The 225,923-nt window shown below is 61.1% G+C and carries 213 protein-coding genes, 1 tRNA gene and 1 pseudogene (2 of these 215 cut by a window edge); 99 read left to right on the top strand and 116 right to left on the bottom strand.

The annotated features are described in order from the left end of the window. The 4 genes from LQ231_RS18010 to LQ231_RS17995 all read left to right on the top strand — a co-directional run. A protein-coding gene (locus LQ231_RS18010) for a sensor histidine kinase (protein ID WP_230172673.1) crosses the window boundary here: on the top strand, positions 1-430 show its end. 557 nt of this gene lie to the left of the window's left edge; only the last 430 of its 987 coding nucleotides appear in the window; the start codon falls outside the window, past its left edge; its stop codon occupies positions 428-430. A 68-nt stretch (positions 431-498) separates the two neighbouring features. Further along, a complete protein-coding gene (locus LQ231_RS18005) occupies positions 499-1,572 on the top strand; it encodes a putative zinc-binding metallopeptidase (protein ID WP_230172671.1) in 1,074 nt (357 codons plus the stop codon). A gap of 83 nt (positions 1,573-1,655) precedes the next feature. After that, complete coding sequence (locus tag LQ231_RS18000; RefSeq protein ID WP_230172670.1) at positions 1,656-2,006, top strand: hypothetical protein; 351 nt, start codon at positions 1,656-1,658, stop codon at positions 2,004-2,006. Then, complete coding sequence (locus LQ231_RS17995; protein WP_230172669.1) at positions 2,003-2,200, top strand: hypothetical protein; 198 nt, start codon at positions 2,003-2,005, stop codon at positions 2,198-2,200. Before LQ231_RS18000 ends, LQ231_RS17995 begins: the two co-directional genes overlap by 4 nt. A gap of 66 nt (positions 2,201-2,266) precedes the next feature. On the opposite strand, the gene LQ231_RS17990 is transcribed toward LQ231_RS17995, so the two are convergent. Beyond that, a complete protein-coding gene (locus tag LQ231_RS17990; protein ID WP_113142290.1) occupies positions 2,267-2,431 on the bottom strand; it encodes a DUF1328 domain-containing protein in 165 nt (54 codons plus the stop codon). Positions 2,432-2,592: 161 nt separating this feature from the next. Here LQ231_RS17990 and LQ231_RS17985 point away from each other — a divergent pair, with 161 nt between their 5' ends. Together LQ231_RS17985 and LQ231_RS17980 are read left to right on the top strand one after the other, a co-directional pair. Beyond that, entirely contained in the window at positions 2,593-2,802 is a 210-nt protein-coding gene (locus LQ231_RS17985) for a NepR family anti-sigma factor (RefSeq protein WP_113142289.1), read from the top strand. Then, positions 2,799-3,365 (top strand): RNA polymerase sigma factor, encoded by a 567-nt coding sequence (locus LQ231_RS17980; protein ID WP_113142288.1) that lies wholly within the window; start codon positions 2,799-2,801, stop codon positions 3,363-3,365. Before LQ231_RS17985 ends, LQ231_RS17980 begins: the two co-directional genes overlap by 4 nt. On the opposite strand, the gene LQ231_RS17975 is transcribed toward LQ231_RS17980, so the two are convergent. After that, a complete protein-coding gene (locus tag LQ231_RS17975; protein ID WP_230172668.1) occupies positions 3,333-3,731 on the bottom strand; it encodes a hypothetical protein in 399 nt (132 codons plus the stop codon). The two genes, LQ231_RS17980 and LQ231_RS17975, sit on opposite strands and share 33 nt — an antisense overlap. A 125-nt stretch (positions 3,732-3,856) precedes the next feature. Between LQ231_RS17975 and LQ231_RS17970 the strand changes: the two genes are divergently transcribed. Continuing rightward, positions 3,857-4,612 (top strand): Crp/Fnr family transcriptional regulator, encoded by a 756-nt coding sequence (locus LQ231_RS17970; RefSeq protein ID WP_230173407.1) that lies wholly within the window; start codon positions 3,857-3,859, stop codon positions 4,610-4,612. Between the two features lie 88 nt (positions 4,613-4,700). Here the strand turns inward: LQ231_RS17970 and LQ231_RS17965 are convergent, their stop codons facing one another. Continuing rightward, positions 4,701-4,865, bottom strand: a complete 165-nt coding sequence (locus tag LQ231_RS17965) for a DUF1328 domain-containing protein (RefSeq protein WP_113142550.1) — start codon at positions 4,863-4,865, stop codon at positions 4,701-4,703. Between the two features lie 256 nt (positions 4,866-5,121). On the opposite strand from LQ231_RS17965, the gene LQ231_RS17960 reads away from it, so the two are divergent. The 3 genes from LQ231_RS17960 (at position 5,122) to LQ231_RS17950 (ending at position 8,951) form a co-directional block, all read left to right on the top strand. Beyond that, on the top strand, positions 5,122-6,693 hold the full coding sequence (locus tag LQ231_RS17960) for a Re/Si-specific NAD(P)(+) transhydrogenase subunit alpha (RefSeq protein ID WP_230172666.1): 1,572 nt from the start codon (positions 5,122-5,124) through the stop codon (positions 6,691-6,693). A gap of 19 nt (positions 6,694-6,712) precedes the next feature. Then, on the top strand, positions 6,713-8,152 hold the full coding sequence (locus LQ231_RS17955) for an NAD(P)(+) transhydrogenase (Re/Si-specific) subunit beta (protein WP_230172661.1): 1,440 nt from the start codon (positions 6,713-6,715) through the stop codon (positions 8,150-8,152). Positions 8,153-8,285: 133 nt separating this feature from the next. Then, complete coding sequence (locus LQ231_RS17950) at positions 8,286-8,951, top strand: hypothetical protein (protein WP_230172660.1); 666 nt, start codon at positions 8,286-8,288, stop codon at positions 8,949-8,951. Between the two features lie 43 nt (positions 8,952-8,994). Here the strand turns inward: LQ231_RS17950 and LQ231_RS17945 are convergent, their stop codons facing one another. Next, positions 8,995-9,837: a fumarylacetoacetate hydrolase family protein gene (locus LQ231_RS17945; RefSeq protein WP_230172659.1), complete on the bottom strand. Its 843-nt coding sequence runs from the start codon at positions 9,835-9,837 to the stop codon at positions 8,995-8,997. Positions 9,838-9,935: 98 nt separating this feature from the next. After that, positions 9,936-10,670, bottom strand: a complete 735-nt coding sequence (locus LQ231_RS17940) for an SDR family oxidoreductase (protein ID WP_230172658.1) — start codon at positions 10,668-10,670, stop codon at positions 9,936-9,938. A 237-nt stretch (positions 10,671-10,907) separates the two neighbouring features. Between LQ231_RS17940 and LQ231_RS17935 the strand changes: the two genes are divergently transcribed. Further along, positions 10,908-11,735, top strand: coding sequence for an IclR family transcriptional regulator (locus LQ231_RS17935; RefSeq protein ID WP_113142281.1), 828 nt, complete (start codon positions 10,908-10,910; stop codon positions 11,733-11,735). A 72-nt stretch (positions 11,736-11,807) separates the two neighbouring features. After that, positions 11,808-12,647: an amidohydrolase gene (locus tag LQ231_RS17930; RefSeq protein ID WP_230172657.1), complete on the top strand. Its 840-nt coding sequence runs from the start codon at positions 11,808-11,810 to the stop codon at positions 12,645-12,647. On the opposite strand, the gene LQ231_RS17925 is transcribed toward LQ231_RS17930, so the two are convergent. The 8 genes from LQ231_RS17925 to LQ231_RS17890 all read right to left on the bottom strand — a co-directional run bounded on the left by LQ231_RS17925 (position 12,644) and on the right by LQ231_RS17890 (position 21,908). Beyond that, positions 12,644-13,339 carry a TetR/AcrR family transcriptional regulator gene (locus LQ231_RS17925; RefSeq protein ID WP_113142279.1) on the bottom strand — a complete coding sequence of 232 codons (696 nt, stop codon included), beginning with the start codon at positions 13,337-13,339 and terminating at the stop codon, positions 12,644-12,646. The genes LQ231_RS17930 and LQ231_RS17925 overlap by 4 nt on opposite strands. 8 nt (positions 13,340-13,347) lie before the next feature. Further along, complete coding sequence (locus tag LQ231_RS17920; RefSeq protein WP_230172656.1) at positions 13,348-15,021, bottom strand: amidohydrolase; 1,674 nt, start codon at positions 15,019-15,021, stop codon at positions 13,348-13,350. Positions 15,022-15,051: 30 nt separating this feature from the next. After that, on the bottom strand, positions 15,052-16,722 hold the full coding sequence (locus LQ231_RS17915; RefSeq protein ID WP_230172654.1) for an amidohydrolase: 1,671 nt from the start codon (positions 16,720-16,722) through the stop codon (positions 15,052-15,054). A 32-nt stretch (positions 16,723-16,754) separates the two neighbouring features. Further along, entirely contained in the window at positions 16,755-17,936 is a 1,182-nt protein-coding gene (locus tag LQ231_RS17910) for a serine hydrolase (protein WP_230172652.1), read from the bottom strand. Between the two features lie 73 nt (positions 17,937-18,009). Next, positions 18,010-19,044 carry an extracellular solute-binding protein gene (locus tag LQ231_RS17905; RefSeq protein ID WP_230173406.1) on the bottom strand — a complete coding sequence of 345 codons (1,035 nt, stop codon included), beginning with the start codon at positions 19,042-19,044 and terminating at the stop codon, positions 18,010-18,012. Between the two features lie 38 nt (positions 19,045-19,082). After that, positions 19,083-19,889, bottom strand: a complete 807-nt coding sequence (locus LQ231_RS17900; RefSeq protein ID WP_230172649.1) for an ABC transporter permease — start codon at positions 19,887-19,889, stop codon at positions 19,083-19,085. After that, on the bottom strand, positions 19,882-20,796 hold the full coding sequence (locus LQ231_RS17895) for an ABC transporter permease (RefSeq protein ID WP_230173405.1): 915 nt from the start codon (positions 20,794-20,796) through the stop codon (positions 19,882-19,884). Before LQ231_RS17895 ends, LQ231_RS17900 begins: the two co-directional genes overlap by 8 nt. An 11-nt stretch (positions 20,797-20,807) precedes the next feature. Continuing rightward, a complete protein-coding gene (locus LQ231_RS17890; RefSeq protein WP_230172648.1) occupies positions 20,808-21,908 on the bottom strand; it encodes an ABC transporter ATP-binding protein in 1,101 nt (366 codons plus the stop codon). A gap of 463 nt (positions 21,909-22,371) precedes the next feature. On the opposite strand from LQ231_RS17890, the gene LQ231_RS17885 reads away from it, so the two are divergent. The 7 genes from LQ231_RS17885 to LQ231_RS17855 all read left to right on the top strand — a co-directional run bounded on the left by LQ231_RS17885 (position 22,372) and on the right by LQ231_RS17855 (position 30,275). Beyond that, positions 22,372-23,796 (top strand): amidase, encoded by a 1,425-nt coding sequence (locus tag LQ231_RS17885; RefSeq protein WP_230172646.1) that lies wholly within the window; start codon positions 22,372-22,374, stop codon positions 23,794-23,796. Positions 23,797-23,951: 155 nt separating this feature from the next. After that, positions 23,952-25,004: a dipeptidase gene (locus LQ231_RS17880; protein WP_230172644.1), complete on the top strand. Its 1,053-nt coding sequence runs from the start codon at positions 23,952-23,954 to the stop codon at positions 25,002-25,004. A gap of 52 nt (positions 25,005-25,056) precedes the next feature. Then, a complete protein-coding gene (locus LQ231_RS17875; RefSeq protein ID WP_230172642.1) occupies positions 25,057-26,697 on the top strand; it encodes an ABC transporter substrate-binding protein in 1,641 nt (546 codons plus the stop codon). A 68-nt stretch (positions 26,698-26,765) separates the two neighbouring features. Beyond that, positions 26,766-27,770, top strand: coding sequence for an ABC transporter permease (locus tag LQ231_RS17870; RefSeq protein WP_230173404.1), 1,005 nt, complete (start codon positions 26,766-26,768; stop codon positions 27,768-27,770). Then, a complete protein-coding gene (locus LQ231_RS17865) occupies positions 27,767-28,699 on the top strand; it encodes an ABC transporter permease (protein ID WP_113142269.1) in 933 nt (310 codons plus the stop codon). The genes LQ231_RS17870 and LQ231_RS17865 overlap by 4 nt, the downstream gene beginning before the upstream one ends. Beyond that, positions 28,696-29,529, top strand: a complete 834-nt coding sequence (locus LQ231_RS17860) for an ABC transporter ATP-binding protein (RefSeq protein ID WP_230172640.1) — start codon at positions 28,696-28,698, stop codon at positions 29,527-29,529. Before LQ231_RS17865 ends, LQ231_RS17860 begins: the two co-directional genes overlap by 4 nt. Beyond that, positions 29,526-30,275 (top strand): ABC transporter ATP-binding protein, encoded by a 750-nt coding sequence (locus LQ231_RS17855; protein ID WP_230172639.1) that lies wholly within the window; start codon positions 29,526-29,528, stop codon positions 30,273-30,275. The genes LQ231_RS17860 and LQ231_RS17855 overlap by 4 nt, the downstream gene beginning before the upstream one ends. A 47-nt stretch (positions 30,276-30,322) precedes the next feature. On the opposite strand, the gene LQ231_RS17850 is transcribed toward LQ231_RS17855, so the two are convergent. The 4 genes from LQ231_RS17850 to LQ231_RS17835 form a co-directional block, all read right to left on the bottom strand. Continuing rightward, complete coding sequence (locus LQ231_RS17850; protein WP_230172636.1) at positions 30,323-31,516, bottom strand: alpha-D-ribose 1-methylphosphonate 5-triphosphate diphosphatase; 1,194 nt, start codon at positions 31,514-31,516, stop codon at positions 30,323-30,325. A 96-nt stretch (positions 31,517-31,612) separates the two neighbouring features. Next, positions 31,613-32,797 (bottom strand): acetate/propionate family kinase, encoded by a 1,185-nt coding sequence (locus LQ231_RS17845; protein WP_230172634.1) that lies wholly within the window; start codon positions 32,795-32,797, stop codon positions 31,613-31,615. Continuing rightward, positions 32,794-34,191, bottom strand: coding sequence for a bifunctional enoyl-CoA hydratase/phosphate acetyltransferase (locus LQ231_RS17840; RefSeq protein ID WP_230172633.1), 1,398 nt, complete (start codon positions 34,189-34,191; stop codon positions 32,794-32,796). The genes LQ231_RS17845 and LQ231_RS17840 overlap by 4 nt, the downstream gene beginning before the upstream one ends. Positions 34,192-34,342: 151 nt before the next feature. After that, entirely contained in the window at positions 34,343-35,341 is a 999-nt protein-coding gene (locus LQ231_RS17835; RefSeq protein WP_230172632.1) for a P1 family peptidase, read from the bottom strand. Between the two features lie 101 nt (positions 35,342-35,442). Between LQ231_RS17835 and LQ231_RS17830 the strand changes: the two are divergent. Together LQ231_RS17830 and LQ231_RS17825 are read left to right on the top strand one after the other, a co-directional pair. Then, a pseudogene (locus LQ231_RS17830) lies at positions 35,443-35,652 on the top strand (MBL fold metallo-hydrolase); the annotation flags it as partial. 325 nt (positions 35,653-35,977) lie between these two features. Next, positions 35,978-36,604, top strand: coding sequence for a hypothetical protein (locus LQ231_RS17825; RefSeq protein WP_230172631.1), 627 nt, complete (start codon positions 35,978-35,980; stop codon positions 36,602-36,604). A 115-nt stretch (positions 36,605-36,719) separates the two neighbouring features. Here LQ231_RS17825 and LQ231_RS17820 read toward each other — a convergent pair whose 3' ends face one another. The 3 genes from LQ231_RS17820 to LQ231_RS17810 all read right to left on the bottom strand — a co-directional run bounded on the left by LQ231_RS17820 (position 36,720) and on the right by LQ231_RS17810 (position 40,424). Then, positions 36,720-37,640, bottom strand: coding sequence for an ABC transporter permease (locus LQ231_RS17820; protein ID WP_230172630.1), 921 nt, complete (start codon positions 37,638-37,640; stop codon positions 36,720-36,722). Then, positions 37,633-38,643 carry an ABC transporter permease gene (locus LQ231_RS17815; RefSeq protein WP_230172629.1) on the bottom strand — a complete coding sequence of 337 codons (1,011 nt, stop codon included), beginning with the start codon at positions 38,641-38,643 and terminating at the stop codon, positions 37,633-37,635. The genes LQ231_RS17820 and LQ231_RS17815 overlap by 8 nt, the downstream gene beginning before the upstream one ends. 74 nt (positions 38,644-38,717) lie before the next feature. Further along, positions 38,718-40,424, bottom strand: a complete 1,707-nt coding sequence (locus tag LQ231_RS17810) for a peptide ABC transporter substrate-binding protein (RefSeq protein ID WP_230172627.1) — start codon at positions 40,422-40,424, stop codon at positions 38,718-38,720. Positions 40,425-40,740: 316 nt separating this feature from the next. On the opposite strand from LQ231_RS17810, the gene LQ231_RS17805 reads away from it, so the two are divergent. From LQ231_RS17805 to LQ231_RS17785, 5 genes are all read left to right on the top strand, one after another. Then, on the top strand, positions 40,741-41,904 hold the full coding sequence (locus LQ231_RS17805) for a M20 aminoacylase family protein (RefSeq protein ID WP_230172624.1): 1,164 nt from the start codon (positions 40,741-40,743) through the stop codon (positions 41,902-41,904). A 46-nt stretch (positions 41,905-41,950) separates the two neighbouring features. Beyond that, entirely contained in the window at positions 41,951-43,786 is a 1,836-nt protein-coding gene (locus tag LQ231_RS17800; protein ID WP_230172623.1) for an ABC transporter ATP-binding protein, read from the top strand. Between the two features lie 118 nt (positions 43,787-43,904). Then, a complete protein-coding gene (locus LQ231_RS17795; protein ID WP_230172622.1) occupies positions 43,905-44,567 on the top strand; it encodes an exopolysaccharide biosynthesis protein in 663 nt (220 codons plus the stop codon). A 21-nt stretch (positions 44,568-44,588) separates the two neighbouring features. Next, a complete protein-coding gene (locus tag LQ231_RS17790; RefSeq protein WP_230172621.1) occupies positions 44,589-45,377 on the top strand; it encodes a carbon-nitrogen hydrolase family protein in 789 nt (262 codons plus the stop codon). Between the two features lie 65 nt (positions 45,378-45,442). Beyond that, the gene (locus LQ231_RS17785; protein ID WP_230172620.1) at positions 45,443-46,156 is read left to right on the top strand and encodes a sulfate transporter family protein; all 714 of its coding nucleotides are present in this window, start codon (positions 45,443-45,445) and stop codon (positions 46,154-46,156) included. A gap of 4 nt (positions 46,157-46,160) precedes the next feature. Here LQ231_RS17785 and nth read toward each other — a convergent pair whose 3' ends face one another. Next, on the bottom strand, positions 46,161-46,940 hold the full coding sequence (gene nth / locus LQ231_RS17780) for an endonuclease III (protein WP_230172618.1): 780 nt from the start codon (positions 46,938-46,940) through the stop codon (positions 46,161-46,163). Between the two features lie 25 nt (positions 46,941-46,965). Here nth and LQ231_RS17775 point away from each other — a divergent pair, with 25 nt between their 5' ends. The 4 genes from LQ231_RS17775 to LQ231_RS17760 all read left to right on the top strand — a co-directional run bounded on the left by LQ231_RS17775 (position 46,966) and on the right by LQ231_RS17760 (position 48,995). Continuing rightward, on the top strand, positions 46,966-47,460 hold the full coding sequence (locus tag LQ231_RS17775; protein ID WP_230172614.1) for a DUF2244 domain-containing protein: 495 nt from the start codon (positions 46,966-46,968) through the stop codon (positions 47,458-47,460). A 67-nt stretch (positions 47,461-47,527) separates the two neighbouring features. Continuing rightward, positions 47,528-48,412, top strand: coding sequence for a bifunctional helix-turn-helix domain-containing protein/methylated-DNA--[protein]-cysteine S-methyltransferase (locus LQ231_RS17770; RefSeq protein WP_230172613.1), 885 nt, complete (start codon positions 47,528-47,530; stop codon positions 48,410-48,412). A gap of 56 nt (positions 48,413-48,468) precedes the next feature. After that, positions 48,469-48,702, top strand: a complete 234-nt coding sequence (locus LQ231_RS17765) for a transcriptional regulator (protein ID WP_230173403.1) — start codon at positions 48,469-48,471, stop codon at positions 48,700-48,702. 5 nt (positions 48,703-48,707) lie between these two features. Then, positions 48,708-48,995: a type II toxin-antitoxin system RelE/ParE family toxin gene (locus tag LQ231_RS17760; protein ID WP_230172612.1), complete on the top strand. Its 288-nt coding sequence runs from the start codon at positions 48,708-48,710 to the stop codon at positions 48,993-48,995. A gap of 13 nt (positions 48,996-49,008) precedes the next feature. Here LQ231_RS17760 and LQ231_RS17755 read toward each other — a convergent pair whose 3' ends face one another. Further along, positions 49,009-49,998, bottom strand: coding sequence for a sugar-binding transcriptional regulator (locus LQ231_RS17755; RefSeq protein WP_230172610.1), 990 nt, complete (start codon positions 49,996-49,998; stop codon positions 49,009-49,011). Between the two features lie 215 nt (positions 49,999-50,213). Here LQ231_RS17755 and tal point away from each other — a divergent pair, with 215 nt between their 5' ends. Next, on the top strand, positions 50,214-51,170 hold the full coding sequence (gene tal / locus LQ231_RS17750; protein ID WP_113142250.1) for a transaldolase: 957 nt from the start codon (positions 50,214-50,216) through the stop codon (positions 51,168-51,170). A 110-nt stretch (positions 51,171-51,280) separates the two neighbouring features. Here the strand turns inward: tal and LQ231_RS17745 are convergent, their stop codons facing one another. The 8 genes from LQ231_RS17745 to LQ231_RS17710 all read right to left on the bottom strand — a co-directional run bounded on the left by LQ231_RS17745 (position 51,281) and on the right by LQ231_RS17710 (position 59,417). Continuing rightward, positions 51,281-51,763 (bottom strand): SH3 domain-containing protein, encoded by a 483-nt coding sequence (locus LQ231_RS17745; RefSeq protein WP_230172608.1) that lies wholly within the window; start codon positions 51,761-51,763, stop codon positions 51,281-51,283. A 924-nt stretch (positions 51,764-52,687) separates the two neighbouring features. After that, the gene (locus LQ231_RS17740) at positions 52,688-54,112 is read right to left on the bottom strand and encodes a gamma-aminobutyraldehyde dehydrogenase (protein WP_230172605.1); all 1,425 of its coding nucleotides are present in this window, start codon (positions 54,110-54,112) and stop codon (positions 52,688-52,690) included. Between the two features lie 24 nt (positions 54,113-54,136). Further along, the gene (locus LQ231_RS17735) at positions 54,137-54,952 is read right to left on the bottom strand and encodes an ABC transporter permease (protein WP_230172603.1); all 816 of its coding nucleotides are present in this window, start codon (positions 54,950-54,952) and stop codon (positions 54,137-54,139) included. After that, positions 54,942-55,892, bottom strand: coding sequence for an ABC transporter permease (locus tag LQ231_RS17730; protein WP_230172602.1), 951 nt, complete (start codon positions 55,890-55,892; stop codon positions 54,942-54,944). Before LQ231_RS17730 ends, LQ231_RS17735 begins: the two co-directional genes overlap by 11 nt. Beyond that, positions 55,889-56,878, bottom strand: coding sequence for an ABC transporter ATP-binding protein (locus tag LQ231_RS17725; protein ID WP_230172601.1), 990 nt, complete (start codon positions 56,876-56,878; stop codon positions 55,889-55,891). The genes LQ231_RS17730 and LQ231_RS17725 overlap by 4 nt, the downstream gene beginning before the upstream one ends. Positions 56,879-57,072: 194 nt before the next feature. Further along, the gene (locus LQ231_RS17720; RefSeq protein ID WP_230172597.1) at positions 57,073-58,230 is read right to left on the bottom strand and encodes an ABC transporter substrate-binding protein; all 1,158 of its coding nucleotides are present in this window, start codon (positions 58,228-58,230) and stop codon (positions 57,073-57,075) included. Then, positions 58,227-58,436, bottom strand: coding sequence for a hypothetical protein (locus LQ231_RS17715; RefSeq protein ID WP_230172593.1), 210 nt, complete (start codon positions 58,434-58,436; stop codon positions 58,227-58,229). Before LQ231_RS17715 ends, LQ231_RS17720 begins: the two co-directional genes overlap by 4 nt. Before the next feature lie 69 nt (positions 58,437-58,505). Next, positions 58,506-59,417 (bottom strand): LysR family transcriptional regulator, encoded by a 912-nt coding sequence (locus tag LQ231_RS17710; protein ID WP_230172591.1) that lies wholly within the window; start codon positions 59,415-59,417, stop codon positions 58,506-58,508. A 180-nt stretch (positions 59,418-59,597) separates the two neighbouring features. On the opposite strand from LQ231_RS17710, the gene LQ231_RS17705 reads away from it, so the two are divergent. Beyond that, the gene (locus tag LQ231_RS17705) at positions 59,598-60,494 is read left to right on the top strand and encodes a DMT family transporter (protein WP_230172590.1); all 897 of its coding nucleotides are present in this window, start codon (positions 59,598-59,600) and stop codon (positions 60,492-60,494) included. A 48-nt stretch (positions 60,495-60,542) separates the two neighbouring features. Here LQ231_RS17705 and LQ231_RS17700 read toward each other — a convergent pair whose 3' ends face one another. The 4 genes from LQ231_RS17700 to LQ231_RS17685 are packed head-to-tail and all read right to left on the bottom strand — an operon-like array spanning position 60,543 to position 64,162. Next, positions 60,543-61,385, bottom strand: a complete 843-nt coding sequence (locus tag LQ231_RS17700; RefSeq protein WP_230172588.1) for a metal ABC transporter permease — start codon at positions 61,383-61,385, stop codon at positions 60,543-60,545. Next, positions 61,382-62,272, bottom strand: a complete 891-nt coding sequence (locus tag LQ231_RS17695; RefSeq protein ID WP_290371369.1) for a metal ABC transporter permease — start codon at positions 62,270-62,272, stop codon at positions 61,382-61,384. Before LQ231_RS17695 ends, LQ231_RS17700 begins: the two co-directional genes overlap by 4 nt. After that, a complete protein-coding gene (locus tag LQ231_RS17690; RefSeq protein WP_230173401.1) occupies positions 62,253-63,260 on the bottom strand; it encodes a manganese/iron ABC transporter ATP-binding protein in 1,008 nt (335 codons plus the stop codon). The genes LQ231_RS17695 and LQ231_RS17690 overlap by 20 nt, the downstream gene beginning before the upstream one ends. A 2-nt stretch (positions 63,261-63,262) precedes the next feature. Next, positions 63,263-64,162 (bottom strand): metal ABC transporter substrate-binding protein, encoded by a 900-nt coding sequence (locus LQ231_RS17685; RefSeq protein WP_230172585.1) that lies wholly within the window; start codon positions 64,160-64,162, stop codon positions 63,263-63,265. Between the two features lie 255 nt (positions 64,163-64,417). Between LQ231_RS17685 and LQ231_RS17680 the strand changes: the two genes are divergently transcribed. Then, positions 64,418-66,004 carry a hypothetical protein gene (locus LQ231_RS17680; protein WP_230172581.1) on the top strand — a complete coding sequence of 529 codons (1,587 nt, stop codon included), beginning with the start codon at positions 64,418-64,420 and terminating at the stop codon, positions 66,002-66,004. Positions 66,005-66,079: 75 nt separating this feature from the next. Here LQ231_RS17680 and lysS read toward each other — a convergent pair whose 3' ends face one another. The 5 genes from lysS to LQ231_RS17655 form a co-directional block, all read right to left on the bottom strand. Beyond that, positions 66,080-67,576 (bottom strand): lysine--tRNA ligase, encoded by a 1,497-nt coding sequence (lysS, locus tag LQ231_RS17675; protein ID WP_230172580.1) that lies wholly within the window; start codon positions 67,574-67,576, stop codon positions 66,080-66,082. 244 nt (positions 67,577-67,820) lie between these two features. Beyond that, the gene (gene gltX, locus LQ231_RS17670; RefSeq protein WP_230172579.1) at positions 67,821-69,278 is read right to left on the bottom strand and encodes a glutamate--tRNA ligase; all 1,458 of its coding nucleotides are present in this window, start codon (positions 69,276-69,278) and stop codon (positions 67,821-67,823) included. Positions 69,279-69,757: 479 nt separating this feature from the next. Then, positions 69,758-71,524, bottom strand: coding sequence for an SLC13 family permease (locus LQ231_RS17665; RefSeq protein WP_230172578.1), 1,767 nt, complete (start codon positions 71,522-71,524; stop codon positions 69,758-69,760). A 165-nt stretch (positions 71,525-71,689) separates the two neighbouring features. Continuing rightward, a complete protein-coding gene (locus LQ231_RS17660) occupies positions 71,690-72,448 on the bottom strand; it encodes a TerC family protein (protein ID WP_230172577.1) in 759 nt (252 codons plus the stop codon). Positions 72,449-72,574: 126 nt separating this feature from the next. Then, positions 72,575-73,225: a TetR/AcrR family transcriptional regulator gene (locus tag LQ231_RS17655; protein WP_356636527.1), complete on the bottom strand. Its 651-nt coding sequence runs from the start codon at positions 73,223-73,225 to the stop codon at positions 72,575-72,577. A gap of 194 nt (positions 73,226-73,419) precedes the next feature. Between LQ231_RS17655 and LQ231_RS17650 the strand changes: the two genes are divergently transcribed. From LQ231_RS17650 to xylA, 5 genes are all read left to right on the top strand, one after another. Then, entirely contained in the window at positions 73,420-74,616 is a 1,197-nt protein-coding gene (locus tag LQ231_RS17650; protein ID WP_230172574.1) for an HlyD family secretion protein, read from the top strand. A 28-nt stretch (positions 74,617-74,644) separates the two neighbouring features. After that, entirely contained in the window at positions 74,645-76,234 is a 1,590-nt protein-coding gene (locus LQ231_RS17645; RefSeq protein WP_113142229.1) for a DHA2 family efflux MFS transporter permease subunit, read from the top strand. A 129-nt stretch (positions 76,235-76,363) separates the two neighbouring features. After that, positions 76,364-77,389, top strand: coding sequence for a LacI family DNA-binding transcriptional regulator (locus LQ231_RS17640; protein ID WP_113142228.1), 1,026 nt, complete (start codon positions 76,364-76,366; stop codon positions 77,387-77,389). Between the two features lie 79 nt (positions 77,390-77,468). Beyond that, positions 77,469-78,917: a xylulokinase gene (xylB, locus tag LQ231_RS17635; RefSeq protein WP_230172572.1), complete on the top strand. Its 1,449-nt coding sequence runs from the start codon at positions 77,469-77,471 to the stop codon at positions 78,915-78,917. Positions 78,918-79,128: 211 nt separating this feature from the next. Then, positions 79,129-80,439: a xylose isomerase gene (gene xylA / locus LQ231_RS17630; RefSeq protein WP_230172570.1), complete on the top strand. Its 1,311-nt coding sequence runs from the start codon at positions 79,129-79,131 to the stop codon at positions 80,437-80,439. A 269-nt stretch (positions 80,440-80,708) separates the two neighbouring features. Here the strand turns inward: xylA and LQ231_RS17625 are convergent, their stop codons facing one another. Next, positions 80,709-81,728 carry a LacI family DNA-binding transcriptional regulator gene (locus LQ231_RS17625; protein ID WP_230172568.1) on the bottom strand — a complete coding sequence of 340 codons (1,020 nt, stop codon included), beginning with the start codon at positions 81,726-81,728 and terminating at the stop codon, positions 80,709-80,711. 178 nt (positions 81,729-81,906) lie between these two features. Between LQ231_RS17625 and LQ231_RS17620 the strand changes: the two genes are divergently transcribed. From LQ231_RS17620 to LQ231_RS17590, 7 genes are all read left to right on the top strand, one after another. Next, positions 81,907-83,445 carry a sugar ABC transporter ATP-binding protein gene (locus LQ231_RS17620; RefSeq protein WP_230172567.1) on the top strand — a complete coding sequence of 513 codons (1,539 nt, stop codon included), beginning with the start codon at positions 81,907-81,909 and terminating at the stop codon, positions 83,443-83,445. 93 nt (positions 83,446-83,538) lie between these two features. After that, entirely contained in the window at positions 83,539-84,555 is a 1,017-nt protein-coding gene (locus LQ231_RS17615; RefSeq protein ID WP_230172566.1) for an ABC transporter permease, read from the top strand. A 71-nt stretch (positions 84,556-84,626) separates the two neighbouring features. Next, on the top strand, positions 84,627-85,580 hold the full coding sequence (locus LQ231_RS17610) for a substrate-binding domain-containing protein (RefSeq protein WP_230172563.1): 954 nt from the start codon (positions 84,627-84,629) through the stop codon (positions 85,578-85,580). A gap of 141 nt (positions 85,581-85,721) precedes the next feature. Next, on the top strand, positions 85,722-86,774 hold the full coding sequence (locus LQ231_RS17605) for a sugar phosphate isomerase/epimerase (RefSeq protein ID WP_230172560.1): 1,053 nt from the start codon (positions 85,722-85,724) through the stop codon (positions 86,772-86,774). Positions 86,775-86,982: 208 nt separating this feature from the next. Then, entirely contained in the window at positions 86,983-88,155 is a 1,173-nt protein-coding gene (locus LQ231_RS17600) for a Gfo/Idh/MocA family oxidoreductase (protein ID WP_230172558.1), read from the top strand. Between the two features lie 339 nt (positions 88,156-88,494). Beyond that, complete coding sequence (locus LQ231_RS17595) at positions 88,495-89,868, top strand: GH1 family beta-glucosidase (protein WP_230172555.1); 1,374 nt, start codon at positions 88,495-88,497, stop codon at positions 89,866-89,868. A gap of 29 nt (positions 89,869-89,897) precedes the next feature. Further along, positions 89,898-90,401, top strand: coding sequence for a GrpB family protein (locus LQ231_RS17590; RefSeq protein WP_230172552.1), 504 nt, complete (start codon positions 89,898-89,900; stop codon positions 90,399-90,401). Here the strand turns inward: LQ231_RS17590 and LQ231_RS17585 are convergent. After that, a complete protein-coding gene (locus LQ231_RS17585) occupies positions 90,344-90,673 on the bottom strand; it encodes a hypothetical protein (protein ID WP_230172550.1) in 330 nt (109 codons plus the stop codon). The genes LQ231_RS17590 and LQ231_RS17585 overlap by 58 nt on opposite strands. 169 nt (positions 90,674-90,842) lie before the next feature. Between LQ231_RS17585 and LQ231_RS17580 the strand changes: the two genes are divergently transcribed. The 5 genes from LQ231_RS17580 (at position 90,843) to LQ231_RS17560 (ending at position 96,178) form a co-directional block, all read left to right on the top strand. Then, entirely contained in the window at positions 90,843-91,883 is a 1,041-nt protein-coding gene (locus LQ231_RS17580) for a methionine ABC transporter ATP-binding protein (RefSeq protein ID WP_230173400.1), read from the top strand. Further along, positions 91,873-92,541 (top strand): methionine ABC transporter permease, encoded by a 669-nt coding sequence (locus LQ231_RS17575; protein WP_230172547.1) that lies wholly within the window; start codon positions 91,873-91,875, stop codon positions 92,539-92,541. Before LQ231_RS17580 ends, LQ231_RS17575 begins: the two co-directional genes overlap by 11 nt. Before the next feature lie 41 nt (positions 92,542-92,582). Continuing rightward, the gene (locus tag LQ231_RS17570; protein ID WP_230172539.1) at positions 92,583-93,362 is read left to right on the top strand and encodes a MetQ/NlpA family ABC transporter substrate-binding protein; all 780 of its coding nucleotides are present in this window, start codon (positions 92,583-92,585) and stop codon (positions 93,360-93,362) included. A 253-nt stretch (positions 93,363-93,615) separates the two neighbouring features. Continuing rightward, complete coding sequence (locus LQ231_RS17565) at positions 93,616-95,787, top strand: EAL domain-containing protein (RefSeq protein ID WP_230172537.1); 2,172 nt, start codon at positions 93,616-93,618, stop codon at positions 95,785-95,787. 52 nt (positions 95,788-95,839) lie between these two features. Continuing rightward, entirely contained in the window at positions 95,840-96,178 is a 339-nt protein-coding gene (locus LQ231_RS17560; RefSeq protein ID WP_113142214.1) for a hypothetical protein, read from the top strand. 57 nt (positions 96,179-96,235) lie between these two features. Here the strand turns inward: LQ231_RS17560 and LQ231_RS17555 are convergent, their stop codons facing one another. The 5 genes from LQ231_RS17555 to LQ231_RS17535 all read right to left on the bottom strand — a co-directional run bounded on the left by LQ231_RS17555 (position 96,236) and on the right by LQ231_RS17535 (position 99,874). Continuing rightward, complete coding sequence (locus LQ231_RS17555; protein WP_113142213.1) at positions 96,236-97,180, bottom strand: rhodanese-related sulfurtransferase; 945 nt, start codon at positions 97,178-97,180, stop codon at positions 96,236-96,238. 127 nt (positions 97,181-97,307) lie between these two features. Then, the gene (locus LQ231_RS17550; protein ID WP_007608153.1) at positions 97,308-97,673 is read right to left on the bottom strand and encodes a VOC family protein; all 366 of its coding nucleotides are present in this window, start codon (positions 97,671-97,673) and stop codon (positions 97,308-97,310) included. A gap of 73 nt (positions 97,674-97,746) precedes the next feature. Further along, on the bottom strand, positions 97,747-98,445 hold the full coding sequence (locus LQ231_RS17545; RefSeq protein WP_113142212.1) for a YafY family protein: 699 nt from the start codon (positions 98,443-98,445) through the stop codon (positions 97,747-97,749). A 45-nt stretch (positions 98,446-98,490) separates the two neighbouring features. After that, positions 98,491-99,402, bottom strand: a complete 912-nt coding sequence (locus tag LQ231_RS17540) for a CHAD domain-containing protein (protein WP_230172535.1) — start codon at positions 99,400-99,402, stop codon at positions 98,491-98,493. Next, complete coding sequence (locus tag LQ231_RS17535) at positions 99,386-99,874, bottom strand: CYTH domain-containing protein (protein WP_113142210.1); 489 nt, start codon at positions 99,872-99,874, stop codon at positions 99,386-99,388. Before LQ231_RS17535 ends, LQ231_RS17540 begins: the two co-directional genes overlap by 17 nt. A gap of 156 nt (positions 99,875-100,030) precedes the next feature. Here LQ231_RS17535 and LQ231_RS17530 point away from each other — a divergent pair, with 156 nt between their 5' ends. From LQ231_RS17530 to LQ231_RS17515, 4 genes are all read left to right on the top strand, one after another. Then, entirely contained in the window at positions 100,031-100,669 is a 639-nt protein-coding gene (locus tag LQ231_RS17530) for a 2-dehydro-3-deoxy-phosphogluconate aldolase (protein WP_230172533.1), read from the top strand. Positions 100,670-100,783: 114 nt separating this feature from the next. Next, a complete protein-coding gene (locus LQ231_RS17525; protein WP_113142208.1) occupies positions 100,784-101,482 on the top strand; it encodes a tellurite resistance TerB family protein in 699 nt (232 codons plus the stop codon). Between the two features lie 89 nt (positions 101,483-101,571). Further along, a complete protein-coding gene (locus LQ231_RS17520; protein ID WP_230172531.1) occupies positions 101,572-102,267 on the top strand; it encodes a GNAT family protein in 696 nt (231 codons plus the stop codon). Then, positions 102,264-102,485, top strand: coding sequence for a hypothetical protein (locus LQ231_RS17515; protein ID WP_113142206.1), 222 nt, complete (start codon positions 102,264-102,266; stop codon positions 102,483-102,485). The genes LQ231_RS17520 and LQ231_RS17515 overlap by 4 nt, the downstream gene beginning before the upstream one ends. A gap of 2 nt (positions 102,486-102,487) precedes the next feature. On the opposite strand, the gene LQ231_RS17510 is transcribed toward LQ231_RS17515, so the two are convergent. The 3 genes from LQ231_RS17510 to LQ231_RS17500 form a co-directional block, all read right to left on the bottom strand. Then, entirely contained in the window at positions 102,488-103,615 is a 1,128-nt protein-coding gene (locus tag LQ231_RS17510; RefSeq protein ID WP_230172528.1) for a nickel/cobalt transporter, read from the bottom strand. After that, positions 103,609-104,253, bottom strand: coding sequence for a DUF1007 family protein (locus LQ231_RS17505; RefSeq protein WP_230172527.1), 645 nt, complete (start codon positions 104,251-104,253; stop codon positions 103,609-103,611). Before LQ231_RS17505 ends, LQ231_RS17510 begins: the two co-directional genes overlap by 7 nt. A 105-nt stretch (positions 104,254-104,358) precedes the next feature. Beyond that, entirely contained in the window at positions 104,359-105,252 is an 894-nt protein-coding gene (locus tag LQ231_RS17500) for a LysR family transcriptional regulator (RefSeq protein WP_113142204.1), read from the bottom strand. Between the two features lie 560 nt (positions 105,253-105,812). On the opposite strand from LQ231_RS17500, the gene odc2 reads away from it, so the two are divergent. From odc2 to LQ231_RS17480, 4 genes are all read left to right on the top strand, one after another. After that, positions 105,813-106,946, top strand: a complete 1,134-nt coding sequence (odc2, locus tag LQ231_RS17495; protein ID WP_230172525.1) for an ornithine/lysine decarboxylase — start codon at positions 105,813-105,815, stop codon at positions 106,944-106,946. Between the two features lie 80 nt (positions 106,947-107,026). Continuing rightward, positions 107,027-107,623 carry an N-acetyltransferase gene (locus LQ231_RS17490; RefSeq protein ID WP_230172523.1) on the top strand — a complete coding sequence of 199 codons (597 nt, stop codon included), beginning with the start codon at positions 107,027-107,029 and terminating at the stop codon, positions 107,621-107,623. Between the two features lie 273 nt (positions 107,624-107,896). Next, on the top strand, positions 107,897-108,595 hold the full coding sequence (locus tag LQ231_RS17485) for an OmpW family protein (RefSeq protein WP_230172520.1): 699 nt from the start codon (positions 107,897-107,899) through the stop codon (positions 108,593-108,595). Between the two features lie 314 nt (positions 108,596-108,909). Beyond that, positions 108,910-109,548 carry an outer membrane protein gene (locus tag LQ231_RS17480; protein WP_113142200.1) on the top strand — a complete coding sequence of 213 codons (639 nt, stop codon included), beginning with the start codon at positions 108,910-108,912 and terminating at the stop codon, positions 109,546-109,548. A gap of 107 nt (positions 109,549-109,655) precedes the next feature. Here LQ231_RS17480 and LQ231_RS17475 read toward each other — a convergent pair whose 3' ends face one another. The 6 genes from LQ231_RS17475 to LQ231_RS17450 all read right to left on the bottom strand — a co-directional run bounded on the left by LQ231_RS17475 (position 109,656) and on the right by LQ231_RS17450 (position 115,598). Next, complete coding sequence (locus tag LQ231_RS17475) at positions 109,656-111,491, bottom strand: HAMP domain-containing methyl-accepting chemotaxis protein (RefSeq protein WP_230172519.1); 1,836 nt, start codon at positions 111,489-111,491, stop codon at positions 109,656-109,658. Positions 111,492-111,795: 304 nt separating this feature from the next. Continuing rightward, the gene (locus LQ231_RS17470; protein ID WP_230172518.1) at positions 111,796-112,782 is read right to left on the bottom strand and encodes a WD40 repeat domain-containing protein; all 987 of its coding nucleotides are present in this window, start codon (positions 112,780-112,782) and stop codon (positions 111,796-111,798) included. Further along, the gene (locus LQ231_RS17465; protein ID WP_230172517.1) at positions 112,782-113,900 is read right to left on the bottom strand and encodes a GTP-binding protein; all 1,119 of its coding nucleotides are present in this window, start codon (positions 113,898-113,900) and stop codon (positions 112,782-112,784) included. The genes LQ231_RS17470 and LQ231_RS17465 overlap by 1 nt, the downstream gene beginning before the upstream one ends. A gap of 178 nt (positions 113,901-114,078) precedes the next feature. Beyond that, on the bottom strand, positions 114,079-114,468 hold the full coding sequence (locus tag LQ231_RS17460; protein ID WP_230172516.1) for a type II toxin-antitoxin system VapC family toxin: 390 nt from the start codon (positions 114,466-114,468) through the stop codon (positions 114,079-114,081). Further along, entirely contained in the window at positions 114,465-114,743 is a 279-nt protein-coding gene (locus LQ231_RS17455; RefSeq protein WP_230172515.1) for a type II toxin-antitoxin system prevent-host-death family antitoxin, read from the bottom strand. Before LQ231_RS17455 ends, LQ231_RS17460 begins: the two co-directional genes overlap by 4 nt. 54 nt (positions 114,744-114,797) lie before the next feature. After that, positions 114,798-115,598, bottom strand: a complete 801-nt coding sequence (locus LQ231_RS17450; RefSeq protein ID WP_230172514.1) for a creatininase family protein — start codon at positions 115,596-115,598, stop codon at positions 114,798-114,800. 106 nt (positions 115,599-115,704) lie between these two features. Here LQ231_RS17450 and LQ231_RS17445 point away from each other — a divergent pair, with 106 nt between their 5' ends. From LQ231_RS17445 to LQ231_RS17430, 4 genes are all read left to right on the top strand, one after another. Next, a complete protein-coding gene (locus LQ231_RS17445) occupies positions 115,705-116,262 on the top strand; it encodes a MarR family transcriptional regulator (protein WP_230172512.1) in 558 nt (185 codons plus the stop codon). 78 nt (positions 116,263-116,340) lie between these two features. Further along, positions 116,341-117,357 (top strand): LacI family DNA-binding transcriptional regulator, encoded by a 1,017-nt coding sequence (locus tag LQ231_RS17440; RefSeq protein WP_113142193.1) that lies wholly within the window; start codon positions 116,341-116,343, stop codon positions 117,355-117,357. Between the two features lie 19 nt (positions 117,358-117,376). Continuing rightward, the gene (locus LQ231_RS17435; RefSeq protein ID WP_230172511.1) at positions 117,377-118,339 is read left to right on the top strand and encodes a 2-hydroxyacid dehydrogenase; all 963 of its coding nucleotides are present in this window, start codon (positions 117,377-117,379) and stop codon (positions 118,337-118,339) included. 123 nt (positions 118,340-118,462) lie between these two features. Next, complete coding sequence (locus tag LQ231_RS17430; RefSeq protein WP_230172508.1) at positions 118,463-118,930, top strand: hypothetical protein; 468 nt, start codon at positions 118,463-118,465, stop codon at positions 118,928-118,930. Positions 118,931-118,936: 6 nt separating this feature from the next. Here the strand turns inward: LQ231_RS17430 and LQ231_RS17425 are convergent, their stop codons facing one another. Then, positions 118,937-119,689 carry a gamma-glutamyl-gamma-aminobutyrate hydrolase family protein gene (locus tag LQ231_RS17425; protein ID WP_230172505.1) on the bottom strand — a complete coding sequence of 251 codons (753 nt, stop codon included), beginning with the start codon at positions 119,687-119,689 and terminating at the stop codon, positions 118,937-118,939. 307 nt (positions 119,690-119,996) lie between these two features. Here LQ231_RS17425 and LQ231_RS17420 point away from each other — a divergent pair, with 307 nt between their 5' ends. Beyond that, complete coding sequence (locus tag LQ231_RS17420; protein WP_113142190.1) at positions 119,997-121,103, top strand: TRAP transporter substrate-binding protein; 1,107 nt, start codon at positions 119,997-119,999, stop codon at positions 121,101-121,103. Positions 121,104-121,259: 156 nt separating this feature from the next. Here the strand turns inward: LQ231_RS17420 and LQ231_RS17415 are convergent, their stop codons facing one another. Beyond that, positions 121,260-123,086 (bottom strand): TRAP transporter large permease subunit, encoded by a 1,827-nt coding sequence (locus tag LQ231_RS17415; protein ID WP_230172503.1) that lies wholly within the window; start codon positions 123,084-123,086, stop codon positions 121,260-121,262. Between the two features lies 1 nt (position 123,087). Further along, entirely contained in the window at positions 123,088-123,639 is a 552-nt protein-coding gene (locus LQ231_RS17410) for a TRAP transporter small permease subunit (RefSeq protein ID WP_230172501.1), read from the bottom strand. Positions 123,640-124,050: 411 nt separating this feature from the next. On the opposite strand from LQ231_RS17410, the gene LQ231_RS17405 reads away from it, so the two are divergent. The 3 genes from LQ231_RS17405 (at position 124,051) to LQ231_RS17395 (ending at position 127,659) form a co-directional block, all read left to right on the top strand. Continuing rightward, positions 124,051-126,357, top strand: a complete 2,307-nt coding sequence (locus LQ231_RS17405) for an EAL domain-containing protein (protein WP_230172499.1) — start codon at positions 124,051-124,053, stop codon at positions 126,355-126,357. Between the two features lie 218 nt (positions 126,358-126,575). Next, positions 126,576-127,295 carry a hypothetical protein gene (locus LQ231_RS17400; RefSeq protein ID WP_230172497.1) on the top strand — a complete coding sequence of 240 codons (720 nt, stop codon included), beginning with the start codon at positions 126,576-126,578 and terminating at the stop codon, positions 127,293-127,295. 139 nt (positions 127,296-127,434) lie between these two features. Then, a complete protein-coding gene (locus LQ231_RS17395) occupies positions 127,435-127,659 on the top strand; it encodes an aa3-type cytochrome c oxidase subunit IV (protein WP_230172495.1) in 225 nt (74 codons plus the stop codon). A 196-nt stretch (positions 127,660-127,855) separates the two neighbouring features. Here the strand turns inward: LQ231_RS17395 and LQ231_RS17390 are convergent, their stop codons facing one another. Together LQ231_RS17390 and rpsU are read right to left on the bottom strand one after the other, a co-directional pair. Next, positions 127,856-128,719 carry a tetratricopeptide repeat protein gene (locus LQ231_RS17390; RefSeq protein ID WP_113142184.1) on the bottom strand — a complete coding sequence of 288 codons (864 nt, stop codon included), beginning with the start codon at positions 128,717-128,719 and terminating at the stop codon, positions 127,856-127,858. A gap of 134 nt (positions 128,720-128,853) precedes the next feature. Further along, entirely contained in the window at positions 128,854-129,090 is a 237-nt protein-coding gene (rpsU, locus tag LQ231_RS17385; protein WP_113142183.1) for a 30S ribosomal protein S21, read from the bottom strand. A 303-nt stretch (positions 129,091-129,393) separates the two neighbouring features. On the opposite strand from rpsU, the gene LQ231_RS17380 reads away from it, so the two are divergent. The 4 genes from LQ231_RS17380 to LQ231_RS17365 are packed head-to-tail and all read left to right on the top strand — an operon-like array spanning position 129,394 to position 134,538. Continuing rightward, on the top strand, positions 129,394-130,647 hold the full coding sequence (locus tag LQ231_RS17380; RefSeq protein ID WP_230172493.1) for a sarcosine oxidase subunit beta family protein: 1,254 nt from the start codon (positions 129,394-129,396) through the stop codon (positions 130,645-130,647). Positions 130,648-130,665: 18 nt separating this feature from the next. Next, positions 130,666-130,986 carry a sarcosine oxidase subunit delta gene (locus tag LQ231_RS17375; RefSeq protein ID WP_113142181.1) on the top strand — a complete coding sequence of 107 codons (321 nt, stop codon included), beginning with the start codon at positions 130,666-130,668 and terminating at the stop codon, positions 130,984-130,986. Then, on the top strand, positions 130,983-133,976 hold the full coding sequence (locus LQ231_RS17370) for a sarcosine oxidase subunit alpha (protein WP_230172491.1): 2,994 nt from the start codon (positions 130,983-130,985) through the stop codon (positions 133,974-133,976). The genes LQ231_RS17375 and LQ231_RS17370 overlap by 4 nt, the downstream gene beginning before the upstream one ends. Then, complete coding sequence (locus tag LQ231_RS17365; RefSeq protein WP_230172488.1) at positions 133,969-134,538, top strand: sarcosine oxidase subunit gamma; 570 nt, start codon at positions 133,969-133,971, stop codon at positions 134,536-134,538. The genes LQ231_RS17370 and LQ231_RS17365 overlap by 8 nt, the downstream gene beginning before the upstream one ends. A gap of 43 nt (positions 134,539-134,581) precedes the next feature. Here LQ231_RS17365 and LQ231_RS17360 read toward each other — a convergent pair whose 3' ends face one another. The 3 genes from LQ231_RS17360 to glgX form a co-directional block, all read right to left on the bottom strand. Next, positions 134,582-135,640, bottom strand: a complete 1,059-nt coding sequence (locus tag LQ231_RS17360) for a DUF2332 family protein (RefSeq protein WP_230172486.1) — start codon at positions 135,638-135,640, stop codon at positions 134,582-134,584. Positions 135,641-135,648: 8 nt separating this feature from the next. Then, positions 135,649-136,137: a MaoC family dehydratase gene (locus LQ231_RS17355; RefSeq protein WP_230172484.1), complete on the bottom strand. Its 489-nt coding sequence runs from the start codon at positions 136,135-136,137 to the stop codon at positions 135,649-135,651. An 89-nt stretch (positions 136,138-136,226) separates the two neighbouring features. Beyond that, the gene (glgX, locus tag LQ231_RS17350) at positions 136,227-138,185 is read right to left on the bottom strand and encodes a glycogen debranching protein GlgX (RefSeq protein ID WP_230172483.1); all 1,959 of its coding nucleotides are present in this window, start codon (positions 138,183-138,185) and stop codon (positions 136,227-136,229) included. 197 nt (positions 138,186-138,382) lie between these two features. Here glgX and LQ231_RS17345 point away from each other — a divergent pair, with 197 nt between their 5' ends. Then, positions 138,383-138,988, top strand: a complete 606-nt coding sequence (locus LQ231_RS17345) for a TetR/AcrR family transcriptional regulator (RefSeq protein WP_230172482.1) — start codon at positions 138,383-138,385, stop codon at positions 138,986-138,988. Positions 138,989-139,021: 33 nt separating this feature from the next. Then, positions 139,022-139,468, top strand: a complete 447-nt coding sequence (locus LQ231_RS17340) for an SRPBCC family protein (RefSeq protein WP_230172479.1) — start codon at positions 139,022-139,024, stop codon at positions 139,466-139,468. A gap of 6 nt (positions 139,469-139,474) precedes the next feature. Here LQ231_RS17340 and LQ231_RS17335 read toward each other — a convergent pair whose 3' ends face one another. The 12 genes from LQ231_RS17335 to LQ231_RS17280 form a co-directional block, all read right to left on the bottom strand. Beyond that, on the bottom strand, positions 139,475-140,008 hold the full coding sequence (locus LQ231_RS17335; protein WP_230172478.1) for a hypothetical protein: 534 nt from the start codon (positions 140,006-140,008) through the stop codon (positions 139,475-139,477). Beyond that, positions 140,001-140,558 carry a hypothetical protein gene (locus LQ231_RS17330; protein ID WP_230172476.1) on the bottom strand — a complete coding sequence of 186 codons (558 nt, stop codon included), beginning with the start codon at positions 140,556-140,558 and terminating at the stop codon, positions 140,001-140,003. The genes LQ231_RS17335 and LQ231_RS17330 overlap by 8 nt, the downstream gene beginning before the upstream one ends. 67 nt (positions 140,559-140,625) lie before the next feature. After that, positions 140,626-142,257: an alpha-D-glucose phosphate-specific phosphoglucomutase gene (locus tag LQ231_RS17325; RefSeq protein ID WP_230172474.1), complete on the bottom strand. Its 1,632-nt coding sequence runs from the start codon at positions 142,255-142,257 to the stop codon at positions 140,626-140,628. Positions 142,258-142,261: 4 nt separating this feature from the next. Continuing rightward, positions 142,262-143,701 carry a glycogen synthase GlgA gene (gene glgA, locus LQ231_RS17320; RefSeq protein WP_230172472.1) on the bottom strand — a complete coding sequence of 480 codons (1,440 nt, stop codon included), beginning with the start codon at positions 143,699-143,701 and terminating at the stop codon, positions 142,262-142,264. 8 nt (positions 143,702-143,709) lie between these two features. Continuing rightward, a complete protein-coding gene (gene glgC / locus LQ231_RS17315; RefSeq protein ID WP_113142171.1) occupies positions 143,710-144,969 on the bottom strand; it encodes a glucose-1-phosphate adenylyltransferase in 1,260 nt (419 codons plus the stop codon). Positions 144,970-144,981: 12 nt separating this feature from the next. Beyond that, positions 144,982-147,195, bottom strand: coding sequence for a 1,4-alpha-glucan branching protein GlgB (gene glgB, locus LQ231_RS17310; protein ID WP_230172471.1), 2,214 nt, complete (start codon positions 147,193-147,195; stop codon positions 144,982-144,984). Beyond that, the gene (locus tag LQ231_RS17305; protein ID WP_230172470.1) at positions 147,195-149,657 is read right to left on the bottom strand and encodes a glycogen/starch/alpha-glucan phosphorylase; all 2,463 of its coding nucleotides are present in this window, start codon (positions 149,655-149,657) and stop codon (positions 147,195-147,197) included. Before LQ231_RS17305 ends, glgB begins: the two co-directional genes overlap by 1 nt. A gap of 265 nt (positions 149,658-149,922) precedes the next feature. Continuing rightward, on the bottom strand, positions 149,923-151,173 hold the full coding sequence (locus LQ231_RS17300) for a TadE/TadG family type IV pilus assembly protein (RefSeq protein ID WP_230172469.1): 1,251 nt from the start codon (positions 151,171-151,173) through the stop codon (positions 149,923-149,925). Positions 151,174-151,270: 97 nt separating this feature from the next. Beyond that, positions 151,271-152,152 carry a transglutaminase family protein gene (locus tag LQ231_RS17295; RefSeq protein ID WP_113142168.1) on the bottom strand — a complete coding sequence of 294 codons (882 nt, stop codon included), beginning with the start codon at positions 152,150-152,152 and terminating at the stop codon, positions 151,271-151,273. 4 nt (positions 152,153-152,156) lie between these two features. Beyond that, on the bottom strand, positions 152,157-154,571 hold the full coding sequence (locus LQ231_RS17290; protein WP_230172468.1) for a circularly permuted type 2 ATP-grasp protein: 2,415 nt from the start codon (positions 154,569-154,571) through the stop codon (positions 152,157-152,159). Positions 154,572-154,575: 4 nt separating this feature from the next. After that, complete coding sequence (locus tag LQ231_RS17285; protein ID WP_230172466.1) at positions 154,576-157,902, bottom strand: transglutaminase family protein; 3,327 nt, start codon at positions 157,900-157,902, stop codon at positions 154,576-154,578. Positions 157,903-158,041: 139 nt separating this feature from the next. Further along, positions 158,042-159,469 (bottom strand): mannose-1-phosphate guanylyltransferase/mannose-6-phosphate isomerase, encoded by a 1,428-nt coding sequence (locus LQ231_RS17280; protein ID WP_113142165.1) that lies wholly within the window; start codon positions 159,467-159,469, stop codon positions 158,042-158,044. Between the two features lie 87 nt (positions 159,470-159,556). Here LQ231_RS17280 and LQ231_RS17275 point away from each other — a divergent pair, with 87 nt between their 5' ends. From LQ231_RS17275 to LQ231_RS17265, 3 genes are all read left to right on the top strand, one after another. After that, complete coding sequence (locus tag LQ231_RS17275) at positions 159,557-159,703, top strand: hypothetical protein (protein ID WP_162742665.1); 147 nt, start codon at positions 159,557-159,559, stop codon at positions 159,701-159,703. Positions 159,704-159,779: 76 nt separating this feature from the next. Then, positions 159,780-160,481, top strand: coding sequence for a fumarylacetoacetate hydrolase family protein (locus LQ231_RS17270; protein ID WP_230172461.1), 702 nt, complete (start codon positions 159,780-159,782; stop codon positions 160,479-160,481). 24 nt (positions 160,482-160,505) lie between these two features. Continuing rightward, positions 160,506-160,949 (top strand): hypothetical protein, encoded by a 444-nt coding sequence (locus LQ231_RS17265; RefSeq protein WP_230172460.1) that lies wholly within the window; start codon positions 160,506-160,508, stop codon positions 160,947-160,949. A gap of 170 nt (positions 160,950-161,119) precedes the next feature. On the opposite strand, the gene LQ231_RS17260 is transcribed toward LQ231_RS17265, so the two are convergent. From LQ231_RS17260 to cpdR1, 3 genes are all read right to left on the bottom strand, one after another. Then, the gene (locus LQ231_RS17260) at positions 161,120-161,287 is read right to left on the bottom strand and encodes a Thivi_2564 family membrane protein (protein WP_230172458.1); all 168 of its coding nucleotides are present in this window, start codon (positions 161,285-161,287) and stop codon (positions 161,120-161,122) included. Positions 161,288-161,855: 568 nt separating this feature from the next. Beyond that, positions 161,856-161,930, bottom strand: a tRNA-Val gene (locus LQ231_RS17255). A 94-nt stretch (positions 161,931-162,024) separates the two neighbouring features. Next, complete coding sequence (gene cpdR1 / locus LQ231_RS17250; protein WP_006726917.1) at positions 162,025-162,387, bottom strand: response regulator CpdR1; 363 nt, start codon at positions 162,385-162,387, stop codon at positions 162,025-162,027. 198 nt (positions 162,388-162,585) lie between these two features. Between cpdR1 and LQ231_RS17245 the strand changes: the two genes are divergently transcribed. Further along, on the top strand, positions 162,586-163,461 hold the full coding sequence (locus LQ231_RS17245; RefSeq protein ID WP_113142163.1) for an N-formylglutamate amidohydrolase: 876 nt from the start codon (positions 162,586-162,588) through the stop codon (positions 163,459-163,461). Positions 163,462-163,749: 288 nt separating this feature from the next. Beyond that, positions 163,750-164,526, top strand: a complete 777-nt coding sequence (gene hisN, locus LQ231_RS17240; RefSeq protein ID WP_230172457.1) for a histidinol-phosphatase — start codon at positions 163,750-163,752, stop codon at positions 164,524-164,526. 18 nt (positions 164,527-164,544) lie between these two features. Here the strand turns inward: hisN and LQ231_RS17235 are convergent, their stop codons facing one another. After that, on the bottom strand, positions 164,545-165,534 hold the full coding sequence (locus LQ231_RS17235) for an alpha/beta hydrolase (protein ID WP_230172456.1): 990 nt from the start codon (positions 165,532-165,534) through the stop codon (positions 164,545-164,547). 389 nt (positions 165,535-165,923) lie between these two features. On the opposite strand from LQ231_RS17235, the gene LQ231_RS17230 reads away from it, so the two are divergent. Continuing rightward, positions 165,924-166,394: an Hsp20 family protein gene (locus LQ231_RS17230; RefSeq protein ID WP_230172455.1), complete on the top strand. Its 471-nt coding sequence runs from the start codon at positions 165,924-165,926 to the stop codon at positions 166,392-166,394. A 67-nt stretch (positions 166,395-166,461) separates the two neighbouring features. Here the strand turns inward: LQ231_RS17230 and LQ231_RS17225 are convergent, their stop codons facing one another. Next, the gene (locus LQ231_RS17225; RefSeq protein WP_230172448.1) at positions 166,462-167,508 is read right to left on the bottom strand and encodes a low specificity L-threonine aldolase; all 1,047 of its coding nucleotides are present in this window, start codon (positions 167,506-167,508) and stop codon (positions 166,462-166,464) included. 414 nt (positions 167,509-167,922) lie between these two features. Between LQ231_RS17225 and gltB the strand changes: the two genes are divergently transcribed. From gltB to LQ231_RS17205, 4 genes are read left to right on the top strand one after another with little or no spacing between them, the layout of a single operon-like run. Further along, positions 167,923-172,647, top strand: coding sequence for a glutamate synthase large subunit (gene gltB / locus LQ231_RS17220; RefSeq protein WP_230172447.1), 4,725 nt, complete (start codon positions 167,923-167,925; stop codon positions 172,645-172,647). Positions 172,648-172,705: 58 nt separating this feature from the next. Further along, positions 172,706-172,978, top strand: coding sequence for an AbrB/MazE/SpoVT family DNA-binding domain-containing protein (locus LQ231_RS17215; RefSeq protein WP_113142159.1), 273 nt, complete (start codon positions 172,706-172,708; stop codon positions 172,976-172,978). An 8-nt stretch (positions 172,979-172,986) separates the two neighbouring features. After that, complete coding sequence (locus LQ231_RS17210) at positions 172,987-173,373, top strand: type II toxin-antitoxin system VapC family toxin (RefSeq protein WP_230172446.1); 387 nt, start codon at positions 172,987-172,989, stop codon at positions 173,371-173,373. A 24-nt stretch (positions 173,374-173,397) separates the two neighbouring features. Beyond that, positions 173,398-174,852, top strand: coding sequence for a glutamate synthase subunit beta (locus LQ231_RS17205; RefSeq protein ID WP_113142157.1), 1,455 nt, complete (start codon positions 173,398-173,400; stop codon positions 174,850-174,852). 76 nt (positions 174,853-174,928) lie between these two features. Here the strand turns inward: LQ231_RS17205 and LQ231_RS17200 are convergent, their stop codons facing one another. Beyond that, positions 174,929-176,140, bottom strand: a complete 1,212-nt coding sequence (locus LQ231_RS17200; RefSeq protein WP_230172443.1) for a DUF459 domain-containing protein — start codon at positions 176,138-176,140, stop codon at positions 174,929-174,931. 117 nt (positions 176,141-176,257) lie between these two features. After that, positions 176,258-177,475, bottom strand: coding sequence for a lytic murein transglycosylase (locus LQ231_RS17195; protein WP_162742664.1), 1,218 nt, complete (start codon positions 177,473-177,475; stop codon positions 176,258-176,260). Between the two features lie 196 nt (positions 177,476-177,671). On the opposite strand from LQ231_RS17195, the gene galU reads away from it, so the two are divergent. Continuing rightward, entirely contained in the window at positions 177,672-178,559 is an 888-nt protein-coding gene (gene galU / locus LQ231_RS17190; protein WP_113142154.1) for a UTP--glucose-1-phosphate uridylyltransferase GalU, read from the top strand. Positions 178,560-178,583: 24 nt separating this feature from the next. Here galU and LQ231_RS17185 read toward each other — a convergent pair whose 3' ends face one another. Then, positions 178,584-180,128 (bottom strand): outer membrane beta-barrel protein, encoded by a 1,545-nt coding sequence (locus LQ231_RS17185; RefSeq protein WP_230172442.1) that lies wholly within the window; start codon positions 180,126-180,128, stop codon positions 178,584-178,586. A 167-nt stretch (positions 180,129-180,295) separates the two neighbouring features. Between LQ231_RS17185 and LQ231_RS17180 the strand changes: the two genes are divergently transcribed. Continuing rightward, on the top strand, positions 180,296-181,291 hold the full coding sequence (locus tag LQ231_RS17180; RefSeq protein ID WP_230172441.1) for a KpsF/GutQ family sugar-phosphate isomerase: 996 nt from the start codon (positions 180,296-180,298) through the stop codon (positions 181,289-181,291). Positions 181,292-181,336: 45 nt separating this feature from the next. Here the strand turns inward: LQ231_RS17180 and LQ231_RS27295 are convergent, their stop codons facing one another. The 13 genes from LQ231_RS27295 to LQ231_RS17115 all read right to left on the bottom strand — a co-directional run bounded on the left by LQ231_RS27295 (position 181,337) and on the right by LQ231_RS17115 (position 194,070). After that, positions 181,337-181,483, bottom strand: coding sequence for a type II toxin-antitoxin system RelE/ParE family toxin (locus LQ231_RS27295; protein ID WP_356636463.1), 147 nt, complete (start codon positions 181,481-181,483; stop codon positions 181,337-181,339). Between the two features lie 139 nt (positions 181,484-181,622). Then, on the bottom strand, positions 181,623-181,859 hold the full coding sequence (locus tag LQ231_RS17170; protein WP_230172439.1) for a transcriptional regulator: 237 nt from the start codon (positions 181,857-181,859) through the stop codon (positions 181,623-181,625). Positions 181,860-181,926: 67 nt separating this feature from the next. Beyond that, positions 181,927-182,385 (bottom strand): NfeD family protein, encoded by a 459-nt coding sequence (locus LQ231_RS17165; RefSeq protein ID WP_113142151.1) that lies wholly within the window; start codon positions 182,383-182,385, stop codon positions 181,927-181,929. A gap of 3 nt (positions 182,386-182,388) precedes the next feature. Then, positions 182,389-183,408 carry an SPFH domain-containing protein gene (locus LQ231_RS17160; RefSeq protein WP_113142150.1) on the bottom strand — a complete coding sequence of 340 codons (1,020 nt, stop codon included), beginning with the start codon at positions 183,406-183,408 and terminating at the stop codon, positions 182,389-182,391. Between the two features lie 189 nt (positions 183,409-183,597). Further along, positions 183,598-185,553, bottom strand: a complete 1,956-nt coding sequence (locus LQ231_RS17155) for a methyl-accepting chemotaxis protein (protein WP_230172437.1) — start codon at positions 185,551-185,553, stop codon at positions 183,598-183,600. An 81-nt stretch (positions 185,554-185,634) separates the two neighbouring features. Continuing rightward, a complete protein-coding gene (locus LQ231_RS17150) occupies positions 185,635-186,243 on the bottom strand; it encodes a hypothetical protein (RefSeq protein WP_113142148.1) in 609 nt (202 codons plus the stop codon). A gap of 427 nt (positions 186,244-186,670) precedes the next feature. Continuing rightward, positions 186,671-187,204, bottom strand: a complete 534-nt coding sequence (locus LQ231_RS17145; RefSeq protein ID WP_230172435.1) for an SRPBCC family protein — start codon at positions 187,202-187,204, stop codon at positions 186,671-186,673. Continuing rightward, the gene (locus tag LQ231_RS17140) at positions 187,201-187,614 is read right to left on the bottom strand and encodes a metalloregulator ArsR/SmtB family transcription factor (protein ID WP_230173399.1); all 414 of its coding nucleotides are present in this window, start codon (positions 187,612-187,614) and stop codon (positions 187,201-187,203) included. The genes LQ231_RS17145 and LQ231_RS17140 overlap by 4 nt, the downstream gene beginning before the upstream one ends. 122 nt (positions 187,615-187,736) lie before the next feature. Then, complete coding sequence (gene hemH, locus LQ231_RS17135) at positions 187,737-188,771, bottom strand: ferrochelatase (RefSeq protein WP_230172434.1); 1,035 nt, start codon at positions 188,769-188,771, stop codon at positions 187,737-187,739. A 123-nt stretch (positions 188,772-188,894) separates the two neighbouring features. Then, complete coding sequence (locus LQ231_RS17130; RefSeq protein ID WP_230172433.1) at positions 188,895-190,778, bottom strand: 5'-nucleotidase C-terminal domain-containing protein; 1,884 nt, start codon at positions 190,776-190,778, stop codon at positions 188,895-188,897. 243 nt (positions 190,779-191,021) lie between these two features. Next, complete coding sequence (gene omp10, locus LQ231_RS17125; protein WP_113142144.1) at positions 191,022-191,384, bottom strand: outer membrane lipoprotein Omp10; 363 nt, start codon at positions 191,382-191,384, stop codon at positions 191,022-191,024. Positions 191,385-191,594: 210 nt separating this feature from the next. After that, positions 191,595-193,037, bottom strand: a complete 1,443-nt coding sequence (locus LQ231_RS17120) for a homospermidine synthase (RefSeq protein ID WP_113142143.1) — start codon at positions 193,035-193,037, stop codon at positions 191,595-191,597. 142 nt (positions 193,038-193,179) lie between these two features. Next, entirely contained in the window at positions 193,180-194,070 is an 891-nt protein-coding gene (locus tag LQ231_RS17115; RefSeq protein ID WP_230172431.1) for a DUF3445 domain-containing protein, read from the bottom strand. Between the two features lie 305 nt (positions 194,071-194,375). On the opposite strand from LQ231_RS17115, the gene LQ231_RS17110 reads away from it, so the two are divergent. Continuing rightward, positions 194,376-194,675, top strand: a complete 300-nt coding sequence (locus LQ231_RS17110; RefSeq protein WP_230172430.1) for a ribbon-helix-helix protein, CopG family — start codon at positions 194,376-194,378, stop codon at positions 194,673-194,675. Further along, positions 194,672-194,971 carry a type II toxin-antitoxin system RelE/ParE family toxin gene (locus tag LQ231_RS17105; RefSeq protein WP_230172428.1) on the top strand — a complete coding sequence of 100 codons (300 nt, stop codon included), beginning with the start codon at positions 194,672-194,674 and terminating at the stop codon, positions 194,969-194,971. The genes LQ231_RS17110 and LQ231_RS17105 overlap by 4 nt, the downstream gene beginning before the upstream one ends. A 15-nt stretch (positions 194,972-194,986) precedes the next feature. Here LQ231_RS17105 and LQ231_RS17100 read toward each other — a convergent pair whose 3' ends face one another. From LQ231_RS17100 to LQ231_RS17085, 4 genes are read right to left on the bottom strand one after another with little or no spacing between them, the layout of a single operon-like run. After that, positions 194,987-195,271: a YciI family protein gene (locus tag LQ231_RS17100; protein WP_230172427.1), complete on the bottom strand. Its 285-nt coding sequence runs from the start codon at positions 195,269-195,271 to the stop codon at positions 194,987-194,989. A gap of 8 nt (positions 195,272-195,279) precedes the next feature. After that, positions 195,280-195,903 carry an aminotransferase class IV family protein gene (locus tag LQ231_RS17095; protein ID WP_230172426.1) on the bottom strand — a complete coding sequence of 208 codons (624 nt, stop codon included), beginning with the start codon at positions 195,901-195,903 and terminating at the stop codon, positions 195,280-195,282. Next, the gene (locus LQ231_RS17090) at positions 195,888-197,048 is read right to left on the bottom strand and encodes an aminodeoxychorismate synthase component I (RefSeq protein WP_230172424.1); all 1,161 of its coding nucleotides are present in this window, start codon (positions 197,046-197,048) and stop codon (positions 195,888-195,890) included. Before LQ231_RS17090 ends, LQ231_RS17095 begins: the two co-directional genes overlap by 16 nt. Positions 197,049-197,068: 20 nt before the next feature. Continuing rightward, positions 197,069-198,919: a M3 family oligoendopeptidase gene (locus LQ231_RS17085; protein WP_230172422.1), complete on the bottom strand. Its 1,851-nt coding sequence runs from the start codon at positions 198,917-198,919 to the stop codon at positions 197,069-197,071. A 259-nt stretch (positions 198,920-199,178) separates the two neighbouring features. Between LQ231_RS17085 and LQ231_RS17080 the strand changes: the two genes are divergently transcribed. Further along, positions 199,179-200,720 carry a sigma-54 dependent transcriptional regulator gene (locus tag LQ231_RS17080; protein WP_230172420.1) on the top strand — a complete coding sequence of 514 codons (1,542 nt, stop codon included), beginning with the start codon at positions 199,179-199,181 and terminating at the stop codon, positions 200,718-200,720. A 271-nt stretch (positions 200,721-200,991) separates the two neighbouring features. After that, positions 200,992-202,803 (top strand): DUF882 domain-containing protein, encoded by a 1,812-nt coding sequence (locus LQ231_RS17075; protein WP_230172419.1) that lies wholly within the window; start codon positions 200,992-200,994, stop codon positions 202,801-202,803. A 168-nt stretch (positions 202,804-202,971) separates the two neighbouring features. On the opposite strand, the gene LQ231_RS17070 is transcribed toward LQ231_RS17075, so the two are convergent. From LQ231_RS17070 to LQ231_RS17060, 3 genes are all read right to left on the bottom strand, one after another. Continuing rightward, positions 202,972-203,241, bottom strand: coding sequence for a DUF2312 domain-containing protein (locus tag LQ231_RS17070; RefSeq protein WP_007607128.1), 270 nt, complete (start codon positions 203,239-203,241; stop codon positions 202,972-202,974). A gap of 88 nt (positions 203,242-203,329) precedes the next feature. Continuing rightward, positions 203,330-203,635 carry a DUF1244 domain-containing protein gene (locus tag LQ231_RS17065; protein WP_113142132.1) on the bottom strand — a complete coding sequence of 102 codons (306 nt, stop codon included), beginning with the start codon at positions 203,633-203,635 and terminating at the stop codon, positions 203,330-203,332. Beyond that, positions 203,632-204,474: an N-formylglutamate amidohydrolase gene (locus LQ231_RS17060; RefSeq protein WP_230172417.1), complete on the bottom strand. Its 843-nt coding sequence runs from the start codon at positions 204,472-204,474 to the stop codon at positions 203,632-203,634. Before LQ231_RS17060 ends, LQ231_RS17065 begins: the two co-directional genes overlap by 4 nt. 304 nt (positions 204,475-204,778) lie before the next feature. On the opposite strand from LQ231_RS17060, the gene LQ231_RS17055 reads away from it, so the two are divergent. Together LQ231_RS17055 and pyk are read left to right on the top strand one after the other, a co-directional pair. Beyond that, a complete protein-coding gene (locus LQ231_RS17055) occupies positions 204,779-205,165 on the top strand; it encodes a DUF1036 domain-containing protein (RefSeq protein WP_085995858.1) in 387 nt (128 codons plus the stop codon). Further along, positions 205,165-206,604, top strand: a complete 1,440-nt coding sequence (pyk, locus tag LQ231_RS17050) for a pyruvate kinase (protein ID WP_113142130.1) — start codon at positions 205,165-205,167, stop codon at positions 206,602-206,604. Before LQ231_RS17055 ends, pyk begins: the two co-directional genes overlap by 1 nt. Positions 206,605-206,722: 118 nt before the next feature. Here pyk and LQ231_RS17045 read toward each other — a convergent pair whose 3' ends face one another. The 6 genes from LQ231_RS17045 to LQ231_RS17020 all read right to left on the bottom strand — a co-directional run bounded on the left by LQ231_RS17045 (position 206,723) and on the right by LQ231_RS17020 (position 210,756). Then, a complete protein-coding gene (locus tag LQ231_RS17045) occupies positions 206,723-207,775 on the bottom strand; it encodes an alpha/beta hydrolase (RefSeq protein ID WP_230172415.1) in 1,053 nt (350 codons plus the stop codon). An 87-nt stretch (positions 207,776-207,862) separates the two neighbouring features. Beyond that, positions 207,863-208,552 (bottom strand): tetratricopeptide repeat protein, encoded by a 690-nt coding sequence (locus tag LQ231_RS17040; RefSeq protein ID WP_230172413.1) that lies wholly within the window; start codon positions 208,550-208,552, stop codon positions 207,863-207,865. Positions 208,553-208,669: 117 nt separating this feature from the next. Beyond that, on the bottom strand, positions 208,670-208,795 hold the full coding sequence (gene ykgO / locus LQ231_RS17035; RefSeq protein ID WP_007607121.1) for a type B 50S ribosomal protein L36: 126 nt from the start codon (positions 208,793-208,795) through the stop codon (positions 208,670-208,672). Positions 208,796-208,973: 178 nt separating this feature from the next. Further along, the gene (locus LQ231_RS17030) at positions 208,974-210,038 is read right to left on the bottom strand and encodes a 5-(carboxyamino)imidazole ribonucleotide synthase (protein ID WP_230172411.1); all 1,065 of its coding nucleotides are present in this window, start codon (positions 210,036-210,038) and stop codon (positions 208,974-208,976) included. Beyond that, on the bottom strand, positions 210,035-210,535 hold the full coding sequence (gene purE / locus LQ231_RS17025) for a 5-(carboxyamino)imidazole ribonucleotide mutase (RefSeq protein ID WP_113142127.1): 501 nt from the start codon (positions 210,533-210,535) through the stop codon (positions 210,035-210,037). The genes LQ231_RS17030 and purE overlap by 4 nt, the downstream gene beginning before the upstream one ends. Before the next feature lie 17 nt (positions 210,536-210,552). Further along, on the bottom strand, positions 210,553-210,756 hold the full coding sequence (locus tag LQ231_RS17020; RefSeq protein WP_007607114.1) for a DUF465 domain-containing protein: 204 nt from the start codon (positions 210,754-210,756) through the stop codon (positions 210,553-210,555). Between the two features lie 234 nt (positions 210,757-210,990). Here LQ231_RS17020 and LQ231_RS17015 point away from each other — a divergent pair, with 234 nt between their 5' ends. After that, entirely contained in the window at positions 210,991-211,167 is a 177-nt protein-coding gene (locus LQ231_RS17015; protein ID WP_007607112.1) for a DUF465 domain-containing protein, read from the top strand. A gap of 135 nt (positions 211,168-211,302) precedes the next feature. Here the strand turns inward: LQ231_RS17015 and LQ231_RS17010 are convergent, their stop codons facing one another. After that, entirely contained in the window at positions 211,303-211,563 is a 261-nt protein-coding gene (locus LQ231_RS17010) for a metalloregulator ArsR/SmtB family transcription factor (protein ID WP_007607109.1), read from the bottom strand. Positions 211,564-211,914: 351 nt separating this feature from the next. Here LQ231_RS17010 and LQ231_RS17005 point away from each other — a divergent pair, with 351 nt between their 5' ends. From LQ231_RS17005 to LQ231_RS16975, 7 genes are all read left to right on the top strand, one after another. After that, positions 211,915-212,568: a thiamine phosphate synthase gene (locus LQ231_RS17005; protein WP_113142126.1), complete on the top strand. Its 654-nt coding sequence runs from the start codon at positions 211,915-211,917 to the stop codon at positions 212,566-212,568. A gap of 8 nt (positions 212,569-212,576) precedes the next feature. Continuing rightward, on the top strand, positions 212,577-213,779 hold the full coding sequence (locus LQ231_RS17000) for a tetratricopeptide repeat protein (protein WP_230172410.1): 1,203 nt from the start codon (positions 212,577-212,579) through the stop codon (positions 213,777-213,779). Positions 213,780-213,821: 42 nt separating this feature from the next. Further along, the gene (locus tag LQ231_RS16995; RefSeq protein ID WP_230172409.1) at positions 213,822-215,111 is read left to right on the top strand and encodes a DUF4010 domain-containing protein; all 1,290 of its coding nucleotides are present in this window, start codon (positions 213,822-213,824) and stop codon (positions 215,109-215,111) included. A 141-nt stretch (positions 215,112-215,252) separates the two neighbouring features. Then, positions 215,253-216,053, top strand: a complete 801-nt coding sequence (locus LQ231_RS16990) for an inositol monophosphatase family protein (protein WP_113142124.1) — start codon at positions 215,253-215,255, stop codon at positions 216,051-216,053. Between the two features lie 101 nt (positions 216,054-216,154). Further along, entirely contained in the window at positions 216,155-217,201 is a 1,047-nt protein-coding gene (locus LQ231_RS16985) for a flagellar motor protein MotA (protein WP_230172408.1), read from the top strand. After that, complete coding sequence (locus tag LQ231_RS16980; RefSeq protein ID WP_230172406.1) at positions 217,202-218,233, top strand: peptidoglycan -binding protein; 1,032 nt, start codon at positions 217,202-217,204, stop codon at positions 218,231-218,233. 90 nt (positions 218,234-218,323) lie between these two features. Further along, on the top strand, positions 218,324-219,970 hold the full coding sequence (locus LQ231_RS16975) for an FAD-binding dehydrogenase (protein WP_230172405.1): 1,647 nt from the start codon (positions 218,324-218,326) through the stop codon (positions 219,968-219,970). Positions 219,971-220,022: 52 nt separating this feature from the next. On the opposite strand, the gene LQ231_RS16970 is transcribed toward LQ231_RS16975, so the two are convergent. Together LQ231_RS16970 and LQ231_RS16965 are read right to left on the bottom strand one after the other, a co-directional pair. Then, complete coding sequence (locus tag LQ231_RS16970; RefSeq protein WP_230172404.1) at positions 220,023-220,994, bottom strand: tripartite tricarboxylate transporter substrate binding protein; 972 nt, start codon at positions 220,992-220,994, stop codon at positions 220,023-220,025. A 233-nt stretch (positions 220,995-221,227) separates the two neighbouring features. Next, on the bottom strand, positions 221,228-223,030 hold the full coding sequence (locus LQ231_RS16965; protein WP_230172403.1) for an ABC transporter transmembrane domain-containing protein: 1,803 nt from the start codon (positions 223,028-223,030) through the stop codon (positions 221,228-221,230). 190 nt (positions 223,031-223,220) lie between these two features. Between LQ231_RS16965 and rpmE the strand changes: the two genes are divergently transcribed. Beyond that, on the top strand, positions 223,221-223,442 hold the full coding sequence (gene rpmE / locus LQ231_RS16960; protein ID WP_007607076.1) for a 50S ribosomal protein L31: 222 nt from the start codon (positions 223,221-223,223) through the stop codon (positions 223,440-223,442). Between the two features lie 83 nt (positions 223,443-223,525). Here the strand turns inward: rpmE and LQ231_RS16955 are convergent, their stop codons facing one another. The 4 genes from LQ231_RS16955 to LQ231_RS16940 form a co-directional block, all read right to left on the bottom strand. Beyond that, entirely contained in the window at positions 223,526-224,593 is a 1,068-nt protein-coding gene (locus LQ231_RS16955) for a patatin-like phospholipase family protein (RefSeq protein ID WP_230172380.1), read from the bottom strand. A gap of 156 nt (positions 224,594-224,749) precedes the next feature. Beyond that, on the bottom strand, positions 224,750-225,265 hold the full coding sequence (locus tag LQ231_RS16950) for a DUF1465 family protein (protein WP_230172377.1): 516 nt from the start codon (positions 225,263-225,265) through the stop codon (positions 224,750-224,752). A gap of 362 nt (positions 225,266-225,627) precedes the next feature. Then, complete coding sequence (locus LQ231_RS16945) at positions 225,628-225,822, bottom strand: DUF1192 domain-containing protein (RefSeq protein WP_113142118.1); 195 nt, start codon at positions 225,820-225,822, stop codon at positions 225,628-225,630. Continuing rightward, positions 225,819-225,923, bottom strand: the 3' end of a protein-coding gene (locus LQ231_RS16940) for an MFS transporter (RefSeq protein ID WP_230172373.1). It continues 1,188 nt past the right edge of the window; 105 of the gene's 1,293 nt are visible here — the last part of the coding sequence; its start codon lies beyond the right edge, outside the window; it ends in the stop codon at positions 225,819-225,821. The genes LQ231_RS16945 and LQ231_RS16940 overlap by 4 nt, the downstream gene beginning before the upstream one ends.

Genomic DNA, 225,923 nt, shown 5'->3' with positions numbered 1-225,923 from the left:
GCGCGGTGCCTATTTTCGCGATCTGCTGAAGCAGCAGGTCGACCGGTATGTCCAGGAGAATGCTGATCTGGTGCATGTCTCGGGCGACGACGTGCTTCTCACACCCAATGCTTCGCTGCATATCGGTCTTGCCCTGCACGAGCTCGTGGTCAACGCGGTCAGCCACGGTGACTTCCTGCAGAGACGCCGACCGATCGAGGTCAGCTGCACGCGTCTCGACACGCCGGAAGGACCGGTGGTCCGGATACTCTGGGTCGAGCCTTTCGGCATGGCCGAAGCCGAGGATGTCGCTGTGCTCAAGACCAACAGGTTCGGCAGCACGGTGCTCGAGCGCGTGGTGCCGGCCTCCGTCAACGGCACGGCCCAGCACGAGTTTCGCCACAGCGAAGTGCGCTATGAATTGACCTTTCCGCTCGAGATCTTCGACTAGTTGCGATGAACTCATGAACGCCTCAAGGCGTTTACATTCACATTTTCCAGCAATGATGGTGATTGATCATGCGCCTGTTCAGTTGCTCCAACTGTTCAAATGTCGTTCATTTTGAGAATAACGGCTGTGTTACCTGCGGATCGCGTCTGGCTTTCAGGCCGCGCTCGCTGGATATGGTGGCACTTGCGCCCGACGGTGGCGTCATCTCTACGGATGGCTCCGATGACGGTTCGGCAGTGCACCCGTGCGAAAATGCCGATATCGGCGGCTGCAACTGGCTGGTGGATGACAATCATCCGTCGGGCTTTTGCGTCGCCTGCCGGCATAATGTGACCATTCCGGACATATCGATCCCGGAAAACATCGCGAACTGGCAGAAGATCGAGCTTGCCAAACGCAACCTCTTTTACTCGCTGTTGCGTTTCAATCTGCCGTTGACGACGCGCGCGGATGACCCTGAGCAGGGTCTCGGATTTGAGTTCCTGGCCGATGAGGTCATGTCACCCCAGGATGGTCCGGTGTTGACAGGCCACGATGATGGTTTGATCACGCTCAATATTGCCGAGGCGTCCGATGTGGAACGCGAGGCACGGCGGGTTGCGCTGGGAGAGCCGTTTCGCACCCTGCTTGGTCATTTCCGCCACGAGGTCGGACACTACTACTGGAATGTTCTGGTGCGCGACCGTGGCGAATATGATGCGTTTCGCGCCGCCTTTGGCGACGAGCGGGTCGATTATGGCGAGGCGCTCAAGCGTCACTATGCCGAAGGCCCGATGGTCGGCTGGGAACTGAGCTATATCACCGCCTATGCGGCAAGCCATCCCTGGGAGGACTTTGCCGAAACGTTTGCCCACTACTTCCACATTGTCGATGCGCTGGACACGGCCGATGCCTTCGGTCTTAGAACCAATCCCGAAGCGGATACCGATGTCTCGGACCTCACGCTCAGCAGGACCTTCGACAGCTATAGCAGCGGCAGTTCGGAAGCACTGATCCGTGCGTGGGTTCCGCTGACGCTTGCGATCAACAGCATCAATCGCAGCATGGGCCAGCACGACCTTTATCCCTTCATCCTGTCCGAACCGGTGTTCGAAAAGCTCCGGTACATTCATCAACTCATCCGCTCCGGCCGGGTTGCCTGAACCAAGCTCGGGGGAATTTGCCAAAAGCCCCGGAACTTCGGGGTTTTTGCCGCGTTAACGATTAACTAACGCGGAGAACAGTGATGAACACCCTGGCTGCTTTGATGGTAATCGTTGCCTGCCACTCGCAAGACACGACATGTCTGGAAGAGCCGGTGGCGGTCATTTCCTATGAAACCGGTGAAGCATGCCGTACGGCACTTCCGCAGCAAATGCGGGACGCCGAACGTCTGGCCGGCGTGGTTTACGGCGATTGCGTTCCTGTCGACGCAGAGCTGGTGGCTGGTCGAAACATTCACCGCGCGATCGATCCGGCGAAGCTTGCGAGCCTTGACCAGGCGGCAGGCGGTTCCGCAGTTGAGGCGCAGGCGATGATGCCCCAGGTTCCCGCTCGTGTTCCGGTTCCGCTCGATCGTTTTCAGGATGTAGAATGACACATCCCCCTCACGATCCCGAAACGTCGCCTGATCTAGCCGCTGATCGCCAGATGGTCGATCTTAACCAACGCGCCGGCCTGGACATGGATCTGGGTTCGAAAGTGCAGCCCCGCTATGGCGCCGCAACCGTTGCCATCATGGTCTGCATATTGATGGTCATGGTTGCCGCTGTCGTGTGGATTGTCCTTTAGTTTTCTCTGCTGAACAAAAAAGGGCCCTGCAAATGCAGGGCCCTTTTGATTCTGCCGTCTTCTGTCTCAAGCCTTTCGAAACAGGCGCATCGCAAGCGAGATCAGGAATAGGATGATGAAAATGGTAAAAAGGATCTTGGCGATACCGGCGGATGCACCGGCAATACCACCGAAGCCGAGAACGCCGGCGATCAAGGCGACGACGAGGAAGACGAGAGCGTAGTACAGCATGATTTTACTCCTGTTTTGGTGGCAGAAAAACGCCAGAGCCGAAACATTGTTCCATCGTGCATCCGCGCAATCGATCTTCACTTAAAAAAGACATAGGCGAAGGGAACCTATGGTCCTGTCAGCCGTTGTCAGCCCATAAAGAAACAGAGCCGTTGGAACATATGACACATAACTCAAAGAAACCGCCGGTGGCGAACGGGTTGCCTGGCGTCACTGCCGTGCATCCCGGCGTGTCGGCGCAATTGCGTGAGTATTACCAGTCGGTGCAGGAGGAGGGAATACCGGAGCGTTTCCTGAGCCTGCTTGAGCGTCTGGACATGGCTGAGCGACAGGCCGGTGACGGCCATCGGATCAAGGATAGCACACAATGACTGCAGACGACGAAGCGAACCAGCGCGCGTTCAAGCGCGACCTTCTCGCCGCCTTGCCGAACCTGCGCGCTTTCGCCGTTTCGCTGACGGGGCGCCATCACGTGGCAGATGACCTGGTTCAGGACACGATCATGAAGGCGTGGGCCAAGCAGGATCATTTCGAGCCGGGCAGCAATATGAAGGCATGGCTCTTCACCATTCTGCGCAACGAATTCTATTCGCAGATGCGCAAGCGCGGTCGTGAAGTGTCTGACACGGACGGCATTTTCACGTCACAGCTCTCCACTCATCCCCAGCAATATGGTTCAATGGACCTGCAGGACTTCAAGCGTGCACTCGACCAGTTGCCGAGCGACCAGCGTGAGGCGATCATCCTTGTCGGTGCATCGGGCTTTGCCTACGAAGAGGCCGCGGAAATCTGCGGTTGTGCGGTCGGCACGATCAAGAGCCGCATCAACCGCGCTCGCAACAAGCTGCAGGAAATCCTCGGTGTGAGCGGTGAGGGCGATTATGGGCCCGATGCACACAGTTCAGCTGTCACCAAGAAGGCTTTCGCTATCTGACGACGTTTTGCGCTGCCTAGCCCGAGTGACGGCTTCGGCCAAGGCTTCGGGCTGCGGTGGCTTTGTGATGAACGGATAAGCATTCGGCGCGGTGCTCGCGTGCAGAAACTGGTCGTAGGAGGAGAGAAAAACGGGTTCGGCACCGGCCTCCTCGATCATGCGGCCGCGAACAGCATTGAGGTTGTCATTCGGGGCGGCGTCCAGGATGACGATATCGAATTTGGCCTTTGCCAGTTCGCTTTCAAGCCGCGTGAGGGGAACGATGGTCACCTCGCAAGCCAGCGTTTCGGTGAGGATGCGTTCGACCTCCATCGCAATCAGGTATTGGTTCTCGGCGATGAGAACATGAAGCGACGGGTGTGGCATGGACTGTTCCTTTTTCCAGACCCGCTTATGGTGCTGGGCTTCTCCATCGTCATTTAAAAAAGACATGTGCGGCGTTGGTTGTGTTCCTCAGGCGGAACAAACTGGCAAACAATCGAGGTAATCCCATGGCAGGGGAAACTCGCCAAAATCCGGTTCGAGTGAGCTGTTACGAATGTCCTTTGCGGCGGATGCCGCATTTTAGAGAATTCACCGAGGATGAATTGGAGTTTGTCACGCAGTTCAAGCGTGGCGAACTGACGGCGGATGCGGGAACAACTGTCTTGGTCGAAGGCGCGAGAAGCGCTCATCTCTACACCGTGCTCTCCGGATGGGGGTTTCGCTACAAGATTCTTGAGGATGGCCGCAGGCAGATCCTGAACTACGTGGTCCCCGGCGATATGATCGGCCTGCAGGGGGCCGTGATGGCCGAGATGCAGCATTCTGTCGAGGCGATGACGCCGATGAGGCTGTGTGTGTTCGAGCGCAGTCGCCTGTTCAGTCTGTTCGAGCGCCATGCCGGCCTTGGTTTCGATCTGACCTGGCTCGCCTCACGGGAGGAAACAATTCTCGACGAGCATTTGCTGAGCATCGGCCGGCGTTCGGCGCTTGAACGGGCCTCCTACCTGCTGGCCTTCCTGTTCGAGCGCGGACGCCTTGCCGGTCTTCTGGACGAAAGTCGCCGGCATATCCCGATTACCCAGACGCATTTTGCCGATACGCTCGGGCTGTCCATCGTGCACACCAACAAGACGCTGAAAAAACTGTCCGATCGCGGTTACATCCTGTGGCGTGACCGAGGTTGCGAAGTTCTGGATCCGGAAGGTTTACGCGATACCGCGCGCTGGACGCCCGGTGAACCGCGCATGCGTCCATTTCTCTAAAGCGGCGACCAGGTTGGAACGAAATCGGCCGGCTCTTGTCAGAGCCGGCCGATTTCGTGTCGCGCAATGATGTCCCGCCAGTATTGGGTCAGGCGACGATCAGGACACCGGTAAACAAAGCGATGATCAGGACGACCAGGACGATGAAAATCAGGATCTTGGCGATACCTGCGGAGGCGCCTGCCACGCCGCGGAAGCCGAGAAGGCTTGCAACAGCGGCAATCAGAAGCAAGATCAGGATCCAGTGCAGCATGGTCATCTCCGTTTGATTGAATTCGAACGAATAACCCCGCAGCCCGCGCGATTGTTCCATCTGTGCGCTTGTCGCCCGATTGTGCGGCGCAACAAAAATCGTTTTAAGCTATTCCCATTGCGACAAAAACCGTCACTTGCGCACTCAAGTATACTAGACAGCCGCGCGTGCATCTGATCGGTTCCGCCGTGAAGAGTCCCTACGACTTTTGACGGAGGGATTGGCTGATGCAGCGAGGTTCGAGAGGGAGATGGGTTTGAAAATCGGTTCGCCTAGGGAGATTTATGGGGGAGAAGCGCGCGTCGCGATGACGCCGGATAGCGCGGTTCAGTTGCAGAAACTCGGCTATGATTGTTTGATCGAAGCTGGCGCCGGCAAGGCAGCCGGATTTTCGGACGCGGCCTACCGCGCCGTCGGCGTCACCGTTGTCGACAGCGCCGAGGCGCTGTTTTCGACATCGGATGTGATTGCCAAGGTGCGCCCGCCGGAGACCGTGGAGGTCGATCGACTGGCTCCCGGCAAGACGCTGATCTCGTTCTTCTATCCGGCCCAGAACAAGGATCTGCTCGAGCAGGCCAAGTCGACCGGCGCCAATGTCATTGCCATGGACATGGTGCCGCGCATCAGCCGAGCCCAGAAGATGGACGCCCTGTCGTCGATGGCCAATATCGCCGGCTACCGCGCGGTGATCGAGGCTGGCAACAATTTCGGTCGTTTCTTCACCGGCCAGGTCACGGCTGCCGGCAAGGTGCCGCCGGCCAAGGTTCTTGTCATCGGTGCCGGCGTTGCCGGTCTGGCCGCGATCGGCACGGCGACCTCGCTGGGTGCCATCACCTATGCCTTCGACGTGCGCCCGGAAGTGGCCGAACAGATCGAATCGATGGGCGCTCAGTTCGTCTATCTCGAATTCGAAGCGAACCAGGATGGCGCCGCGACCGGTGGTTATGCAGCACCTTCGTCGCCCGAGTTTCGCGAAAAGCAGCTGGCCAAGTTCCGTGAACTGGCGCCCGAGATCGACATTGTCATCACCACGGCGCTGATCCCGGGCCGTGATGCGCCCAAGCTGTGGCTGGCCGACATGGTGGCTGCGATGAAGCCGGGTTCGGTCGTCATCGACCTTGCCGCCGAGCGCGGCGGCAATTGCGACCTGACCGTTGCCGACCAGAAGATCGTGTCGGAGAACGGCGTGACGATCGTCGGCTATACCGACTTTCCGAGCCGCATGGCCGCCCAGGCATCGACGCTTTATTCGACCAATATCCGCCATATGATGACCGACCTGACGCCGGCCAAGGACGGCGCGATCGTGCACAATATGGAAGACGACGTCATCCGCGGTGCGACCATTGCCTTCCAGGGCGAGATTACCTTCCCGCCACCACCGCCGAAGATCCAGGCGATTGCGGCGGCCAAGCCGAAGGAGAAGGTCAAGGAACTGACGCCTGCGGAAAAACGCGCCAAGGAAGTTGCCGCGTTCAAGACGCAGACCCGCAACCAGGTCGGTCTGCTGGTGATATCCACTCTCCTGCTGCTCGTCGTCGGTGCCTATGCGCCGGAAAGTTTCATGAGCCATTTCATCGTCTTCGTTCTCTCCTGCTTCATCGGTTTCTCGGTGATCTGGAATGTCAGCCACTCGCTGCATACCCCGCTGATGGCGGTGACCAATGCCATTTCCGGCATCGTCATTCTGGGTGCGCTGCTGCAGGTTGGCTCCAGCAACTGGCTGGTGGTGATCCTGGCGGCTTTGTCAGTGCTGATCGCGACGATCAACATCGTCGGCGGCTTCCTCGTGACACGGCGCATGCTCGCCATGTTCCAGAAGTCGTGATCGGAGAGGGGAAAAGACTATGACAATCGGTATCGTATCTGCGGCCTATATCGCCGCTGCTGTTCTCTTCATCCTTTCGCTCGGCGGTCTGTCCGGCCAGGAAAGCGCCAAACGCGCCGTCTGGTATGGCATTGTCGGCATGGCGCTTGCCGTCGCCGCCACCGTATTCGGCCCGGGCGTCGGCAACTGGTTCATTATCCTGGTGATGATCGCCGGCGGCTCGGTCATGGGCTACTATGTCGCTGCCCGCGTGCAGATGACGGAAATGCCGCAGCTTGTGGCGGCGCTTCACTCCTTCGTCGGCCTTGCCGCCGTGTTCATCGGCTACAATGCCGAACTGGAACTCGGCACCGTTCTGGCGCTGAAGGCGGCGGGCGGTGACCTGTCGACGTTGGCCGGTTTTGCCGAAAAGCTCGCCCACAAGGATCTGGTGGAAATCGCAATCCTCAAGGTCGAGGTCTTCCTCGGCGTGTTCATCGGTGCGGTTACCTTCACCGGTTCGGTCATCGCCTTCGGCAAGCTTGCCGGCAAGGTCGACGGCAAGGCGAAGAAGCTGCCGGGCGGGCATTTCCTCAATGCAGGGGCGGCGCTGGGCTCGATCATCCTGCTGGTGATGTTCTTCAACGGTGCGGGCATCTGGACGCTGGTTCTGATGACGCTGCTCGCCTTCTTCATCGGCTATCACCTGATCATGGGCATCGGCGGCGCCGATATGCCGGTGGTCGTCTCGATGCTGAACAGCTATTCCGGCTGGGCAGCCGCTGCCATCGGCTTTTCGCTCGGCAACGACTTGTTGATCGTCACCGGTGCGTTGGTCGGCTCCTCGGGTGCGATCCTCTCCTACATTATGTGCAAGGCGATGAACCGCTCCTTCGTCTCGGTTATTCTCGGCGGCTTCGGCGGTACGACGGGACCGGCGATGGAGATCGAGGGCGAACAGATCGCCATCGATGCGGAAGGCGTTGCCAATGCGCTGAACGATGCCGACAGCGTCATCATCGTGCCGGGCTACGGCATGGCGGTTGCCCAGGCACAGCAGGCGGTCTCGGAGTTGACCCGCAAGCTCAGGGCAGCCGGCAAGACCGTGCGCTTCGCCATCCACCCGGTGGCTGGCCGTCTTCCGGGCCATATGAACGTGCTGCTCGCCGAAGCCAAGGTGCCCTATGACATCGTCATGGAAATGGATGAGATCAACGACGATTTCCCGACCACGGACGTCGTCATCGTCATCGGCTCGAACGACATCGTCAACCCGGCGGCCGAGGAGGATCCCAACAGCCCGATCGCCGGCATGCCGGTGCTGCAGGTGTGGAAGGCCAAGCAGGTCTTCGTCTCCAAGCGCGGCCAGGGCACTGGCTATTCCGGCATCGAGAACCCGCTGTTCTACAAGGACAATACACGGATGTTCTACGGTGATGCGAAGAAGTCGGTCAGCGAACTTCTGCCAATGATCAAGTGAGGCGCGTGTCTCGTTGATCTTCAAGAGCCGGGCGGAGACGCCCGGCTTTTTTGTTTAAATGTTGAAATATTGTATTTTTTTGGTAGCAATAGTATTGCCTGTAGTTTTTTCTTATCAGTGTATGAGGTATTCTATGAAATTATGGCTATTATTTCAATGTTCGGCATTTTTCGGGGGAGTGTCACTGCTTATTTTTGTTTTTTGGAGATTTGCGCGAATCAGGAAGGCGCTTGGCGCTCCATTGAGCTACCTTGCAGATGAGTTTGAACTTGTTCCAGTTAGTAGGGCTCAAATAGAAGATGTTCACCCGGATCATCGCATTAGATATTACGAATACTATCGTGCCGAGATTGAGCGTGAAGATACAATTACAAACCAACGCATTGTTTGGTCTTTAACATTTCAGGGTTTTCTTATTAATGCTCTGGCGGTCCTTGTCGGACTTCCTTGGGGCGCGCCAAATGTATTTTTTGCTGCGCGTCTCTGCGCAATGGTCGCTGTGGGCGTGATTGGGTGCAGTGTCAGTCTGATATCGCTTACGGGAATTCTTGCTTCTCGTCAGTCGATCCGACAAGCGACAAAAGAATGGAATCTTAGAAATGTGTACTGGAACCTTTACCCTCTGAGAGTTCCCCAAGCCACAGGTCAAGGTGCGTCATTTTACAAAGGTACCGAGTTCCCTGAAAAAATTCCTCAGTTGTTCTTCTTCATGTGGACGCTATTTCTTTTGGTAATGCTTATTTATTTTGTTGGTAGTGGCTTTGAAATGATGGTGGAAGTCTGGCGGTCCAGTTGGTAGCAGGAAGCTGCTTTCACAGCCTCCTGCCACTGAAATCCTGATTTTAAACATCCGCCTTGAACGTCTGCTTCTGGCTGCCCAGCCCCTCGATGCCGAGCTCGACGACATCACCGGCCTTGAGAAAACGCTGTGGCTTCATGCCGAGGCCGACGCCCGGGGGCGTGCCGGTCGAGATGACGTCGCCGGGGTGCAGCGACATGAACTGGCTGAGATAGGAGACCAGGTGGGCGACGCCGTAGACCATGGTCTTCGACGAGCCGTTCTGCATGGTCAGGCCATTGACCTTCAGCCACATGCCAAGGTTCTGCGGATCGGCGATCTCGTCCTTGGTCACCAGCCATGGTCCGATCGGGCCGAAGGTGTCGCAGGACTTGCCCTTGGTCCACTGGCCGGCACGCTCGGTCTGGAAGGCGCGTTCGGACACGTCGTGCGAGACGCAGTAACCGGCGACATAGTCCATGGCGTCGGCTTCCGAGACATATTTCGCCGTCTTGCCGATGACGACGCCGAGTTCGACCTCCCAGTCGGTCTTCTCAGAGCCGCGCGGGACGAGTACGTCGTCATTCGGACCGCAGATGGCCGAGGTCGCCTTCATGAAGATGACCGGTTCTGGCGGAACCTGCGCGCCGGTTTCGGCGGCGTGGTCGGAATAGTTGAGGCCGATGCAGATGAACTTGCCGGTGCCGGCGACGCAGGCACCGATGCGCTCGCCGCTGATTTCCGGCAGGCTTGCCGGATCAAGGGCGGCGATCCTGGCCAGACCTTCCGGCGAGATGGCGCTGCCGCCAATGTCCGTCACATGACCGGTCAGATCACGGATCTTGCCATCCTTGTCCTGAAGGGCCGGCTTTTCCTGGCCGAGTGGGCCAACGCGCATGAGTTTCATTGGTCTGGTTCCTTTTCTGCTGAGCAGAGTGCGTAAGGCGCTCTCTGCTTAATTGTATGGTTGCGGCTGCATATCGGTCGATATCATCCGGGGGCCTGTCAGATGCCCCAGCCGCCATCGATCGCGTAGGCTTGGCCCGAGGTATAGGTGGCGCCGGCGAGATAGACGGCGAGGTCGGCGATTTCTTCCGGTGTGCCCAGGCGGCCCATCGGCTGGCGGGCGATGAAGGCGGCGCGCGCTTCGTCGTAGTTGCCCTGTGCCTTCATGCGGTCCTGAAGCGACGGGCTTTCGACGGTGCCGGGGCAGATGGCGTTGCAGCGGATGCCCTGCGTGACATAGTCGGCAGCGACGGATTTGGTCAGGCCGATGACGGCGGCCTTGGTGACGGTGTAGGCGCAACGGTTCGGCACGCCTTTGATCGAACTTGCGACCGAGGCCATGTTGATGATCGAACCGTCGCCGCGCTCCAGCATCGAGGGCAACACGGCCCGGATGGTGCGGATCATGGCGCGGACGTTGAGGTCGAAGGCGAAGTCGAGGTCCTTGTCGGCCATGTCGAGAACCGAGCCGGAATGCACGAAACCGGCGCAGTTGAACAGCACGTCGAACGGTCCGGTCGCTGCGATGACGGCGTTCACCGCGTCGTCCTTCAGCACATCCAGAACCCTGGTTTCGATCCCCGTCTCGCCATCGAGGCTCTTTAGGGCTTCGGCATTGATATCCGTGGCGACGACGCTGGCGCCGGCTTTTGCGAATGCGAGTGCGCTGGCGCGGCCGATGCCCTGGCCGGCGGCCGTGACCAGAACGCGTTTATCCTGCAGGGGTAGTCTCATCTTCAATGCATCCTCGTGCTTGCTGTCGAACGACCGGTTGCGGCTGTAAAACGCCTGCTGCCGCGTTCCCCCTCCGGGTTTCCCGTCTTCGACCACTCCCGTTCCCGCACTTGCGCAACACTTGATTGGCGTTGCGGAAAAGCGGGGCTCTCTCCCAAATTGCGTTCATATGGGTTGCATAAAACGATCGCCAATGCGAGCCTAATTCACAGGCAAAGCACTTATTCATAAATCGCCATGGCAAAACAGAGTGCTGGAAAAGGGGTAGGGTTGACCGAGGCCGAGCAAGAACATGACCGATACCGGGCGCCGGCTCTCGACAAGGGGCTCGATATTCTTGAACTGCTGGCCGGTGTCGATGGCGGCCTGACGCAGGCCGAGATCGCCAAGCGGCTGGATCGCAGCCCGAACGAATTCTATCGCATGCTCGATCGCCTCGTGCGCCGCGGCTATGTGGCGCGCCTCGATGGTGATCGGTTTGCACTGACGCTGAAGCTTTTCGGCCTCGCACAGATGCATGTGCCGACACGCCGGCTCGCTTCGTTTGCCATGCCGCTGATGCGGGAATTGGGCGAGACGTCCCATCAGGCCAATCACCTCGTCGTCTATGACCGCGGCCATCCTGTGGTGATTGCCCAGCAGGAAGCGCCGGGATATTGGGGGATTTCGATCCGGATCGGCTCACGTATGGGCTTGTTCGATACCGGGTCCGGGCATGTGCTACTCGCATTTCGCAGCCGGGAAGCGCGGGCGATGATGGTCTGCGAACATGTCGGCAGTGGCGGCGATGGCGATCGCATGACGCCGGCATTCGAAGCGCGGCTGAACCAGGTGGTGACGCGCGGTTACGAGATGATGCCGAGCGCGCAGACCGCGGGTGTCATCAACCTGACGGCGCCGATCGTGATTGCCGACGGAACCGCCATTGCAGCCTTGACGGTGCCTTATATCACCTTGATCAATACGCCAGGCGCGCCGGATATCACCAACACGATCCAGCTGTTGCTCAACACCGCCAAGCGGCTTTCCGATCTTGCCGGGGCCGGCATATCGGGAGAAGAGTAGTTTACCGCAGAATTCTCCGTTTACTAATGGGCAGTTTACGAAATGGCAGTCGGCGCTTTGGAGGAGGCACCTATGATCATCGACACACATCTGCACCTGATCTATCGCGACTGGCTGCGTTATCCCTGGCTGAAGGACGTGCCGGCGCTCGACGCGGACTTTACCTATGAGCGTTATGCGCGCGAGGCGCGGCGGCTTGGTATCAGCGCGATGCTCCATATGGAGGTCGATGTCGATGCCGTCGATATGGCGGCCGAGACGGAGATGGTGCAGTCGATCTCGCACAAGCCCGGCAACATGATCCGTGGCGTGATCGCCGCCTGCCGGCCGGAGGATGAAGATTTCCCCGACTACCTGGAACAGCAGCGCGCCAATCCCTTCGTCAAGGGCTTTCGCCGGGTGCTGCATGTCGTGCCTGACGATGTCTCCGAGGGTGCGCTGTTTCGCGAAAACATCAAGCGCCTGTCCGGCACCGATCTGACCTTCGATCTGTGCATGCTGCCGCACCAGATCGACAAGGCCAAGGCACTGGTCGATCTGGCCCCGGACGTGACCTTTGTCCTTGACCATTGCGGCGTTCCTGACATCAAGGGCCAGGGTTACGACACATGGAAGCAGGGCATCACCCAGATCGCCGCGCGTTCCAATGTCCGCGTCAAGATTTCCGGCATTCCGGCCTATGGCGATCTCGAGAACTGGACGCTCGATGACATGAAGCCCTATTTCGACCATGTGATCGATGCCTTCGGTTTCAATCGCGCGGTCTGGGGCTCGGATTGGCCGGTCTGTACGCTCGGAGGTGGCCTGTCGACCTGGGTTGCGACCACGCAGGCGCTGCTCTCCGGCGTCAGTCTGGAAGACAGGCAGGCGCTGTTTTCGGACAATGCCAAACGCCTGTGGGCGCTGTCCTAGCGGTCTTCCCGTTCGCTGCTGTCGGCCATCATCCGGCGCAGATAGCCGCGCATGGCGATGATCAGCGCTTCGACATCGTCATTGGAGGCAGACTGATCCTGCAATGCGTAGCTTTGCAGGATGATGCCGTCGATGCCGATCAGGATCTGGCGGGCGACGGCGCGACCGATGCGCTTGCGCTCACTGGTGATCTGGTCGTTGTCGGCAAAGACCAGATGGCCATAGAAGTCGATATAGGCATTATACTGGCGTGCCGCGAGCCATTCCGAGCCTTTGGTCCGGAGCGCATACAGGGTCAGCTCGGTCTGGGCGATCTGCTTGGCGCGGGTGTGCTGGATATAGTGCCAGCTGGCGCGGATCAACGCCTCGACCCGGTCTTCCGGATCGTCCGGTAAGGGTTCATCACGCTGATAGGCCTTGTCCATGTCGGCAATCAGGTCTTCGAGCACGGCCAGCAACAGGCTTTCCTTACTGTCGAAGTAATAGTGCAGGGTGGCGAGCTTGACGCCGGCGCTTTCCGCGATGCGGCGGGTGGTGAGCGCGCCCATGCCGCCGTCTTCCAGCGCGTCGAGCGCGCCCTTGATGATCCGGGCGCGTGTCTCTAGACCCTTGCGCGTGGCACCAGCCGGCCGGCCGCGCTGGCTTTCGCCGGCCGCCTCGGTCACCACTGCTGATGCCTGTTTGTCGTCCATCGTCGTCCTTAGCTGACCTGGTAGGTGATACGCCCGTCGCAGATGGTCACAAGCGGCGACAGATCGACAATCCCGGCATGCGGGCAGGTTTCGATGTCGCCCGAAAGCACCACGACGTCGGCATAGTAGCCGGGTTTCAACATGCCCTTGCGGTCTTCCATGAACTCGACCCAGGCGCTGGTGCGGGTATAGGCGACCAGTGTCTGGTCGAGCGTCAGGCGATGATCCGGCATGTCTTGCCGCCACGGCGTGCGGGTCATGGCATCGGTGATGCAGCTCAGCGGTGGCAGCGGCGAGACCGGCCAGTCGGTGGCGAAGACGATCGTGGCCCCGGCATCGACAAGGGTCTTCCAGGCAAAGGCATAGCGCCAGCGCTGTTCGCCGATATAGGTCAGATAGGGTTCGAGCGGCAGGCCGGCCGAGCCCGGCGGATGCGTCGGCTGCATCGAGGCGATGGTGCCGAGTTCGGCAAAACGCGGAATGTCGTCGGGATGCACGACCTCGATATGTTCGATGCGGTTGCGGCTGTCGCGTTTTCCATTGGCCCGGATCGCGGCCTCATAGCCGTCAAGCACCATGCGCACCGCGCCGTCGCCGATGGCATGCACCGTCACCGGCAGCCCGAGACGGTCCGCTTCAATGGCGATGCTGTTGAAATGTTCGGCCGTAAACAGCGGTTCGCCTTTCCAGCCGAGCTTGTGGCTGTAATCGTCGACGAAGACGGCGGTTTCGCCTTCGGTCACGCCATCCATGAACATCTTGACGAAGTTGCAGCGCAGCTTGTCGGATTTGAAGCGCCCGCGCCAGACGGCGGCCTTGTCCTGAAGATCGGAAAGCGGCATGAAATTCTTCATGTGGTAGGGCATGCGGACACGCACAGGCAGCCCTTCGGTGTCCTCGATCTCCTGGAGCATTTCCAGCTGGTAGAGACTGCCATCCATGTTCTGGATCGAGGTGATGCCCTGGGCGGCGCAATAGGCGAGGCCCTTCTTGAGAACCGCAATGTCGGCAGCTCTTTGTTCCGGCGTCACATGGTCCGGGTCGCCACCGGTAGCACTGCCGAGCATTTCGCGGCCGCCGGTTTCGCTCAGCGCCATGACCGGGCTGAACGCATTGGTCTCGCGCAATTCGCCCGCCGCCAGTCCATCATCGCCCATGACGATCTCGTTGCCGATGCCGACGTCGCGGCCGTGCAGGATGCCAGCCTTTTCCAGTGCGATCGTATTGGCCCAGGCGGTGTGGCGGTCGGGTGCCATCATCACGAAGGGGCGATCGGCGATGATCGCATCGAGATGGTGGCGGCTGACGCGCTCTTCTTCCGACAGGATCGTATAGTCGGCGTAGAGCCCTTCCAGCAGGGGCTTGGTAGGGTTTTCGGTGGCGTAGGCGCGTATGGCGGCCTTCAGGGCATCGAAGCCCTTGATCCCCATCAGCGACAATTGGCCGAGGCCGACAGAGCCGCCGAAGATATGCATATGGGCTTCGTTAAAACCCGGAAGGACCGAAGCGCTGCCGGCATCGATCATCCGGGTCGCGGGCACGGAATAGGCCATGATCTCGGCGTCGGTGCCGACTGCGAGAATGCGGTTGCCGGCGAGCGCGATCGCCTGCGCCGTGGGCCTATCGTCATCCATGGTCAGGATGCGTGCATTGTGGATGATGATATCGGCAGTAGTGCTCATGATGTGGTCCCTTTTGCTCTTACCGATCGATCAGGACTGATAGGTGATCCGGCCGTCGCAGATGGTGATCGCGGCGCGGACCTTGGCCATGATCTCCTCCGGTGCGACCCTTTCCATGTCGGTCGAGAGCACCACGATGTCGGCAAGAAAGCCGGGCTTCAGTTTGCCCTTTCGGTCTTCCATGAATTCGACCCAGGCGCCAATCGCGGTATAGGCCTCGAGCGCTTCTTCCAGCGAGAACCGCTGGTCGGGCAGGCCATCCTTCCAGGGTTTGCGGGTCAGGGCATCCTGGATGCACTGGAAGGGCGAGACCGGCGAAACCGGCCAGTCGGAGGCAAAGACGACCGTGGCGCCTGCCTCCTTCATCGTGCGCCAGGCATAGGCATATTGCCAGCGGTCTTCGCCGATCTTGTCCGTCGTCGGTTCGGCCGGGAAGCAGGTGCCGCCGGGATAATGTACGGGCTGCATCGAGGCGACGATGCCGAGTTCGGCGAAGCGCGCAATGTCGTCCGGGTGGATGACCTCGATATGCTCGATACGGTGGCGATTGTCCCGCCGGCCGTTTGCCTTCAACGCGGCTTCATAGCCATCGAGCGTCTGGCGGATGGCGGCGCTGCCGATGGCGTGCACGGCAACCTGCAGGCCGAGCGCGTCGGCCTTGGTGGCAATGGCGTCGAAGGCGTCCGCCGTGAACAGCGGCTCGTAATCATAATCAGGACGATCGCCGTAGCCGTCGAGCATGAAGGCGGTCTGGCTGTCGAGCACGCCGTCCATGAACACCTTGACGAAGTCGCCGCGGACCATGTCGGTGGCAAATTCCGTCTTCCATTCGGCGGCCTTGTCGAGTTCGACAAGGTCCATGAAGTTCTTCATGTGGAAGGGAATACGAATGCGGCAGGGCAGTTCGCCGGACTGTTCCAGATCGCGCATCAGGCGCAGCTGGTAGTGGTTGCCGTCGAAGTTCTGGATCGAGGTCACGCCCCAGGAGGCGCAATAGTCGAGGCCGTTCTTCAGGATCGCCCGGTCGAGGGCATATTGCTCCGGCGTCACACTGTCCGGGTCCATGCCGGTGACCATGCCGAGTTCTTCGCGGCCGCCTGTCGAGGCCAAGGCCGCGACCGGGCCGAAGGCATTGCCTTCGCGCAGTTCGCCGCTGGCCATTCCATCAGCGCCCATGACGACCTCATTGCCGATGCCGACATCTTTGCCGTGCAGAAGCCCGGCCTGTTCCAGCGCCATGGTATTGGCCCAGGCCGTATGGTGGTCGGGGGCGAACATCATGAACGGGCGCTCGGGCAGGATGGCGTCGAGATGCTGGCGGGTGACGGGTTGGCCGAGGGCAATGATCGAATAGTCGGCGGAAAAGCCCATCAGAAGAGGCTCATCGGGATTGGCAGCTGCGTAGTCGAGGATCGCGGTCTTCAGCGCGTCGAAACCCTGAATACCGTGCAGGTTGAGCTGTCGCAGCGAGACCGAGCCGGGGAAGATGTGCATATGCGCTTCGTTGAAGCCCGGCAGGACGGTCGCACCCTCTGCGTCGATCACACGCGTGGAGGCATTGGCGCATGCCTGGATCTCGCTCTCCGACCCGATGGCGAGGATGCGGTTTCCCGCAATCGCGATGGCTTCGGCGCGCGGATTGCTGGGGTCCATTGTCAGCACGCGGGCATTGTTGATGATCAGGTCGGCGGTCTGGGACATGGTGGTCATTCCGGTTTTTATCGACGTGTTGTTCAGGCCGCTTCGGCGCAGAGCGCACGGAAGAAGGCGAAATTGTCCTGCTTCAACTCGTCATCCAGCGGGTTGGGCTGCGACGAGAGCTTGACGATCACGGTCTCGGTGGACGGATCGACATAAAGCCACTGGCCATGGATGCCGATGGCGCAAAAGGCGCCGTCGGCTTCGCCGCTCTGATACCATTGGCTGCGATAGCGGCCATTGGGCAAAAGGTTGGGCTTGCCGTCCACCCAGGACTGATGGTCGCCAGCTTCGAGCATGTCGGCGATCCAGGCTTGCGGGACCACCTGGCGGCCGTCGACCAGGCCGTTGTTGCGCACCATGTCGCCAATACGGGCAAGATCGCGCGCGGTCACCGAGACGCCGCCTGCGGCACGGGCGGATCCTTCGGCATCCACGGTCACCGCGGCATGGTTCTTGGCGCCAAGCGGTTGCCACAAGCGTTCGGAAAAGACTTCGGCATAACGCTTGCCGGTGGCGCGCTCTACCAGGATGCCGAGCAGGTCGGAATTCGGCGAGGCATAGAAATGCGCGCCGCCATGGGCATGGTCGGCCTTCTTCAGGGTGAGCAGGAAAGCGAGTAGCGTCTCGGTCGGGGTTGCCGGATCGGCCGGGTTCCACAGCGTCGCGCGGCGATAGCGGGCATAGGCGCCATCGGTGTTGAGATAGGCCTCGTGAAATTGCAGGCTGACGCGCATGTCGAGCACGTCGCGAATGGTGCAGTCGCCATAGGCGGAGCCTGCCGCTTCCGGCAGAAGGCTGGTCACCGGTTTGTCCGGGTCGATCAGGCCGTCGGCCTCAAGGTTGGCGATCAAAAGCGCGGTGAGCGATTTGCTGACCGAAAAGACGATATGCGGCTGGTTGACGTCGGCATGCGGTGCGTAATGCTCGGCGACGATCTGGCCGCGGCGCATCAGCACGAAGGCGTCAGTATGGGCATAGTCGAGAAAGGCGCGGGCCGTCTCACGGCCGGCGAGGCCGGTCTGCATGGGTTGGTCGAGCAAGGGCGAAAATGCCAGGGCTACTTCTGGACGTTCGGCGGCAGCCGCTATCCCGGCACTTGGCACCACTTCGCCGACATTGGAAAAGCTCCAGCGGCTGAAAGGGCCGTTTCGCCAGGTTGCGAGCATGACTTCATTGCGCTCAAAGCCGTGCGCCTTGGCAAATTCGGTGGTCATGGAAATGCTCCTCCCGTCCGGGGGAGCATGACGCTCCCCCGTGGGTCATGAGGATAGGGACTTTCGGACCTGGTTATTTCTGCACTTCGGTCCAGATGCGGGTATAGAGGTTTGCAACTTCCGGCGAGCAGCTGCTCAGAAACTCGCCTGCCTTTTCAAATTCGGCCGGCACGATGAGTTCTGGCGCATCCTTCATGTCGGCCGGCATGAAATCCGCCGAACCCTTGATGCCGTTGGCGTATTTCGCAAAGGCCGAGATCAGTGCGGCGTTCTCCGGCTCCATGATGAAGTTCATGAAAAGTTTGGCGTTTTCGGGATTTTTCGCGTCCTTCAGCAGAGCGACGGAATCCATGAAGATCGGGAATCCTTCCTTCGGATAGCCGAACTTGATGTCCGGGTTTTTCAGGCGCGATCGCAGGATGGCGCCATTCCAGTAGTAGACGGCGGAATAGTCGCCGGCCGGCAGCTTTTCGGTGACGCTGTAGTCCATCGCCAGCCACTTCGGCTTGGCTTCCACCAACTTGTCGCGGACCTTCTTCAGAAGCTCCTTGTCTTCGGTGCACCACTCGCCGCCAAAATACTTGATCGTGGCAAAAAGGACGTCATTCATCTCCGGCTCGACGTTGATCTTGCCGACCAGTTCCTGCGGAGGATCGAGCCAGATCGCGGAGGTGTTGATGTCGCCACCATAGACCTTGGTGTTGATGCCGATGCCCGAGAAGCCGATCTGCCACGGAACCGAATAGTGGCGGCCCGGATCCCAATCGACGTTGACCCAGCGCTCGTCGACATTTTTGAAGTTCTCCATCTGGTCCGGGCGTGCTTCCGCCAGCAGGCCTTCCTTGATGAAGATCTGCAGGTAGTTGGACGAGGGCACGACGACGTCGAAGCCATGGCCGCCGGTGCGGATCTTAGCGAGCGCCGTGTCGTTGGAATCGTAGTCGGTGACAGTTACCTTGACGTCGAATTGCTGTTCGAACTTCTTGATCAGTTCAGGGCTCGTATAGTCGCCCCAGTTGTAGATGTTGAGCTCACCGGCGGCAGAGGCCGCCCCTGCAAAGGCGAGCGTTGCGATCAGCGCTGTTGCGGTTGTCGTCATCCATTTCATTTTCATAGTTCGTTCCTCTCTGTTGTTATGACGTCGAATTATTGTTGTTTGCGCCTGTTGACGATGAAGACGATGATGACCAGCGCTGTCGACAGCGCCAGGAAGACCGTGGCGATCGCGTTGATTTCGGGCGTGGTTTCACGCCTCAACTGACCCAGCATGTAGGTGGGCAGCGTGTCCTGCCCGCCGGATTTGACGAATTCGGTGATGACGACGTCATCGAGCGAAATGACGAAGGCCAGCATGAAGCCGGCGATCAGGGCAGGGCGCAGCAGCGGGAAAGTCACATGGCGGAACGCCATCCAGGGGGTGGCGTAAAGGTCAGCTGCTGCCCGTTCCAGCGTCAGGTCCATGCTCTCCAGCCGGGCCCTGATCGGCAGATAGGCGAAGGGTATGCAAAACGCGGTATGGGCGGCGATCAGGTAGCCGAGGCCGGAATAACCGGTCCAGACCTTGATCCGCGAGAAGACGATCAACAGCGCCACGGCCGTGACGATTTCCGGCACCATGATCGGCTGATTGATCAGCGCATATTTGAAGGTCAGGCCGCGATAAGGCTCGGTCCGGGTGGTTGCGAGTGCGGCCATGGTTGCCGCGATCGTCGCAAGCGTCGCAGCCCAGACCGCGATGATCAGCGAGCGGATGGCCGCATCCTGCACGGCAGAGTTCTGCCAGGCGGCCTCGAACCAACGCAGCGAGAACCCGTCCCAATGAGACAGCGATTCCGCACCATTGAAGGAATAGGCCACAAGCGCGCCGATCGGCAGGTAGAGCGCGAAGAAGGTGAAGAGGGCAATGAAGCCGAAGCCAGGTTGGGCGCGTATGTCGAAGCGTGGCTTAAACATGGCCTGCTCCCGAGCGTGAGGCGTTGCGCACGTAGAAGATCAAGGCGACCATGACCAGCGCCATCAGCGTGATCGACATGGCGGCCCCGAGCGGCCAGTTGCGACCCGCGCCGAACTGCATCTCGATCAGGTTGCCGAGCATCATGTTCTTGCCGCCGCCGAGCACGCGCGGAATGACATAGGCGCCGAGCGAGGGAATAAAAACGAGGATCGAGCCGGCGATGATGCCGGGCATGACCAGGGGGATGACGATGCGCCGCAACACCTGGAAGCGGTTGGCATAGAGGTCATATCCCGCCTCGACCAGCCTGAAGTCGAGCTTCTCGATCGAGGCATAGAGCGGCAGGACCATCAGCGGCAGGTAGACATAGGTCATGCCCAGCAGGTTGGCCGTGTCGGTATACATGATCTGCAGCGGGCTGCTGATCACACCGAGCCAGATCAGCGCGTTGTTCAACAGTCCCTCGTTGCGGATCACCTGCTGCATGGCAAAGGTGCGGATCAGGAGGTTGGTCCAGAAGGGGATGGTCACCAGGAAGACCCAGATCTCGCGTGAACTGGGCGGCCGTGTCGCGATAAAATAGGCGGTCGGAAAGCCGAGAAACACTGTCAGCAGCGTGGTGAAAAACGACAGCTGCAGCGAACGCCAGATGATCGAAATATGCGCGCTGGCGAGGCCGAGGGTGTCATCGAACATGTCGCGCTGGAAGAAGACCGAGAACCAGCCCTCCGACGAGAATTCGCCGAACTTCACGTCACCATAGTCGCCCTTCGCCATGAACGAATAGATCAGCATGACGAGGAGCGGTCCGGCGGCGGCGATGAAGATGATGAGAAGCGCAGGCAGGCTGAGCAGCCAGCGGTTCTTGACGTCGCGCGATCGGGCATTTTCGGGGGCCGTCTTCATCGCGCTCATGGTCAATCCCTCAGGATCTGCGCGACATCGTCGCTGAGCTCGATGCCGACCGTATCGCCTTCGGTGATGCCGCAATGACCGCTGCGGGCATTCTGCTGGCGGATCATGAACAAGGCGCCGTCGCCGAGCCGGATGTGGATATGCGTATCCGTTCCCAGATATACGACCGTCTCGACCGTGCCCGACAGGACCGAGGCTGAATCGGGGCCGGCGATGCGGGCATGTTCCGGGCGGATGACCACGGTGACCCTGCCGGACGGCGTGGTCTGGTCCGGGAAGGTTGCCGGAATTTCGGTTCCAGACGCGAGCCGGACCCTGGCGCGGTCACCTTCGACCGACAGCACATCGGCCTCGAGGAAGTTCGTCTCGCCGATGAAGTCGGCGACAAAACGTTCGGCCGGGCGGTCGTAGATGTCCCAGGGCGAACCGACCTGGCGCAAGCTGCCGGTCGACATGACCGCGATGCGGTCCGACATGGTCAGCGCTTCTTCCTGGTCATGGGTGACGAAGATGAAGGTGATCCCGGTTTCGGCCTGGACGCGTTTCAGCTCGATCTGCATTTCCTTGCGCAGCTTGTAGTCGAGGGCCGACAGCGGCTCGTCGAGCAGCAGAACCTTCGGCTTCGGGGCAAGTGCGCGGGCCAGCGCCACGCGCTGCTGCTGGCCACCGGAGATCTGGCTGACCTGACGATCGCGCATCGGCACCATGTGGACCAGTTCGAGCATCTCGTCGACGCGCGCCTTGACCTCGGCTGCCGGCTTGCCGAGCATCTTCAAGCCGAAGCCGATGTTTTCGGCAACCGTCATATGGGGAAAGAGCGCGTAGCTCTGGAACACCGTGTTGACCGGCCGCTTGAACGGCGGAAGCGGTGCGATGTCCTCGCCATAGAGCAGGATCTCGCCGGTGGTCGGGAAATCGAACCCGGCTATCAGCCGCAGGAGCGTGGTCTTGCCGCAGCCGGACGGTCCGAGCAGGGTGAAAAATTCGTTCTCGCGGATTGTCAGGTTGATGCCGTCCAGTGCGGTCACCTTGCCTCCGCCCGATCCATAAACACGGCTGACGCCGCGGATCTCAATGGCTGCCTTCTGGGATATGGAACTCAAGCAGTGCCCCCGTTTATGTTGGGTTTAGGCGTGGAGAGTTTTCACGCAGCCGCGACCTGCCAGGGCGGATCGCCAACTGCTTCTTGCAACTGTCGTCACGCAATTCGCGTGCCATCCCAATTGCGGTCTGCGAAATCCTCCACTCAGTGCGGCGACGCAAGGCAGAGCGCCGAAAATCCGCATTTTACCCTGTCTCGCCGATGTTCCCGTTGCTTTTGTCTGATCCGTTCGGCGTGTCCGGATCAGCCTGATTAATGGCATGTTGCCTCTAAATTGGTCGTTTGACCATTTTTATTTCGCAAGCCCGAGAAGATTTTCGCGAAGCGCATGACAGGCCTGCGTTTTACGCGTGCAGCATCGGCTTGACGCGTTTGCAGCGACCCTCCATCGTTGGGGCCAACACACGGCAGCGACGCTTCGGCCATCATTCGGCGTCCGCCATGCCGCCATTCGGGAGCCTGCCTTGACCGATCCGACCGCCCTTGGCGCAACCGCGCTTTCCGCCGCCATCCAGTCCGGTGAACTCACGGCCGAGGCGGTGATGGCGGCCTATCTCAAGCGCATCCACGCGCTGAACCCGAAGATCAACGCGATCGTCAGCCTGCGGCCGGACGACGAATTGCTGACCGAGGCGCAGGCTGCCGACCGCGAGCGGGCGGCCGGTCGCAGTCGTGGCTGGATGCACGGCTTGCCGATTGCCATCAAGGACCTGTCCGAAGTGGCCGGCATCGTGTGTACCTATGGTTCGCCGCTGTTTCGCGACTTCGTTCCCGATTTCGACGAGATCCAGGTGGAGCGGATCCGGGCTGCCGGCGCGATCATCATCGGCAAGACCAATACGCCGGAATGGGGCTTTGGGTCGCATAGCTACAATCCGGTTTTCGGCACGACCCGTAATTCCTACGACCTCAGCCGCTCGGCCGGCGGATCGAGCGGCGGGGCGGGGGCGGCGCTGGCCGCGCGGCTTGTGCCGGTTGCCGACGGCAGCGACATGATGGGCTCGTTGCGCAATCCGGCCGCCTTCAACAATGTCATCGGCTTTCGCCCCAGCTTTGGCCGGGTGCCGTCGCTGCCGGGCCGCGACGCCTATCTCAACCAGCTGGCGGTAACCGGTCCGATGGGACGCTCTGTGGCCGACGTGGTGGCGCTGCTGAATACCCAGTCCGGCTATGACCGGCGCGATCCGTCGTCCTATGACAGCGCACCGATCGCGCTCGATCCAGCCATCGCCAAAGCGGGCGGCCGGATCGGCTGGCTTGGCGACTACGATGGCTATCTGCCGTTCGAGCCGGGCGTGCTGTCGCTGTCGGAGAAGGCCTTGAAGGTGTTCGAGGGGCTTGGCTTCGTGGTCGAAAAGGCCATGCCCGCGTTCGACATGGAACGGCTGTGGTGGGCCTGGACGACGTTGCGCAGCTTCTTCACCGCCGGCAGCATGCGCGAGTTTTACGAGGACCCCGGCAAGCGCGGCTCTCTCAAGCCGGAGATCCTCCATGAAGTCCGAATGGGGCTCAAGGTATCGGCCAGCGAGGTCTATGATGCCTCGGTGCTGCGCACACTCTGGTACCAGGCGATGCTCACGCTTTTCGATCGCTACGACTACCTGATCGCACCCGCCGCACAGGTCTTTCCCTTCGACGCGGATATTCCCTGGCCGCGGCTAATTGCGGGCCGACACATGGATACCTATCATCGCTGGATGGAAGTCGTGATCGGACCAAGCATGGCCGGTCTGCCGGTGGCGGCATTGCCGGCCGGCTTCAATGCGCATGGCTTGCCGACCGGATTCCAGCTGATCGGCCGCCCACGTTGCGACAGCGAAGTGCTGTCGCTGGCGGCACTCTACGAGCAGGCGACCGAATGGCTTGGCCACCTTCCAAAGCTCGAATAGTTTCATTTGGGGTAAAATTTTTTCACCCTTGAATATCGATGGGATTTGGTCCTACCATCTGAAAGCACGGTTCTACCGTCACTTAACTCTGCCAGCCCCCGATCACGGGGACCGTGCTTCTCCTCCTGTTTGACTGAAAAGCGGAATTCATTTTCATGGACTTGATCTTCGACGGCCATAACGACGTGTTGCTTCGCCTGTGGCGCAGCCGCAAGGACGGGACAGATCCGGTCGTTGAATTCACCCAGGGCACGACGGCTGGCCATATCGACGGGCCGCGCGCAAAGGCTGGCGGGCTGGCTGGCGGGCTCTGCGCCATCTACATTCCGTCGCCGCATGATTTCTCGTTGCAGGAGCCGGACGCTGCGGGCCACTATGTCACGCCGCTCGATCCGCCATTGGACCGGCAGCGGTCGCTCGATATCGCGCTCGAAATGGCATCTGTGGCGCAGCGTCTCGATCGTGCCGGGGCCTGGAGGCTTTGCCGTTCGACGGCCGACATCCGCCAGGCCATGGCGCAAGGGGTGTTCGCCGCCGTTCTGCATATGGAGGGCTGCGAGGCGATCGACCGGGATCTCGATGTGCTGGAAACCTTCCATGCCTCGGGCCTGCGTTCGCTGGGTCCGGTCTGGAGTCGCAACAATATCTTCGGCCATGGCGTGCCGTTCGCCTATCCGATGTCGCCCGATACAGGCCCCGGTCTGACGGATGCCGGCGTGGCGCTGGTCAAGCGTTGCAATGAACTGGGCATTCTGATCGATCTGGCGCACATTACCGAAAAGGGCTTCTGGGACGTGGCTGGGATCACCGACCAGCCGCTGATTGCCAGCCATTCCAATGTCCATGCGCTGACGCCGGTCGCGCGCAACCTGACGGACAAGCAGCTGGATGCGATCAAGGAGAGCCGGGGTCTGGTCGGCCTGAACTATGCCGTCACCATGCTGCGGCCGGATGCGCGCGACAGCGCCGATACGCCGGTAGCTGCCATGGTCCAGCATATCGACTATCTGGTCGAGCGCATGGGCATCGATTGCGTGGCCATCGGCTCCGATTTCGACGGTGCGACCATCCCAGCGGAAATTTCTGATGCGGCCGGCAATCAAAAGCTGGTTGAAGCGCTGAAGGCTGCTGGCTACGGTGGCGAAGACCTGGACAAGATCTGCCGGGAAAACTGGCTGAGAGTACTCGCATCGGCCTGGCACGAATAGTGCCGCGCCATACGATCGTTATCCACCAACAACCAAGAAGGGGAATAATCGGATGATGAATTCATTCAATAAACGCTTGAAGTTGATGACGACCAGCGCGGCGCTCGCGCTGATCCTGGCGGGCGCGCCGCAGGCCTATGCCGCGACGCCGGCCGATACGCTGGTTCTGGCCTGGGCGATCGACGACATCATCACGCTCGATCCGGGCGAAGCCTTCGAAATCTCGACGGCGGAAGTGACTGCCAACACCTATAGCAAGCTGGTCGCGCTCGATCCGGCCGACACGTCGAAGGTCATCGGCGACCTCGCAGAAAGCTGGACCACCTCCGACGACGGCCTGACCTATACATTCAAGCTCAAGTCCGGCCTGAAGTTTGCCTCCGGCAATCCGATCACGGCGGCAGACGTCGCCTATTCGTTCGAACGTGCGGTCAAGCTCGACAAGTCGCCGGCCTTCCTGCTCACCCAGTTCGGCCTTACCGGTGACAATGTCACCGAAAAGGCAAAGGCCACCGACGACACGACCTTCGTTCTGACCGTCGACAAGGCCTATGCACCGAGCTTCGTGCTCAACGTGCTGACCTCCACGGTTGCCTCAGTCGTCGACAAGGTGCTGGTCACCGAGAAGGCCAAGGCGATGACGCCGACGGCCGAATACAAGTATGACACCGATTTCGGTAACGAATTCCTCAAGACCGGCTATGCCGGCTCGGGTCCGTTCAAGATCCGCGAATGGCGCGCCAACGAAGTGGTCGTGCTCGAGCGCAACGACAACTTCTATGGCGAAAAGGCAAAGCTTGCCCGCGTCATCTATCGCTACATGAAGGAAAGTGCCGGCCAGCGTCTGGCGCTTGAAAACGGCGATATCGACGTTGCACGCAATCTCGAGCCGGGCGATTTCGAGGCGGTATCGAAGAAGGAAGGCATTGCCACCACGTCGGCACCGAAGGGCACGCTGTATTACTTCAGCCTGAACCAGAAGAACCCGAACCTGGCCAAGCCGGAAGTCATTGAGGCCTTCAAGTATCTGGTCGATTACGATGCGCTCGGCGAAACGCTGATCAAGGGCATCGGCTCGATCCACCAGACCTTCCTGCCGTCCGGCCAGCTCGGCGCGCTTGAGGACAAGCCCTACAAGCTCGACGTGGCCAAGGCGAAGGAACTGCTGGCCAAGGCCGGTCTGGCCGACGGCTTCACCGTGACCATGGACGTGCGCAACACCCAGCCGGTTACCGGCATTGCCGAAAACGTCCAGCAGACGCTGGCCCAGGCCGGCATCAAGCTGGAAATCATCCCGGGTGATGGTAAGCAGACGCTGACCAAATTCCGCGCCCGCCAGCACGACATCTATATCGGCCAGTGGGGTTCGGACTATTTCGACCCGAACTCGAATGCCGAGACCTTCACCTTCAACCCGGACAATTCCGACGAAGGCAAGAACAAGACGCTCGCATGGCGCAATGCCTGGGACCCGACGGAGCTTTCGGCCAAGACCCAGGCCGCGCTGCTCGAGAAGGACACGGCAAAACGTGCGGCGATCTATGAAGACCTGCAGAAGCAGGTCCTCGCAACCGGCCCGTTCGTGATGATCTTCCAGCAGACGGAAATCGCCGGCTATTCGGACAAGGTGAAGGATTACAAGCTCGGACCGAGCTTCGACACCAACTTCGTCTACACCGTCTCCAAGGACTGATCCCCTTGACGGATGTCTCCAATCGGACCGAGGCGCGGCGCAATAGCGCGCGCGCCTCGGCGCTTGCCATGTCGCTGTCGAAATTCATTCTGACGGTGCTGACGACCTATCTCGGCCTTCTGGCCGTGACCTTTTTCATCGGCCGCGTGGTGCCGATCGATCCTGCGCTCGCCATTGTCGGCGATCGTGCGCCGGCGCATGTCGTCGAACGCGTGCGCGAGGAACTCGGCCTGAACCTGCCGCTCTACGAACAGTTCTTCATCTACATTCGCCAGGTGCTCAGTGGCGATTTCGGCACGTCTGTGCTGACCACCAATCCGGTGCTGACCGATATCGCCCGGGTGTTTCCCGCGACCATGGAGCTTGCGACGGTCGGCACGATCATCGGCGTCTTGTTCGGCGTGCCGCTCGGCATTCTGGCCGCCGTCAAGCGCGGCTCGATCGCCGACCAGATCGTGCGCGTGATCGGGCTGATCGGCTATTCCGTGCCGATCTTCTGGCTCGGCCTTCTGGCGCTCTTGTTCTTCTATGCCAAGCTCAACTGGGTCGCCTATCCGGGGCGCGTCGATATCGTCTATGAATACAGCTTCACGCCGGTCACCGGCTTCTACCTTCTCGACGCCGCCATGCAGCGGCAGTGGGACGTGTTGTGGGACCTGTTTCGCCACATCATCCTTCCCGGCGCGCTGCTCGGGTATTTTTCGCTCGCCTATATCAGCCGCATGACGCGCTCCTTCATGCTGAACGAGCTTTCGCAGGAATATATCGTCGCGGCCCGGGCCAAGGGACTGTCGGAAACGCGGATCATCTGGTTCCATGCGCTGCGCAATGCCGCCGTGCCGCTGCTCACCGTGATCGGGCTCTCCTATGCCGGCCTGCTGGAAGGCTCGGTGCTGACGGAGACGATCTTCTCCTGGCCGGGCCTTGGCCTCTACATCACAAATTCGCTGCAGAATGCCGACATGAATGCGGTGCTCGGCGGGACCATTGTCATCGGTTCCGTATTCATCGCCATCAATCTCCTGTCGGACGTTCTGTACCGCATGCTTGACCCGAGGACGCGCAGCCGATGACCGGATCCGATCTCACGGCAAAACCGAGCCTTCGCCAATGGCTTCTCTCCGACCGGCCGCAGTCGCGCTGGCAGGCCCGCTGCGGCCGCCTCTACATGATCTGGCGGCGGTTCTCCGAAAACCGGCTGGCGTTGTTCGGTCTCGCCATCCTGATCGCGTTGCTGTTTGTTGCCGCCTTTGCCGATATTCTGGCGCCGCATTCGCCTGTGCAGGGCGACCTGCGCAATGCGCGCCTGCTGCCGCCGGGAACCGAAGGATACCTGCTCGGCACCGATGACCAGGGGCGCGATATCCTGTCGAGGCTGATCCATGGCTCGCGGCTGACGCTGTTCGTCATCGCATTGGTCGCGATCATCGCCGCACCGATCGGGTTGATCGTCGGGACGGTTGCCGGTTATGCCGGTGGCTGGGTCGATGCGGTGCTGATGCGCATCACCGACATCTTTCTCGCCTTTCCGAAACTGGTTCTGGCGCTGGCGCTGGTTGCAGCCCTTGGTCCGGGCATCGAAAATGCGGTTCTTGCCATCGCGATCACGTCCTGGCCGCCCTATGCCCGCATCGCGCGCGCCGAAACCATGACCTTCCGCAATTCCGACTATATCTCGGCGGTCAAGCTGATGGGAGCCTCGCCGCTGCGCATCGTGCTCTTCCACATCATTCCGCTCTGCATGTCGTCGCTGATCGTGCGCGTGACGCTCGACATGGCGGGCATCATCCTGACGGCCGCCGGCCTCGGCTTCCTCGGTCTCGGTGCCCAGCCGCCGCTGCCCGAATGGGGCGCGATGATCGCATCCGGTCGCCGCTTCATCCTCGACCAATGGTGGGTTGCCGCCATGCCGGGCTTTGCCATCCTGATCGTCTCGCTCGGCTTCAACCTTTTGGGCGACGGGCTTCGCGATGCGCTCGATCCGAAGGAGGCCGGCCAATGACGCCGCTTCTGACAGTCGAAAACCTGAGGGTCAGTTTTCCAACCCGCACCGGCACCATCGAGGCGGTGCGCGGGGTAAATTTCACCCTCGGTAAGGAGCGTCTTGGGATCGTCGGCGAATCCGGCTCGGGCAAGTCGCAGACCGGCCGCGCCATCATGGGGCTGACGCCGGGGCACGCCCTGATCACCGCCGACAGGCTCGCGTTCGGCGAAACCGATCTGCTCAAGGCGTCAGCCTCGCAGCGTCGAAGCCTGCGTGGCAAGCGCCTGGCGATGATCCTGCAGGATCCGAAATATTCGCTCAATCCGGTCATGCCGATCGGCCGGCAGATCATGGAAACGCTGCGGACCCACGAGCGGATCTCGCGGAGCGAGGCGCGCGCCCGAGCGCTTGCAATGCTGGAAGCGGTACAGATCCGCGACCCGGAGCGTGTCTTCGACCTCTATCCGCACGAGGTTTCCGGCGGCATGGGCCAGCGCGTGATGATCGCGATGATGCTGGTCTGCGGTCCGGAACTGCTGATCGCCGACGAGCCGACATCGTCGCTCGACGTCACCGTACAGCTCGAAGTGCTGGCCATTCTCGACAAGCTGGTGTCCGAGCGCGGCATGGGGCTGATCTTCATCAGCCACGACCTCAGGCTCGTCTCGTCCTTCTGCGACCGGGTTCTGGTGATGTATGCCGGCAAGGTGGTCGAAGAGATCGAGGCATCGAAATTGTCCGAGGCCAGACATCCCTATACCCAGGGCCTGTTGAACTGCCTGCCCCAGATCGCGGCCGATCGGCATCCGCTGCCGGTGCTGGAACGCCAGGCGGAGTGGAAGCTATGAAACTGTCCCTGTCCATCCGTGACATGATCGTGCGTTTCGACGGTTTCCGCGCGCTCGATACCGTCAGCCTCGATGTCGAGACCGGCCAGTCCTTCGGCATCGTCGGCGAATCCGGTTCGGGCAAATCGACGCTTCTGCGTGCCGTGGCCGGGCTGAACCCGTTCGATGAGGGCACGCTGACGGTGAGCGGCAAGAGCTATAGCGGCCGCCGGCGTGACCGCGAATTCTACCGCACCGTCCAGATGGTCTTCCAGGATCCCTACGGCTCGCTGCATCCGCGCCAGACGGTCGATCGGCTGCTGCTCGAGCCGCTGGCGATCCATGGCATACAGGATGCGGAGGTGCGCATCGCGCGCGCGCTCGACGAGGTGGGCCTCGGCAGCGGTTTCCGCTTCCGCTTTTCGCACCAGCTGTCGGGCGGCCAGCGCCAGCGCATCGCCATTGCCCGGGCGCTGATCCTCGAACCGCAGATCCTGCTGCTCGACGAACCGACCTCGGCGCTCGATGCCTCGATCCAGGCGGAGATCCTCAATCTGCTCGAGCAGGTGCGCAAGGATCGCGGCCTGACCTTCGTCATGGTCAGCCACGATCTCTCGGTGATCAGCCATATGTGCGAAAAGCTGGTGGTGATGAAATCGGGCAAGGTGGTCGAGACCCTGTCGGTCGAGCAGTTGCGCAGCCGTGACTTTTCCACCGACTACACGCGCCAGCTTCTAACCGCCAGCGAGGGTTTTCGCCGCGACTGATCCGGGCGCGCAACTGATCCTGGGCGCCGCTGATCGTTCCGGGTGGCTTAGGCCACCCGCATCCCCGACCGCCAGGCGGACTTCAGGAACGGATGACCGTCGTGCAGGTCGGTGCGGATCAGGTCGGCGCGCAGGCCGAGCGAAATTTCGCCGCGATCCTTCAGCCCGCCGGCCAGTGCCGGTGCCCGGGTGACCATGGCCACGGAGCGCGGCAGGTCGTAGCTGAGGCCCGGATCGGCGGCGATCATGAAGGCCGCATCGAGCAGCGAACGCGGCACATAGTCGGATGCCAGGATATCGACGAGATCGGCGGTCAGCAGGTCGCGCACGGCGATATTGCCGGACTGCGAGCCGCCGCGCAGGATGTTCGGCGCGCCGGCGACGATGCCCAGCCCCTTGTCGCGTGCGGCTTGTGCTGCCTCGATCGAGCAGGGGAATTCGGAAATGCTGACGCCATCGGCCAGCGCCTCGTCAATGTGTTCGATATCGGTATCGTCATGGCTCATCAGCGGCAGGCCGCGTGCGCGGGCAAGCGCCACGATTTCCGGCCGGATGGCGGCGCCGATCTCGCCCTTCTCGGCCACCAGGACCTTGATCTTTTCGCGCACCAGGTCCGGGCTTTCGCCGGTGGATTTGGCGGCACGGGCGACATAGCCGTCGATGTCGCGGCTCTGGCGGATACCGGGCAGGTGCTCCATCACCGACATGACCCGGACGATGGGACGGTCGATATTGGCGGCCGTCAGTGCCGGCGTTGCCGGGTCGGTGATCTCGCAGCGCAGATGCACCAGGTGTTCGGCGCGCAACATGCCGGCGGCCGTTGCCTGTTCCAGCGCCTCGATCATCGGCGTCAGGATTTCGGCGCGGTGCGGATTGTCGGTGGTGGCGCCGACGCAGAGGCTGTCGAAAACGGTTGTGACGCCACCGCCGATGATCTGCGCGTCGTGGGCAAGGGCAGCCCGCATGAAATCCCAGCGCACATGGGCGCGCGGATAGATGTGCTTTTCGAAATGGTCTGTGTGGATGTCGACGAGGCCAGGCAGCAGATAGTCGCCGGCAAAATCGATGGCGCCTTCGAGCCGCGACGGACCTTCGTGGATCTCGGTGATCAGGCCGTTCTCGACTATGACCGTGCCATGCATGACATGACCGGGCAGGACGACGCGGGCATTGGTGATGACGATGGCGGTGCGGTTCGCGTGGCGCTCGGCCTCACCCGTTGCATTCATCTCCTGCAGCATGTGGCGTGCTCCCGTCTCGACTGATTTGACCCGATTGTCGGCCCGTCTCTAAGCGCGCTTCATGACGGTTTGTTGTCAGCCGCGACCGATTGGGGCCTAACTCAGTCGATCGAGCACGGCCAGCATATCGTCGGCAATCACCTGTTCCTCGTCGGTTGCGATGACGCGGACCGTGATCCGGCTGGAGGCCGTCGAGATCACTGCTGCATTCTGCGCATTGGCGCGCGTGTCGATCGCCAGACCGATGAAGACCAGCCGGTCGCAGACCGCCTTGCGGATCGCCGGCTGGTTCTCGCCGATGCCGGCGGTGAAGACCAGCGTGTCGAGCCCGCCGAGCGTGGCTGACAATCGCGCCACTTCGCCGGCAATGCGCAAGGTGAAGACATCGATCGCCTCGCGGGCCTGGTGCGCGTCGCTTTCCAGCAGCACGCGGCTGTCGGCACTGATGCCGGACAGGCCAAGCAGGCCGGACTGCTGGTAGATCATCGTCTCGACCTGATCGACAGTCAGGCCGTGGCCATGGATCAGGTGGAAGAAGATGCCGGGATCGATGGCGCCGCTGCGGGTTGCCATCGGCACGCCATCGATGGTGGAAAAGCCCATCGAGGTGTCGCGGCTGATGCCATGCTCCATGGCGCAGAGGCTGGCGCCGCTGCCGAGATGGGCGACAACTGCTTTGCCGCCGGCGCGTTCCGGTTCCAGCGCCTTCAGGGCGCGCGCGATATAGGCATAGGACAGGCCGTGAAACCCGTAGCGCTTGATGCCCTTGTCGAACCATTCGCGCGGGATAGCAAAGCGCTGCACGGTCTCGCTCTGGCTGCGATGAAAGGCGGTGTCGAAGGACACGGTCTGCGGCAGGCAGGGTCTCAGGTCGTGGATCGCCTGGATCAGCCTGATGTTCTGCGGCTGGTGCAGGGGCGCCAGCGGGATCAGCGCCGCGATGGCAGCCGTGCTCTCGTCGGTGACCAGCACCGGATCGGCGAAGCGGTCGCCACCATGCACCACCCGGTGGCCTGCGGCGGTCACGGCATCGAGATCATAGTGCCTGGCCAGCCATGCGAAGGTTTCTTCCAGCACATCGTGCAGCAAGTCATCGCTTTTCGCTACGAGCGGCACGTTGAAGATCTGCGGTCCCTCCACCAGATGAAAGGTCAGCGGCTGGTGGCGGAAGTCGATCATGCCCTTGCCGATGCGCCGCGCCCGGCCATTCTCGCGGACAAACAGGCCGATCTTCACCGACGAGGAACCGGCATTGAATGTCAGCAGCAGTTTGTCACTCATGCAATGATCAGCCCCAGATCTGGTTTTGGCACGGCAGCGCGTCTCGCCGCCACGAGCTTGGCCAGCGCCGCAGACGTCATGCGCACCCGCAGGCTGTCGGAACGGCTGGTCAGGATGATCGGCACGCGGGCGCCGAGCACCAGCGCTGCCGCATCGGCATTGGCGAAATAGAGCAGCTGCTTGGCCAGCATATTGCCGGCTTCGAGATCCGGCACCAGCAGGATGTCGGCATCGCCGGCAACCTGTGAGACGATGCCCTTGGTGCGCGCCGCCTCCATGCTGATGGCATTGTCGAAGGCGAGCGGTCCATCGACCAGCGCACCCCTGATCTGGCCGCGGGCCGCCATGACGGTGAGCGCTGCCGCATCCAGCGTCGCCGGCATCTTGTCATTGACCGTTTCCACGGCTGCCAGCACCGCCACCTTGGGATTGGCGACGCCGAGCATATGCATCAGGTCGATGGCGTTCTGGCAGATGTCACGTTTCTGGTCTAGCGTCGGGGCGATGTTGATCGCCGCGTCGGTAACGATCAGCAGCTTCGAATAGGCCGGCACGTCCATGACATAGACATGGCTGATGCGCCGTTCGGTGCGCAGGCCCGAGCCGCCGGCAACGACTGCGCCGAGGATTTCGTCGGAATGCAGGCTGCCTTTCATCACCGAGCCGACCTTGCCGGCAATGGCAAGCTCGATGGCCAGCGCTGCCGCCGCGTGGCTGTGTTCGGTCGACAGGATCTCGAAGCCGTCGAGCGAGATGCCGGCCTCGGCCGCCGCTGCACGGATCTTGGCTTCCGGGCCGATCAGGATCGGCTCCATCAGGCCTTCGTCACGGATCTCGACGGCGGCCTCGATCACATCGGGCGTGCAGGGATGGACGAGCGCCGTCCTCAGCATCGGCAGGGCCTTGGCTTCGGCGACAATCGCGTCGAAGCGATCATGGCGCTGCAGCGAGACGTCGGGAATGGAATTTTCCGACCAGACGACACGTCGTTGCGGCGCCCTGACGCGGGCCTGTCCGGCCAGCACCGTTTCGCCATGCTGGTTGACGCAGCGCGTGTCAAAGATCACCGTCTGGCCGTCGGCCTGTTTCTGGACAAGGGTGACGGTGGCGGTGATCGTGTCGCCGGGAGCGAGCGACTTCTGGAACTGCAGATCCTGGCCAAGATAGACGGTGCCGGGGCCGGGCAGGCGGGTGTCGAGCACGGCCGAAACCATGCCGGCGGGGATCAGCGACTGGCCAAGCGGAACCGGATTGTGGTCGCCGGACAGGGCGGCGAAGAGTTCGATATCGTCAGGCCCGATCAGCCGCGTGAGTGCTGCGCTGTCGCCGACCTTCAGTTCCTCGAAGGTGCGGTTGGTGAGGATCGGCTTTTCCATGTCGGCTATGTCATCCATCTGAAATCGTCCCGGTTCCTGGCGGATCATCATGCGGTCTGCCGGGCCGTGTCGCAATGTTGCGTTGCAATATGGCGGCACTATCCCGCCGGTTTTGGTGCCTGTCTTTGACTTATCGCAAATGCGCCGGGGCTAAAGTCTAACCGCCCGCTCAAGCCCAGCGGTCGCGCCAGGCGGCCTGTGCGCCCGGATAAGGCAAGGCTGTTGCGGCATGCACGCCGCGGGCTATCGCGCGGGCCGTGACCAACGTGGCGAGATGGCAGAGTTCCATCAGGTCGGCAGAGCCGGACACGACCCGCCTGCCGGTCGAGGCGGCAAAGATGGTGTCGCCGTCGAGCGGCAGATGGGCCGGCAGGACGGCGCGGGCAAGGCCGTCATGGGCGGTGATCGACAGCCGGTGCAGGTCGGCTTTGCTCAGCGCTGCATCGGTGACGACGGCGCCGATGGTGGTTGCCGTCAGCCGCACGCCCTTGATGGCCATGGCGCGGTCGGCAGCGCTGATCGCCGTGGGCAGGCCGAGGCCGCCGAATTCATCGCCTTCCTCGAACGGTGCCGCCCAGAAATGCGGACCGTCGCCTATCGTCCCCGAGCCCATGGCGTTGACGGCAACGAGTGCGCCAATCGTATGCCCCGCGGACGACACGGCACTGGCCGAGCCGATGCCGCCCTTGAAATTGGCGGTGGTGGCGCCGGCGCCGGCGCCGACGGTGCCAAGCTCGAACGATCCCTTGGCGCAGGCGGCAAATGCGGCATAACCCATGTCCCGGTAGGGCGAGTGCAGACCCCAATCCTTGTTGCCGCCGTTGAGCAGATCCATGAGGATCGCCTGCGGCACGATCGGCACATTGACCGGGCCAACCGGAAAGCCTCGCCCTATGGCCCGCAAGCCCGACTGCACGCCTCCGGCCGCATCGAGCCCGAAGGCGGAGCCGCCCGAGAGCACGAAGGCATCGACCTGCTGCACTGTCATCGACGGATCGAGCAGGCTGACATCCCGTCCCCCCGGTGCGCCGCCGAGCACGGTGCCGGAGGCTGCCGCCGGTTCGTCGAACAGGATGACGGTGACGCCGGACCCGAGTTCCAGATCGGTCGCATGGCCGACGGAGACACCGTCGACATCGGTCACGAGGTTGAGGGGCGCTTGGGGCATGGTGCGGGGTCTCCGGATGGGTGGGCGGAGAGTGGCGGGAGAAGGTGGCGGGATCAAGGGGAGGGGGATTTTTGCGGTTGTGATGGTTGGACCGTCGGTGGATCGTGCATCCTGCCGCGACCGATGTGTTCCTCCTGTTCGAACAGGACCCGGCAGCGGCCAAGGCGATGCGCGATCGATTTTTCCCGCAAGCGGCGGCCGAAGGCGCGCTCATCGCCGCCACCCACATGCCCTTCCCCGGGCTCGGCCGTGTCGTCGCTGATGGTGGGCAACTGCGCTGGCAGACAGCAGACTGGGCCTTGCAGAACTGAGGTCCGCCCCGGCGGCCGCGAGGTTGAGCGGCGCGCGGGCATGATGAGGCGTCTTCCTCACCGCGATCATTGGCCCGAGATGCATCTTTCTCTGCGTGCTTTACACGGCCGACATGCTCGGCGGCTGGGCGGCGGGCGTGGTCTGGGCGTGCGGCAGTTGGTTCGTGGCAAGGGAGATGTTAAGCGGTGAGGAGCCTGGAGTTAGCACGAGCATTTTTTAAATTTCGCTCCTCTTGGAGTATCGTCTCTTCACGGCGATCAATTTAAATGATTTATTAAAGGGTGTGTTTGGTTTCTTCTACAACTAAAGAGGGGCTAGGTAGACTTGACGCTTCGTGATGTCTTGGAATTGGTTTATTTCATTTCTGGTGGCCCGCTTCTTGCGATTATCGCTGCTATCGGTTTGAAGCAGCTCAACATCGCCAAAAGTTCTGCGAAAATGAGTGCAAAGCGGGACGCTTATCGACTGGCAGCCGAGAGAGTAGACTTTTATCTTGGAGAGGTGATACCAGCACTTAACGAGCTTGATAAGAAGATCAAAGAGCTCGAACTTGAGAGCATTTGGAAGTCAACCAGCTTCGAAATAAATGATAATAAAATATCAATAAAGATAAATAGTGACCCAAATCTGGCGAAGGCATTGCTGGAGCTAGGTAATGGTGCCACGGTTGCATTCAACAAACTTGAAGCTTTTGCTGTTCCGTTCGTTTCAGGATTGGCTGATTGCGACGTCGCCTACAACTCTATTGGTACGACATATATGTTTTCAGTAGAGAGAAATCTCTGGATATTAGCTATATGTGGAGAATCTTACTATAAAAGTGTCTCCGGTCTTTTCTGTTTGTGGAGCCTTAAGAAGAGTTCGTCAGATCTACTTCTGCAGAAGGAACAGCTAGATAATAAAATTGCAAAAATTGGAACCGGTCCTTTGGTTAAGGTTCTTGGTTCATAGAATTTGTTATTAGATCTAAGGCTCTGCTGCTATTCGAAGTGCGACCGGTTGATTCTAGCATTCCAGCCATGCGGTCGCGAAATTTACATAGTTTCATCTGAGCTGATGCTACCCCTCAATGCTTCAACGCCCGCGGATCCAGCGCGTCCCGGATCGCGTCGCCGATATAGTTCACGCTCAAGACCGTCAGCGAGATCGCCAGGCCCGGCCAGAGGACGCGCGACGGGTTGATCTGCAGGAAGTTTGCGCCGTCGAACAGCAGGCGGCCCCAGGTCGGGAAGTCGGAGGGGAAGCCGAGGCCGAGGAAGGACAGGGCGGATTCGGTGATGATCGCAGACGCGATGCCGAGCGTTGCCGAGACCATGATCGAGGACATGACGTTGGGCAGGATGTGCTTGAGGATGATCCTGTATTCGCGCATGCCGCTCGACTTGGCCGCCAGGATATATTCCTGGCTTTTGACCGCCAGCACGTCGCCGCGCACGATGCGGGCGGTGTGCATCCAGCTGGTGATGCCGATGACGAAGACGATCAGGATGAAGATGCCGGTCTCCGGGCCGAAGGCGGCGCGCAGCGTGTCGCGGAACAGCATGATGATCACCAGCAGCAGCGGCAGCAGCGGCAGGGCGAGGAAGAGGTCGGTGATGCGCATCAGCGGGCCGTCGAGCTTCTTCGAATAACCCGACAGCACGCCGACCAGCGTTCCGACCAGCAGTGCCAGCGACATGGCGGTCATGCCGACGGCCAGCGAGATCTGCCCGCCGGCCATGACCTGGGCCAGCATGTCGTGGCCGAGATTGTCGGTGCCGAAGGGATGGGCAAAGGACGGCCCCTGGTTCTTCGCCTTGATGTCGATCTTGTTGGGGTCGATCGTGTGGATGAAGGGGCCGACATAGACCGCAATCACGATGAAGGAAAAGACGATCAGGCCGGCGACGCCGCCGGGATGGGCGCGGAACTGGCGCCAGAGCAGCAGCCAGAAATTGCCGCTTTTCGGCCGTGTCGCAAGCGTTGTCGGGATGGCCGCATCAGTCATAGCGAATCCTCGGGTCAAGGATGCCGTAGAGAACGTCGGCAATCAGGTTGAAGAGAACGATCAGCACAGCGAAGATGAAGGTGAGCGTCTGGACGAGCGGGATGTCGGCGCCCTGGATCGCGGTGATCAGCAGTTGGCCGAGGCCGTTCACCCGGAACACCTGTTCGGTGATGATGGCGCCGGAAAAGATGGTGGGAACACCAAGCGCGATCACGGTGACGACCGGAATCAGGCTGTTGCGCAGGACGTGTACCAGGAGCACGACCTTTTCCTTGACGCCCTTGGCGCGGGCTGTGCGCACATAGTCCATATGCAGGTTGTCGAGCATCGAGGCGCGGACGAAGCGGCTGATCTGCGAGGTGTTGTAGAGCGTCAGCACCAGCACCGGCAGGAACATCTGCTTCACCTGCATGACAAAACTCGACCAGCTGTCGACGACCAGATTGGTGTCGTAGATCGACGGGAACCATTGCAGCCAGGAGGAGAAGACGACGATCAGCAATACGCCGGTGAAGAAGGTCGGAACGGAATAGCCGACCATCGCGACGAAGGTGCCGATCTGGTCGAAGATCGAATACTGGCGATAGGCGGAGATGACGCCGATCGGGATCGCCAGCAGAACGCCGAACAGATAGGACAGGCCGACGACCCAGAGCGTCTGCGGCAGGCGCTGGACGATCAGGTCGACCACGGGGCTGCGGGTGGCCCAGGACAGAACGCGCATGCGCTCGCCGGTGCCGATGGTCAGCCCGGTGAGTTGCTCGAAGATGTTGAGCGGTTCATTGATGAAGAACTGCTGCAGCCATTTCATGTAGCGGATGAGGAAGGGCTGATCGAGGCCCATGGCGGCGCGGATCTGCTCGCGCACCTCGGGCGGAATGGTCAGCGGCAGGTCGCTCAGCGGATCGCTGGGGGCAAGATCGAGCAGCGCAAAAATGATGAAGCTGATCGCCAGCAATGTCGGGATTGCAAACAGCAATCGCCGAATCGTAAAGGTGAACATCGGATGGTCTCCAGGCTGTCACGAGACATGCGATCGCCGGGCCCGGCGTCTTGCCAAGGCCCGGCGAGGCGGCATTATTTCTTGCGCGACCAGTCGGCGACGTTCCAGAGTTCGCTGTCCCAGGCATTCATCTTGACGCCTTCCAGCGTCGCAGAGACGGCAGACGGCTGACCGCGATGGATCAGCGGGATCTGCGCCACGTCATTGCTCAGCATGTCGTTGAGCTTCTTGGCGATCACGGCGCGGTCCTCGAGCTTGCCGGTCTTGCCGAGTTCCTTGACCAGGGCGTCGTATTCCGGGTTGCAGTAGCGGACGATGTTTTCACCCTGCCAGCCGCTGGCCGGGCTCGGGATCTTGTCGCACATCCAGCCGGCCATGTATTTTTCCGGATCGGTGCCGTCGAAGTTGTTGGTATACATCTGCACGTCGGCCATGAACTTCTGGAACGTGTCCGGCGATGCCGGGTCGCCGCCGAAGAAGACGTTGGCCGAGACATTGCGCAGTTCGACGGTGACGCCGATCTGGCTCCACATGTCCTTGACCAGCGCCTGGGTTGCCTGGCGCACCGAATTGGTCGAGGTCTGGTAGAGGAAGGAAAGCTTGACGCCGTCCTTTTCGCGGATGCCGTCGCTGCCCATCTTCCAGCCGGCATCGTCGAGCAGCTTGGTGGCTGCCTCGACATCCTGCTTCAGGCACCAGTCGACCGCCGTCGAGACATAGATATCGGGCGCCGGCAGGATGTTGCAGGTCGGCTTGCCGTTGTCGCCGTAACCGGCTTCATCGATGATGTCGCGGTCGATGGCGAGCGACAGCGCCTTGCGCACGGCCGGGTCCTTCAGAGCCGGGTGCGGGCCGGCCTCCTTGGTCGAGCGCTTGTCGCCGAGCGACGGATCGACGCCGAAGGGGTTGAGGTCGATACGCTCGACCTGGGTGCCGAAGGCAACCTCGATCTTGCCCTTGCCGGCCTGCATCATGGTCGCCAGCACTTCCGGCTCGACCTGCATGTTCCAGGCATAGTCAAATTCGCCGGTTTCCAGAACCGAGCGGGCAGCCGAGGCGGCATCACCGCCGCCCTTGAGGGTGGCTGTGGCAAAGGCCGGCTTGGCGGCGTCGCGGTAGTTCGGGTTGGCGGTGAAGGTCACCACGTCGTTCGGCTTGAATTCCTTGACGACAAACGGGCCGGTGCCGATCGGGCCGAAATTGGCCGACGTGCATTCCGGCGCCTTGATACCGAGGCAATCCTTGAACTGGGCCGCCTGGATCAGCGGCGACTGGCCGCCGACCAGCGCGCTGTAGGGATAGGGCTTCGGGTCGGTGAAGGAGATCTTGATGGTCGAGGCGTCGACAGCCTCGACATTGCTGACACCCTCGAAATAGGCACCCTGGGCGCAGCCGCCGTCCGGCGCCGTGCAGTATTTCCAGGTGAAGATCGCGTCCTCGGCTGTCACCGGCGTGCCGTCCGACCATTTCAGGTCCGGCTTCAGCTTCCAGGTGATGCTCTTCAGGTCGGCGGCGACGCCACCATTCTCGACCGTCGGGATCTCGGTTGCGAGCATCGGCACCAAGGCGCCGGTCTCGTCGTAGCGGGCCAGCGGCTCGATCACCATGGAAGCGCCATAGACTTCCTTGGTGCCACCGGACAGATAAGGATTCATCGTCGACACGGCCTGCCAGAAGATGATCTTGAGGTCGCCGTCGGTGCCGCGATCGGCCATGGCCGGGGCGCCGGAAATGGTCAATGCGGCAGCCGACGCCGCAAGGATAAGGTGCAGTTTCTTCATAAGCTGTTCCCCATTTATTATTGTAGGAGCTTCGGCACCTTTAGGCGCCGGGTCGAGATGTGGCCAGTCCAGCTGGAAAATGTCAACCGCTTATCTTATTGTCTTATATAGAAAAAATCGCCGTTTTGTGATGCGCGACGGGTCACGGAATCCGCCGCGGGCAAGGCAAAGCCTCATCCGTCTGGTGAAAATTTAGGCCATGTAAACACAAGCCTATTTTCCATGCAAGACGGAAATTTCAAGCTTGCAAAAGGCGAAATTCGCAGGCCAGTATGGGCGCATCCTGTCGGGAGCAATGTCTAAAAAGAGGTCTTTCATGCCAGTTCTCAATCGCGCCAGCGAACTCCAGCCGGAGGTCGCCGAATGGCGGCGTCATCTGCACGAGAACCCCGAGCTTTTGTTCGATGTGCATGGGACGGCGGCCTTTGTTGCCGACAAGCTGACGGAATTCGGCTGCGACATCGTCAAGACCGGCATCGGCCGGACCGGGGTCGTCGGCCTGATCAAGGGCAATCGCGGTGACGGCCCGGCGATCGGCTTTCGCGCCGACATGGACGCCCTGCCGATCCTCGAGGCGAGCGGCAAGGACTGGGCGTCGAAGACGCCGGGCAAGATGCATGCCTGCGGCCATGACGGCCACACGGCCATGCTGCTCGGGGCGGCCAAATATCTGGCCGAGACGCGCAATTTTCGCGGCTCGATCGCGGTGATCTTCCAGCCGGCCGAAGAGGGCGGCGGCGGCGGCCGGGAAATGGTCGCCGACGGCATGATGGAGACCTTCGGCATCAGCCAAGTCTACGGCATGCACAATCACCCGGGCATGAAGGTTGGAAGCTTTGCCACCCGCCGCGGCTCGGTGATGGCTGCGGCCGACCAGTTCGACATCGAGATCCATGGTCGCAGCGGCCATGCCGCCCAGCCGCACAAGAGCATCGATCCGGTGCTGGCGGCAGCGCAGGTGGTCGTAGCACTTCAATCGATCGCCGCGCGCGAAACCGATCCGCTCAATTCCGTGGTCGTCACCGTCACCAAGATCCATGGCGGCGACGCCTATAACGTCATTCCGGACGGCGTGAAGCTTTCGGGCACGGTTCGCACCCTGCTTCCCGACCTGCGCGACATGGCGGAAAAACGCCTTAGCGAGATCGCCACCGGCATCGCCATGGCGATGGGTGCCAGGGCGGAGGTGCGTTACCACCGCGGCTATCCGGTCACCTTCAACCACCATGCCGAAACAGACTTCGCCCTCGATGTGTTGCGCAAGGTGGCTGGCGCCCAGGCCGTCAGCGACGAATTCCCGCCGGCCATGGGCGCGGAAGATTTTTCCTACATGCTGGAAGCGCGTCCGGGCGCCTTCGTGTTCATCGGCAATGGCGATACGGCGAACCTGCACAATTCGGCTTATGATTTCAACGACGAGGCGATCCCCTATGGCATCAGCTACTGGGTGACGCTGGCCGAAACGGCGCTCGCCGCCTGATCCATCCGCAGCAGATCTCGACGACATAAGAACAGGGGAACGGGACATGGCTGAAATGGAAACTGGAACCGGCAGTGCCATCGCGCCCGTGTTGTCCGTGCGCGATCTGACGATATCGTTCCGGGTCGGTCCGGAATGGCGCTCGGTCGTGCGCAATATGAGCTTCGATATCGCGCCGAAGGAGACGGTTGCGATCGTCGGCGAATCGGGCTCGGGCAAGAGCGTTACGTCTCTGTCGGTCATGCGGCTTTTGCCTTCGGCCTCCAGCCGGATCGAGGGCAGTGTCAAACTGCTTGGGCGCGAACTGCTGACGCTCGAGCCGGAGGCCATGCGCCGGGTGCGCGGCAACGAGATCGCGATGATCTTCCAGGAGCCGATGACCAGCCTCAATCCGATCTTCCCGATCGGCAAACAGATCGCCGAAGCGATCACCTGCCACCAGAATGTCTCGAATGCAGAGGCCAAGGCGGAGGTGCTGCGGCTGCTCGACAAGGTTCGCATCCCCAATTCCAGGAGCCGTTTCGACGACTATCCGCACCAGTTTTCCGGCGGTATGCGCCAGCGGGTGATGATCGCGATGGCGCTCGCCTCGAAGCCGAAGCTGCTGATTGCCGACGAACCGACGACGGCACTCGACGTGACGATCCAGGGGCAGATCCTCGACCTGCTGAAGTCACTGCAGGACGAGGAAGACATGGCCGTGCTGTTCATCACCCATGACATGGGCGTGGTGGCGGAAGTGTCCGACCGGACGATCGTGATGTTCCGTGGCGAGGCGGTCGAGACCGGAACGACCGACGCGATCTTCAACCGTGGCACACATCCCTATACGCGTGCACTGCTCTCGGCCGTACCGAAGCTCGGCTCGATGGGCGGGCGGGAGCGACCGATGCGCTTTCCGGTCATCGATATCAGGAGCGGTGAGACTTTGGTGCCCGAGACCGAGGCTGCAGGCGTCAATGAAGCCAACCGGCCGATCCTCGAAGTGAAGAACATGACGACGCGATTCGACATTCGGTCCGGCCTGCTTGGTCGCAAGAGCGGTGCCGTGCATGCGGTCGAGAATGTCTCCTTCGATTTGCGTCCCGGCGAAACCCTGGCCTTGGTGGGCGAATCCGGCTGCGGCAAGTCGACCACCGGTCGTTCGATCACCCGGCTGGTCGAGCCGACATCCGGGCAGATCTCGATGGACGGCTACAATGTGGCGTCCCTCGACAGCATGGCGCTGCGGCGCATGCGGCGCAGCATCCAGATGGTGTTCCAGGATCCGTTCGCCAGCCTCGATCCACGCATGAGCGTCGGCCAGGCGGTGATGGAGCCGTTCATCGAGCACCAGCTCGGCAGCAAGGCGCAGGCGCGCGAAAAGGCGGCCAACCTTCTGGAGCGTGTCGGTCTCGGCGCCGACATGATGCCGCGCTATCCCCACGAGTTTTCCGGGGGGCAGCGCCAGCGCATCGCCATTGCCCGCTCGCTGATGCTCGATCCGAAGGTGATCGTCGCCGACGAGGCGGTCTCGGCGCTCGATGTGTCGATCAAGGCGCAGGTCTGCAATCTGCTGCTCGACCTGCAGCAAAGCTTCAATCTCGCCTATCTGTTCATCAGCCATGACATGGCGGTGGTCGAGCGGGTCAGCCACCGGGTGGCGGTGATGTATCTTGGCGAGATCGTCGAGATCGGGCCGCGCCAGGCGGTGTTCGAAAATCCGCAACATGCCTATACGAAGAAGCTGATGGCGGCCGTGCCGGTGCCGGATCCGTCAAGGCGGCGGGTCAAGCGCAACCTGTCGACCGACGAAATCAAGAGCCCGATCCGGCCGCTCGGATTCCAGCCGCCGGTGCGGCAATACCGCGACGTCGGTGCCGGCCATCTGGTGCAGCTATAGTGGACCGTGAACACCAAGGTTTGATTGACGATTTTCTGCGCCGTTAATCCAACATCCGTCATTGTCTGGCGATAAGTCTCGGGTACACGAGGCAATCGGGACAGTGCAGGAATGAAGCATGATTGATGCGGATGGCGGGCTCGCCGACGATCCTTTGCCGGACGGCAGTCATCGCAAGCGTGGACGACGTCTCTCGGAGATCCTGTCCGACATCGCGCAGGACGGCGATCGGGCGCGTGTGTCGGTTGCCGATATTTTCACCGCAATGGGTGACCGCGCCTTCGGCGCACTGCTTCTCATCTTCGCGATACCGAATGTCGTCCCGACCCCACCGGGAACGTCTGCGATCACCGGCGCGCCGCTGGTCTTTCTGGCAGCGCAACTGATGCTCGGCCAGTCGCCCTGGCTGCCGAAGATCATCGCCAATCGATCGATGACGCGCGAGGATTTTGCCGCGATCGTGCGGCGCATTTCGCCCTGGCTGGCGCGTGGCGAGCGCATGCTGCGTCCGCGCATGACCTATCTCGTCTATCCCCCGGTGGAATATCTGACGGGGCTGCTCTGCCTGATCCTGGCGATCATTCTGGCGCTGCCGATCCCGCTCGGCAATATCCTGCCGGCGATTGCCATTTGTCTGTTCTCGTTCGGCATTCTGGAGCGCGACGGGCTTTGCATCCTGTTCGGCCTAGTCACCTTCGTGGTATCGCTCGTGGTGGTCGCCGGCGTCTTGTTTGCGATCGTGAAGGGGATCATCCTGCTCGTGTCCGCAACGTTTTTCTAACTCCCATCCATAGGTGCCGCCATGTTGATCTCGCTCTACCAGATGCAGCCGATTTCCGGCGACGTGCCGGGCAATATCGGCAAGATCGCCCAGGCGGCGATCGCGGCGGCCGAAATGGGCGCGGACGTTCTGGTCACGCCGGAGCTTGGCACCAGCGGCTATGGCCTCGGACCGCGCTTTGCAGAACTCGCCGAAACACGCGACGGGTCGATCATCGGCGCGCTCACTGAAATCGCCGCCGATTGCGGCCTTGCCATCTGCGCCGGCTTTCCCGAGCGCGACGGCGATCAGGTGTTCAATTCGGCCGTCGTGGTGCGGCCTGACGGTTCGCTGGAATTCTATCGCAAGGGCCATCTCTATGGCGACGGCGAGCGCGCGGCCTTCGTTGCCGGTGCCGACAGCCCGCATGTCTTCGACCTCTTCGGTATCAAGACCGGCATGCTGATCTGCTATGATGTCGAATTCCCGGAATATGTGCGGACGCTGGCTCTGGCCGGTGCCGAGCTGGTGCTTGTGCCCACCGCGCTGCCGGCCGGCATCATCAGCCGCCGTGTTGCCGACATGGTGGTGCCGACACGCGCCTTCGAAAACGGCCTTTTCCTCGTCTATGCCGATCTCTGCGGGAACGAGGGCGAACTGTCCTATACCGGGCGCTCGGTGATCCTTGCCCCGGATGGCGACGAACTGGCCCGCGCCGGCACGGGGGAAACGCTGCTGGTGGCGAAAATCGATCTGAGCGCCTATGATGATGCCAAGGCGCAGAACCCCTATCTGACCGACCGACGACCCTCGCTCTACCGGCTCGGCTGAGACTTGTGCATTGCGGTTGCAGCCCGTCTTTCCTACATCAGGCATCAATCCTGAAGGAGACCGCAATGATCCTTGATGCCGCAGCGCTTGCCGCCCGTAACCTGTTTGCCCCGGAAACCCGTTCGGTGTTCTGGAAAGTGCTGGGGCTGACGGCGCTGGTGCTGGTCGCCCTCTGGCTGGCGCTGCGCGAGACCTTCATCGCCTATGCCATGCCATTGATCGACGGGTTCATTCCGGATCTGCCGGCCTGGGCCGGCTGGCTGAGTTTCGTCTTCGGCATTCTCGCCAGCATCGGCCTTGCGCTCGGCGTGGCGCTGTTGATGTCGTCGGTGACGGCGATCATTGCCGGCCTGTTTCTCGACGATGTGGCGGAGGTGATCGAAAAACGCGACTATCCGGACGATCCGGCCGGTCTCGCCATGCCGCTTTTGTCCAGCATCGCAACCTCGCTGAAATTCTTCTGCGTCGTCGTTCTCGGCAATCTCGTGGCGCTGATGCTGCTGTTCATCCCGGGCGTCAACCTGATCGCCTTCTTCCTGGTCAACGGCTATCTGCTCGGGCGGGAATTCTTCGAATTCGCCGCCATGCGTTTTCGCACGCCTGCGGAAGCAAAGCTGTTCCGCTCGAAACATGGCGGCACGATCTTTCTCGCCGGGCTGGTGATTGCCGGCTTCCTCGCCGTGCCGATCCTCAACCTGCTGACGCCGCTGTTTGCCGCGGGCCTGATGGTGCATCTGCACAAGCTGCTGAGCGCCCGCGATCCGCAATTCAGGAGCTGAACGGTCATTCGACGCCGCCGATCGTCTGCTGCGGCAGTTCGACCAGCGGCGCCGGGATATCACAGGTCTTTTCCGCCGACTTGCAGATATCGGCGATGACGCAGCGCTCGCATTCGGGCTTGCGCGCCTTGCAACAGTAGCGCCCATGCAGGATCAGCCAGTGATGGGCATGGAACAGATAGTGCTCCGGCACGATCTTCATCAGGATGTCCTCGATCGCGTCCGGCGTCTTGGCGGGGGCCAGTCTGATGCGGTTGGCGATGCGCAGGATATGGGTGTCGACCGCCATTGTCGGGATGCCGAAGGCCATGGACATGACCACATTGGCGGTCTTGCGCCCGACGCCGGGCAGCTTGACCAGTTCTTCCCGCGTCTTCGGTACGACACTGGCGAAATCGTCGACAAGCATGCGGCTAAGGGCGATCACGTTCTTTGCCTTGTTGCGATAAAGCCCGATGGTCTTAATATAGTCGCGGACCTTGTCCTCACCGAGGGCGAGCATCTTTTCCGGCGTATCTGCCACCTTGAACAAGGCCCGCGTCGCCTTGTTGACACCGGCATCGGTCGCCTGGGCGGACAGTGCGACCGCGACGACGAGGGTGAACGGGTTGACGTGTTCCAGCTCGCCTTTCGGTTCCGGCCGCTGGATCGAGAAACGGCGGAAGATCTCCTCCAGTTCGGCGCGGGAATAGGCCGTGCGACGGCTTGTCGCTGCCGGTTTTCGTGCCGGTTGATTTGACTTTTTCAAGGTTTGGGTGCTGGATTTCGGCTTCGCAATGGTCATCGGAAATCTATAGTCGGGCGCGCGGATGGAAGGCAATGTCGAGCAGGCGGCGGAGACGCCGATTTTTGCAGCGGAGCTGACACCCTATCGGTCTTTGGGGCCGAAGGGCTTTCGCGTGCTGCTGGTCCTGACCGGCGGTGTCTGCCTCGTGCATGCGCTCTTTTTCCTGTCGACCGGGGCCTGGCCGATCGGCCTGTTCTTCGGGCTGGATTTCCTGCTGCTCTACGGCGCTTTCCGGCTCAACTACCGGTCGGGCCGGGCGCGCGAGGAGGTCACCGTCTCGCGCAGCAACCTGTCGATCCGCAAGTTCACTCCGGCAGGCCGGATGACCGAGCACCGGTTCAACACGTTCTGGGCGCGGTTCTTCGTCCGCCGCCACGAGGAGATCGGCATCGTGTCGATGCAGGTGACCGGCGAAGGGCGTCGCACCGATATCGGCTCCTTCCTCAATCCCGATGACCGCGAGAGTTTCGCCAAGGCGTTTCGCGGCGCGCTGGCGACGGCAAAACAACGGATCTGAGCGCAAGAAACGGGTGGCTTCGCGGTCCCCGTCGTGGTGAAGTCGCGTTCGACACGAGGACCAGGCCATGACACTTGCACAGCACATTGATCTTTCCCGCAGCACGGACATCACGCCCGACGGTGGCGACTACGAGACCGTGCGCCAGGTGATCGAAATGCTGACGCTCGACTACCGGAGCCAGCCGTCGCTGGAGACGATTGCCGAACGGCTCGGCCAGTCGCCGACGCAGTTGCAGAAGACCTTCACCCGCTGGGCAGGCCTGTCTCCGAAAGCCTTCCTGCAGGCGGTGACGCTCGACCATGCCAAGCGGTTGCTCGGACGCGAAGAGCTGCCCTTGCTGGAAACCTCGCTGGAGCTCGGGCTCTCGGGACCTGGTCGCCTGCACGACCTGTTCGTCACCCATGAGGCGATGAGCCCGGGCGAGTGGAAGGCGAGAGGTGCCGGCCTGACGATCCGTTATGGCTACCACGCATCGCCGTTCGGGGTGGCGCTTGTCATGGCGACCGATCGCGGGCTGGCGGGGCTTGCCTTTGCCGATGTCGGGGGCGAGCAAGCCTGTTTCGACGACATGGCCTGCCGCTGGCCGAATGCGCACTTCGTCGAGGACCAGTTGGCCACCGCGCCTTATGCCGCCCGTGTCTTCGATCCGGCGCGCTGGTCGTCGGACGAGCCCTTGCGGGTGGTGCTGATCGGGTCCGATTTCCAGGTCAGGGTCTGGGAAAGCCTGCTCAGCATCCCGCTCGGCAAGGCCGTCACCTATTCCGACATTGCCGCCAAGATCGGCCAGCCGACGGCCAGCCGCGCGGTCGGGGCCGCCGTCGGCCGCAATCCGATTTCCTTCGTCGTGCCCTGCCACCGGGCGCTCGGCAAAAGCGGCGCACTGACCGGCTATCACTGGGGCCTGACGCGCAAGCGGGCGATGCTGGGCTGGGAACAGGGGCGGGCGTAGCCGGGGACGGGAATCATTTTGGTTGCGGATCGCAAAGCATGTGCGACAATCTTTCGATGAAAAACATGATCGCCGTGTCTGACGATATCAGTCTGCGTCTTGACGAACTCGCAGAGCGTACTCAGTTGACGCGTGAGCAGATCGTCGAAGATGCCTTGACCCATGGCCGGTCGCTCGCCTGGCGGGAGAAATGGGCAGCTGGCGTGCGGGAAGGCATGGAAGATGCCGATGCCAGCGACTTTGCCGAGGATCACGAGATTGCGGCCGTTCTTGATAAATTCAAGAACTGATCGAGGTGCAGATCGTTTGGACCCGACGATATCTGCGCGAGCTTGCCTCCATCGGTGAATACATTGGAGAACGCAATCCTCGCGCCGCACACCGCATCGTCAACGAGATCCATTCCAAGACGGGGCGATTGCTTTCGGACAATCCCTTCATCGGACGCGTCGGAGAAATAGAGGGAACCCGCGAACTCGTGCTCGCGGATATTTCGTATATCGTCGCCTATCGTGTTGTCAGGGAACGCATTGAAGTCCTGTTCGTCCAGCATGCGGCGCGCGAATGGCCGCCGGAGGCCTGATGGTGTGGCGGTTTCACTCTTCTGACTGCTCCGCCATCCCCAACAGCTCCCGTGCCGCGCTCTCATCCGTGATCAGCGTGTTGCAGCCGATGCGCTTGATCGTGGCGCGGATGGCGACCGCGCGGTGGGCGCCGCCGGACGAGATGACGATGTGTTTGGCCTTTTTCAGGGTGTCGAGATCGACCGACATGACCCGCTCGTTGATCGGGTGATCGACCGAGCGGCCGTCTGCGTCGAGGAAGTTGAACATCGTGTCGCAGACGCAGCCGGCGGCGATCAGTTCCTCCAGCGTCTCGTGGCTGATGAAACCTTCCGACAGCGAGGTCGAGTGCGGGCCGATGTCGCCGCAGGAGACGATGGCGAGGTCGAGATTTTCCGCCAGATCATAGAGCGTCTTCAGGCCGCATTTTTCGATCAGCGCCCGCTTGGTGGCAACGGAATCGACCAGAAGCGGTGCCAGAAACATGTAACATTCGGCGCCGAGCTGGCTTGCCAGCCGCCAGGTATAGTCGATCGGATTGGTCTGGTGCACGGCGACGATGCCGCCGAGCAGCGAGACGACCTTGCAGTTTTCCCGGCGCGGCGGGCGAAAACCGGAGAGCGAGGCGGTCATGGTCCGGCCCCAGCCGACGCCGATCGTGGCATTGTCGGTGACGACTTCGGTGAGGAACTGGCCGAGCGCCAGGCCGACGGCTGAGGCGATCGAGGCGGCATCCTGGCCGGCCGGGGAGGGCACCACCACGGCCTCGTCGAGGCCAAACGCCTTTTCCAACCGCACGGCCAGTTCGACACAATCGCCGATGCCATCGCTGATCCAGATCTGCACCTCGGCCCGCTTCAGTGCCTCGTCGAGCATGCGGATGACGGTCGAACGGCTGATGCCGAGGCGATCGGCGACATCCTTCTGCGTCAGGCCCTGATTGTAGTAGAGCCATGCCGCCCGCAGGCGCAGCGATGCCGCGTCCGAATAGGTGCTGTGGGTTTCCCGTCTGAGCTTGGCCAAGGGGTCCGGTATCCTGATGACGTCAGCGCATACTATTTCCCGATATGACACTTATGTCAAATCAGATGCACAAATGTCTTGACTTCCTGCCCGTCGGATTGCGATAGTCCAGCCTATAAACGCGCGCGTTCATCTTGCCGGGTCTGCGGGTCGGATCTTGGGGAACGAATGGCGGCTGAGTAAGTTAACTGAGCAAATATCGAAGGATATCCCGCATGACTTCCAAACTCGAACAGCTTCGCGCGATGACCACCGTTGTTGCCGATACCGGCGACATCGAGGCTGTTGCCCGTCTGAAGCCTGTCGATTGCACGACCAACCCGTCGATCGTCCTCAAGGCGCTGGGCACGGATGCGTTTGCCGATGCCTTCCAGGAAGCGATCACCTGGGGCAAGGCCAAGGGCGGCAAGGATGACGCCGTTGTCGGTGCCATCGCCGACCGTATGGCGATCTCCGTCGGTGCGGCACTCGCAGCGCTGGTGCCCGGCCGCGTCTCGACCGAAGTCGATGCCGACCTGTCGTTCGACACCAAGGCCTCGATCGACAAGGCGCATGGGATCATCGCCGGCTACAAGGAACGCGGCATCGAGAAGGATCGCATCCTGATCAAGCTCGCCTCCACCTGGGAAGGCATCCGGGCTGCCGAAGTTCTGCAGAAGGAAGGCATCGACTGCAACCTGACGCTGCTCTTCTCCAAGGCCCAGGCGATTGCCTGCGCCGAAGCCAAGGTCTTCCTGATCTCGCCCTTCGTCGGTCGTATCCTCGACTGGTACAAGAAGTCCACCGGCGAGAACTACACGTCGGAAACGGATCCGGGCGTGGTCTCGGTGCGCGCCATCTACGATTACTACAAGGCGAACGGCATCAACACGATCGTCATGGGCGCCTCGTTCCGCAATGCCGGCGAAATCGAAGCGCTGGCCGGTTGCGACCGGCTGACGATCAGCCCGCAGCTGCTCGACGAATTGAATGCGGCGGAAGGCAACCTGCCGCGCATGCTGTCGCCGGAAAAGGCCAAGGCCGAGCCGCTGGTCTCGCTCGACGAGAAGGCGTTCCGCTGGGCGATGAACGAGGATGCGATGGCGACCGAAAAGCTCGCCGAAGGCATTCGCGGCTTCGCCAAGGATCTCGGCACGCTGCGTGGCCAGATCGCCAAGGCACTGGCCGCCTAAGACGAGCAAAAAGCTCCCGACCCGAACCTCCCGAGAAGGCGCTGCGATCCACCCGCGGCGCCTTTTTCGTGTTGAGCTTCAGCCGATCGCGAGGGTCACAGTCTGCAAGGTCACGGTCTGTGCGGCCGGGGCGGGCGACCCGGATCGTTCGGGAGTGGGATCGGGATAATCGGCTGGATTTCCAGGCGCCGGTCATCATAAGGCATGAAACCGGCATCCTCGAGCAGGAAGCGGCCATCGACCCAGCCGGAAATGCGCGGTCGATCGACCGTTGCCACCCGACACCAGTATCCGCCCCGGCTTTCCCGGCAGCTCAGCCGTTCGATCGGCGAGCCCTCATCCAGCATGTGAATGACGCGGAAATTGGGGCCGGCGCCGGAATAGACGGCAAGTCTTGCGCCCGGCGGCAGGCCGCGCACATGCCAGAGATAGGTATCCATCATCTGACCGCCGCCAAGATCAGGCGCCGGGATCACCAGTGGTTCCTGAGCGCCCACAGGGGAGGCCTGGATCGTGCACAGGCCGATGAGCGATGCGGCGGCCGCGATGGCGATGCGGCGAGTCCTCGCTGCCTGGCGAATGCGGTTGCGCATATGGTACTCCCCGATGATTCCACTCGCATGATACGGGGCCGGCCGGCGCTGTGCCACCGGTTTGGCCGTTCAGGGTAAACGGATGGGCGATGGCCATTTCGTGTTGCCAGTGCCGGGACGCTCGCGCCTCGACCCTCGGGTCATCCCAAAATCCACACTCAGGGGGATGATTTTTGCAAATCCCCCAACGTTTTCAATAAAACGCACCCCATTTCATCCCCCTCGTTTTTCCATGTGCCATACTCCCCTCCGTTCCGCTTTCGGATACACCGGGGATTGCGAGCCCGGCGAAGCGGAACCGGCGCCGGAGGGCGCGGCTGTCGCTGGCCAGATCCTCCGGGCCGGATGCAACGGTCTCCCTCCGGTGGCGGGACGGTGGATGGCGAACACCTCGGATGGTTTGAGCCAGCCCCGATCCCAACGGCCATCGGGCGTGCCTCAGGGGCACACAAACAAGGCGCCGGACCCGGTCAAACGGGTCCGGTGACAAAGACGGCGGGAGCTGGGGTCGTAAATGACCCGCTCCCCGGGCGAGGGTCAGGTCGGGATGTGCGCACATCCGCCGGAAACCTGAAACCTCCCGGGCACCCGGCCAGGACGTCTCGATGAGATGTTCCGGACCTAAGCCCGGTTGACGACGAGACGTATGTTTCGCCGCGCAAAGCCGCCTTGCCAGAGAGACGCATGCAACCGGCAAAAATCGCTGAACGGGGCGCCGGAAGGAGCCATATAAATTATTCAACAGGTTGCTTCTGGCGCCCTGTCCGAGACTTGGAATGGAGTACAGGCATGACCATCCCCGGAGGAGGAATTCCGACCGGTGGTTTGGCGTGGGATTTTTGAAGGTTCTGATTTTACCCCGGTAGCGCGTTCAACGCTGCCGGCGGCTTGGGTGGCTGGATGGTCATCCTTGGGGCGTAACCCTCAATGCGCGATCATCACGTGGCGCACGGCGGTGTAATCCTCCAGCGCATAGACCGACATGTCCTTGCCGTAGCCCGATTGCTTCAAACCGCCATGCGGCATCTCGTTGCACAGCATGAAATGCGTGTTGATCCAGGTGCAGCCATAGCGCAGCTTGGCGGCGGTCTGCATGGCGCGGGAGATATCCTTGGTCCAGACGGAGGAGGCAAGGCCGTAGTCGCTGTCATTGGCCCAAGTCACGGCCTGATCGACATCCGAGAAGCGGGTGACGGAGACGACCGGGCCGAAGACCTCGCGCCGGACGATCTCGTCGTCCTGCAACGCGCCGGCAATCACCGTCGGGGCATAGAAGAAGCCCTTGTCGGAGCCGAGCTTGCCGCCGGTGACCACTTCCATGTGCTTGTGTTCGGAGGCGCGGGCGACGAAGCTCTCGACGCGGTCGCGCTGGCGCTTGGAGATCAGCGGGCCGATCTCGTTTTCGGTGTCATCGGCCTGGTTGTATTTCAGCGTCGAGACTGCGGAGGCAAGGTCGGCGACGAATTTCTCATAGACCTTGTCGGCGGCATAGATGCGGCAGGCAGCCGTGCAGTCCTGGCCGGCATTGTAATAGCCGAAGGTGCGGATCGCCGAGACCACGGCGTCGATATCGGCATCGTCATAGATGATGACAGGGGCTTTGCCGCCGAGTTCGAGATGGGTGCGCTTGACGGTCTTGGCGGCGGCCGCCAGCACCTTCTTGCCGGTGGCGATGTCGCCGGTGATCGAGACCATTGATACCTTCGGGTGGTTGATGATCGCGTTGCCGACGCTTTCGCCGCGGCCGAGCACGACATTGACCACACCTTCCGGCAGGATGTCGGCCATCAGTTTTGCCATTTTCAGCGCGGTCAGCGGCGTCTGTTCGGAGGGCTTGAAGACGACGGTGTTGCCGGCGGCAATGGCCGGGGCGAGCTTCCAGGCCATCATCATCAGCGGATAGTTCCACGGCGCGATCGAGCCGACGATGCCGATCGGGTCGCGGCGGATCATCGAGGTGAAGCCGGGCAGGTATTCGCCAGCGGCCGGCGCCTGCAGCGTGCGGATCGCACCGGCGAAGAAGCGGTAGCAGTCGACGATGGCGGGGATCTCGTCATTCAAGACGGCGTTGATCGGCTTGCCGCAATTCAGCGCTTCCAGCGTGGCAAAGCCGAGCGCGTCCTTTTCGACGGCATCGGCGATCGCCAGCAGATAGGCCGAGCGCTGGCCCGGCGTGGTGGTCGACCAGGACTGGAATGCCTTGTCGGCGGCGTCGACGGCGGCGTCGATCTGGCCAAGTGAAGCTTCTGCCAGGTCGAGGATCAGTTCGCCGGTCTTCGGATTGAGGATCTTTTCCTCGATCTCGGTGCCGGCTTCGAACTTCGAGCCGATCAGCATCTGGGTGTCCATGTCGTTCTCCCTCATTTTTGACGGTTATTTGCCACTGCCGGAGACCTGGTCGGTATCGCGGGTGAGATAAAAGGCGGCCAGGATCGGCAGGAATGTCACGATCACCACGACCAGGGCGACGACGTTGGTGACCGGTCGCTGGCGCGGGCGGATCAGTTCTTCCAGCATCCAGATCGGCAATGTCGATTGCTGGCCGCCGGTGAAGGTGGTGACGATGACCTCGTCGAAGGACAAGGCGAAGGCGAGCATGCCGCCGGCCAGAAGTGCCGTCGCGATGTTCGGCAGGATGATGTAGCGAAACGTCTGGAAACCGTCGGCACCGAGATCCATCGAGGCTTCGATCAGCGATCCGGAGGTGCGGCGGAAGCGGGCGACCGCGTTGTTGTAGACGACGACGACGCAGAACGTGCCGTGGCCGAGGATGATCGTCCACATCGAGAAGGGAATCTCGCCGAGCGAAAAGGCCGAGCGCAGGGCGATGCCGGTGATGATGCCGGGCAGCGCAATCGGCAGGATCACGAGCAGCGAGATCGCTTCGCGGCCGAAGAATTTCGTGCGAGCAACGGCAGCCGACGCAAGCGTGCCGAGAACCAGTGCGATCAGCGTTGCGATCGTGGCGACCTTGACCGAGAGCCACAGCGCTTCCCAGATGTCCGGACGGTTCCAGGCAACGGCGAACCACTTGGTGGTGAAGCCCGGCGGCGGCCACTGGAAGCTTTTTTCCTCGGTGGTGAAGGCATAGACGAAGATCAAGAGGATCGGCAGATGCAGGAAGGCGAGGCCGCCGGCTGCTGCGAATTTCAACGGCCAACCTGCCGCATTGGGACGATCAGAGCGCATCGAAGGCCCCCATGCGTTTGGCGATGGTCAGATAGATGCCCATGATGACGATCGGCACGACCGAGAAGGCGGCGGCAAGCGGGATATTGCCGGCCGTGCCCTGCTGGGCATAGACCGCCTGGCCGATGAACAGCCGCGACGAGCCGATGATCTGCGGGATGATGTAGTCGCCGAGCGTCAGCGAAAACGTGAAGATCGAGCCGGCGACGATGCCGGGCAGAGCCAGCGGAAACAGCACGTGACGGAAGGTCTGGCGCGGATCGGCGCCGAGATCGCCGGACGCCTCGATCAGGTTGCCGGGCACCCGTTCGAGTGCTGCCTGGGTCGGCAGGATCATGTAGGGCAGCCAGACATAGACGAAGACGATGAAGGTGCCGATATAGCTGATCGACAGGGAATTGCCGCCGATGACAGGCGTCGCCAACAGGCCGTCGAGCAGCCAGGTCAGGTGCAGTTGCTCGAAGATCCAGGTGAGGATGCCTTCCTTGGCGAGGATCAGTTTCCAGGCATAGATCTTGACCAGATAGCTCGACCAGAGCGGCAGCATGATGCCGAGATAGAAGATGGCCTTCCATTTTCCGGTCGCATAGCGGGCGGCATAATAGGCGATCGGGAAGGCGAGCAGAGCCGAGGCGAGCGTCACCGAGATGGCCATCAGCAGCGTGCGCAGGATGATGTCGAAATTCGACGGGATCAGCAGTTGCCTGTAGGTGGCGAGCGTGAACTCGTAGGAGATCAGGCCGGAGAAGTCGTCGATGGCGAAGAAGCTCTGCAGCAGAAGCGCGATCAGCGAGCCGACATAGATGATGCCGAGCCAGAGCAGGGGCGGCACCAGCATCAGCACCAGCAGCAGGTTGGGCCGCCGCCAGAACAGATCCGAGAGCCGCCCCGCCAGGCCGTTGCGGCCGGGAAGAATGGCGGTGGTAGAGGCGATGCTCATGCAAGGTCCTCCATGGTGTGCAGGTCGCCGGGCTGCCAGGTGATCCGGGTGGTTTCGCCGGGATTGGGCACAGGCTGGCCGGCCGGGACCATGACGGACAGCGGCAGGCTGCCGACGTCGATGAAGAGACGGGTGGCGCTGCCGAGGAAACTCTTCGAGCGCACCGTCGCGGGGATGCCGCCCTCGCTCGCCAGGCGGATGGCTTCGGGCCTGAGGCTCGTCCATTTTGCGGCACCGCCAAGCTTGGCCATGTCGGCCGGGGCAATGACATTCGAGGAGCCGACGAAATCGGCAACAAAGCGGGTGCGCGGCCGGTTGTAGATGTCTTCCGGCGTGCCGGCCTGGACGATCCTGCCGTCGTTGAAGACCGCGACGCGGTCGGCCATCGACAGGGCCTCGCCCTGGTCATGGGTGACGAAGACGAAAGTGATGCCGAGCGCGCGCTGCAGGCTCTTCAGTTCCTCCTGCATCTGCTCGCGCAGCTTCAAGTCCAGCGCGCCGAGCGGCTCGTCGAGCAGCAGGACCTTGGGCTTGTTGACCAAGGCGCGTGCCAGCGCCACGCGCTGGCGCTGGCCGCCGGACAACTGGCCGGGCTTGCGGGCGCCGTATCCGGGAAGCTTGACCAGTTCGAGCGCCTTTTCGGCTTCGCGCAGGCGCTCGGCCTTGGCCACGCCCTTGACCATCAAGCCGTAGGCGACGTTGTCGAGAATGCTCAGATGCGGGAAGAGGGCATAGTCCTGAAAGACGGTGTTGACGTTGCGGCGATAGGGCGGCACGCCGCCGGCCTTTTCGCCGAAGATCTCGATCTCGCCACTGGTCGGCTGTTCGAAGCCGGCGATCAGGCGCAGGCAGGTGGTCTTGCCCGAACCCGACGGCCCGAGCATGGCGAAAAATTCGCCGGGCTCGATGGTCAGGTCGACCGCGTCGACGGCTTTGACGGTGCCGAAATGGCGCGACACCTTCGTGAAGGAAACGGCAGCGGTCATGGGGACTCCGGTTTTCGCAAACGCCCCTCATCCGCCTGCCGGCACCTTCTCCCCGCAGGCGGGGAGAAGGACGAGCCTCAGCCGGCCCTTATTGTCGGGCTGGATGCTATCGGACGGTGTTTTCGGGGCACGTCCCCTCTCCCCGTTCACGGGGAGAGGGCTAGGGTGAGGGGCAAAAGTCCCCTCGACGTTGATCAGCGGCCGCCGATCACGCCGATATAGTCGGAGACCCAGCGGTGGTAGGGCACGCATTCGCCGGTGCTGCACTTCGAGGTCGGGGTGCGCCAGAACTTGATCTTGTCGAAGTTCTCGTAACCGTTGGTCTTGCAGCCCTCGTCACCATAGAGCGCATTGCCCTTGCAGGCGGCGGGGACGGAAGGCACCGTGCCGAACCAGGCGGAGACGTCGCCCTGGACCTTCTGCGACAGCGAATGCTCCATCCACATATAGGCGCAGTTCGGATGTTCGCTGTCGGCATGCAGCATGGTGGTGTCGGCCCAGCCGGTGACGCCTTCCTCGGGGAAGGTCGAGGCGATCTTGGCGCCTTCGGCCTTCATCAGGTTGACCTGGAACGGCCAGGAACCGGAGGCGACGACACCTTCGTTCTTGAAGTCGTCGATCTGGATCATCGCGTCGTGCCAGTAGCGGCCGACGAGCGTGCGCTGGACACGGAGCAGGTCGAGGGCGGCCTTGTACTGGTCCTCGTTCAGTTCGTAGGGGTCCTTGATGCCGAGTTCCGGCTTGTGCTTCATCAGATAGAGGGCAGCGTCCGCGACATAGATCGGGCCGTCATAGGCCTGGACACGCCCCTTGTTCGACTTGCCGTCGGGCAGGGTCTGCTCTTCGAAGACGACGTTCCAGCTCGTCGGCGCCTGATCCTTGAAGGCGTCGGTATTGTACATCAGGACGTTGGCGCCCCAGACATAGGGCGTGCCGTAATGCACGTCATTGACCGTGTGCCAGGGCGCGTTCTGCAGGCGCTCGTCGATGGTGTTCCACGACGGGATCAGCGCCGTGTTGATCGGCTGGACGCGCTTGCCGGCAACGAGGCGCAGCGACGCATCACCCGAAGCGGTGACGAGGTCGAAGCCGCCTTCGTTCATCAGGGCGACCATTTCGTCGGAGGTGGCGGCGGTCTTGACGGTGACCATGCAGCCGGTCTTCTTTTCGAACTCGGTGACCCAGTCGTAATTCTTGTCGGTTTCGCCGCGCTCGATGTAACCAGCCCAGGCAACGATCGAGAGGGCGCCTTCGCCGGCACCGAGCGCCTGCAGCGGCTCTTGGGCGATGGCGGCGGTAGTCATACTCAGGACGGAGGCAAGGACGGTGCAGGACTTCAGAATGGACTTCATCGCGAGGTCTCCCGGTTTTTGAGGGGCCGCATTTTCACGGCGTTTTGTTCCCGGTTCGAAAGGTGCAGCGAAAAATCAGCATTCGCAAATTCATTCGTCAGAATGGCGGTATCGGTTTTTCCGATATCGGGCGGAGATTGCCCCTCATCCCCCTGCCGGGACCTTCTCCCCGCAAGCGGGGCGAAGGGGCAGAGCGGCAACGCCATCGGCCTTCTCCCCGTTTACGGGGAGAAGGTGGCGGCAGCCGGATGAGGGGGAACCGTGTTTGCAAAACCTCAGCGTGGTGTCCGTCCACTTCGCATCGCCTCAGCAATGCCAACGAAATCCCGCGCCGCCTGGGGCAGACTGGAGCCCTTGCGCCAGACCATGCCAACCTGGACGACGGGAAGTGCACCGGAGACATCGCGGCTTTCGATGCGGTCGCCTTCCAGCGACCAGGGCCGGTAGACGAGATCGGGCAGAAGCGCCACGCCGGCGCCGGTGGCGACCAGGCTGCGCACGGCTTCGACGGAGCGGGTGCGGAAGGCGACATGCGGGCGGGCGCCCAGCGCCGACAGAAGCTTGCCGGTGTTTTCCTCGATTTCATCCACCGTCAGCATGATCAGCGGTTCCTTGGTGATATCGGCGATCGAGATGATGTCGGCCGAGACCAGCGGATGGCCAATCGGCAGCCAGAGGCGATAGGGGGAAGTCTCGAGGATTTCGGCCTGCAGCGCCAGCCGGTCGCGCAGGTTGGAGATGACCATGACGGCGACATCGAGTTCGCCGCCGACCAGCAGGTGTTCGAGATAGGAGCCATTGTCCTCGATCGCCGAGACCTCGACGCCGGGGCAGGCGCGGCGGTAACGGGCGAGCAGGTCGGACAGCACATAGCCGGCGACCAGCGAGGTAACGCCGATGTTGAGCGTGCCGCCGGTATTGTTCTTGGTTTCGGCGAAAGAATTGCGGGCATCGGAGACGGTCGCCAGGATCTTGGTTGCGTGGCGCAGGAACTGGTGGCCGTTATAGGTGATCGACAGGCCGCGCGGGTGGCGCTCGAACAGTTCGACGCCAAGATCGCCTTCCAACTCCTTGATCGCCTCGGTGACGGAAGACTGGGAAATCGACAGGTTCTGGGCGGCACGGGTGACCGAGCCCTGCTCTGCGACGGCGACAAAATACTGCAACTGACGAATGGTGAAGGCCATGCCGACTATACAGCATGGAGATGAGGCTTCGAACAAGGGGCGCAAGCAGTTGTCAGGTTGCATGGCAGCCATGAATTTCTGGACTAGGCAAACGGCTTCAGGGGTGTAGGATCGACCCGCCGCGCCGTTGGTTCGTGCACGGGTATCCCGTTTCATTTCCCCAAGCATTCGTATCTCATCATGAAATCGACGCCGCTCGGCTATACCTTTGCCTTTCTCGCCTTTTCCGTCTTCGCCATTCAGGACGGCATCTCAAAACACCTGGGAGGGAGCTATTCGCCGGTCCAGGTCGCGATGGTGCGCTACTGGGCCTTTGTCGCCTTCGCCCTGTTCCTGGCCAGCCGCGCACCGGGGGGACTGTCGGCTGCGGTGGCGACCAAGCGGCCGCTCCTGCAGGTGCTGCGCGGCCTCATCCTGTTTTCGCAGATCCTGATCTCGATCGTCGCGTTTACGAAGGTTGGACTGGCACAAAGCCAGGCGATCTTTGCCGCGGGTCCGATTTTCGTTGCGCTGCTCTCGATGCCGATCCTGGGCGAGAAGGTCGGCTGGCGCCGCTGGACGGCGATCGTCTTTGGCCTGGTCGGGGTGGTGATCATGCTGTCGCCCACGGCGGGCGGCTTCAATACGTATATCTGGCTGCCGTTGATCTGCGCCGTGCTTGGCGCGGTCTACGGCATCGCGACGCGTCTGGTCAGCCGTGACGACCAGCCATCGACCAGCTTCTTCTATCTGGCGATCGTCGGTTTCATCGGCGCGAGCCTGCTCGGTCCGTTCTTCTGGGTGCCATTTTCGGCAACAGACTGGGCCTGGATGGGTGGGCTCTGCTGCACCGGCATTGTCGGGCATTTCGCCCTGATCCGGGCCTATGAGAACCTCGATGCAGTGATCGTCCAGCCGATTTCCTATTGGCAATTGGTGATCGGTGCCGTGATCGCCATTACCGTCTTCGGCGAAGTCCTGCGCTGGAATACAGTGGTGGGTGCTGCCATCGTCGTCGGCGCCGGCTTGTTTACCGTCTGGCGCGAATGGGTGGTCTCGCGCCGTGTCCGCCGGGCCGAAGAAGAGGCGCGAGTCTGAGCGCTCGTTTCCGCGCAGAAACCGCTGCGCCTTCTTGCCGGAGCCTCCCTACAGCGTTGCCTGTGTCCGTCGGTTGCGAAAGGCGCCGATGATGAAGACAAGCACGAACATCGAGCTCATCACCAGGACGATGGTCGGTGCCGGCGCGCTGTCGAGGAAAAAGCTCAGATAGATGCCGATCAGCGATGCCAGAACGGCGACAGAGACGGCGGCGACCAGCATCGACTGGAAGCGCCTTGTGATCAGGAAGGCGATGGCGCCGGGTGTCACCAGCATGGCCACCGAGAGAATGATGCCGACTGCCTTCAGGGCGCCGACGACGACCAGCGACAGAACCGCCAACTGGCCATAGTGCAAAAGCCGCACCGACAGGCCGATGGCGCGGGCGTGCTGCGGATCGAAGGCATGGGCGAGCAGATCCTTGCGCAGCAGTACGAGGAAGGCGGTGGCCGCCAGTGCGATCAGGCCGGTTTCGAGCAGGTCGGACGGCAGAATGCCGAGCATGTCGCCGAACAGGATATGGTCGAGATGCACGCTGCTCTCGACATTGACGTAAAGCACGAGCCCCAGACCAAACATGCCGGAAAAGACGATGCCGAGCACCGTGTCTTCCTTGATGCGGCTGTTTTCCTTGACGTAACCGGTCATCAGCGCGCAGGCGAGGCCGGCGATGAAGGCGCCGATCGCCAAGGGGATGCCGGCGATATAGGCGATGACGATGCCGGGCAACACGGCATGGGAGACCGCATCGCCCATCAGCGACCAGCCTTTCAGCACGAGGAAGCAGGAGAGCAAGGCCATGGGGATTGCGATCATCAGCGTGATGACGAAGGCCGTCTGCATGAAAGGCAGCTGGAAGGGCAGGATCAGCAGTTCGAGGGTCTCGGTCATGCGACTGGCTCCAGTGTCCGGGGTCCCTCTGCAAGGGGTTCCAGCGCAAGTTTGGCACGACGGCGAGCGGCAAACAGGCCGTGCTTGGGGGCAAACAGGAAGGCCGCGACGAAGATCAGCGATTGCAGCACGACGATGACGCCGCCGGTTGCGCCATCAAGGAAGTAGCTCAGGTATGCGCCGATGAAACTGGTGCCGGCGCCGATGGCGAGCGCCATCAGGATCAGCCGCTGGAAGCGATCGGTCAGCAGATAGGCGGTGGCGCCCGGGGTGACGACCATGGCGATGACGAGGAATGCGCCGACGGTCTGCATGGCGGCAACGGTCGAGGCGGCGAGCAGGGTGAAGAAGATCACCTTCAGACGATCCGGTTTCAGGCCGATGGACCGGGCGTGGTTTTCGTCGAAGAAGGCGACCATCAGGTCCTTCCACTTCAGCGCCAGGATCACGAGGCTGATGCCGCCGATCAGGACAAGCTGCAGCGTGTCGGCCGGGGTGATGGCGAGGATATTGCCGAGCACGATGGTCTTGATGTCGATCGAGACGGGCGAGATCGACACCATGAACAGGCCGAGGCCGAAGAAGGAGGTGAAGATCAGGCCGATGATCGCATCTTCCTTGAGCTTGGTGCGCTGGTTGAGGAAGAGGATGGCGAGCGCTGCCAGACCGCCGGAGAGAAAGGCGCCGAAGGCAAAGGGCAGGCCGAGCATATAGGCGCCGGCGACGCCCGGCACGATGGCATGCGAGAGCGCATCGCCGATCAGCGACCAGCCCTTGAGCATGAGATAGGCCGACAGGAAGCCGCAGACGCCACCGACGAGGGCGCTGACGAAGATCGCATTGCGCATGTAGTCATAGGTGAAAGGCTCAAGCAGGACGGTCATCATCAGCCTTTTCCAGAACGTCTGCCGGCTCAAGCGCAGGTGCCGGTGATTTTGCCGCCGGGGCAGTGGCAGGCGCGCCGTAGATGACGAAGGGGCGCTCGTCGTCGGTGATCACCTTGACCTCGCGGCCGTCGGCATCGTCGTGCAGGTCGGGGCCGGAGAGGACAAAATGGCGCAGGGCGCCGCCGAAGGCTGACTTGAGATTGTCCTCTGTGAAGGTTTCCGCCGTCGTGCCGGCGGCCAGAACCGTGCCCTTGACGAAAATGGTGCGGTCGCAGAAGTCGGGCACGCTTCCGAGATTGTGGGTCGAGACGAGCATGACGCGGCCTTCGGCGCGCAGGTCGCGCATCAGGGTGATGATCTGCTCTTCGGTGGTGACGTCGACGCCGGTAAACGGCTCGTCGAGCAGGATCACCTGGCCTTCCTGGGCGAGAGCACGGGCAAGGAAGACACGCTTGCGCTGGCCGCCGGACAGTTCGCCGATCTGGCGCTTGCGATAGTCGCCCATGCCGACGCGCGCCAATGCCTCGTCAACCAGGCGGCGGTCGTTCTTCGAGGGGATGCGGAGGAAATTCATGTGGCCATAGCGGCCCATCATCACCACGTCCTCGACCAGAACCGGGAAGTTCCAGTCGACCTCTTCGGCCTGGGGCACATAGGCGATCAGGTTTTTGGCCAGCGCATCATGCACGCTCATGCCGAGGACCCGGATCTGGCCGCCGGCGACCGGCACGAAGCCCATGATTGCCTTGAACAGGGTGGATTTTCCGGCGCCGTTGACGCCGACAAGTGCGGTGATCGTGCCGGTGGGGATGGCGAAGCTTGCATGGCGCAGGGCCGTGTGGCCGTTGCGATAGGTGACGGTGACGTCTTCGGCGACAATGCCCTGGACGCCGGCGAATTCAGGCGCCTGCACCGGTGCCTGCCCTGGAGCGTGAACGGTTTTCAGGCTGGACTGGCGCGATCTGGCCTGGCGCTGGCTTGAACCCATGATCATCCTTCAAGTCCCTTGGCAATGGTCGAGACGGTGACCTTGAGGAGATCGATATAGGTCGGAACCGGGCCGTCCTCGGTGCTGAGCGAATCCACGTAGAGCACACCGCCGTAGTTCACCCCGGTTTCGGCCGCGACCTGCTTGGCCGGCTTGTCGGATACGGTGCTTTCGGAAAAGACGACGCGGATCTTGTTTTCGGTCACCGCATCGATCACGGCCTTGACCTGCTGCGGGGTGCCCTGACTGTCGGCATTGATCGGCCAGAGATAGAGTTCCTTCAGGCCAAGATCGCGGGCGAGATAGGAGAAGGCGCCTTCGCTCGTCACCAGCCAGCGCTCGTTTTCGGGCAGGGCTGCGATCTGCGCCTTCATCGGCGCGATCTCCGCCTTGATCTTGTCCGAATAGGCGGCGGCATTGGCGGCATAGACGGCGGCATTGTCGGGGTCGATCCCGGTCAGTGCCTTGCGGATGTTCTCGACATAGATCAGCGCATTGTCGGGCGACATCCAGGCATGCGGATTGGGCTTGCCGTCATAGGCACCGCCGGCAATGCTCATCGGCGCCACGCCGTCGCTGACCACGACATTGGGCACATCGCCGAGATTGGCGAGGAATTTTTCAAACCAGGTTTCGAGATTGAGACCGTTCCACAGGACGAGATTGGCGTCGCTGGCTTTCAGGATGTCGCGCGGCGTCGGCTGATAGCCGTGGATCTCGGCACCGGGTTTGGTGATGCTTTCGACGGTGGCTGCGTCGCCGGCGACATTGCGGGCGATGTCGGCGATCACGGTGAATGTGGTGACGACCTTGGGCTTTTCGGCGGCGAAGGCCGGGAGCGGCAGAAGGGTCAGCGCCGCGAGCAGCGAACTTCCGACGAGGCAGGCTAGTCTTGGCAGCATCCACGATCTCCACTTCTTGCGAATAATTCTCATTAAAACCTATAGCGCAAATCTGCTTTGTCAATGCATTTGCAACTCATTCGCAAAAAGAAGCCACTCTTGGCGGGAAACTCCTTCCACCTCGGGATTTTCGCTGCCGCCAGGCCGTTGTGCGGCATTGTCGGGGGCAAGTTAAAGTTTCCGCAAGAACGATCTCATATGGTGGCGCAAGTATTGCGTAAAACAGCGGGGCGGTGTCATGGCGGAGTTCACAGCGTGAAGGGTCCGAAGATCCATATTTCGCGCAAGCTCGTGCTGATCTTCGGCGGTGTTCTTGTCCTGTGTGGCGGAACGGGTGCTGCTGCCGTGTTCATCGGCGCCGATACTTTGCTGGGCCCGTCCTATGCGGAGCTGAACGGGCTGGAATGCACCGAGGTCAAAACCGTCGAGATCCACAAGAAGGATCACTTCTGGATCCGCAAATACATCACCACCGACGAGCCCGGCGACGGCGTGACACGGGTCAAGACAGCACTTCGCGTGGCGAAAAGCCTGCATGAGCATGAAAAGGCCGATCTGGTCCAGGTTGTCGTGCTCGATACCAAGGGACCGAAGGATCGCGCCGACATGCGCGGCCGCGCCGTCGGTGCCGACGTGATCTTCATTCCCGATCCGAGCCGCGTGCCCGAAGAGGCCTCGGCGCAGGTGTATACCGCCCGCTATGTCGACAAGGCTGCCAATGAGAGCGGTCAGTTCTTCGGCGAGCGTATCGACATGATCAATGCCGATATCGAAGCGCTTGTTGCCAAGCTCGATGACACGACCGATTGCCTGAAACCGGAGGTGGTGCTGCCGGAAGGCGCCCATGGCGCGGCACCGGCCGGACATGGAGAGGCGCCTGCCGGACATGGCGAAGCACCCGCCAGCGGCCATGGTGAAGCGCCTGCCGATGCGCATGGGGCGGCCCCGGCAGATGCGCACGGCGAAGCGCCGGCTGAAGGTCATGGGGAGGCACCGGCTGAAGGCCACGGCGAGGCGGTTCCTGTTGCCGAGCATGGGGCAGAGGAAAGCAAGGGCTGGATGGGCTCTATCCTGGGCATGGTCGGCCTTGGCGGCAGTGATGAGCCGGAAGCGGCGGCGCATGCTCCGGACGCCGCGGGCCACGATGCGCCGGCCGAAGATGAGGTTGTTGCGAGCGAACACGGTGCGCCGGCCGATCATGGAGAGGCCGCCGGACATGGAGAAGCCGCCGCCGGTCATGCGCCTGCCGAGGGCGAAGGCCATGGCGCGGCGGTTGAGGCGCATGGCGCCGCGGTCGAGGATCATGCACCCGCTGGAGAGCCTGTCGTCGCTGCGCCGGAGGCGGCTGACGGTCATTCGCCTGTGGCCACCGATGCGGCGCACGGTGCAGATGTCGCGGTGGCTGAAGAGCAGGGCTGGTTGTCTTCGTTGAAGGGTATGGTCGGCCTTGGAGATGGGGCAGCACCGGAAGAGGCAGCGTCCGAGGAGGGCGCCGCCGTCTCGGAAGCCGATGAGGTTGCAAAGAAGAAGTGGCCGAAGCCGGCCGAAAATCAGGTCGCGCCCGTTGGCGAACAGGCAGAGGGCGGCAAGCATGACGGCGCCGACTGGCTGGCCAAGATGCGGGCCAAGCCGATCGCCGCCGGGGCTGACGATGGGCATGGCGCTGCCGCCGCAGTAGAGGGTGCGGCCGTGGAAACACATGACCAGCCCGCGTCGACTCAAGTCGAGCATGGGGAAAAGGCGGATGCGTCACATGCGCCTGCCGCACCGGCCGAGGAAGAGGCTATCCTGCCGCCAAAGGCCAAGGTGCATGGCGAGGAAGAGGCCAAGGCCGGTCACTGATCATCGCATTTGCAGACAGCAAAAAGCCCCGGTCGCAGGATCGGGGCTTTTGTCTATCTGCGCGTTGCCGGCTGATCAGTCGGCCCTGGCGCGACGGGCCGGGAAGAGGATGATGTCGCGGATCGACGGGGCGTTGGTCAACAGCATGATCAGGCGATCGACGCCGATGCCGAGACCGCCGGCAGGCGGCATGCCCTGGTCGATCGCATCGAGGAATTCCTCGTCCAGCTGCTTGTCCTTTTCGCCGCGGGCATGGGCCTGCTCCAGCTGTTCGACCATGCGCTTGCGCTGTTCTTCCGGATCGTTGAGTTCGGAGAAGGCGTTGCCGATTTCCCAGGCGTTGCAATAGGTCTCGAAACGCTCGACGAGGCGTGGTTCGCCCGGCACTTCCTTTGCAAAGGGCGAAATGTCTTTCGGAAAATGCGTGACATGGCTCGGCTGGATCAGTGTGCCTTCGACCTTTTCCTCGAAGATAAAGGCAAGGCATTCGCCCCAGGTCCAGTCCTTCTCGACGGCAAAGCCGGCAGCCTTGGCGGCGGTGCGGGCTTCCTCGTCGGTTGTCATGGCGAGGAAGTCGATGCCGGTCGCTTCCTTGACGGCGTCAGGCATGGGCACGCGCTTGAACGGGCCCTTGAAGGAGATTTCCTTGTCGCCGAACATGAATTCGGTGGTGCCGTGGATCTTGACGGCGAGTTCGGCGAACATGCGCTCGACGAGGTCCATGATGTCCTCGTAGTCGGCATAGGCCCAGTAGCATTCCATCATGGTGAATTCGGGATTGTGGCGGGTCGACACACCTTCGTTGCGGAAGTTGCGGTTGACCTCGAAGACCTTGTCGGTCAGGCCGGAAACCAGGGTGCGCTTGAGGAACAGTTCCGGCGCGATGCGCAGGTACATGTCGAGCTTCAGCGTGTTGTGGTGGGTCTTGAACGGCTCGGCCGTCGCGCCGCCATAGACCGAATGCAGCATCGGCGTCTCGACTTCCATGAAGCCGTCGTTTTCCATGAAGCGGCGAATGCCCGAGACGATCTGCGAACGCTGCTTGAAGCGGAGCTTCGAATCCTCGTTGGTCAGGATGTCGAGATGGCGCTTGCGGTAGCGCAGCTCGATATCGGCGAGACCGTGATACTTTTCCGGCATCGGCAGCAGCGTCTTGGTCAGCATGGTGATTTCATGGGCGTTGATCGTCAGCTCGCCACGCTTGGTGCGGCGGACCATGCCGGTGACGCCGATAATATCACCAAGGTCGATCATCGGCAGGAGGCTGCGGGCCGCCTCCGGTGTCGTGTCCTTGTGGGAGAAGATCTGGATCTTGCCCGAGGCATCGTGCAGGTCGATGAACATGCCGGAATTGCGCGAGGAATAGACGCGTCCTGCAACGGTGACGATGTCGCCCGATTCCGTGTCCAGCTCAAGGCCCTCGTATTTCGCAGCCAGTTCCGCATTGGTGATCGTGCGGTGGAAATGGGCCGGGTAGACGTCGCCGACCTGTTCGCGCAGCAAAGCCAGTTTCTGGCGACGCACTTCGGTCGGGTCGGAGGACAGGGTGGATTCAGGTGTCTGTTCGGTCATCGTGTCTCGCCTCGGATCGGCTGTTTTCGTTTCGGTCACCCCCCTCTGCCCTGCCGGGCATCTCCCCCACAAGGGGGGAGATCGGATGGGGGACGCTTATGGTTTCACCTCTGGCATCACAGCCGGCGGTCAACGAGAGTTTGGCAATGGCGGGCCACTCGCTGATCTCCCCCCTTGTGGGGGAGATGCCCGGCAGGGCAGAGGGGGGTAGTTCAACGCGCCGCCGGAAGGCGACGCTACATCGTCAGTTCTGGGCACCCGCCATTGTGGTCAGCACCTGGATTGCCACCTTCAGGCGCTGGCGCACGACCGAGCGGCCGAGCAGCGCCATCGAGTCAAAAAGCGGCAGCGAACGCTGGCTGCCGGATACGGCGACGAACAGCGGCGGGGTGACCACGCGCAGCTTCTTCTCCATACGATCGGCGATCGCGCGCAGTTCTTCCTCGATGGTCGCGACGTTCCATTCGAGGATCTTTTCGAGATCCGCCTGGACGGTGGTGACGATGGAAAGCGTTTCCGCCGGGCTGGTCTTCAGGCCGCCGAAGGAGGCCGGCGTCAGGCCGACATCGTTGGCGAGCAAGAAGCCGGCGAGCGGCGGCAGTTCGCCGAGCTTGGTGACGCGGCTCTGGGCGAGCTTCAGGCCTTCGGTCAGGCGATCGTTTTCCATCGACCAGTCGAGGACGCGGGCGATAAACTCGTCCGGGGTCAGCTTTTCGCGCAGCCAACGGCCGTTCAGCCAGTCGAGCTTCTGGATGTCGAAGATTGCGCCGGCCTTGGACAGGTTGTCCGGGTCGAACTTTGCCGTGAGTTCGTCCATGGTCAGCAGTTCCTCGCCCTCGGCGATCTGGATGAAGAACAGTCCGAGGAAATTCATCAGCGCTTCCGGCAGGTAGCCGAGGGCCGAATAATAGGAAATCGAGGTCGGGTTCTTGCGCTTCGACAGCTTGGACTTGTCGGCGTTGCGCATCAGGGAGAGATGCATGAACACCGGCTGTTCCCAGCCGAAATAGCGATAGAGCAGGATGTGCTTGGGCACCGATGCCAGCCACTCCTCGCCGCGGGCGACGTGGGTGATCTTCATCAGATGGTCGTCGATGACATTGGCCATGTGATAGGTCGGCATGCCGTCGCCCTTGATCAGGACCTGCATGTCGACGCTGTCCCACGGGATCGAGACGTCGCCATAGACGCCGTCGTGGAAATCGCACGAGCCTTCCGTCGGGATCTTCATGCGCACGACGGAGGTTTCGCCGCCCGCCATCTTCGAGGTGACTTCCTCGGCGGTCAGGTTGAGGCACAGGCCATCATATTTTGGCGGCTTGCCGGCGGCGCGCTGGCCTTCGCGCATCTGCTCGAGCCGCTCGGGCGTGCAGAAACAACGGAAGGCGTGGCCCTTGTCGAGCAGGTCCTGCGCATGGGGCCAGTACATGTCCTTGCGGTCGGACTGGCGGTAGGGGCCGTAGGGGCCGCCGACATCCGGGCCTTCGGACCAGGTCAGTCCGGTCCATTTCAGCGCGTCGAGCACTTTCTGTTCGAATTCGGCCGTCGAACGGGTCGCATCGGTATCCTCGATGCGCAGGATGAACTCGCCGCCGTGTTTCTTGGCGAAGAGATAATTGAACAGCGCGATATAGGCGGTGCCGACATGGGGCTCGCCTGTCGGGGAGGGTGCGATGCGGACGCGGACGCCGGAATTGGTCATGGAGTTCAGCTCATTGTGTCGTGCGGGGAAATCGAGCGATGGCCGCAGGATCATGGGTGTGAAGGCGATGTGGCGAACGGACGAAAAAGCGCGTTTTAATGCCCGGCTCCGCCTGTTCCATTGGCTGGCCTTAGGCCATATTCAGCGCAATGCGTCAAGGAAAACTGCGCATTCGGGCGGTTTCGCGGACCCCCAGCGGCGCGGGCGCAAAAAAAATCAAAAAGCCCTGGAACCGAATTTTGTCGGGTGCGTTTCTAGGACAGAGCGCAGGCCATGCCAACCGGACGCGACGGGATATGGGGAACACGGTGATTTTTCCGGTTTCTCACCGTAGCCAACGAAACGGCAGACGAGCCCCCCCAACCGTCTGGTTTGCGTTCACCCCAAGTCCCGCCCCCCAGGAAAACCTGCGTCCGCCGACGCAGGTTTTTCTGCATTCTGGCGCCGCGTATCACCGCGGCGGTTGCAAGCAAGCGTGTTCAACTCACTGGCCAGACCATCAGGAGCGTCGGCACCGCGACGAAGACAACGAGAAAAGACAGCGGAAGTCCCAAACGGGGATAGTCACTGAAGCGATATCCACCCGGACCCATGACGAGCGTGTTGCACTGGTGGCCGATCGGGGTCAGAAAATCGCAGCCCGCACCGATGGCCACGGCCATCAGGAAGGCTTCCGGCTTGTAGCCCAGGCCTCCGGCAAAGCTTGCGGCAATCGGGGCCATGACCAGCACGGTTGCCGCATTGTTGAGGAAGGGGGTTACCGCCATGGCCGTAACGAGGATCAGGGCAACCGCACCCCAGGCCGGCATGCCGCCTGCGACCGCGCTCAGCCAGCCGGCAACGACATCGCTTGCGCCGGATGTCCGCAGCGTATCGGAGACCGGGATCAGGGCGGCGAGCATGACCAGAATGGGTCCGTCCACCGATTGGTAGACCTCTGAAATCGGGATGACCTTGAAGATGACCATGGCGAGTGCGGCGGCAAAGAAGGCAATGCCGACAGGGACGAGCCCGACTGCCGTCGAGCCCATGGCAACGAAGAGAATGGCGAGTGGAACGAGAACGTTGCGGGGGGTGCCCAGCAGGATGGCGCGCTCTGCAAGCGGAAGGCAGCCAAGCTCGGTGAGAATGGCCGGCATCTGCTGGCGCAGACCCTGAAGAAGCACAACGTCGCCGGAACGCAGCGTCAATTCGCCGAGACGTTCGCGGATGCGTTTGCCCTGACGGCTGACGGCCAGCAGGTTGACGCCGTAAGAATGGACGAGCGAAAGGTCGCGCGCTGTCTGGCCGATCAGGGACGAGCCGCGGCCGATCACAGCCTCGACGGAGACCAGGTCGCCGCCCTTGTTTGTGTCGACGCTGCCGCCGGCGAGCGTCAGATTGCCCTGGGATACGACCCGGTCAAGGGCTTCCGATGGACCCTGCAGCAGAAGCGTGTCGCCGAGTTTCAGCACGACGTCGGGGAAAGGCGACAGGCGCGTATCGCCGCGCAGGATCGACGTTGCAGACACTTCGCCAGAGGCGATCTGCTGCAGCTGATGCAGGGTCTTGCCGATAAAGGGTGATTGGCGTCCAAGGGTGGCTTCAGTGGAGAAATGCGAGCTTTCAAGCGCTTCCTGCAGCGACGGGTTCTGGTTCTCACGGACGGGCACCAGCCAGTAGAAGAACATCAGGAAGATGATGCCGGCGACCGCGAGCGTCGCGCCGACCGGCGTGAAGTCGAACATCGTGAAGGCCTGCCCGGTAATCTCTTCACGCAGCCGCGAGACGGCGATGTTGGGCGAGGTGCCGATCTGGGTCATCAGGCCGCCGAGCAGGGCACCGAAGGCCATCGGCATGAGGAAGATCGAGGGTGAGACGCTGGAGCGACGGGCGAACTGGAATGCCACCGGCATCATGATGGCGAGCGCCCCGATGTTCTTGATGAAGGCGGAAAGCACGGTGACGGTGAGAAGCAGGAGCAGCATCTGCGCCCGGACGGATTCAAGGCTTGGAAAGAAGCGCTTGATGGCGAGATCGACGACGCCGGACCGCGCCACACCGGCGCTGACGACAAGTGCCGAACCGACAATGATGACAATGTCGTCGGAGAAGCCGGAGAATGCATCGGCAGGGGGGACGAGGCCAAGGGCGACGGCCGTGACAAGTGCGGCACAGGCGACGACATCATACCGAAACCGCTCCCACAGGAACGCGGCCATCATCGCAGCAATGACACCGAAGGCGAGAATTTGCTCGTAGGTCATATGGCTCCGGCGGTTTTCGGCGTGACTGCAGACGGTGGCTCTCACCGCTGGTCAGTGCCCAGTATAATTTCTTCGGTCGTGGTGGTGTTTTAGGTCGCGACGGTCGTCATGCACAAAAAAGAGGGCCTGTTCGATAAAACAGGCCCTCTCTTGCAACGTCAAGGATCAGTGACGGGTGGTGCCTTTTTCCCGGTCTGCCTGCTTCTTTTTGCGGGCAAACATATTGAGCATTTCCACGAGGCCGGAGAAGGCCATGGCCGCGTAGATGTAGCCCTTGGGAACATGGAAGCCCATGCCGTCGGCGATCAGGGTCATGCCGATCATCAGCAGGAAGCCAAGTGCCAGCATGACGACGGTCGGGTTCTTTTCGATGAAGTTGGCGAGCGGATTGGAGGCAATCAGCATGACGGTCACAGCCACGATGACGGCGATGATCATGATCGGCAGGTGTTCCGTCATGCCAACCGCAGTGATGATGCTGTCGACGGAAAACACGAGGTCGAGCAACAGGATCTGGCCAATGGCGGCGGCAAAGGTATTGGTCGCCGAGGATGCAATGAAATCTTCCTGGTGGTCGATCGGGTCGACACTGTGATGGATTTCCTTGGTCGCCTTCCAGACCAGGAACAGACCGCCGGCGATCAGGATCATGTCCTTCCACGAGAAGCCGTGGCCGAAGAGCTCGAAGACGGGATTGGTCAGCTGGACAATCCAGGCGACGGTGCCGAGCAGCGCGAGACGCATGACAAGCGCGAGGCCGATGCCGATGCGGCGAGCCCTTTCGCGCGATTCAGCCGGCAGCTTGTTGGTCAGGATGGAAATGAAGACGAGGTTGTCGATGCCGAGCACGACTTCCATGATGATCAGCGTGATCAGTGCGATCCAGGCGGCGGGGTCCTGAGCGAGTAGGAGCAGATCCTGCATTCGATGTTTTCCGTGCTAAACAGAGGAGTTGAGCAACAGCAAATGGGGCAAATGATCGCATATGGCAAGGGTGCGATCGCCAGGTATTCCGAGCGTTGCCCGGCGGGGGCGGCCAATGGCCGTTTTTCAGATGTTTTCGGGCTTTGCCGGTCCATAGGATTTGAGGAAAATCCTGAGGCCGCTTTCGATCACACGCTCCACTTCAGCCTGGGAGAGGTTCGGCGGCAACTGATTGAACAGGCGCTCCCTGAAAAATGAGCCGATGGTCAGGTCGATAAACTGGCGCGCCGCCAGTTCGCAATCGTCTATGGACAGCTGTCCGGCCGCAACCTGCTTTTCCAGAAAGGCCCGCAGCACGCTCTTGGCATTGGTGGGTGCCCCGGCGAAAAACCGTTGGCAAAGGCTCGGCATGCGATCGATCACGCCCAGGACAACACGCATCGCAGGGATCATGTCCGTCTCAATGACCTGATGGGCAAAGGCGAGACCGAAGCTGCGCAGGCCGTCTTCGGTGCTGGCGCTCCGCTCGAGCAGTTCACGCATGCGCTCGGCAAACAACCCTTTCTCGCGTTCGATCAGGGCGGCAAACAGTTCTTCCTTGCTCTGGAAGTAGACGTAGATCGTGCCCTTGGAAACGCCGGCCTCACGGGTCACGTCATTCATGCTGGCGGCGTCGTAACCCATCTTCATGAAGACGCGCTTTGCGCCATCGAGGATCTGGCCGCGCTTGATCGGATCTTCGCCCGCGGCAAAACGGCTCAAACCGGGCGCTGCCACGGTTGGCTGCTCCTGTATTTCGTTCTGTTTTGTCGTCGGTTTGCTCATGATCGGCCCAAATAATTAACTCATGTCAGTTTTGCAGACGTGAAGCGCAAATCTGCATCTTGATATGCGTTACGAAACGCTATATGTCAATCGAACCGAACGGTTCAGTTCGAATAGTTTCTTCACCAACTCCCCGGTTTGAGCCCATGTCCGTCACGCAAAGATCCACCGCCCTTCGTTCCGCTCCTCCAGTCGATGACAGGAATGAGGCCGTGCCGGCCACGCCGCAAGAAGCCGGGGTGACTGCTCCCGAAGCCGCGACGCCCCCTGTCGCCAAGGTTGCCAAGAAGCGCAGCAGTCCGGTGCTGCCAATCATCGGTCTGGCGCTTCTGAGCGCGGGTGCGTGGTTCGGTTACCAATGGTGGACCGACGGCCGCTTCATGGTCTCGACGGACGACGCCTATATCGAAGGCGATATCGCGATCATCTCGCCGAAAGTCTCGGGTTATGTGGAAACGGTGAATGTTACCGGCAATCAGGTGGTCAAGGCCGGCGATCCGCTGGTCACGCTCGATGCCGGCGACTATCGCATCGCCTATGAACAGGCCGTCGCCAACAAGCAGAGTGCCGAACTGGCCGTGTTGCGCATGGACGCGCAGATCTCCGGCGGCGAGGCCAGCCTTGCGCAGACGCGGGCTCAGCAGGGTGCGCTCGAAGCGAGCGTGCGCGGCGCGCAGATTACCGAAAAGCGCGCTACAGATCTTGCTGCCAAGTCGGTCGGCACGACCGCCGATCTCGACAGCGCCAAGATCGCTCTGGAGCAGGCCAAGGCAAACCTGGTGGCAGGTGAAGCGGCCGTGTCTTCTGCCGAGGCCAATGTTTCGCTGCTAAAGGCTCAGCGCGACGAGGCCCTGAACACCGTCAAGGTGCAGGATCTCGCCATCGAGCAGGCCAAGCGCGACCTCGACTTTACCGTGCTGAAGGCCCCTTATGACGGCATCGTCGGCAATCTGTCGGTCCAGGCCGGCGATCTTGTCTCCGCCGGCAAACGCCTGGCGGCACTCGTTCCGGTCAACGAACTTTACATCGAGGCGAACTTCAAGGAAACGCAGATCGCCCATCTGGTGCCCGGTTCGAAGGTTTCGATCCATGTCGATGCCTACGGTGAGGATCCGCTGGAAGGCACGGTGACATCGATCGCTCCGGCCTCGGGTGCGATCTTCTCGATGTTGCCGGCCGAAAACGCCACCGGCAACTTCACCAAGGTGGTGCAGCGCGTTCCCGTGCGGATCGCGCTTCCGCCGGAAGCCCTGAAGCAGGGGCATCTGCGTGCCGGTCTCAGCGTGATTGTCGATGTCGATACCCGGACTGCGCCGGATGCCCAGGCCATCGCTGCGAAGTAAGCGGATCTGCTAGAAAAGGGGCCGCGTCATGGCCGTTGCAAGCACAGCATCACCCACCCTTGGCTCGGCCTCGGGGGCGGAAGAGCGCATGGATCCGAAACGGGTCATCGCCTTTCTGGCGATGGTCTTCGGCATGTTCATGTCGATCCTCGACATCCAGATCGTCTCGGCCTCGCTGTCGGAAATCCAGGCAGGTCTCGGCGCCAGCAATGACGAGGTCGCCTGGGTCCAGACGTCCTATCTGATTGCCGAAGTCATCATGATCCCGTTGTCCGGCGTTCTGGCCCGGATCCTGTCGACGCGGGTGCTGTTTTCGATCTGCGCCGGCGGCTTCACGCTGGCCAGTGCATTGGCAGCCACGGCCACCAATATCGAACAGATGATCGTCTACCGTGCGATCCAGGGCTTTATCGGCGGGGGAATGATCCCGTCGGTCTTCGTTGCCGCCTTCACGATCTTCCCGCCGTCCAAGCGCAATATCGTTTCGCCGATGATCGGTCTTGTCGCCACGCTTGCGCCGACGATCGGGCCGACGATCGGGGGCTATATCAGTCATGCCCTATCCTGGCACTGGCTGTTCCTGATCAATGTGATACCCGGCATCATCGTGGCCGCGACGACCTGGAGCCTGATCGACTTCGACGAGCCGGACCACAGCCTGATGAAGAAATTCGACTGGTGGGGGCTGGCCTCCATGGCGGTGTTCCTCGGGTCGATGGAATTCGTGCTGGAAGAAGGCAACAACAAGGACTGGTTCAACGACCACCATATCGTCATGGGCACGATTGCCATGGTGATCGGCGGGGCGATCTTCTTCCGCCGGGTGTTCAAGGTCGAGCTTCCCGTCGTTGATCTGCGGGCATTCTCGAACGCGAACTTTGCCTTCGGCTCGCTGTTCTCGTTTGTCATGGGGGTCGGTCTCTATGGCCTGACCTATCTCTATCCGCTCTATCTCAGCCGCATCCGTCACTACGATTCGCTGATGATCGGCGAGACCATGTTCGTATCGGGTGCTGCGATGTTCCTGACGGCGCCGATCGCGGGCATCCTGTCGAGCAAGCTCGACCCGCGCGTCATGATGATGCTGGGTTTCGCCGGATTTGCGACCGGCACCTACATGATGACCGGGATCACGGCAGATTGGGATTTCTACGAACTGCTCCTGCCGCAGATCCTGCGCGGCTGCTCGCTGATGATCTGCATGGTGCCGATCAACAATATCGCGCTTGGCACATTGCCCCCGGATCGTATGAAGAACGCATCCGGCCTGTTCAACCTGACCCGCAACCTCGGTGGCGCCGTCGGGCTGGCGATCATCAACACGATGATCACCCAGCGCACCGACGATCATTTTGCCCGCCTGTCGGAGCAGCTTGACTGGGGCAATGCCGCAGCACTCGACTGGCTGGCCAGTGTCGGTGCCAACTACGAGGCCTATGGTCTCGACGGCAGCACCGTTGCGGTCCAGAAGCTTGCCGGCATCGTCACGCAGCAGGCGACGCTGCTGTCCTTCATCGACATCTTCATGGCGCTGACCGTGCTGTTTGGTTCATTGGTGTTCATGACGCTGATGCTGAAGAAACCCAAGGCCGCCGCACCGGCTGGTGCCGGTCACTGAAGATTCGCTGGTTGAAGGCCGCCGCTCGACAGGGTTGGCGGCTTTTTGCCTGTCGAAAATGAGGTACGTACATCTTTTTTTGATTTACGTACCTCATCTCCTGCGCTAGGACAGGCGCCGGAGGAATTCATGAAGCCAACAGTCCATGACATCGCGGTCCATGCCGGGGTCAGTCTTGCGACCGTCGACCGGGTTTTGAACCGGCGACCGGGCGTGAGTGCGCGGACCCGCGACAAGGTCGACCAGGCGGTGTCGTCGCTCGGTTTCGTGCGCGACGTGGCGGCGGCCAACCTGGCCAAGGGGCGAACCTATCCGCTGACCTTCATCATTCCGTCCAATGACAATTCCTTCATGCGCGGCCTCAGGCTTGCGCTGAATGAGGCAACCGGACGCGGGGCTGTCGAGCGGGTTTCCATCCGGCTCGTCGATGTGCCAGCATTCGACGCGCCGGCGCTGGCCAACGCGCTTGACATGGCGTTGCGTGATGCACCTGCGGGCATTGCATTCGTCGCGGTCGATGCGCCCGAGGTCGCTGCTGCAGCCAATCGCGTGACCGCCGCTGGTGTGCCGCTGGTGACGCTGGTGTCGGATCTGTCCGGGTCGCAACGCGATCACTATGCCGGGATCGACAATGCTGCCGCGGGCCGGACGGCCGCGAGCCTGCTCGGGCGGTTTCTCGGTGGCCGCGATGGCGCAGTCGCCGTTCTTGCAGGCTCGATGCTGGTGCGCGACCATCGCGAGCGTTGCGAGGCCTTTGAAGCCGTGATGGCCAAGGATTTTTCCCGGTTCGTGATCCTGCCGGTGCTCGAGGGGCGCGACGACCCGGCGACGGTGGAAATGCTGGTCAGCCGGCTTTTGGCCGGGCGGGACGATATCATCGGTCTCTACAGTCTGGGTGCTGGCAACCGCGGCCTCGTGCGGGCGCTGGAGAAGCTGCCGTCGACAAACAGGCCGGCGGTGATCGCGCACGAATTGACGGAAACGACGCGCACAGCGCTCAATGCCGGCCTGATCGATGCTGTGCTCAATCAGGATGCCGGCCATGAGGTGCGCAGTGCCATCCGGGTGCTGAAAGCCAAGGCCGACGGGTTGCCGGTGGTTGCGGCGCAAGAGCGTATTCGGCTCGACATATTCTTGAAGGACAATCTGCCCTGAGGGGCAAAAAGGTGAATGCAGCTTTGAGCGACTGGACGCCTGGCGGCCGGGTTCGAAGCGGTTGAAAAGGGAGAAAACTATGTATCTCGGTTTGGATCTTGGCACATCGGGCATCAAGGCGATGCTGATGGATGACAGCCAGCGCGTGATCGGTGTCGGTCATGCGGCGCTGACCGTTCAGCGGCCGCATTCCGGCTGGTCCGAGCAGGCGCCGGGCGACTGGATCCGCGCGACGGAAGAGGCGGTCGGCGCGCTCAAGGCCTCGCATGCGAAGGAACTGGCCGCCGTCAAGGGCATCGGCCTGTCCGGCCATATGCATGGTGCGACGCTGATCGATGCCAAGGACCGGGTGCTGCGCCCGTGCATCCTGTGGAATGACACGCGCAGCCATGAAGAGGCGGCAGCACTCGACGCCGATCCGCGGTTTCGGGCACTGACCGGCAATATCGTCTTTCCCGGCTTTACCGCGCCCAAGTTCGCCTGGGTGGCCAAGCACGAGCCGGACACCTTCGCCAAGGTCGCCAAGGTGCTGCTGCCCAAGGATTTCCTCAGGCTGTGGCTGACGGGAGAATATCTCTCCGACATGTCGGATTCGGCCGGAACGGCCTGGCTCGACACCGGAAAGCGTGCGTGGTCGACGGAGCTTCTTGCGGCAACAGGCCTGGCCGTCGAGCAGATGCCGGGCCTCGTCGAGGGCACGGAGCGCGCCGGTACGCTGCGTGGCGAACTGGCAGCGAAATGGGGCATCTGTTCCGATGTCGTCGTGGCCGGCGGGGCAGGGGATAATGCCGCCTCTGCCTGCGGCATGGGTACGGTCGCCGAGGGTCATGCCTTCGTGTCGCTCGGCACGTCCGGCGTTCTCTTTGCCGCCAATGGCTCCTACCTGCCGAAGCCGGAAAGTGCGGTACATGCCTTCTGCCACGCGCTGCCGAACACCTGGCACCAGATGGGCGTGATCCTTTCGGCGACCGATGCGCTGAACTGGCATTCCGGCGTCACCGGCAAATCGGCGGGCGAGTTGACCGCGGAACTGGGCGACGATCTCAAGGCGCCGACCGGCGTGACGTTCCTGCCGTATCTGTCGGGCGAGCGCACACCGCACAATGATGCGAAGATCCGCGGCGCCTTTATCGGGCTCGGCCATGATTCCAGTCGCGCGGTGCTGACGCAGGCCGTTGTCGAAGGCGTGACCTTTGCCATCCGCGACAGCCTCGAGGCGCTGAAATCCGCCGGCACGAAGATCGATCGCGTCACCGCGATCGGCGGTGGATCGCGCTCGCGCTACTGGCTGGCGTCGATTGCCACGGCTCTCGACATGCCGGTCGACGTGCCGGCGGACGGCGATTTCGGCGCGGCGTTCGGTGCGGCTAGGCTCGGGCTGATTGCCGCGACCGGCGCCGATCCGCTGTCGGTCTGCACGGCGCCTGAAACGGCGGAGACGATCACGCCGGTCAAGGCGCTGTCGGGCGCCTACGAGGAGGCCTATCGCCGCTATCGCTCGGTCTATCCGGCGATCAAGGGGCTTTGAAGACTTGCCCCTCACCCTGACCCTCTCCCCGCAGGCGGGGAGAGGGGACGGAACGGTTGCGGCAAGACACCTTCTCCCCGTTCACGGGGAGAAGGTGCCGGCAGGCGGATGAGGGGCTGCGCTGCGATCACCCCAACCCGGACCTGCGGTCCGACCCTCCCCATCAAGGGGAGGGTAGAAACACACGATACACACCAAGGAGGAACGACCCATGAGCACTGGCTTTTTCGGCGATATCGCCAAGATCAAATACGAAGGCACCGACAGCACCAATCCGCTGGCCTATCGCCACTACAATCCCGATGAAATGGTCGCCGGCAAGCGCATGGAAGACCATCTGCGCTTTGCGATTGCCTATTGGCACACGTTTGCCTGGGAGGGCGGAGACCCCTTCGGTGGCCGCACTTTCGACCGTCCCTGGTATGGCAGCGGCATGGACAAGGCGAAGCTGAAGGCGGATGTCGCCTTCGAAATGTTCAGCCTGCTGGGCACGCCCTATTATTGCTTCCACGATGCCGACGCGCGCCCGGAAGGCGATAGCTTTGCCGAGAACACCCGGAACCTCAACGAGATCGTCGACTACTTCGAACAAAAGCAGGCCGAGACCGGCGTGAAGCTGCTCTGGGGCACGGCGAACCTGTTTTCGCACCGCCGCTACATGTCGGGCGCCTCGACCAATCCGGATCCGGATGTGTTTGCCTTCAGTGCGGCGACCGTCAAGACCTGCATGGATGCGACCAAACGTCTGGGCGGCGAGAACTATGTGCTCTGGGGCGGCCGCGAGGGTTATGAAACCCTGCTCAATACCGACCTGAAGCGGGAACTGGACCAGATGGGCCGCTTCCTCAACCTGGTGGTCGAGTACAAGCACAAGATCGGCTTCAAGGGCGCGCTGCTGATCGAACCGAAGCCGCAGGAGCCGACCAAGCACCAGTATGACTACGACGTTGCGACCGTCTACGGCTTCCTCAAGACCTATGGTCTGGAGAAGGAAGTGAAGGTCAATATCGAGCAGGGCCATGCGATCCTGGCCGGCCATACATTCGAGCACGAATTGGCGCTGGCCAATGCGCTCGGCATCTTCGGCTCGATCGACATGAACCGCAACGACTACCAGTCCGGCTGGGATACCGACCAGTTCCCCAACAATGTGCCGGAAATGGCGCTGGCCTATTACCAGGTTCTCGCCGGCGGCGGCTTCACCACCGGTGGTACGAACTTCGACGCCAAGCTGCGCCGCCAGTCGATCGATCCGGCCGACCTGCTGATCGGCCATATCGGCGGCATGGATTGCTGCGCCCGTGGCCTGAAGGCTGCGGCGAAGATGATCGAGGACAAGGCGCTATCGGGTCCGCTGGCCTCGCGCTATGCCGGTTGGGACAAGGCCGAAAACCAGACGATGCTGCGCGGCGAGGAAAGCCTCGAGGCAATCGCCGCCCGCGTCGAGGCCAAGGACGTCAATCCGCAGCCGAAATCGGGCCAGCAGGAACTGCTGGAGAATGTGGTCAACCGCTACGTCTGAGATGTAGGTTGATGTGATATCATGCGATTGGGCCGGGGCATGCGAGTGTCCCGGCTTTTTTATGCGGTTGACGTCATGCTCGGGCTTGTCCCGAGCCTCTGCCGAGGTTCGCAGCGTCGCTCAACGGTTTAGGTCGGGTTCCTGGTTGTCTGCAGTAGATCCTCGGAACAAACCCGAGGAAGACGGCTTCGGGGTGTCGTGCCCGTCAACATTCCCGGCCGTGCCCACAAAGTGCCTGACGGCGGACACTTGGACAGCAGGCCCGCCCGCTACCGCTTGCCCGGTCCCGTCACCGATCCCCTGACGATCAGGTCCGGCATGATCAGGATTTCGCGCCGCTCGGTCGGGCGCTCGGCCAGTGTTTCCAGCAGCAGTGCCATGGCCTGGCGGCCGATGGCGCTGCGTGGCTGGCGGATCGTGGTCAAAGCCGGATTGACATAGGTCGCCTGCGGCACGTCGTCGAAACCGATGATCGAGAAGTCGCGCGGCAGATCGTAGCCGCGGGCGGTCAGGCCGTTGATGACGCCGACGGCTGTCGCGTCGTTGACACACATGAAGGCAGTCGGCAGCGTGTCGCGCATGAACAGTTGCTCGACGGCGAGGCGGCCGCTTTCGATCGTGCCGTCGCCCTCCAGGACCAAACGGTGGTCGGGCGGAATGCGGGCGGCGTCGAGGGCGAGGTCGTAGCCCTGGCGGCGGCGCTGGTGGCCGAGCCTTGTCTTTGCGTCACCGATGAAGGCGATGCGCCGGTGGCCGGCCGAGAGAAGATGTTCGGCCGCCTTGCGGGCGCCGGCGGTGTCATCGACGCCGACATAGGAGGTCTTCGAGCCGAAGACCGGTTCGAACACGGCCACCGACGGCGGCAGGCGCTGGCCGATCACCTGATGGCCGAAGGGTTCGTGGCCGGTGAACAGCACAAGGCCTGCGGCCTGTCCGGAACTGAGAAATTTCAGGTATTCCAGCCCGCGCTCGGGATCGTTCTGGGTATGGCCGATCAGCACGCCGAAGCCATGGGCGCGGGCCTCGTTTTCCAGGCCGATCAGCGTGGTGGAGAAATTCGGGTCGCCGATATCCGGAGCCAGGATCAGGATCATGTTGGAGCGGCCCATGCGAAGCGAGCGGGCCATGGCATTGGTGGTGTAGCCGGTGATCGCAATTGCCTGGTTGACGCGCTGGCGGGTGGTCTTGGCCACCTTGTCGGGCGTATGGATGGCACGGCTCACCGTGGCGATCGACACCTCGGCAATGCGTGCAACGTCGTCAATCGTGGCCGGCGCTGAATTCGGCACGCTGCCCCATCCCCCTATCCATATGGAATCGTTGGAGACCTTATCTGCTGTGTTGCGGCTGCGAAAGCCGAGAGGGCGGTTAAACAACCCTGTGAATGGATGATGTAAACCTTTACATAGATCATGTAAACCTTTACATAGGTCAGCATAGCGGTTGAGGAGCCGCCGGGAGGATTGCATGACTGGGGCTGGGACTAGGGCCGGGGACGAAGCGCGCAAAGCCGTGCTCGTGGCAGAACGTATCTCGAAATCATTTGGCGACGTGCAGGTGCTGTTCAGCGTCGATTTCGACGTGTTGCCCGGCGAAGTGCATGCGCTGATGGGCGAAAACGGTGCCGGCAAGTCGACGCTGGTGAAGATCCTGTCGGGTTTCGAGCAGGCGACGGCCGGGCGCATCCTGCTGGATGGCCAGCCGGTCATCCTGCCGCCGAATGGCGCGGCCGAAGCGCTGGGCATCGTGCTGATCCACCAGGAATTCAATCTCGCAGAGCATCTGACGGTTGCCGAAAGCCTGTTTCTCGGCCGCGAAGTGACGCGTTTCGGCGTGCTCGACCGCAAGTTCATGCGGGCCGAGACGGTGCGGGCGCTCAACCAGCTCGGCTCGCCGATCGATCCGGATGCGCTGATCAGTTCGCTGGCGGTGGCCGACAAGCAGATGGTCGAGATCGCCAAGGCGATCAGCCGCAAGGCGCGTATCGTGTTCATGGACGAGCCGACCGCCGTCCTGTCACGGGAAGAAACGGATGTGCTGTTTGCCCAGGTGCGCAAGCTGCGCGCCCAGGGTACGAGCTTCGTCTTCGTCAGTCACAAGCTGGACGAGGTGATGGAGCTGACCGACCGGGTCACCGTGCTGCGGGACGGCCAGTGGGTGAAGACGGCGCCGACCGCCGTGCTTGACGGGGAATCCATCGCGCAATTGATGGTCGGGCGCGAGCTTTCCAGCCTCTATCCAACCAAGCACGAGCCGAATGTCGATGAAGAGGTGGTGCTTTCGGTCAAGGATCTGAGCACCGCCTATGTCAAGCATGTCAGCTTCGAGCTGAAGAAGGGCGAAGTGCTCGGCTTTTCCGGTCTGATTGGCTCCGGCCGTACCGAGCTGATGGAGGCGGTTGCCGGGCTTCGGCCGCGCCTGTCCGGCGTCGTCCAGCTGAAGGGCACGGACCTGTTGCCGGAAGATTTTCGCGAAGCGAACCGGCGCGGGCTGGCCTATATGACCAAGGATCGCAAAGGCAAGGGTCTGCTGCTCGGTGAGGGGATGACGGCGAACCTGACATTGCAGGCGATCGACCAGCATATCCGCCATGGCTATCTCGATCCGTCGAGCGAGACGAAGGCGATGGCGCGGGCCAAGCGGCGCTTCGACATTCGCGTGCGCGATGAACGCGTGCGGGTCGGGCGCATGTCGGGCGGCAACCAGCAGAAACTGTTGCTGGCGAAGATCATGGAGATCGAACCGCAGATCATCATCATCGACGAGCCGACGCGCGGGATCGATGTCGGGACCAAGCAGCAGATCTATCATTTCATTGCGGCACTGGCCCGCGAGGGGCGCTCGATCATCGTGATTTCCTCGGAAATGCCGGAAGTGATCGGGCTTTGCACCCGGGTGGCGGTGATGCGCGAGGGACGCCTTGTCGGGGTGCTCGAGGGCGAGGAGATCAGCGAGCAGGTGATCATGCGCTACGCCGCCGGACTGAAGAGACAACTGGCCAGCTGACGGGTCCGGCTCGGCCGGATCACGGATTGCGCCAGAGACAAAAGACAGGGGAATGGACCGCCTCAGAAGCGTCCATCCGGGAGGAGACGACCAGTGAATACGACTGCCGAGACAGAGAGCACACCCGAAATCCGTGGCCGGCGTACCTGGCGCGATGTCGATCTGCGTGCCGTGGCGCCGTTTGCGGCCTTGCTGCTGCTTTTGATCGTCGGTGCCATGGTCAATCCCAATTTCATCGGCCTGAACAACCTTGCCAATGTCGCAACCCGCTCGGCCTTCATTGCGATCATCGCAGTTGGCGCGACCTTCGTGATTTCTTCCGGCGACCTTGATCTGTCGGTCGGCTCGATGGTGGCCTTCGTCGCCAGCCTGATGATCCTGTTCATGAATTCCGGCGTGATTGCCGATCCGGCGCTGATGCTGGCGACGGCTGCGGTGCTGACCGTGGTGATCGGTTCGCTGTGTGGTCTGGCCAATGGCCTGATCACCACCGTCGGCAAGATCGAACCCTTTATCGCGACGCTCGGCACGATGGGCATCTATCGCGGCCTCACCACCTGGCTCTCCCAGGGCGGGGCGATCACCCTGCGTTCCCCCGAGCAGCAGGAACTGTATCGCCCCGTCTATTTTGGTTCGTTTCTCGGCATACCGCTGCCAATCCTGATCATCCTGATCGTAACGGCGATCGCCGCCTTCATCCTCTACCGCACGCGTTATGGTCGCCATGTGGTGGCTGTCGGTTCGAGCCGCGACGTGGCGCGTTATTCCGGCATCGCCGTCGACCGGGTGCGGACCATCGCCTTCATCATCCAGGGTCTCTGCGTGGCCATCGCCGTTCTGCTTTACGTGCCGCGGCTGGGGTCGACATCGGCCACGACCGGCATCCTGTGGGAGTTGCAGGCGATCACCGCCGTTGTCGTTGGCGGTACGGCGCTCAAGGGCGGCGCCGGCCGGGTCTGGGGCACGATCTGCGGCGCCTTCATCCTCGAACTCGTCGGCAATATCATGCTGCTGTCGAACTTCATCTCCGAATATCTGATCGGCGCCATCCAGGGCACGATCATCATCATCGCGATGCTCGTCCAGCGGTCGCTGGCGCGCAAGGCGTAAAGAAACGGCCGGGCAGGAGGGTCGCCCGGTCCGTCGTTCAGTCGACCCTTAGTCACTTTGGGAGGAAACCAATGCACAAGAAACTGTTGGGTCTGGCCGTCGCCATGACGGCGTTGACCGCGATCTTCACGGCTGCGCAGGCGCAGGAGACGAAGACCATCGGCGTCTCCATTCCGGCCGCCGACCACGGCTGGACGGCTGGCGTCGTCTACCATGCAAACCGCGTTGCCGAGCTTCTGATGAAGGAGCATCCGGGCCTCAACGTCATCGTCAAGACTTCGCCGGATCCGGCAAGCCAGGCCAATGCGCTGCAGGATCTGGAAACCCAGGGCATCGACGCTCTGGTCATCCTGCCGACCGATCCGGATCCGCTGGTCAACGCGATCAAGGAAATCAAGGGCAAGGGCACGTTCGTCTCGATCGTCGACCGCGCGCCGAGCACCAATGACAATTCGGTGCGTGACCTCTATGTTGCGGGCAACAACCCGGCGCTGGGCGAAGTCGCCGGCAAGTACATTGCCGAGAATACGCCGGACGCCGAAGTCGTCGTCATCCGCGGCCTGCCGATCCCGATCGACCAGCAGCGCCAGGACGGTTTCGACAAGGGCATCGAAGGCTCCAACGTCAAGGTTCTCGACCGCCAGTTCGGCAACTGGAACCGCGACGACGCCTTCAAGGTCATGCAGGACTACCTGACGAAATATCCGAAGATCGATGTGGTCTGGTGCCAGGATGACGACATGGCCGTCGGCGTGCTGCAGGCGATCGAGCAGGCCAAGCGCACCGACATCCAGTATGTCGTGGCCGGTGCCGGCTCAAAGGACATGATCAAGAAGGTCATGGACGGCGACAAGATGATCCCGGTCGATGTTCTCTATCCGCCGTCGATGGTTGGCACGGCGATGGAACTGACGGCTGCGGCGATCTACGACCAGGTTCCGGTCCATGGCACCTATGTGCTCGACGCGACGCTGATCACCAAGGACAACGCCCAGAACTACTATTTCCCGGACTCGCCTTTCTGATCCACGGACACTCACGAACATTGCTCTGCCCGGGTTTCCCCGGGCAGATTTTATGCCGCCTTCATCATTGCGGTTGTATCGAAAAACCATCTCCTGTAATCGTTTACGGAAACGTTGCAGGATGCTCAGGGAGGAGAATTCATGAAGACGATCAAGGGGCCGGCGATCTTTCTCGGTCAGTTTGCGGGTGACGCAGCACCGTTCAATTCCTGGGATGCGATCACCAAATGGGCGGCCGACAAGGGCTATCTGGGCGTGCAGGTGCCGACCTGGGCCGGTCAGCTGATCGACCTCAAGAAGGCGGCCGAATCCAAGGACTATTGCGACGAACTCGCCGGCGTGGCGCGCAACAACGGCATCGAAATCACCGAACTTTCAACCCATCTTCAGGGCCAGCTGGTGGCCGTACATCCGGCCTATGACGAAGCCTTCGACGGCTTTGCGGCACCGGAAGTGCGCGGCAACCCCAAGGCGCGGCAGGAATGGGCCGTGCAGCAAGTTAAATACGCGCTGAAAGCATCGAAGCATCTCGGCATCAAGGCGCATGCGACCTTTTCCGGTGCGCTCGCCTGGCCTTACATCTATCCTTGGCCGCAGCGCCCGGCCGGTCTGGTCGAGGCCGCCTTCGACGAGCTGGCCCGCCGCTGGACGCCGATCCTCGACTATGCCGACGAGCAGGGCGTGGACGTTTGTTACGAGATCCATCCGGGCGAAGACCTGCATGACGGCGTGACCTTCGAGATGTTCCTCGAGCGGGTGAAGAACCACCCGCGCGCCAACATGCTCTATGACCCGTCGCATTATGTGCTGCAATGCCTGGATTACTTGGACAATATCGACATCTACAAGGACCGGATCAAGATGTTCCACGTCAAGGACGCGGAATTCAATCCGACCGGCCGACAGGGTGTCTATGGCGGCTATCAGGGCTGGGTCAACCGGGCCGGGCGCTTCCGCTCGCTGGGCGACGGCCAGGTCGATTTCGGTGCGGTCTTTTCGAAAATGGCGGCCAATGATTTCGATGGCTGGGCCGTGGTCGAATGGGAATGCGCGCTGAAACATCCGGAAGACGGCGCACGCGAAGGGGCGGAATTCGTCAAGGCGCATATCATCCGCGTGACGGACCATGCCTTCGACGATTTTGCTTCTGGTGGCACGGATGACGCGGCCAACCGGCGGATGCTGGGGCTCTGAGACGGTGAGCGTCCCGGCATAATGGTACCCCCCTCTGCCCTGCCGGGCATCTCCCCCTCAAGGGGGGAGATCGGTTGCCGAGATGTCGGTGGCCTTTCAATTGGGGCGAAACGCTGGCGGGCAATCTCCCCCCTTGAGGGGGAGATGTCACGAGAGTGACAGAGGGGGGTAACCCTCGCACTACATTATCATTCGGGAGAAAGACATTATGGCGATCGAAGCAGGCAAGACGGAAGAGCGGAACCCGAAGATCCGGCTCGGCATGGTGGGTGGCGGATCGGGTGCGTTTATTGGTGCTGTGCATCGGATCGCGGCGCGGATCGACGACCAGTATGATCTGGTTGCCGGCGCGCTGTCGTCGACGGCGGAAAAGTCGCTGTCGTCCGGACGTGAACTGGGGCTCGATCCCGAGCGCTGCTATGGTTCCTTCGAGGAGATGGCGGAAAAGGAAGCGATCCGGCCGGATGGTATCCAGGCCGTATCGATCGTCACGCCGAACCATGTCCACTATCCCGCAGCCAAGGCCTTTCTTGAGCGTGGCATCCATGTCATCTGCGACAAGCCGGTGACCTCCAATCTCGAAGATGCGAAGAAACTGAAAGCGGTCGCCGACAAGGCCAAGGCCCTGTTCATTCTGACCCATAACTACACCGGCTATCCGATGGTTCGCCATGCACGCGAACTGGTGCAGAACGGCGATCTCGGCGAGATCCGGCTGGTGCAGATGGAATATCCGCAGGATTGGCTGGCGGAGCCGATCGAGCAGACGGGCCAGAAGCAGGCGGCCTGGCGCACCGACCCGAAGCAGTCGGGTGCGGGTGGTTCCACCGGCGACATCGGCACACATGCCTATAATCTCGGTTCGTTCATTTCCGGCCTCGAGCTGGATGAGCTTGCCGCGGATGTGCACACGTTTGTCGAGGGCCGCCGGCTGGACGACAATGCCCATGTGATGCTGCGCTTCAAGGGTGGCGCAAAGGGCCTTCTGTGGTGCAGCCAGGTGGCCGTCGGTCACGAGAATGGCCTGAAGGTGCGCGTCTATGGCACCAAGGCCGGTATCGAATGGACGCAGGCCGATCCGAACTATCTCTGGCTCACCCGTCTCGGCGAGCCGAAGCAGCTGATCACCCGCGGTGGCGCGGGTGCGGGCGCTGCGGCCGGCCGCGTCACCCGCATTCCGAGCGGTCATCCGGAAGGTTATCTCGAAGCCTTTGCGACGATCTATACGGAAGCAGCGCTCGCGATCAATGCGGCGCGGACCGGTGCCAAGGTCGATCCGGCGGTGGTCTATCCGACGATCGACGATGGCGTGAAGGGTGTCGCTTTTGTTGAGGCTTGCATCGAGTCGGGCAAGAAGAATGGCGGCTGGGTGAAGCTCTGACGGCTTGAGAGTGCAAGATTGCCCCTCACCCTGACCCTCTCCCCGCAGGCGGGGAGAGGGGACGGATACGGTAGTGGGTTTGCCTCCCACCTCCCCCTTGAGGGGGGAGGTCGCGCGGAACGCGCGGGTGGGGGTGATCCTGGCATTTTGATGTGACGCGGGCGATCACCCCACCCCGGACCTTCGGTCCGACCCTCCCCCTCAAGGGGAGGGTGGATTTCCTGCAACGTTGCAGATTTTTCTCCCCTTTGTCTTCACGCTGTCTGATGATTGGTTTAAATCGCAGTCGAGATTTCGGCGGCAGTCCGGCTGCCGCATCAAGACAAGGACCCATTCCCGATGATCGATCCGAAACTGTTTGCCGACCGGTTTCCCGGCGATTTCCTGTTTGGCGTGGCGACGGCCTCATTCCAGATCGAGGGAGCGTCGAAGGCCGATGGTCGCAAGCCGTCGATCTGGGATGCGTTTTCCAACATGCCGGGCCGGGTTTTCGGCCGGCACAATGGCGACGTCGCCTGCGACCACTACAATCGCTGGGAAAGCGATCTCGACCTGATCAAGGCCATGGGCGTCACCGGCTACCGGTTCTCGATCGCCTGGCCGCGCATCGTTCCGGAGGGGACCGGACCGATCAACGAGGCGGGTCTGGATTTTTATGACAGGCTGATCGACGGCCTGAAGGCGCGCGGCATCAAGGCCTATACGACGCTCTATCACTGGGACCTGCCGCTGGCCCTGATGGGAGACGGTGGCTGGACGGCGCGCTCGACCGCCTATGCCTTCCAGCGCTATACCAAGGTAATCATGGAGCGGCTGGGCGACCGCCTCGATGCTGTCGCCACCTTCAACGAGCCGTGGTGCTCGGTCTGGCTGTCGCATCTCTACGGTATTCATGCGCCGGGCGAACGCAACATGGATGCGGCGTTGCATGCGCTGCATTATACCAATCTTGCCCATGGTCTCTCCGTTCAGGCGATCCGGGAAATTGCGCCGAATGTGCCGGTCGGCCTGGTGCTGAATGCGCATGAGACGCTGCCAGGGTCGGACAGTGCGGCAGATATCGCGGCTGCCGAGCGGGCGCACCAGTTCCACAACGGCGTGTTCTTCGATCCGGTGTTCAAGGGCGAATATCCGGCGGACTTCCTGTCGGCTCTCGGTTCGCGCATGCCGAAGATCGAGGAGAACGACCTTGAGATCATCAGCCAGAAACTCGACTGGTGGGGACTGAACTACTACACGCCGATGCGCGTCTCGGACGATCCGGCACCCGGCGCCGAATTCCCGGCTACGATCGGCGCGCCGCCGGTGTCCAAGGTGCAGACGGATATCGGCTGGGAAGTCTATGCGCCGGCACTGAAGTCGCTGGTCGCGCGTCTCTACGGGCGCTACGAATTGCCGGTCTGCTATATCACCGAGAATGGCGCCTGCTACAATATGGAGGTCGAGAACGGCGCGGTCGATGACCAGCCGCGGCTCGACTATTATGTCGAGCATCTGTCTGTGGTCGCCGACCTTATCCAGGACGGCTATCCGATGCATGGCTATTTCGCCTGGAGCCTGATGGACAATTTCGAATGGGCGGAAGGTTACCGGATGCGCTTCGGCCTCGTGCATGTCGACTATGACACGCAGGTGCGCACGGTGAAGAAGAGCGGCAAATGGTATAGCGCGCTGGCGGCGGAGTTCCCCAAGGGAAATTTCAAGCCGGACTGAGCGTCGCCGCGCGGCAGACAGGATCGCGGATGGGCAGCATCGAGGTCACCGACTACGACCCTGATTGGCGGGCGCTTTTCGCGGCGGAAAAAGCTGCGCTCTTGAGCCTGCTGGGCGAACTCGTGGATGATATTCATCACGTTGGCAGCACGTCGGTCGTGGGACTGCGTGCCAAGCCGAAGATCGACATCGATGCCGTCATCCGAGATGAGGGGATGATGGCCGAAGCGGTCGAACGGGTAAAGGCGATACCGAAATACACGTTCCATGGCACGCCCTATTCGGATGGCATGTGGACGTTCACGTCCGGGCGTGGCTCCCGTGGCAACCGGCTTTATCTCTGTGGGCCGAACAATGCCACGCATGAAAAGCGTATCCTGTTTCGCGACTGGTTGCGCAGTCATCCCGAGGACTCCGCGGATTATGCCGCGCTGAAGTGTCGCTTGGCGGCTGAGGCGAATGGCGACTGGACCTATTACACCGGTGGCAAGGCCGCATTCGTCGCAAGGATTGTCGACATCGCATCGCGATAGTGGATGACGATGAAATGGTTGTCCGTCATTGCCTGGTGCGTTTTGCCTGACATTGTGTGAGGCGGCGCAGGTTTGACCTGCGACACGGTGGCCACTTCCGATGTGGATGTCGTTTGGATAGATTTATCCATCGGTGGCCCAAAATCGGAATGCATTTGCTCGGTTTTGGCGCTGACCGGTGCAATAAGCAGATCAGTTTTCCCCAATGCGGTGCTAAAACGCATTGTGCAAATTTGAAAGACAGGGATCGGAATGGTAAGGCGGCGTTTCATGTGCCGAATGTGTTGCTCCCGGTAAGTCCGCGAGAAACCCCGATCCATGGCCGCGTGGCCAGCTACCGAAGAGACTTTTCATGACCCTATCCGGACTTTCGACGCCTTCCGCGCGGGGAGCGCTGCGATGACGAATGCCCTTGTCGAAGAGAGCATCGGCGCGCCCGCCATGGTGGCTTTTGAAGGCGTGACCAAACATTTCGGCGAGAGCCGCGGCCAGTCCGGCTTCACGGCGCTGGCCGGGATCGACTACACGGTTCCGAAAGGCGCCATTACCGGGATTATCGGTCGGTCCGGTGCGGGCAAGTCCACCCTGATCCGGCTGGTCAACGGGTTGGAAACGCCGAGCACGGGCAAGGTTCTTGTCGATGGCGTCGATGTCGGTGGTCTTGACGATGCCGGCCTTCGCCGTCTGCGCCGTTCCGTCGGCATGATCTTCCAGCATTTCAACCTGCTGTCCTCGCGCACCGTTGCCGACAATATTGCCCTGCCGCTGGAAATCGCCGGTTACGACCGCATGTCGATCCAGGCGAAGGTCGGGCCTCTGATGGATCTGGTCGGGCTGGCGGACAAAGCCGGGCGCTATCCCGCCGAGTTGTCGGGTGGGCAGAAGCAGCGCGTCGGCATTGCCAGGGCGCTTGCGACCGAGCCATCGCTGCTGCTGTCGGACGAGGCAACGTCGGCGCTCGATCCCGAGACGACCCAGTCGATCCTCGATCTGTTGAAGACCATCAATCGCGATCTCGGGCTCACCGTCCTGCTGATCACCCACGAAATGGAGGTGGTGAAAGCCATCGCCACGCGCGTCGCTGTGATCGACAAGGGGTTGATCGTCGAGGAAGGACGCACATTCGACGTCTTCACCCGTCCGAGCCATGAGACCACGCGCGCGCTGTTGTCCGGCCTGACCGGCACGAAGCTCCCCGAAGCGATCGCACGCCGGCTGAAGCCCGTTGCCGGAGCGGGCGACCGGTTGTTCGTGCGGTTGAATTTCTTCGGGTCCACCGCCGAGCAACCGCTGGTCTCGCGGTTGATGAGCGAGCTTGGCTCGGACGTCAATATCATCACCGGCACGATCGACGAGATCGCCGGCGAACCCTATGGGTCGCTGGTGGTGTCCTATGTGGCGGCGCCCGACGTCGTTGCGCGGGCGAACCATTTTTATGCCGAAACCGGCCTGACCACGGAGGTGCTCGGCTATGGCGCCTGAGATGCTGTTCAATCTTTTGCTGAAAGCCCTTTTGCAGACGCTGCAGATGGTGGCGGTCGCCGGCGTGATCGGCACGCTGATCGGCCTGCCATTCGGTGTGTTTCTGGCAACCAGCGGCCGCGGCGAGCTGTTTGCTGCCCCTTCCGTCAACCGCGTGGTTGGCCTTGTGGTCAATGCCGCGCGCTCGACACCCTTCATCATTCTGGTGGTTGCGATCATTCCCTTCACCCGGCTCATCACCGGCACATCGATCGGCACGTCTGCCGCCATCGTTCCGCTGACGATTGCGACCATCCCCTTCGTGGCCCGCCTGATCGAAGCGGCCATTCGCGAGGTCGACAAGGGGCTGATCGAGGCGGCGCGGGCCATGGGGGCGACACCTTTGCAGATCGTCGCCAAGGTGCTGCTGGCCGAGGCCAAGCCCGGTATCGTGCTTGCCCTGACGATGACCGCTGTCAGTCTTGTCGGCTATTCCGCCATGGTTGGTGCTGTCGGTGGCGGCGGTCTCGGCGATCTCGGCATCCGCTACGGCTACCAGCGCTTCATGCCGGATGTGATGCTGGCCGTTGTCGTGGTTCTCATCGTGCTGGTCCAGGCGGTGCAGAGCGCCGGCGATGGACTTGCCCGGCGCTTCGACAAAAAAAGCCGGAAAAACTGATCCTTTCCAAGCGATAAACAGAAAATACAAGGAGACATTCCATGAAAAATCTCATTCTCGCGGCCTCGCTCGCCGCTCTGTTCTCTGCCGGTACTGCCCTGGCTGAAAGCATCAAGATCGGTGTTACCCCGGGTCCGCATGCCCAGATCATGGAGAAGGTCAAGGAAGTCGCGGCGACCAAGGGCCTCGACATCGAAATCCTCGAATTCTCCGACTATGTCGTGCCGAACCAGGCGCTGACCGATGGCGATCTCAATGCCAACTCGTTCCAGCATCAGCCTTACCTCGACAACCAGGTCTCCGACCGCGGTTTTGATCTGGTCAGCGTTGCGCAGTCGGTGAACTTCCCGATGGGCGTCTACTCCAAGAAGATCAAGAGCCTTGCGGACCTCGCCGACGGCGCCACCGTTGCGATCCCGAACGATCCGACCAATGGCGGTCGTGCACTGCTGGTGCTGGCCGACCAGGGCCTGATCAAGTTCAAGGACGGTGCCGGGTTGAAGATCGGTCCGGCCGACGTGATCGAAAATCCGAAAAACCTGACCTTTGCCGAACTGGACGCGGCTCAACTCCCGCGTGCCCTTGATGATGTCGACGCTTCGGTGATCAATACCAATTACGCGCTCGAAGCCGGCCTCAATCCCGGCACGGACCCGATTGCGCGCGAAAGCGAAAAGGCACCCTATATCAACGTCATCGCGGTCAAAGCCGCCGACAAGGACGCTGCCTGGGTCAAGACACTGGTCGAATCCTATCACAGCGATGCCGTGAAGGCCTTTATCCAGGACGAATTCAAGGGTGCCGTCATCCCGGCCTGGTAATCGCTTCCTGAGCGACTGACATTCGGTGTCGAGCCTTAAAACAACCTTTCCGGGAAAGTCCCGGAAAGGTCAGTGCCCGTGAATTAGAAGAATTTAAAATTCCAATATTTTCATTGCATGTCAGTATGTTAAGCTAAATTGAACACATTATGCGCAGGGTGGATCTTCATGCCAAGGTTCACATATGCGACTTCCTGCATTTGACATTCGAGGGTTGCGTGCCCAGCTGGATCGCCGCTTTGCGGTGACATTCATGCTGATTGTCTTTGCAGCACTGGCTGTCATCGTGACCAGCATTGTTCTCACCGCACTCGATCGCGTCGCCAGTTATGCCAACCACCTCGATGAGGAACGGTCCCGCGAGACGCTTGTCGGCGCGATTGAAACGTTCAAGCATCAGCTCGGGGCGACACTGAACGACTACGCAGCCTGGGACGATGCCGCCGACTACATCTATGTGCGGCGCGATGCCGACTGGGTCGTCCGTAACTTCGGCGACATGACCTTTGAAAGCGACCTGTTCGACGTGGCGATATTGCTCGATGCTCAAGGTGTCGCCAGCATGGCATATTCCGACGGTGCGCCGATCGATGGCTCCCTGAACGACTATCTGACAGCGGACGTTTCGGGATTGCTGGCAAAGGTTCAGTCGATTCCTGATGGCGAGATGCCGCAGGCGCTTGGATTTACCAAGACCGCCAAAGGCATCGGGGCAGCCGGCGTCGCGCTGATCCGGCTGAAATCCGGCGATGTGACTGTCGACGCGGACCAACGGGCCTATCTCATCTTCATGCGGCATCTGAAGACCGATACCGTGGAGCGGATTGGCCAGGCCTATGTTTTGCCGGGTCTGAAGCTGAGCGAGGCCGATCCGGCGATTTCGCATCGGGTGGACATTCTGTCACCGACGCAAGCGGTCCTGGGTGCGCTCGGCTGGGATCTGCGTGCGCCGGGCGATATGAGCCGCGCGCAGGTGCGCTCGCTCGTCACCAGCGCCGTGGTCCTGATCGGATTTTACTGCGTGATGCTGTTTGTTGTCGGCGCCAAGGAGGTGCGGCGGTTGCGCGGTGACGAGGCGGCGGCAATCAAGCTCTCACGGACAGACAGATTAAGCGGGCTTGCCAACCGCGAGGGCCTGTTCTCGGCATTGGCGCAGAGTGTTGAGGATGCCAAGGGCAGCGGCGAGGATGTTGTGCTGCTCTATCTCGACCTCGATGGTTTCAAAGAGGTCAACGACGCTTATGGGCACGGCACCGGCGACCGGCTTATCCGCGGCGTTTCGGCCGGCCTCGAAATGCTGGTCGGCGATGACGCCGTGCTCGCCCGCGTCGGCGGCGATGAGTTCGCCATTGCGCTGTCCGGCATCGATGTCGAGGCGCGTGCGATCGCGCTCAGCGAGGCAATCCTGCAGTTCTTCGGTGAACCGCTTGCGGTCGGCGAGCGGGTTGTGGTGATCGGTTGCAGCATCGGACTCAGCGTTTCACCGGCCGGCAGCGTCGATGGCGAAGAGATCATTCGGCGCGCCGACATGGCGATGTATTCGTCCAAGGAAGGCGGCCGCGGCCGCTGGACGGTCTATGACCCGGCGATGGACGAGGAGCGGGAAAGCCGCAACCAGCTGGAGCTAGATCTGAGGGAAGCCATTCAGCGGGGCGAAATTACCGTTGTCTACCAGCCGGTCGTCAGTTCCCAGCACTTCGCCCTGGTGAGCGTCGAGGCGCTGGCGCGCTGGCATCGGCGCGGACATGGGCCGGTGTCGCCCGATGTGTTCATCCCGATTGCCGAAGCCAGCGGCCTGATCGACCAGCTCGGCATGTCCGTGCTGCGCCAGGCGCTGGAACAATTGCGCAGCTGGCCGGACCTGCGGCTGTCGGTCAATGTGTCGCCGGGCCAGTTCCGTGATCCGGCGTTCGTCGCGCGTGTCCAGGCGGTTTTCATGGAGACCGGCATCGAGCCGTCGCGGACCGTGCTGGAAATGACCGAAAGCTATTTCATCCAAAGTCCCGAACGGGCGCGCGCGGCACTGGAACGGCTGCGGCAGATCGGCGTGCGTATTGCGCTTGACGACTTCGGCGCCGGCTTTTCCAGCGTCGGCTATCTCAGGCAGTTCGGCTTCGACCGGATGAAGATCGACCGGTCGATGGTTCTGGCGCTGGAGGAGGGCCACCGCGCCGTCGAGACGCTGCAGGCAACCGTGGCGCTTGCCCGTTCGCTGGATATTCCGGTGACGGCCGAAGGCGTGGAGACGGAACAGCAGGCGGTCATGTTACGGCTTGCGGGCTGCGACGAGCTGCAGGGCTATCTGTTTGGCAGGCCGTGCAGCGCAGACGAAATCGAAATCCTGCGGCACAAATCAATGGAGCCACGCGCCCGCGCTGCCGAGCAGGTATTCTACGCACACGCCGAAAGGCGCAATCTGGGTTGAGTTTCATCCCATTCCTGTCACTCTTCCCTCTTTGGTTGTCGGAGGAATTGGCATGGGACGTCTGCAGCTTCCGCTTTCGGGTGATGTCACCCAAACGATCAATCCCTGGACCTGGGTGTTCAGCCCGAGCCAGGGTGGACAGGTCGGCTTGTTCAATTTCAGCATCGACCTTGGGCCATCGACCAATCCCGCGGTTGAAAAGGATATCCTCAGCGGCGTTGCAAGCTACGGCAAGCAACTCGGCCGGGTCGAGGATGCCTTGCGGCTGGTGATCGATACGCTCGAGGGCCTGGTGCCGGACCGCAAGCTGTCGGACGACAAGGCGGTCATCGCGTTCAAGGCGCTGATGTACGAGATCGACAATGTGAAGGCGCAGCACAAGGCGGGCTGACTGAGCGGTCGGTTCGCGCCTGGCGCTTGATGGCGTCGGGCGTCGCTCCGCGGTCGGTCACTCGCCGATATGTCTTTCGCCGCGCTTCTTCGCCAGATTGATCTGCAACTGGCGCTGGCGGAAGCGGTCGCGGTCAGCCTCGGTGCGGCTGTCGTAGCACTGGCTGCAGGAGACGCCCTCCTCATAATGGGCAGAGGTCATCTCTTCGGCGGTGATCGGATTGCGGCAGGCGTGGCAGAGTTTGTGCTCGCCTTCCTTCAAGCCATGGGTCACCGACACGCGCTCGTCGAAGACGAAGCAGGCACCGTCCCAGAGGCTGTTTTCCTCCGGCACTTCCTCGAGATATTTCAGGATGCCGCCCTTGAGGTGATAAACGTCTTCGAAGCCTTCCTGCTTCATGAAGGCTGTCGCCTTCTCGCAGCGGATGCCACCGGTGCAATACATGGCGATCTTCGGCTTGTTGTGCAGGCCGGGATTGTTGCGCACCCAGTCGGGAAACTCGCGGAATGTCTTGGTGTTCGGGTCCATGGCGCCGCGAAAGATGCCGATCGCCGTCTCGTAGTCATTGCGGGTGTCGATGACGATCGTGTCCGGATCGGAGATCAGATCGTTCCAGTCCTTTGCATCGACATAGGTGCCGACGATCTGGTTGGGGTCGATGTTCTCGACGCCCATGGTGACGATCTCTTTCTTCAGCTTCACCTTCATGCGCACGAAGGGCATTTTTGACGCGCGGCTTTCCTTGTGCTCCAGGCGGGCAAATTCCGGCTGGGCGCGCAGGAACGCCAGGACCGTGGCGATGCCGCCATCGGTGCCGGCGATCGTGCCGTTGATGCCTTCATGGGCGAGCAGCAAAGTGCCCTTGATGCCTTCCGCCTTGCACAGGGTCTCCAGCGGTTCGCGAAATGTCTCGAACCGGCCGAACTGGGCAAAATGATACAGTGCGGCCACGCAAAACGCGCCGCCTTCTTCGTGGCGAGGGGCTTGGAGATTGTCTGTCATGGCAGGCGAAATACCTTCTTGAGCCCTGCTGTGCAACGGATTTTCGCAATCGGCCCGAAGTTTGAAAATCGTCAATTGGGCGGGCGGTGCGGTCCGATGACCGGCAGGGTCCAAACATTTCAGCTGCTCAGGCCGGTGGATTGAAGACGCGGATGCGGTGACCGTCGGGATCGGCAATCGCAAAGGTGCGGCCGAATTCGGCATTGATCGGTGGCTGCAGCACGGTCACGCCGAGGTTCTGCCAGGTAGCGAATGTCGCATCGACCTGCGTCGGGTCTGTGGTTCGGATTGCCAATTCGCAGCCGCCGCCGGTGATGCTGGTCGCCGGCTCCACCGTATGGCGCGACCACAGGCCGAGCACGAGGCCCGACGGCAGGACAAAAAGACCAAACGTGTCAGAGACTTCGACCGGTGTGTGGTCGAACAGCTGCTGATAGAAGCTGGCGCTGATGCGGGTGTTGTCGACGTAAAGAATGGTCATTGTCGGGGTCATGGTCATCTCCTGTTGCTTGACTGGGCACAGGATACGATTGGATGATGCCAAAAAATGTCAGCATCGTTTTCGGCTATAATATCAACCGGTTCGGAATGTTGTTGCGCTGGCGCCATTCCTTCAGCAGCGCGGCGCGGCGCTTGGGGTAGCGGCCGGCGCCCAGATCGGCCGTCTCGATGCGTTCGCTACGAAAATTGCGAAAGTCATGGCGCAGGGTGCACCACGTCATCAGCACGCGGGCACCGTCGAAATAGCTGAGGGCGAACGGCCAGACGGTGCGGCGCGAGGTCTGGCCGGACAGATCGCGGTAGGTGATGTCGAGCGGATATTCCTGGCGAAGTGCCTGACGCAGGAGACCGATTGCAACCCTGTTTACGGGCAGTGGGATTCCCGGCCCGGCCAGCAGGCTGGTTTCGCCGAGACTACCTCTCAGATCGTCCGGCAGAACGGCATTGATCTTGGCGAGGGCATCGCGAGCCGCTGTGGCAAAGCTGTCATCGGTGCGCTGGGCGACGAAGTTGAAGCCCAACATCAGTGCTTCGATCTCGTCGCGGGTGAACATCAGTGGCGGCAGCATATAGGTTGGCTTCAGGACGTAACCGATGCCCGCTTCCCCCTCGATGTCTGCACCTTGTGCCTGCAAGGTGGCAATGTCGCGGTATAACGTGCGCAGCGATATGGCGAGTTCAGCAGCCAGTGTGCCGCCGCTGACCGGAAGGCGATGGCGGCGCAGGACTTGCAGCAGTTGGAGAAGGCGTTCGGAACGGCTCATGGGCGCATTCTATAGCCGATGCTGCCAGGAGATGGCAGCAATGTTTCAGCTGGTGGTTGCTTCGAGCCAGAGTGCCGCGACGATGGCGGCTTCCTGGGCGGGTGCTTCGGCAAAGACTTTCTTCGCCCGGTCAAGGCCCAGCCGGCGCAGTTCCTGTTGCTGGCGGATGATCATGGCGAGCAGATGCGCGAATGCTTCGCCGCTCCCGACAAGATCGGGATGGTGGTCGAGCTGTTCGATCAGCAGGGTCAGATCGTGTTCGTGGCCGAGGATATCGACCAGTTCCTTTGCAAGATGGCGCTTTGCGGCAAATGCCGAGGGCCAGAGCTCGCGGAGCAGCAGGAGGTTCATCCAGTAGCCCTGGACGGCCTTGCGCAGATCGTGAAAGGCTTCGCCATGGCCTTCCTCGCGGCATGTCGCCAGCGCCACGTGGCCCTTGGCAAGCGCCTTCTTCCAGCCCTTGGCCAACAATCTTGCGGTCGGGCGGGGCTTGGACGGCAGTTCGAGGCTGGAGAATGCGGTGACGGATGCGCGACATTGCACGATCGCAGCGGACACCTTGTCCGTCAGGTCGCCTTCTTCCGAGGCCAGCCTGTCGCGGCGTTCCGTCAGCGCCTGATGGGCGAGGGCGACCGTCGCTTTCTCGTCGCTGTTCAGGGCATGGCCGGCCAAATAGGCCATGCTTTCGATCAGGGCTGTTGCATCGCGTACGGTCGACAGCGAACGCGCGGTGTCGCGCAGCCGAGCGTTTTCGGTTTTGCGGGTTTGCTTGTCCTCGATCGCAACCAGTCGCAACAGGTTGCGCAGGCGCTTGAACTTCTTGCGCGCATCGTGGATTGCTTCATGCAGGCCGTCGGGCTGATGTTCGAGGCTGGTGATGGCGCGCTGCAATTGCGCGGTGGCGACCTGTCGGACCTCGGATGCGAAATCGCCGTCAGGTCTAATGCGATATGGCATGCACACGCTCCGGCACGAGCCGTTCGGTGGCCAAAGCCTGGTTCGAATAGCGCCGGTCGCCGGTCACTTCGCGGCCAATCCACTCCGGCTGGCGCGGCTGGTCGGTTTCCGACTGCATCTCGACCTCGGCAATCACCAGGCCGCGATAGGCACCCTCGAAGACGTCGATCTCCCAGGTGAAGCCGTGATAGTCGACGGTATAGCGGGTCTTTTCGATGATGTTGCCTTCGGCAAAGCCGATCATTTCCAGCGCATCGTCATAGGGGATCGGATATTCGAATTCGTCGCGGGTGATCGTGCCGCTGCCGAACTTGATCGTCAGCTTGGCGGAATGGTTGTTGCTGGTGCGGACCCGCACGGAGCGATCCGTATCGACAGAAAGATAGGCTTGACGCAGGCTGGTCTGAGAGGTGACGTTCTGGCGCCAACTGTCATTTCGAACCAGGAACTTGCGTTCTATTTCCTTCGCCATGGTACTCATGCTCCGAAAAGACGCCGACGGGCGTAACCTAGCGCAAGACGAGAGCTTGGCAACCGGTAAAGCGTGCGCGCGCGCATTTGTCTCGACATCGAGGCGCCTGCGCGGTACTGAAACAGGAAATCTAATCGTTTTAAGAGGCCTCCGATCATGGGCGATAAAACCGCAAAACTGCTCTCCACCCTGAAGCTTCAGCCGGTCGTGCCGGTGCTGATCATCGACGATGTGGACACAGCCGTGCCGCTTGCCAGAGCGCTGGTTGCCGGTGGCCTGAAGGCGATCGAAATCACCCTGCGCACCGATGCAGCGCTGGAAGCCGTCCGGCGCGTGGCAGCCGAAGTCGAGGGTGCCGTCGTCGGTGCCGGCACGATCCTCAATGCGAAACATTTCGAAGCAGCGGTCGCTGCCGGTTCGCAGTTCATCGTCAGCCCCGGCACGACGCAGGAACTGCTGGATGCCGCCCGCGCATCCGAGATCCCGTTGCTGCCGGGTGCGGCCACGGCGTCGGAAGTCATGGCGCTGCGCGAAGAGGGCTATCAGGTTCTCAAATTCTTCCCGGCCGAGCAGGCAGGCGGTGCTGCCTACCTCAAGTCCCTGTCGTCGCCGCTCGCCGGCACGCTGTTTTGCCCGACCGGCGGTATTTCGCTGAAGAATGCCAAGGACTATCTGTCGCTGCCGAACGTCGTCTGCGTTGGCGGTTCCTGGGTGGCCCCGAAGGAACTGGTTGCCGCGGGCGATTGGGCCGGCATCACCAAGCTTGCCGCCGAGGCTTTCGCGCTGACGGCTTGAGCCTTCTACGCTTTGCCGGGCCGCGAGGTCCGGCGAATTTCTTTGATCCGTCTTTGTAATTTAGCTGTCGGCTTCTTATCTACCGGTCTCGATAGACGGCCAAAGGAGACCGCCATGTTTGATGCAAAGAAGCTGCTGGATCAATTTCTGGGTTCGCAGATACCCGGAACCAATGGAAGCGTGCGGAAAGGCGCTGGCGATGTCGTCGGGCTTGCCAAGTCCAATCCGCTGGCCACTGGTGCGATCGCAGCCGTGCTGCTTGGCTCAAAGACCGGCCGCAACCTGGCCGGCAGTGCGGTCAAGCTCGGTGGTCTCGCGGTGATCGCGGGCCTCGGCTACCAGGCCTACAAGAATTACCAGGCCGGGCAGACGCCGGAGCCGACACAGTCGCTTCCGGAGCTTCTGCCGCCGCCTTCCGACTCGCCGTTCAGCCCGGATGCCGCCATCCAGAGCGAGGATTTCGCCCTTGCACTGGTACGCGCGATGATCGCTGCCGCCAAGGCAGACGGTCATATCGACGAGAGCGAACGCAGCCGGATCATGGACAAGGTGCATCTGTCGGGTATCGGCGCCGAGGCCGAAGCCTTCATCCAGTCCGAGCTTGCCAATCCGACCGATCTGGATGCCATGGTTGCCGCTGCGCGCACCGAGGAGCAGAAGGTCGAACTTTATACGGCGTCGCGCCTGGCGATAGACCCGGACACACGGGCCGAGCGCGGCTATCTCGACATGCTGGCCGGTCGTCTCGGCCTGGCCGATGCACTGGTCGATCACATCGAGGCCACCGTTTCGGCGGCCAAGGTCGAGGCCTGACCGCTCCAGCGGTGAACGCAACATGCTGGCCGGTTGCCTTTGGCGGGCGGCTGGCCTAAGCGTTGGCGATCGACCAATGAGAGGCGAGCATGCGCGATCTTTCCACGTTCAAGGGGTGCCCGGCACCCCAGGGTGTCCGGCTTGAGGGCCGCTTCGTCACGCTTGAGCCCTATGATCGGGCGCAGCACCTGAAGGCGCTGTGGGACGGGCTGGGCGGCATGGCGATCAATCCGCTGCTCACCTATTTCACCCAGCCTAATTTCGCCGGCATCGAGGATTTCGATGCCTGGCTGACCGGCGTCCAGACCAAGGGCGGCTGGGTGACACATGTTTTTCGTGACAAGAACAGCGGCGAGATCGTCGGCATGGCAAATTACATGCGCGCCGATCCGGTGAATGGCGTGGTCGAAGTCGGCGGTGTGGCGCATGGCCCGGCGATGAGCCGCACGCCGATTGCCACCGAAGCGCATTATCTGATGGCGCGGCATGTTTTCGACGATCTCGGCTATCGTCGCTACGAGTGGAAATGCAACAACGACAACCAGCCGAGCAAGACGACGGCTGTGCGCTACGGGTTCAGCTTCGAGGGAATCTTCCGCCAGCACATGCTGTCGAAAGGGCAGAATCGGGATACCGCCTGGTACTCGATCATCGATGGTGAATGGCCGCTGGTGAAGGCTGGATTCGAGGCTTGGCTTGCGCCGGAGAACTTTGACGATGCCGGCCAGCAGATCCGCCGGCTCGAGGAAATTCGCAACGAGATGAGCCAGGGAGTGCCGGCATGAGCGAGGCCAGAAATAACGATCGCTCGACCGCCATCGCGGCAGGCCTGGTGTTGCTTGGTTTCGGAGCGGTTCTGCTCGGCTTGCCGAGCATCGTGCTGTGGATCGGCAATTATTCGCCGGCGCTGGCCGCGGTTGTCGGTACAGTCGGCATCATGTCCTTCTTCCTGGTGCTGTGGCTGCGCGCCCGCTACCAGCGCAGCCATCCGACCAAGGACTGAGGCTACGGCTGCACGGCCGCGGCCAAGAGTATGGCCCCCAATAGGATGACAACGAGCGCGCCGCCAATCTCGATGGCGGCGGATATATAGTGCGCCTTGGCCGATTGCGGGCCGGAGAGCCGGATCGCCATCGCCTTTGCGCCAACCGCCAGGCTTGCGAGGATAGACACGGTGATCGCGGTGCCGAGCGCCATGGCGAGCACGGATAGAACGCCGCCGAGATAAAGCCCGTTCAACAACGCGAAAGTCATGACCAGCAGGGCACCCGAACAGGGGCGCAGGCCGACGGCGATGATGGCGGCCCATGCCGCGCGCAGGTCGAAGCGCTGGCCCGACAGCATTTTCGGATCGGGAACATGGGCCATGCCGCATTCGGTGCAGACGGAACCGGGGGCGAGCGCGTCATGGTCGTGGGCGATCGCCTGGGCCTGGAAACGCGATGGGCTGCTTGCGGCAGCCGGCGTCCCGACAGCCGATGACGCAAAGAGGCTTGCCGTGACGCTCCCGCCGATGCCGGCCACGGATGCAGGATTGTCGAAGAGACTGGCGCTGACGCTTGCCGACAGGGGGCTTGCTTGTCGCAGCATGGTCATCACCTTGCGGACCAGCAGCCAACTGCCGAACAGGATGATCATCACATAGCTGCCGATTTCCAGCGCCTGGGTGGCGTCGGTCATGCTGATCGCCGTGCCGCGCAAAGCGAGATAGGCGAGCGCCACGACGGCGATCGCGACGGCCGCCTGGAGGAAGGCCGAGGCGAACGAGATCGCGATGCCGCGGCGCAATTCCACTTCGTTGGCGAGCAGATAGGACGAGATCACCGCCTTGCCATGGCCGGGACCGGCGGCATGGAAAATGCCATAGGCGAAGGACAGGCCGACAAGGCCGGTCAATTGCCATGGATCGTCGCGCATCGCCTTCAACGATCCGGTCAGCGCGCGGTAGAATGCCTGCTGATGGGTGTTGATCCAGACGAGCCAGCCGGCGAAGGGACCGCTTGGCTGGAACGAGGGTTCGGCAGTTCCCACACCGAGAGGCGACGCCGCCTGCGCAAGACCGGCCGCCAGCACCAGCGCGGTTGCAAGCAGCGCGAAGGCTGTCAGGCGTTTTGCGTCGACCCTGCTCAGCATGTCACTTCCATCCGCGTGGCAAACAGCTTGGCCATGTCGGTGCCCGCCGGATCGTTGAAAAAGGCTTCCGTCAGGGTGTTCTGGTTCTGCGCCAGCACCTCGTCCGCATCCGGACGTATGACCTTGTGCCGGCAGTTGGCAAAGCCCTTGCCTTCGACAAGGATATCCTCGTCCTTGGCGAAATCGATCGCGGTATACAGCGTCGGATCATGGACACCGAAGCTCATCTTGCCACCGATCTTCAAAGGCTGCGCGGGCTTGGCAACAAAAAACACGAGAAGCTGGTTCTCCTTGAAGTCGACATTGAACACCTCCGGCTTGGACACCGGGCTGGCAGCACCGTCCTTGCTGATAAAGGTGAAATAGCCATAGTCGGCCAGCGAGTCGCGGATCGTGTTGGCGATTGCGGTCAGTTCGCCGTGGTCGAGCTTCAGGTCGCTGTTGGTGTCGAAATCCATCAGCACGCTGGATGAGAAGACATCATCGAAGCGCCAGACATTGCGCAGTTCCTTGACCGTCCCATCATCGTTGGCGATGATTTCCAGTCGTGCCTCGGCAAAGACATGCGGATGCGACAGGGCAGGGGCCGCCGACGCCAGCGCCAGCAAGCCGGTCCATAATCCGAGCCGTTTCCTCATTGCATACATACCCTTTTTTACGCCCGCTTTGCATCGCGTTTTCTGTCTGAAGATTGGGACGGAAGTGGGACTGTCACGTGGCCGCCGTATTCAAACTGGATCCGATCAGGCGTTGCGTTTGAACCACGCATGCAGATAGTCGACGAAAGCGCGGACTTTCGCCGGCAGATAGCGGCGGTGCGGATAGACGGCATAGATGCCGCGGTCCTTGGCAATGAAGTCGTCGAACAACGATACGAGTTCGCCCGAGGCGATATACGGACGGGCGATGAAGTCCGGAATCATCGCCACGCCCAGGCCGGCGCGCGCGGCCCTCAGCGTTGCCTGCGGACTGTTGACCTCCAGCGGACCACTGACATTCACCGTCAGCGCGCTGCCATCGGTATCGATAAAGCGCAGGCTGTTGTGCGATCGGCTGTTTGTATCGATCAGAAAACGGACGCGCGACAGTTCCGACGGGTGGACCAGAGGACCATTCTTCTCGATAAATGCAGGAGTGGCACATGCATAGACGCGGAAATCCGAGAGTTTGCGCGCAATCATCGCCGAATCATCGAGTTTGGTGATTCGGATGCCGAGATCGAATCCCTCTTCGATCAAATCGACGAATCGGTCTTCCGCGACGATCTCCAGCGAGAGATCCGGGTTTTCGGTGGCAAAATCGATCAGCGACTGGCCGACCTCCGCATCGATGAAGGTTCGCGGCAGGGTGATTTTCAACTTGCCCTTCAGATCGGCGTTATTTTCGCGCACAAGATCCGCCAAGTTGTCGATTTCCTTGAGGATATCGGCAGCGGTGCGATAGTAGGTATGGCCGGCCTCGGTCATCGAGAACTGCCGTGTGGTGCGGTTCAGCAGCAGCGCGCCGAGTTCGTCCTCGAGTTCGCGAACGTATTTGGACAGCAAGGCCTTGGATCTGCCGGTCTTGCGCGCTGCCGCGGAAAAACCTTCCGCCTCGACCACGTCAATGAAGGCGCGAATGCGCGTAAGCGTGTCCATGAAGCCAAAATCCCCCTAAATTTCATCGGATTGTGAACGCGCGGAGGGAATTGTTCAATGAATATCGCTGATTTGAGCAAAAATCAGCCGTGGGGTGAAAAAACGCTTGATTATGACGTCCGGGTTTCTTATCTCCCGTTCAGCCCAAAGTCGCACGTGCCCGTGTGTGTCCGCCGACCCTCGAAATGGGATTCATCCCTAAGGTGAGGTCATCGGTAAGGTACCTGGAATTAACCCCTCCAGTCGCTATTCCGGCCAACCGGAAAATGCGAGGACATACGAAGCAACGACGGTGCGGGCCTTTTTGTTCTCTCCCGGCTTTCCATCAGCCGGGGATTCTGAAGAGGCACACCATCATTGCCGGAAGTGCGGTAGGGGCCACCCTCCAATCCATGGCAGACAAAGCCGGATCAATGTTCTTGGCGGAGCGTTGATTCACAATTCGCGCGTCGAGCGTATGCACGGTATCGGTGTCTCCACCGACTGATGCCGTCGTGTATTCTCGTATGCCCTTTGTCCTTCGGATTTATCCGAAGCTTGGAACTGTAGGGAATACAACGATGACCACTGCCCGCATCCTCGACTTCATCAACACCCGACGTCCCGAAGGTCCCTGCCTCGTGGTTGATCTCGACGTCGTGCGCGATAATTTCGGTGCCTTCCGTCATGCCCTGCCGGACAGCGCGATCTATTATGCCGTCAAGGCAAATCCGTCGCCGGAAATCCTGTCGCTGCTCGCCTCGCTTGGCTCGAACTTCGACTGCGCTTCGGTTGCCGAAATCCAGATGGCGCTCGATGCCGGTGCATCGGCTGACCGGATCTCCTTCGGCAACACGATCAAGAAGGAGCGCGACATTGCGCGTGCTTTCGCGCTCGGCGTCAAGCTTTACGCGGTCGACAGCCACGAGGAAGTCGAAAAGCTGTCGCGAGCAGCCCCTGGCGCCCGTGTGTTCTGCCGCGTGCTGACCGATGGCGAAGGCGCCGAATGGCCGCTGTCGCGCAAGTTCGGTTGCGTGCCGCAGATGGCCGTCGATGTTCTGGTCTATGCCCATCAGCTGGGCCTCGAAAGCTTCGGCGTGTCCTTCCATGTCGGCTCGCAGATGACCAAGGTCGATGCCTGGGACGGCGCTCTTGCCGATGCCAAGCGCGTGTTCAACTCACTGGCCAAGCAGGGCATCGTGCTGAAGATGGTCAATATGGGTGGCGGTTTCCCGACCAAGTACCTGCGCGACATCCCGTCGGCAGAAGCTTATGGCCAGGCGATCAGCGCGTCGTTGAAGAAGCACTTCGGCAACAACATCCCGCAGACCATCATCGAACCGGGCCGCGGCATGGTCGGCAATGCCGGCGTGATCAAGGCGGAAGTCGTTCTGATCTCGAAGAAGTCGGACAATGACGAGCATCGTTGGGTGTTCCTCGACATCGGCAAGTTCGGCGGTCTGGCCGAAACCATGGACGAAGCGATCCGCTACCCGATCCGCACCGCGCATGACGCCGACGAGATGGAGCCCTGCGTTCTGGCCGGGCCGACCTGCGACAGCGCCGACGTGATGTATGAGAAGAACATGTATCCGCTGCCGATCTCGCTTTCGATCGGCGACGATGTTCTGATCGAAGGTACGGGCGCCTACACCACCACCTATTCGGCGGTGGCGTTCAACGGGTTCGAGCCGCTGAAGTCCTACGTCATCTAAGACGTTTGCGAAGTCCGCGCCGGCAAACCGGCGCGGCAAATACACAATTTCCAGTCATCTTCTTGGTTCGGGAGGCCAGCATGGCCGCTGTTCTGACAAGTGTGCGCGCTTTTTTTGCGCAGGCACCTGCTTTCGTCATTGAAAATGAAACGCCTGCCGATGTGGTGGCGCGCGAAAACCTGCTCGATCTGGCCATGGGTGCCGATCGCCGCACGAAGTCGTCGGAAAAGATCCGCCGCGGTCGCCTGCCGGCCGAGGGCCTGGCGCTGGTCGCGCGGGATCGTGACGGCCATGTGATCGGCACCGTACGGCTCTGGAACATCGAGGCGGGTGTCAGCCGCGACGGTCAGGCCGTCGAAGCACTGCTTCTCGGCCCGCTCGCGGTCGATCCCGCTCATGAGGGCAAGGGGATCGGCGCAGCACTGATGCGGGCTGGCCTGCTGGAGGCCCGCAAGCGCGGCCACGGCGCGGTGCTGCTCGTCGGTGATGCGTCGTACTACGAGCGTTTCGGCTTCTTTGCCGAGAAGACCCGGCACCTGGTGATGCCGGGCCCGTTTGCGCGCGAGCGTTTTCTGGCGACCGAACTCGTTGCCGGATGGCTTGAGGGCGCTGCCGGCATGGTGGTCGCGTCGGGCCGGACGTTGTCGCACCCGACCATGAGCCTCAAGGCCGCCTGAAGCCAGCCGATCTATTCCTGATAGCCCGGTGCGCCAATGTTGCGCGCCGGGCTTTTTTGCGCCTTCACTCTGTCTTGCATGTCCGACGGAAGTGCGGCTCGGCTCCGCTTTGAAGATCGTCAAGGCTGGCTGTCGCAAATGCGCCACAGTCGCGGCCAGGATCCCTCCGGTGCATTCGGTGCTGCTAACTTATTGATACAGCTCAACCCATCGCCCCTTGATCCGCCATTACCTGCATTTGGCTTAGCCATTTTGTTGATCAAGGAGAGACCCATGACGATCGATCGGACCGCACGTAAAACTGTGCTCGCCACCACTGCCATCCTTCTGCTGCTCGGTTCTGCTGCGATGGCGGCAGATCTCGCACCGCTGCAGGAACCGGCGCCTGAAGTGCAGGGAGAAGCGTTTGCGGCGCTGAGCCCATGGCAGGTCCGTGTTCGCGGTCTGGGCGTCCTTACCAATGACAGCGGTTCGGTCGACCAGATCAGTGGCTCGGGTCTCTCGTACAGCGACACGATCATTCCGGAGCTCGATATCAGCTACTATTTCACCGACAATTTCGCTGCCGAACTGATCCTCGGCACGACCTCCGCCAATGTCTACGGCGACGATGCCATCGCCGGTCTCGGCAAGATCGGCAAGACATGGGTGCTGCCGCCGACGCTCACCATGCAATATCACTTCACTGACTTCGGCGCATTCAAGCCCTATGTTGGCGCCGGCATCAACTACACCGTCTTCTACAATCAGTCCGGTGCAGCGGCTTCCGATCTCGACGTCAAGGATACGTTCGGCACCGCCTTGCAGGTCGGTTTCGACTACATGCTGAACGATCATTGGGGTCTGAATTTCGACGCCAAAAAGCTGTTCCTCCGGCCAGATTTTGAGACGACAATCGGCGGCACTACCTATACGGGTAAAGCCAAGCTCGATCCTTGGCTGATCGGCGCCGGTGTGACCTACCGTTTCTAATATTTCAGCACGGATTTCACGCCTGCAAGGCAGCCACGGCGATCGTGGCTGCCTTGTCCATTTGCGGCATCTTTGTGGCAGAAAACCTTGGATATTCAGCGAAAGCGAGCGTGATTTGACATTTTTTTCCGCTATTGCGCGTCGCCAAATTTTAGGGAACACTTTTATATCATTGGTTTTACAGGGAAATAAATTTTGATGATGCGGGAACAAATCGAATGCTTTTGAAAGCCTGATTATGTTGTATAATCAACACACCAAAAAGCTGAGACAAGCGTTATATTGGCATCTGCATCACACTAGGAGTGAAACACATGATCAAAAGCATTCTCATCGGTTCCGTTGCGGCAATCGCCATTTCGAGCTCTGTTTTCGCGGCGGATGCCGTATATGAAGCACCGGCTGAACCGCCCGTAGCCGTGGAGACCGCTCCGCAGTTCTCCTGGTCGGGTGGCTATGCCGGTATCCTCACCGGTTACGGTTGGGGCGATGGTGACTTCTTCGACGGCACCACGGCTGCCAATGACGATTTCGACGGCGCACGCATCGGCGGCTTCGTCGGTTACAACTGGGGTTTCGGCTCGAACGCCATCGTCGGTCTTGAAGGCGACGTCAACTACGACTGGAACCACAATGACTACGGCGTCGGCGAAGTCGGTACCGGCCTGAACGGCTCGGTTCGCGCCCGTCTCGGTTATGCCATGGACCGCGTCCTGCTTTACACGGCTGGCGGTTACACGGCGACCAACTTCAAGGTTGAAGGTGCCGGCATCGACGAAAGCACCACGCTGCACGGCTGGACCGTCGGCGCCGGTGTTGACTATGCCCTGACCGATCGCGTCTTCACCCGTCTGGAATATCGTTACAACGATTTCAGCGACAAGGAAGTTCTCGGCGTTGACACCGACTTCGACCAGCACGTGGTCAATGTCGGCCTGGCTGTAAAGTTCTAATCACTGCCGTCATGGTCTTGATATTCCGCCCGCCCCTTTATCCAGGGGCGGGCGGATTTGTTTGAAGCCGCATATCACTGGCGATCAAGCGGCGACCAAGCGGGCGATCAGGCGGCGATGCCGGAGCGATAACGCGCGCCGCGCGTGCGGCCGGTGGACAAGCGATCGAGCTGGAAGCGACTGACCAGGCTGGTCAACTGCTCGGCGCCTTCTGTCAATGTGTGGCTGATGGCGGTTGTTTCCTCGACCATGGCCGCGTTCTGTTGCGTCATCTGGTCGATGCTGTTGATTGCGGTGCTGATTTCCTGCAAGCCGACGGCCTGTTCGCGGGCCGCAGTCGCGATCGCATCGACGTTGGAATCGATGCGGCTGACGAAGTCACCGATCCGGGTGAGGGCGGTGCCTGTTTCGCCGACAAGAGTCACGCCGGATGAAACCTCGACACTGGATTTCTGGATCAGTCCCTTGATGTCGCGTGCGGCATTGGCCGACCGCTGGGCCAGTTCGCGGACTTCCTGGGCAACGACGGCAAACCCCTTTCCGGCTTCGCCGGCACGCGCGGCTTCCACGCCGGCATTCAGGGCCAGAAGATTGGTCTGGAATGCGATCTCATCGATGACGCCGATGATCTTGCCGATTTCGGTAGACGCGGTTTCGATGCGTTCCATCGCCATGACCGCATTGCGCACGACTTCGCCTGAGGCAAGCGCGCATGTCTTGGCATCCTTGACCAGTTCGCGGGTGTCATGCGTGCGATCGGCGGAAGAACGCACCGTGGCGGTGACCTCTTCCAGTGCGGCAGACGTCTGTTCAAGGGCGGATGCCTGCTGCTCGGTGCGCTTGGCAAGATTGCTTGATGCGTCGCGCATCTCTGTGCCGTTTTCCAGCAAGCGGCCGGTTTCATCCAGAACCTGTTCGAGGGTCTGCTGGAATGTGGCGATCGACTTGTTGAAGTCGGTTCGCAGCGGCTCGAACCTAGCATCGAACGGTTCTTCGAGGCTCATGCGGATATTGCAGTCCGCCAGACGGTGCAGGCCTGCTCCCAGCGCTTCGATGACAAAACGCAGCGCCTCGGCTTCGAAAATGCGGTTCTGGTCCCGGGCGGCCCGCTCCCGGTCAACTTCGGCGCGGGCCGTCTCGGCTTCGGCCTGGAGGCGCCGGTTTTCAAGGCCTGACTGGCGGAAGATTTCGACCGATGCCGCTATGTGGCCGATTTCATCCCGGCGGGACGCGTAAGGCACTGCGCGGGCGAGGTCACCTTCGGCCATGCGCGTCATGTATTCGGTGATCTGTGCCAGCGGGTTGAGCGCGCGGCGTCGGATGAAAAACACGGAGCCAAGTGCCATCGTGATCAGCAGAAGGCCGAGACCGAGCGCCAGACGTTCGCGGAATGCCGATTCGAACGCGGCATATTGTTCGCGTCCCTGCAGATAGGTATTTGCCATGGTCACTAGGTCGTTGACCGCGACTTCATGGCTGTGGAACTCGTTCTTCAGTTGCAGCAAGACCGCATTCACGATGGCGGGGTCTGCGGCTCGGAGAGCCGGGACATAGCGGTCTTCCAAGGTCTGCCAGAACACGTCGCCGCGGGCGAGGACTTCGTTGTACAGCTGCCGGCTCAGGTCTTCGGTCAGCGTCGAGGTCTTCCAGTATTCACGCCGGTCTTCATACTGCTGATGCAGCAACTGGAAGCGGGGAATGTTGACGGCTGCCGTATCGGGATGAAGCACGGTCTCGTTGGCCAGCGCGTAGCTCTCGATCAGGTAGAGCGGCGGGGGCAGAATGTCGGCGATCAGGTCCTTGCCATCGACAATTTGTCGATAGATCGGTCCATTGATCTTCAGGGTTTGAATGGTCTGGGCACCGATCGCTGCGACGGCAATGATACCGGCCGCAAGCGACAGACCCGCCGCTGTGACGATGAAGGATAGGTTTAGGCGCATGCGAGCTTTCCGTTCACAAGGCACGCCTGGGCAGGGGGCGGGAAGCGCAACATGGCTTCGCCCTTCACCCGGCTGGGTTTCTATAGACTGGGTCAAAATAAGGGGGGACAACAATCCCTGTGTGCGAGGCGCGGCTTATGATCTCTCGCTCGCACCCCACAAATGGGGTGAAATTACTACCGCACAGTTAAGGTAACCGGATCCTAAAGAGAAACATGCGAGATTTCGCACTTTTTTCGGGCGGACCGGCAAAACCGATGCTCCGCCCGAAATTTCCAATATATATCAGTATGTTCGAATTCAATTATCCGGCGATATCGACGACGCCGCAATCCCCCGTTTCCGACGCAAAGGCGAGAAGCTTGCCTGTGGTGCTCCAACTCATCGAGGTGATCGCACCCTTGCCGGGACGGCGGAGCAGGGCTTCCTTGCCGTCGGCGATGCGCACGGCGAGGATCATGCCGTCGATAAAACCGATGGCGAGAACTTCTTCCACCGGATGGAAGGAGACTTCCGTGACCATGATGTTGGAACGGGTGCCGAGCTCGAGCGGTGCCTTGCCCATCGGGCCGTCCTTGCCGGAAAACGGCCAGACGATCGCAGCAGGTGCACCTGACGAGGCCAGCCACTTGCCCTTGATCGACCACGACAGGGATTTCACCTTGGCCGGGTAGCCGGTCATGCGCATGTGACGGGCATCGGATGCCTTGCCGTCCAGCTTCCAGCCGTGCAAAGCCGATTCCTGCATGGTGGTGACGACAAAGCGGCCATCGGGGGAGAAGGTGACGCCGGTATGCGCACCCTTCCAGTCCAGATCTATGGCTGCCCCAGTGGTCCCAACCCAGTGCAGGGTAACGCCGTTGTAACGGGCGGCGGCGATGCGCAGACCCTTTGGGGCGAAATCGAGCCCTTCGACGGTGCGCTCCTCGGCGAATTCCCTGGTGGTGCCATCCGCGAGCCGGACGAAACTCGACTTGCCATGCGCATAGGCGACAGCGCCTTGCGGCCCGGCGGCAACCACGGAGATCCATTTGCGCGGTACGTGGGCCAGTTCGGTGACGCTGCCGTCATGGCCGATGCGCAGGACGCGCCCGTCTTCGCCGCCCGTAATCAGCGTCTGGTTCGTGTGATCCTTGACGCAGGCAAGCAGGCCTTGATGGGCTTCAGTCACCTTTTCACCGCCGTCAAGACGGTGAATGGTGCCGGTTGCGGTGGCAAAGACGGGGATGTCTCCGAGGAAATGGACTTTCAGGACATGATCATCAATGTCGAGAGGCGCAACAGTCGGCATCAGGCAGTGGCCTCGCATGCCTTGAAGCTGGCTTCGAGCTTTTCGCGGTCGAGATCGCGGCCGATGAAGACGAGACGGCTTTCGCGCTTCTCGTTTTCTTTCCACGGACGCTGGTGGTCGCCTTCGATGATCATGTGTACGCCCTGAACGACGTAGCGCTCCTCATCTCCCTTGAAGGCGATGATGCCCTTGAGGCGCAGGATGTTCGGGCCTTGCGTCTGGGTGACCTTCTGGATCCAGGGGAAGAAACGGTCCGGGTTCATTTCGCCGCCGCGCAGCGAGACGGACACGACGGTGACGTCATGGATCGCCGAAGGGGCGTGGTCGTGGTGTCCATGATCATGATGGTCGTGATCGTGATGATGCCCATGGTCATGCCCATGGTCATGCCCGTGGTCATGGTCGTGATGGTGGCCGTGATCATGGCCGCAGTCGGGACCGCAGACATGGTCCGGCGCATCATGGTCGAGGAAATGTGGATCGTTTTCCAGGGCGCGGTCGAGATTGAAGGCACCCTGATCGAGAACCTTGGAGAGATCGACGCCCGAGCGGGTGGTCGTATAGATCCGGGCCGAGGGGTTGATGGCGCGGACGATATGCTCGATCTGGTGCAGTTCTTCGTGGCTGACAAGGTCTGCCTTGTTGATGACGACGACATCGGCAAAGGCGATCTGGTCTTCGGCCTCGCGGCTGTCCTTCAGGCGCAGCGGCAGGTGCTTGGCATCGACCAGCGCAACAACGGCGTCGAGCTCGGTCTTGGCGCGCACGTCGTCATCCATGAAGAAGGTCTGGGCGACCGGGACCGGATCGGCGAGACCGGTGGTTTCGACGATGATGCCATCGAAGCGGCCGGGACGGCGCATCAGGCCTTCGACGACGCGGATCAGGTCGCCACGCACAGTGCAGCAGACGCAGCCATTGTTCATTTCGTAGATTTCTTCGTCGGACTCGACGATCAGATCGTTGTCGATGCCGATCTCGCCAAACTCGTTGACGATGACTGCGTATTTCTTGCCGTGGTTTTCCGACAGGATTCGATTGAGGAGCGTGGTCTTGCCGGCACCGAGATAACCGGTGAGCACGGTGACGGGAGTCGGCTTCGCAAGAGCTTCGGTCATGAAAACCTCGAACAGAGTGGGCAGCCGCAGGCTGCGGCATGTTATGGTGTTACCGTCATATAGGGGTTGGCGCGCATCAGTTCAAAGGCTTTGTTGCCAGTTTTGCCGGTGGACACAACAATGGGAGAAAGATCCGCTCAGGGCCTGTGCATCGGGCCTGTGCATCGGTCCAGGGATCTTAGCCGGCAAGAGCGGAGCGGATGTCGGTGCGGGCAAAGTCGTTGCCGATGAAGAGAAGCGCGCAGTCCAGCTCAGCGGCCAGCGCATAGGAAAAGCAATCGCCGAAATTCAGGCCAGCCGGGTGGAAACCCTTACCCCAACGGGCATAGGCGCTTGCAGCGTGTTCAGCGCGGGAGGGCGTCAGGTCGATCACGTTCAGATTTGCCGCTATGAACAAACCTTCGAGGTCGGCTTGCCTATTCTGGCGAAGGCAAACGATGCGTGCCTCGGTCACTGTGGCGGCTGAGATTCTCGAAAGATGCGAGTTGAGCAATATCGTCTGGCAGTCTGCCGCCGAGGGTTCGTTCTTGATGATTGCTATCAAGGCCGAGGTGTCGACGACGATCATCCGGGAAGGCCGTCTTCATCATAGAGGAAGTCCTGGCTTCGCGCGGCAGAGACACCATCGTCCGGATGCTTTGCCGCATTGGCGCGGATTTTCTCGAATAAGGCGCGCCGCTCGTCCCAAGTAAGCTCGTTCGCCGTCGTGACTGCGCTTGCATCCAATGCCTGCAAAACCGCGGTCGGCTGGTCGTTGCGCGTCAGGACGACACTTTCCCCGCGCTCTGCCCTTTCGATCAATTCCTCGAAGCGCCCGGCTGCTTTCTCGATGGATATGCGCATAGGGTTTCTCCCATGACATCGGCCTACCGAGACTATGCGCGCGGAATGGCTGGTTTACAAGTTTGGCTTGAAATCGCCTACATCGAATGCGTGCATATCCTGCAGCAATTCGACTAACCCATTCACGGCATGAGACAGCAGTTCCTCGCCCTTTTCGGCGGTTGCCGCACTGGCATTGCCGGCGACGCCTTGCGGATTGAGATCGGACATTTTCCAGCCGAAGGCATGCGGGCCATAGGCGCGCAGGTGCTTGAAGCGTGTGGCAAAGTCGGACTGGCGGGAGGGGAAATTTGCCGCTTTCGCCATGTCGACGAGGCCCGGGCGCAGGGCCAGCATGACCGAGGTCTCGATGTCGCCGCCATGGATGTCGATCGCCTTGGCTTCGGGCGCGATGACGTCTTGCGGGATGCCGAAGCGGGTCCAGCTGGTCGCGACGGCGAGCATATCGAAACGCATGCGTGCCTCGGTGGCAACGATGGTCAGAAGCGGTGAATTGCCGCCATGCGCATTCAAAAGCATGAGTTTACGAATGCCCGCCTCACGCAGATCTGCGGCGATGGTCAGCCATCGGTTGACAGCTTCCTCGAAAGCAAGCGTCTTCGTGCCTTCGACATCCATGTGCTCGATGGAATATCCGACCGGCTCGACCGGCAGGACCGTGGCGGGAAGGTCTGCAGGCAGGACGGCGATCAGCCGGTCGACAATGCCTTGGGCGATGATCGTGTCGGTCTCGAAGGGCAGGTGCGGGCCGTGCTGTTCGGTCGCGCCGAGCGGCAGGACCGCGATCCAGTCGGCGCGCTCGGTCGGCGCCGTATGCGGATCGTTATCCCTGAACAACGGCTTTGGCCTCGCCATCTGGCATCCCTTCCTGATCTTCGTTATGACTTTCGCGCGCAGGTCGCACCGGGCACCCATCGAGGGGCACCAATCGTGCGTGCGTCGAGTGGTGCGAGGGAGACTAATGGCGAAAAAGGACAAAGGCGACAAGGATCGCGGTGAGAAGAGCGAGAAGAAGAAGGGTTCGAAGAAGAGAGACTTTTCCCAGCCCGGTCTGCTCGCAGCTTCCGTTACCCAGGTTGCGCGCGCCATGCGCACGCGACTGTCGCACGGTCTTGCCGATAGCGGCCTTTACGCCGGCCAGGACGGCGTCGTGCAACTTCTTGCCCAGGAAGACGGGCTGACGCCGGGCATGCTGGCGCAGAAGCTGGGCGTCAAGGCACCGACAATGACCCGGACCATCGGGCGCATGGAGGCGCAGGGCTTCGTCACCCGCCAGGCGGACGAACGCGACGCGCGCCTGACCAAGGTCTATCTGACGGAAGAGGGGCGCAGCAGCGTCGAGCGCATCGCTCTTGCGGCCGCCGATTGCGAACGACAGGCAACGCTTGGTCTGTCCGGCAAGGAGATAAAATCGCTGATCAAGCTATTGATCTCGGTCGAGGCCAATTTGTCCGAAAAGGCCGGCGTTTTGCGGCCGAGCATGGAGCCTGGTGCGGGGCCCAGTGAAGATGAAGATTGAAAAGACGATTTCAATTGTTTAATTAAACTGTTTAAGTCCGCGAAAGCGGCGCTTCTGGTTTGCTTCGAGGGAGGATACGTGGCTCAAAAGGTGAAGCTTTCAACGATTGCCGAGAGCCTTGGGCTATCGACGGCGACCATTTCCCTTGCTTTGCGTGACAGTCCGCTTGTGGCTGTCGACACACGCGAGAAGATCAAGGAACAGGCCCGAACCCTCGGCTATATCTACAATCGTCGCGCCGCCAGCCTGCGCACGTCTCGGTCCGGGATCATCGGCGTCGTGGTGCATGACATCATGAACCCGTTCTACGGCGAAATCCTGAAGGCGATCGAGACCGAACTCGACCGCAGCCGCCATACCTTCATTCTGTCGAACCATTACGATTCCGTCGACAAGCAGCGCATGTTCATCGAAACCCTGCTGCAGCTTGGCGGCGACGGCGTGATCATGTCGCCGGCCATCGGCACTCCACCGGAGGATGTGCAGCTTGCCGAAAACAACGGCATGCCGGCGATCTTCGTGGCGCGCTCCATGGAAGGCGTCGATGTGCCGATCTATCGCGGCGACGATACTTATGGGATCTCGCTGGCGACCAACCACCTGATCGGGCTCGGCCATCGGCACATTGCGATGATCGGCGGCACGGACCAGACCTCGACCGGCCGCGACCGTTACCAGGGCTATGTCAATGCATTGCGCAAGGCCGGGATCGAGGTGGATACCAGTCTGCGCATTCCCGGTCCGCGCACCAAGCAGGGCGGTTTCGAAGCAGCGGTGCATTTCCTGTCGCTGCCGCAAAAGCCGACGGCGGCTGTGTGCTGGAACGATCTGGTCGCCATCGGCCTGATGAACGGCATTGCCCGCGCCGGCCTCATTCCCGGGCAGGATATTTCCGTGACCGGCTATGACGATCTCGAGGAAGCCTCGATCGCCACGCCGTCGCTGACCACTGTCTGGAACGGCCAGGCCGAAGTCGGGCGCCTTGCGGCGCGCGCGCTGCTCGACAAGCTGGCCGGCAGCCATGAGCCGGACGGCATCCATCTGATCAAGCCGGAAATGCGGATCCGTCAATCGACCGCCCCTATCCGCCGCTGATCGAGCCAAGGAGATCACCATGAGCGCTGAGCGCATCACTGTCCTCATCCCGGGGCGTATTCATCCGCGTGCCCGCGCACGCCTTGCCGACCGTTTTGAACTTCTGGAGATAGCCAGTGCGGACCAGCCCGGCCTGACGCAGACGCAGGCCGCGAAGGTTGTCGGTGCAGCGGTATCGGGTCAGTTTCCGGCCAGCCTGATCGACATTCTGCCCAATCTCAAGATGATCGCGAGTTTCGGCGTCGGCTATGACGGTGTGGACGTGCAGGCCGCGGCGGCTCGCGGCATCGTTGTCACCCATACGCCCGACGTGCTGAACGATGAAGTCGCCGATACGGCGATTGCGCTTCTGCTCAATACGGTTCGGCGGTTGCCCGCGGCGGAAAACTATCTGCGCGCCGGTCGCTGGGTGCAGGAAGGATCGTTTCCCCTGTCGCCGCTGTCGCTGAAAGGGCGTCATGTCGGCATTCATGGGCTTGGGCGCATCGGGCTCGAGATCGCTGCCCGGCTCGAACCGTTCAAGGTGACGATCAGCTACCATACACGCCGGCCACGCGACGACGTTTCCTATGGCTATCACGATACGCTTCTTAGTCTGGCTTCGGCTGTCGATACCCTGATCTCGATCGTTCCGAAGACGCCCGAAACCATCGGCGCAATCAATGCCGATGTGCTGAAGGCGCTGGGGCCGAATGGCGTTCTGATCAATGTCGGGCGTGGAACGACCGTGGACGAGCCGGCCTTGATCCAAGCGCTCAAAGAGGGAACGATCGCGGCTGCCGGCCTTGACGTCTTTGCCGAGGAGCCGAAGGTTCCGGCAGAGTTCCTCGACCTCGAAAACATCTCGCTGTTGCCGCATGTCGCCTCGGCGTCCATTCCGACGCGCAACGCGATGGCGGATCTCGTGGTCGACAACCTGATCGCCTGGTTCGATACGGGACGGCCGCTGACGCCTGTGCCCGAGACGCCGTTCAAGGCCTGATCCGCGAGCCACCGAAACAGGTCACTCGCAGGTCATTGGCAGGGCACATTTCATCCAGCCTTCCGCAAGCTTCGGGGCGCATGTTTTTGAATGAAACATGCGGCTCCGGCCTGGAAGGCTCCGATGAAGGCATATGCCCTGGTGCTGACGACAAGTCTTTGCTTCGCCGGCCTGACGGCGGGGGCCTTAGCGCTGTGGCGGGCGGATGGCCGAGCCGTCGATCTGGAACGTGCCGACCCGATCATTGCCGGAACGATCCCCTTGCGGCCCCAGATCATGTCGGCGAGCAACATGCATGCGTCCCCGCCGGCGGTTTTTTCCATCTCCAATTTTGACAGCAAGACGGTCTGTCTGGTCGAGCGCGGTGCAACCTTGACCAGTCGCAGCCGCGGCTTTTTCGCGCCGCCCGATTGCGACAGCGTTTGGCCGGGCCTGGCAAGGGTCGAAAACTGGACGCAGAACGATGACGGATCCGTTACGCTGAGCAATGGCAACGGCGCCCTGGTGCTGACGCTGGTGCGCAGCAAGAACTTTTCCTATGAGGTGGCCGATCCGTCGGGGGTCGATATCGCGCTTTTGATGCTGCCGTAACAGCGCTCAGCCGCGCGCCGCGACATAGGCCCTGACGGCATCGCCGAAGGCCTCGAACAGGGCCCGCGACGGCTTGTCGGTTTCGGCCCAATATTCCGGATGCCATTGCACGCCGATGGCAAATCCCTTGGCGTCGATCACCGATACGGCTTCGATCGTGCCGTCCTCGGCCAGCGCTTCGACCTGCAGGCGTGGCGCGGTCTTCGAGATGGCCTGGCGATGCAGGGAATTGACCGGAACCGGGCCGGCGCCGAGATAGCGCGCAATGCATGAGCCTTCGGCGATGATCACGTCCTGGCGAATGCTGTACATGACGTCGCGGTCCGTATGCTGCGGCTTGCGGTGGTCCCACATGCCCGGCTGCTCCTGGATCTCGGAAGCGAGCGTGCCGCCCATGGCCACATTCAGTTCCTGGATGCCGCGGCAGATCGCCAGCAGGGGTATGCCGCGGTCGATCGCGCGCCGGATCAAAGGCAGCGTTGTTGCATCGCGGGCCGGGTCGAAGGGGCCATCGGCTTCGGTTGCCACGGCGCCGTAGAGCGAGGGGTGCACATTGGTGGCAGATCCCGAAACGATCACGCCATCGACGCGATCAAGGATGGCATCGGTATCATTGCCCTCTTCGAAGGCCGGAAGGATGAAGGACATGACATCGGCGACCTTCAATGCGGCGCTGACATACTGATTCTGTGCGGCATGCCAGTTCGCGCCATCGAACTGGCGAATATCGGCGGGAATGGCAATGATCGGCTTCGGCATTCGAACTCTCCGGCAAACTTCGGCGCGAATTCATGCGCTTTGTGTCTGGGGGAAGTCAAGTTGGTCGATTTGCCTAAAATGAGGGCGAATACCATCATCGCGAAGGTGGATTCGGTTGTTTGCTCATGGAATAGGCGAATAAAACCGGCATGTTACCCGCATATTCAAATGTGCTTGGCAATTGTTCGAAAGACTACAGCGGTTCGACTTGAAACGGTTTGGTCAACATGGTTAGCTTCGCGTCTGCTGCCGGGAGGGGAGCGTAGAAAACGCTAAGCCGGTGGAGCAACCACTATGGAGGAATTACGTGGATCGTCGTTCATTTATCAAGAAGGCAGGCCTTGCCAGTGCAGGTGCTGCCGCTTCGACCGTTCTTGCCGCACCGGCCATCGCGCAGGAAAATGAAAAGATCACCTGGCGTCTGACGTCTTCGTTCCCGAAGGCACTCGACACCATTTATGGCGGCGCGGAGGATATCGCGGCGCGTGTGGCGGCTGCCACCGACGGCAATTTCACCATCCAGACCTATGCGGCCGGTGAAATTGTTCCGGGTCTGCAGGCGGCCGATGCCGTGACGGCCGGCACCGTCGAAATGTGCCATACCTGCTCATACTATTATGTCGGTAAGGACCCGACCTTTGCGATTGGTACCGCCATTCCCTTCGGCCTCAATGCCCGCCTGACCAATTCCTGGTTCTACAACGGCAATGGCAATACGCTGCTCAACGAATTCTACGCCAAGCACAATCTCTATGGCATGATCGCCGGCAATACCGGTGCGCAGATGGGTGGTTGGTTCCGCAAGGAAATCAACACGGTTGACGACCTCAAGGGCATCAAGATGCGCATTGCCGGTCTGGCCGGCAAGGTGGTGGAAAAGCTCGGCGTCGTGCCGCAGCAGATCGCCGGCGGCGACATCTATCCGGCGCTTGAAAAGGGCACGATCGATGCGGCTGAATGGGTCGGTCCGTATGACGACCAGAAGCTCGGCTTCTACAAGGTGGCGAAATACTACTACTATCCGGCCTTCTGGGAAGGTGGTCCGGTCATCCACGCATTCGTCAATCTCGACAAGTGGAACGCCCTGCCGAAGCGCTATCAGACCGTGCTGCAGGATGCCTGCTCGTTTGCCAATACCAACATGATGGCAAAGTATGACGCGAAAAATCCGATCGCGATCAAGGAACTGGTGAATGCAGGCACGGTGCTGCGTCCGTTCAGCCAGGAAATTCTGGAAGCCTGCTTCAATGCGGCACAGGAAGTCTATGCCGAGATCTCGGCGACCAATCCCGACTTCAAGAAGGTCTACGAGGACCAGGTTGCCTTCAAGCGCGAGGGTTATCTGTGGATGCAGCTGTCGGAATACACGTTCGACACGTTCATGATGATCCAGCAGCGCAACGGCAAGCTCTGAACGCTGCCAGACGACAGGATCGCAACATCGTGAGGTCCCGGCATTCGTCCGGGGCCTTTTCTATTTGAGCAACGGCTTGCTGTTGCGGCAATGAAAAACCCCGGTCTGACGACCGGGGTTTTTTGTCTGCGCAGGCATACTGACTACTGGCCGTTACTACTGGATGACCGGCGGCTGACTGAGATCGATCGCGGGGGCCGGAACGACCGGTGCCGCACCGGCCGGCGCGGGCGTCGGAGCCTGCCCCGGCAGGCCGTTGTCGCCGAGCGGCGGCAGGCCGAAATTCGGCTGCGGCGTTGCGCCACCGTCGCTTCCGAGCGGCGGAAGGCCAAAGTTCGGCTGTGTCGAGCCACCATTGTCCAATCCGGAATTCGGGATCTGGATTTGGATCGTCTCACCATTCGGCACTGCCTGATCTCCCTTGTAGTGCATGACCAGTCCGGGGAAGGCGATGACGATCAGAATCATCAGAAACTGAATGATGATATAGGGCACGACGCCCTTGTAGATATCCAGCGTCTTGATCCCGTCGCGCATCTGCCCCGTGACCTTGTCCTTCCATCGACCTTCAGGCGCGACAGAGCGCAGGTAGAACAGCGAGAAACCGAACGGCGGCGTCAGGAAGGATGTCTGCAGGTTGATGCCGAGAATGATGCCGAACCAGACAAGGTCGATACCATGGCTCTGGGCGACCGGTGCCAGCAGCGGAACCATGATGAAGGCGATTTCGAAGAAATCGAGGAAGCAGCCGAGGATGAAGATGATGATCGTGACGGCGATCAGGAAGCCATATTCGCCGCCGGGCAGTGCCAGCATCAGGTCTTCGATCCAGACATTGCCGTTGATGCCGTAGAAGGTCAGGCCGAACACGCGGGCGCCGATCAGGATCATCATGACAAAGGCCGAGAGTCGCGTGGTGGCGTCCAGGGCATTCTTCAGGATGGCGATCGACATGCGGCGCTTGGCCGTTGCGATGATCAGCGCGCCTGTCGCGCCCATTGCGCCGCCTTCGGTCGGCGTGGCGATGCCGAGAAAGATGGTGCCGAGAACCAGGAAGATCAGGGCGAGCGGCGGGATCATCACGATCACCACTTCCTGCGCCAGGCGGGAAATGATGTTCAGGCTGAAGGCCTTGTTGACCAGCGCGAAGACATAGACGGCGATGACGCTGAAGCTCAATGCCGCGACCAGCTGCCATTCGGGGCTGGCGATGCCGGTAAACAGCACTTCATGGCCGAGGAAATAGAGGCCGGCGCCGACGGCGATCATGACAAAAAGCGAGGTGACGCCATCACCAAGCGTGCGGGCTTCCTTGGGAAGTGCCGGGGCCCATTCGGGTTTGATCAGCGTGACGACGAAGATATAGGTGCAGTAGGCGGCGATGATCATCAGGGCCGGATAGAGTGCGCCGACATACATGTCACCGACGGAACGGCCAAGCTGGTCGGCCATGACGATCAGGACGAGCGACGGCGGCACGATCTGTGCCAGCGTTCCCGACGCGGCGATCGTTCCCGATACCAGGGGACCGTTGTATTTGTAGCGCAGCATGATAGGCAGAGAGATCAGGCCCATGGCCATGACCGAGGCCGCAACCACGCCGGTTGTGGCACCCAGCAGCGCGCCGACGAGGATGACCGCATAGGCAAGACCGCCGCGGACCGGACCGAAGAGCTGGCCGATCGTATCGAGCAGATCCTCGGCCATGCGGGATCGCTCAAGGATAATACCCATCAGCGTGAAGAACGGGATCGACAGCAGCGTGTCGTTGTACATGACCCCATAGATGCGTTCGGGGTGGGATTGCAGCAGTGGCCAGAACAGGCGGATTTCGGAGGAGAAGACCGACAGTTCGACGCCGATGGCAAAGTAGATCAGTCCGCCGGCTGCCAGCGTGAAGGCGACAGGATAGCCGAGCAGCAACAGCGCCATGACGCTGGTGAACATGATCGGTGCAAGGTTGTGGGCAATCAGGTCGATCATGTTACTGCTCCAGCTCCTGATTGACATCCATGGCGTTGGGCTTTGCCTTGAGGTGGCCGCTGAGGATCGCAGCCCGCTTGATGATCTCGGAGACTGCCTGGGCGGTCAGCAGGATGAAGCCGACAAGGACGGCGGCCTTGGCAGGCCAGATGATCAGGCCACCGGCGCTTGAGGACATTTCGCCCGACCAGAAGGAATTCCAGAACCATGGCCAGGCAAGCCAGGCCATCAGGAAAGCAAACGGCACAAGGAAGATGGTATGCAGGATCAGATCGATCCAGTCGCGCGTCCTCTGGCTCCAGGAACTGGAGAGAACATCGATGCGAATATGTTCGTTTTCCAGAAGCGCATAGGCGGCACCGAGCATGAAGACGGTACCGTACAGATACCACTGCAGTTCCAGCCAGGCGTTTGACGAAACGTCAAACAGCTTGCGGACGACGGCATTGCCGGCGCTGATCAGGACCGCAGCCAGCAGCAGCCATGAAACCGAGCGCCCGATGGCCCTGTTGATCGCGTCGATCAGCCGGGTGATGGCCAACAAGAATGTCATTGCAAATCTCTCCCTAGACTTACCTTCGTGCATAGAACATGCGTCAGGGGCACGCAACCGGGACCCCCGGCATTGCAGGGGAACGCGTACTAAAGTCCTAGGTCTTTGGAGGGGGCTTGTGGATGTGCGTCCGGCAGAGCCCGGGTTCATCGCGATGGCCGTGCAGGGATCAATGATCGGCGGGGCAAGGGAACAATTTTAACATTTCCGGTTCCCTGACTTTAACAGGTTGTGCGATAGCCATTTGTCTGCCGCTTCCAAGCAGGTCAGGGTCTGCTCTTGGCGTCGCGTCGCTTTAATGTTGTATTTCCAGACCATAGTGCATCATCCCTGTTCACGCGCCCTGTGAGACAAATGAAAGAGATCGTGCTTGTCTACTGACATTCGACGTCTAGCTTGCCTGGAGGGCAGATGACAAAGGCGGACATGAGGCAGACCGTGCCGACAGATGTCTATCTGTCTTTTGTCAGTTCCCTGTTCGACAACCGAGCGACTTTGTTTACCGGAATGGTCGTGCACATTGTGACGTTCGTCGCGGTGTATGTGCAGACCCAGGCGCCATTCTATATTTTCCTGGCCTGCTGCTTCGCATTCGTGTTCGCCAACCGGCTCTATTGGTTTTTCCAGTTCGACAAACTCGACAAGTCCAAACTGAGCCGCGCGGAGATCGCGCGCTGGGAGCGGCGTTATGTGCTCGGTGCCGCCTCGACTGCGGCCATTCTCGGCATCGGCAGCGGGTATGCGCTGCTTGCTTTTGAGGAAACGTTTGCCGAGCTGGCCTGCATCGCGGTCACGATGGCGTCGATGGTCTCCGTCGTGGGGCGCAATTACGGTTCGAGGCTTGCTGTCGACCTGCAGACGCTGGCCTGCTGCGTGCCGATGGTCATCGGCAGCCTTCTCGCGCACGACATGTTCAAGGCGCTGCTGGCGCTGATGCTTATTCCCTTCGGCCTGACCACGCGGGCGATGGCCAATGGCGTGCGGGAATTCCTCTATGACAATGTCATTGCGTCGCGTGAAATGGCAAAGATTGCCGACCGCTTCGATACGGCGCTAAGCAACATGACGCATGGGTTGCTGATGCTCGATCCCGACAATCGGATCGAGGTGATCAATCGCAAGGCCTGCGACCTGCTGCATCTTGGCGAGCGCAGCCGACTGCAGGGATGCGATCTGGATGTGGCGCTGCGTTATGGCGTGCGGCATACCTTTGTCGATGGCGCGATGCCTCACCTGCTGCAGAAGCAGTTGGCGCAGCTGGTCCAGGGAGCGACGAGCCGGGCGGTGATGCATTTCTCCGATGCTCTCGTCCTCGAATTTTCCGCCAGCAAACGGGACGAGGGCGGGGTTGTTCTGATTTTCGAGGATGTCACCGCGCGCATCAGTGCGGACCGCAAGATCCTGCATATGGCGCGTTATGACGGGCTGACCGGTCTGCCGCAACGCGGCTATTTCGGCGATCTTGTGCGCGAGCGGCTGGAGTGGACCGGCGATCATGGCACGCAGGTCGGTTTCATGATTGTCGACGTCGATGACTTCAAGCATGTGAACGACTTCAAGGGTCACCTGAACGGCGACCGGCTGCTGGTTGCGATCGGCGAGCGTCTGACCCTGCTGGCAGACGGTGTGGCGGTGGTCGGGCACCTGGTCGGCGACCAGTTCGTGCTGTTTTTTCCCAATGCCGACGATCAAGACGATCTCGAGCCGCAGATGCGGTCCCTGCATGCGCAGGCTGCCGGATACTACGATATCGAGGGCCTGAGGCTTCCGGTTGCGTTTTCGGCCGGTGGTGCCGTGTTGCCGAGCGACGGCCTGCTGATGGAAGATTGGCCGGTGAAGGTTGATATCGCGCTGTTCGAAGCGAAGTCCCGTGCCAAGGGCAGCTTTACCCTGTTCGTCGAGGAAATGGATGCGCGCTACAATGAGAGCCAGCGGCTGAAGGCCGATCTGCGGGCGGCAATTGCCGACAATGGCATCACGGTCATGTACCAGCCGATGTATACGCCAGACGGCCGCGACGTGAAATGCTGCGAGGCGCTGGCGCGCTGGACGCATCCGGACAAGGGGCCAATCGCTCCCAACATCTTCATCCAGGTGGCAGAAGAAATGGGGATGGTTGCCGAGATTACCCGGCAGGTGCTGCGCATGGCCTGTCGCGATTGCCTGACCTGGCCGGAGACCATTGCCGTGTCCGTCAATCTGTCGGTGCACGATCTGCGCGGGGAGGGGCTGGTCGACGTGGTGAGGGCGATCCTTGCGGACACCGGCCTGCCGGCTGGCCGGTTGCATCTCGAAGTGACCGAAAGCAGCCTGATCGAAGAACTGTCCGCTGCCCGTGCGGTGCTGGATACGCTCAGGGCGATGGGGATCACGATCTCGATCGACGATTTCGGGACTGGATTTTCCAGCCTCAGCTATCTCGACACGCTGCCGATCGACATCGTCAAGATCGATCGGTCATTCGTGCGTGATATCGGTGAGAACGCGCGGCGCCTGAAGCTGCTGCGGGGCATTGTCAGTCTGGCGCGCGGGCTTGACCTGAAGATCGTCGTTGAAGGCGTGGAGACGGCCGAGCAACTGGCCCTGCTGGCCAAGTATCATTGCGCAGACCTGATCCAGGGCTATGTCTATTCGATGCCGATTTTCTCCCAGGCGGTACCGCAGCGCGTCCGGCAGGCGCAGGCCAAGGCAGGGAAAAGCAAAGCCGACGTGGCCTGAATTAGACGTATCTACATTTCGCAGGTCAGCGGTAAGTATGGTTTGCACGGCATGGCGCAAAATGGTTGCATATGAAAGCATTAAGCTTAACTGATTGAATTTTAATAATCTATTAATTCTAGGGGGAGCGGAACAATTTTCTCCATGTTAGCGATCAACCAATTGTTAACCATGATTGGATTGACGCCATGGAGTTGGAAGGCTTCCCCGAGAGGCTTATGCGGTATCTTGATCACATCGAATATCGGCGAATTGAAAGCAGCGAGGACATGGAGGCGATCGAGCAGCTGCGCTACAAGGCGTACAAGGCTGCCAATGTCTTGCCGGTTGCCGCACCCAGCATGATCGACGATGCCGATTTCGATCAGCATGCCTATGTGTTCGGCGTGTACTACTTCGAGGAACTCGTCAGCACGATCCGGCTGCACCATGTCACGCCACAGCACACGTTGTCGCAATCGGCGGGGGTCTTCCCGGAGATCATGGAGGCTTATCTCGAAGGAGGCCTGACGCTGATCGACCCGGCCCGGTTTGCCGTCGACCCCCATGTCGCAGCCGAACTGCCTGTGCTGCCTTACCTGACGCTGCGCCCGAGTATCGTTGCTGCGGCATTCTTCAAAGCCAATCTGGTTCTGCAGCATGTCCGGCCATCGCATGCGGCATTCTATAAGCGGGTCTTCTACGCGCAGACCGTGGTCGAGCGACGCATGACCGAGATCTACGGGCTGGAACTGACGTTGATGGCGACGAACACGCATACGACCGGCGCCAAGCTGCTCAAACGATATCCGTTCTTCGATTCGGGCGTGCACGAGCGCCGGTTGATGTTCGACCGCGGAACCCATCTGGAGCCGCTGGCGCCCCTGACGATCCTGCCGTCCGCGCGTCTGGTCGCCACCGGCAAGATCAGCGGCGCTGTTGCCGGTCTTGATTATTAATCAAGGCGACGGTGGGCAGATTGCACTCGGCGAAACCATTGTGTATTCGAGGAAAGACAGATTTGGCTGGAATCGTGCCCGTGCTTGTCGAAGCATGTGACCGGGTCGGCCATTCAAGCCTTTAGATGGGAGACAGAGCATGAGCGAACATCATTCCGGTCCGGTCGAAACCGGCGCTCCGATGAACTACGCGGAACACGAGAAGACCTATGACATGTTCATCGCCGGAACAAAGTTCGGCACGATCATCCTGGTTGCGCTGATGATTGCCATGGGCATCGGGTTCTTTACCAGCGCCGGCCTGATCGGTGGCTTTCTCGCTTGGGTCGCTTTGAGCGGCGCCGGCGTCGTGATGATGCGCTAAGGTCGCTTGGCGGTCTCCTCCGCCGATCGAGATGTTTTCTGAAAGACCGCTGGTCGTGGCTCGATGGAGGCCGGATCAGCGGTTTTTTTATGCGCCCGGTTACGGGCTGTTCAAGGCGTCCTGGATGTTTTCACTCAAACAAAAAGCGGCGAGGGGGCTCGCCGCTTTTTGTCTCGGTGTGCGATCGCTGACCGAATCAGCTTGTGGTGCGTGTGCGCGCAAGCCCCTGTTTGGCGGGATCGTATTTCGGATCGAGCTGCAATGCATGCGAATAGGATTTTGCCGCGCGGGCTTTTTCGCCGCGACGCTCGTAAACCAGTGCCTGGTTCGCCCAGCTCTCGGCCAGCTTGTTGTTCAGTTCGATCGCCAGATTGAAGTCGGCGAAGGCATTCTCGTCATTGTTGAGCGCGACATAGGAAACGCCCCGGCCGTTGTAAGGCTCAGGCGCGCGCGGCGAGAGTGAGATGGCCTTCGAGAAGTCCTCGATCGCCTTGGCGTGGTCGCCACGGAGCTGGAAGATCAGGCCGCGATTGTGATAGGCACGGCCATCGGTCGTGTCGAGCTGGATGGCGCGGTTGAAATCGCCAAAGGCCTCGTCGACGCGGCCGGCCTGACGGTAGATATTGCCGCGACCGATATAGGCGACATCGTAGTTCGGATTGATCTTCAGCGCCGCGTTGTAGTCGGCTGCGGCTTCGACCGGCTTGCCCATGTTGCGATAGACGAGGGCGCGGTTGGCATAGGCCTGATAGAAGCTCGGGTTGAGCTGAAGTGCGACATTGAAATCGTCGATGGCGCGCTTGAAATCGCCGGAGCGCCCGTAGGCCGAGCCACGAACGTTGTAGCCTTCCGGATCGCGCGGATTGGACTGGATGACGCTGGACAGCGACGCGATGTTTTCCTCGGACCCCTGGGCGCGGTCAAGGGTGATGACGTCGGTCGATTCGTTGGTCGTTGCACAACCGGCGAGAGACAAAAGTGCAATCACGGCTGCGGCTGAAACATAGCGTCTCTTACGGTCGGCGGTGAGGGCGGTCGAAAAGACGGTCGTTTCGGTCATGATTGCTAGTCGTCCAGCCGCTGGGCGCAGGCGAACCTGACGGGCAGCGTTAAGTTGAGTTACATATCAAAAGAGCGGCGGCGATTGTTCGCCCCCGCCCTCATTTCACAGGAAAACGTCTAAATCGGGGCCGATTAGCGAGCAGCCGCCGGGCGAGCCGGAGCAGCAATCAGGCCTTCGCGCTGCATGCGCTTGCGGGCCAGCTTGCGAACGCGACGAACAGCTTCAGCCTTCTCGCGAGCACGCTTCTGCGATGGCTTCTCGTAGAAGTCGCGCATCTTCATTTCACGGAAGATGCCTTCGCGCTGCATTTTCTTCTTGAGAGCGCGGAGCGCCTGATCAACGTTGTTGTCGCGGACAAGTACCTGCACGTCTATCCCGTTCCTTTGGTTCTTTGAGTTGTCATTCCGAAGACGAACGATCCATCAACGGAAAAAGCAATGCGTTGCGCGGGCCTTTGAGCCCGGCGATTAGCGAGGGCAATTAACAGATCGCTTCACAGAAGTCCATATGGCGCAAGTGTTCCCGTCAAGATATTTTGCTTTCTCGCGGGGCAACAGCGGGCGTGTCGAAAGCTGAGTGCCATTGCGTCGCAAAACGGACGTCATGACGCATATTGATTTGCGACTGCTATAGTCCTACCCAGGTGCCTGAACCACAGGAGTTTAAGGCGAATGCGCAAATATTCGGTCTTTGCCGTTGTCCGTGAGGCAATGCGTGCCCACAAGGGATGGGAGGCTCAGTGGACCTCTCCCGAGCCCCGGCAGTCCTACGACGTGATCATCATCGGTGCCGGCGGCCATGGCCTCGGTGCGGCCTATTATCTGGCCAAGGAGCACGGCATCACCAATGTCGCTGTCATCGAGAAGGGCTGGCTGGGCGGTGGCAATACCGGCCGCAACACGACGATCATCCGGTCCAACTATCTCTATGAAGAGAGCATGGACATCTACGAGCATTCGCTGAAGCTCTGGGAGGGTCTATCCCAGGACCTTAATTACAATGTCATGTATTCGCCGCGCGGCGTGATGATGCTGTCGCATAATGTGCATGACCAGCAGTCGTTCAAGCGCCATGTGAATGCCAATAATCTCTATGGCATCGACAATGAGTGGCTGACGCCGGAGCAGGCCAAGGCCTTCTGTCCGCCGCTCGATATTTCCAAGACCGCCCGCTACGCGATCAATGGTGCGGCGTTGCAGCGGCGGGGCGGCACCGCCCGTCATGATGCGGTCGCCTGGGGCTTTGCCCGTGCGGCGTCTGATCGCGGCGTGCATATCATCCAGAACTGCGAAGTCACCGGCATCCGCCGTGGCCCGAATGGTGAAGTTACCGGCGTCGACACGACCAAGGGCTTCGTCGGCGCGAAGAAGGTCGGCGTTTCGGCGGCCGGCCATTCGTCGGTCGTCATGGGCATGGCGGGCGTGCGTCTTCCGGTGCATTCGACACCGCTACAGGCACTGGTGTCCGAGCCGATGAAGCCGATCTTCCCTTGCGTGGTGATGTCGAACACGGTGCATGCCTATATCTCGCAGTCGGACAAGGGCGAACTGGTCATTGGCGCTGGCACGGACCAGTACAATTCCTACAGCCAGACCGGCGGCATGCAGATCATCACGCATACGCTCGACGCCATCTGCGAGCTGTTCCCGATGTTCCGCCGTGTCAAGATGATGCGCCAGTGGGGTGGGATTACCGACAACACGGCCGACCGTTCGCCGATCCAGAGCGTGACGCCGGTTCAAAACCTGTTCGTCAACGCAGGCTGGGGAACCGGCGGTTTCAAGGCGACGCCGGGTTCGGCCAATCTGTTCGCGCATCTGATCGCCAAGGGCGAGCCGCATCGGCTGGCCCAGGGCCTGACGCTGGATCGCTTCCGCACCGGCCGCCTGATCGACGAGGCAGCCGCCGCTGCCGTTGCTCACTGATTTCAAGGATCGATCAACATGCTGATCATCAAATGCCCCTATTGCGAAGAAGAGCGCGCAGAGCTCGAGTTTCGCGCCGCCGGCGAAGCCCATATCGCCAGGCCTGCCAATATTTCGGCGATTTCCGACGAGGAATTTGCCGACTATTTCTTCCTGCGCGACAATCCGAAGGGTCTGATCTTTGAACGCTGGCGCCATATGCATGGCTGCGGTCGCTTCTTCAACGCGGCTCGTGACACCGTCAGCGACAAGATCCTCTTGACCTACAAGGCCGGCGAGCCGATGCCGGATCCGGCAACGCTTGTCGCTTCCGCCGAGCCGAAGGGAGACAAGGCATGAGTGCTGCCAATCGTATTCCGGGCAAGGGCCGCCTGACGCCCGCCCGCACAGCCCGCTTCACCCTCGATGGCCGCAGCCTGACAGCCTATGAGGGCGACACCGTCGCTTCGGCGATGCTGGCCAACGGCATGCAACTGGCCGGCCGCTCGTTCAAATACCACCGTCCGCGCGGCATCCTGACCGCAGGTCCGGAAGAGCCGAATGCGCTGCTCGACATTTCGCGCGATGCGGCCCGCCGCCAGCCGAACGTGCGCGCCACGGTCCAGGAAGTGTTCGACGGCATGCGTGCCGAGACGCAGAATCGCTGGCCGTCGCTCACCTTCGACATCAGCGAAGTCAACAACCTGCTGGCGCCGTTCTTTGCCGCCGGCTTCTACTACAAGACCTTCATGTGGCCGAAGGCCGCCTGGCACCAGATCTATGAGCCCTTCATCCGCCGTGCTGCCGGTCTCGGCGTCGCGCCGAAGGAAGCCGATCCGGATCATTATGCCAACCGTTATGCCCATTGCGACGTGCTTGTCGCTGGCGGCGGGGCTGCGGGTCTTGCCGCAGCGCTTGCGGCAGCAAAGACCGGTGCGCGTGTGATCATCGTCGACGAACAGCCCGAAATGGGCGGTGCCTTCCATTACGATCTCGATGCGGCCGTCGAGGGGCAGAACGGCTATGACTGGGCGCAGGCAACCGTCGCCAAGCTCAAGGCCATGGCGAATGTCACCGTGCTGACCCGCACGACGGCCTTCGGTTATCACAACCACAATTATGTCGCGCTGGTCGAGCGTGTGACCGACCATATCTCGAACCCGGGCAAGGCCTTGCCGCGCGAACGTCTGTGGCAGGTGCGGGCCAAGCGGGTGATCATCGCCAGCGGCGCCATCGAGCGCCACATGGTGTTTGCCAACAATGACCGTCCGGGCATCATGCTGGCCTCTGCCGGCCGGACCTACCTGAACCATTTCGGCGTGGCCGTCGGCGCGAAGGTCGGCGTCTATACGGCGCATGATTCGGCCTATGAAGCGGCGATAGATCTGAAGAAGGCCGGTGTTTCTGTTCCGGTCATCGTCGATGTCCGCGAAAAGCCGGGCGAGAAGGTGCTGGCCGAGGCCCGTGCGCTGGGTATCGAAGTGCTGACCGGTTCCGGCGTCACCGACACGGCGGGGCGCCTGCGCGTGCGTTCGATCACCGTTCGCCGCAATGGCGGCGGGTCGAGCCGCAAGATCGAAGTCGATGCGTTGCTGATCTCGGCCGGCTGGACACCGTCGGTGCATCTGTTCTCGCAGTCGCGCGGCAAATTGAAGTTCGACGCTGCCAATGACCGCTTCCTGCCGGATGTCTACGTGCAGGATTGCATCTGCGTCGGCGCCTGCAATGGCACCGACGACCTGCAGGCCTTGCTCGACGAGGCGACCGCTGCCGGTACGGCGATGGCACGGGCGGCGGGTGCTCCCGAAGCTTTGCCAGTCTCGCTTTCCGGTGCCAATGCGCACGACTGGACCGGCGGCATGGTTGGTGCGGCCGAAGGGGCCGGTCGTGACACGACGGTCAAGGCTTTCGTCGATTTCCAGCACGATGTCTGCGCCAAGGACATTCGTCTCGCCGTTCGCGAAGGTATGCATTCGATCGAGCACATCAAGCGATTCACGACGAACGGCATGGCCTCCGACCAGGGCAAGCTGTCGAACATGCACGGTCTGGCGATTGCCGCTGAAGTGCTGGGCAAGGAGATCCCGCAGGTCGGTCTCACGACTTTCCGTGCGCCCTATACGCCTGTGACTTTCGGTACGCTGATCAACCACTCGCGTGGCGAGCTGTTCGATCCGACCCGCAAGACGCCGATGCATGCCTATGAAGTCAGCCAGGGCGCCGAATACGAGGATGTCGGCAACTGGAAGCGTGCATGGTACTACCCGAAGCCGGGCGAGGACATGCATGCGGCGGTCAACCGCGAATGCAAGACCGTTCGCGACGCTGCGGGCGTGTTCAACGCCTCGACGCTCGGCAAGATCGAGGTTGTCGGCCCGGATGCGGCCGAATTCCTCAACCTGATGTATACAAACGCCTGGGACACGCTGAAGCCGGGCAAGGCGCGCTATGGCATCATGACCCGTGAAGACGGCTTCATCTATGACGACGGCGTCGTCGGTCGTCTTGCCGAGGACCGTTTCCATGTGACCACGACCACGGGCGGTGCGCCGCGAGTGCTCAACCATATGGAAGACTATCTGCAGACGGAATTCCCGCATCTGAAGGTCTGGCTGACCTCGACCACCGAACAATGGGCGGTGATCGCGGTGCAGGGTCCGAAGGCACGCGAGATCATTGCGCCCTTCGTCGAGGGCATCGACATCTCCAACGAGGCCTTCCCGCATATGAGCGTCGCTGAAGGCACGTTCTGCGGCGTGCCGACGCGTCTCTTCCGCGTGTCCTTCACTGGCGAACTCGGTTTCGAAATCAACGTGCCGGCCGATTTCGGCGCCGATGTGTTCCAAAAGATCTGGGAACGGGCGCAGTCTTTGGGGGCGTGCCTCTACGGTACCGAGACCATGCACGTGCTGCGCGCCGAGAAGGGTTATATCATCGTCGGCCAAGACACCGACGGCACTCTGACGGCGGACGATGCCGGCCTTTCCTGGGCCGTGTCGAAGAAGAAGACCGACTTTGTCGGTATCCGCGGCATGAAACGTCCGGATCTGATCAAGGAAGGACGCAAGCAGCTTGTCGGCCTTCTGACCAAGAACCCGAGCGAAGTGCTCGAAGAGGGCGGCCAGATCGTCGCCAATCCGAACCAGCCGAAACCGATGACCATGCTCGGACATGTGACCTCGTCCTACTGGTCGGAAAACCTCGGACGTTCCATTGCCATTGCGATGGTCGCCGGCGGACGGGCGCGCATGGGCGAAACGCTCTATGTGCCGATGAAGGACAAGACCATCGCGGTCGAAGTGACCGACATGGTCTTTGTAGACAAGGAAGGAGGTCGGATCCATGGCTGAACCTGTGATTGTTGAACGTGTGATTGCCGAACGCCGGCCCGTTCTCTCCGGCTACCAGGGCGGAAGCGCCAAGGTGCGGCTGACGCCGGCTTTGCCGGCCGGACGTGTCGTGCTGCGCGCCCGCGCCGAAGACGTGGCCGCTCTGTCGACGTCGCTTGGGCTGAAACTGCCGGTCAAGCCAAGGGCATCGGTCTCGTCCAAGGCGCGCACGGCTTTCTGGATCGGTCCGGATGAATGGCTGCTGATCGACGAAAAGGGCGGCGACCTGATGGCAGATTGTGCCGCCTCCGGCGTGGCACATTCGACGGCCGACGTCTCCCATCGCAATACCGCGATCATCGTTTCCGGCCCGGCCTCGGCGGGGGCGATCAACAGCGCCTGCGCGCTCGATCTGTCGCTTGCCGCCTTCCCGGTCGGCGCCGTGACCCGCACGGTGTTCGGCAAGATCGAGATCATCCTGCACCGCGTCGAGGAAGAAACCTTCCGCGTCGAATGCTGGCGATCCTTTGCCACTTATGCCTTCGGCATGCTGGCCGAAGGGGCGGAAGACGCCTCGCTCTGAGCATTGTGAAAGGCTGGGGAAACCCAGCCTTTTTGCTCGCTATCTAGTCCTGCCACCCCACCCACTTCACCCAGCGCCCGTGAAAATCGGCCCGGCCGATCTCGCGGGTCTCGCCGTTGGGCCACAGAGTAAGCAGGATCGCCGCGCCCTCCGGTTTGTCATCGGCTTCGAGCTGCAGGCGGGCAAGCGGTGCCTCTGACGTGGCGCGTGCGCCTGCCTCGGCGATCAGGGCTTCGCCCTCGGCTTTCAGCGCTGCCGGTAGATATTGCCAGGCAATAGTGTGGTAGACGACGTGGGTCATGCCGGGATGCGCTTGCAAGAGCCGGATCCGCAGCCAGTCGATGGCGTCGGCCTTTTCGACCCGGATCTGGCTGGCGGCGGCGATGGCAAGGGCTGCTGCCGTTCTCTGCAGGCGATCCGTCTGGTCGGCCCAGATATAGGAAAACAGCCGGAGCTGGTCTGCTTCCAAGCCGGGATCGAGCGGGTTCAGGTCGCAGCCGGCGCGGTCGATGATCTCGATATCGGCGATCGGCGGTGAGGGGCCTTGCCATGCTGGCTGAAGCACGACCGGCGACGGACCGCCCCATTCGACCTTGCCCAGCGTGTAGGCATAACGGTCCCAGTGCAAGTTGAGACCGGCGCTAGCGCCGACTTCGGACAGGTGCAAAGGGTTGCCGCATATCTCCGCGATTGTCAGGAAGCCTGGCAGGAGAACCGAAGAGCGGCGGACTTCGTTGGTCTGCGGCGCTGACTTCAGGCGCTGAAGGATGAAGTCCTCGTTGCGGACAAGAGCAGTTTCGACGGAGGCCCAAAGGTGCTCGTCGGTGACATCATGCGGAGGATAGACTTGAGCAAGGTCCAGATCCAGACCTGAGCGCACCAGAGCATGAAGGCAACCGGCCAGCCTCAGGGCCAGCGCATCTCCGGTGCCGTCGGGATTGCCGGGCCAGCCAAGGAGCGTTGTGCCGACCGGCGTCTCCTCCGTCAGGCGTTCGGCGGCCAGCGTGCACAGTCGTGCGATAAACGGCGAGCCGAGATCGGTGCAGGCCTTTGCCTGGCGGCGGAAACTCTGGCGAATGATCTCTGCGCGTTCGTGCGGCATAGCCCCTCTCACACGCCTGCCGGGCGATCCTTCGGGTCGAACTGGGAGATGGTGATCCAACTGGCCGTCAGGGCTGCCTTGCGTTCGTCCTCGATCTCGACAGTCAGGTCATAGGTGTTCATCAGCATGCCGGCGCCGCGAAAGCGGGCACCAGCGAGCAGGAAGGAGCCGCGGATGCGCTTGTTGCATTTGACCGGCGACATGAAACGCACCTTGTCGAAACCGTAGTTGATGCCAAGCGTCTGTTCGCGGATCTTGGGCAGGCAGTCGTAGTTCATCGCCGAAAGCAGGGAGAGCGTCAGGAAGCCGTGGGCGATCGTGCCGCCATAGGGCGTTTCGGCCGCAGCGCGCACGGGGTCGGTGTGGATGAACTGGTGGTCATTGGTCGCGCCGGCAAAGGCGTCGATCATGGTCTGGTCGACAGTGATCCAGTCGGAGACACCGACGACGGTTCCGACGAGCCCCGGAACCTCGGACAGAGAAATCTCACGCGGCATGGAACCTCACTCTTTTGTCGATATTTTCCGACAGGTTATAGGTGGTTCATGTCATGCGGAATAGCCGCGTTGTGCCTCTCAGCAACAAATCATGCTTCGAGCCAGAATTCGACAGAACGCGGTCTCAGGTGAATTGCCGTCGCACCGCGCCCGGTGGACAGCTTCTTCCATTTCCGTCCCGTTTCGGGACGAAGGCTCATGTCGCGCGTCTCATGCGCGCGATTGAAAAGAACGGCGATGCGGGCCGGCTTTCCGGTCTGGCGATCCAGCGTTTTCAATAGCATGGCAAAGACCTTGAGATCCGGATCTTCCCAGTCGGCAACGGTCATAGCGTCGCCACTTGCCGAAAGCCATTCGACGTCGCCATTGCCCTCGAGGAATTGTGTGTCGGAGAACGCGGTGAAGCGCTGGCGCATGGCGGCAAGGCTTGCGGTCGTTTCCAGCAGTTCGCTGTCGCGGTTTTGCCAATCCAGCCAGGTGAGAGCATTGTCCTGGCAATAGGCATTGTTGTTGCCGCGCTGGCTGCGGCCGAATTCGTCGCCGGCCGTCAGCATGATCGTGCCACGGCTGGCAAAGAGCGTGGCGAGCAGGGCTGCCACATCCAGCCGGCGGTTGCGCAGGATCGTGCGGTCTGTGGTCTCGCCTTCGGCACCGTTGTTCCACGAGTGGTTCTCGTTATGGCCGTCGCGATTGTACTCGCCATTGGCTTCGTTGTGCTTGTGTTCGTGCGAGACGAGGTCGAGCAGGGTGAAGCCGTCATGGGCGGCGATGAAGTTGACGCTGCGGGTCGCCTTGCCGCCGTGGTGGGCGAAGAGGTCGGCGGAGCCGGCCAGAGCCGTGGCGAGGTCGCCGGTCAGGTGGCTGTCGCCGCGCCAGTAACGGCGAAAGGTATCGCGGGCGCGGTCATTCCATTCGAGAATGGGAGGCGGAAACTGGCCGAGCTGGTAGCCGCCTGGGCCGATGTCCCAGGGTTCGGCGATCATGATGCGGTCTTCCAGCACATCGTCCTCAAGCATGGCCTTCAGCGTCGGCGCATCGCGGTGGAAGCCGTCCCAATGGCGGCCGATGATCGGCGCGAGGTCGAAGCGGAAACCGTCGACGCCGCCCTGCAGGACGAAGTGGCGAAGGGAATCGATGATCAGCCGGCGCAGCATCGGATGATCGCAGGCGAGGGTATTGCCGCAGCCGGTGTCGTTGACAAGCGTTGAGGGATCATCCGGCAGGTGGCGATAGAGCGAGCGGTTGTCGATGCCGCGCATCGACAGTGTCGCGCCCTGCACATCGCTTTCGCCGGTGTGGTTGAAGACGAGGTCGAGGATGACGCCGATGCCCTCGTGATGCAGGGCCGCGACCGTGTCGCGCAGTTCCTTGACGCCGCCCGGCACCAGGCGGGGATCGAGCGCCATCAGGGCGATCGGGTTGTAACCCCAGCTGTTGGTGAGGCCGAGCGGCGGCAGGTGGCGCTCGTCGAGCCATGCGGTGATCGGCATCAGTTCGACGGCATCGACACCGATCTTTTTCAGATGGGCGATGACCGAGGGATGGGCGAGGGCTGCCAGCGTGCCGCGCTGCGCTTCAGGCACATCGGGGTGCAGCATGGTGAAAGGTTTGACCGCGACTTCGTAGATGAAGCCGCCGCGCGGCAGGAGCGGCATCATCGCCTTGACCGGCACATCGCGGGTGACGATGGCTTTCGGCACAAGGTCGGCGGTGTCCGTACCGAATTCTGCAAGCCTGGGATCGTGGACAAAAGGGCGATCGAGCTCCTTGGCATAGGGATCGACGAGCAGTTTCGACGGATCGTACCAGTGGCCTTCCGCCGGATCGTAAGGGCCATGGGCGCGGAAGCCGTAACGGGTGCCTTCGCCGGCGCTTCCAACAAAAAGCCGGTGCACATCGTCTTCGCCGCGCGTCATCGGCAGGCGGGCGTTTTCCGTGCGGCCATCGGCATCGAAGAGGCAGAGTTCGATCAATGTGGCGTGATGCGACCAGAGGGAAAAATCTGTGCCGGCGGGATGCAGGACGGCTCCGAGAGGGTTTTGGCTCATGACGTCTTCCGCGGTTTGGGGTGGCGAATCTCTCTGTGTCACGCCGATAGGTTAGCACCTGCTGAAGCGGACGAAACGCTTGCGGGTCGTCTTCAGGTTGCTTTGTTCCATTTTCCACGGCGTGGGCCCAAGAAAGTTCGCTATTGACAGCATACCAACTGGTTGGTTTAATGATGTGCAAGAGGAAGGGCGCCGACATGAACGAGATCATCCACCCGTCACGCATGAAGCTGCTGGATGCCACGCTCGGTCTGGTCCGTGAGCAGGGTTATGCGGCAACGACGGTGGACGATATCTGCCGGCGTGCCGGCGTCAGCAAAGGTAGCTTCTTCCACCACTTCAAGAGCAAGGAAGAACTGGTCCTCGGCGCGGTCGATCATTGGAACCAGTTCACCACCGACGTCTTCGAGCAGGCGCCATACCAGAGCCTCGCCGATCCGCGCGACCGCATCCTCGGCTATGTCGATTTCCGCATGGCCATCCTCGACCTCGATGTGCCGGAATTCACCTGCCTGCTTGGCACGCTGGTGCAGGAAACCTATCAGTCGCATCCCGCGATCCGCGAAGCCTGCGATCTCGGCATGTCGGCGCATATCGCAAGGCTGGCCACCGATCTCGAGCTTGTACGCGCGCGGTACGCTGCGGATGCGGCATGGACGGCGGAGAGTGTCGGCTATTTCATTCAAGCGGTGCTGCAGGGCTCGTTCATCTTTGCCAAGGCGAAACTCGATCCGGAGATTGCCCGTGGGAACCTTCGGCATCTGCGGCGCTATCTCGACATGATCATGCGCGTGAAAGATTGAGACCTAGACGAAATCACCAGAGGAGGAATGACAATGCCCCATACAATCCGACTGCACCGCGTGTTGAAAGCGTCGCCGGAAAAGGTGTACCGCGCCTTCATGGATCCGGACGCCCAGTGCAAATGGGTCCCGCCCTATGGTTTCGTCGCCAAGATGCATCACTTCGAATCGAAGGTGGGAGGCACGTTCCGGATGTCGTTCACCAATTTCACCACGCAGCAATCGCACAGTTTCGGCGGCACCTATCTGGAGCTCATTCCGGGCAAGCTGATCCGCTACAACGACGTGTTCGACGATCCCAACCTGGCGGGCGAGATGAATGTCACGGTGGATCTGACGGAAGTGTTCTGCGGGACGGACATCAAGATCACCCAGGCGGGTGTGCCGGAAATAATCCCGGAGGCGGCCTGTTATCTCGGCTGGCAGGAATCGCTGGCGCAGCTCGCTCTGCTGGTCGAGCCGGATATCCAGCAGGAGTGATTGATATCAAACGAGCAGGTCGAAGTGCTTCAGGGCAATGTCGGCTATGGTGTAGATATCATTGAAGTCATAGCGGCGCCCGAATTTCGGTTTCCAATATCGGCCATGCGCCAACCAGTGTCGAAATTTGAAGGCGCCGCGCAACTCTCCGATGATCACTCTTGCACCGTCAAATCGGTCGATCCAGGTGCCGAAAATGTCGTCCTCCAGAGAGGCATGCGTTTGTTTGTGTCCATATATCTCACGAAACGCGCGCGAAATCGGATCTTTTCTTCGTTGCTGGCACCGTTGAAGGTAGTCAATTCGGAAGGATGCTTCCACTGCCGCCAGCACTGCCATGGAGGAAGACAGCTCAATTTCGTTCAGCCGTTCTTGCAACTCCGTGGTCAGGTCGCTCTTAGAATATCCGATGAAACGCATTGAGACCTGGGCCGAAGTGAAACTGAAATAAGCTCTGAGAGCATTTTCAAGATCGCTGTGATGGAGCGCGATATGCGAAATGGACTGATTGTCACCGGAAAAGGCAACACGATCAGCCATTCGCAACTTCCATAACCAGTTCGAACAGCGAATCCTGTGTCAGATCGATATAGGATACTTGTGGCGGCATGGTCGCAATCTTCCATGTCCAATCGATGTCGGTCGGAGGCTCCGTCACTGGACGTGGGTTGTCACCATCTCTTTTTACCGTCACCTTGATCTGAGGTCGCTGAGCGTCACGGTCCGCCAGAATGAGGCGAGCTTTTCCGGCGGCACCTTCAACATCGACACGGCCTTTTGTGCCGATCAAAAGTGTTCCAATCGGTGTGAATACAACATGTTGCTTGCCAATTTGAAGCACCATCTGTCGCGCAGTGTATTCGCCGATGTTCTCTTCGTTCAGCAACACATCCTTGTAGCTGATGGCGATGGTTCCGCCGTCAATGTAAGGCTTCAGGAAAGCCTCCACCGCCGTGTACAGTACGTTGAGATAGTCAAGCCATTGGTCGCGTTCCTGACACCAATCCACTGATGCGGCTTCAATCTCCGTGGACTGTTGCCGCAAGACAAATTCATCAAATTCTGCAGCGTTTTTCCTCGGCGTGTTCATAACCGTTCCGCGTTTTCAGGTGGAGCGCATCAATGTAGCATAAGTTGATGCGGCTTCCACTCTCGCCTCAGGTGATCACTGTCGGTTCGTCGAAAGCCGTGCGGCTCTTGATCTCGGCTAGCGTTTCGGCAGCGGCGATCAGTTCGGCGAGGGCTACCTGGGTCTCGATGTGGTGGCGCGAGGCGTCCGGCTCGTAGCGCTCGATATAGACGCGCAGGGTAGCGCCTGAGGTGCCGGTGCCGGACAGGCGGAAGACGACGCGGCTGCCGCCTTCGAACAGGACGCGGATGCCCTGATTGTTGGAGACCGAGTGATCGACCGGATCATGGTAGGAAAAGTCGTCGGCTGCGGCGACGGTCAGGTCGCCGACCCTGGTGCCGGGCAGCGTCGCCAGTTTGTCACGCAGCATGGCGACGAGGCCGTTGGCACGTTCGGTGTCCACACCCTCGTAATCGTGACGCGAATAATAGTTGCGACCGTAGGTGGCCCAATGCTGATGAACGATGTCGGTGACGCTTTCGCCACGAACGGCGAGAATGTTGAGCCAGAGCAGGACGGCCCAGAGACCATCCTTTTCGCGGACATGGTTGGAGCCGGTGCCGGCGCTTTCCTCGCCGCAGATCGTCACCTTGCCGGCGTCGAGCAGGTTGCCGAAGAACTTCCAGCCGGTCGGCGTCTCGTAGATGCCGATGCCGAGCTTTTCGGCGACGCGGTCAGCGGCTGCGCTGGTCGGCATGGAGCGAGCGATGCCGGCGATGCCGCCCGAATAGCCGGGCGCCAGATGGGCATTGGCCGCCAGGATCGCCAGGCTGTCGGAGGGGGTGACGAAGATGCCCTTGCCGATGACCAGGTTGCGGTCGCCATCGCCGTCGGAGGCCGCACCGAAATCGGGCGCGCCTGCACCGCTCATCATCTCGTCATACAGTTCCTTGGCATGCACCAGGTTCGGGTCCGGGTGGTGGCCGCCGAAGTCTGGCAGCGGAATGAAGTTGCGTACGGTGCCTTCAGGTGCGCCGAGGCGGCCTTCGATGATGTCCTTGGCATAGGGGCCGGTGACGGCGCTCATGGCGTCGAAGACCATGCGGAAGCCGAGGCCGAACATGTTGCGGATTGCATTGAAGTCGAACAGGCTTTCCATCAGTTCGGCATAGTCGGCAACCGGGTCGATCACCGCGACCTTCATGCCTCCCAGCTCGAATGTGCCGACCTTGTCGAGATCGATATCGGCGGCATTGACGGTCTTGTAGCTGTCGATGACCTTGCTGCGGGCATAGATCGCGTCGGTGATCTTTTCCGGTGCAGGGCCGCCATTGCCGATATTATACTTGATACCGAAATCTTCGGTCGGGCCGCCGGGGTTGTGGCTGGCCGAGAGCACGATGCCGCCGAAGGCCTTGTATTTGCGGATGACATGCGAGGCGGCAGGCGTCGAGAGAATGCCGCCCTGGCCGACCAGGACCTTGCCGAAGCCATTGGCTGCGGCCATTTTCAGCGCCTTCTGGATGACTTCGCGATTGTAGAAGCGGCCGTCGCCGCCGATCACCAGCGTCTTGCCTTCGAAGCCGTCCAGCGAATCGAAAATCGACTGGATAAAATTTTCGGCATAGTTCTCCTGCTGGAACACCGGAACCTTCTTGCGCAGTCCCGACGTGCCCGGTTTCTGATCCGCATAGGGTTTCGTGGTGACGGTGGAAATCATGGTTTTACTGGCCTTTCGAGACGAGGCGTTGATAGAGGTCGGCATAGAGAGCGGCGCTGCGGTCCCAGGAGACGTCCGATTTCATGCCCTGCTTCTGCATCTGTGACCAGAGTTTCTGGTCTTGATACAGCCGGATGGTGCGGCGGATCGCGCGGCGCAGGGCCTCGGCCGTGACCGGTGCAAACTGGATGCCGGTGGCGACACCTGCCGAAATTGCTGCTTCATTGGCATCGATTACGGTGTCGGCAAGACCGCCGGTGCGGGCGACAAGCGGCACGCAGCCATAACGTAGAGCGTAGAGTTGCGTCAGGCCGCAGGGCTCGAAGCGGGATGGAACGAGGATGACGTCGGCGCCCGCCTGCATCAGATGGGACAGCTTTTCGTCATAACCCAGGACCATGGCAACGCGGCCGCGATGTCGGCTTGCCGCCGCCTGCAGCGAGGTTTCGATCGCACTGTCGCCGGAACCCAGAATCGCAAGCTTCGCGCCGGATTCAACAAATTCGTCGATCACCTCGCTGAGCAGGTCGAGGCCTTTTTGCCAGGTCAGGCGGGATATGACGCAAAACAGCGGACCATCATCGCTGTCCAGGCCGAACCGCTTGATCAGTGCCGTCTTGTTGACCGGACGTTTCTTCAGCGTGGTCGCGGAGTAGTTGGATGCCAGCAGATCATCGTTGGCCGGGTTCCAGACGTCGGCATCGATGCCGTTGACAATGCCATAGAGATCGTCGGAACGACCGGCGATCAGGCCTTCAAGGCCCATGCCGAATTCATGGGTGAGGATTTCCTCGGCATAGGAGGGGCTGACGGTGCTGACGGCGTGGGCGGTCACCAAGCCACTCTTCAGGTAGCTCAGCGTGCCGTAGTATTCGAGTGCTTCGGTATAGGCGTGCGGCGGCAGTTCCAGATAGGGGAAGAGTTCGGCGAAGAACTGGCCCTGGAAGGCGATGTTGTGAATGGTCATGAGGCTCGGCTTTTCCGGGGCCTCGGCATAACGCATGTAGACGGGCGTCAAGGCGCCCTGCCAGTCGTGCACATGGACGAGGTCCGGCACGAAATCAGGCAGAATTCCCGCCGCGATTTCGGCGCCTGCCTTGGATAGAACGGCAAAGCGCTTCCAGTTGTCCGGATAGTCTCGCGCATTGCCATCGACATAGGGACCGCCCGACCGCTCATAGAGCGCCGGGCAGTCAAGTACGAGGATATCCAGCCCGTCGTGGTTGACCGCGAGCAGGGTCACATGTTCGCCAAGCAGGTTGTCGAACTGGTGCACCTTCTTCGGTTTCTTGATCGCCTTCATCACGGCCGGATAGCCGGGAATGAGCGTCTTGGTCTCGATGGCATGGGCCGCGAGCGCAAGCGGCAGAGCACCGGCGACGTCCGCGAGGCCGCCGGTCTTGATCAAGGGATAGAGCTCGGAGGCGACCGAAAGAACTTTCATGGATTTGGCTAACCCAATTTGTCGATCATCGCCTGGGTGATCAGGCAGATCCCGTTTTCACTGCGGCGGAAGCGTTTGGCGTCCATTTCCGGATCCTCGCCGACGATCAGGCCTTCGGGGATCACGACGCCATGGTCTATCACGACATTTGTGAGCCGCGCATGACGCCCAACCTGAACCTTGGGCAGGACGACAGCGCCTTCGAGGCGGGAATAGGAATTGGCACGCACGCCGGTAAACAGCAGGCTCTTGTACAATGATGAGCCGGAGATGATACAGTCGCCGGAGACCAGCGAGGAGATCGCCGAGCCACGACGGCCTTCGTCGTCATGGACGAACTTGGCCGGCGGTGTGTTTTCCGAATAGGTCCAGATCGGCCAGGACTTGTCGTAAAGGTCGAGTTCCGGAACGATGTCGGTCAGGTCGATATTGGCCTGCCAGTAGGCGTCAATGGTACCGACGTCGCGCCAGTACGGCGTTTTCTCGAAATCGGAACGGACGCAGGAGCGCGCGAAGCGATGGGCGACAGCCTTGCCGCTCTGGACGACGTAGGGAATGATATCCTTGCCAAAATCGCGGCTCGAATTCGGATCGGCGGCATCGCGGCGCAGCAGTTCCATCAGAAATTTGGTGTGGAAGACATAGATGCCCATCGAGGCGAGCGCCATGTCCTCGTTGCCGGGAATGCCTGGCGGATCGGCAGGCTTCTCGACGAAGTCGATGATGCGGTCGGTCGCGTCGACATGCATGACGCCGAAGCCGACAGCCTCCATGCGCGGCACTTCCAGGCAGCCGATGGTGACATCTGCGCCGGTGTCGACATGCTGCTGGAGCATCTGCTCGTAGTCCATCTTGTAGATGTGGTCGCCGGCAAGGATCACCATGTATTCCGGGCCATAGGGCTCGATAATATCGATGTTCTGGAATACCGCGTCGGCCGTGCCCTCATACCACTGCGTTTCCGAGACACGCTGGGAGGCCGGCAGGACGTCGAAGCTTTCGTTGCGCTCGGGGCGGAAGAAGTTCCAGCCGAGCTGCAGATGGCGGATGAGCGAGTGCGCCTTGTACTGCGTGGCGACGCCGATGCGGCGAATGCCGGAATTCAGCGCGTTGGAGAGTGCAAAATCGATAATGCGTGCCTTGCCGCCGAAATAGACGGCGGGTTTTGCCCGGCGATCGGTCAATTCCTTGAGACGACTGCCGCGGCCACCGGCCAGAACATAGGCCATGGCGTCGCGCGACAGGCTCTTGGTCCGCTTTTCTGTCATATTTTCCTCCCCTTACTGTTCCAGTTCCAGCATGATCACGGCCAGAGGCGGCAGTGTCATCACCGCCTTTGCCCATCCTTCGCCAGAGGTGTGGGCCTCCACCCGACCACCATTGCCCTTGCCGCTGCCGCCATAAATTTCGGCATCGGTATTAATGATTTCACGCCAGCGACCACCCGCAGGCAGGCTTATGCGATAGTGCGAATGGAAGGTCGGCGTCAGATTGCAGATGACGGCGATCGGTTTTTCGCCCGGCGCCTTGCGCAGCCAGGCAAAGACGGAATTGTCCTGGTCCTCGCTGATCAGCCATTCGAAGCCCTCGCCCTCGCAGTCGCGCGCATGCAGCGCAGGCTTCGAGCGATAGGTGAGGTTGAGGTCGCGGATCAGGCGGCGCATGCCTTCGTGGGGTGCATACTGAAGCAGGTTCCAGTCGAGGGACTGGCTCTCGCTCCACTCGCTCCACTGAGCAAATTCCTGGCCCATGAACAGGAGTTTCTTGCCGGGATGGCCCCACATGAAACCGTAATAAGCGCGCAGATTGGCAAATTTCTGCCAGTCGTCGCCGGGCATCTTGGCGATCATCGAGCCTTTGCCATGCACCACTTCGTCATGCGAAATCGGCAGGACGAAATTTTCCGAAAACGCATAGAGCAGGCCGAAGGTCAGTTCCTGATGGTGATGCTTGCGGTGGATCGGATCACGGGCAAAGTAGCTCAGCGTGTCATGCATGAAGCCCATGTTCCACTTGAAGCCGAAACCGAGCCCGCCTTCATGGACGGGCTGCGATACTTTCGGCCAGGAGGTGCTCTCCTCTGCAATGGTCATGATGCCCGGATGGCTGCCATAGACATGGCTATTCATCGACTGCAGGAAACGCACGGATTCGAGATTTTCGCGTCCGCCATATTCATTGGGCACCCATTCGCCCTCTTTGCGCGAATAGTCGAGATAGAGCATCGAGGCGACCGCATCGACGCGCAGGCCGTCGAGGTGGAATTTCTCGGCCCAGTAAAGCGCATTGTTGATCAGGTAGGACAGGACCTCGATCCGGCCGAAATTGTAGATCGCCGTGTTCCAGTCGGGGTGGAATCCCTGACGCGGGTCCTCGTGCTCATAAAGTGCCGTGCCGTCGAAATGGCGCAGGCCATGGGCATCGGTGGGGAAATGCGCCGGCACCCAGTCGAGCAATACGCCGAGGCCGACCTTGTGGCAGCCGTTGACGAAACGGGCAAACCCTTCCGGTTCGCCGAAGCGCGCCGTCGGGGCAAACAGGCCGGTCGTCTGGTAGCCCCAGGACGGGTCATAGGGATATTCGGAGATCGGCATGAATTCGATATGGGTGAAACCCATGTCGACGCAGTAAGGGATCAGGCGCTCGGCCATTTCGTCCCAGGTCAGCAGCGCGCCATCGTGGTGACGCTGCCAGGAGGCGGCGTGAACCTCGTAGATCGAGATCGGCTGCTGCCGCTGGTTGATCGACGCCCAGTGCTTGCGATGATCCTCGTCTTCCCAGACTTGCTCCAGTTCGGCTGCGGTCACCGAGGCATTCTTCGGGCGCAGTTCGGCACGGCGGGCATAGGGATCCGCTTTCAACGGCTGCAAAGCGCCATCCTTGCCGATGATCTCGAATTTATAGGCCGAACCCGTTCGCACATCCGGGGCAAAGATTTCCCAGATGCCGGTGTCGCGGCGCAGGCGCATGACATGGCGGCGGCCGTCCCATTCGTTGAAATCGCCGACGACCGACACGCGGCGGGCATTCGGCGCCCAGACGGCAAAATGGAAGCCGTCGACGCCCTGATGCTTGAGCGGATGCGCGCCCATCTTGTCGAACAGACGCAGATGCGAGCCTTCGCGGATGAAATAGTCATCCATCGGTCCGAGGATCGGGCCGAAACTATAGGGGTCGGTCACCGTCCATTCGGTATCGCCGCGCGTTGCGCGGTAGCGCACCGGCTGCAAACCCTGAACCTTGACCGGACCGGCGAAAAATCCGGCCTGATCGAGGCATAACAATTCACCCACCACGGCGCCGTTCAAGGTTGTCGCGGTGACCGTTTCGGCGCCGGGCACGAAGCAGCGCGCGATAAAACCGCTGCCGCTCTGGTGCATGCCCAAGATCGCGAAAGGATCGTTATGGGTGCCTTGGATAATTGCCTGCACGTCTTCAGCCGGCGGTGTTTCCGGCTTACCTGTCTCACCGACCTTCTTCGGCGATCTTGCCATCAAGCTCTCCAGATGTCCGCGTTGTACTGGCGGATGGTACGGTCCGAAGAGAACCAGCCCATGCGCGCGGTATTGCGGATCGTTTTCGAGTACCAGCCAGGCGTGTCGATCCAGATGTCGTCGACCTTGCGCTGGGCCTGGGTATAGGCATCGAAGTCTGCGGCGACCATGAACCAGTCATGCTGGTAGATGCCCTGCATCAGCCCGGCATAACGCTCGCGATCGTCGGGAGAAAACACGCCGGAGGAAATCGCCGCAAGCGCCTGGGAAAGATCGCGGGAGGCATCGATCGCCGCACGCGGATTGTATCCATCGGCGCGGAGGCGACCGACTTCGTCGGCGGTCATTCCGAAAATCACGATGTTTTCCTCTCCGACATGATCCCGCATTTCGACATTGGCACCATCGAGGGTTCCGATGGTCAATGCTCCGTTCAACGCGAACTTCATGTTCCCGGTTCCCGATGCTTCCATGCCGGCGGTCGAAATTTGTTCGGAAAGGTCGGCGGCCGGCACCATGACTTCGGCGAGCGAGACATTGTAGTTCGGCACGAAGACGACCTTGAGGAGACCACGGACCGAAGGGTCGTTGTTGATGACGCGGGCGACGTCGTTGGCGAGTTTGATGATCAGCTTGGCGTTATGGTAGCTCGGCGCCGCCTTGCCGGCGAAGATCTTGACGCGTGGAACCCAGTCGCGTTCCGGATGCGAGCGCATCTGGTCGAACAGGGCGACCGTCTCGATGATATTCAGGAGCTGACGCTTGTACTCGTGGATACGCTTGATCTGTATGTCGAACATCGCGTTGGGGTCGAGACGGATGCCCATGCGGCCGGCCACCAGGGCTGCCAGCTTTTCCTTGTTGGAACGCTTCACGGCGGCGAATTTCTGCTGGAAGCTCGCATCGTCGGCGAAGGCATCAAGGGCCGTCAGCTTGCTCGCATCATCCAGGAATTCGGGGCCGATGGCCTCCTTGATCAGCGCGGTCAGATCCGGATTGCACTGCATCAGCCAGCGGCGTGGCGTGATGCCGTTGGTCTTGTTGTTGATGCGGGTCGGATAAAGCTTGTGCAGGTCGGAGAAGACCGTTTCCTTCATCAGTTCCGTATGCAGGGCGGAGACGCCGTTGATCGAGTGCGCGCCGATAAAGGCAAGATTGCCCATGCGTACGCGGCGATCGCCGCTTTCGTCGATCAGCGAGATACGGCTGATTTCACTGTCGGAGAAACCGCGATTCTTGCGGGCCGCCAGCAGGATCTTGGCGTTGATTTCATACACCAGCTGCATGTGGCGCGGCAAAAGCCGTTCGAACAGCGGGACGGGCCAGCTTTCCAATGCTTCGGGAAGCAGTGTGTGGTTGGTGTAGGAAAAGGTCTTCCATGTGATGTCCCAGGCCGTGTCGAAATCGAGACCGTGCACGTCGACGAGCAGGCGCATGAGTTCGACGACGGACACAGCGGGGTGCGTGTCGTTCAGCTGAATGGCGACCTTGTCGGGCAGGGCGGCCAGCGTATTTCCCTGCTGCAGGTGGCGTCGGACGATATCCTGCAGCGAAGCGGAACAGAAGAAATACTCCTGCCTGAGGCGCAGCTCCTGGCCGGCAGGCGTTGCGTCTGCCGGGTACAGAACCCTGGTCAGGCTTTCGGCCTTGTTGCTCTCGCGCAGCGCGCCGATGTGGTCGCCGGCGTTGAAGGCATCGAGCAGGATCGGGTCGATCGGCTGGGCGGACCACAGGCGCAAAGTGTTGACGCGTTCGCCGCGCCAGCCAACGGCCGGCGTATCGTAGGCGGTGGCGATCACCCGCTCGCCCTGTTTCCAGACGTAGCGCAACTCATCTTCCGGGCTGGTGATCGTCTCGACCGTGCCGCCGTAACCGACTTCGTATGAGCTTTCGCGACGTTCGAATTCCCAGGGATTGCCGTGTGCCAGCCAGCTTTCCGGCAGCTCGACCTGCCATCCCTCGGCCATCTGCTGGCGGAAGAGGCCATGGACGTAGCGGATGCCGTAGCCATAGGCAGGAATGTTGACCGTCGCCATCGATTCCATGAAGCAGGCGGCGAGGCGGCCGAGGCCACCATTGCCGAGGGCTGCATCCGGTTCAAGGCCGGCGATGACGTCGAGTTCGACGCTGAGCGAGGTCAGAGCCTGGCGAATGTCTTCCATAAGGCCGAGGTTCGACATGGCGTCGCGCATCAGACGGCCGATGAGGAATTCCAGCGACAGGTAGTAAACCCGCTTGCCGTTGTTGTGATAGGTGGTGCGGGTCGATTCCATCCATTTGTCGATGATGCGGTCGCGCACCACGAGGATGGTTGCCGTCAGCCAGTCATGCGGCGTTGCGACCTTGGCATCCTTGCCGATCGCGTAAGTCAGCTTCTCCATGATTTCGGCAGCAAGGGCATCCGGATCGGATGCGATGCGCTTGGGAAGGGGAAGGTCAGCTGTGTGGGGAGTTTTGATCATCGGTCCGCCTGGAGTTGCTGGGTCATCCGGGCCGTCACCGATTCTTGAGCGCCGGTGATCGTCCCCCTCACATGCAGTTTACGCACTGATATGAAACAGTTGCAACAGGCCAAAGGCTGCCATCGATAAAATGTCGGAGCCTTTTGTTCCGCCATTAAGCTTTTGAGTTTTCGACTATATCACCGAATCCTGCGTGGTGAAAAAAAGCCGCGGCCTTGTCGGCCGCGGCTTTGCAGGGGATTTTGCCATAACGCTTTGGCTAGGCTCAGTTGGTCAGGCGGGTGGAAGCCTGTGTGGCCTTCTCGCCGATCTCCTTGAAAGCGGCAACAAGTTCGGCCGCGCTGCCTGCGTCATAATAGTGCGATGTGTCTGTGGCGCATTTGCTCAGCAGTGCCTGGCCACGGCTCGGCGCCATGAAGGCAACCGTGAAGATCTCGACACCCGCCGTCTTGGCGGAGGTGCAGGTCGCCAAAGTCTTGGTATCGGCACTGGTCTGATTGTTGTCGCCGTCGGTCATGAAGACGATGAACCTGCCGGGATTTTTTTGACCGTTCTTGTTCTTGTGTGCCGTGAGTTCGCTCGCAGCCGTTACGTCAGTATAGGCTCTTGCCATGGCCGCGGAGGAATCGGTGTTGCCGCTGGCCGGCAAGGCTTGCACATAGGCCAGTGCCTTGGCGGTTCCCCATTCAAATGTTGTCGGTGTCTGCATCGCGGAATGATAAGAGACTGCGGCTGTCCGCACGTATTTCTTTTCGGTGTCGGCGGAATCCAGCTGCTTTGTCAGATTGGCAGCGGCCAGCTTCAGTGCTTCGATCTTTGTGTAGTAGTTGGTCTCCTGCCTCGTGCAGGTCTTGCTGACATACTTGCCTTTGTTGTTGTAATAGCTGCAGTCATAGGAAACGGTCTTTTCTGGCTGAGCCGCATTGACCGTGCTCGTGTTCTCCGCCATCGAGCCAGACCGGTCGAGGACGAGGAACATCGACAGGGCATTCTTGCTCTCTGTCGTGCTTTGCGCGGTGCTGGTGACGCTGAGTTTGACCTTGTCCCAGCCGAGAACGCTCGTCAGGCCGTTGGTTGGCATGTTGTAGTAGCCGGAGAGCGTCACGTCGAAGGTCTTGCCGGATGCCGTTGTGGTATTGCGCTCGACCGAACCAATTGCGGTCTTGTCGATGGCGTCAGGGTCATCTTCACCCGCCGGGATTTCGCTGTCGCCACCGGCCCCTTTGCCACCGTTGATGACGTTGTTGAACTCTGCCGCCATGAAGGTCTTGGCGAGCTCTAGAGCCTGATCGTCGGTAATACCCTTGGATGCCAGCGCCGACGCTGCTGCCAGTGTCGCGGCATCGGCGGAATCCTGGAGTGCGGCCCGGATCTGAACCATCTTGTTGAGATCCATGGCAATGCCGGCGGTCGCAAGTGCCACGGGCAGGATGATCGCAGTCATCATGCCGAAATTGCCGCCACGGTCGCCGAGCAACCGGGCAAAAAGAGTCTGCTGTCTCTTGGTTCTAGTCATCATGTCCATCCAAAGGCAGTCGTTTGGATGGGTTATAGGGCAGGAGTTATTGTGTTCCGGCTAAAATGACCGGTAAAATTGTTGGTAATTGCGTTTCTTATTGCTTCACCGGGATCACATCGACGGCCTGGTCCGTCTTGTGCTTGCCATAGGTCTTCAGCACGCCGATCACCGGTGCGACATCGGAGTAATCGCGACCATAACCGACGACGATGTGATCGGTGCCGGCCGGGATGTTGTTGGTCGGGTCCAGTTCCACCCAGCCAAGGGTCTTGCCGCACCAGACGCGGACCCAGGCATGCATGGCATCGGCACCCTCGAGACGTTCCTTGCCGGGTGGAGGGATGGTGCGCAGGAAACCGCTGACATAGCCGGCGGGGATGCCGAGGCTCCTGAGTGCTGTGATCATCACATGGGTGAAATCCTGGCAGACGCCATGTTTCTTGCTGAAGGCTTCAGCGGGCGTGGTGTCGACGGTCGTGGCATCCGCGTCGTACTTGAAGTCGTGATAGATGCGCGAACAGAGTTGCTCGCCAACCTGGCGCACTGTCATGCTCGGCTTCAATTCCTTGCGCGCATAGGCGGCGATGTCCTTGTCGCGCGGCAGGCGAGGGCTCGTGCCGATGAAATGGTGCGGCGATTCCGCGTCCAGCGTCCAGGTGTCGGCAATTTCCTGCGGCAGGCGGTCGAGGATCGGCGAAAAATCGGCGGCGATCGGCTGCGGCTGAACCAGCACACGGGCCTGCATGCGAATATCGAGCTTTTCATGCGGCGCGCGCAAGATCGCATGGCTTGCCGGATGGCGGAAGAAATCGACGAAGTTCGTCAACTCGTCCGGTTCCGGACTGATGGTCACGGCGCCGGCAACCAGCCGTTGCCGGTCCGGCAGGGACAGGGGCAGCAGCCGCAGCATGTGGTGCGCCCCGGATGCCTGGGCTTCGTAGCGGTAAGCGAGATGGAGCGATACATCGTACAACATCGGATCAGCCCAGATAGGTTTGTGCGAGGATATCGGAGAGCTTTTCCAATTCGCGTTCAAGGTTCGCGTAGACCTCGGCGGTCATCGTTTCCGGTGTCATCACGGCGAGGCCGGAATGCAGGCGCATGGCTTCCCGGGACATGCTGGACATCTGGCCATTGATCATGGCGTTCGGCAATTGCTCGACCTCGGTGCGGATCTCGTTCAGCTGGAACAGGATCGAGCGCGGGTTGAGCGGATCGAGCGCCAGAAGATCGGTGACGGTCAGGCTTGCCGTCGAGACATTGTAGCGACGGCGATGGGTCATGACGTTGTCGCCAATCTCGAGCAGCATGTCGAGCGCGCCATCGGGGGCGTCGGGTCCGGTCATGTGGCCGAGCAACCGGGTCATGTGCAGGCCACGCTCCAGCAGGCGGCCAATGGTGAGGAAGCGCCAGCCGGTGAAGCGGTACATGTTTTCATGCACGAGGCCGGCAAAACCTGCGAGCTTGCGGAGCAGGATGGTCATCGCATGGGCCGCATCGTCGCCCGGCTTGACGCGTTCATGGAAGCGCTTGGCGGTCTTCGACAGGTCGGTCAGTGCCAGCCAGCCATCGGGCGAAAAGCGGTCGCGGATGTTGCTGGCGGAATAAACGGCGCTGTCGATATTGCGCAGCAGGCTTTCGGGCACGCCGTTGTTGGTGTCGACATCGATGTTCGACAGATAGTCGCTGACAAAGGCGAGAAGCGGCTGGTCGGGGTTGGCGCTTTCGGCGTAGCGGGCATGCCAGGCCCGCAGGATGCGCAGCACACCTTCGGCGCGCTCGATATAGCGCCCCAGCCAGAAGAGATTGTCGGCAGCCCGGCTCGGCAGGCTGCCCGGCATGTTGCGGGTGAAGCTTTCTTCGGCCGGCAGCAGCGACGTGCGATCGACCGGCTTGTCGGACACGATCCAGACATCGGCAGCACTGCCACCCGACTGCATGGCGATTGCCGACACATCCTTGCCGCTGCCGATGCGGGCAAAGCCGCCGGGCATGATCTGCCAGCCGTTCTTGGTGCGGGCCGCAAAGACGCGCAGGCTCATCGGACGCGGGCACAGCTGGCCATTGATGATCGCCGGCGTGGTGGACAGCGTGACCACTTCCTGACCGACGAGATTGCCGGCCTCGGCCTCCAGCCATTCGGCGGCGGTGCGGCCCTGGCTGTCCTTGTAGCGCGAGCCCATGACCGAGCGGCCATTGTCGTCGAAGAAGGGCAGGCGGGAATAGGCCGAGCCGATGACCATGCGGTCGAGATGGCGTGCGACATGCTCGCGTTCCGCCTTTTGACCGCACCACCAGGTGGCGATCGACGGCAGCTTCAGCTCCTCGCCCAGCAGATGGCGCGAGATGGTCGGCATGAAGGCGAGCAAAGCGCGGGTTTCCAGAATGCCGGAGCCGAGCGCATTGACGAAGGAGACGGTGCCATTGCGCAGCGCCTCGACCATGCCGGGCGTGCCGATATAGGAGTTCTGATCGAGTTCCAGCGGGTCGGCAAAAGCCGCGTCAAGGCGGCGCCAGAGCACGCTGATCGGCTTGAGGCCGGCCACGGTGCGCACCATGACCTTGCCGTTGACGACGGAGAGGTCTTCGCCCTCGAGCAGCATGATGCCGAGATAGCGGGCGATATAGGCGTGTTCGAAATAGGTCTCGTTGGCGGGGCCGGGAGAGAGAACGGCGATGCGGTCGTCATTGCCCTGTTTCTGGCCCTGAAGTGCCGAGCGGAAGGCACCGAAGAAGGAGGCAAGCCGGTGCACATGGGTTTCGGCGTAGATGTCGGAGAAGGCGCGTGCGGTTGCCACGCGATTTTCGAGCGCAAAGCCGGCCCCTGACGGGGCCTGGGTGCGGTCGGCGAGAACCCACCAGTTGCCATCCGGGCCCCGGCCGATTTCGAAGGAACAGAAATGCAGGTAGTGGCCGCCGGCCGGCTTGATACCGACGAGGGGGCGCATGAATTCGGGATTGGACGCGATCAAGGCTGGTGGCAGGAAACCCTGCTGGACGAGGTTGTTGTCGGAATAGATATCGGCAACGACCTGTTCGAGAAGATTGGCGCGCTGGACCAGACCATCGGCCAGCACCTGCCATTCGGCATCGGAAATCAGCACGGGAATGTGCGAGAATGGCCAGGCGCGCTCGCTGCTGCCGTCTGAGCCATAGGCACGATAAAACACACCGGCATCGCGAAGGTAACGGTCTGCCCGGGCAAAACGCTCGTGCAATTCGTGTTCGGTCATCTTTTCGAGGGCAGACACGAAAGGTTGCCAGACTGGGCGGATCTTGCCCTTGGCATCGATCATTTCGTCGGCGGCACCCGCCACCGCGCGGTAGCGGGCCGTTCGGGCCGCGCTTGCGGGTGCTTTGGGCGGGGTCTTTTCCGCTGCCGGTTTATTTGCCATCAAATCAGATACCCTGGGGTCGTCTCAGGTCCAGTGTGTGCGGGAATTCCGGCGACACGGTCTCGGGCCAGAGGGGATAGGAGCCGGCTGTATGGCCCCATGGCTCGAAACGTGCAAGCCGCCGGGCTTCCGCTTCATTCCCATTCACAGGGAAAGTGTCGTAGTTTCGGCCGCCAGGATGGGCGACGTGATACACGCAGCCGCCGATCGAGCGTCCAGACCATATATCATATATGTCGAATGTTAGCGGTGTGTTGACGGGCAGAACCGGATGCAGACCCGATGCCGGCTGCCAGGCCTTGTAGCGAACGCCGGCGACCGACACTTCGTTGGCGCCGCTTTTGCGCAACGGAAGGCGTCGACCATTGCAGGCAACGGCATAACGTTCCGGATTGGCGGTTTCCAGCTTCACCTGCAGGCGTTCGACGGACGAATCGACATAACGGACGGTGCCGCCGATCGCGCCTTGTTCGCCCATGACATGCCAGGGTTCGAGCGCCTGGCGCAGTTCCAGCTTCGAGCCCTCGTATTCCACCTCGCCGGCGAACGGGAAGCGGAATTCAAGCTGGGCGGCAAACCACTCGGGCTTGAAGTCGAAGCCGTTGTGGCGGAGGTCTGCCAGCACTTCGAGGAAGTCCTGCCATATATAATGCGGCAGCATGAACCGGTCATGCAACGAGGTGCCCCAGCGGACAAAATTGCCGCCGATCGGATTTTTCCAGAAGCGTGCGATCAAGGCACGAATCAGCAATTGCTGGGCCAGCGACATGCGCGCATTCGGCGGCATTTCAAACCCGCGGAATTCGACGAGACCCAGGCGGCCCGTCGGCCCGTCCGGGGAGAACAGCTTGTCGATGCAGATTTCGGACCGGTGCGTGTTGCCGGTGACGTCGATCAGCAGGTTGCGGAACAGCCGGTCGACGAGCCAGGGCAAAGGCGGCACTTCGCCGCTGTCCGGCATCGGGATCTGCGCCATGGCGATTTCGAGTTCGTAGAGGCTGTCGTGGCGGGCCTCGTCGATGCGCGGCGCCTGGCTGGTCGGTCCGATGAACAGGCCGGAAAACATGTAGGAAAGCGCGGGATGGCGCTGCCAGTGCAGAACAAGGCTCTTCAGCAGGTCCGGGCGGCGCAGGAATGGGCTGTCATTGGTGCTGGCGCCGCCAACCACCACATGGTTGCCGCCGCCTGTGCCGGTGTGGCGACCGTCGATCATGAACTTGTCGGCACCCAGCCGGCAGAGGCGCGCCTCTTCGTAGATCGCCGTCGTCGTCTCGACGCAGTCTTCCCAATTGTAGGCCGGATGGATGTTGACCTCGATGACGCCCGGGTCGGGTGCCACGCGGATGACGTTCAGGCGTTCGTCATGCGGCGGCGTATAGCCCTCGATATGGACCGGGAGGTTCAGGGCCTCTGCTGCGCGTTCGGCGGAGGCGACGAGGTCGAGATAGTCTTCGAGCGCTGCCGTCGGCGGCATGAAGATGCAGAGCCGGCCATCGCGAACCTCGACCGAGATCGCGGTGCGCACGCGTCCGCCGATTTCCTCGTAGGACTGGCCGATCTGCTGCTGCTGACCGGTATCGGTCTTCAGCGAATGTTCGGGCATGACCCGGCCCTTCTCGGTGGAGAAATCGGGCAGCGGCGGCTTTTCGACCGTCGGGTCGTCCGGGTTGATATAGGGGTACCAGGATGGCGAGACATAGGGCAGCGCATTAAGCGGCAGGCGGAAGCCGACAGGACTGTCGCCAGGGATCAGATAGAGCTGGCCGCGGCGGGTGCGCCATTTCTCGCTGACCCAGGTCCGGCCCGATGCCCGGCTCTGCCAGGCCTGGACCGGCAGGACGTAACCGGCCGGATTGGTCAGGCCATTGCCGAAGACCTTGGCGATGCGGTTGCGCTCTTCCGGGTCCTTGAGCTTGGAATTCGACGGATCGACATTTTCGGGGAGATTGCCTTCCTTGACGATCCATTCGGCCGGATCCTCATAGGCCGGGGCGACGTTTTCTGGTGGGATGGCCAGTTCGACCGCGATCGCTTCCAGCAAGCGGCCGGCATCCGCCTGTTCGACCTTGTGGTCGCGGTTTTCCAGCGCGATCAGGTCGGGATTGTTCCAGACCGGCAGGCCATCGCGACGCCAGTAGAGCGAGAAGGTCCAGCGCGGCAGGCTTTCGCCCGGATACCACTTGCCCTGACCATAATGCAGAAAGCCGCCGGGGGCGAAGCGCTCGCGCAGGCGGCGGATGAGGATATCGGCCTTTTCCCGCTTGGTCGGGCCGACGGCTTCGGTGTTCCATTCTTCGGATTGGAAATCGTCGATCGACACGAAGGTCGGTTCGCCGCCCATGGTCAGGCGCACGTCGCGGGCCTTGAGCTCGGCATCGACCTTGCGGCCGAGTTCGTTGAGGGAATCCCAGCTGTCGTCGGAGAATGGCTTGGTGATGCGCGGATGCTCGGAAACGCGCTTGACCTGCATGTCGAAGGCAAATTCCGTGTTGGCTTCGCCGAAATAACCGCCGGAGATCGGCGCTGCATTGCTGAAATGCGGGGTGGCGGCGAGTGGAATATGGCTCTCGCCGGTGAGGAGACCGGATGTCGGATCAAAGCCGATCCAGCCGGCACCGGGAATATAGGCTTCGCACCATGCGTGCAGATCGGTGAAATCGACTTCGGTGCCGGACGGGCCGTCAAGTGCCTTCAGATCGGGTGTGAGCTGGATCAGGTAGCCGGAGACGAAGCGCGCGGCGAGCCCGAGGCGGCGCAGGATCTGGACGAGAAGCCAGCTTGTGTCGCGACAGGAGCCCCTGCACGAATTTAGCGTTTCATCCGGCGTCTGGACGCCGGCTTCCATGCGGATGACATAGCCGATTTCCTGCTGCAACCTCGCATTCAGTGCGACAATCATGTCGACCGTGCCCTGGCCGGGCGTCATGTCGACCGTCTTCATGAAAGCAGCGAGCGCCGGCGTTTCCGGTTCCGGCTTCATGTAGATCGCCAGGTCGTCGCGAATGTCGGCCGGATAGTCGAAGGGCCATTTGGCCGCTTCTTCCTCGGTGAAGAAGTCGAACGGGTTGTAGACGCTCATGTCGGCGACGAGATCGACCTCGATCTTGAACTCGGTCACCGGGTCGGGGAATACGAATCGGGCGAGATAGTTGCCGTAGGGATCCTGCTGCAGATTGACGAAGTGGTTTTCCGGCGTGACCTTCAGCGAGTGGCTGATCACCTTGGTCCTGGAATGGGCGGCTGGTTTCAGCCTTATGATCTGCGGCCCAAGCTTGATCGGATTGTCGTATTTATAGTGGGTGAGGTGATAGATGCTTGCCTTGATCGACATACGGTCCGCTTGCCCTGTTCGCCCTTGTTTTTCCCGATTGCACGGGTGGACGATGATCTTGTGCAATGCAGCGGCATAAAGCAAGCGGGCCCTGACGACTGGTGTCGCAGAGCCCGCTTTTAGTGCATTTTGATAAAGATCAACTGCGGCCGAACTCGTCGACCAGGCGAATGATGTCATCTTCGCCGAGATAGGAACCGGTCTGGATCTCGATGATTTCCAGCTGGATCTTGCCCGGATTGCCGAGACGATGCACCGAACCTTGCGGAATATAGATCGACTGGTTCTCGTGCAGGATGGTCACCTTGTCATCGATCGTGACCTCCGCCGTGCCACGGACGCAGACCCAGTGCTCGGCGCGGTGGTGGTGCTTCTGCAGCGACAGCTTCTTGTCCGGATGAACGAACAGGCGTTTCACCTGGAAGCGCTCGCCGTTGAGGATCGAGGTATAACCGCCCCAGGGGCGCAGCGATGTCGGATGATTTTCCGTCAGATAGGCGGTCTTTTCATCGGCGGCCAGAAGCTTGACCAGCGAACCGACGCTCTGGCTGTCGTCGAGCCGGCCGACATAGACTGCGTCTTCGGATGCGATGACGGCGACGCCTTCCATGCCCTGGACAGCGATATGATTGTGACGCGACATGACCAGCGAGTTCTTCGTGCCAACGACCGTCGCATTGCCGGTCACGACATTGCCGTCCTCATCGCCACCGTCGAGTTTCCAGATGGCGTCCCAGGAGCCGAGGTCGGACCAGACGATCGGGGCCGGGACAACGGCGGCGTTCGCGGTCTTTTCCATAACGGCATAGTCGATGGAGATGCTGGGTGCCTGGGCAAAGCTTTCTGCATCGAGACGGGTGAAGTCGAGATCACCCTTGGCCTTCTCGATGGAGGTTGTGACCGCCGCCAGCACTTCCGGTGCCAGCGTCTGCAGTTCGGAGATCATCTGCCCGGCGGAAAAGACGAACATGCCGGAGTTCCACGCGTAGTTGCCGCTGGCGAGCATCTGCTCGGCCGTCTCGGCGTTTGGCTTTTCGACGAAGCGTTTCACCGCAAACGCGCCGTTGCCAAGCGCGTCGCCGATTTCAATATAACCATATCCGGTGGCGGGTTCGGTCGGGGTGATGCCGAAGGTGACGATCTTGCCGGCGCGGGCTGCCTCGGACGCTTCCGCGATGCAGCGGCGATAGGTGTCGTCGATGGTGATTTCGTGGTCAGACGGCAGGATCTGGATCAGCGCGTCCGGGCCATGGCGCTCGCTGACCACCAAGGCCGCCGCGGCAACCGCCGCCGCCGTATTGCGGGCTTCGGGCTCGAGAATAATGCCGTCGAGCCTGGTGTTCAGTTCGCGGGCCTGTTCTGCCACGAGAAAGCGGAAATCCTCGTTGGTGATGACCAGGGGCGCTTCGTAGATGGCCTTGTCGGCGACACGCAGCATGGTTTTCTGTAGCAGGGTTTCATCGCCAAGGAAGCGGATGAACTGTTTGGCCGCCGTGGCGCGTGAGAGGGGCCATAGCCGGGTTCCCTTGCCGCCGGCCATGATGACCGGAACGATCTTGCTGCTCATTTGTCTTGCCTTTCAGTCTCTGGGTGGGCAGAGGGCTGCCCGGGTCCGTGTTCCTGCGGTTCGGTCTGACCTCAATCGAGGTTTCACATGCTGAACCGCGCGAGTGTGGAACGCGGCAACGAAAGGTTTGTTACATTTTTTGTTCCCTTTTTCCAAGTGCTCCAGCCTTCCCCCATTCGGGTGAAAGTGAAAGCCTGCCGCATGGTTGGCATTGCCGCGCAGGCCGTGCTGTGATCAATTCCGACGACAAGGTTGCCGGGTGGTTCCGGTTGCCGACTGTTGAATGAACACTTTTCCAAGGCGCATATTCGTGACCAAACTCGCACCGCTCTTTGCTGTTCCCGCCGCACCCGTCATCCCGGTTCTCGGCGAGAACAACGGTTTTCCCGTTCACCGGATCTTTTGTGTCGGACGCAACTATGCAGCCCATGCGGCGGAAATGGGCAATGCTGTCGACCGGACGGCACCGTTCTACTTCAACAAGCCGCCGACGGGCCTTTTGCTCAATGGATCGACCATGCCCTATCCGCCCGGCACCAGCGATTGCCATCACGAAATAGAGTTGGTGATTGCGATCGGCGCACCGGCTTTCCGGATTGCCGAGGATGAAGCCGAGAGCATCGTCTACGGCTATGCAACCGGGCTCGACATGACCCGCCGGGACCTGCAGCAAATTGCCAAGGACCAGGGTCGCCCGTGGGACATGGCCAAGTCGTTCGAGGATTCGGCGATCATCGGGGCGATCACGAAGGCCGCCGATTTCAGACCGGAAAGCCAGCGGATTTCACTGACCGTGAACGGCGAGACAAAACAGGTTGGTCATCTCTCCGATCTGATCTGGTCGGTGCCGGAGATGATCAGCCATCTGTCGCGCTACTATCATCTGACGGCCGGCGATCTCATCTACACGGGAACGCCATCCGGCGTTGGACCGGTGGTGCCCGGCGATCACCTGGTTGGCGAAGTCGAGGGACTGGAAACGCTTGAGCTGACGATCGGTCCAGCCGAGTGACGCCGCAAACAAAGCGGTCGGCCGATGGCGGCCATTGACGATCCGGTCGCCGGATTTGCCGGGGGAGTTGCCAGGGCACGGGCTGGCGCGCGTTCGTGTGGCGTTTGTACGCTTTGCTGTATACTGCCCGATATCGACGAACTGGAAAAACCGGCCAATGTCACCTGTCGACACTGCGTGCCCGGCAGTGGCTGTGTGAACTATGACGTGCGGCCGCAGACCTGCCGGGATTTTCTCTGTCTCTGGCGCACCGAATTGCAGTTGGCGGATCATTGGGATCCGGCCGTCAGTCATATGATGGTTTATGTCCAAGGACCACAGATGACCGTTCTGGTGGATCCCGCCTATGCGACTATCTGGCAGCGCGAGCCCTATTTTGACGATCTCCGCCGGTGGGCAGGGGAAGCGAGGCGCAATGGTGGCTATCTGATCGTCTACGTTGCCGATGTCGTGACGGTGGTCGAGTAAGCCAGCCTTTTTGTCGGGTCAATTTTGCGCGTGCAATCATGCGAGACCATGCTTTCGGGCAAGCAAAAGGCTTGCCGTTGCCGGCAAGCCCTTCGAATACGCAACCTCACGCACCTGCGCCGGGCGAGGACAGTGTATCCACCCTCTCGCCCGAGCGCCGAGACGCGCGGTTAAAATATGGCCAGGTACTTCAGCAGCGAGATGACACCGATGATGATGACAACGATGCGGGCGATCTGTTTCGCACGGGCATCAACGGGCAGCATGCCGATCAGATAGAGGACCAGAACGATAACCAGAAATGTAATTAAGATGCTGATCAGAACAGATGTTCCCAATTCCCCGACTCCTTGCAAAGGCGCAAAATTGCGCTCTACACCCCTAACTATGGCAGGATCGGAACAAGGGAAGGGTTGCAGACCAAAAATCTCGACAAATGGTCGATGGCGATCATGTTTCCGACACAATGCCTCGTTATAAGATGCTCATCGAGATTGCTAATGAGCGCTGGAAGTTTCTGTCGCTCGCGATCTTGATGTCGCCCAAGACTTTTGACCACGGATGTACTGGCACTGGTGAGTAGGCGATAATGAGGAAGGTCGGTGCGATTTCGCCCCGGCCTTTTTTGTTGTCCTGCAGGGTTTGTCGTCTTGCATAGGAACTAAGTCGTTAGGCAGTCAGCGACTGCATTGGTCGTGAAAACGCAGGCGACGATTTCCGGTTCGCTGAGCCGGCAAAGCCAGTCGGCTGGCGCCCTCTCTCGACCGGAACCTCATTTTTCGAAATCCCAATGTCGGGCTTAAGCGAGCGGGAAAACATGCCGCCACGCCGCCGGCAAATCCCCAAGGCCGGAATGGAAAAAGGGCTCGTCGTTTCCGACAAGCCCTTGATTTCTCTGAATTCGAATGGTGGGCGTGACAGGGATTGAACCTGTGACCCCTACGATGTCAACGTAGTGCTCTCCCGCTGAGCTACACGCCCATCCGATGGCGGCTTAAGACCACAAAACCCCGGCGCCCGTCAATAGGCTTTTTGGAGTTTTGTGAAGAGTTTTTTACAAGCTCTTCGGGAGGCCTTACGCAGCAAGGAGTTTGTTGACTTCGTCGACGAGGTCGCGAAGGTGGAAAGGCTTGGAAAGAACCTTGGCGTCCTTCGGAGCCTTCGAATCGGCGTTTAGCGCGACGGCCGCAAAGCCGGTGATGAACATCACCTTGAGGTCAGGGTCGAGTTCGGTGGCGCGGCGCGCCAGTTCGATCCCGTCCATTTCCGGCATCACGATATCGGTCAGGAGAAGCGAAAAGGGTTCTTCGCGGAGGCGGTCGTAGGCGCTGGCGCCGTTGTCGAAGGAGGAAACTTTGTAGCCCGCCTTTTCCAACGCCTTGACCAGAAACCGGCGCATGTCGTTGTCATCTTCGGCGAGAAGGATTTTCTGAGTCATTTGGGGACCGCTTACACTGGAATTGCATGGAAGGCTCGCAGCCCCTGACATTAGGTCGTGCCGAGTAAAGATCCCGTGAACAACGAAAAGAGGGCCGCTCGCGCCGCTGAAACCAGTATGGACTTCGGGGCGGCCAACTGGCAACATGACTTCCACAACAAGTTTGTGACTTGGTAAAGAAGAGGCGCTGGGGACGGAATGACAAGCGATTTCGAGCTGTTCGAGGTTCGCGAGCCCCAGGTTCAGTCCATTCCCTTTGTGTATAACTCTCCCCATAGCGGTCGAAGATATCCCGTTTCCTTCCTCGATGAGACGCGACTCGATGATCTGGCGATTCGCCGGTCCGAAGATCACTATGTCGATGAGCTGTTTTCCGCGGCGCCCTCATTCGGTGCGCCATTGCTTCTGGCGCATTTTCCGCGCGCCTATGTTGATGTCAATCGCGAGCCCTACGAGCTCGACCCACGGATGTTTACCGATCCGCTGCCGCCGTTTGCCAACAGCAATTCGGCGCGCGTCGCCGGCGGGCTTGGGACCGTTCCGCGGATCGTTGCCGAGAACATGGAAATCTACGAGCGGCGCATGCCGCTTGCCGTGGCGCTTGAACGGATCGAGGCCTGCTACAAGCCGTATCACGCCTGCCTGCGCCGGCTGATTGCGCGCACCCATGCCCGCTTCGGCTTCGGCGTATTGATCGATTGCCACTCGATGCCGGGCAATATTCGGGTGGCCGGCAGCGGGTTGCGCCCGGATTTTATCGTCGGCGACCGCTATGGGACCAGTGCATCGGCCGAGCTTTCGCACGCCGCCATTGAATTCCTGGAAGGACTGGGCTTTGCCGCCGTGCGCAACAAGCCCTACGCCGGTGGCTTCATCACTGAGCACTATGGCCGCCCAGCGCGCGGGCTGCATGCCCTGCAGATCGAGATCAATCGCTCGCTCTATATCGACGAGGCAACGCTGCTCAAGCGGCCAGATTTTGACGCGCTCGCGGGTTCGCTCGCCCTGTTCATGGGGCAAATGGCTGAATATGTTGCCGACTATGCTGGCGACACTTCTCTGGCCGCCGAATAATTCCCACGCATCAGGCAAAAAAAACCGCGCCAAGGGCGCGGCTAAGTCTAGGGAGGAAACACCCAAGGAGGGTATTTACAGTCAAAGACTGTAGGCAAAAGATACTTTTTGCAGTGCACCATTGTCAAGATCAATTGTGTCACTTTTTTAAGCAAGGCCAAAAAATACGCAATTGGTCGCGCTTGCATCGATCTCGGCGGTTGCGGGCGGTTGTCCGTCTTGCCGGTTTTCTTTCGTCGCAACTCACTTTAAGAATGGCGCGCCATTCCTCGTTCGACGGATTTCCTCATGCGCCCTGACCGTGCTTTTTTCGACCGCCTTGCCGATGCAGCCAAAGCTGAGACCCTGCCGCGGTTTCGCTCAGGACTATCGGTCGTCAACAAGGAAGCGGGCGGCTTCGATCCGGTCACGGAAGGTGACCAGGCGGCTGAAGCTGCGATCCGCCAGTTGATCGAGGCCGCGTTTCCGACACACGGCATTCTCGGCGAAGAGCATGAGAACATTCGCATGGACAGCGATCAGCTCTGGGTGATCGATCCGATCGACGGAACGCGCGCCTTCATCTCCGGCGTGCCGGTCTGGGGAACGTTGATCGGTTTCCAGGAAAACGGCCGGTCGGTCATGGGGCTGATGGACCAGCCGTTCACCGGCGAGCGTTATTATGCCGATGGCGAGCGATCCTGGTATCGGGGGCCGGACGGCGAACGACAGATCCAGGTGCGCGACTGCGGCGGTCTGGAGAATGCCATCCTGTTCACCACCTCGCCGCATCTGTTCAAAGGCTGGGAAGTCGAGCGGTTCCAAGCCGTGCAGGACAAGGTCAAGCTGTTTCGCTACGGTGTGGATTGCTACGCCTATGCGCTGCTCGCTGCCGGCCATGTCGACCTGGTCATCGAGACGGTTCTGAAGCCTTATGATGTCGGCGCCCTGATCCCGATCATCGAGCAGGCCGGCGGGGTGATCACCACCTGGGATGGCGGACGGCCGGAAAACGGCGGCTCGATCATCGCGGCGGGTTCTGCGGACGTGCATGCCGAGGCAATGGCGATGCTCAAGGCGCGCTGAGCGCCTGTCACGTTTCCGTCAATCCTCGATATCGGCATCCGTCAGGCGGGGTGTCTCTCGCACCTCGTCTGGTTCTCCGCCGGGGACAAATGCGTAGAAGGCTGCCAGCGCCTGGGTGCGGTAGCGGTCGTGCTCCTGCAGGATCTCGTGGCGACTGCCGGGGACGGGGACAAGTTGGCCGGCGCGGAAATATTGCGACAGCTTTTCCTGGTACAGGAAAGGCACAATCGGATCATTGCCGGGGGCGATGATGACCGTCGGCACGGTGATCGCAGCGAGATGCCGCGGATCGCGCACCTGATTGATGGTCTTTTGTGCCTCGTAGAGCCAGCGGGCCGTCGGTGGACCGAGGAACAGTTCCGGATGGTCGATGACCAGCCGCTGATTGCGGGCGAAACGCGTCGGGTCGGTGGTCAGCGGATTGTCGTCGAAATCCTTGCGCGGTTCATCCTTGTTCAGGCAGATATGACCCAGGCCCGTCCAGCTTGCCAGAGCCGATAGACGATAGATGTTTTCGGGTGAGGTCTTCTGTCCGCCAAGGCCGACGAAGGGGGCGGTCAGAACCATGCGCTCGATGCGATTGGACAGGCGCGGCGCCGCCTTCAGCGCGATCAGGCCACCGGTCGAATGGGCGAGCATGAAAAACGGCAGCCGGGTATCGGGCAGCACCACCTGTTCGAGAAAGATTTCCAGGTCGCGGATATAGTCCATGAAACGGTTGACATGGCCCTTGCGTGCATCCTTGAGGAGTCTCTCCGAGCCACCCTGGCCACGGAAGTCGTAAGTCGCCACCCAGAACCCGCGCGACGTCAGGTCGCGGATCGTCTCGAAATATTTTTCGATGCTCTCGTTGCGGCCATGCAACAGCACCACCGTGCCCTTGATTTCGGTGATTTCGCTGCGAAAGACGGCGTAACGCAGACTGATGCCGCGATGTCCCTTGAAGAAGCCGACCGTGGGGTGGCCCGGAACGGGATTGCCTGGAGTGGCGTGAAGAATGGCGTCCATGCTTGCAAATGCCTGACCGTTCGGGGCGCACTTCGTCGTTTCCATCGGGATAGGATGACGACTGGAAAAGGTCAAAAGAAAAAAAGCCGGAACCGCTTCAGGGGAGAGCGCGGTTCCGGCAAGATCAGCCGGGATGGAAGGGGCGATATTCCCGGCATCGGGTTCGAGACAACCGATGGTGCGTTTTACGCTGGCGGGGCTGAACCGACTTTGAACCTGCCGTTCACATGCAATTCATCAGCGGAAACAGCGATGATCTTGAATTTGCCGGGGCCATTTCCCACATCGTCGTCACGGGCGCCGCAAGGGTCCGTGAACCGCTGCCAGCGTTGCCCGAAGGGATGCTGTGCAGTTTGAAACACGCCAACGTCGCTTCCAAGGAGGACACTATGCGTCACGTCGATTTTTCCCCACTCTACCGCTCCACGGTCGGTTTCGACCGCCTGTTCACCATGCTGGATACGCTTGCGCAGCCGGATCAGGCGCAGAGCTACCCGCCCTACAATATCGAGCGCACGGGCGATAACCTTTATCGCATCACCATGGCGGTGGCCGGTTTTGATGAAGCCGAACTTTCAATCGAAGCCCATGCGCATGTGCTGACCGTCAAGGGCGAAAAGGCGGAGGAGGATACCAGCGAGCCCACCGAGTTCCTGTATCGCGGCATTGCCAAGCGCGCCTTCGAGCGCCGCTTCCAGCTTGCCGATCACGTCGAGGTCACGGCCGCTTCGCTGAAAAATGGCCTGTTGCATATCGATCTGCTGCGCAACATTCCCGAAGCAATGAAGCCGCGCCGGATCTCGATCAGCGCCGAATCGCTCGGCGCCGTGCCGAAGGCAATCGAATCGCATGTGAACTGAGGTTTCGGCCCACAGGCCAGCCTTGAGGCGGCGGACTCCGGTTCGCCGCCTTTTTGTTTGTGACGGCTCAGACGACTTCTATGAATTGATCCACTTCTTCCTGTGTCGTCGAGAAGCTGGTTACAAGACGAACGAGGCGTTCGTTCTCACCGATCATGTGCGGCATGTCGCGCGGCGCCAGCCAGTCGTAGAATTTCGCCCCTTTCGACTGCGCGCGGGCGGCAGACGTCTTGTCGATGATGGCAAAGACTTCGTTCGCCTGGGTTTGCCAGGCAAGGCGTGCGGTGTTCTTGGCGGTCAGGCCCACCCGCAGCCGGTCGGCCATGGCATTGGAGTGGCGGGCGAGGTCGAGCCACAGGTCGCCTTCGAGATAGGCTTCCAGCTGGGCCGAGATGAAGCGGGTCTTGGAGAAGAGCTGGGCCGAGCGCTTGCGGATATAGGGCATTTCCTCGGCCATTTCCGGCTTCATGAAGACAATCGCCTCCGCACACCAGCAGCCGTTCTTGGTGCCGCCGAAAGAGAGAATGTCGACGCCACGTTTCCAGGTCATTTCGGCGGGCGTTGCATCCAGGGCGACAAGCGCATTGGCGAAGCGGGCGCCATCCATATGCAAAGGCAGGTTCTTGGATTTGGCAATGGCGGCGATCGCGTCCAGTTCGTCGAGCGTGTAGACTGTGCCGGCTTCGGTTGCCTGCGTCACGGTGATCGCCATCGGCCGGCCCTGGTGGACGGAGGGCACATCGAAGCGGGAGACGGCGGTGTGCAGCGCTTCGCGGTCCATCTTGCCGTTGTCGCCTTCGACCGGAAAAAGCCGGCATGCGCTGGTCAGAAACTCCGGAGCGCCGCCTTCGTCGGCATTTACATGCGCATCCGAGTGACAGAAGGTGACGCCGCCGGCCTTTGCGACGCTGGCGAGCGCCAGAGAATTGGCCGCAGTGCCTGTCGCGACGAAAAAGACGGCGACCTCGCGCTCGAAGATATCGTTGAACTGTGCCTCGATCCGCTTGTCGAGCTCGCTCGAGCCGTAGGCGCTGGCAAAGCCGGCCGCCTGCTTGGTGAGGCTTTCTGCGATCTTGGGATGGGCGCCGGACCAGTTGTCGGAAGCGAAGAACATGAAGAGTTTCCCGGGGGTTGGAAGGAGTGATCGCGAGCTTAGGCATTTCCGTGTCGCTATCAATCCGGTCCGCGGCGGAACGTGTCGCTTTCTTGCAGTCCGCAAGAAGTGCATCACTGACCTATTCATGTGGGAAAGAAAATTGCGCAAGCGGCGTATCGGTGGCAACTTAGCGTCGGAAGTCCGGTTAATTTTCATGGCGCGATCTTGCGTGAGCGTTTACTTTCTGTCATAGAAATCTCGAAATTAGGTCAGACTAGTTGACCTAATTCTGGTTTCTGAGGTGAAGGATTTGGGTGTCATTGCCTGGTGACGCGGTCCCGCTAGGGTCGCGAAGAGCCAAGGGAGATGCATCCGGCCGATGGGTCCAGGCATGCGAGCCCGAGTGGATCGGGCCTATTTGGAGGGAAGGCAATGACGAAGATGACGCCATCCGACGAGATCGTTCAGGGCGCTGCAGAGCGCACATCTGAGATCCGAGGCATCCGGCAGAACACGTATGGTCTCCCGGCCAAGCAGGGTCTTTACGATCCGAAGAACGAGCATGATGCCTGCGGCGTCGGCTTCATCGCCCATATGAAGGGCGTCAAGTCGCACCAGATCGTCAAGGATGGCCTGTTCATCCTCGAAAACCTGACCCATCGCGGCGCCGTCGGTGCCGATCCCCTGATGGGCGATGGTGCCGGTATTCTTGTGCAGATCCCGGATCGCTTCTTCCGCGAGGAAATGGCGGCCCAGGGCATTACCCTGCCGAAGGCCGGCGAATATGCCGTCGGTCACTTCTTCTTCCCGCAGGACGAAGAGCAGGTCGCGCATTTCAAGAAGGTTATCGCGGAAGTCTGTTCCGCCGAAGGCCAGCATCTGATCGGTTATCGCGACGTGCCGGTCGACAATTCCTCGCTGTCCAAGGCGCCGGAGATTGCAGCTACTGAGCCGCGCCAGATCCAGGTCTTCATCGGCGCCGGCCGCGATGCCGCGACCCAGGAGCAGTTCGAGCGTCGCCTGTTCCTGCTGCGCAAGGTGATCTCCAACCGTATCTATGACCAGTATGGCGGCGAGGAGACCGGTTTCTATCCGGTGTCGCTGTCGTCCTCGACCATCGTCTACAAGGGCATGTTCCTCGCCTACCAGGTCGGTGCCTATTACAAGGATCTCGCCGATCCGCGCTTCGAATCGGCCGTGGCGCTGGTGCATCAGCGCTTCTCGACCAACACCTTCCCGTCGTGGAAGCTGGCGCATCCCTACCGCATGGTCGCCCATAACGGCGAAATCAACACGCTGCGCGGTAACGTCAACTGGATGGCGGCACGTCAGGCATCTGTCTCCTCGCCGCTGTTCGGCGACGACATTTCCAAGCTGTGGCCGATTTCCTATGAAGGCCAGTCGGACACGGCCTGTTTCGACAACGCACTGGAATTCCTGCAGCGCGGCGGCTACTCGCTGGCGCATGCCGTGATGATGCTGATCCCGGAAGCCTGGTCGGGCAACCAGTCGATGAGCCCCGAACGCAAGGCGTTCTACGAATACCACGCGGCCCTGATGGAGCCGTGGGATGGTCCGGCTGCGGTCTGCTTTACCGACGGCCGCCAGATCGGCGCGACGCTCGACCGCAACGGTCTGCGTCCGGCGCGCTACATCGTCACCAATGACGACCGCATCATCCTGGCGTCGGAGGCCGGCACGCTGCCGGTTCCGGAAGAAAGCATCATCAAGAAGTGGCGCCTGCAGCCGGGCAAGATGCTGCTGATCGACATGGCGGAAGGACGCATCATTTCCGATGAGGAAGTGAAGTCGCAACTCGCCGGCAGTCACCCCTATCGCAAGTGGCTCGACCGCACCCAGCTGATCCTGGAGGAACTGAAGCCGGTTGAGCCGCGGGCGCTGCGCCGCGACGTGTCGCTGCTCGATCGCCAGCAGGCTTTCGGCTATACGACCGAGGACACCAAGCTTTTGATGTCGCCGATGGCGACCACGGGCCAGGAAGCGATCGGCTCGATGGGGACCGACACGCCGATCTCGGCGATGTCGTCGAAGTCGAAGATGCTCTACACCTATTTCAAGCAGAACTTCGCCCAGGTGACCAACCCGCCGATCGATCCGATCCGCGAGGAGCTGGTGATGAGCCTTGTGTCGTTCATCGGCCCGCGTCCGAACATCCTCGACCACGAGGGTGCGGCCAACGCCAAGCGTCTGGAAGTGCGCCAGCCGATCCTGACCAATGGCGATCTGGAAAAGATCCGCTCGATCGGCCACACGGAAGATCGCTTCGACACCAAGACGCTCGATTTCACCTATGATGTCGAACGCGGCGCCGAAGGCATGCCGGACATGCTCGACCGCCTGTGCGAGCGCGCCGAGGCGGCCGTTCGCGGCGGCTACAACATCATCGTGCTCTCCGACCGTCAGGTCGGTCCGGACCGCATCGCCATTCCGGCGCTGCTGGCCACCGCTGCGGTGCATCACCACCTGATCCGCAAGGGTCTTCGCACTTCGGTCGGCATCGTGGTGGAATCGGGCGAGCCGCGCGAAGTGCACCACTTCTGCTGTCTCGCCGGCTACGGCGCTGAAGCGATCAACCCCTATCTCGCCTTCGATACGCTGCTCGACATGCACAAGCACAACGAGTTCCCGAAGGAAGTGTCGGAAGACGAAGTCGTCTATCGCTATATCAAGGCGGTCGGAAAGGGCATTCTCAAGGTCATGTCGAAGATGGGCATCTCGACCTACCAGTCCTATTGCGGCGCGCAGATCTTCGATGCGATCGGCCTGTCGTCGGCGCTGGTCGAGAAGTATTTCTTCGGTACCGCGACTACGATCGAAGGGATCGGCCTGACCGAAATCGCCGAGGAGACGGCCAGTCGTCACGCGGCTGCCTTCGGCAAGGACCCTATATTGGCTTCGACGCTCGAGATCGGCGGCGAATATGCCTATCGCATGCGGGGTGAAAACCACGCCTGGAGCCCGGACTCGATTGCTTCGCTGCAGCATGCGGTTCGCGGCAACAGCCAGGAGCGCTACCGCGAATTTGCCGAGATGGTGAATGACAGCGCGCTCCGCATGAACACCATCCGTGGCCTGTTCAAGATCAAGACTGCGAACGATCTCGGCCGCAAGCCGATCTCGATCGACGAGGTCGAGCCGGCTGTCGATATCGTCAAGCGTTTCTCGACCGGTGCCATGTCCTTCGGCTCGATCAGCCGCGAGGCGCATTCGACCCTGGCGATCGCGATGAACCGGATCGGCGGCAAGTCGAACACCGGCGAAGGTGGCGAGGAAAGCGATCGCTACCTGCCGCTGATGAACGGCGCTGCCAATCCGGAGCGTTCGGCCATCAAGCAGATCGCGTCGGGCCGCTTCGGCGTGACCACGGAATATCTGGTCAATGCCGACATGTTGCAGATCAAGGTCGCGCAGGGTGCCAAGCCCGGCGAAGGCGGCCAGCTGCCCGGCCACAAGGTCGATGCGACGATTGCCAAGACGCGGCACTCGACGCCGGGTGTCGGCCTGATTTCGCCGCCGCCACATCATGACATTTATTCGATCGAAGATCTGGCCCAGCTGATCTTCGACCTGAAGAACGTCAATCCGGAAGCCGATGTTTCGGTCAAGCTGGTCTCGGAAGTCGGCGTCGGCACGGTTGCCGCCGGCGTCGCCAAGGCGCGCGCCGATCATATCACCATTTCCGGCTTCGATGGCGGCACCGGCGCATCGCCGCTCACCTCGCTCAAGCACGCGGGTAGCCCTTGGGAAATCGGGCTTGCCGAAACCCAGCAGACGCTGGTGCTGAACGGCCTTCGTTCGCGCATCGCCTTGCAGGTCGATGGCGGGCTAAAGACGGGCCGCGACGTCATCATCGGCGCGCTTCTCGGGGCTGACGAATTCGGTTTTGCCACGGCTCCGTTGATTGCTGCGGGTTGCATCATGATGCGCAAGTGCCACCTGAACACCTGCCCGGTCGGTGTCGCTACCCAGGATCCTGTCCTGCGCAAGCGCTTCAAGGGTGCACCGGAACACGTCATCAACTACTTCTTCTTCGTCGCCGAAGAAGTGCGCGAAATTCTTGCTTCTCTTGGCGTCACCAAGCTCGACGAGATCATCGGCGCTTCCGAACTGCTCGAGAAGGACCAGATGCTGGCGCATTGGAAAGCGGAAGGCCTCGATTTCTCGAAGATCTTCCACAAGGTCGATGCGCCGAAGGCCGCCACGCTGTGGACCGAGCGCCAGAAACACCCGATCGACGACGTGCTCGATCGCAGGCTGATCGAGAAGGCTATGCCGGCTCTTGAAAGCAAGCAGCCGGTGGTTCTGGAAGTCGATATCAAGAATGTCGACCGTTCGGCCGGCGCCATGCTCTCGGGTGAACTTGCCAAGCGTCATGGCCACAAGGGCCTGAAGGATGACACGATCCACGTCACGCTGACCGGCACGGCGGGCCAGTCGTTCGGTGCGTTTCTCGCGCGCGGCATCACATTCGATCTCGTCGGCGACGGCAATGATTATGTCGGCAAGGGACTTTCGGGTGGCCGCATCATCGTGCGCCCGCCGGAAAACACCCGGATCGTCGCCGAAGATTCCATCATCGTCGGCAACACGGTTCTCTACGGCGCGATTGCCGGCGAGTGCTATTTCCGCGGCGTGGCCGGCGAACGGTTCGCTGTGCGCAACTCGGGCTCGGTCGCGGTGGTCGAGGGCGTGGGCGACCATGGCTGCGAATACATGACCGGCGGCGTCGTCGTCGTGCTCGGCCAGACCGGCCGCAACTTCGCAGCCGGCATGTCGGGTGGCGTGGCCTATGTACTCGACGAAACCGGTGATTTTGCCAAGCGTTGCAACATGGCGATGGTCGAACTCGAGCCGGTTCCGGAAGAGGACGACATGCTGGAGAAGCTGCACCATCACGGTGGCGACTTGATGCACAAGGGCCTCGTCGACGTGTCGGGCGACATGACCCGTCATGACGAGGAACGCCTTTACCAGCTGATCTCGAACCATCTGCATTACACGGGCTCCAACCGCGCCAAGCAGATTCTCGACAGCTGGGCCGAGTATCGCCCGAAGTTCCGCAAGGTCATGCCGGTAGAATACCGCCGTGCGCTGGAGGAAATGGAACGCATGCGCATGGGCGTGGCTGCGGAATAACTTCTGCAGGTTAAATTCTGTGATATGCTCATGGCATATCGCAAGGACGGAGCCCGACATGAACGAGCATGTGAAGGACACTGGTGAAGGTGGCGAAGTTGCAGTCGCCATCTTCAAGAATGGTCGAAGCCGGGCTGTTCGCATCCCGAAAGAGTTCGATCTTGAAGGTGATCGCGCCGTCATGGTGCGCCAACCGGATGGCTCGATCCTCATGCGGACGGCGGTGACCGCAGGCTTGATCGAGTATCTCAAGCAGGCGGAAGCCTGGAGCGGAGAGGACTTCGTTGGGAATGACGATGATCTGGCACCGCTCCGTGAGGTCGAGATCTGATGCGGTACATGCTCGATACCAACGTCGTTTCGGCGATCGTGAGGGATCCGCGTGGGAAGGTTCTCGAACACCTTGTTGAGGTTGGAGAGGAGAATGCCTTCATCAGCATCATCACCCATGGTGAGATCTGGTACGGCGTGAAGAAGAACGGCTCCGAGGAGCTGTCGCGGAAGGTGTCTGCGGTGACGCGGCGCTTTTATGTGGCGCCCCTCCAGCTACCAACGGACCAGCGTTACGCCGAAGTCCGGCTGGCGTTGAGGCAAGGACAGAACGTCGGTCCAAATGACCTTTGGATCGCGGCACATGCGCTGGCGCTGGACGCCGTGCTGGTGACGAACAATGAGAGTGAGTTTTCCCGGGTTCCGGGATTGCAGATCGAGAACTGGCTGCGATAGCGGCGGAGATTGAGGGATTTAGACATGGGCAAGGTTACAGGCTTTATGGAAATCGACCGGCAGGTGGGCAAGTATCAGCCGGCCTCCGACCGTATCCGCCATTTCCGCGAATTCACGATTCCCATGTCGGACCCCGAGGTTACCAAGCAGGCGGCGCGCTGCATGGATTGCGGCATTCCCTATTGCCATGGTCCGACCGGTTGCCCGGTGCACAACCAGATCCCGGACTGGAACGATCTCGTCTATAACAACAAGTGGGAGGAGGCGATCCGCAACCTCCATTCCACCAACAACTTCCCGGAATTCACCGGTCGCGTCTGTCCGGCGCCGTGCGAGGAAGCCTGCACGCTCAACCTCGAAGATGCGCCGGTGGCGATCAAGACGGTCGAGCAGGCGATTGCCGACAAGGCCTATGAGCTGGGCTTCATCGTGCCGCAGCCCGCAACGATCCATACCGGCAAGAAGGTTGCGATCATCGGATCCGGTCCCTCTGGTTTGGCGGCTGCCCAGCAGCTTGGCCGCGCCGGCCACGAAGTGCATGTGTTTGAGCGCGAGACCAAGGCCGGTGGCCTGCTGCGCTACGGCATTCCGGACTTCAAGATGGAGAAGAACTTCATCGATCGCCGCGTCGAGCAGATGAAGGGTGAAAACGTCACCTTCCACTACGGCGTCAATGTCGGGGTCGATGTCACCGTCGAGACCCTGCGTGCCGACTACGACGCCGTGCTTTATTGTGGTGGCTCGGAAACGCCGCGCGAAGCCGGCATTCCCGGCGTCGAACTGCATGGCGTGCATGATGCCATGCCGTATCTAGTGCAGCAGAACCGCCGCGTCGGCCGCGAAAACATCGACAGCAACGGCTGGCCGTCCGATCCGATCCTCGCCGGCGGCAAACATGTCGTGGTTGTCGGCGGTGGCGATACGGCGTCGGACTGCGTCGGTACGGCCTTCCGCCAGGGGGCCGTCAAGGTGACCCAGCTCGACATCCGTCCGCGCCCGCCGCAGACGGAAGACAAGCTGGCGATCTGGCCGTTCTGGGCGACCAAGATGCGCACATCCTCGAGCCAGGCCGAAGGTGCAGTGCGCGAATTCCAAGTGGCAACGCTGGAATTCATCGGCGAGGATGGCGTGCTGACCGGCGTGAAGTGCTGCCAGGTCGATGACAAGCGCAAGCCGATCCCCGGCACCGAGTTCATCATCAAGGCCGATCTCGGCTTCATCGCCATTGGTTTCAGTGGTCCGTTCACCGACAGCGTGCTGAAGGAAATGAACGGCCAGCTGACACTCAACACCGACCGTCGCGGCTCGACCAACGTCGTGGCCGACGACAAGGACTACAAGACGTCCGTCGACAAGCTCTGGGCCGCCGGCGACGTGCGTCGCGGCCAGTCGCTGGTCGTCTGGGCGATCCGCGAAGGCCGCCAGGCGGCCCGCGCCATCGACGAGGCTCTGATGGGATCAAGCGTTCTGCCAAGGTAAGGGGTCAGGATACTTGTACGAAAAGGGTCGCCTTCGGGCGGCCCTTTTTTTGGGCTGATTTCGGATGGTCAGGGTGTCAGCGGGTTCCGGTCTGGGCTGCCGCCGGTGTCGATATCTGCACATTGTCGACGCGCCCGACCGGTGGGTTCGGCAATTGGCCGTTCTGCACCAGCTGCTGGCGGGCCGTGATCGTGGTCGAAGCGGGCAGGGGTTGGCCACCAAGAAGTTCGGTCGCACCGTCCAGTTCGGGATCGAAGAGGTCCATCGGCTGTGTCGAGATGATGCTCGTCATTTCGGATGGCGGCATATTGACCAGTTCCGGTAGGTTGCTGGCGTCGAGCCGTACAAGATCCGGGCTGGTCATGTCACCGAGATAACGACGCACCGATTTCTCAACATAGAAGGCGAGCTTGCGCTTGCCGGGGGCGGCGAAGCCTATGCCGTCAGTGCCGCGCAAGCGCACGGGCTGGCCGTTGATATCCGAGCCGGTGATGATGAAGCGGCCGTCCTGGTCGACAAAGCCATCCCAGACATCGATGAACTCGCCTTTCTGGCGCTCGACGGAGGCGCGGTAGAGTGTGTTCAGTCTCAGGGCGTCGGCCGTCATGTTCTGCGGTCTGAAGGCGGGCAGGCCGACCCAGATCAAGGGCGTCTTGGTTCGCGTCACCACTTCTGCCAGACGATTGACGCGCTGCTCGTAAGCGGAGAACCACCCGTCGGTGCGGAAGTCGATCTTGGCGTCCGGCGTGATGATCTGCTGGCGGTCGTTGGCACCGATCTGGACGACGACGACGCTGGGCTTCAATGTCTCGATCAGCGCCGGGAGTTCGCCGATCCAGTCGTAGTAGTCGACGCGCACCAGGCCGGACGAGCCATTGGATCGCGTCTCGACCTTGACGCCAGGCGCTTCCTCGAAGGCACTCTTCAGGCCGTCCCCCAGGCCGCCGGCCACGAAGTCGCCGATGACCAGGACGGTTTTTGCATTGTCCAGCTTGGTCGGCGGCGGGGCGGCGGTTGCTGCGCCGGTTGCCGGGTTCTTCGTCTTGATCTTGGTGACGCTGCCGGCGGTCTTCTTGCGCGGCCGGACTTCACGAATTGGCTTCTGAACCTCGCGCGGCGGTACATATTCCGGCTCACGCGGCCCGAAAAGCATGTCGAGCAGGTTCCGGCGGCGTTCGTATTGCTGGGCTTCTGCAGTCGTGGACAGCAGCGTTGCCGCAATCAGCAGCGCCGAGAGGACCAGCGCGCCGATATGACTGAGGGTAAGACGCTTTCGTCTCGATGCCATGTCAATCGCCTTGATTTGCAGACCAAAAGCCGCGCGAAAACCGTATTTGGATCGCGCGGCTTTCGAAGTCAATGGGCAAGTCTATAGCCAGCCAAGGGCGGGCCTGTCCGCCCCGGATCAGTTTCTCAAGGCGTCCAGAAGCGGACGCGATGGCTGGCCATCGACCGACATGCCGAGGCGTCCCTGAATGGCGGAGATTGCCGCCTTCGAGCCGGAGCCGAAATTGCCATCGATCTTGCCGTCGTAATAACCGAGCGCCTGCATGCGGGTCTGGAGTTCGAACTTCTCCTTGATGTCGAGCGTGCCCTGCGGGCGCGGCCAACTCTGCTTCATGCCGCCATAACCGGCCAGTTCATCGGCTAGCAGACCGACGCCGAGCGCATAGCTGTCGGCGGCATTGTAGCGCTTGAGGACGAAGAAATTCTTGGTCATCAGAAAGCCGGGGCCGTTGCCGCCGCCGAGCAGTTTCAGTTCGGCGCGTTCTGCGCCATTCTTGAAGCCCTTGCCGGTTGGGCGGACGAAACCGAGCGCCTGCCACTGGGCCAGCGTCTTGGTCTGGCCAGCATAAGCGCTGCCACCTTTCGGCACGACCGCCTCGTAACCCCAGGTCTTGCCGCTCTGCCAGTTGTTCTTGGCCAGAAGATTCGAGGCCGTGGCCAATGCATCGGGGATCGAGTGCCAGATATCCTTCTCGCCGTTGCCATCGGCATCGACGCCATAGAGCAGATAGCTGGACGGGATGAACTGGGTGTGTCCCATCGCTCCTGCCCACGAACCCATCAGGTTCTTGTTGGAGACGTCGCCGTTCTGCAGCATTTTCAGGGCCGCGACGAGCTGCGTACGCGCATATTTGGCGCGCTTCTTGTCCGCATAGGCAAGGGTGGCCAGTGACCGCGGGACGTTGTGCAGGCGGTCCGGGCGCTCGAGGGCGGCGCCATAATTCGATTCCATCGACCAGATGGCGACGATGATATGCTTGTCGACGCCGAAATGCTTTTCCAGGGCCGCCAGCGTGCGACCGTGCTTGGCGATCATTTCCTGACCGACCTTAACGGTATAGGGATTGACCCGGCTGTCCAGGTAATCCCAGATTTGCGACTTGAATTCTGGCTGATAGGCGGCCTTTTCCAAGACAAATTGATCCGGCTCGGTCACGCCGGCAAAGGCCTGGCGATAGGTGCGTTCGGTGATGCCGCTTTTTGCGGCGGTGGCGTAGAAGCCATTGATCCACTTCTGGAATCCGGCGTCTGCCTGGGCCTGCACCGGCATCATGCTGGTGGCTATGGTCAAGGCAATTGCGCCGAGAAGGCTGGGATGGTGTCGTGTCATGGGCATCTCCCCGTTCGATCTACGGTTCGTTCGACAGCTGGAACAAAAGCTGTTCACCCTAGGTTAATGCTATTGCGTCAACAAACTCTTTACCATGCGCGGTTTGCTCTCGCATCATCTTTGCGAACTCAATGCAAATGTATACTACTGAGTGCCCCGTGCCATGACGACAATAATCGATTAGATCCTCCAGGAGGAATGTGTGGTTCAACCGAATAAGCTCCGCAAAGCAGTTTTCCCCGTCGCCGGTCTTGGCACTCGCTTCCTTCCCGCCACCAAGGCTGTGCCGAAGGAAATGCTGACGGTTGTCGACAAGCCGGTCATTCAATACGTGGTCGACGAGGCGATCGAGGCGGGCATCGAGCATTTTGTCTTCGTCACCGGGCGCGGCAAGGCTGTCATCGAAGACTATTTCGACATCCAGTTCGAACTTGAGCAGACCCTGAAGTCGCGCAACAAGAACGCCGAGCTTTCGCTGCTCGATTCGATGCAGTTGACTGCGGGCCAGACGAGTTTCACGCGTCAGCAGGAGCCGCTTGGCCTCGGTCATGCGGTCTGGTGTGCCCGCGATATCGTCGGCCACGAGCCCTTTGCCCTGCTTTTGCCGGACATGATCATGCGCGGCGAGAAGGCCTGCCTGAAGGGCATGGTCGAACTTTACGAGAAGACTGGCGGCAATATTGTGGCGGTCGAGGAATGCACGCCGGATCAGGCGCATAAATACGGCATCGTCGGCGTCGGCGAGGCGCTCGAGGGTGGGTTCAAGATCACCGAAATGGTCGAAAAGCCGGCCAAGGGCACGGCGCCTTCGAACTTTTTCATCAACGGCCGCTATATCCTGCAGCCGGAGATCTTCAACATCCTGTCGACGCAGGAACGCGGTGCCGGCAATGAGATCCAATTGACCGACGGTATGCTGAAGCTTGCCAAGGACCAGTCCTTCGCCGGTTATCACTTCAAAGGCCAGACATTCGACTGTGGTGCCAAGGACGGTTTCATCCTCGCCAACGTATCGTTTGCGATCGAGCGTCCCGACATCCGTCCGGCGATCGAGGAGCAGCTCAAGGCTCTGCTGGCTGCGTTGAAATAACGTCCGATTCTCTGGCCGCCAGGCTCAACGCTTGGCGGTCACTCCGACCAGTGCGGTGAGGTCGGTGCTTTCGCCGCCGTAATTGTAGCTGGTGCGCTCGTAGTTCAGGTCGGCCGTCGCATCCAGGTAGCGATTGATGCTCCAGGTGATACCCGCGCCCGCAAGGTAAGACTTGCTGTTGCCGGTCTCGCCCAAATCATCATAATTCGTCAGGGTCAGGCCCGAGGACAGGCGCGCAATCAGATTGCTGCGCAGTTCATGCTCCAGCTTGGCCGTCAGCCGGTTAACCCTTGCGCCATTGATGCCGGCCGTGGTCGACGGATCGACATAGGTCTCGACCGCCAGGTCGATATCGGTGCCCTCCTGCGGCGACCAGTAGAGATTGCCATCGACCGTGAGTGCCGACAATTCCGCCAGGCGGCTGTCGTCGTAGCGTTGCCGCTCATGGCCGACGCCCAATTCGCCCCGCAGCTTCTCGCCGAGATCAACGGCTACACCGACCTTGGCGGCATAGACGTCAGCCGAGCGCTCGTAGCCATTGGCGTCGGCGGTGTCGTCATAGGAAATGCGGCCGACCGTTCCCTCGACGAACGGCGTCAGGGCGGGGGACAGTTCGTAACCGACGCGGGCGCTGAGGGTCGAGCGTATGCGGTCCCGATCGCTTCGCGACAGGGTGGAGCCGTCGGACAACTCGACATCGGAATACTGCCAGCGTGTGACGTCGCCGGCGATCGAGCCACGCAGCAGGCCGAGATCGCGCTCGATCGAGAGGCCGCCGTCAAACTGATTGACAGCGGACTGAACGCTCGCGCCGGCAACGGCGTTCGGATCGTCGGTATCTTCACGGCTGTAGTTGTAGGCACCGGTGATGTTGGCGATCGTGTCGCCGGCCAGATCCAGGCGCAGGTCTGCATTGAGGTTGGCGCGCGGCTTGTCTTCGGTATCGCCGGAAATGGTATTCTGCCAGTAGCCTTCGCCGCCGATGGTCAACTGGTGGCGGGACCAGTCGGATGTCAGGGTGCCCTTCAGTCCGGTCTCGGAGAAGATGCGGGTCTCGCGTCCTGCGCCGTCGTCGGATGTTTCGCTGCCGATGTTCTGGCTGATGGCCGGGCGCAACACCATGGTGCCGAGCCGGATGCCGGGCGTCTTGTCGTCTTCACGCCGGATCCTGGCGGTGGTCGGGTCGTCAAGCCGGGTTTCCCGCAGGTTCTGCCGGCCGAAATCCGGATCCTGGGCAATGCCACCATCTGCATCGGCCATGGGATCGGCCAATGGTGCAGCCAAAGGTGTCGCGGGCAAGGTGCCTTCGGCGGGGACGGTCCCGGTGGTGGTGCCGTCTGCGTTCTGCGTATCGTCTCCGGTCGCATAGAGATCATCGGCGCCGGCAGGCTGGGTTGCTCCTGCCTGCTGTGTCGTCGAGACGGCTGCGCCGGATTGCTTGGTGGCAGTTGCCTGCTGGGCGAAGGCTGGCATGGGCAGGGCGAAGACATGGGTTGCCAGCAGGCCGGCTGCGGCGCGCAAGCCGAGGCGGCTGGCGCCGCGCAGTCCCGTGTTTTTGTCGATACCCATGAATTTACGCCTGGCGCTCTGAAATGCTTACCCAAACGTAAAGCGAGGTGGTTAATGTTTGGTTTCGATGCGGAGCATTCCCGGCATGGGACCCCTCGAAGCCGCCGCGTGCTGTCGCGCAGGCGCTTCGGTGGACAGGATCGGGCAAACGCAGTATGGGGACTGCCATGATCAAACTTGCTGTCAATCTTGTCGAAGCCGGCGCCATCGCGTCGGCCATCCGTGTTGTCTCGACCGAACGGGCCGGGCTTCTGGCGCTTGAGGAGGCCCTGGCCGGACCGCTGGCGCAGTCGTTCTGCAACGCGGTGAAGGTGATCGGCGATATCACCGGTCGCGTCATCGTCACCGGTGTCGGCAAGAGCGGCCATATCGGCACGAAGATCGCCGCGACTTTGGCGTCCACCGGAACGCCGGCCTTTTTTGTCCATCCGGCCGAAGCCAATCATGGCGATCTCGGCATGATTGGCGCCGATGACGCCATTCTTGCCATGTCCTGGGGTGGCGAGACCGCCGAATTGCAGGGCATCGTCAATTTTTCGCGGCGCTTTTCCATTCCGCTGATTGCCATGACGGCGGGAGAGCAATCGACCCTGGCGCGCAATGCCGATGTGGTTCTGCTGATGCCCAAGGTCCAGGAAGCCTGTCCGCATGGACTGGCGCCGACCTCGTCGGCGGTCTTGCAGTTGGCCATGGGCGATGCCATGGCGATTGCGCTGCTAGAGGCACGCGGCTTTTCACCCAGCGATTTCCGGACATTTCATCCGGGCGGCAAACTCGGCGCGAGCCTCACGCATGTGCGCGACATCATGCATACCGGAGACCGGGTTCCGCTGGTCGCGCTTGGGACTTCCATGCCGGATGCGGTCAAGACCCTGTCGAGCAAGCGCTTCGGTTGTGTCGGCGTGATCGACGCAGCCGGAAAGCTCTGTGGTATCGTTACGGAAGGTGACATGGCGCGTCATCTGGCGCGGGACCTGTCGGTGCTCAATGTCGATGACGTGATGACCCGCAATCCCAAGGTGATCGACGGCGCTGCGCTGGCGAGCACGGCGGCGGCAATGATCAACAAACACGGCATCGGCGCTTTGCTTGTCGTGGATGAAGACCAGTTTCCGGTCGGGCTCATCCATTTCCACGATCTGCTGCGCATCGGGGTGGCTTGACGACGACTCCGGCAAGGCTGCATTTTTTCATGTGAGGAAGAATCGCTAAGGGACATTCTTTGGCCATGCACGGGCAGCGTGAACGATTGCCAAGACTTCGACACGGACAGTGACGCGGTAAACCACGATATAGGGCGTTCCCGGTGTGACGAGTTCGCGTGTTTCGGCAACTCGTCCCTGCCGCCCCAGCATCGGATTTTCCGACAGCAGACGCTCCGTACCCCGACAATTTCAGTGACGAGCCTGTGAGCCGCGGCAGGGTCTCTTTGCGCGATGAAATCCAGGATGCCTTCAAGCTCTTGGAGCGCGGGGGATGTCCAGGACACCCGCATCAGGACGGGCGATATTTGTTCAGGATACGCTGGAGGTCGGCCGGGCTGGCGAAATCACCTCGTTCCGCAGCTGCCAGACCTGCGGCAACCTTGTCAATAAACTGTTCTTGCCAGTCGAGCGAGTGACCATATTCGAGGGCATCCGCAATCACTTCAGATTCGGATCGATTGGACCGTGCCGCAATCGCCTGAATGCGGGCTTTCAACTCCAGCATGATTTCAAGTTCGATGGTCATTGTTGAATGATCGCATGGCTGGGTGGTTTTTCAAGGCGAAAATAAGCCGTTGCATTTCAGTCGTGGATCAAGCCTCCCCAACGGTCAGATCGCGGCCGTTGCTGCTGACGACGACGACGCGTGCACCGGCCGGCAGATTGGGGCCCTGAACCACCCAGAATGTATCATCCAGACGGATGCGGCCGCGGCCTTCGGCGATCGGCTCGATCAGAACGGCGGTGCGGCCGACAAGACTTGCGCCGCGCTGGTTGAGCAAAGGCTCGTCGGATTGTGCATCCTTGCGGGCAAAGAGCCGGCGGCCACCCAGAGTGGCGGCAATCGCGGCTGCGGCAAAGACCAGCAACTGCAACTGCCAGCTCCAGAAGCCCATATCCCAGAGCAGCAATGACAGGATTCCGGTGAAGATTGCCGCAAGGCCAATCCAGACGAGAAAAACGCCGGGCAGGAAAAGTTCGGCGGTCAGCAGGATCATGCCGAGCACCCACCAGCTCCAGGGACCAAGTTCGGCTGTGATGCGGCTCAGCATGGCTCAGGTCCCGCTTGGTGGGGCAAAAGGATTGACGGGCGGCGTGGGGCGCGCCGGTTGAGGAGCGCGCGCGGGTACCTGCGGAACGGCGGCGCGCGGCTGTTCGCCGAAGACTTCCCTCGCGATAGCACCAATGCCACCGAGTGAGCCGATCAGGGCCGAGGCCTCCATCGGCATCAGGACGATCTTGGAGTTTGAAGCGGTGCCGATCGCGGTCATGGCCTCGGTGTATTTCTGAGCAACGAAATAGTTTATCGCATTGATGTCGCCGGCTGCGATCGCTTCCGACACCATGCGTGTTGCCTTGGCTTCTGCTTCGGCCAGACGTTCGCGGGCTTCGGCCTCGCGGTAGGCTGCCTCCCGCTGGCCTTCCGCCTCGAGGATGGCAGACTGCTTGGCGCCTTCGGCGCGCAGGATCTGGGCATTGCGGAAACCTTCGGCTTCCAGCACCTGGGCGCGCTTTTCGCGCTCCGCCTTCATCTGCCGGCCCATGGCGTCGACGAGGTCGGCCGGAGGCTGGATGTCCTTGATCTCGACACGGGTGACCTTAATGCCCCAGGGACGTACGGCATCGTCAACGACACGCAGCAGGCGGTCGTTGATCACTTCGCGGTTGGACAGCAGTTCGTCGAGGTCCATCGAGCCCATGACCGAGCGGATATTGGTCATGGTCAGGTTGAGGATGGCGTTTTCGAGGTTGGCGACCTGGTAGGCAGCCTCGGCGGCATTCAGGACCTGATAAAAGGCGACGGCATCGGCAGAAACCGAGGCGTTGTCCCTGGTGATCACTTCCTGGGTCGGCACATCGAGCACCTGTTCCATGACATTCATCTTTGCGCCGATGCGATCAAAGAAGGGGATGATCAGGTTGAGGCCTGGCTCAAGCGTACGGGTATAACGTCCGAAACGCTCAATCGTATAGCGATAGCCCTGCGGCACGGTCTTGATCCCGGCGAAAAGCACAAGGATGACCAGCACCGCCACGGCAATGACGACGATATCCGGACCGGCAAGATTGAGCATTGTTTCCTCCTCAGGCGGCGCGGAGCCGCTTGTGCTGTTGTCCTAACATCGTGAAAGCACTTGCTGATTGCAAGTGCTGCCGAACACCGGACAAGCTTTGGAGGGTCGCATCAGCGATAAAAGCCAAGGGCGGCGTGATCTGCATCACGCCGCCCTTGTCATGCGATAGTCTTTGCCAGATGGCGCGGCTCAGAATTCCTCCCAATTGTCCTGGGCGATGGCTGCGTTGCCATGGCTGCGGGGCATGGGGGCGCTGGTGCGGGCCGGCTGGTGCTGTACGGGGCGCGAAGCCAGACTGCGGGTCGGCTGCGCCATGGCGCGAGCGGTTTCGCGGAGGCCTGTCGACTGCGCCGAGGCTGTCGCCTCGATGGCAAACTGCGAGATCAGTTCGCGCAGCTTAGCCGCTTCGCCGGCAAGAGCGCCGGAGGCGGCGTTGGATTCCTCGACCATGGCCGCATTCTGCTGGGTCGTCTGGTCCATCGAGTTGACTGCATGGTTGACTTCCGACAGTCCGGTCGACTGTTCCTTGGCAGAGATCGCGATGGCATCCATGTGGGTGTTCATCTCGGAAATGTATCCGCCGATGGTACGCAGGGCTTCACCGGTCTTGCGGACCAGATCGACACCACTCGACACTTCCGTCGTGGAATTGTGGATCAGTGCCTTGATTTCCTTTGCTGCATTGGCCGAACGCTGGGCCAGTTCGCGGACTTCCTGGGCAACCACGGCAAAGCCCTTGCCGGCCTCGCCGGCACGGGCCGCCTCGACACCGGCGTTGAGCGCCAGCAGATTGGTCTGGAAAGCGATTTCGTCGATGACGCCAATGATGTTGGAGATCTGCTGCGAACTCTGCTCGATCTTGCGCATGGCCTCTTCGGCATGGGCGACGACCTTGGAGGATTCTGTCGCCGAAGAATTGGCCTGAGTCGCGACGCCGCGGGCTTCTTCCGTGCGCTTGGTGGAGTTCACCACATTGGCGGTGATTTCCTCGACGGCTGCAGCTGTCTGCTCAAGCGCTGCTGCCTGCTGTTCGGTGCGCTTGGACAGATGATCGGTGCCCGATGCAATTTCGCGGGTGCCGGTTTCGATCGTGGCAACGCTGTTGGCAATGCCGCCAAGGGTGGTGTTCAGCTGGCGGACCGACTGGTTGAAGTCATGACGCAAGGCTTCGAAGTCCGGTGCGAAGGCTTCATTCAGCTGGAACGAGAGTTCGCCGTTTGCAAGGCGCTTCAGGCCGTGGGCCAGACCCGACGTTGCGATACGCAGACGTTCGGCTGCATCTGCTTCGGCGCGCTCCTGGGCGGCGACACGATCCAGTTCGGCCTGTTTACGGTTCTGTTCGGCCTCGACCTGCAGGCGGTTGTTGGCAATCGCTGCCTCACGGAAGACTTGCATGGCCTCGGCCATCTTGCCGATTTCGTCCTTGCCACCTTTTTCGATGGCGACATTCAGCTCGCCATTGGCCAGACGCGAGGTCGCGTCGGCGAGTTTGCCGAGCGGTCGGGATACCAGCTGGAAGTTCAGCAGGCTCATCAGGCCGGCAACCAGCGCGACGGTAATGGCTGCAAACAGGCTGATCCATTCTACGGCGCCGAGCGCCGTCTTCTGGTCCGCCGAGGCAACGTTGATTTGCTGCTGAACGGAGGCCGTCGCCTTGTTGAACCTGCTCGAGAATTCGCCCAGCAGCTTGGTCCCGGAACCGGTCAGTTCCAGGGCGCGGGCAAGTTCGACGGTCATCGGATCGCGCATCAGGCCGACCTGCCTGTCGACGACGGTCGTTCGCCATTCATTCAGGACACCAAGTGCTTCGGTGATGGCGGGCAGATCGGCTGCAGAATGCGTTCCGAAGAGCTTTTCGAGTTCAAGCTTTTCGGCGTCCAGGCGTTTCGTGACGTCTGCATATTCTGCGATAAAATCACGGTTGCCCGTCAGCAGGAAGTTCTTCAGGGCAAGATTTGCTTCCGTGACGTCGTCATAGAAAGTCGATGCCGCGCCTTGCAGCTGCTCGAGTTCCTGATTGTGTTCGACAAGCACGGTCGCCGTGGTGGAGCGGGTGTAAATGACGCCGGAGGCGCCGATCGCGATCACGGCCAAAATGCCAAAGGCAGCAAAACCTTTCGCGCTCACGGAGATATTCTTCAGCATGGGTTCGTTCCTGTGAAAAATGATGCGGCCGTTCAGCGGGGTCGGGCTGTGACTGGCCTCAAGCGTTCAACATATGGCTGACTAGGTGGCCGGCGATTGGCGGCGTTGCAGTTCGGTCAGATTGATCTCGACAGTCACCGCACCGATCTTGGCCTTGGCCTCATCCGTCAGCGTGAAGCTGACCTGGTTGCGCCAGATCTTGGCTTCGTCATCCCATTCCGGCTCGTCGATGAAGAGCGCATCATCGGCAACATCGTAGGTCTTCTGGAACTTGTCTTCGTCACCCTGCCAGAAATCGCTGGTGACCGAGCTCTGGCCGACATTGAGGCCATTCTGGTCCATGATGAAGATTTCTGCATAGAGGCCAAGCGACCGACCCTGCATGCGGGCAAGATAGACAGACAGGGGGTTGGACAATGTGGCAGCGATCAGCGGCTTGTCGGCGGCTTCCTGTTCGGCGCGCCACATCTTGTCGAGCTCATCAATCTTTTCCTGGGCCAGATCGCTCTTGGCGGCATTTTGCGCGCCAACGGAGACACGCACAATCTCGGTGTCGATCCACTGGCGCATCTCTTCGATCACGGCTGGCGTGATCATCTTTTGAACATCTGGCTTGGCCGGTTCGGCGACTGTTGAAGCGGCCGACAACATCAGGGCTGCAGCGGCCAACGCGGATCTGGAAAATGCCATAATCGTCTCCTTTGTTGGGCTGAAATTTAGGCATCAATATTTAAATGTCAGTTAATATAAGAAATCATAGATACAAAATCTGAATTGAATACAATGATTTAGATGGAAGTTGCTCAAGTTTTACAAATGGTGTCAGTCAACCTTTAAGTGCTTTTGTTGTGTTGGATAACTGGTCAGGAGATGGATCAAATCTCTGATATATTAGACCTTTTCCGATCGCGGGCATGGATTGGTTGCATAAAAATATGGCACTCGCCCAGCAATGATGCGCTTGCGGGTTGCATGAGCGATTTCTTTCTTGTAGCGACAAAAAGGGCCGCCTCGGCGACCCTTCTTTTCCCGACGACCGGACCGCCGCCGCAGATGATGGCTTTGCATCCTGAATTGCGTCTGCCTCCGTTCGCCATCCGGCGCGATGGAGAACGGCTCAGACCCCGATCCGCTGGTCGTATTCGTCGCGCAGGCGCAGCCAGCCATCCCAGAAGGGTTGGGGTTTCCGGCCGTTGATCCGAGCCGCCAGGATATCCAGATGCATGTGCCAGCCGGCGCCGACCATCAGCATGTTCTTGCGGTCGGAGATGCGGTGGTGCACCAGCGTCAGAAGCACGTCCTGACCTTTGGGTTGCAGGGTCATCGTGACACTGCCGCAGTCGCCCCAGGTGAAGGTGAGTTTGTGCAGCGGGTCGAGTTCGGTAATGCGGCTCTGCATGCTGTGCTGCTCGGAAAAGCCTTCGGGCCTGACGCCGGGCGGATCGGTCAATTCGTCATTGCGCCATGTTAGTTCGAACGGCGCATCAACTTGCAGGTCCATCTCGCCGGCCGCCAGCCATTGTCGGCGCAAATCGCTTTTGGTCAGGTAGTCCCAGACCCGCTCGACAGGGCCAGGCAAAAGCCGTTCGATCTTCAGCGTGGCGGGTTCGGTGACAACGCCATAGGCGTCGAGAGTTGCTGTTTCGGTCATGTGTCATTCCTCTCTTGGTTATCGGGCCTATCCTGGTTTTCAGGCCTGTGTTGTTTTTCAGGGCCGGTGGATGTCTGCCTGTCGTCGTCCCGCCGGAGCAGCCGTTCGAGTGTATCGAGGCGACTGGTCCAGAAGCGTTGGTAGAAGTTTAGCCACTCATGCGCCGTGGCCAGTGGGCCGGGATCCAAGCGGCACAGATGGGTGCGGCCACGAATTTCCCGGCGGATCAGCCCGGCGCTTTCGAGAACCTTGATGTGCTTGGATGCCGCCGCAAGCGACATTTCGTAAGGCTGGGCCAGATCGCTGACCGTGCGCTCGCCATTGGCGAGGTCGTGCAGCATCTGCCGCCGCGTCGCATCGCCGAGCGCGTGAAAGACCAAGTTCATATCGTGTGTATATTGCTCAACCATACGGTTGAATATGAGCGAGGCGATGTTTATTGTCAACCGTATGGTTGAATGTTTCTGTGTGGCTGCAAACAGAAAGGGCCGCATCGCTGCGGCCCTTCTTCAGTCCGGTCATGCCTTGGATCTCAGATCCAGCCCTGCAATTCGCGACGCACGACGTTTTCGATGACGCGCATGCCGTCGGCGCTGTCGTTCAGGCAGGGGATATGGGCGAACTTCTCGCCGCCATTGTGGAGAAAATCCTCTCCGGCCTCAACGGCGATCTCTTCCAGCGTCTCCAGACAATCGGACACGAAGCCCGGATTGAGCACGGCGATGCGCTTGATGCCATCCTTGGCCAGCTTTTCCACGGTCTTGTCGGTATAGGGCTGCAGCCATTCCTCCGGCCCGAAACGCGACTGGAAGGTGACCATCAGCTTTTCCTTCGACCAGCCAAGTCGGTCGCGCAGCAGGCGCGTCGTCTTGTAACACTGGCAGTGGTAGGGATCGCCCTTCTTGAAGTAGGACATCGGGATACCGTGGTAGGAGGTCAAAACGACTTCCGGTTCCCAGTCGAGCGTCGCCAGATGCGCCTCGATCGAGTTTGCCAGGGCATCGATATAGACTGGGTCATCGGCATATTGCGGCACGGTGCGCAGCGCCGGCTGCCAACGCATCTTCAATAGCGCCTTGAACGCCTCGTCATTGACGGTTGCCGTGGTGGCGGCGGCATATTGCGGATAGAGCGGATAGACGAGGATCCTCTCGCAGCCGGCCTTCTGCATCTCCTGCATCTTCTTCTGGATCGCCGGCTGGCCATAACGCATGGCCCAGTCGACATGCACATGCGGGATATCCTTGAGGGCCTCGGCCAGTTTTTCCGCCTGGCTGCGCGTATAGGTGCGCAGATAGCTTTCGTCGAGATCGTTGTTCCAGATCGACTTGTAAGCCTCGCCTACCTTCTGTGGTCGCTTGTTGAGCACGATGCCGTAGAGGATCGGATACCAGAACAGACGCGACCATTCGATCACCCGCTTGTCGGTGAGGAATTCCGCCAGATATCGCCGCATGGATTCGTAGTCGGTGCCGTCCGGCGTGCCGAGATTGACGAGGAGAACGCCGACCTTGCCGAAGTTGACGGGCGGATGGTCGGAAGGCCAATGGGCGGGCAGTGCGGTCATTGTGTGATCCTGATGGTTTGGCTGCAAGCCAATACGTCGGAAGTCGTCTCGAAGATCATCTGATAAAAGCAAAAGCCGGCCCGGGAAAGCCCGGACCGGCTTGTTGTCATGCGTCAAACGGTCTTAGTTGACCGGCAATTCAAGTTCCTTGCCGACTGCAATCAGGTCGGGGTTCTTCAGTCCATTGGTTTCGGCGATCTTGGTCCAGAGCATACCATTGCCATAAGTTGCCTCGGCAATCTTCCACAGGCTGTCACCCGCAACGACCTTGTATGCGGTGGCTACAGCCTTGGTTGCCGTCTCAACAGTTGTTGCCGCAGGTGTGGTTGCGGCCGTCTCGACTGGTGCGGCGGGCGCTGCTTCTGTCGCAGGCGCCGTTTCTGCCGGCACGGCGACCGCCGAAGCGACCTCGGTGATGCGGCCATCAGTGTAAGGCTTGTAGGGGCTGTTCTTGGCGATGTAGTCGGCGACGACGCTTTCCAGTCCTGGGCCGAAATCATAGGCGTTCTGGCCGGCTGTGGCGAAGATCTTGAAGCCGTCACCGCCGGCCCGCATGTAATTGTTTGTGGCGACGCCATAGACCTTGTTCGGATCAAGCGCGACGAAGGCATCGCCTTCCTTCACCTCGACCGAGACAACGCGACTGCCGGCCGGCTTCGACTTGTCGAAGGAATATTTCAGGCCGGAGACCTGCGGGAAACGACCGGCGACCTCTTCGATCTGGCTGAGACCGTTTTCGAGGGCTGTAATTATGTCGGAGCCCTTGAGCTGGAAAGACGCCAGCGAGTTCTGGAAGGGCAGGACCGTCAGCACTTCGCCCATGGTGACCGTGCCGGCATCGATCGACGCGCGCAAGCCGCCGCCATTCTGGATGGCGATGGTGATGCCCTGATCCTTGAGACGGTCGACCATTGCGTCGGCAACCAGATTGCCCATGGTGCATTCGGCGGTGCGGCACACATCGCGGGAGCCGTCGATGGCGTCGGCGGTCGAGCCGATTTCCTTCAGCTTCAATTCTTCGATCGGGCCGCCGAGTTCCGTCACCTTGGCGGTAAAGCCTGCATCGGGGGTAACCGAGGCATCGAGCAGCTTGGGTGCGCCGGACGATGCCTTGACGACGCCGGCGTCGTCGAAGGTGACGGCGAGGTCACCGACATACTTCGAATAGGCATAGGCGGTGACGATAGGAACATCCTTGCCCGACGGGTTCTTGACCAGCGTCGGATAGGGGCCGGCGGCCTTCTCGTCCGTCGAGGAGAGCAACGTATGGCTGTGACCGCCGACGATCACGTCGATGCCATCCACCGCGGCTGCGATCTGTTGGTCCTTGATGTAGCCAACATGCGACAGCAGGACGATCTTGTTGACGCCGGCGGCCTCGATCTCCTTCACCGCTTCCTTGAGATAGGTGATCTCGTCGGCAAACAGCACGCTGTCGCCCGGTGATGAGGTTTCGTCGGTGTCGGTTGCGAGAACGGAAACCACCGCGACCTTGTCGGCGCCGAATTCCTTGATGATGTAGGGCTTGAACTTGTCGGCAATCGGCGTGTCGAGGCCGGCCAGCGTGTTGCCGGAGATCATCGGGAATTTCAGGGCGTCGATGAATTTGGCCAGTTCTTCCGGGCCGTCATCGAATTCGTGATTGCCGATCGCCATGGCGTCGAAACCGATGCCGTTCATGAATTCGGCGATCGGAGCGCTCTTGTAGGTCGTATAGAACAGCGAGCCCTGGAACTGGTCGCCGGCGTCGAGCGTCAGCACGTTCTTGCCGTCGAGCTCGGCACGGCGGGTGTCGATGGCGGTCTTGACGCGGGCGATGCCGCCGAAGCACTCGTTCTTGCCGGCTTCTTCCGCGGAGCAGGTCGAATCGGACTTGTTGATCGCTTCGATGCGAGAGTGAAGATCATTGATGTGCAGGATGTTTAGCTCGAAATCGGCAAACGCGCCGCCGGCAGATAGTGCAAGCACGGAAGCGCTCAATAGGCCGAACCGCAGGTGTCTGAACATCGTTTCTCTCCAGTTTTTACATCTTGATCATGGGCGCTGACCGTTCTCGCGTCTGCTTCCGCCGCCCTGGATGGTCGAATGTTTTCATCAAGTCGTGGCAACCGCAAGTAAAAACCACCCTTTGCGGTCATGTTATGAAATGTTGAAATAAAAAAGCGGCTGCCAATGGCAACCGCTCTATATCGCACTGGAAGCGCCGTTTGTGTGACGCCGAAATCTGTGACCGACGGCTTCGGCTTCGGCTCAGGCGCGGCGAGCGAGCGAGAACTGTGCGCCGCTGTCTGAGGTGCAGTTGAGCTGAGTCGGCGTGACCAGGGCACAATTGACCTTCTGCTGGGTGTTGCGCACCAGCGAGGTCATGTTGATTTCCACCAGGCGGTCGGATTGTAAGGTATAGGTGCCAGAGGCGAGAACCTGATTGGTGTCGGTGGTGCGGGTTGTAAACGTGCCGCCCTGGAAGGTGGAGACGATGCCATTCGGATCAGCCCAAGCGCCTTCCACGGTCGGCCCTTGCCTTACGGTCGGGAGCGGGCGAGGGCTGCTGGAGTAGCAAGACGAAAGCGCCATTGCACAGGCCGCGATTGCTACCAGGGACTTGAGTTGCATTCTGGTCTCCCACCGTCTTGGCGGCGTGAAATCGCCGTCCACTTGTCTAAAATTTTAAAAACCATGCCGTGAAGCCTTGTCCAAAGCAAGACCGGGATCCTGTCTGGTCCGGTTTATCCCGTCTGGATGCGATTTCCCGATGTTCCTGTCTCTATGAAAGCAAAAAGCCCGCCGCAAGGGCGACGGGCTTCAAGCTTGATGCCTAACGGCTCAACGAACCAGAATGTTCCGGAACTGCCACGGATCCTTTTCGTCGAGGTCTTCCGGGAACAGGCCCGGGCGGCCTTCGAGCGGGGTCCAGTCGGTGTAGTGGCCTTCGACCGGGCCGAGATACGGCATCTGCACTTCCAGGCAGCGCTTGTAGTCGATCTCGTCGGCTTCGACGATGCCGGCCTTCGGGTTCTCGAGTGCCCAGACCATGCCGGCGAGAACGGCAGAGGTTACCTGCAGGCCGGTGGCGTTCTGGTAAGGCGCGATGCGGCGGGTTTCTTCCAGCGACAGGCGCGAACCGTACCAGTAGGCGTTCTTGTCGTGGCCATAGAGCAGCACGCCGAGTTCGTCGACACCGTCAACCAGTTCGTTCTCGTCGAGAACGTGGAGAACCGGCTGCTGCTTGCCACCGTTGCCGAACATTTCGTGCAGCGACAGCACGGCGTCATTGGCCGGATGGTAGGCGTAGTGGCAGGTCGGACGATAGGCGACTTCGCCATCCTTCTCGACGGTGAAGTAGTCGGCGATCGAGATCGATTCGTTGTGGGTGACGAGGAAGCCATACTGCGGGCCAGGTGTCGGGCACCAGGTACGAACGCGGGTGTTGGCGCCCGGTTGCTCGAGGTAGATCGCGGCCTTGCAGCCCTTCTTGTGCTTCTTGGCGTTCTTCGGCATCCAGTTTTCGTGAGTGCCCCAGCCGAGTTCTGCCGGCTGCAGGCCTTCCGAGATGAAGCCTTCGACCGACCAGGTGTTCCAGAAGACGTTCATCGGCTTCGGGTTCTTGGCGCGCTGGGTGTCGCGTTCGGCAATGTGGATGCCCTTGACGCCGACTTTCTTCATCAGCTTGGCCCAGCCTTCGCGATCGTCCTGCGTCGGCTCTTCGAACTTGACGCCGAGTTCGTTGGCGACGTTGACCAGAGCCTGCTTGACGAACCAGGAAACCATGCCGGGGTTTGCGCCGCAGGTGGAAACGGCGGTGGTGCCGCCCGGGTTTTTCTTGATCTCGGCACGAACGGTTTCGCGCAGCGCGTAGTTGGTGCGCTCCGAATTCTTCATGTTCTTGTCGAAATAGAAGCCGAGCCAGGGCTCAACGACCGTGTCGATGTAGAGAACGTCGAGCTTGCGGCACATCTTCATCAGGTCGAGCGAACCGGTGTCGACCGAGAGGTTGACGCAGAAGCCCTGGCCCTTGCCGGCCTTCAGAAGCGGCTTGAGCAGTTCCTTGTAGTTTTCCTTGGTGACATGCGCCTGGATGTGCTTGACGCCGTGCTTGGCCAGAAGCTCTGCATCGTCGTTGCGCGGGTCGATGACGACCATCCGGCTCTTGTCGAACTTGAAGTGGCGCTCGATCAGCGGCAGCGTGCCACGGCCGATCGAACCAAAACCGATCATGACGATCGGGCCGGTGATCTCGCCGTAAACCGGATAGGATGTCTCACTCATTTTTGTCTCCTTGCAGGGCGCAGCGTCGTGCCGCGTGCACAATTGGGTCGTTGCCGAATGCGCATCGGCAGGGCCGATATTGGCGGCTCTAGATCACAAAATACTGACACAATAAAGAGTATGTCGCGGACCGCAGCCGCGATCAGGCGGAATTTTTCGCAAAATGCCGATTGCGCAGGCACTCAACGAGACGCGTGCGCTGGATATCGACGCCTTTGTAGGCTGCCTGTTGGGGTGTCAAGGCATCGAGCTGATCGGCAAGCGCCATTGCCAGACGCGGTCCTTCAGGGTGGTTTTCGAAGGCCGCGACCGGATCCAGATAGATGCGGATGGTGAAGACGATATCGCCCGTCTCAGGCAGTCTGGTCAGCGTCTGGCGCTCAACGCGGATCACGGCCTCATCGGGAGCGGCCGCGTCATTGCGACCGGTTTCGGGATGATGCAACTTTTGCCGCCAGTTGATCGACCAGTTGAAGCGCTCGGCCGGCTGGCCGGGCAGGAGATTGTCGAAGATGCGGTTGATCAGGGCCGCGTTGCGGGTGCCGCCCTGAAAGCCCGGCACATGCGCATGGATCTCCTCCATCGGGCGGTCGAATTTCTCGGCGAGCGACCAGGAGGAGGGAAAACACAGATGCGCTGCGGCGATGAACCAGCCGGCCTCGCGCCGCTTCATGATGACCAGATCGTCCTGGATGAGAAAGCCGGCGCGCATGAGGGGTGGAACCGCCTCGTCATCGAGGTCGATGGTATGGCCGGCGAGGGTGATGGCACTGCCGTCGCGGCGACAGAGATGCGGGTGCCGGGTTTCCAGGTGATCGACAATCAGGCGCAGGCATTCGCGCTGCGCTGGCAGGCTGTCCGCGGTTGCGCGAAATACGTCGTCGCGTTTCGCGGTCGCGAGCTGACGCTTCTCGTCGAGATAGGGCCGCAGCATTCCGTCAGGCTGGATCCAGCGGTCCGGATCGAGCGACGAGAGGCCGATGGTGAAGGGACGCGTTGGCCCGGCATAGGGCGTGTGGGTGAAGGTGGACATGATGAGGTGCGCCGGCTTGATTTGCGCGCAGCGTGCCGATTTGCTAGCCTCGTTGCAAGTGGGAGCTTCGTTGGTCCGGCCGGATGAGCAGTGGAGTAGACGTTGCTTTCTTGCCGTGGCGGGCTTGCTTGTGCTGATCGCCGTTTGGCGGGGGATGGAGATCAATACTGATATCGATTGCTGTTTCGATGACGATCATTCCACCTACATTTTCGACGATACATTGCGGGTTAAGGAATGCTGTCGACAGGAAGCGGATATGCGGTTGTTCTCACCTGCCTCGGACATCTGCCACGATCCTATAAATGAAGGACGCCATGCTTATGTCAGCTAACCTGGTCAAGGTTGATGTTTCGGAGAAAGTCATGTCCAGGCTTTCGTCATCGGCACGCGCGAGCCGTCGAGATGAGAGCGAGCTCGTCGAGGAGGCGATCGCAGAATATCTTGATCGGCAGGACATGGAACTGGCTGCGGTTGAGCAAGGTATGCTGGCCGCTGCAGACAGCGGTGTGATCTCGCACCAGGCCATGAAAGCATGGCTTTTGAGCTGGGGCACCGACAATGAGTTGCCTCCGCCCGAGCCTGATATCGTTCGGCGCAGATGATCAAACTCACCTGGGCGACGACGGCGTTGCTCGATCTGGCCCACATTCGTCACTACATCGCCCGGTTCAATCCGGCAGCGGCCAGCGCCGTGGCGCGGCAAATCGTCGATATTGCTGACTTGTTGGCCAACCATCCCGAAATGGGAGTCAGGACGAAACGCGAGCAGGTACGTCGTCTCGTGGTGCGGGGTAGCCCCTACATCATCTACTACAAGCTGGACGACGCGGGTGTGGAAATTCTTGAGATTTTTGACGGGAGGCAGGAGATTTCGCGCAGCGGACATCCTGAGCCGTAACCGGACAACTCGTCGTCAGTCCCGCAAACTCTCGAGCCCCGCAGCGGTCCGCGTGATCGCCACTTCGCTGATTGCGTATTCCGCCACACCTTCGATCGCGAACGGATCGGTTGCCGCATATGCCTCGATGTCCAGCCGATCCCCCCTGGCCAGTATGACGCCGCCGGTTCTGGGTACCTTGCGGCCGGAGGCGAGGAACATGCCGCTGTCATAGCCGGCATTGACCCAGGCCATGTGCGGCGCCATCAGCCGATCGGCGTCTTCCTGCGGTTTGACATAGGTGAGGGAGAGAATGAACATCAGTTTTCCTAGTCTTCGACCAGTTCGGCCGGGATCAGGCCGCGCAGCGAATTGCCGACGAACAGCTTGCGATATTTCAGGTCTTCCGGCTTAAGAACCTCGCTTTTCGCGCGGCGTTCGCGGATCAGTTCGGCGCGCAGCACGCCGGGTAGCAGACCGCTGGCGAGCGGCGGCGTCAGCAGGTTGCCGTCGGCCGCCTCGGCGAAGAGATTGGTGATCGTGCCCTCGCAGACCTCGCCGCGCTCGTTGAGCAGCAGGACTTCGTCGGCCTCTTCACGGGTGAATTCGGCCCGCGCCGCCTCGTAAGGATCGCGGCGCGAGGTCTTGTGGCGGAAAAGGGCATCCTCGGAATTCAGCCGGGTCTTGGCGATCCTGAGTTTCCAGACCTTTTCCTCGGGTTCCGCCTCGTAGGGCGTGGTCGTCACTTCCATCTTGCCGCGGAAGGACATCACCAGCCGCACGCGCAGCGCATGGTCGGCCGCGACTTCGCTTTTGAGCATGGCAAGCGGGTTCTGCGGCGCGCGAAAGCCCAGCGCGTCGGCGGAGCGAGTGAGGCGGCGCAAATGCTGGTCGATGCGAAGAAAACCTTCGCCCGGCTGCCAGCGCATGGTTTCAATCAGCGAGAAATCCATTCGTTCCCCACGGCAAAGCGCGCCTTCAAAAGACATTCGTCATATTCGGCTTCCGCCTTCGAATCGAAGACGATGCCGCCGCCGACATTGAAGACGGCTCTTTTATCATTGAAAAGGGTCAGCGTGCGGATCGCAACGGAAAAACGCATCGGGCCGGCCGGATCGCAATAGCCGATCGCGCCGCAATAGGCATCGCGTGGTCCTGCCTCCAGTTCGTGCAGGATACGCATGGCCCACATTTTCGGTGCGCCGGTGATCGAGCCGCAGGGGAAAAGTGCCGCCAAAATCTCCGGCAGGCCGATCTCCGGGCGGAGCTTTGCCCGGACATGGCTGACCATCTGATGCACGGTCGGATAGGTTTCGATGGCAAACAGTTTGGGAACGCTCAGCGTGCCGACCTCGGAAATGACGGAAACATCATTGCGCAGCAGGTCGACGATCATGCGGTTTTCGGCCTGGGTCTTTTCGTCAGCGAGCATAGCCTCGACTATCGCCGCATCCTCCTGCGGCGTTGCGCCGCGCGCAGCCGTGCCTTTCATCGGACGCGTCTCGAGAAAACGGTCCGCATCGACGGAAAAGAACAGTTCGGGCGAGCGTGAGAGGATGATGGGGTCACCGAAATCGATCAACGCGCCATAGTGAACGGGCTGGCGGGCAATCAGCGACCAGAAGGCGGCGCGGGGATCGCCTGACCAGGTGGCCGTGATCGGCATGGTCAGGTTGGCCTGATAGCAGTCTCCCTTGCGCAGGTGCTGGTGCAGCCGCTCAAAGCGGTCGGCATAGGTCGGCAGATCCCAGGCGGCGCGCAGTTCGCTCAGCAGCGGCGCATTGGGGATGGCATGTGGCGCGGATGCCAGGGGGTGGTCGGCCGGTTGAGGCGCGTCGAATACCCCAAAAGCGATCAGCGGGGTTGCGCGATTGTCCTCGATGAAGGCCCTGAGCTTATCCTCAAAGACGAAGCCTGCTTCGTAGGAGAGGAACCCCGCCAGCCATTTGCCCGATTGTCGCGCCTCTTCCAGGCGGGCAAGTGCTGGCAGCACCTCGTCTGCCGTCCGCGCGACGATCAGGTCGCGCGGTTCAGCAAAAACGAGGCTCTCGCCGCGCGGATCGTCGCGGAAAAGGGCATAGGGGGCATGCTCACCCATCGGGCGTTGGCGTCTCCTGCTCAGGAAGCGTTATCAAGCGCTTCCAATTCGTCGATAAGCCCCTCTATCATCGACAGACCCTTGGCCCAGAACGACGGGTCGGTGGCGTCGAGGCCAAAAGGCGCCAGAAGCTCCGAATGGTGCTTGGTGCCGCCGGCCTTCAGAAGCGCAAAATACTTCTGCTGGAAGCCGTCCTCGGCATTCTGGTAGACGGCATAGAGCGAGTTCACCAGGCAGTCGCCGAAGGCATAGGCGTAGACGTAGAAGGGCGAGTGGATGAAGTGGGGGATATAGGCCCACCAGGTCTCGTAGCCTTCCGAGATCTTGATCGCCGGCCCAAGGCTCTCTTCCTGAACCGAGAGCCAGAGTTCGCCGATCTTTTCAGCCGTCAGTTCGCCTTCCTTGCGGGCCGCATGGATCTTGCGCTCGAACTGGTAAAAGGCGATCTGACGCACGACCGTATTGATCATGTCCTCGACCTTCTGGGCGAGCATGGCCTTGCGCTCACGTTTGTCGGTCGTCTTGTCGAGCAGGGCACGGAAGGTCAGCATTTCGCCGAAGACGGAGGCGGTTTCGGCCAGTGTCAGTGGGGTCTGCGACATCATCGCACCCTGTTCGCCGGCCAGCACCTGATGCACGCCGTGGCCCAGTTCATGGGCGAGCGTCATGACGTCACGCGGCTTGCCGAGATAGTTCAGGAGGACATAAGGGTGCGCCGATGGCACGGTCGGATGGGCAAAGGCGCCCGGTGCCTTGCCGGGGCGTGCCGGCGCATCGATCCAGCCGCCGTCGAAGAAGCGGCCGGCGATCTCGGCCATTTCTGGCGCAAAGCCGCCATAGGCCGACAGGACCATGTCTTTTGCTTCGTCCCAGGGGATGAGACGGTCGGAGCTGTCCGGCAGCGGTGCGTTGCGGTCCCAGAAATTCATCTGCTCCATGCCGAGCCACTTGGCCTTCATCTTGTAGTAGCGATGGGACAGGCGCGGATAGGCTTCCTGAACCGCGGCCGCCAGCGCATCGACGACTTCGCGCTCGACGCGGTTGGCGAGATGGCGACTATCGGCGATGTCGTCGAAACCGCGCCAGCGGTCGGAGATTTCCTTGTCCTTGGCCAGCGTGTTGGTGACCAGGACGAAGACGCGGATATTGTCCCGGAATGTCTTCGACAGGGCTTCCGCAGCCTTGGCACGCCGCGCCGGGTCGGCATCCTGCAGCATGGTCAGGGTCGCCTCCAGCGGTTGTTCCTCTTCGCCGACCTTGAAGCGCAGGGAGGCCAAAGTCTCGTCGAAGAGACGGTTGAAAGCGGCAGCGCCTGTCTGGGATTTTTCGAGAAATAGCTGTTCGATCCGGTCGTCGAGCTGGAACGGCTTGTCCTTGCGCAGGTCGACGATCCACGGCTTGAAATGGGCGAGCGCCGGATCGCGGCCGACGGCGGCGTCGACAGCGTCGTCATCCAGGCGGTTGAGTTCGAGCGGGAAAAACAGCAAGCGGGCGGAAAGATCCGTGAGCTTGGCCTGGATGTCGCCGAAGAACTTGCCGTTTTCAGGGTTGATCATGTCGGAATAGTAGGTGAGGCCAGCATAGGAGCCGATGCGGCCGATCAGGTCTTCCAGTGCGTCCAACTCCTGCAGCGCGACAGCAACGCTTTCGGGTCCCACCGTCTCGATTGCCGCAGCCAGCTTGCCTTTCCATTTGGCTTCGAAGGCAAGCGCGTCGCGTGCGGCCTTCTCGACGGCGTCGAGAAACTCCGGCGAGGTCTGCGACGGATAGAGGTCTTCCAATTTCCAGACCGGCAGGTCGCCAAGGGCCGAGGTCTGCGCTGCAGAGGCCGCGGTTGACGGGCTCATGGCGGGGCGTTGGTCGATCATCATGGCGGTGTCCTTTCTCTGTCGGTCGCGTGGGAGATGTAGTCAGTGATTGGCCGGACGGCAAGCACCTGAGCACGACGCGGCACGGCGCTAATGGGTGTGCACTGACAGGTTCTGCGCCTGTGGATTGTGCCAATTCAGGTTAGAGACAGTTAAAATGCGAGCATTTCTTCAAAGAACATGTTCAGTCCTTTCTGGCAGGCTCCCCGCTTGAAACGACCCAGGAGCGCGAACGCGCCAGCATGGATCCGGGGAGCCACAGTTGACCGCACATATCCTAGTTATCGATGAGGATCCGACGCAGCGTCGGACATTGAAGTTCGCCATCGAGGCGCAAGGGCATATTGCCCACATGGCCGAGACGCAGCATGCGGGGATTGAAATCCTGCGGCGTAATCGGGATGTGATCAATGTCGTGCTGGTCGATGCCTCATCCGCCAATGGCCTGCCGGCCGCGCTTCTGTCCACGCTTTCGGAGATCAACCCAACCATACCGGCGATCGTTCTGACTGCGGATGGAGCGACGGATACGGCGCTTGCAGCCGTTCGCGGGGGGGCCTTCGATTTTCTGGTCAAGCCCTTTGCGCCCGAGCGCCTGATGGGGGCGGTGCAGGCCGCCTTGAAAATCCATCACAGCAGCCTGCAGGGCAAGGCACCACGCAGGGCCCGCAGCGGCGCAGTCAGCTTTTCCGATGTGGTATCGGTCAGCTCGGCGATGTCGCGGGTGGTCGAGCTGGGCCGTCGGGCAGCGCAATCTGCCATTCCGGTCATGCTCGAAGGCGAGGCGGGTGTCGGCAAGGAACTGATCGCACGCGCCATCCATGCCGCGAGCGATCGTTCGTCAAAGCCGTTTGTCTCGGTGAATTGCAATGCGGCCGCGGCCAGCCAGATCGAGGAAGCGCTGTTCGGCGCCGAGCGCGGTGTGCCCGTGGATGGCGATGTCGTGCCGGGCAAGATTTCCGATGCGGATGGCGGATCGCTTTTCATCGAGGAAATCAGCGAGTTGTCGGCGCAGGCGCAGATCAGGTTGCTGGAACTGGTGCAGTCGGGCGAACTCGATGGCGGCGCCTCGCGCAAGTCGCGCAAGGTCAATGTGCGGCTGATTCTCTCGACCAACAAGGATCTGATCGAGGAGGTGAAGGCTGGCCGTTTCCGCGAGGATCTCTATTACCGCCTGAATGTCTTCCCGATCACGATTGCCGCGCTGCGCCGACGCAAGGAAGACATTCCGCATCTGGTGCGGGCCTTCGTCGAGCGGTTCTCGCTGGAGCAGCGGCTGGTCAAGACCTTGCAGATCGATTCATCGGCAATTGCCCTGCTGACGGCCTTCGACTGGCCGGGCAATACGCGTCAGCTCGAGAACGCGATCTTCCGTGCCGTCGTGCTGGCCGAAAGCAGTGTCCTTGGCGAATCGGATTTTCCGCATATAGCCTCCCAGGTTCCCACGATCCGCAGCGCAGGACACAATCACGACGTGCCAGTGGGCTTGAACGAGCCGAGCACGATGGCGCGGGTGCAAGCGGCACTGGCCGAGCGCACCGCCAGTTTTGCGGCGGTGACGCCACCCGCTGCGCCTGCGGCTGCCGCAGGCGGTCTTGGCAATGTCATCATCAGCACCGACGAAGCCGGCAATGTTCGCAAACTCGCTGAAATTGAAGAGGAATTGATCCGTTTCGCGTTGAAATTCTACCGCGGGCAGATGAGCCAGGTGGCCCGCAAGCTGGGGATCGGCCGCTCGACGCTTTATCGCAAACTCAAGGACTACGGCATCGACCCCGACGATCCGCAGAAGCACGCTGCCTGAGTCCCAGTTTGACCGGTGTTAACTTTGGGGTAAGCTTAATCGCCTACCACAAGCTAAGCACTTGTTAGGCAAGCGTTCACTATATATGGATTGCTTGCGGATCTGTGGCAGATTTGCCATGCTATGACCGCATTTGACATTCATTTGAGTTTGCCTGGGACGTAGTCTTTGGACGGGGATTGCATTGCATACATCGCAGGACATTAGCGCGCCTCTCAAGCACAACGGGCGCTTATCCCGGATTGCTTGCGCGCATTTCGCGACGAGGCTCATGCTGCCGCTGTTCGCGATGGTTTTTATCAGTGCATTTACGCTTGTCGGCACGACCAGAACTGCCGCGGCCGAGACCCGGACGCTGAATATCGAGTTCGTTCATACGGGCGAAAAAGCCTCGATCACCTTCAAGCGCAACGGTCGCTACGATCCCAAGGGTCTAAAGCAACTCAATTACATTCTCCGCGACTGGCGTCGCAACGAGCCGACCAAGATGGATCCGCGCCTGTTCGATCTCGTGTGGGAAGTCTACAAGCGCTCCGGCGGCAAGGGCTATATCAAGGCCGTCTCCGGCTACCGCTCGCCCCAGACCAATTCGATGCTGCGTTCGCGCTCGAAGGGTGTGGCGAAGGAAAGCCAGCACATGCGCGGCACCGCGATGGATTTTTACATTCCGGGCGTACCGCTGAAGACCATTCGTGAAAACGGCGTGAAGCTTCAGGCTGGCGGTGTCGGCTACTATCCCAATTCCGGTTCGCCATTTGTCCACCTGGATGTCGGCGGCGTGCGCGCATGGCCGCGGATGAACCGCCAGGATCTCGTTCGGCTTTTCCCCGATGGCAAGACCGTTCACCTCCCTTCAGACGGCAAACCGTTGCCGGGTTACCAGCAGGCGATGGCCGAATACAAGAAGCGTCTGGCTTCCGGCAATCCGATCCTGATGGCAGAAGAAAAGAGCCCGTCTCGGTCGAAGAACCTGCTTGCCATGCTGTTTGGCGGTGGTGACGAGGACGAGGAAGAAGATGTCAGCGTGCCCGCCGAGCGTCCCGCCGTCGCGAGACAGCCGCAGCGCGAGGAACCGGCGCCGGCCGTCGTGATCGCATCCGAGCCGGTCATGGTCGCCAATGCCCTGCCGGGCGTCGAGCAGCCGTCGCTGGCAGCTCTGCCTGTGCCGCAGGCGCGGCCATCGCTGAAGCAGGCCGATGCAAGTCTTGCCGTTGCCCTTTACCAACCGCCCCGCAACGCGGCCGAGGATGCGCTCAGCCAGGTCGCCAGTGGCGTACCGGTGCCAACCGAGGCACCGACCAGCGAATTTGCCGATCTACAGGCCGTGAAGATTCCGATTCCGACCTTGCTTGGACCACGTGGCATGCCGGGCAACGCCGAACAGGGCGCGACCGCGAATGTCATGACCGCATCGATCGACCCGGCGATGACAGAAGGGGCGGTGCTGGCTGACGGTATGACGGTTCCAGTCCCGTCGGTGCGTCCGTCCGTTGCCGAGGCCTTGCTGGCGAATGCCGATTCGGAAATCGAAGCGGAGGTCGACGAAGTCGAGCAGGCCATCCTGTCGCCGGAGGCGGCCGAAGCGCTCGAGCAGGGTAATGCCCAGCCCGAGATGGCTGCAGCGCCGATTCCGGCCGCCTATCCGAAGGATATGGCCGTGGTGGCCAAGGTTGAAGACGCGCCTGCAGCGCAGCCGCAACAGCCGGCCCGTTATATCGAGGTCGCCTCGATCGATCAGGAAGAGGCAGCCGAGCCCGAGACGCAGTTTGGCGATATGTTCGATACGCCGGTCGGCCAGGCTGATGGGGTCGAGGCAGGTCTGCCGACAAAGGGTGGCCGTCCGAGTGAGCTTGAAGCCGAGCAGGCGCGCATGGCCACCATGACCGGCGGCGCCAAGCTGACCAAAAGCATGATCACGCAGTGGGCGCTGAGCAAGGATACCTTTGCCACGGTCAGCAAGCCGGTCAAAGCACCGCGCATTGTCGCCCGTTCGCTCAGTGCTCCGGGGTCTGCCATTCCGGTTGGTTTCAAGCAGGGAGCGACCTCTGTCGACCCGAACCGTTTCGGCCAGCCCAAATCTTAAACAAAACACAGATCCAAACAGACAAAACCCGCCATCTGGCGGGTTTTTCGTTTGTGTGCCGGATGAGCCGTGTTGCCTATCTCGGGCGCCGGCTGAACCCAGCAACAAAAAACCCGCCACGAGGGCGGGTTCCCGGTATTGGCTGAACCTGATATCGGCTGAAAGCGCTTATTCGGCTTCCGGCGGATTTTCGATCATGCCGAGCGCGTGCAGGTAGGTGTCGAGGATCAGGTCCTCTTCCATGCGCTCCTGGTCGTCCTTCTTGCGAAGGGCGATGACCTTCTTGAGGATCTTCGTGTCGAAGCCCATGGACTTGGCTTCGCCATAGACGTCCTTGATGTCGTCGGCGATGGTCTTCTTTTCTTCTTCGAGACGCTCGATGCGCTCAACAAAGGCGCGGAGCTGGTCGCGGGCGACGCCGTGGGCAGCATCAGACATGGGCAATCTCCTTCGTAGGGGAATTTATCGGTGGCGATGAACTGCCGTGAACGAAGCCCCGCGTCAAGTCCCAAAGACGCGGAGGCGATCACTCCTTCGGCCGGTTCTGCTCGAAGGCGGCTTTCTTCTTGTCATCGGCTTCCTGCTGATGCTGCGCCTTCCACTCGTCATAGGGCATGCCATAGACGATCTCGCGGGACTCGTCCCTGGTCAGGTCATGACCTGCGGCCTTTGCGGCATCGAGATACCAGTTGGACAGACAGTTGCGGCAGAAGCCGGCAAGGTTCATCAGATCGATGTTCTGCACATCGGAGCGCTCGCGCAAATGAGAGACCAGGCGGCGGAAGGCTGCGGCCTCGAACTCGATCTGCTGCTGGTCGTTCGGCAGGGTCATGACACAAACTCCTTTGAATTCAGATCGGAAGTGGGGAATTCGAAACCCTCAGGGTAGGGGCCGGTGCGCGAAGCGTGCACTTCGTAGCGATGAAGGGCAGGGTCGGCATTCATCCGGGCAAAGACCGGTTGCAGACGATCGGCCCAGGCCGTCACGCCGGCTTCATGGCCAATCAGATCCTGACGGACCTCCAACAGGGCATGCGGGATGCCCTTGATCATGCAGTGACGATACATTGTGTCACCCTTCAGCGCGCCATCATAGGGCTCGTTGTCGCCGACGAGGATGTCGCCCGGTTCGCCCAGCAGATCGATCAGCGGGCGCACCGCGCGATGGTCCGTGTCCCACAAGACTGCGGCGTGCCAGGGACGTGGAACGCCTTTCCATGCTGGCGTGTAGGAATGCAGCGACAGGACGAGCGGTGCCCTGCCGGAGATTTCCGCGGCCTTGGCGATCGTATCGCCGACAGCATGGTGGTATGGCCGGTGAAACGTCTCGATGCGGCGCTGCCATTCGTCGGTTGAAATCGGATGATTGCCGGGGATGATCGCGCCGTCCGAGATACGCATGATGATCGTCGGGTCGTCCTCGCCGCGATTCGGATCGATCAGCAGGCGGGAAAAACGCGACATCACGGCCGGCACGCCCAGGCGGCCGGCGAGCTCCCTGGTCAGCGCCTCGATGCCGATGTCAAAAGCAATATGGCGCTCGAAAGCCGAATCCGGCAGGCCCAGGCGGTGATAACCCGGCGGAATGTGGTTGGTCGCGTGATCGGCAAGCAGGATCAAGCCGCTGTCATATCGGCCGTCTACAATCTCAAAAGGCAGGAATTCGTTCATCAGTTCGAAGCCATCTCATGGTAGAGGGGCTTGATCGCATGGGGGAATAGGGAGCGCAAGCTTTCACCTCGGTCACGTTTGTGCCAAGATCGGACATGATGGTTCCACCCCTGACCCGAGTGGGAATTATAATCGATTAGAGTTGCGTTGACATTCTTGGGTCATCATCGCAAGAAGGCATCCAATGCGCATTTATGGAGTTCCGGCGGCAATCGTGCAGAAGCAACATCGACAGACTTGCGACCGCGCTGCCGCGCGATTTTTAAAGCCCCTTCTTCTCGTTGGAGCCTTGCTCGCGCCATTCATGGCAGCCAGTGCAGCGCACGCCGAATTCAGGGTCTGCAACGGGACGCAGAATTTGGTCGGCGTCTCCGTCGGATATCGAGCCGAGGAGGGCTGGATCACCGAGGGCTGGTGGCAAGTGCCGGCTGGTACATGCGCCACGCTGATCGAAGGCGAACTGCAGTCGCGCTACTATTATCTCTATGCTGAAGATGCCGCCCGTGGCGGACGTTGGGCTGGCGACATCAACATGTGTGTTGCCGAGAACGAGTTCAAGATCGTCGGCGTGAACGACTGCTTCGCGCGGGGCTATCAGCAAATGGGATTCAAGGAATATGACACCGGCCGGCAGGGCAGCTGGATGGTCCAGCTCTCCGATACGTCGGGCACGCAAGAAAGCCAGAACTGATGAAGCGCAACCGCAAAGTAAAGATCCTTGCAACGCTCGGGCCAGCCTCTTCCGACGAGGCGATGATCCGGAAACTTCATGAAGCCGGTGCCGATCTTTTCCGTATCAACATGAGCCATTCGAGCCATGAGATGCTGCGGACGCTGATCCAGCGCATTCGCAGTGTCGAAGCCGCCTGCGGCCGTCCGATCGGCATTCTGGCCGACCTTCAAGGGCCCAAGCTTCGTGTTGGCAAATTCGCCGAGACCACGGTTGAGTTGAAGCCGGGTCAGACCTTCACGCTTGACAGCAACGAAGCTCCTGGCGACGCCACCCGCGTCTACCTGCCGCATCCGGAAATCATGGAATCGGTCAATGTCGGCGACCGCCTGCTGATCGACGACGGCAAGCTGCATCTGAAGGCGGTGAAGTGCGACGGCAAGACCATCGTCACCGAAGTCGTGTCGGGTACGAAGATTTCCGACCGCAAGGGCGTCAGCCTGCCCGATACCATTCTGGCAACCGGCGTTTTGACCGACAAGGACCGGGCCGACCTGGATGCCGTTCTGGCGACCAATGACGTCGACTGGGTTGCGCTGTCGTTCATCCAGCGTCCGGAAGACCTGGCCGAAGTGCGCAAGATCGCCAAGGGCCGCGTCGGCCTGATGTCGAAGATCGAAAAGCCGCAGGCAATCGAGCGCATCGACGAAATCATCGAGCTCTCCGACGCCCTGATGGTGGCCCGTGGCGACCTTGGCGTGGAAATGCCGCTGGAACGTGTTCCCGGCATCCAGAAGCAGCTGATCCGCGCCTGCCGCCGCGAAGGCAAGCCGGTGGTCGTTGCCACGCAGATGCTCGAATCGATGATCACCGCGCCGGTTCCGACCCGCGCCGAAGTCTCTGACGTCGCGACCGCCGTGTTCGAAGGCGCCGATGCCATCATGCTGTCGGCCGAATCGGCCTCCGGTCAGTATCCCGTCGAGGCTGTGGCCACCATGGCGTCGATTGCGGCGACCATCGAGCGCGAACCGCATTATCCGGGCATCATCTACGCCCAGCGTGCCCAGCCGGAAGCAACCGGCGCCGATGCGATTTCGCTGGCCGCCCGCCAGATCGCCGAGACGCTGAAGCTGCAGGCGATCGTCTGTTACACATCGTCGGGCAATACCGGCCTGCGCGCCTCGCGCGAGCGCCCGGAAGTGCCGATCATCGCGCTGTCGCCGGTCATCCAGACCGCACGCCGCCTGTCGGTGGTCTGGGGCCTGCATTGCGTCGTGGCCAAGGAGCCGACCGATCTCGACGACATGGTCAACGGCGCCTGCCGGATCGTGGTCGAGGAAGGCTTCGGTAAGCCGGCTGACCGCATCATCATCTCGGCTGGCGTTCCGCTCGGCACGCCGGGCGCGACCAACATGCTGCGCATCGCCTATATCGGCGCTGACGGCCAGTCGGGCATCTGATCGCATCCCATTGCCAAGACCTGGAAAAGCCGCCTTCGGGCGGCTTTTTTGTTGCCGTTTCCGAGATGCTTCGGCTGAGGTTTTGTGCCGTATTCGCTTTGGGGGCAAGCGACCAATGTCAACGCTGGACGGCGCCTTGGTCTATGCTGTTGGCAGCAAGCGTCGGCTCCAGGGCACGTGCCATGGCCTGCAGGTCTTGCGGTCGGCCGGCGAGCGTCTCGATTGCTGCAATTGCCAGATCGGTCGCGATATAGTCCGGCTTGTGGCCGAGACCTTTGATCCAGACAAGTTCCGATCCCTTTATGTCGCGGGCGAGGCCGCGCGAATGGATCTCCTCCAGCACGATCTCGTCGCTGTCGCCGGTGATGACCACAGTTGGCTTGTGGATCTCGCTGTAGTGCGGCGCAAAGCGCGTCACGTAGCCGAGCAGGTTGGCGACATCCGTGGCATTGGCGCGGAAGGTGGACGGCCTCAGCACCAGCGCAGGACCGGTGTCATTTGCATAGGTTTGCGAGCGCGCGTTCGGCGCAAAGACATGGCTGGTTGCCGCGTCGAGCCTGGCCATGCCGGCATGCAGCGCCAGAGTGTGGCAAAAGATTGGACCGATGATCGGCGTCGAGGCGAGATGGTAGTACCAGTCGACGCCACCGGGCCAGGGATGGGTTGCCGCGGCGAGGAACAGCAGGCCTGCGGTCTTGTCGGGAAACAGCACGCCGAAGCTTGCGGTGATCGCGCCGCCGAAGGAATGGCCGACGATGATCGCCCGGTCGATGCCCTTCAATTCCATCAGCCTGGCAATGGCGCGCGCCTGCCCGTCGGGAAAGTCGTTTTCCGGGCCGCCACGTTCGGAATAGCCATGGCCGGGTCGATCGACGAACAGCATCTCGGCCCGCCCCTGCAGCGGCGCCAGGAAGGCGCCGGCCTGGTCGCGCAGGTTGCCGCTTGCGCCGTGGATGAAGACGATCGGTGGCAAATCGGCATTCGGGCCTGCGGGCACATGCAGCGCGTTGAGGCGGTAGCCGCCGACATCTGTCAGCGTGCCGGTGTTCGGGTAGGCCGCTTCGATCATCCTGGCGCGGACATAGGTCGCGGCGGCCAGAACAAGAAGCAGTGCGGCCAGAAAGATGACGATGGCCAGCACGATCAGGCCCGGTCTGAGGGGAATTGGCAAGGAGATGGCAGCTTTCCAAATGGCGGGGCAGGTCTCAGAAAGATCGGGCGCTGGCGTCTGTAGTCAAGCCCTGCCGATGGCAAGGCATCAGGTCCGGGTTCCGGCGAGCTCTTCGGAAATCGTGATGACAAATTCCTGCGCCTCGCGGTCGGCCGGATAAATCTCCACATAACGTTCCCAGGCCTTCAGTGCGGCCTCCTGGCTGCCACGCTCGGAGAGGATGGCGGCAAGGCCTGCGAGTGCCCCGAAGTGGCGCGGTTCGAGTTCCAGCACCTTGTTGATGTCCGAGACGGATTTCTTGTAATTGCCCATGGTGTAGTGAAGCGTCGCACGCTGGTTCCAGGCGCCGACAAACTCCGGGTTCAAGGCGATCGCCTGGTCGAGAAAATCAAGGGCGGCGGCTGTCCGCTTTTCATCGGTTGCCTTCTTTGCCCATTCGAGCAGCAGGTCGGCGGTCGGGCTTTGCGACGTATTCCACCTGGCCATGACGGAATTGGCCAGCTGCCGGGCGATCTGCGGGCTGCGTTCACGCTTGAGCGCGGCCAGCATGCCGTCGAGATCGCGTGGCTTTTCTGCTGCCTTGACTGGAACCTGCTCGACCGGCGCCTGCTCGACCGAAGGCTGGCCGGATGGTCCCTGTTCCGATGGATTTGGTGGTGTCCCCGGAAACGGTTGATCGGGTACCTGTGCAACCGCAATGCCTGCGAAGAGCAGCATGGGGAGCAGGGCGGAGACCGTCGGGGCGGTCGAGGTGAGTCGCAACGAAAGAAGGCGCATACCGGGACGATAATCCCTCTGCGCCTTCTTTCAAACTCAAATTTACGACATCAACACGCCGTCGAAACGGCGAGGCATTCCCACAGGCATGGCGCGCCAACCGGCTGCGCCGAAACCTCAGCCCTGACGAGCCTTGAAGCGCGGGTTCATCTTGTTGATGATGTAAACACGACCCTTGCGGCGAACCAGACGGTTGTCGCGGTGACGGGCCTTAAGCGCTTTCAGCGAGTTCTTGATCTTCATTTTCCTGGTCCACAACAATTGTCGGGGAATGGTTTATTCGCCCGCTGCCAAAAACAATCAAAAGAGCGCCGCCCGGGCGCATCCCTGAAGAGTTGGCCGCAATTACCGCGACCAGCCCGGTCATGTCAACCTTCAATGCCCAATTTGCGGGCTAGAAGCAGCGAATATTCCCGGAAATTCAGGCTTTAATCGACATTATTTCCGTCACATGCCCCATCTTGCGACCGGGGCGGGCTTCGGTTTTTCCGTAGAGGTGCACAAGGACATTGCTGCGGGCGAGCCATGCGGGGACGGAATCGATGTCGCCACCGATCAGATTCGTCATCACGCAGTCGGAGTGGCGCGACGGATCACCGAGCGGCAGGCCGGCCACGGCACGGATGTGCTGCTCGAACTGCGAGACGACGCAGGCAGCCTCTGTCCAGTGGCCGGAATTGTGCACGCGCGGTGCGATCTCATTGGCGATCAGGCCGCCATCGGCGAGCACGAAGAACTCCATGCCGACAACGCCGACATAATCGAGGCCGTTGAGCAGCCTGGTCGCCGCCTCACGCGCGGCATTTGCCGTTTGCGCCGGGATTGCGGCCGGAAGCGTCGATGTGTGCAGGATGCCGTTGCGGTGGACATTCTCGGTCGGGTCGTAGGCCCGCACCTCGCCATCGGCACCACGGGCGGCGATGATCGACACTTCGCGAACGAAAGGCACGAAACTTTCGAGAATCAGCGGAACGGAGCCGAGGGCCGCATAGCCGCCTTCTGCCGTATCGCCCTTGCGGTAAACCTTCTGGCCTTTGCCGTCATAGCCGAAGCGGCGGGTCTTCAACACACCTTCGCCGCCGAAATCGGCCAATGCCGCTTCGAGGTCGCTCTGGCTGTCGATGGCGTGAAAACGTGCCGTCTCGATGCCCGAGGCATTGAGGAAGCGTTTTTCGGTAACGCGGTCCTGGGCAACTTCCAGTGCCTTTGCCGGCGGGTAGACCGGAACGCTGGCGGCGAGCCGTTCGACGGCTGTCACCGGCACGTTTTCGAATTCGTAGGTGACGACGTCGCAGAGCTTTGCCAGTTCGGCCAGAGCTTCCGGGTCGTCATAGGCGGCGGTAATCTGGGCGTTGGCTACCTGTGCCGCCGGGCTGTCTGCCTGCGGCTCGAGGATGATGGTGCGGTAGTTCAACCGCGCTGCGGCCATGGCGAGCATGCGGCCGAGCTGGCCGCCGCCGATGATACCGATCGTGCGATTCGTCATGGAGTTTCGTCCATCGGATATTCGGCGACGGATCCGGCCTGGCGCTCGATCCAGTCGTCGAGCCGCTCGCTCAGGTCTTCGTCGTGCAGGGCGAGGACGCGGGCCGCAAGCAGCGCGGCGTTGACGGCGCCGGCGCGGCCGATGGCCAGCGTGCCGACCGGAATGCCGGCCGGCATCTGGACGATCGAATAGAGGCTGTCGAGGCCCGACATGGTCTTGGATTGCACGGGCACGCCGAAAACAGGCAGGGGCGACAGCGAAGCGACCATTCCGGGCAGGTGGGCGGCGCCACCGGCACCGGCGATGATGATCTTGAAGCCTTCGTCGCGTGCGCCCTTGGCAAAGGCATACATGCGATCGGGTGTGCGGTGGGCCGACACGATGCGGGCTTCATAATTGACGCCGAGCGCATCCAGCGTGTCCGCGGCGTTTTTCATCGTCTCCCAGTCGGACTGGCTTCCCATGATGATGGCGACGGGGGGGCACTCAGCTGTCATCGGGTTTCCTTCTTCGGTCAGGCGATGATGTCCGGAATGATCTGATCCTCGATCGAGGTGATCTTGTCCTTGATGGACAATTTCTTCTTTTTCATTCGCTGGATTCTCAGGGCATCGCAACCGGTCGAGATCATCGCATTGATGGCGACGTCGTAGTCCTCATGCTCCTGGCGAAGCCGTGCCAGTGCGAGCCTGACGTCCGCCTGCTCTTGATCGGCCATTGTTTGTTCCCCGATTGCCGCCTCGTGCACTTTCTTAAGGATGCACGGTAGATTCGCGCAAGCTCCTATCACCAAATACCGGTAACGGGAAGTTATCCTTGTCTGCGTTTTTGCCGCAATGAAATGGGCTCTTTGCCTTCGACAAACCGCATTCTTCGTGTCACATTACGTTCGTAAAGCCTGAAACTCCAGTGGAGAGAGCTGGAAGTAGGCCAATAAGGAAGGACGCATCAAATGACCATGCAGGCTCATCTTGAATCGCTGGAAAAGAAGCACGGTGCTTTGGAGGAAAGACTCCATACCGCTCTTGCATCCCCCTCCGTCAACGATGAACATATCGCCGAATTGAAGCGTCTTAAGCTGCGTCTTAAGGATGAAATGGAACGTCTGAAGGCTTCCACACGACATTGAGTGAGGTGGCTGCACCGGCTTCGGATAATCCGAACCCGATGTACTGAGTGAAGCAGCCACCGTTTTTCGGCCCCGGAGTTCACATCGACTTCGGGGCCTTTATTTTGTCCGTATTTTAAAGGGAGCAAAGGCGGCTCAGGACCAGAACTGATCGAGCCAAAGGTTCATCCGGTCGAAACCCGGACGGTTGACACAGTAGATGCGGCGAGTGCCTTCCGCCTTCACATCGACGAGGCCGCAATCAAGAAGGGCCTTCAAGTGCTGGGAAACGGCTGGGCGACTGATCGGCAGGGTTTTTGCCAAATCGTTCACGGTCTTCGGTGATCGACGCAGATCTTCCAGGATGTGACGCCTGTTCGGGTCTGCGATAGCGGTGAAAGGGTCCGCGTTGGTCATGGAGAAACGTTATGTCAAAGGCGTATGCGCGGCAAGCGCGAATGTGCGCTGCAACAGGGCTTTCCGGGTGTCTGATGCGGGTCTGTCTGGACTGGATGCAACGGATCTGGTTTCTGCGTACGGATACGTCATGACCTGCATCCAAGTGTCGAATGGTTGAGAGCCGCTCATCTCTCCCGGGCCGTGCAGCACACAGCCTTCAGCCCTGGCCGGGAGCATTGGCTGCGCAGAAGTTCCGGTCTGTGCGCATTGTCCGGTTGATCCTTTGGGGAGAGCGGTCTATCGGATTTGCTGAGATATAACGAGGGTGTGTTCCGCAGGTTGCGGAAACACCCGGAAACGGAACCATCGATGACCAAGATTGAAGACCGCTGCCGCCTCGTGCTGATCGTTCCGGAGATTGCCGATGCCGCCGAACAGGCGCGCATCCTCGGCGATGCATTGCGGGGTGGCGACGTTGCCTCCGTGATCATTCCACAATACGGACTGGACGATGCGAGCTTCCAGAAACATGCCGAACTTCTGGTTCCGGTGATCCAGGAGGCGGGGGCTGCGGCGCTGATCGTCGACAACAGCCGCGTTGCCGGCCGGGTGAAGGCCGATGGCTTGCATATCAGCGGCAATGCCGCAGCGCTGGCGGAAGCTGTTGCCAACCATACGCCGAAGATGATCGTCGGTGGTGGCAATGCCATGGACCGCCATCATGCACTGGAAATGGGCGAGCCCCAGCCGGACTACATTTTCTTCGGCAAGCTCGACGGTGACATCAAGCCGGAAGCGCATTCGAAGAATATCGCGCTTGGCGAATGGTGGTCGGCGATGATTTCCATTCCATGCATCGTCATGGGCGGCACCGATCCTTCTTCGGCGCTGGCCGTGGCCGAGAGCGGTTGCGAGTTCGTCGCACTCGGCAAGGCGGTTTTTGATGACCCGGCGACGGCTGCGACGATTGTTTCCCAGGTGAATGCCGAACTTGACGAAAAAGCGCCACGGTTTGGAGATTGAACCGCCTCATGCGCCAATCCATGTCCATCCACCGTCTGATTCTTGCCGCTTTCACAGGGCTCGCGCTCGCGACGGCGCCGGCTGCTTATGCGCAGGAAACAGAGGATGGCCTGGAGATTGGCGATGCGCCGGCGATCAGGCCTGCCGAGCCCGAGGACGCCGGAACGATTGATCGTGGCCAGCGGCCAAGCACCAGCGAAGGTGATGCGACGACGCTGGACCGCGCCGATCGCGATGCCAAGCAACCGGAAAGCAAATCCGGGCGCGATCAGGGCAAGGCCAGCAAGGGTGGCCGTGAAGAGGAGCTGCAGGGGATCAACATCTATCTGCGCATGGGTACGCCGCTGCCGGATCCGCCGAAGGAAAAGGAATTTTCCGGCGAACCGGACGAGGCTTATGGCGCCTTCCAGCGCGGCCTGTTTCTGACGGCTGTCGACAAGGCGCTGCCGCGTGCACAGCTTGGCGACCCCGCGGCGCAGACATTGCTGGCCGAAATCATGTCGCGCGGACTTGGAGTCAAGCGCGACCTGAAAGGCGCAAGCTTCTGGTATGGCCAGGCAGCACAAGGCGGCGAGCCGTCGGCGATGTTCAAGTACGCCCTGTTGCTGATGGAGGGCAAATTCGTCCCGCGCGACAAGGCGAAGGCCGACGAGTATATGCGCCAGGCGGCCGATGCCGGCAACGGTTCGGCCCAGTTCAACTGGGCGCAGATCCTGGTCTCGGACAATCCCGGCGTGCGCGGTCTGACCATGGCGATGCCCTATTATGAAAAGGCGTCCGAGCAGGGCATTGCGGACGCGCAATATGCGCTGGCCCAGGTCTATGCGGCCCTGAAGGATGTGCCGGAAGAGAAGAAGGCCAGGGCACGCGAGTGGCTTGAGCGGGCGGCCAAGGCCGGGTTCGATACGGCCCAGCTTGATATCGGCATCTGGCTGGTCAATGGCATCAATGGCCCGCGCGACTATGATGCCGGCTTCCGCTGGCTCAGTATTGCGGCCAAGCGCGGTAATGTGGTGGCGCAGAACCGATTGTCGCATCTCTATATCAATGCCCTTGGCACACGCCCTGATCCCGTCGAGGCGGCGAAGTGGTATGTGCTGTCGCGCCGCGCCGGTCTCACGGACCCGACGCTGGAGGATTTCTATCTGGGTCTGAACGAAGAGCAGCAGAAGCAGGCGATCGACGGGGCCAATCGTTTCCGTCGGAGTTGACGTCATCGCTTTTCGAAGACGCCGGGTTGGGGGAGCGGTGGCATGGACATCTTCGATCTTTTCCAGCGGCTGGGCCTTGCGATCGCCATTGGTGCTGCCGTGGGTGTGGAGCGCCACTGGCGCGAGCGTGATGAGCCTGAGGGCGCGCGTACCGCCGGGATCCGGACCTTTACGTTGATCGGCATGACCGGTGGTCTCGCCGGACTGATCGAGTTGGCCGTAAAGGAAACGGCATTTTCGGGGCTTGTCGTTACCGGCTTTCTGATCTGCATCACCGCAATCATCCTGCGCTTCGGCCTGATGGAAGCGCAGGCGCAAAAATCCTTCAGTGCAACCACGGTGATCGCGGCTGTCGCAACTTTCGGTCTTGGAACGCTCTCGGTTATCGGTGACATGGTCCTGGCGTCCGCCGGCGGTGCGGCAATGGTTGCGGTTCTGGCGAGCCGAGAGTTCCTGCACGGCGCGATCCGGAAACTGACATGGCTGGAATTGCGCTCGGCGGTCATTCTTCTGGCCATGACATTCGTGCTTCTGCCGCTGATCCCCTCAGAGCCTCTGGGGCCCTTCGGTGGGGTATCGCCGCGCAATCTGGTGGTGCTGGTCATCGCGCTCGCGTCGATCTCGTTTGTCGGCTATGTGGCGGTCCGCATGCTTGGCCAGGGGCAGGGCGAACTCGTGGCCGGTGCCGTCGGCGGACTCGTCTCCTCAACAGGCACGACGCTTGCGCTTGCGCGGCAAAGTGTGGATGCAGGCTCGTCAGCCGGTCTTGCCGCCGGGGCGCTGGTTGCCGGTGCCGTTTCGCTGGTGCGCACCGTGTTTCTGATGCTTGCGCTTTCGCCCTCGCTGGGATGGTCGGTGTTGCCGGGGCTTGTGGCCGCAGCGCTGGTCATGGTCACTGCGTCGTTGTTTTTCGTCCGCTGGCGTGAGCCCGCCGGCGCGGGAGACCTGCCGGCCAATCCGTTCGAAATCGGTTCTGTCATCCGCATGGCACTGCTGATTACCGCTGTCGCTTTTCTGGCGCGTGCGGCAAGCCAGGCCTTCGGCGATGGCGGGCTTTATCTCGTCTCGGTGCTTTCGGCCTTTGCCGATGTCGATGCTGCCACGGTGACGATTGCCGGGATGGCGGATCGGCTGAGCCCGGACGTCGCGGTCGAGGCAGTCGGCCTTGCGGTGGTCGCCAACATTGCGGCGAAGGCGCTCTATGCTGCGGGCACGGGCAGCCGGAGCTTCGCCGCCAAAGTGGCTGTCGGTTCGCTGCTTGCCGTGTGTGCCGGCTTGGTGGTCCACTGGGCGGTCCCTTGGGCGGTCCATGGGGCTGCGGGGCTGATGTGAGCCTCGTGCATGGCCGGATGGCGGGTTGCCCCTTGAAATCCGGCAATTTTTGTGGTCTTGAACCGCGCAACCGCTGCCGCGCGCAAGCGCCGCTCTTGTCGCCCTTTCCGGCGACCACCGAATTTCAAGGAATACCACCGGATGGCCCGTTCAGCTCTTCTCAACGTCATGGTCCAGTCCGCCATCAAGGCGGGCAAGTCGCTGGCGCGCGACTTCGGCGAAGTGCAGAACCTGCAGGTCTCCGTCAAGGGCCCGGGCGACTTCGTTTCGCAGGCTGATTTCCGTGCCGAAAAGATCGTGCGGGAAGAACTTTTGAAGGCGCGTCCGACGTATGGTTTCCTCGGTGAGGAAAGCGAAGAGATCAAGGGCACCGATGGCGCGCATCGCTGGATCGTCGACCCGCTTGATGGCACGACCAACTTCCTGCACGGCATTCCGCAGTTTGCCGTCTCGATCGCGCTGGAGCGCAATGGCGAGATCGTCGCCGGCGTGATCTTCAACCCGGCGACGGACGAGCTTTACACGACCGAAAAGGGCGGCGGCGCCTTCCTCAACGATCGCCGCATCCGCGTCGGCGCCCGCAAGGTGCTGTCGGATTGCGTCATCGGCTGTGGCGTGCCGCATCTCGGCCGTGGCCAGCACGGCAAGTTCCTCGTCGAACTGCGCCATGTCATGGGCGAGGTTTCCGGCGTGCGGCGCATGGGGGCTGCTGCCCTCGATCTCGCCTATGTCGCGGCTGGTCGCCTGGACGGCTTCTGGGAAACCGGTCTCAACATCTGGGACATTGCAGCCGGCGTTCTCCTGATCCGCGAAGCCGGTGGTTTCGTCTCGGACATGAAGGGTACGCAGGACATGTTCGAGACTGGTGCCGTGATCGCCGGCAACGAGTATATTCGCAAAGCCTTGGAAGAAGTGATTAATCGTCCTGTACCGAAGGCGTAAGCGCTTTCAAAACGGTGCTGTATGACGCGGCTTTCCGGCTTCAATTCGTCTCATTTTTCTACTAGCCTCCGGGACTGAGATTCCCCGGAGGTTGAGTACACATGGCGAAAGTGAAGCTGGCGGACCTGGAAGTGGACGAAACCCGAGCAGGGGAATACGGCCAGAAGCTCTCCAGCCCGATGCCCTTCTTCACCACAATGGTCATCTTCCTGATCATCGTCGGTTTCATTGCAGCGATCCTATACCGACAGGCCCATGCGGCTTTCATTACCAATCCCGGGCTGAATGGCCTCATTCTGGGGGTCATGGCCGTTGGTATCATTCTGGTGTTCAACCAGGTGCTGGCGCTTCGTCCCGAAGTGCGCTGGTTCAACTCCTTCCGGGCCGCGGGCAATGATTTTGACCGTGTCGGTCGCGATCCGCGCCTTCTCGCACCGATGAAGTCGCTGATCGGCGGACGTCGGTCGATGGCGATCTCGACCACGGCACTGCGCTCCATTCTCGATTCGATCGGTACGCGTCTTGATGAATCGCGCGATACGACGCGCTATCTCGTCGGGCTTCTTGTCTTTCTCGGCCTGCTCGGCACCTTCTGGGGTCTTCTCGGCACGATTGCCTCGATCAACGACGTCATCCAGTCGCTGGATCCGTCGTCCGGTGACAGCAACGACGTGCTGACCGCGCTGAAGAGCGGCCTGACGGCGCCGCTGGCGGGCATGGGCACGGCGTTTTCGTCCTCGCTGCTTGGCCTGTCCGGCTCGCTGATCCTCGGCTTTCTCGACCTGCAGGCCGGCCGTGCGCAGAATCGTTTCTATACCGAGCTGGAAAACTGGCTGTCCTCCGTCACGGACCTCGATTCCGAACTGGCGGTCGTCTCCGATGGCAGCGGCGCGGTCGCCAGTGAAGATGTGAAGCTGCTGCTTGTCGAGGTTGCGAGGCTTGCCAATCGCGACGGTGGCGACAATACCAGCAGCGAGCGTTCCGTTGCCGCGATTGCCGGACTGGCGGAGGGCATACAGGGACTGGTCAAGAACATGCGCAACGAACAACAGATGTTGCGCGACTGGATCGAGGCTCAGCAGGAAGATGCCCGCGCCATGCGCAAGACGCTCGACCGGTTGAACGACAAGATCGGCGGGACGAAGTAAATGGCGCTCGGCCGCAACCGGCGCCGGGAGCGCTCCGTCGACTACTGGCCTGGTTTCGTCGATGCCCTGTCGACGCTGCTTCTGGCGATCATGTTCCTGCTCACGGTCTTCGTGCTGGCGCAGTTCATCCTGAGTCGCGAGATTTCCGGCAAGGACGAGGTGCTGAACAGGCTCAATAGCCAGATCGCCGAACTGACCCAGTTGCTGGCGCTCGAAAAGAGCGGCAAGCAGGATCTCGAAGACACGCTGGCCAGCCTGCAGTCGTCGCTCGCATCCTCGGAAAGCGAGCGTACGCGCTTGCAGCAGCTTCTGGAGAGCGGCACCGGATCTGCCGATGCGGCCAATGTGAAAGTCGGCAGGCTGACGCAGGAACTGGACGCGGAAAAGCAGGTCAGCACCCGGGCGATGAGCCAGATCGAGCTGCTCAACCAGCAGATCGCCGCCCTGCGGGCGCAGATCGCCGCCATCGAGGAGGCGCTTCAGGCCTCCGAGGCAAAGGATGCCAATTCGCAGGCGAAGATTTCCGATCTCGGTCGCCGGCTCAACGTGGCGCTTGCGCAGCGCGTCCAGGAGCTGAACCGCTATCGATCCGACTTCTTTGGCCGGCTGCGGGAAATCCTGTCAGACCGTGAAAATATCCGCATCGTCGGCGACCGTTTCGTCTTCCAGTCGGAAGTGCTGTTCCCGTCCGGCGGCAATGTGCTCAATCCGGCTGGCGAGGTGGAAATGGCAAAGCTCGCCACGGCTATCCTCGACCTGGCACGGGAAATTCCGCCGGAAATCAACTGGGTCCTGCGAGTCGACGGTCATACCGACAATGTGCCTCTGACCGGGACCGGTCGTTACTCCGACAACTGGGAGCTTTCGGCTGCGCGCGCGATCTCCGTGGTCAAATATCTGATTGCCCAAGGCGTTCCGGCAAACCGTCTGGTCGCGGCCGGCTTTGGGGAAAATCAGCCGATTGCCGAAGGCGACAGTGTTGAGGCGCGATCCCAGAACCGTCGCATCGAGTTGAAGCTGACCGAACGGTGAAAATCGGTACTGGACAGTTCCTTACCCATCTTATTTGAGGATTGTATTACGTGCGCGTAAGCGTAAGACTGCCTGATGTTGGAGGACATCATGCAGCACTTCGATATTCTGGTGATTGGCGCCGGTCTGGCGGGTCTTGTCGCGGCCACGGAGGCCGTGGAGCGAGGACTAAAAGTCGCTGTGGTCGATCAGGAGGGGGAGCAGAACCTGGGTGGCCAGGCCTTCTGGTCGCTGGGTGGTCTGTTCTTCATCGACAGTCCCGAGCAGCGGCGGATGGGCATTCGCGACAGCTTCGATCTGGCGCGCCAGGACTGGTTCGGCTCGGCCGGGTTCGATCGCAACGAGGATTTCTGGCCCCGCCAATGGGCAGAGGCCTATCTGCATTTTGCGGCCGGCGAGAAGCGGAGCTGGTTGAGAGCGCAAGGGGTGAGCTGGTTTCCGGTGGTCGGCTGGGCCGAGCGCGGCGGAGCGCTGGCAACAGGGCACGGCAATTCCGTCCCGCGCTTCCATGTCACCTGGGGTACCGGTCCGGGGGTCATTGCTCCCTTCGTGCAGCGGGCAAGGGCGGCGGCTGACGCCGGCAAACTCACCTTCCTTTTTCGTCATCAGGTCGATCGCCTGGTTGTCACCGATGGTGCGGTGACGGGCGCTGCCGGGTCGCTGCTGGCAGGCGATGCGACGCCGCGCGGCGCGACCAGTTCGCGCAATGTGATCGGCGATTTCGAGGTGACCGCGGGAGCGGTGATCGTTGCGTCGGGTGGCATTGGCGGCAACCATGACCTGGTGCGCAAGAGCTGGCCCGTCGAAAGGCTTGGACCGCCGCCGAAATCGATGGTCGCGGGTGTCCCTGCCCATGTCGATGGACGCATGCTGGGGATTACCCAGCTGGCCGGCGGCGAGATTATCAACGGCGACCGGATGTGGCACTACACGGAGGGTCTGCGCAATTGGGACCCGGTCTGGCCGAACCACGGCATCCGCATCCTGCCCGGCCCCTCGTCCTTCTGGTGCGATGCCGACGGCAATCGGTTTGCAGCCCCCGTCATGCCCGGTTTCGACACGCTGGGCACGCTAAAAGCGATCCGCGCGCGCGGGGACGAATATTCCTGGTTCATCCTGAACAAGGCGATCATCAAGAAGGAATTTGCCCTGTCCGGTTCCGAGCAGAACCCGGACCTGACAGACAAGGACGTGCCGCTGCTGTTGAAGCGGCTTGGGAAGAACCCGCCAGGCCCGGTGCAGGCCTTCATGGACAAGGGCGAGGACTTCGTCGTGCGCGATACACTGGAGGATCTGGTCATGGCGATGAACGAGCTGACCGGCGAGCATCGTCTCGGGATCCACCATCTGCGCGCGCAGATCGAGGCTCGTGACCGGCAGATCGACAACAAGTTCAGCAAGGATGCACAGGTCACGGCCATTCGCGGCGCGCGCAACTATCTCGGCGACAAGCTCATGCGCACCGCCAAGCCGCATCGTCTGCTCGACCCCAAGGCGGGGCCTCTGATCGGCGTTCGCCTGCATATCCTGACCCGCAAGACCTTGGGCGGGCTGCATACCGATCTCGAGGGCCGCGTGTTGTCACGCGACAACAAGCCGATCGGCGGACTGTATGCGGCGGGTGAAGTGTCCGGGTTCGGCGGCGGCGGCATGCATGGTTACAATGCGCTGGAAGGGACCTTCCTCGGCGGCTGCCTGTTCTCAGGCCGCGTCGCGGGCAGAACCGCCGGAGGCTGATCCGGCGGTTCGCTGCTTGCCATAGGTGTTTTTGCCGGCGCTGAGCCGATAATCAGTCCATCTGCACGTTGGCGTCACGCACAACCGGTGTCCACTTGGCCATTTCGGCCTTGACGTGGGCTGCGAGCTCTTCGGGGCTCGATGCGACGACCGTTGCGCTGAATTCCTTCATGCGCTCGATGACGGCGGGATCCGCCATGGCGACCTTCGCCGAGGCGTTCAGCCGGTCGATGACGTCCTTGGGCGTGTCTTTCGGGGCGAACAATGCGTTCCAGGTATAGGTTTCGTAACCGGGAATGCCTGCCTCGGCCATGGTCGGCACGTCGGGGAAGGATGGCGCGCGTTCCGCCGTGGTCACGGCCAGGGCCCGCAATGTGCCAGCCTTGATGTGGCCGGAGGAGGAGGGAAGGTTGTCGAACATGATCGGTACCTGGTTGCCGATCACATCGGTCAGCGCCGGGCCGGAACCCTTGTAAGGCACATGCTGCATCTTGACGCCCGCCATGGCGTTGAACAGTTCGCCTGACAGATGCAGCGGCGTGCCATTGCCGGACGAGGCATAGCTGTACTTTTCCGGATCGGCCTTCAACAGGGCGAGCAGTTCCTTGACGTCTTTCGCCGGCAATTGCGGATTGACGACCAGTACATTCGGCACGACGACGAGCAGGGAGACCGGGGCGAAATCGGTTTCGGCATCATAGGGCTTGTTCTTCAGGATCAGCGGATTGAGCGCATGGGTGGCAACCGTGCCCATCAGGATGGTGTAGCCGTCCGGTTCTGCGCGCGCGACGTTTCCGGCGCCGAGACTGCCGCCTGCACCGCCGACATTCTGGACGACGACCTGCTGGCCGAGATCGGTCGACATGCGCTCGGCAATGACCCGGGCGACGACGTCGGTCGAGCCGCCGGCGGCAAAGGGCACGACCAGCGTGACAGCGCGCTCGGGAAATTCGGCTTGCGCCGTGCCGACCGACACCACGCCGGCCAGCAGGCCCGCCGCGATTATGGATTTAACGAATGACATGAACATTCCTCCCGTCATGTGTTGACTATCCGGCGGCCACAGCTCCTCCCGCGCCCGTCCGGATGGGTTGATTGTCGCGTTCCGGTGAGACCGAACAACGGCAATGCGCTGTGGTTGTAGGACGGCTGCACGTCTTTGGTGGGGGATGGGTGGATTTCTGCCCAAACGGCCGCAAACATGGGTGAAGATCCACCCATGTTTGTTCGTCGCCTCAGCGGTATTGGGCTGGTGCCCTACTGCGCCGCGGCGGTGAAGTCGCGGCCACCGGTCTCGAACTGCAGGCGGGCCAGCTTAGCATAGAGACCACCCTGCTGGATCAGGCTCTGATGCGTTCCCTGTTCGACGATATGGCCATCATCGAGCACCAGGATGCGGTCAGCCTTGAGAACGGTTGCCAGGCGATGGGCGATGACGATTGTCGTGCGGTTGCTCATCAGGCCGTCGAGCGCCTTTTGCACCAGCGTCTCGCTCTCGGCATCCAGCGCCGAGGTCGCTTCGTCGAGCAGCAGGAGCGGGGCGTCGCGCAACAGCGCACGGGCAATGGCGATGCGCTGGCGCTGGCCGCCGGACAGGGTGATACCCCGTTCGCCGACCACGGTGTCGAAACCGTTTTCCAGCCGGTTGATGAATTCGCTCGCCTGGGCTGCTTCCGCGGCTGCCTCGACCATCCGGCGGTTGGCGTTCGGCGAGCCGAAGGCGATGTTGTCGTGGATCGACGAGGCGAAGATGGTGACGTCCTGCGGCACGATCGCCGTGCGGGCGCGTAGCGCCTGCGGATCAACGGTGCGGATATCGGTGCCGTCGAGATAGACGCTGCCTTCCGACGGGTCATAGAAACGCAGAATCAGCGAAAAGATGGTGCTTTTGCCGGCGCCCGACGGGCCGACGATGGCCACGGTCTCGCCCGGCTCGACCTTGAAGGATAGGCCTTTCAAAGCCGACTTCGCTGTTCGGGAGGGGTAGGCAAAACGCACGCCTTCAAATGTGACGCGACCCTCTGCCGGCTGCGGCAAGATTGCCGGATGTGCCGGGGCGGCGATGGCCGGATGCTCGGCGAGCAGTTCGGTGAGGCGTTCGGCAGCCCCCGAGGCTTGCGAAAGTTCGCCCCAGACTTCCGACAGCGTTCCAAGCGAGCCGCCGGCAATCACCGAATAGAGCAGGAACTGGCCGAGCGTTCCGGCGGACATGGTGCCCGCCAATACGCTCTGTGCACCGAACCAGAGCACTCCAACAATACTGCCGAAGATCAGGGCAATGGCGACGCCGGTCAGAAGCGATCGCGACTTGATCGCGGCGCGTGCCGCTTCATAGGCGCTTTCCACCGCCGAGCCGTAACGCTGGCGTGCCATGTCTTCCGCGTTGAAGGCCTGCAGGGTCCGGGCGGAGCCGATCATTTCGCCGGCAAAGGTGGAGGCTTCGGCCAAGGTGTCTTGAGCGGCACGGGAGCGCTTGCGCACCGAGCGGCCGAAGGCAACCAGGGGAAAGACGATGATCGGGATCGCGGCCAGCACCATGATCGACAGGCGCGGGCTGGTGTAGATCATCATGGCGATCGCGCCGAGACAGAGAATCGAATTGCGCAGCGCAAGCGAGGCGGTGGCGCCGACTGCGGATTTCAGCTGGGTGGTGTCGGCCGTCAGCCGCGAGACGATCTCGCCTGACTGGTTGATGTCGAAGAAGGATGGCGACAGGCGCGTCACATGGGCAAAAACGTCGCGGCGCAAATCGGCGACGACATGCTCGCCGATGGTGATGACGAAGTAGTAGCGCATGGCGCTGGCAATCGCGAGGACCACGGCCATGACGATCATCATGGCGAAGTATTTGTTGATAAAGCCGCTGTCGGCGGCGTTGAAGCCATGATCGAGCATACGCCGGATGGCAATCGGCAAAGCAAGCGTTGTGGCGGCCGCAAGTCCGAGGAAAAATATAGCGCCGGCAACCAGCCCACGATATCGCTTCAGATAGGGAAGCAGACTGCTGAGCGGCTTCAGAGAGCGGCGTTTCTTATCGTTGTTTTCGGCTTCCAAGGTCACGCGGCATTGCTCCTGACAGTGCTTGCAGGCTTTCGTGCCATGGCACTTGTTATCCCTGCGCCCTTCATGTATAGGCACGGCATCGAATTGGGAAGCCGTGGCCTGATCGGACTGCGGCATCATGTATTGAATAGGTCTCGCTGACGCAATTGCGGCATATAGACCCTACCGGCACAGCAGGAATAGAGCGATGAAGGCTGACATCCATCCCGACTACCACGTCATCAAAGTCGTCATGACCGATGGCACCGAATATGAAACGCGTTCGACCTGGGGTTCGGCTAACGCGACCATGAACCTCGAAATCGATCCGAAGTCGCACCCGGCTTGGACCGGCGGCAACCAGCAGCTGATGGACCGCGGCGGTCGCCTTTCGAAGTTCAACAAGCGTTTCGGCGGCCTCGGCCTCTAATCGCTGCGAACTCTGCAAGATTGCAAAAAGCCCGGTTTTACCGGGCTTTTTCTGTTTCCGCAGATGAAATGCCGGACGACCCCTCAGATCGCGGCCAGCCGGTCGGCAACCTCCTCGAGCCCAAGGTCGTGCTTTGCCGCGAGCGTCATGCCGAATTCGATCAGGGCCTTGATATTGCCGGGGCTGGCGTCGTCCAACGCATCATTGACCCCGACGAGCGGCGCATCCAGTCGGAAATAGTTCAGCGATCCGCGATTGGCCGTGGTGACGATGGTGGCGCCGTCGGTAAATTTCGGTGGCGTGCGGTTCAGCAGCTTGTTCAACTGATAGGACGCCGTGCTCGCCTGCCCCTGCATGAAGACGGAAATCAGCGGTGTGTCATTGGCCGGACTGATCCAGCCGCCGGCACCCCAGTTCTTCGCCTGCTGATAGGGGATCTTGCGGCTGGCCGATCCTGTTCCGAGCGAAAGGAAGATCATCTCCTCGCCATTCTCGCGCCAGCCGAGCTTGCTGCCTTCGACATAGGCGGCCATGGCCGGGTCATTGGCGAAGACGCCACCATCGACCATCGGGATCGACGGGACCTCGCCACGGCTCCTTGCGGCAAGATCCTCGACCAGTGCCGGCTCGAAATAGGTGGGGGCCGCCGATGAGCCGCGCACCGCCTGCCAGAAATAGAAGCGCTCATGCTCGGGATCGGCATTGGTCATGAAGACCGCCCGTCGCGTGTGGATGTCGTAGGCGGTGATCAGCACCTTGGTCAAAGCCTGGGCAATCTCCGTCGACTTGCCGAGCATGTCGATCAGGATCTTTTCCAATGCCGTGGCGTCATAGTGTTCGTCAAACAGGCCACCAAGATTGGCGAGCTTGCGGAACAGGGACTGATCGAAGATTGCCGGTCCCTTGCTGCGATACAGATCGAGAAGCATAGCAGCATTGGCGACCGGCTGGTCGGGGTGGCGTGGCTTCGGGCAGGTCAGGCCGGCGGCGATGATGGCGCCGGTCGATGTGCCGGCGATCAGGTCGAAGTAGCGATAGAGGGGCAGCGTCTTGCCCCTGGCCTTGAGCTTGTCTTCCAGCACCGTCAGAACGGCTGCGGGAACGGCGCCGCGAATGCCGCCGCCGTCGATCGAAAGAATGAACTTCGTCATGATGCCCTCCCTTGGATTGCAAGAGAGTGGCACCTTTATTTAAAGTTGTAAATATCCCGGCAAACACCTTGAGGTGCACGGTTAACAAAAAGCCCGGTCATGCAGGCGCATGCCGGGCTATCGTGTCATTTCAGATCGTCTTGAAGCGGGCGTGGTTCAGCCGGCGTTGAAAGCCGTGCGCAGCAGGTTCAGCTGTGCCTGGACGCTGTTTTCATTGTCCGGCAGGAACTCTTCTTCCTGCGGGCGGTAGATTTCGCGGTCGAGCAGGGCCACGCGGTTCTGCAGGCGCAGCGAGCGTTCGACGAGATCACGGAAGGATTCCGGCAGGTCGAGCCAGCCCGGTGCCGTGCGGTCGACGTTGAAGCCATCCAGGCGCACCTTGCTCTTTTCGGACAGAACCTGATCGCGGCTCATTTCGCCGTTGTTGACGGCGCGCTGGAGCAGGAGCCAGGAGGCCATCTGCATCAGGCGGGTGGTAAGGCGCATGGATTCGGCAGCGTAGAGCACGGAGGCCTGACGCGGCAGGACCTTGGCGGCAGCGCGGCCAGGACCGTCGAGGTAGGCGGCCGTTTCTTCGACCAGGCCCATGCCCTCGGCATAGGTCGCCTTGAACTGGCTGGATGCCGCTGCGCGACCGGCGAAGCTAACCGTATTCAACCCGAGTTCCGACATGGATGTTTCCCTGTAAAACGCATCACTATTGTACGTAACGGCAGCGGTGCGATCTTGTTCCTGCCGCATTTGGTGAGGCTACGATGCTACCAATACCCCAAATGCGCAAGGCGTTTCTTAAGGAAGGGTTAATTCCCACAATTTTGCGGTTACTTTGCGGCGCAAAGCAAAAAAAGAGCCGCAAACGCGGCTCTCAAGGTAAAACAGGGAGAAAATCAGACCATCGCCGTTAGGTGAAACTGCCTGAATCCAGGAGGACTGGATGAGCTTAGTTTCCATGAAAAGAGTTAACGCCAAGTAAATTCATTCGAGAGAAATGGATCTTTACAGACCAGCTCGGCGAATAATCATGTTTTCAGGTTTTATACTTTCGGCCCGAACAGGTTGTCGGCGGCTTTGCGACCGGCTTCCTTGCGTTCGATCTCGCTCCTGATTCGGCCGATTTCCTGCTCCAGCAGCGCGATGCGCTGGCGCAATTCGTCGGCCGAGATCGCTGACAGCTCAGCGCCGATCTCGTGGTTTGTCTTGACCTGGCGTGGTTCGTCTTCGCGGTTCATGCGCGCACCTCTTCACCCGATTGCTGTTCCTGGCCGTCCTGATCGCGCAAAGGTGTGGCGCGTGGATCCAACGACAGGCTTTCGGCGGTGCCCATGGGCGA

Source organism: Rhizobium sp. CECT 9324 (assembly GCF_918741265.1).
GTDB lineage: Bacteria > Pseudomonadota > Alphaproteobacteria > Rhizobiales > Rhizobiaceae > Allorhizobium.
This window is presented reverse-complemented; position numbering and strand designations above follow the sequence as displayed.

What these genes read in the sequence shown, in the direction of transcription:
- LQ231_RS18005 (WP_230172671.1), top strand. Translation starts at nt 499, where the DNA reads ATGCGCCTGTTCAGTTGCTCCAACTGTTCAAATGTCGTTCATTTTGAG.
- LQ231_RS18000 (WP_230172670.1), top strand. Translation starts at nt 1,656, where the DNA reads ATGAACACCCTGGCTGCTTTGATGGTAATCGTTGCCTGCCACTCGCAA.
- LQ231_RS17995 (WP_230172669.1), top strand. Translation starts at nt 2,003, where the DNA reads ATGACACATCCCCCTCACGATCCCGAAACGTCGCCTGATCTAGCCGCT.
- LQ231_RS17990 (WP_113142290.1), bottom strand. Translation starts at nt 2,431, where the DNA reads ATGCTGTACTACGCTCTCGTCTTCCTCGTCGTCGCCTTGATCGCCGGC.
- LQ231_RS17985 (WP_113142289.1), top strand. Translation starts at nt 2,593, where the DNA reads ATGACACATAACTCAAAGAAACCGCCGGTGGCGAACGGGTTGCCTGGC.
- LQ231_RS17980 (WP_113142288.1), top strand. Translation starts at nt 2,799, where the DNA reads ATGACTGCAGACGACGAAGCGAACCAGCGCGCGTTCAAGCGCGACCTT.
- LQ231_RS17975 (WP_230172668.1), bottom strand. Translation starts at nt 3,731, where the DNA reads ATGCCACACCCGTCGCTTCATGTTCTCATCGCCGAGAACCAATACCTG.
- LQ231_RS17970 (WP_230173407.1), top strand. Translation starts at nt 3,857, where the DNA reads ATGGCAGGGGAAACTCGCCAAAATCCGGTTCGAGTGAGCTGTTACGAA.
- LQ231_RS17965 (WP_113142550.1), bottom strand. Translation starts at nt 4,865, where the DNA reads ATGCTGCACTGGATCCTGATCTTGCTTCTGATTGCCGCTGTTGCAAGC.
- LQ231_RS17955 (WP_230172661.1), top strand. Translation starts at nt 6,713, where the DNA reads ATGACAATCGGTATCGTATCTGCGGCCTATATCGCCGCTGCTGTTCTC.
- LQ231_RS17950 (WP_230172660.1), top strand. Translation starts at nt 8,286, where the DNA reads ATGAAATTATGGCTATTATTTCAATGTTCGGCATTTTTCGGGGGAGTG.
- LQ231_RS17945 (WP_230172659.1), bottom strand. Translation starts at nt 9,837, where the DNA reads ATGAAACTCATGCGCGTTGGCCCACTCGGCCAGGAAAAGCCGGCCCTT.
- LQ231_RS17940 (WP_230172658.1), bottom strand. Translation starts at nt 10,670, where the DNA reads ATGAGACTACCCCTGCAGGATAAACGCGTTCTGGTCACGGCCGCCGGC.
- LQ231_RS17935 (WP_113142281.1), top strand. Translation starts at nt 10,908, where the DNA reads ATGGCAAAACAGAGTGCTGGAAAAGGGGTAGGGTTGACCGAGGCCGAG.
- LQ231_RS17930 (WP_230172657.1), top strand. Translation starts at nt 11,808, where the DNA reads ATGATCATCGACACACATCTGCACCTGATCTATCGCGACTGGCTGCGT.
- LQ231_RS17925 (WP_113142279.1), bottom strand. Translation starts at nt 13,339, where the DNA reads ATGGACGACAAACAGGCATCAGCAGTGGTGACCGAGGCGGCCGGCGAA.
- LQ231_RS17920 (WP_230172656.1), bottom strand. Translation starts at nt 15,021, where the DNA reads ATGAGCACTACTGCCGATATCATCATCCACAATGCACGCATCCTGACC.
- LQ231_RS17915 (WP_230172654.1), bottom strand. Translation starts at nt 16,722, where the DNA reads ATGTCCCAGACCGCCGACCTGATCATCAACAATGCCCGCGTGCTGACA.
- LQ231_RS17910 (WP_230172652.1), bottom strand. Translation starts at nt 17,936, where the DNA reads ATGACCACCGAATTTGCCAAGGCGCACGGCTTTGAGCGCAATGAAGTC.
- LQ231_RS17905 (WP_230173406.1), bottom strand. Translation starts at nt 19,044, where the DNA reads ATGAAATGGATGACGACAACCGCAACAGCGCTGATCGCAACGCTCGCC.
- LQ231_RS17900 (WP_230172649.1), bottom strand. Translation starts at nt 19,889, where the DNA reads ATGTTTAAGCCACGCTTCGACATACGCGCCCAACCTGGCTTCGGCTTC.
- LQ231_RS17895 (WP_230173405.1), bottom strand. Translation starts at nt 20,796, where the DNA reads ATGAAGACGGCCCCCGAAAATGCCCGATCGCGCGACGTCAAGAACCGC.
- LQ231_RS17880 (WP_230172644.1), top strand. Translation starts at nt 23,952, where the DNA reads ATGGACTTGATCTTCGACGGCCATAACGACGTGTTGCTTCGCCTGTGG.
- LQ231_RS17875 (WP_230172642.1), top strand. Translation starts at nt 25,057, where the DNA reads ATGATGAATTCATTCAATAAACGCTTGAAGTTGATGACGACCAGCGCG.
- LQ231_RS17870 (WP_230173404.1), top strand. Translation starts at nt 26,766, where the DNA reads ATGTCGCTGTCGAAATTCATTCTGACGGTGCTGACGACCTATCTCGGC.
- LQ231_RS17865 (WP_113142269.1), top strand. Translation starts at nt 27,767, where the DNA reads ATGACCGGATCCGATCTCACGGCAAAACCGAGCCTTCGCCAATGGCTT.
- LQ231_RS17860 (WP_230172640.1), top strand. Translation starts at nt 28,696, where the DNA reads ATGACGCCGCTTCTGACAGTCGAAAACCTGAGGGTCAGTTTTCCAACC.
- LQ231_RS17855 (WP_230172639.1), top strand. Translation starts at nt 29,526, where the DNA reads ATGAAACTGTCCCTGTCCATCCGTGACATGATCGTGCGTTTCGACGGT.
- LQ231_RS17850 (WP_230172636.1), bottom strand. Translation starts at nt 31,516, where the DNA reads ATGCTGCAGGAGATGAATGCAACGGGTGAGGCCGAGCGCCACGCGAAC.
- LQ231_RS17845 (WP_230172634.1), bottom strand. Translation starts at nt 32,797, where the DNA reads ATGAGTGACAAACTGCTGCTGACATTCAATGCCGGTTCCTCGTCGGTG.
- LQ231_RS17840 (WP_230172633.1), bottom strand. Translation starts at nt 34,191, where the DNA reads ATGGATGACATAGCCGACATGGAAAAGCCGATCCTCACCAACCGCACC.
- LQ231_RS17835 (WP_230172632.1), bottom strand. Translation starts at nt 35,341, where the DNA reads ATGCCCCAAGCGCCCCTCAACCTCGTGACCGATGTCGACGGTGTCTCC.
- LQ231_RS17820 (WP_230172630.1), bottom strand. Translation starts at nt 37,640, where the DNA reads ATGACTGATGCGGCCATCCCGACAACGCTTGCGACACGGCCGAAAAGC.
- LQ231_RS17815 (WP_230172629.1), bottom strand. Translation starts at nt 38,643, where the DNA reads ATGTTCACCTTTACGATTCGGCGATTGCTGTTTGCAATCCCGACATTG.
- LQ231_RS17810 (WP_230172627.1), bottom strand. Translation starts at nt 40,424, where the DNA reads ATGAAGAAACTGCACCTTATCCTTGCGGCGTCGGCTGCCGCATTGACC.
- LQ231_RS17805 (WP_230172624.1), top strand. Translation starts at nt 40,741, where the DNA reads ATGCCAGTTCTCAATCGCGCCAGCGAACTCCAGCCGGAGGTCGCCGAA.
- LQ231_RS17800 (WP_230172623.1), top strand. Translation starts at nt 41,951, where the DNA reads ATGGCTGAAATGGAAACTGGAACCGGCAGTGCCATCGCGCCCGTGTTG.
- LQ231_RS17795 (WP_230172622.1), top strand. Translation starts at nt 43,905, where the DNA reads ATGATTGATGCGGATGGCGGGCTCGCCGACGATCCTTTGCCGGACGGC.
- LQ231_RS17790 (WP_230172621.1), top strand. Translation starts at nt 44,589, where the DNA reads ATGTTGATCTCGCTCTACCAGATGCAGCCGATTTCCGGCGACGTGCCG.
- LQ231_RS17785 (WP_230172620.1), top strand. Translation starts at nt 45,443, where the DNA reads ATGATCCTTGATGCCGCAGCGCTTGCCGCCCGTAACCTGTTTGCCCCG.
- nth (WP_230172618.1), bottom strand. Translation starts at nt 46,940, where the DNA reads ATGACCATTGCGAAGCCGAAATCCAGCACCCAAACCTTGAAAAAGTCA.
- LQ231_RS17775 (WP_230172614.1), top strand. Translation starts at nt 46,966, where the DNA reads ATGGAAGGCAATGTCGAGCAGGCGGCGGAGACGCCGATTTTTGCAGCG.
- LQ231_RS17770 (WP_230172613.1), top strand. Translation starts at nt 47,528, where the DNA reads ATGACACTTGCACAGCACATTGATCTTTCCCGCAGCACGGACATCACG.
- LQ231_RS17765 (WP_230173403.1), top strand. Translation starts at nt 48,469, where the DNA reads ATGAAAAACATGATCGCCGTGTCTGACGATATCAGTCTGCGTCTTGAC.
- tal (WP_113142250.1), top strand. Translation starts at nt 50,214, where the DNA reads ATGACTTCCAAACTCGAACAGCTTCGCGCGATGACCACCGTTGTTGCC.
- LQ231_RS17745 (WP_230172608.1), bottom strand. Translation starts at nt 51,763, where the DNA reads ATGCGCAACCGCATTCGCCAGGCAGCGAGGACTCGCCGCATCGCCATC.
- LQ231_RS17740 (WP_230172605.1), bottom strand. Translation starts at nt 54,112, where the DNA reads ATGGACACCCAGATGCTGATCGGCTCGAAGTTCGAAGCCGGCACCGAG.
- LQ231_RS17735 (WP_230172603.1), bottom strand. Translation starts at nt 54,952, where the DNA reads ATGCGCTCTGATCGTCCCAATGCGGCAGGTTGGCCGTTGAAATTCGCA.
- LQ231_RS17730 (WP_230172602.1), bottom strand. Translation starts at nt 55,892, where the DNA reads ATGAGCATCGCCTCTACCACCGCCATTCTTCCCGGCCGCAACGGCCTG.
- LQ231_RS17725 (WP_230172601.1), bottom strand. Translation starts at nt 56,878, where the DNA reads ATGACCGCTGCCGTTTCCTTCACGAAGGTGTCGCGCCATTTCGGCACC.
- LQ231_RS17720 (WP_230172597.1), bottom strand. Translation starts at nt 58,230, where the DNA reads ATGAAGTCCATTCTGAAGTCCTGCACCGTCCTTGCCTCCGTCCTGAGT.
- LQ231_RS17715 (WP_230172593.1), bottom strand. Translation starts at nt 58,436, where the DNA reads ATGGCGTTGCCGCTCTGCCCCTTCGCCCCGCTTGCGGGGAGAAGGTCC.
- LQ231_RS17710 (WP_230172591.1), bottom strand. Translation starts at nt 59,417, where the DNA reads ATGGCCTTCACCATTCGTCAGTTGCAGTATTTTGTCGCCGTCGCAGAG.
- LQ231_RS17705 (WP_230172590.1), top strand. Translation starts at nt 59,598, where the DNA reads ATGAAATCGACGCCGCTCGGCTATACCTTTGCCTTTCTCGCCTTTTCC.
- LQ231_RS17700 (WP_230172588.1), bottom strand. Translation starts at nt 61,385, where the DNA reads ATGACCGAGACCCTCGAACTGCTGATCCTGCCCTTCCAGCTGCCTTTC.
- LQ231_RS17695 (WP_290371369.1), bottom strand. Translation starts at nt 62,272, where the DNA reads ATGATGACCGTCCTGCTTGAGCCTTTCACCTATGACTACATGCGCAAT.
- LQ231_RS17690 (WP_230173401.1), bottom strand. Translation starts at nt 63,260, where the DNA reads ATGGGTTCAAGCCAGCGCCAGGCCAGATCGCGCCAGTCCAGCCTGAAA.
- LQ231_RS17685 (WP_230172585.1), bottom strand. Translation starts at nt 64,162, where the DNA reads ATGCTGCCAAGACTAGCCTGCCTCGTCGGAAGTTCGCTGCTCGCGGCG.
- lysS (WP_230172580.1), bottom strand. Translation starts at nt 67,576, where the DNA reads ATGACCGAACAGACACCTGAATCCACCCTGTCCTCCGACCCGACCGAA.
- gltX (WP_230172579.1), bottom strand. Translation starts at nt 69,278, where the DNA reads ATGACCAATTCCGGCGTCCGCGTCCGCATCGCACCCTCCCCGACAGGC.
- LQ231_RS17665 (WP_230172578.1), bottom strand. Translation starts at nt 71,524, where the DNA reads ATGACCTACGAGCAAATTCTCGCCTTCGGTGTCATTGCTGCGATGATG.
- LQ231_RS17660 (WP_230172577.1), bottom strand. Translation starts at nt 72,448, where the DNA reads ATGCAGGATCTGCTCCTACTCGCTCAGGACCCCGCCGCCTGGATCGCA.
- LQ231_RS17650 (WP_230172574.1), top strand. Translation starts at nt 73,420, where the DNA reads ATGTCCGTCACGCAAAGATCCACCGCCCTTCGTTCCGCTCCTCCAGTC.
- LQ231_RS17645 (WP_113142229.1), top strand. Translation starts at nt 74,645, where the DNA reads ATGGCCGTTGCAAGCACAGCATCACCCACCCTTGGCTCGGCCTCGGGG.
- LQ231_RS17640 (WP_113142228.1), top strand. Translation starts at nt 76,364, where the DNA reads ATGAAGCCAACAGTCCATGACATCGCGGTCCATGCCGGGGTCAGTCTT.
- xylB (WP_230172572.1), top strand. Translation starts at nt 77,469, where the DNA reads ATGTATCTCGGTTTGGATCTTGGCACATCGGGCATCAAGGCGATGCTG.
- xylA (WP_230172570.1), top strand. Translation starts at nt 79,129, where the DNA reads ATGAGCACTGGCTTTTTCGGCGATATCGCCAAGATCAAATACGAAGGC.
- LQ231_RS17620 (WP_230172567.1), top strand. Translation starts at nt 81,907, where the DNA reads ATGACTGGGGCTGGGACTAGGGCCGGGGACGAAGCGCGCAAAGCCGTG.
- LQ231_RS17610 (WP_230172563.1), top strand. Translation starts at nt 84,627, where the DNA reads ATGCACAAGAAACTGTTGGGTCTGGCCGTCGCCATGACGGCGTTGACC.
- LQ231_RS17605 (WP_230172560.1), top strand. Translation starts at nt 85,722, where the DNA reads ATGAAGACGATCAAGGGGCCGGCGATCTTTCTCGGTCAGTTTGCGGGT.
- LQ231_RS17600 (WP_230172558.1), top strand. Translation starts at nt 86,983, where the DNA reads ATGGCGATCGAAGCAGGCAAGACGGAAGAGCGGAACCCGAAGATCCGG.
- LQ231_RS17595 (WP_230172555.1), top strand. Translation starts at nt 88,495, where the DNA reads ATGATCGATCCGAAACTGTTTGCCGACCGGTTTCCCGGCGATTTCCTG.
- LQ231_RS17590 (WP_230172552.1), top strand. Translation starts at nt 89,898, where the DNA reads ATGGGCAGCATCGAGGTCACCGACTACGACCCTGATTGGCGGGCGCTT.
- LQ231_RS17585 (WP_230172550.1), bottom strand. Translation starts at nt 90,673, where the DNA reads ATGAAACGCCGCCTTACCATTCCGATCCCTGTCTTTCAAATTTGCACA.
- LQ231_RS17580 (WP_230173400.1), top strand. Translation starts at nt 90,843, where the DNA reads ATGGTGGCTTTTGAAGGCGTGACCAAACATTTCGGCGAGAGCCGCGGC.
- LQ231_RS17575 (WP_230172547.1), top strand. Translation starts at nt 91,873, where the DNA reads ATGGCGCCTGAGATGCTGTTCAATCTTTTGCTGAAAGCCCTTTTGCAG.
- LQ231_RS17570 (WP_230172539.1), top strand. Translation starts at nt 92,583, where the DNA reads ATGAAAAATCTCATTCTCGCGGCCTCGCTCGCCGCTCTGTTCTCTGCC.
- LQ231_RS17565 (WP_230172537.1), top strand. Translation starts at nt 93,616, where the DNA reads ATGCTGATTGTCTTTGCAGCACTGGCTGTCATCGTGACCAGCATTGTT.
- LQ231_RS17560 (WP_113142214.1), top strand. Translation starts at nt 95,840, where the DNA reads ATGGGACGTCTGCAGCTTCCGCTTTCGGGTGATGTCACCCAAACGATC.
- LQ231_RS17555 (WP_113142213.1), bottom strand. Translation starts at nt 97,180, where the DNA reads ATGACAGACAATCTCCAAGCCCCTCGCCACGAAGAAGGCGGCGCGTTT.
- LQ231_RS17550 (WP_007608153.1), bottom strand. Translation starts at nt 97,673, where the DNA reads ATGACCCCGACAATGACCATTCTTTACGTCGACAACACCCGCATCAGC.
- LQ231_RS17545 (WP_113142212.1), bottom strand. Translation starts at nt 98,445, where the DNA reads ATGAGCCGTTCCGAACGCCTTCTCCAACTGCTGCAAGTCCTGCGCCGC.
- LQ231_RS17540 (WP_230172535.1), bottom strand. Translation starts at nt 99,402, where the DNA reads ATGCCATATCGCATTAGACCTGACGGCGATTTCGCATCCGAGGTCCGA.
- LQ231_RS17535 (WP_113142210.1), bottom strand. Translation starts at nt 99,874, where the DNA reads ATGGCGAAGGAAATAGAACGCAAGTTCCTGGTTCGAAATGACAGTTGG.
- LQ231_RS17530 (WP_230172533.1), top strand. Translation starts at nt 100,031, where the DNA reads ATGGGCGATAAAACCGCAAAACTGCTCTCCACCCTGAAGCTTCAGCCG.
- LQ231_RS17525 (WP_113142208.1), top strand. Translation starts at nt 100,784, where the DNA reads ATGTTTGATGCAAAGAAGCTGCTGGATCAATTTCTGGGTTCGCAGATA.
- LQ231_RS17520 (WP_230172531.1), top strand. Translation starts at nt 101,572, where the DNA reads ATGCGCGATCTTTCCACGTTCAAGGGGTGCCCGGCACCCCAGGGTGTC.
- LQ231_RS17515 (WP_113142206.1), top strand. Translation starts at nt 102,264, where the DNA reads ATGAGCGAGGCCAGAAATAACGATCGCTCGACCGCCATCGCGGCAGGC.
- LQ231_RS17510 (WP_230172528.1), bottom strand. Translation starts at nt 103,615, where the DNA reads ATGCTGAGCAGGGTCGACGCAAAACGCCTGACAGCCTTCGCGCTGCTT.
- LQ231_RS17505 (WP_230172527.1), bottom strand. Translation starts at nt 104,253, where the DNA reads ATGAGGAAACGGCTCGGATTATGGACCGGCTTGCTGGCGCTGGCGTCG.
- LQ231_RS17500 (WP_113142204.1), bottom strand. Translation starts at nt 105,252, where the DNA reads ATGGACACGCTTACGCGCATTCGCGCCTTCATTGACGTGGTCGAGGCG.
- odc2 (WP_230172525.1), top strand. Translation starts at nt 105,813, where the DNA reads ATGACCACTGCCCGCATCCTCGACTTCATCAACACCCGACGTCCCGAA.
- LQ231_RS17490 (WP_230172523.1), top strand. Translation starts at nt 107,027, where the DNA reads ATGGCCGCTGTTCTGACAAGTGTGCGCGCTTTTTTTGCGCAGGCACCT.
- LQ231_RS17485 (WP_230172520.1), top strand. Translation starts at nt 107,897, where the DNA reads ATGACGATCGATCGGACCGCACGTAAAACTGTGCTCGCCACCACTGCC.
- LQ231_RS17480 (WP_113142200.1), top strand. Translation starts at nt 108,910, where the DNA reads ATGATCAAAAGCATTCTCATCGGTTCCGTTGCGGCAATCGCCATTTCG.
- LQ231_RS17475 (WP_230172519.1), bottom strand. Translation starts at nt 111,491, where the DNA reads ATGCGCCTAAACCTATCCTTCATCGTCACAGCGGCGGGTCTGTCGCTT.
- LQ231_RS17470 (WP_230172518.1), bottom strand. Translation starts at nt 112,782, where the DNA reads ATGCCGACTGTTGCGCCTCTCGACATTGATGATCATGTCCTGAAAGTC.
- LQ231_RS17465 (WP_230172517.1), bottom strand. Translation starts at nt 113,900, where the DNA reads ATGACCGAAGCTCTTGCGAAGCCGACTCCCGTCACCGTGCTCACCGGT.
- LQ231_RS17460 (WP_230172516.1), bottom strand. Translation starts at nt 114,468, where the DNA reads ATGATCGTCGTCGACACCTCGGCCTTGATAGCAATCATCAAGAACGAA.
- LQ231_RS17455 (WP_230172515.1), bottom strand. Translation starts at nt 114,743, where the DNA reads ATGCGCATATCCATCGAGAAAGCAGCCGGGCGCTTCGAGGAATTGATC.
- LQ231_RS17450 (WP_230172514.1), bottom strand. Translation starts at nt 115,598, where the DNA reads ATGGCGAGGCCAAAGCCGTTGTTCAGGGATAACGATCCGCATACGGCG.
- LQ231_RS17445 (WP_230172512.1), top strand. Translation starts at nt 115,705, where the DNA reads ATGGCGAAAAAGGACAAAGGCGACAAGGATCGCGGTGAGAAGAGCGAG.
- LQ231_RS17435 (WP_230172511.1), top strand. Translation starts at nt 117,377, where the DNA reads ATGAGCGCTGAGCGCATCACTGTCCTCATCCCGGGGCGTATTCATCCG.
- LQ231_RS17430 (WP_230172508.1), top strand. Translation starts at nt 118,463, where the DNA reads ATGAAGGCATATGCCCTGGTGCTGACGACAAGTCTTTGCTTCGCCGGC.
- LQ231_RS17425 (WP_230172505.1), bottom strand. Translation starts at nt 119,689, where the DNA reads ATGCCGAAGCCGATCATTGCCATTCCCGCCGATATTCGCCAGTTCGAT.
- LQ231_RS17415 (WP_230172503.1), bottom strand. Translation starts at nt 123,086, where the DNA reads ATGATCGACCTGATTGCCCACAACCTTGCACCGATCATGTTCACCAGC.
- LQ231_RS17410 (WP_230172501.1), bottom strand. Translation starts at nt 123,639, where the DNA reads ATGACATTCTTGTTGGCCATCACCCGGCTGATCGACGCGATCAACAGG.
- LQ231_RS17405 (WP_230172499.1), top strand. Translation starts at nt 124,051, where the DNA reads ATGACAAAGGCGGACATGAGGCAGACCGTGCCGACAGATGTCTATCTG.
- LQ231_RS17400 (WP_230172497.1), top strand. Translation starts at nt 126,576, where the DNA reads ATGCGGTATCTTGATCACATCGAATATCGGCGAATTGAAAGCAGCGAG.
- LQ231_RS17395 (WP_230172495.1), top strand. Translation starts at nt 127,435, where the DNA reads ATGAGCGAACATCATTCCGGTCCGGTCGAAACCGGCGCTCCGATGAAC.
- LQ231_RS17390 (WP_113142184.1), bottom strand. Translation starts at nt 128,719, where the DNA reads ATGACCGAAACGACCGTCTTTTCGACCGCCCTCACCGCCGACCGTAAG.
- LQ231_RS17380 (WP_230172493.1), top strand. Translation starts at nt 129,394, where the DNA reads ATGCGCAAATATTCGGTCTTTGCCGTTGTCCGTGAGGCAATGCGTGCC.
- LQ231_RS17375 (WP_113142181.1), top strand. Translation starts at nt 130,666, where the DNA reads ATGCTGATCATCAAATGCCCCTATTGCGAAGAAGAGCGCGCAGAGCTC.
- LQ231_RS17370 (WP_230172491.1), top strand. Translation starts at nt 130,983, where the DNA reads ATGAGTGCTGCCAATCGTATTCCGGGCAAGGGCCGCCTGACGCCCGCC.
- LQ231_RS17365 (WP_230172488.1), top strand. Translation starts at nt 133,969, where the DNA reads ATGGCTGAACCTGTGATTGTTGAACGTGTGATTGCCGAACGCCGGCCC.
- LQ231_RS17360 (WP_230172486.1), bottom strand. Translation starts at nt 135,640, where the DNA reads ATGCCGCACGAACGCGCAGAGATCATTCGCCAGAGTTTCCGCCGCCAG.
- LQ231_RS17355 (WP_230172484.1), bottom strand. Translation starts at nt 136,137, where the DNA reads ATGCCGCGTGAGATTTCTCTGTCCGAGGTTCCGGGGCTCGTCGGAACC.
- glgX (WP_230172483.1), bottom strand. Translation starts at nt 138,185, where the DNA reads ATGAGCCAAAACCCTCTCGGAGCCGTCCTGCATCCCGCCGGCACAGAT.
- LQ231_RS17345 (WP_230172482.1), top strand. Translation starts at nt 138,383, where the DNA reads ATGAACGAGATCATCCACCCGTCACGCATGAAGCTGCTGGATGCCACG.
- LQ231_RS17340 (WP_230172479.1), top strand. Translation starts at nt 139,022, where the DNA reads ATGCCCCATACAATCCGACTGCACCGCGTGTTGAAAGCGTCGCCGGAA.
- LQ231_RS17335 (WP_230172478.1), bottom strand. Translation starts at nt 140,008, where the DNA reads ATGGCTGATCGTGTTGCCTTTTCCGGTGACAATCAGTCCATTTCGCAT.
- LQ231_RS17330 (WP_230172476.1), bottom strand. Translation starts at nt 140,558, where the DNA reads ATGAACACGCCGAGGAAAAACGCTGCAGAATTTGATGAATTTGTCTTG.
- LQ231_RS17325 (WP_230172474.1), bottom strand. Translation starts at nt 142,257, where the DNA reads ATGATTTCCACCGTCACCACGAAACCCTATGCGGATCAGAAACCGGGC.
- glgA (WP_230172472.1), bottom strand. Translation starts at nt 143,701, where the DNA reads ATGAAAGTTCTTTCGGTCGCCTCCGAGCTCTATCCCTTGATCAAGACC.
- glgC (WP_113142171.1), bottom strand. Translation starts at nt 144,969, where the DNA reads ATGACAGAAAAGCGGACCAAGAGCCTGTCGCGCGACGCCATGGCCTAT.
- glgB (WP_230172471.1), bottom strand. Translation starts at nt 147,195, where the DNA reads ATGGCAAGATCGCCGAAGAAGGTCGGTGAGACAGGTAAGCCGGAAACA.
- LQ231_RS17305 (WP_230172470.1), bottom strand. Translation starts at nt 149,657, where the DNA reads ATGATCAAAACTCCCCACACAGCTGACCTTCCCCTTCCCAAGCGCATC.
- LQ231_RS17300 (WP_230172469.1), bottom strand. Translation starts at nt 151,173, where the DNA reads ATGACTAGAACCAAGAGACAGCAGACTCTTTTTGCCCGGTTGCTCGGC.
- LQ231_RS17295 (WP_113142168.1), bottom strand. Translation starts at nt 152,152, where the DNA reads ATGTTGTACGATGTATCGCTCCATCTCGCTTACCGCTACGAAGCCCAG.
- LQ231_RS17290 (WP_230172468.1), bottom strand. Translation starts at nt 154,571, where the DNA reads ATGGCAAATAAACCGGCAGCGGAAAAGACCCCGCCCAAAGCACCCGCA.
- LQ231_RS17285 (WP_230172466.1), bottom strand. Translation starts at nt 157,902, where the DNA reads ATGTCGATCAAGGCAAGCATCTATCACCTCACCCACTATAAATACGAC.
- LQ231_RS17280 (WP_113142165.1), bottom strand. Translation starts at nt 159,469, where the DNA reads ATGAGCAGCAAGATCGTTCCGGTCATCATGGCCGGCGGCAAGGGAACC.
- LQ231_RS17275 (WP_162742665.1), top strand. Translation starts at nt 159,557, where the DNA reads ATGCTGAACCGCGCGAGTGTGGAACGCGGCAACGAAAGGTTTGTTACA.
- LQ231_RS17265 (WP_230172460.1), top strand. Translation starts at nt 160,506, where the DNA reads ATGGCGGCCATTGACGATCCGGTCGCCGGATTTGCCGGGGGAGTTGCC.
- cpdR1 (WP_006726917.1), bottom strand. Translation starts at nt 162,387, where the DNA reads ATGACTCAGAAAATCCTTCTCGCCGAAGATGACAACGACATGCGCCGG.
- LQ231_RS17245 (WP_113142163.1), top strand. Translation starts at nt 162,586, where the DNA reads ATGACAAGCGATTTCGAGCTGTTCGAGGTTCGCGAGCCCCAGGTTCAG.
- hisN (WP_230172457.1), top strand. Translation starts at nt 163,750, where the DNA reads ATGCGCCCTGACCGTGCTTTTTTCGACCGCCTTGCCGATGCAGCCAAA.
- LQ231_RS17235 (WP_230172456.1), bottom strand. Translation starts at nt 165,534, where the DNA reads ATGGACGCCATTCTTCACGCCACTCCAGGCAATCCCGTTCCGGGCCAC.
- LQ231_RS17230 (WP_230172455.1), top strand. Translation starts at nt 165,924, where the DNA reads ATGCGTCACGTCGATTTTTCCCCACTCTACCGCTCCACGGTCGGTTTC.
- LQ231_RS17225 (WP_230172448.1), bottom strand. Translation starts at nt 167,508, where the DNA reads ATGTTCTTCGCTTCCGACAACTGGTCCGGCGCCCATCCCAAGATCGCA.
- gltB (WP_230172447.1), top strand. Translation starts at nt 167,923, where the DNA reads ATGACGAAGATGACGCCATCCGACGAGATCGTTCAGGGCGCTGCAGAG.
- LQ231_RS17215 (WP_113142159.1), top strand. Translation starts at nt 172,706, where the DNA reads ATGAACGAGCATGTGAAGGACACTGGTGAAGGTGGCGAAGTTGCAGTC.
- LQ231_RS17210 (WP_230172446.1), top strand. Translation starts at nt 172,987, where the DNA reads ATGCTCGATACCAACGTCGTTTCGGCGATCGTGAGGGATCCGCGTGGG.
- LQ231_RS17205 (WP_113142157.1), top strand. Translation starts at nt 173,398, where the DNA reads ATGGGCAAGGTTACAGGCTTTATGGAAATCGACCGGCAGGTGGGCAAG.
- LQ231_RS17200 (WP_230172443.1), bottom strand. Translation starts at nt 176,140, where the DNA reads ATGGCATCGAGACGAAAGCGTCTTACCCTCAGTCATATCGGCGCGCTG.
- LQ231_RS17195 (WP_162742664.1), bottom strand. Translation starts at nt 177,475, where the DNA reads ATGCCCATGACACGACACCATCCCAGCCTTCTCGGCGCAATTGCCTTG.
- LQ231_RS17185 (WP_230172442.1), bottom strand. Translation starts at nt 180,128, where the DNA reads ATGGGTATCGACAAAAACACGGGACTGCGCGGCGCCAGCCGCCTCGGC.
- LQ231_RS17180 (WP_230172441.1), top strand. Translation starts at nt 180,296, where the DNA reads ATGATCAAACTTGCTGTCAATCTTGTCGAAGCCGGCGCCATCGCGTCG.
- LQ231_RS27295 (WP_356636463.1), bottom strand. Translation starts at nt 181,483, where the DNA reads ATGCTGGGGCGGCAGGGACGAGTTGCCGAAACACGCGAACTCGTCACA.
- LQ231_RS17170 (WP_230172439.1), bottom strand. Translation starts at nt 181,859, where the DNA reads ATGACCATCGAACTTGAAATCATGCTGGAGTTGAAAGCCCGCATTCAG.
- LQ231_RS17165 (WP_113142151.1), bottom strand. Translation starts at nt 182,385, where the DNA reads ATGCTGAGCCGCATCACAGCCGAACTTGGTCCCTGGAGCTGGTGGGTG.
- LQ231_RS17160 (WP_113142150.1), bottom strand. Translation starts at nt 183,408, where the DNA reads ATGCTCAATCTTGCCGGTCCGGATATCGTCGTCATTGCCGTGGCGGTG.
- LQ231_RS17155 (WP_230172437.1), bottom strand. Translation starts at nt 185,553, where the DNA reads ATGCTGAAGAATATCTCCGTGAGCGCGAAAGGTTTTGCTGCCTTTGGC.
- LQ231_RS17150 (WP_113142148.1), bottom strand. Translation starts at nt 186,243, where the DNA reads ATGGCATTTTCCAGATCCGCGTTGGCCGCTGCAGCCCTGATGTTGTCG.
- LQ231_RS17145 (WP_230172435.1), bottom strand. Translation starts at nt 187,204, where the DNA reads ATGACCGAAACAGCAACTCTCGACGCCTATGGCGTTGTCACCGAACCC.
- LQ231_RS17140 (WP_230173399.1), bottom strand. Translation starts at nt 187,614, where the DNA reads ATGGTTGAGCAATATACACACGATATGAACTTGGTCTTTCACGCGCTC.
- hemH (WP_230172434.1), bottom strand. Translation starts at nt 188,771, where the DNA reads ATGACCGCACTGCCCGCCCATTGGCCTTCCGACCATCCGCCCGTCAAC.
- LQ231_RS17130 (WP_230172433.1), bottom strand. Translation starts at nt 190,778, where the DNA reads ATGTTCAGACACCTGCGGTTCGGCCTATTGAGCGCTTCCGTGCTTGCA.
- omp10 (WP_113142144.1), bottom strand. Translation starts at nt 191,384, where the DNA reads ATGCAACTCAAGTCCCTGGTAGCAATCGCGGCCTGTGCAATGGCGCTT.
- LQ231_RS17120 (WP_113142143.1), bottom strand. Translation starts at nt 193,037, where the DNA reads ATGAGTGAGACATCCTATCCGGTTTACGGCGAGATCACCGGCCCGATC.
- LQ231_RS17115 (WP_230172431.1), bottom strand. Translation starts at nt 194,070, where the DNA reads ATGTCCACCTTCACCCACACGCCCTATGCCGGGCCAACGCGTCCCTTC.
- LQ231_RS17110 (WP_230172430.1), top strand. Translation starts at nt 194,376, where the DNA reads ATGAAGGACGCCATGCTTATGTCAGCTAACCTGGTCAAGGTTGATGTT.
- LQ231_RS17105 (WP_230172428.1), top strand. Translation starts at nt 194,672, where the DNA reads ATGATCAAACTCACCTGGGCGACGACGGCGTTGCTCGATCTGGCCCAC.
- LQ231_RS17100 (WP_230172427.1), bottom strand. Translation starts at nt 195,271, where the DNA reads ATGTTCATTCTCTCCCTCACCTATGTCAAACCGCAGGAAGACGCCGAT.
- LQ231_RS17095 (WP_230172426.1), bottom strand. Translation starts at nt 195,903, where the DNA reads ATGGATTTCTCGCTGATTGAAACCATGCGCTGGCAGCCGGGCGAAGGT.
- LQ231_RS17090 (WP_230172424.1), bottom strand. Translation starts at nt 197,048, where the DNA reads ATGGGTGAGCATGCCCCCTATGCCCTTTTCCGCGACGATCCGCGCGGC.
- LQ231_RS17085 (WP_230172422.1), bottom strand. Translation starts at nt 198,919, where the DNA reads ATGATGATCGACCAACGCCCCGCCATGAGCCCGTCAACCGCGGCCTCT.
- LQ231_RS17075 (WP_230172419.1), top strand. Translation starts at nt 200,992, where the DNA reads ATGCTGCCGCTGTTCGCGATGGTTTTTATCAGTGCATTTACGCTTGTC.
- LQ231_RS17070 (WP_007607128.1), bottom strand. Translation starts at nt 203,241, where the DNA reads ATGTCTGATGCTGCCCACGGCGTCGCCCGCGACCAGCTCCGCGCCTTT.
- LQ231_RS17065 (WP_113142132.1), bottom strand. Translation starts at nt 203,635, where the DNA reads ATGACCCTGCCGAACGACCAGCAGCAGATCGAGTTCGAGGCCGCAGCC.
- LQ231_RS17060 (WP_230172417.1), bottom strand. Translation starts at nt 204,474, where the DNA reads ATGAACGAATTCCTGCCTTTTGAGATTGTAGACGGCCGATATGACAGC.
- LQ231_RS17055 (WP_085995858.1), top strand. Translation starts at nt 204,779, where the DNA reads ATGGCAGCCAGTGCAGCGCACGCCGAATTCAGGGTCTGCAACGGGACG.
- pyk (WP_113142130.1), top strand. Translation starts at nt 205,165, where the DNA reads ATGAAGCGCAACCGCAAAGTAAAGATCCTTGCAACGCTCGGGCCAGCC.
- LQ231_RS17040 (WP_230172413.1), bottom strand. Translation starts at nt 208,552, where the DNA reads ATGCGCCTTCTTTCGTTGCGACTCACCTCGACCGCCCCGACGGTCTCC.
- ykgO (WP_007607121.1), bottom strand. Translation starts at nt 208,795, where the DNA reads ATGAAGATCAAGAACTCGCTGAAAGCGCTTAAGGCCCGTCACCGCGAC.
- LQ231_RS17030 (WP_230172411.1), bottom strand. Translation starts at nt 210,038, where the DNA reads ATGACGAATCGCACGATCGGTATCATCGGCGGCGGCCAGCTCGGCCGC.
- purE (WP_113142127.1), bottom strand. Translation starts at nt 210,535, where the DNA reads ATGACAGCTGAGTGCCCCCCCGTCGCCATCATCATGGGAAGCCAGTCC.
- LQ231_RS17020 (WP_007607114.1), bottom strand. Translation starts at nt 210,756, where the DNA reads ATGGCCGATCAAGAGCAGGCGGACGTCAGGCTCGCACTGGCACGGCTT.
- LQ231_RS17015 (WP_007607112.1), top strand. Translation starts at nt 210,991, where the DNA reads ATGACCATGCAGGCTCATCTTGAATCGCTGGAAAAGAAGCACGGTGCT.
- LQ231_RS17010 (WP_007607109.1), bottom strand. Translation starts at nt 211,563, where the DNA reads ATGACCAACGCGGACCCTTTCACCGCTATCGCAGACCCGAACAGGCGT.
- LQ231_RS17005 (WP_113142126.1), top strand. Translation starts at nt 211,915, where the DNA reads ATGACCAAGATTGAAGACCGCTGCCGCCTCGTGCTGATCGTTCCGGAG.
- LQ231_RS17000 (WP_230172410.1), top strand. Translation starts at nt 212,577, where the DNA reads ATGCGCCAATCCATGTCCATCCACCGTCTGATTCTTGCCGCTTTCACA.
- LQ231_RS16995 (WP_230172409.1), top strand. Translation starts at nt 213,822, where the DNA reads ATGGACATCTTCGATCTTTTCCAGCGGCTGGGCCTTGCGATCGCCATT.
- LQ231_RS16990 (WP_113142124.1), top strand. Translation starts at nt 215,253, where the DNA reads ATGGCCCGTTCAGCTCTTCTCAACGTCATGGTCCAGTCCGCCATCAAG.
- LQ231_RS16985 (WP_230172408.1), top strand. Translation starts at nt 216,155, where the DNA reads ATGGCGAAAGTGAAGCTGGCGGACCTGGAAGTGGACGAAACCCGAGCA.
- LQ231_RS16980 (WP_230172406.1), top strand. Translation starts at nt 217,202, where the DNA reads ATGGCGCTCGGCCGCAACCGGCGCCGGGAGCGCTCCGTCGACTACTGG.
- LQ231_RS16975 (WP_230172405.1), top strand. Translation starts at nt 218,324, where the DNA reads ATGCAGCACTTCGATATTCTGGTGATTGGCGCCGGTCTGGCGGGTCTT.
- LQ231_RS16970 (WP_230172404.1), bottom strand. Translation starts at nt 220,994, where the DNA reads ATGTCATTCGTTAAATCCATAATCGCGGCGGGCCTGCTGGCCGGCGTG.
- rpmE (WP_007607076.1), top strand. Translation starts at nt 223,221, where the DNA reads ATGAAGGCTGACATCCATCCCGACTACCACGTCATCAAAGTCGTCATG.
- LQ231_RS16955 (WP_230172380.1), bottom strand. Translation starts at nt 224,593, where the DNA reads ATGACGAAGTTCATTCTTTCGATCGACGGCGGCGGCATTCGCGGCGCC.
- LQ231_RS16950 (WP_230172377.1), bottom strand. Translation starts at nt 225,265, where the DNA reads ATGTCGGAACTCGGGTTGAATACGGTTAGCTTCGCCGGTCGCGCAGCG.
- LQ231_RS16945 (WP_113142118.1), bottom strand. Translation starts at nt 225,822, where the DNA reads ATGAACCGCGAAGACGAACCACGCCAGGTCAAGACAAACCACGAGATC.